This is a genomic window from Amycolatopsis sp. NPDC058278 (assembly GCF_042881395.1).
GTDB lineage: Bacteria > Actinomycetota > Actinomycetes > Mycobacteriales > Pseudonocardiaceae > Amycolatopsis.
Map to the genome: position 1 here is coordinate 54,927 of NZ_JBHVXZ010000001.1, position 169,522 is coordinate 224,448.

At 70.9% G+C, this 169,522-nt stretch carries 172 protein-coding genes and 1 pseudogene (1 of these 173 running past the window's edge); 94 read left to right on the forward strand and 79 right to left on the reverse strand.

Annotated features, from left to right (window positions below):
• The 3 genes from ACFVYA_RS00285 to ACFVYA_RS00295 all read left to right on the forward strand — a co-directional run.
• Positions 1 to 28, forward strand: the 3' portion of a protein-coding gene (locus tag ACFVYA_RS00285) for a MarR family transcriptional regulator (protein ID WP_285987341.1). The gene continues 455 nt to the left of window position 1, outside the view; 28 of the gene's 483 nt are visible here — the last part of the coding sequence; the start codon falls outside the window, past its left edge; its stop codon occupies positions 26 to 28.
• A gap of 105 nt (positions 29 to 133) precedes the next feature.
• Positions 134 to 4,717 carry a hypothetical protein gene (locus ACFVYA_RS00290; RefSeq protein WP_387040609.1) on the forward strand — a complete coding sequence of 1,528 codons (4,584 nt, stop codon included), beginning with the start codon at positions 134 to 136 and terminating at the stop codon, positions 4,715 to 4,717.
• 145 nt (positions 4,718 to 4,862) lie between these two features.
• Positions 4,863 to 5,570, forward strand: a complete 708-nt coding sequence (locus ACFVYA_RS00295; protein WP_387040611.1) for a CAP domain-containing protein — start codon at positions 4,863 to 4,865, stop codon at positions 5,568 to 5,570.
• Here ACFVYA_RS00295 and ACFVYA_RS00300 read toward each other — a convergent pair.
• The 3 genes from ACFVYA_RS00300 to ACFVYA_RS00310 all read right to left on the reverse strand — a co-directional run bounded on the left by ACFVYA_RS00300 (position 5,564) and on the right by ACFVYA_RS00310 (position 9,554).
• A complete protein-coding gene (locus ACFVYA_RS00300; protein ID WP_387040614.1) occupies positions 5,564 to 6,574 on the reverse strand; it encodes a cation diffusion facilitator family transporter in 1,011 nt (336 codons plus the stop codon). The genes ACFVYA_RS00295 and ACFVYA_RS00300 overlap by 7 nt on opposite strands.
• 17 nt (positions 6,575 to 6,591) lie before the next feature.
• The gene (locus ACFVYA_RS00305) at positions 6,592 to 7,023 is read right to left on the reverse strand and encodes a DUF742 domain-containing protein (protein WP_285987337.1); all 432 of its coding nucleotides are present in this window, start codon (positions 7,021 to 7,023) and stop codon (positions 6,592 to 6,594) included.
• 317 nt (positions 7,024 to 7,340) lie between these two features.
• Positions 7,341 to 9,554 (reverse strand): (Fe-S)-binding protein, encoded by a 2,214-nt coding sequence (locus ACFVYA_RS00310; RefSeq protein ID WP_387040618.1) that lies wholly within the window; start codon positions 9,552 to 9,554, stop codon positions 7,341 to 7,343.
• A 155-nt stretch (positions 9,555 to 9,709) separates the two neighbouring features.
• On the opposite strand from ACFVYA_RS00310, the gene ACFVYA_RS00315 reads away from it, so the two are divergent.
• Together ACFVYA_RS00315 and ACFVYA_RS00320 are read left to right on the forward strand one after the other, a co-directional pair.
• Positions 9,710 to 10,270 (forward strand): TetR/AcrR family transcriptional regulator, encoded by a 561-nt coding sequence (locus ACFVYA_RS00315; RefSeq protein WP_387040959.1) that lies wholly within the window; start codon positions 9,710 to 9,712, stop codon positions 10,268 to 10,270.
• A gap of 21 nt (positions 10,271 to 10,291) precedes the next feature.
• On the forward strand, positions 10,292 to 10,741 hold the full coding sequence (locus tag ACFVYA_RS00320; protein WP_387040621.1) for a GNAT family N-acetyltransferase: 450 nt from the start codon (positions 10,292 to 10,294) through the stop codon (positions 10,739 to 10,741).
• On the opposite strand, the gene ACFVYA_RS00325 is transcribed toward ACFVYA_RS00320, so the two are convergent.
• The 3 genes from ACFVYA_RS00325 to ACFVYA_RS00335 form a co-directional block, all read right to left on the reverse strand.
• The gene (locus ACFVYA_RS00325) at positions 10,725 to 10,883 is read right to left on the reverse strand and encodes a DUF397 domain-containing protein (RefSeq protein WP_387040624.1); all 159 of its coding nucleotides are present in this window, start codon (positions 10,881 to 10,883) and stop codon (positions 10,725 to 10,727) included. The two genes, ACFVYA_RS00320 and ACFVYA_RS00325, sit on opposite strands and share 17 nt — an antisense overlap.
• Position 10,884: 1 nt before the next feature.
• Complete coding sequence (locus ACFVYA_RS00330) at positions 10,885 to 11,724, reverse strand: helix-turn-helix transcriptional regulator (RefSeq protein WP_387040626.1); 840 nt, start codon at positions 11,722 to 11,724, stop codon at positions 10,885 to 10,887.
• Positions 11,725 to 11,805: 81 nt separating this feature from the next.
• Positions 11,806 to 12,339, reverse strand: a complete 534-nt coding sequence (locus ACFVYA_RS00335) for a YbhB/YbcL family Raf kinase inhibitor-like protein (protein WP_387040629.1) — start codon at positions 12,337 to 12,339, stop codon at positions 11,806 to 11,808.
• Between the two features lie 172 nt (positions 12,340 to 12,511).
• On the opposite strand from ACFVYA_RS00335, the gene ACFVYA_RS00340 reads away from it, so the two are divergent.
• The 7 genes from ACFVYA_RS00340 (at position 12,512) to ACFVYA_RS00370 (ending at position 19,774) form a co-directional block, all read left to right on the forward strand.
• Positions 12,512 to 13,282 carry a DUF4097 family beta strand repeat-containing protein gene (locus ACFVYA_RS00340; protein ID WP_387040632.1) on the forward strand — a complete coding sequence of 257 codons (771 nt, stop codon included), beginning with the start codon at positions 12,512 to 12,514 and terminating at the stop codon, positions 13,280 to 13,282.
• A gap of 27 nt (positions 13,283 to 13,309) precedes the next feature.
• Positions 13,310 to 13,543 (forward strand): hypothetical protein, encoded by a 234-nt coding sequence (locus tag ACFVYA_RS00345; RefSeq protein ID WP_387040634.1) that lies wholly within the window; start codon positions 13,310 to 13,312, stop codon positions 13,541 to 13,543.
• 67 nt (positions 13,544 to 13,610) lie between these two features.
• The gene (locus ACFVYA_RS00350) at positions 13,611 to 15,053 is read left to right on the forward strand and encodes an alpha/beta hydrolase (RefSeq protein ID WP_387040637.1); all 1,443 of its coding nucleotides are present in this window, start codon (positions 13,611 to 13,613) and stop codon (positions 15,051 to 15,053) included.
• A 502-nt stretch (positions 15,054 to 15,555) separates the two neighbouring features.
• Positions 15,556 to 17,430, forward strand: a complete 1,875-nt coding sequence (gene dnaK / locus ACFVYA_RS00355) for a molecular chaperone DnaK (RefSeq protein ID WP_285987328.1) — start codon at positions 15,556 to 15,558, stop codon at positions 17,428 to 17,430.
• Positions 17,427 to 18,134 carry a nucleotide exchange factor GrpE gene (grpE, locus tag ACFVYA_RS00360; protein ID WP_387040640.1) on the forward strand — a complete coding sequence of 236 codons (708 nt, stop codon included), beginning with the start codon at positions 17,427 to 17,429 and terminating at the stop codon, positions 18,132 to 18,134. Before dnaK ends, grpE begins: the two co-directional genes overlap by 4 nt.
• A 30-nt stretch (positions 18,135 to 18,164) precedes the next feature.
• Positions 18,165 to 19,343 (forward strand): molecular chaperone DnaJ, encoded by a 1,179-nt coding sequence (gene dnaJ / locus ACFVYA_RS00365; RefSeq protein WP_387040642.1) that lies wholly within the window; start codon positions 18,165 to 18,167, stop codon positions 19,341 to 19,343.
• Between the two features lie 5 nt (positions 19,344 to 19,348).
• A complete protein-coding gene (locus ACFVYA_RS00370) occupies positions 19,349 to 19,774 on the forward strand; it encodes a heat shock protein transcriptional repressor HspR (RefSeq protein ID WP_014467870.1) in 426 nt (141 codons plus the stop codon).
• Positions 19,775 to 19,846: 72 nt separating this feature from the next.
• On the opposite strand, the gene ACFVYA_RS00375 is transcribed toward ACFVYA_RS00370, so the two are convergent.
• The 5 genes from ACFVYA_RS00375 to ACFVYA_RS00395 all read right to left on the reverse strand — a co-directional run bounded on the left by ACFVYA_RS00375 (position 19,847) and on the right by ACFVYA_RS00395 (position 24,696).
• Entirely contained in the window at positions 19,847 to 20,371 is a 525-nt protein-coding gene (locus tag ACFVYA_RS00375; protein ID WP_387040646.1) for a DUF305 domain-containing protein, read from the reverse strand.
• Positions 20,368 to 21,123, reverse strand: coding sequence for a lytic polysaccharide monooxygenase (locus ACFVYA_RS00380; protein WP_387040649.1), 756 nt, complete (start codon positions 21,121 to 21,123; stop codon positions 20,368 to 20,370). Before ACFVYA_RS00380 ends, ACFVYA_RS00375 begins: the two co-directional genes overlap by 4 nt.
• Positions 21,124 to 21,269: 146 nt before the next feature.
• Entirely contained in the window at positions 21,270 to 21,986 is a 717-nt protein-coding gene (locus tag ACFVYA_RS00385; RefSeq protein WP_387040651.1) for a dienelactone hydrolase family protein, read from the reverse strand.
• 74 nt (positions 21,987 to 22,060) lie between these two features.
• Positions 22,061 to 23,164 carry a globin domain-containing protein gene (locus ACFVYA_RS00390; protein WP_285987322.1) on the reverse strand — a complete coding sequence of 368 codons (1,104 nt, stop codon included), beginning with the start codon at positions 23,162 to 23,164 and terminating at the stop codon, positions 22,061 to 22,063.
• Between the two features lie 356 nt (positions 23,165 to 23,520).
• Entirely contained in the window at positions 23,521 to 24,696 is a 1,176-nt protein-coding gene (locus tag ACFVYA_RS00395; RefSeq protein ID WP_387040654.1) for a globin domain-containing protein, read from the reverse strand.
• Between the two features lie 254 nt (positions 24,697 to 24,950).
• Here ACFVYA_RS00395 and ACFVYA_RS00400 point away from each other — a divergent pair, with 254 nt between their 5' ends.
• The 4 genes from ACFVYA_RS00400 (at position 24,951) to ACFVYA_RS00415 (ending at position 30,408) form a co-directional block, all read left to right on the forward strand.
• Complete coding sequence (locus ACFVYA_RS00400; RefSeq protein ID WP_387040657.1) at positions 24,951 to 25,436, forward strand: MarR family winged helix-turn-helix transcriptional regulator; 486 nt, start codon at positions 24,951 to 24,953, stop codon at positions 25,434 to 25,436.
• Between the two features lie 99 nt (positions 25,437 to 25,535).
• Positions 25,536 to 26,723 (forward strand): MFS transporter, encoded by a 1,188-nt coding sequence (locus ACFVYA_RS00405; RefSeq protein WP_387040660.1) that lies wholly within the window; start codon positions 25,536 to 25,538, stop codon positions 26,721 to 26,723.
• A 97-nt stretch (positions 26,724 to 26,820) separates the two neighbouring features.
• Positions 26,821 to 29,418: an ATP-dependent chaperone ClpB gene (clpB, locus tag ACFVYA_RS00410; protein WP_285987318.1), complete on the forward strand. Its 2,598-nt coding sequence runs from the start codon at positions 26,821 to 26,823 to the stop codon at positions 29,416 to 29,418.
• A gap of 162 nt (positions 29,419 to 29,580) precedes the next feature.
• Positions 29,581 to 30,408, forward strand: coding sequence for a hypothetical protein (locus tag ACFVYA_RS00415; RefSeq protein ID WP_387040663.1), 828 nt, complete (start codon positions 29,581 to 29,583; stop codon positions 30,406 to 30,408).
• Here the strand turns inward: ACFVYA_RS00415 and ACFVYA_RS00420 are convergent.
• A complete protein-coding gene (locus ACFVYA_RS00420) occupies positions 30,405 to 31,358 on the reverse strand; it encodes a hypothetical protein (RefSeq protein ID WP_387040666.1) in 954 nt (317 codons plus the stop codon). The two genes, ACFVYA_RS00415 and ACFVYA_RS00420, sit on opposite strands and share 4 nt — an antisense overlap.
• A 137-nt stretch (positions 31,359 to 31,495) precedes the next feature.
• Between ACFVYA_RS00420 and ACFVYA_RS00425 the strand changes: the two genes are divergently transcribed.
• The 10 genes from ACFVYA_RS00425 (at position 31,496) to ACFVYA_RS00470 (ending at position 39,372) form a co-directional block, all read left to right on the forward strand.
• Positions 31,496 to 32,260 (forward strand): SDR family NAD(P)-dependent oxidoreductase, encoded by a 765-nt coding sequence (locus ACFVYA_RS00425; RefSeq protein WP_387040668.1) that lies wholly within the window; start codon positions 31,496 to 31,498, stop codon positions 32,258 to 32,260.
• 75 nt (positions 32,261 to 32,335) lie between these two features.
• Positions 32,336 to 33,097, forward strand: coding sequence for an ABC transporter ATP-binding protein (locus ACFVYA_RS00430; protein ID WP_387040671.1), 762 nt, complete (start codon positions 32,336 to 32,338; stop codon positions 33,095 to 33,097).
• The gene (locus tag ACFVYA_RS00435; protein WP_387040962.1) at positions 33,097 to 35,544 is read left to right on the forward strand and encodes an ABC transporter permease; all 2,448 of its coding nucleotides are present in this window, start codon (positions 33,097 to 33,099) and stop codon (positions 35,542 to 35,544) included. The genes ACFVYA_RS00430 and ACFVYA_RS00435 overlap by 1 nt, the downstream gene beginning before the upstream one ends.
• A 27-nt stretch (positions 35,545 to 35,571) precedes the next feature.
• Positions 35,572 to 36,135, forward strand: coding sequence for an orotate phosphoribosyltransferase (gene pyrE / locus ACFVYA_RS00440; RefSeq protein ID WP_285987312.1), 564 nt, complete (start codon positions 35,572 to 35,574; stop codon positions 36,133 to 36,135).
• A 104-nt stretch (positions 36,136 to 36,239) separates the two neighbouring features.
• Entirely contained in the window at positions 36,240 to 36,791 is a 552-nt protein-coding gene (locus ACFVYA_RS00445; RefSeq protein WP_285987311.1) for an RNA polymerase sigma factor, read from the forward strand.
• Positions 36,782 to 37,336, forward strand: coding sequence for an Asp23/Gls24 family envelope stress response protein (locus ACFVYA_RS00450; RefSeq protein ID WP_387040673.1), 555 nt, complete (start codon positions 36,782 to 36,784; stop codon positions 37,334 to 37,336). Before ACFVYA_RS00445 ends, ACFVYA_RS00450 begins: the two co-directional genes overlap by 10 nt.
• Positions 37,333 to 37,704, forward strand: a complete 372-nt coding sequence (locus ACFVYA_RS00455) for an Asp23/Gls24 family envelope stress response protein (RefSeq protein ID WP_285987309.1) — start codon at positions 37,333 to 37,335, stop codon at positions 37,702 to 37,704. The genes ACFVYA_RS00450 and ACFVYA_RS00455 overlap by 4 nt, the downstream gene beginning before the upstream one ends.
• Positions 37,701 to 37,979, forward strand: a complete 279-nt coding sequence (locus tag ACFVYA_RS00460; RefSeq protein WP_387040675.1) for a hypothetical protein — start codon at positions 37,701 to 37,703, stop codon at positions 37,977 to 37,979. Before ACFVYA_RS00455 ends, ACFVYA_RS00460 begins: the two co-directional genes overlap by 4 nt.
• Before the next feature lie 335 nt (positions 37,980 to 38,314).
• Complete coding sequence (locus ACFVYA_RS00465) at positions 38,315 to 38,707, forward strand: DUF2784 domain-containing protein (RefSeq protein WP_387040678.1); 393 nt, start codon at positions 38,315 to 38,317, stop codon at positions 38,705 to 38,707.
• Positions 38,708 to 38,721: 14 nt separating this feature from the next.
• A complete protein-coding gene (locus tag ACFVYA_RS00470) occupies positions 38,722 to 39,372 on the forward strand; it encodes a TrmH family RNA methyltransferase (RefSeq protein ID WP_387040680.1) in 651 nt (216 codons plus the stop codon).
• 3 nt (positions 39,373 to 39,375) lie between these two features.
• Here the strand turns inward: ACFVYA_RS00470 and ACFVYA_RS00475 are convergent, their stop codons facing one another.
• Together ACFVYA_RS00475 and ACFVYA_RS00480 are read right to left on the reverse strand one after the other, a co-directional pair.
• Positions 39,376 to 40,362 carry a cellulase family glycosylhydrolase gene (locus ACFVYA_RS00475; RefSeq protein WP_387040683.1) on the reverse strand — a complete coding sequence of 329 codons (987 nt, stop codon included), beginning with the start codon at positions 40,360 to 40,362 and terminating at the stop codon, positions 39,376 to 39,378.
• 96 nt (positions 40,363 to 40,458) lie between these two features.
• Positions 40,459 to 42,600 (reverse strand): molybdopterin-dependent oxidoreductase, encoded by a 2,142-nt coding sequence (locus tag ACFVYA_RS00480; protein ID WP_387040686.1) that lies wholly within the window; start codon positions 42,598 to 42,600, stop codon positions 40,459 to 40,461.
• 51 nt (positions 42,601 to 42,651) lie between these two features.
• Between ACFVYA_RS00480 and ACFVYA_RS00485 the strand changes: the two genes are divergently transcribed.
• A complete protein-coding gene (locus ACFVYA_RS00485) occupies positions 42,652 to 43,680 on the forward strand; it encodes a glycoside hydrolase family 76 protein (RefSeq protein ID WP_387040689.1) in 1,029 nt (342 codons plus the stop codon).
• Here ACFVYA_RS00485 and ACFVYA_RS00490 read toward each other — a convergent pair.
• The 3 genes from ACFVYA_RS00490 to ACFVYA_RS00500 form a co-directional block, all read right to left on the reverse strand.
• Complete coding sequence (locus ACFVYA_RS00490; protein WP_387040692.1) at positions 43,645 to 44,157, reverse strand: GNAT family N-acetyltransferase; 513 nt, start codon at positions 44,155 to 44,157, stop codon at positions 43,645 to 43,647. The two genes, ACFVYA_RS00485 and ACFVYA_RS00490, sit on opposite strands and share 36 nt — an antisense overlap.
• A 9-nt stretch (positions 44,158 to 44,166) precedes the next feature.
• Positions 44,167 to 45,033: a LacI family DNA-binding transcriptional regulator gene (locus tag ACFVYA_RS00495; protein WP_387040695.1), complete on the reverse strand. Its 867-nt coding sequence runs from the start codon at positions 45,031 to 45,033 to the stop codon at positions 44,167 to 44,169.
• A gap of 69 nt (positions 45,034 to 45,102) precedes the next feature.
• Entirely contained in the window at positions 45,103 to 46,140 is a 1,038-nt protein-coding gene (locus tag ACFVYA_RS00500) for a LacI family DNA-binding transcriptional regulator (RefSeq protein ID WP_387040698.1), read from the reverse strand.
• Between the two features lie 105 nt (positions 46,141 to 46,245).
• On the opposite strand from ACFVYA_RS00500, the gene ACFVYA_RS00505 reads away from it, so the two are divergent.
• The 7 genes from ACFVYA_RS00505 to ACFVYA_RS00535 all read left to right on the forward strand — a co-directional run bounded on the left by ACFVYA_RS00505 (position 46,246) and on the right by ACFVYA_RS00535 (position 51,849).
• Positions 46,246 to 47,262: a substrate-binding domain-containing protein gene (locus ACFVYA_RS00505; protein ID WP_387040700.1), complete on the forward strand. Its 1,017-nt coding sequence runs from the start codon at positions 46,246 to 46,248 to the stop codon at positions 47,260 to 47,262.
• On the forward strand, positions 47,259 to 48,254 hold the full coding sequence (locus ACFVYA_RS00510; protein WP_285987299.1) for an ABC transporter permease: 996 nt from the start codon (positions 47,259 to 47,261) through the stop codon (positions 48,252 to 48,254). The genes ACFVYA_RS00505 and ACFVYA_RS00510 overlap by 4 nt, the downstream gene beginning before the upstream one ends.
• Entirely contained in the window at positions 48,251 to 49,060 is an 810-nt protein-coding gene (locus tag ACFVYA_RS00515; protein ID WP_285987298.1) for an ATP-binding cassette domain-containing protein, read from the forward strand. Before ACFVYA_RS00510 ends, ACFVYA_RS00515 begins: the two co-directional genes overlap by 4 nt.
• A 2-nt stretch (positions 49,061 to 49,062) precedes the next feature.
• A complete protein-coding gene (locus ACFVYA_RS00520) occupies positions 49,063 to 49,890 on the forward strand; it encodes a PfkB family carbohydrate kinase (RefSeq protein WP_387040965.1) in 828 nt (275 codons plus the stop codon).
• Complete coding sequence (locus ACFVYA_RS00525) at positions 49,887 to 50,522, forward strand: nucleoside/nucleotide kinase family protein (protein ID WP_013230842.1); 636 nt, start codon at positions 49,887 to 49,889, stop codon at positions 50,520 to 50,522. The genes ACFVYA_RS00520 and ACFVYA_RS00525 overlap by 4 nt, the downstream gene beginning before the upstream one ends.
• The gene (locus ACFVYA_RS00530) at positions 50,519 to 51,259 is read left to right on the forward strand and encodes an SDR family oxidoreductase (protein WP_387040705.1); all 741 of its coding nucleotides are present in this window, start codon (positions 50,519 to 50,521) and stop codon (positions 51,257 to 51,259) included. Before ACFVYA_RS00525 ends, ACFVYA_RS00530 begins: the two co-directional genes overlap by 4 nt.
• Positions 51,260 to 51,435: 176 nt before the next feature.
• Positions 51,436 to 51,849, forward strand: coding sequence for a VOC family protein (locus tag ACFVYA_RS00535; protein WP_285987295.1), 414 nt, complete (start codon positions 51,436 to 51,438; stop codon positions 51,847 to 51,849).
• Positions 51,850 to 51,915: 66 nt separating this feature from the next.
• On the opposite strand, the gene ACFVYA_RS00540 is transcribed toward ACFVYA_RS00535, so the two are convergent.
• From ACFVYA_RS00540 to ACFVYA_RS00555, 4 genes are all read right to left on the reverse strand, one after another.
• Positions 51,916 to 52,590 carry a DedA family protein gene (locus ACFVYA_RS00540; RefSeq protein WP_387040707.1) on the reverse strand — a complete coding sequence of 225 codons (675 nt, stop codon included), beginning with the start codon at positions 52,588 to 52,590 and terminating at the stop codon, positions 51,916 to 51,918.
• 132 nt (positions 52,591 to 52,722) lie between these two features.
• The gene (locus ACFVYA_RS00545; RefSeq protein WP_387040709.1) at positions 52,723 to 53,544 is read right to left on the reverse strand and encodes a YceI family protein; all 822 of its coding nucleotides are present in this window, start codon (positions 53,542 to 53,544) and stop codon (positions 52,723 to 52,725) included.
• Positions 53,541 to 56,123, reverse strand: a complete 2,583-nt coding sequence (locus ACFVYA_RS00550) for an MFS transporter (RefSeq protein ID WP_387040711.1) — start codon at positions 56,121 to 56,123, stop codon at positions 53,541 to 53,543. The genes ACFVYA_RS00545 and ACFVYA_RS00550 overlap by 4 nt, the downstream gene beginning before the upstream one ends.
• 73 nt (positions 56,124 to 56,196) lie before the next feature.
• Entirely contained in the window at positions 56,197 to 56,721 is a 525-nt protein-coding gene (locus ACFVYA_RS00555; RefSeq protein ID WP_285987291.1) for a MarR family winged helix-turn-helix transcriptional regulator, read from the reverse strand.
• A 186-nt stretch (positions 56,722 to 56,907) separates the two neighbouring features.
• Between ACFVYA_RS00555 and ACFVYA_RS00560 the strand changes: the two genes are divergently transcribed.
• Together ACFVYA_RS00560 and ACFVYA_RS00565 are read left to right on the forward strand one after the other, a co-directional pair.
• Positions 56,908 to 57,333: a PPOX class F420-dependent oxidoreductase gene (locus tag ACFVYA_RS00560; RefSeq protein WP_387040715.1), complete on the forward strand. Its 426-nt coding sequence runs from the start codon at positions 56,908 to 56,910 to the stop codon at positions 57,331 to 57,333.
• 73 nt (positions 57,334 to 57,406) lie between these two features.
• Complete coding sequence (locus ACFVYA_RS00565) at positions 57,407 to 58,798, forward strand: FAD-binding oxidoreductase (RefSeq protein ID WP_387040717.1); 1,392 nt, start codon at positions 57,407 to 57,409, stop codon at positions 58,796 to 58,798.
• A gap of 9 nt (positions 58,799 to 58,807) precedes the next feature.
• Here ACFVYA_RS00565 and ACFVYA_RS00570 read toward each other — a convergent pair whose 3' ends face one another.
• From ACFVYA_RS00570 to ACFVYA_RS00585, 4 genes are all read right to left on the reverse strand, one after another.
• Complete coding sequence (locus ACFVYA_RS00570; RefSeq protein ID WP_387040719.1) at positions 58,808 to 59,509, reverse strand: DedA family protein; 702 nt, start codon at positions 59,507 to 59,509, stop codon at positions 58,808 to 58,810.
• A 44-nt stretch (positions 59,510 to 59,553) separates the two neighbouring features.
• Positions 59,554 to 59,994: a hypothetical protein gene (locus tag ACFVYA_RS00575; protein WP_387040722.1), complete on the reverse strand. Its 441-nt coding sequence runs from the start codon at positions 59,992 to 59,994 to the stop codon at positions 59,554 to 59,556.
• A gap of 23 nt (positions 59,995 to 60,017) precedes the next feature.
• The gene (nagA, locus tag ACFVYA_RS00580) at positions 60,018 to 61,169 is read right to left on the reverse strand and encodes an N-acetylglucosamine-6-phosphate deacetylase (RefSeq protein ID WP_285994019.1); all 1,152 of its coding nucleotides are present in this window, start codon (positions 61,167 to 61,169) and stop codon (positions 60,018 to 60,020) included.
• Between the two features lie 91 nt (positions 61,170 to 61,260).
• Positions 61,261 to 61,833: an RNA polymerase sigma factor gene (locus tag ACFVYA_RS00585; RefSeq protein WP_199191266.1), complete on the reverse strand. Its 573-nt coding sequence runs from the start codon at positions 61,831 to 61,833 to the stop codon at positions 61,261 to 61,263.
• A gap of 200 nt (positions 61,834 to 62,033) precedes the next feature.
• Between ACFVYA_RS00585 and ACFVYA_RS00590 the strand changes: the two genes are divergently transcribed.
• The gene (locus ACFVYA_RS00590; RefSeq protein WP_285987286.1) at positions 62,034 to 62,312 is read left to right on the forward strand and encodes a YciI family protein; all 279 of its coding nucleotides are present in this window, start codon (positions 62,034 to 62,036) and stop codon (positions 62,310 to 62,312) included.
• 111 nt (positions 62,313 to 62,423) lie between these two features.
• Here the strand turns inward: ACFVYA_RS00590 and ACFVYA_RS00595 are convergent, their stop codons facing one another.
• From ACFVYA_RS00595 to ACFVYA_RS00610, 4 genes are all read right to left on the reverse strand, one after another.
• The gene (locus ACFVYA_RS00595) at positions 62,424 to 63,896 is read right to left on the reverse strand and encodes a flavin-containing monooxygenase (protein ID WP_387040725.1); all 1,473 of its coding nucleotides are present in this window, start codon (positions 63,894 to 63,896) and stop codon (positions 62,424 to 62,426) included.
• An 81-nt stretch (positions 63,897 to 63,977) separates the two neighbouring features.
• On the reverse strand, positions 63,978 to 64,451 hold the full coding sequence (locus tag ACFVYA_RS00600) for a pyridoxamine 5'-phosphate oxidase family protein (RefSeq protein WP_285987284.1): 474 nt from the start codon (positions 64,449 to 64,451) through the stop codon (positions 63,978 to 63,980).
• Positions 64,452 to 64,453: 2 nt separating this feature from the next.
• Positions 64,454 to 65,365, reverse strand: coding sequence for an SDR family oxidoreductase (locus tag ACFVYA_RS00605; protein ID WP_387040728.1), 912 nt, complete (start codon positions 65,363 to 65,365; stop codon positions 64,454 to 64,456).
• A gap of 81 nt (positions 65,366 to 65,446) precedes the next feature.
• Positions 65,447 to 66,361, reverse strand: a complete 915-nt coding sequence (locus tag ACFVYA_RS00610; RefSeq protein WP_387040731.1) for an aldo/keto reductase — start codon at positions 66,359 to 66,361, stop codon at positions 65,447 to 65,449.
• Positions 66,362 to 66,424: 63 nt separating this feature from the next.
• On the opposite strand from ACFVYA_RS00610, the gene ACFVYA_RS00615 reads away from it, so the two are divergent.
• Positions 66,425 to 67,246, forward strand: coding sequence for an LLM class F420-dependent oxidoreductase (locus ACFVYA_RS00615; protein WP_387040734.1), 822 nt, complete (start codon positions 66,425 to 66,427; stop codon positions 67,244 to 67,246).
• Between the two features lie 152 nt (positions 67,247 to 67,398).
• Entirely contained in the window at positions 67,399 to 68,430 is a 1,032-nt protein-coding gene (fbaA, locus tag ACFVYA_RS00620; RefSeq protein ID WP_285987280.1) for a class II fructose-bisphosphate aldolase, read from the forward strand.
• Between the two features lie 51 nt (positions 68,431 to 68,481).
• Here fbaA and ACFVYA_RS00625 read toward each other — a convergent pair whose 3' ends face one another.
• Complete coding sequence (locus ACFVYA_RS00625) at positions 68,482 to 69,663, reverse strand: hypothetical protein (protein WP_387040737.1); 1,182 nt, start codon at positions 69,661 to 69,663, stop codon at positions 68,482 to 68,484.
• Between the two features lie 297 nt (positions 69,664 to 69,960).
• Here ACFVYA_RS00625 and ACFVYA_RS00630 point away from each other — a divergent pair, with 297 nt between their 5' ends.
• Positions 69,961 to 70,371 carry a DUF3151 domain-containing protein gene (locus tag ACFVYA_RS00630; protein ID WP_387040740.1) on the forward strand — a complete coding sequence of 137 codons (411 nt, stop codon included), beginning with the start codon at positions 69,961 to 69,963 and terminating at the stop codon, positions 70,369 to 70,371.
• Between the two features lie 42 nt (positions 70,372 to 70,413).
• On the opposite strand, the gene ACFVYA_RS00635 is transcribed toward ACFVYA_RS00630, so the two are convergent.
• The gene (locus ACFVYA_RS00635; protein ID WP_387040742.1) at positions 70,414 to 71,637 is read right to left on the reverse strand and encodes a lipase family protein; all 1,224 of its coding nucleotides are present in this window, start codon (positions 71,635 to 71,637) and stop codon (positions 70,414 to 70,416) included.
• An 88-nt stretch (positions 71,638 to 71,725) separates the two neighbouring features.
• On the opposite strand from ACFVYA_RS00635, the gene ACFVYA_RS00640 reads away from it, so the two are divergent.
• Positions 71,726 to 72,370: a TetR/AcrR family transcriptional regulator gene (locus ACFVYA_RS00640; protein ID WP_308674237.1), complete on the forward strand. Its 645-nt coding sequence runs from the start codon at positions 71,726 to 71,728 to the stop codon at positions 72,368 to 72,370.
• Positions 72,371 to 72,372: 2 nt separating this feature from the next.
• Here the strand turns inward: ACFVYA_RS00640 and ACFVYA_RS00645 are convergent, their stop codons facing one another.
• The 3 genes from ACFVYA_RS00645 to ACFVYA_RS00655 form a co-directional block, all read right to left on the reverse strand.
• On the reverse strand, positions 72,373 to 73,542 hold the full coding sequence (locus ACFVYA_RS00645) for a GGDEF domain-containing protein (protein ID WP_387040745.1): 1,170 nt from the start codon (positions 73,540 to 73,542) through the stop codon (positions 72,373 to 72,375).
• A 318-nt stretch (positions 73,543 to 73,860) separates the two neighbouring features.
• Positions 73,861 to 75,120: an MFS transporter gene (locus ACFVYA_RS00650; protein WP_387040747.1), complete on the reverse strand. Its 1,260-nt coding sequence runs from the start codon at positions 75,118 to 75,120 to the stop codon at positions 73,861 to 73,863.
• 315 nt (positions 75,121 to 75,435) lie between these two features.
• Positions 75,436 to 75,732 (reverse strand): hypothetical protein, encoded by a 297-nt coding sequence (locus ACFVYA_RS00655; protein WP_387040750.1) that lies wholly within the window; start codon positions 75,730 to 75,732, stop codon positions 75,436 to 75,438.
• A gap of 185 nt (positions 75,733 to 75,917) precedes the next feature.
• Between ACFVYA_RS00655 and ACFVYA_RS00660 the strand changes: the two genes are divergently transcribed.
• Positions 75,918 to 77,798: an FAD/NAD(P)-binding protein gene (locus tag ACFVYA_RS00660; protein WP_387040753.1), complete on the forward strand. Its 1,881-nt coding sequence runs from the start codon at positions 75,918 to 75,920 to the stop codon at positions 77,796 to 77,798.
• Here ACFVYA_RS00660 and ACFVYA_RS00665 read toward each other — a convergent pair.
• The 3 genes from ACFVYA_RS00665 to ACFVYA_RS00675 form a co-directional block, all read right to left on the reverse strand.
• Positions 77,782 to 78,888 (reverse strand): glycosyltransferase, encoded by a 1,107-nt coding sequence (locus ACFVYA_RS00665; protein ID WP_387040756.1) that lies wholly within the window; start codon positions 78,886 to 78,888, stop codon positions 77,782 to 77,784. The two genes, ACFVYA_RS00660 and ACFVYA_RS00665, sit on opposite strands and share 17 nt — an antisense overlap.
• An 18-nt stretch (positions 78,889 to 78,906) precedes the next feature.
• Entirely contained in the window at positions 78,907 to 79,545 is a 639-nt protein-coding gene (locus tag ACFVYA_RS00670; protein ID WP_285987272.1) for an HNH endonuclease family protein, read from the reverse strand.
• Between the two features lie 133 nt (positions 79,546 to 79,678).
• Complete coding sequence (locus ACFVYA_RS00675) at positions 79,679 to 80,359, reverse strand: hypothetical protein (RefSeq protein WP_387040760.1); 681 nt, start codon at positions 80,357 to 80,359, stop codon at positions 79,679 to 79,681.
• A gap of 76 nt (positions 80,360 to 80,435) precedes the next feature.
• Here ACFVYA_RS00675 and ACFVYA_RS00680 point away from each other — a divergent pair, with 76 nt between their 5' ends.
• Complete coding sequence (locus tag ACFVYA_RS00680; RefSeq protein ID WP_285987271.1) at positions 80,436 to 81,722, forward strand: adenylosuccinate synthase; 1,287 nt, start codon at positions 80,436 to 80,438, stop codon at positions 81,720 to 81,722.
• A 7-nt stretch (positions 81,723 to 81,729) separates the two neighbouring features.
• Here the strand turns inward: ACFVYA_RS00680 and ACFVYA_RS00685 are convergent, their stop codons facing one another.
• The gene (locus ACFVYA_RS00685) at positions 81,730 to 82,227 is read right to left on the reverse strand and encodes an OsmC family protein (RefSeq protein WP_285987270.1); all 498 of its coding nucleotides are present in this window, start codon (positions 82,225 to 82,227) and stop codon (positions 81,730 to 81,732) included.
• Between the two features lie 111 nt (positions 82,228 to 82,338).
• Between ACFVYA_RS00685 and ACFVYA_RS00690 the strand changes: the two genes are divergently transcribed.
• Entirely contained in the window at positions 82,339 to 83,247 is a 909-nt protein-coding gene (locus ACFVYA_RS00690) for a TIGR03564 family F420-dependent LLM class oxidoreductase (RefSeq protein ID WP_387040765.1), read from the forward strand.
• On the opposite strand, the pseudogene ACFVYA_RS00695 reads toward ACFVYA_RS00690, so the two are convergent.
• Positions 83,228 to 84,863, reverse strand: a pseudogene (locus ACFVYA_RS00695) (cation:proton antiporter). The gene ACFVYA_RS00690 and the pseudogene ACFVYA_RS00695 overlap by 20 nt on opposite strands.
• A gap of 148 nt (positions 84,864 to 85,011) precedes the next feature.
• Here ACFVYA_RS00695 and ACFVYA_RS00700 point away from each other — a divergent pair.
• Positions 85,012 to 86,238, forward strand: a complete 1,227-nt coding sequence (locus ACFVYA_RS00700) for an MFS transporter (RefSeq protein WP_387040768.1) — start codon at positions 85,012 to 85,014, stop codon at positions 86,236 to 86,238.
• A 136-nt stretch (positions 86,239 to 86,374) separates the two neighbouring features.
• Here ACFVYA_RS00700 and ACFVYA_RS00705 read toward each other — a convergent pair whose 3' ends face one another.
• The 3 genes from ACFVYA_RS00705 to ACFVYA_RS00715 all read right to left on the reverse strand — a co-directional run bounded on the left by ACFVYA_RS00705 (position 86,375) and on the right by ACFVYA_RS00715 (position 90,102).
• Positions 86,375 to 87,907 carry an amino acid permease gene (locus ACFVYA_RS00705; RefSeq protein ID WP_387040771.1) on the reverse strand — a complete coding sequence of 511 codons (1,533 nt, stop codon included), beginning with the start codon at positions 87,905 to 87,907 and terminating at the stop codon, positions 86,375 to 86,377.
• A 70-nt stretch (positions 87,908 to 87,977) separates the two neighbouring features.
• Positions 87,978 to 88,925, reverse strand: a complete 948-nt coding sequence (locus tag ACFVYA_RS00710; RefSeq protein ID WP_387040774.1) for a serine hydrolase domain-containing protein — start codon at positions 88,923 to 88,925, stop codon at positions 87,978 to 87,980.
• Positions 88,926 to 88,965: 40 nt separating this feature from the next.
• On the reverse strand, positions 88,966 to 90,102 hold the full coding sequence (locus ACFVYA_RS00715) for a glycerophosphodiester phosphodiesterase (protein ID WP_387040777.1): 1,137 nt from the start codon (positions 90,100 to 90,102) through the stop codon (positions 88,966 to 88,968).
• 200 nt (positions 90,103 to 90,302) lie between these two features.
• Here ACFVYA_RS00715 and purD point away from each other — a divergent pair, with 200 nt between their 5' ends.
• The 9 genes from purD (at position 90,303) to ACFVYA_RS00760 (ending at position 98,166) form a co-directional block, all read left to right on the forward strand.
• Positions 90,303 to 91,577, forward strand: coding sequence for a phosphoribosylamine--glycine ligase (gene purD / locus ACFVYA_RS00720; RefSeq protein ID WP_387040781.1), 1,275 nt, complete (start codon positions 90,303 to 90,305; stop codon positions 91,575 to 91,577).
• Positions 91,578 to 91,799: 222 nt separating this feature from the next.
• On the forward strand, positions 91,800 to 92,141 hold the full coding sequence (locus ACFVYA_RS00725; protein WP_387040783.1) for a hypothetical protein: 342 nt from the start codon (positions 91,800 to 91,802) through the stop codon (positions 92,139 to 92,141).
• Between the two features lie 16 nt (positions 92,142 to 92,157).
• Complete coding sequence (locus tag ACFVYA_RS00730; protein ID WP_387040969.1) at positions 92,158 to 92,724, forward strand: DUF3558 domain-containing protein; 567 nt, start codon at positions 92,158 to 92,160, stop codon at positions 92,722 to 92,724.
• 9 nt (positions 92,725 to 92,733) lie between these two features.
• Positions 92,734 to 94,332 (forward strand): hypothetical protein, encoded by a 1,599-nt coding sequence (locus ACFVYA_RS00735; protein WP_387040786.1) that lies wholly within the window; start codon positions 92,734 to 92,736, stop codon positions 94,330 to 94,332.
• Between the two features lie 2 nt (positions 94,333 to 94,334).
• Positions 94,335 to 95,093 carry an ESX secretion-associated protein EspG gene (locus tag ACFVYA_RS00740; RefSeq protein ID WP_387040788.1) on the forward strand — a complete coding sequence of 253 codons (759 nt, stop codon included), beginning with the start codon at positions 94,335 to 94,337 and terminating at the stop codon, positions 95,091 to 95,093.
• Between the two features lie 133 nt (positions 95,094 to 95,226).
• The gene (locus ACFVYA_RS00745; protein ID WP_086845483.1) at positions 95,227 to 95,538 is read left to right on the forward strand and encodes a hypothetical protein; all 312 of its coding nucleotides are present in this window, start codon (positions 95,227 to 95,229) and stop codon (positions 95,536 to 95,538) included.
• Positions 95,539 to 95,552: 14 nt separating this feature from the next.
• Positions 95,553 to 96,686 (forward strand): transglycosylase SLT domain-containing protein, encoded by a 1,134-nt coding sequence (locus tag ACFVYA_RS00750; RefSeq protein ID WP_387040790.1) that lies wholly within the window; start codon positions 95,553 to 95,555, stop codon positions 96,684 to 96,686.
• Between the two features lie 9 nt (positions 96,687 to 96,695).
• Positions 96,696 to 97,877, forward strand: a complete 1,182-nt coding sequence (locus ACFVYA_RS00755; protein WP_387040792.1) for a pyridoxal phosphate-dependent aminotransferase — start codon at positions 96,696 to 96,698, stop codon at positions 97,875 to 97,877.
• A 97-nt stretch (positions 97,878 to 97,974) separates the two neighbouring features.
• Complete coding sequence (locus ACFVYA_RS00760) at positions 97,975 to 98,166, forward strand: hypothetical protein (protein WP_285987258.1); 192 nt, start codon at positions 97,975 to 97,977, stop codon at positions 98,164 to 98,166.
• A 5-nt stretch (positions 98,167 to 98,171) separates the two neighbouring features.
• On the opposite strand, the gene ACFVYA_RS00765 is transcribed toward ACFVYA_RS00760, so the two are convergent.
• The 3 genes from ACFVYA_RS00765 to ACFVYA_RS00775 form a co-directional block, all read right to left on the reverse strand.
• Positions 98,172 to 98,990: an SAM-dependent methyltransferase gene (locus tag ACFVYA_RS00765; protein ID WP_387040794.1), complete on the reverse strand. Its 819-nt coding sequence runs from the start codon at positions 98,988 to 98,990 to the stop codon at positions 98,172 to 98,174.
• A gap of 87 nt (positions 98,991 to 99,077) precedes the next feature.
• On the reverse strand, positions 99,078 to 99,656 hold the full coding sequence (locus tag ACFVYA_RS00770) for an HAD family hydrolase (protein WP_387040797.1): 579 nt from the start codon (positions 99,654 to 99,656) through the stop codon (positions 99,078 to 99,080).
• 17 nt (positions 99,657 to 99,673) lie between these two features.
• Positions 99,674 to 100,696: a threonine aldolase family protein gene (locus ACFVYA_RS00775; protein ID WP_387040799.1), complete on the reverse strand. Its 1,023-nt coding sequence runs from the start codon at positions 100,694 to 100,696 to the stop codon at positions 99,674 to 99,676.
• A 136-nt stretch (positions 100,697 to 100,832) separates the two neighbouring features.
• Here ACFVYA_RS00775 and ACFVYA_RS00780 point away from each other — a divergent pair, with 136 nt between their 5' ends.
• From ACFVYA_RS00780 to ACFVYA_RS00790, 3 genes are read left to right on the forward strand one after another with little or no spacing between them, the layout of a single operon-like run.
• Entirely contained in the window at positions 100,833 to 101,342 is a 510-nt protein-coding gene (locus tag ACFVYA_RS00780) for a SigE family RNA polymerase sigma factor (protein WP_285987254.1), read from the forward strand.
• Positions 101,335 to 102,048 (forward strand): hypothetical protein, encoded by a 714-nt coding sequence (locus tag ACFVYA_RS00785; protein ID WP_387040802.1) that lies wholly within the window; start codon positions 101,335 to 101,337, stop codon positions 102,046 to 102,048. Before ACFVYA_RS00780 ends, ACFVYA_RS00785 begins: the two co-directional genes overlap by 8 nt.
• Before the next feature lie 34 nt (positions 102,049 to 102,082).
• Positions 102,083 to 102,697 carry a TetR/AcrR family transcriptional regulator gene (locus ACFVYA_RS00790; RefSeq protein WP_285987252.1) on the forward strand — a complete coding sequence of 205 codons (615 nt, stop codon included), beginning with the start codon at positions 102,083 to 102,085 and terminating at the stop codon, positions 102,695 to 102,697.
• Here ACFVYA_RS00790 and ACFVYA_RS00795 read toward each other — a convergent pair.
• From ACFVYA_RS00795 to ACFVYA_RS00805, 3 genes are read right to left on the reverse strand one after another with little or no spacing between them, the layout of a single operon-like run.
• Entirely contained in the window at positions 102,679 to 103,383 is a 705-nt protein-coding gene (locus tag ACFVYA_RS00795) for a FadR/GntR family transcriptional regulator (protein ID WP_285987251.1), read from the reverse strand. The two genes, ACFVYA_RS00790 and ACFVYA_RS00795, sit on opposite strands and share 19 nt — an antisense overlap.
• A 50-nt stretch (positions 103,384 to 103,433) precedes the next feature.
• Entirely contained in the window at positions 103,434 to 104,438 is a 1,005-nt protein-coding gene (locus tag ACFVYA_RS00800; RefSeq protein WP_387040805.1) for a lactonase family protein, read from the reverse strand.
• Positions 104,431 to 105,048, reverse strand: coding sequence for a bifunctional 4-hydroxy-2-oxoglutarate aldolase/2-dehydro-3-deoxy-phosphogluconate aldolase (locus ACFVYA_RS00805; protein WP_387040808.1), 618 nt, complete (start codon positions 105,046 to 105,048; stop codon positions 104,431 to 104,433). Before ACFVYA_RS00805 ends, ACFVYA_RS00800 begins: the two co-directional genes overlap by 8 nt.
• Before the next feature lie 72 nt (positions 105,049 to 105,120).
• Between ACFVYA_RS00805 and ACFVYA_RS00810 the strand changes: the two genes are divergently transcribed.
• The 9 genes from ACFVYA_RS00810 to ACFVYA_RS00850 all read left to right on the forward strand — a co-directional run bounded on the left by ACFVYA_RS00810 (position 105,121) and on the right by ACFVYA_RS00850 (position 113,351).
• A complete protein-coding gene (locus ACFVYA_RS00810) occupies positions 105,121 to 105,798 on the forward strand; it encodes an SDR family NAD(P)-dependent oxidoreductase (RefSeq protein ID WP_387040810.1) in 678 nt (225 codons plus the stop codon).
• Positions 105,799 to 105,812: 14 nt separating this feature from the next.
• Positions 105,813 to 106,958 carry a galactonate dehydratase gene (gene dgoD, locus ACFVYA_RS00815; protein ID WP_387040812.1) on the forward strand — a complete coding sequence of 382 codons (1,146 nt, stop codon included), beginning with the start codon at positions 105,813 to 105,815 and terminating at the stop codon, positions 106,956 to 106,958.
• 45 nt (positions 106,959 to 107,003) lie between these two features.
• On the forward strand, positions 107,004 to 108,431 hold the full coding sequence (gene purB, locus ACFVYA_RS00820; protein ID WP_387040815.1) for an adenylosuccinate lyase: 1,428 nt from the start codon (positions 107,004 to 107,006) through the stop codon (positions 108,429 to 108,431).
• A gap of 115 nt (positions 108,432 to 108,546) precedes the next feature.
• On the forward strand, positions 108,547 to 109,365 hold the full coding sequence (locus ACFVYA_RS00825; protein WP_285987245.1) for an ABC transporter substrate-binding protein: 819 nt from the start codon (positions 108,547 to 108,549) through the stop codon (positions 109,363 to 109,365).
• A 1-nt stretch (position 109,366) separates the two neighbouring features.
• Positions 109,367 to 110,131 (forward strand): ABC transporter substrate-binding protein, encoded by a 765-nt coding sequence (locus ACFVYA_RS00830; RefSeq protein WP_387040817.1) that lies wholly within the window; start codon positions 109,367 to 109,369, stop codon positions 110,129 to 110,131.
• 7 nt (positions 110,132 to 110,138) lie between these two features.
• Positions 110,139 to 110,918, forward strand: coding sequence for an ABC transporter substrate-binding protein (locus ACFVYA_RS00835; protein ID WP_387040820.1), 780 nt, complete (start codon positions 110,139 to 110,141; stop codon positions 110,916 to 110,918).
• 6 nt (positions 110,919 to 110,924) lie between these two features.
• A complete protein-coding gene (locus ACFVYA_RS00840; protein WP_285987242.1) occupies positions 110,925 to 111,689 on the forward strand; it encodes an amino acid ABC transporter permease in 765 nt (254 codons plus the stop codon).
• On the forward strand, positions 111,686 to 112,426 hold the full coding sequence (locus ACFVYA_RS00845) for an amino acid ABC transporter ATP-binding protein (protein ID WP_285987241.1): 741 nt from the start codon (positions 111,686 to 111,688) through the stop codon (positions 112,424 to 112,426). The genes ACFVYA_RS00840 and ACFVYA_RS00845 overlap by 4 nt, the downstream gene beginning before the upstream one ends.
• 43 nt (positions 112,427 to 112,469) lie before the next feature.
• The gene (locus ACFVYA_RS00850; protein ID WP_387040822.1) at positions 112,470 to 113,351 is read left to right on the forward strand and encodes an MOSC domain-containing protein; all 882 of its coding nucleotides are present in this window, start codon (positions 112,470 to 112,472) and stop codon (positions 113,349 to 113,351) included.
• Here the strand turns inward: ACFVYA_RS00850 and ACFVYA_RS00855 are convergent.
• Positions 113,234 to 114,040: an S-adenosyl-l-methionine hydroxide adenosyltransferase family protein gene (locus ACFVYA_RS00855; protein WP_387040825.1), complete on the reverse strand. Its 807-nt coding sequence runs from the start codon at positions 114,038 to 114,040 to the stop codon at positions 113,234 to 113,236. The two genes, ACFVYA_RS00850 and ACFVYA_RS00855, sit on opposite strands and share 118 nt — an antisense overlap.
• Before the next feature lie 47 nt (positions 114,041 to 114,087).
• Here ACFVYA_RS00855 and ACFVYA_RS00860 point away from each other — a divergent pair, with 47 nt between their 5' ends.
• The 3 genes from ACFVYA_RS00860 (at position 114,088) to ACFVYA_RS00870 (ending at position 116,247) form a co-directional block, all read left to right on the forward strand.
• Positions 114,088 to 115,092, forward strand: a complete 1,005-nt coding sequence (locus tag ACFVYA_RS00860; RefSeq protein ID WP_387040827.1) for a phosphoribosylaminoimidazolesuccinocarboxamide synthase — start codon at positions 114,088 to 114,090, stop codon at positions 115,090 to 115,092.
• Positions 115,013 to 115,477, forward strand: a complete 465-nt coding sequence (locus ACFVYA_RS00865) for an NADPH-dependent FMN reductase (protein ID WP_387040830.1) — start codon at positions 115,013 to 115,015, stop codon at positions 115,475 to 115,477. The genes ACFVYA_RS00860 and ACFVYA_RS00865 overlap by 80 nt, the downstream gene beginning before the upstream one ends.
• A gap of 86 nt (positions 115,478 to 115,563) precedes the next feature.
• Complete coding sequence (locus tag ACFVYA_RS00870; protein ID WP_387040972.1) at positions 115,564 to 116,247, forward strand: DUF2334 domain-containing protein; 684 nt, start codon at positions 115,564 to 115,566, stop codon at positions 116,245 to 116,247.
• Here ACFVYA_RS00870 and ACFVYA_RS00875 read toward each other — a convergent pair.
• The 3 genes from ACFVYA_RS00875 to ACFVYA_RS00885 are packed head-to-tail and all read right to left on the reverse strand — an operon-like array spanning position 116,244 to position 118,620.
• Positions 116,244 to 116,879: an MBL fold metallo-hydrolase gene (locus ACFVYA_RS00875; RefSeq protein ID WP_387040833.1), complete on the reverse strand. Its 636-nt coding sequence runs from the start codon at positions 116,877 to 116,879 to the stop codon at positions 116,244 to 116,246. The genes ACFVYA_RS00870 and ACFVYA_RS00875 overlap by 4 nt on opposite strands.
• A 34-nt stretch (positions 116,880 to 116,913) precedes the next feature.
• A complete protein-coding gene (locus ACFVYA_RS00880) occupies positions 116,914 to 117,684 on the reverse strand; it encodes a tyrosine-protein phosphatase (protein WP_387040836.1) in 771 nt (256 codons plus the stop codon).
• A 3-nt stretch (positions 117,685 to 117,687) separates the two neighbouring features.
• Positions 117,688 to 118,620 (reverse strand): DUF5937 family protein, encoded by a 933-nt coding sequence (locus ACFVYA_RS00885; RefSeq protein WP_387040839.1) that lies wholly within the window; start codon positions 118,618 to 118,620, stop codon positions 117,688 to 117,690.
• A 61-nt stretch (positions 118,621 to 118,681) separates the two neighbouring features.
• On the opposite strand from ACFVYA_RS00885, the gene ACFVYA_RS00890 reads away from it, so the two are divergent.
• Together ACFVYA_RS00890 and ACFVYA_RS00895 are read left to right on the forward strand one after the other, a co-directional pair.
• The gene (locus ACFVYA_RS00890; RefSeq protein ID WP_387040842.1) at positions 118,682 to 119,821 is read left to right on the forward strand and encodes an MFS transporter; all 1,140 of its coding nucleotides are present in this window, start codon (positions 118,682 to 118,684) and stop codon (positions 119,819 to 119,821) included.
• 34 nt (positions 119,822 to 119,855) lie between these two features.
• The gene (locus ACFVYA_RS00895) at positions 119,856 to 121,352 is read left to right on the forward strand and encodes an aldehyde dehydrogenase family protein (protein ID WP_387040845.1); all 1,497 of its coding nucleotides are present in this window, start codon (positions 119,856 to 119,858) and stop codon (positions 121,350 to 121,352) included.
• Positions 121,353 to 121,859: 507 nt separating this feature from the next.
• On the opposite strand, the gene ACFVYA_RS00900 is transcribed toward ACFVYA_RS00895, so the two are convergent.
• Positions 121,860 to 123,236, reverse strand: coding sequence for a serine hydrolase domain-containing protein (locus tag ACFVYA_RS00900; RefSeq protein ID WP_387040848.1), 1,377 nt, complete (start codon positions 123,234 to 123,236; stop codon positions 121,860 to 121,862).
• A gap of 116 nt (positions 123,237 to 123,352) precedes the next feature.
• On the opposite strand from ACFVYA_RS00900, the gene ACFVYA_RS00905 reads away from it, so the two are divergent.
• On the forward strand, positions 123,353 to 124,075 hold the full coding sequence (locus tag ACFVYA_RS00905) for a TetR/AcrR family transcriptional regulator C-terminal domain-containing protein (RefSeq protein ID WP_387040851.1): 723 nt from the start codon (positions 123,353 to 123,355) through the stop codon (positions 124,073 to 124,075).
• 6 nt (positions 124,076 to 124,081) lie between these two features.
• Here the strand turns inward: ACFVYA_RS00905 and ACFVYA_RS00910 are convergent, their stop codons facing one another.
• Positions 124,082 to 125,656 carry a GMC family oxidoreductase gene (locus ACFVYA_RS00910; protein ID WP_387040854.1) on the reverse strand — a complete coding sequence of 525 codons (1,575 nt, stop codon included), beginning with the start codon at positions 125,654 to 125,656 and terminating at the stop codon, positions 124,082 to 124,084.
• 155 nt (positions 125,657 to 125,811) lie between these two features.
• On the opposite strand from ACFVYA_RS00910, the gene purS reads away from it, so the two are divergent.
• Together purS and purQ are read left to right on the forward strand one after the other, a co-directional pair.
• Entirely contained in the window at positions 125,812 to 126,051 is a 240-nt protein-coding gene (purS, locus tag ACFVYA_RS00915; protein WP_003056885.1) for a phosphoribosylformylglycinamidine synthase subunit PurS, read from the forward strand.
• Positions 126,048 to 126,725, forward strand: coding sequence for a phosphoribosylformylglycinamidine synthase subunit PurQ (gene purQ / locus ACFVYA_RS00920; protein WP_285987226.1), 678 nt, complete (start codon positions 126,048 to 126,050; stop codon positions 126,723 to 126,725). Before purS ends, purQ begins: the two co-directional genes overlap by 4 nt.
• A 91-nt stretch (positions 126,726 to 126,816) precedes the next feature.
• Here the strand turns inward: purQ and ACFVYA_RS00925 are convergent, their stop codons facing one another.
• From ACFVYA_RS00925 to ACFVYA_RS00935, 3 genes are all read right to left on the reverse strand, one after another.
• A complete protein-coding gene (locus ACFVYA_RS00925) occupies positions 126,817 to 127,245 on the reverse strand; it encodes a pyridoxamine 5'-phosphate oxidase family protein (RefSeq protein ID WP_387040858.1) in 429 nt (142 codons plus the stop codon).
• A gap of 66 nt (positions 127,246 to 127,311) precedes the next feature.
• Positions 127,312 to 129,054: an ABC transporter ATP-binding protein gene (locus tag ACFVYA_RS00930; RefSeq protein WP_387040861.1), complete on the reverse strand. Its 1,743-nt coding sequence runs from the start codon at positions 129,052 to 129,054 to the stop codon at positions 127,312 to 127,314.
• Complete coding sequence (locus tag ACFVYA_RS00935; RefSeq protein ID WP_387040863.1) at positions 129,051 to 130,685, reverse strand: ABC transporter ATP-binding protein; 1,635 nt, start codon at positions 130,683 to 130,685, stop codon at positions 129,051 to 129,053. Before ACFVYA_RS00935 ends, ACFVYA_RS00930 begins: the two co-directional genes overlap by 4 nt.
• Positions 130,686 to 130,926: 241 nt before the next feature.
• Here ACFVYA_RS00935 and purL point away from each other — a divergent pair, with 241 nt between their 5' ends.
• The gene (gene purL / locus ACFVYA_RS00940) at positions 130,927 to 133,233 is read left to right on the forward strand and encodes a phosphoribosylformylglycinamidine synthase subunit PurL (protein ID WP_387040866.1); all 2,307 of its coding nucleotides are present in this window, start codon (positions 130,927 to 130,929) and stop codon (positions 133,231 to 133,233) included.
• 71 nt (positions 133,234 to 133,304) lie between these two features.
• Here purL and ACFVYA_RS00945 read toward each other — a convergent pair whose 3' ends face one another.
• The 5 genes from ACFVYA_RS00945 to ACFVYA_RS00965 form a co-directional block, all read right to left on the reverse strand.
• A complete protein-coding gene (locus tag ACFVYA_RS00945) occupies positions 133,305 to 134,378 on the reverse strand; it encodes a pentapeptide repeat-containing protein (protein ID WP_387040869.1) in 1,074 nt (357 codons plus the stop codon).
• Between the two features lie 4 nt (positions 134,379 to 134,382).
• Complete coding sequence (locus tag ACFVYA_RS00950; RefSeq protein WP_387040872.1) at positions 134,383 to 135,306, reverse strand: hypothetical protein; 924 nt, start codon at positions 135,304 to 135,306, stop codon at positions 134,383 to 134,385.
• Between the two features lie 174 nt (positions 135,307 to 135,480).
• A complete protein-coding gene (locus ACFVYA_RS00955; protein WP_285987220.1) occupies positions 135,481 to 136,350 on the reverse strand; it encodes a lysozyme in 870 nt (289 codons plus the stop codon).
• Positions 136,351 to 136,542: 192 nt separating this feature from the next.
• Positions 136,543 to 137,343, reverse strand: a complete 801-nt coding sequence (locus tag ACFVYA_RS00960; RefSeq protein ID WP_387040874.1) for a lysozyme — start codon at positions 137,341 to 137,343, stop codon at positions 136,543 to 136,545.
• Positions 137,344 to 137,447: 104 nt separating this feature from the next.
• The gene (locus ACFVYA_RS00965) at positions 137,448 to 138,143 is read right to left on the reverse strand and encodes a type VII secretion system-associated protein (RefSeq protein ID WP_285994014.1); all 696 of its coding nucleotides are present in this window, start codon (positions 138,141 to 138,143) and stop codon (positions 137,448 to 137,450) included.
• 56 nt (positions 138,144 to 138,199) lie between these two features.
• On the opposite strand from ACFVYA_RS00965, the gene ACFVYA_RS00970 reads away from it, so the two are divergent.
• Positions 138,200 to 138,580, forward strand: coding sequence for a sterol carrier family protein (locus ACFVYA_RS00970; protein WP_387040877.1), 381 nt, complete (start codon positions 138,200 to 138,202; stop codon positions 138,578 to 138,580).
• Positions 138,581 to 138,596: 16 nt separating this feature from the next.
• On the opposite strand, the gene ACFVYA_RS00975 is transcribed toward ACFVYA_RS00970, so the two are convergent.
• Positions 138,597 to 139,427 (reverse strand): SAM-dependent methyltransferase, encoded by an 831-nt coding sequence (locus tag ACFVYA_RS00975; protein WP_285987217.1) that lies wholly within the window; start codon positions 139,425 to 139,427, stop codon positions 138,597 to 138,599.
• A 164-nt stretch (positions 139,428 to 139,591) separates the two neighbouring features.
• Between ACFVYA_RS00975 and ACFVYA_RS00980 the strand changes: the two genes are divergently transcribed.
• The 6 genes from ACFVYA_RS00980 (at position 139,592) to arfB (ending at position 144,481) form a co-directional block, all read left to right on the forward strand.
• Complete coding sequence (locus ACFVYA_RS00980) at positions 139,592 to 140,470, forward strand: helix-turn-helix transcriptional regulator (protein ID WP_285987216.1); 879 nt, start codon at positions 139,592 to 139,594, stop codon at positions 140,468 to 140,470.
• A gap of 255 nt (positions 140,471 to 140,725) precedes the next feature.
• Entirely contained in the window at positions 140,726 to 140,965 is a 240-nt protein-coding gene (locus tag ACFVYA_RS00985) for a DUF397 domain-containing protein (RefSeq protein ID WP_086837856.1), read from the forward strand.
• A complete protein-coding gene (locus tag ACFVYA_RS00990; RefSeq protein WP_285987215.1) occupies positions 140,952 to 141,257 on the forward strand; it encodes a hypothetical protein in 306 nt (101 codons plus the stop codon). Before ACFVYA_RS00985 ends, ACFVYA_RS00990 begins: the two co-directional genes overlap by 14 nt.
• 118 nt (positions 141,258 to 141,375) lie before the next feature.
• Positions 141,376 to 142,902: an amidophosphoribosyltransferase gene (gene purF, locus ACFVYA_RS00995; RefSeq protein ID WP_387040882.1), complete on the forward strand. Its 1,527-nt coding sequence runs from the start codon at positions 141,376 to 141,378 to the stop codon at positions 142,900 to 142,902.
• Between the two features lie 29 nt (positions 142,903 to 142,931).
• On the forward strand, positions 142,932 to 144,002 hold the full coding sequence (gene purM / locus ACFVYA_RS01000) for a phosphoribosylformylglycinamidine cyclo-ligase (RefSeq protein ID WP_285987213.1): 1,071 nt from the start codon (positions 142,932 to 142,934) through the stop codon (positions 144,000 to 144,002).
• Between the two features lie 47 nt (positions 144,003 to 144,049).
• Positions 144,050 to 144,481, forward strand: coding sequence for an alternative ribosome rescue aminoacyl-tRNA hydrolase ArfB (arfB, locus tag ACFVYA_RS01005; protein WP_285987212.1), 432 nt, complete (start codon positions 144,050 to 144,052; stop codon positions 144,479 to 144,481).
• On the opposite strand, the gene ACFVYA_RS01010 is transcribed toward arfB, so the two are convergent.
• Positions 144,478 to 145,224 (reverse strand): GNAT family N-acetyltransferase, encoded by a 747-nt coding sequence (locus ACFVYA_RS01010; RefSeq protein WP_387040887.1) that lies wholly within the window; start codon positions 145,222 to 145,224, stop codon positions 144,478 to 144,480. The two genes, arfB and ACFVYA_RS01010, sit on opposite strands and share 4 nt — an antisense overlap.
• Before the next feature lie 314 nt (positions 145,225 to 145,538).
• Positions 145,539 to 146,447 (reverse strand): Gfo/Idh/MocA family protein, encoded by a 909-nt coding sequence (locus tag ACFVYA_RS01015; RefSeq protein ID WP_387040890.1) that lies wholly within the window; start codon positions 146,445 to 146,447, stop codon positions 145,539 to 145,541.
• Between the two features lie 77 nt (positions 146,448 to 146,524).
• Between ACFVYA_RS01015 and ACFVYA_RS01020 the strand changes: the two genes are divergently transcribed.
• From ACFVYA_RS01020 to ACFVYA_RS01035, 4 genes are all read left to right on the forward strand, one after another.
• Complete coding sequence (locus ACFVYA_RS01020) at positions 146,525 to 147,157, forward strand: hypothetical protein (RefSeq protein WP_387040893.1); 633 nt, start codon at positions 146,525 to 146,527, stop codon at positions 147,155 to 147,157.
• Positions 147,147 to 148,208 (forward strand): CbiQ family ECF transporter T component, encoded by a 1,062-nt coding sequence (locus ACFVYA_RS01025; protein ID WP_387040897.1) that lies wholly within the window; start codon positions 147,147 to 147,149, stop codon positions 148,206 to 148,208. Before ACFVYA_RS01020 ends, ACFVYA_RS01025 begins: the two co-directional genes overlap by 11 nt.
• Complete coding sequence (locus ACFVYA_RS01030) at positions 148,205 to 149,815, forward strand: ABC transporter ATP-binding protein (protein ID WP_387040900.1); 1,611 nt, start codon at positions 148,205 to 148,207, stop codon at positions 149,813 to 149,815. Before ACFVYA_RS01025 ends, ACFVYA_RS01030 begins: the two co-directional genes overlap by 4 nt.
• A 714-nt stretch (positions 149,816 to 150,529) precedes the next feature.
• Positions 150,530 to 151,351 (forward strand): ECF transporter S component, encoded by an 822-nt coding sequence (locus ACFVYA_RS01035; protein WP_387040903.1) that lies wholly within the window; start codon positions 150,530 to 150,532, stop codon positions 151,349 to 151,351.
• Here ACFVYA_RS01035 and ACFVYA_RS01040 read toward each other — a convergent pair.
• Both ACFVYA_RS01040 and ACFVYA_RS01045 read right to left on the reverse strand, forming a co-directional pair.
• Positions 151,342 to 152,196: a 3-hydroxybutyryl-CoA dehydrogenase gene (locus ACFVYA_RS01040; protein ID WP_387040906.1), complete on the reverse strand. Its 855-nt coding sequence runs from the start codon at positions 152,194 to 152,196 to the stop codon at positions 151,342 to 151,344. The two genes, ACFVYA_RS01035 and ACFVYA_RS01040, sit on opposite strands and share 10 nt — an antisense overlap.
• 134 nt (positions 152,197 to 152,330) lie before the next feature.
• Positions 152,331 to 152,525 carry a DUF3073 domain-containing protein gene (locus ACFVYA_RS01045; RefSeq protein ID WP_285987204.1) on the reverse strand — a complete coding sequence of 65 codons (195 nt, stop codon included), beginning with the start codon at positions 152,523 to 152,525 and terminating at the stop codon, positions 152,331 to 152,333.
• A 207-nt stretch (positions 152,526 to 152,732) separates the two neighbouring features.
• Between ACFVYA_RS01045 and ACFVYA_RS01050 the strand changes: the two genes are divergently transcribed.
• A complete protein-coding gene (locus ACFVYA_RS01050) occupies positions 152,733 to 153,629 on the forward strand; it encodes a hypothetical protein (protein ID WP_285987203.1) in 897 nt (298 codons plus the stop codon).
• Positions 153,630 to 153,753: 124 nt separating this feature from the next.
• Here ACFVYA_RS01050 and ACFVYA_RS01055 read toward each other — a convergent pair whose 3' ends face one another.
• The 3 genes from ACFVYA_RS01055 to ACFVYA_RS01065 are packed head-to-tail and all read right to left on the reverse strand — an operon-like array spanning position 153,754 to position 156,426.
• Positions 153,754 to 154,686: an asparaginase gene (locus tag ACFVYA_RS01055; protein WP_387040910.1), complete on the reverse strand. Its 933-nt coding sequence runs from the start codon at positions 154,684 to 154,686 to the stop codon at positions 153,754 to 153,756.
• On the reverse strand, positions 154,683 to 155,246 hold the full coding sequence (locus ACFVYA_RS01060; protein ID WP_285987201.1) for an aerial mycelium formation protein: 564 nt from the start codon (positions 155,244 to 155,246) through the stop codon (positions 154,683 to 154,685). The genes ACFVYA_RS01055 and ACFVYA_RS01060 overlap by 4 nt, the downstream gene beginning before the upstream one ends.
• Before the next feature lie 49 nt (positions 155,247 to 155,295).
• Complete coding sequence (locus ACFVYA_RS01065; RefSeq protein ID WP_387040912.1) at positions 155,296 to 156,426, reverse strand: YgfZ/GcvT domain-containing protein; 1,131 nt, start codon at positions 156,424 to 156,426, stop codon at positions 155,296 to 155,298.
• Positions 156,427 to 156,458: 32 nt separating this feature from the next.
• Between ACFVYA_RS01065 and ACFVYA_RS01070 the strand changes: the two genes are divergently transcribed.
• A complete protein-coding gene (locus ACFVYA_RS01070) occupies positions 156,459 to 157,307 on the forward strand; it encodes an aminodeoxychorismate lyase (RefSeq protein WP_387040915.1) in 849 nt (282 codons plus the stop codon).
• Here ACFVYA_RS01070 and ACFVYA_RS01075 read toward each other — a convergent pair.
• The 9 genes from ACFVYA_RS01075 to ACFVYA_RS01115 form a co-directional block, all read right to left on the reverse strand.
• Positions 157,286 to 157,711, reverse strand: coding sequence for a hypothetical protein (locus ACFVYA_RS01075; protein WP_285987198.1), 426 nt, complete (start codon positions 157,709 to 157,711; stop codon positions 157,286 to 157,288). The two genes, ACFVYA_RS01070 and ACFVYA_RS01075, sit on opposite strands and share 22 nt — an antisense overlap.
• A gap of 98 nt (positions 157,712 to 157,809) precedes the next feature.
• Entirely contained in the window at positions 157,810 to 158,640 is an 831-nt protein-coding gene (locus tag ACFVYA_RS01080) for a biotin-dependent carboxyltransferase family protein (RefSeq protein WP_387040976.1), read from the reverse strand.
• An 11-nt stretch (positions 158,641 to 158,651) separates the two neighbouring features.
• Positions 158,652 to 159,248: an allophanate hydrolase subunit 1 gene (locus tag ACFVYA_RS01085; protein WP_387040918.1), complete on the reverse strand. Its 597-nt coding sequence runs from the start codon at positions 159,246 to 159,248 to the stop codon at positions 158,652 to 158,654.
• A 4-nt stretch (positions 159,249 to 159,252) separates the two neighbouring features.
• The gene (locus ACFVYA_RS01090) at positions 159,253 to 159,867 is read right to left on the reverse strand and encodes an FABP family protein (RefSeq protein WP_285987196.1); all 615 of its coding nucleotides are present in this window, start codon (positions 159,865 to 159,867) and stop codon (positions 159,253 to 159,255) included.
• Between the two features lie 233 nt (positions 159,868 to 160,100).
• Complete coding sequence (locus tag ACFVYA_RS01095; RefSeq protein WP_285987195.1) at positions 160,101 to 160,412, reverse strand: DUF1416 domain-containing protein; 312 nt, start codon at positions 160,410 to 160,412, stop codon at positions 160,101 to 160,103.
• Entirely contained in the window at positions 160,412 to 161,248 is an 837-nt protein-coding gene (locus ACFVYA_RS01100; protein ID WP_387040922.1) for a sulfurtransferase, read from the reverse strand. Before ACFVYA_RS01100 ends, ACFVYA_RS01095 begins: the two co-directional genes overlap by 1 nt.
• A gap of 30 nt (positions 161,249 to 161,278) precedes the next feature.
• Positions 161,279 to 161,713 carry a DUF4395 domain-containing protein gene (locus ACFVYA_RS01105; protein WP_285987193.1) on the reverse strand — a complete coding sequence of 145 codons (435 nt, stop codon included), beginning with the start codon at positions 161,711 to 161,713 and terminating at the stop codon, positions 161,279 to 161,281.
• 271 nt (positions 161,714 to 161,984) lie between these two features.
• The gene (locus ACFVYA_RS01110) at positions 161,985 to 162,410 is read right to left on the reverse strand and encodes a TlpA family protein disulfide reductase (RefSeq protein WP_387040925.1); all 426 of its coding nucleotides are present in this window, start codon (positions 162,408 to 162,410) and stop codon (positions 161,985 to 161,987) included.
• A 10-nt stretch (positions 162,411 to 162,420) separates the two neighbouring features.
• Complete coding sequence (locus ACFVYA_RS01115) at positions 162,421 to 163,320, reverse strand: DUF2993 domain-containing protein (RefSeq protein ID WP_387040927.1); 900 nt, start codon at positions 163,318 to 163,320, stop codon at positions 162,421 to 162,423.
• A gap of 152 nt (positions 163,321 to 163,472) precedes the next feature.
• Here ACFVYA_RS01115 and ACFVYA_RS01120 point away from each other — a divergent pair, with 152 nt between their 5' ends.
• From ACFVYA_RS01120 to pstB, 6 genes are all read left to right on the forward strand, one after another.
• Positions 163,473 to 164,228 carry a winged-helix domain-containing protein gene (locus ACFVYA_RS01120; protein ID WP_387040930.1) on the forward strand — a complete coding sequence of 252 codons (756 nt, stop codon included), beginning with the start codon at positions 163,473 to 163,475 and terminating at the stop codon, positions 164,226 to 164,228.
• Between the two features lie 71 nt (positions 164,229 to 164,299).
• The gene (gene mshD / locus ACFVYA_RS01125; protein WP_387040933.1) at positions 164,300 to 165,205 is read left to right on the forward strand and encodes a mycothiol synthase; all 906 of its coding nucleotides are present in this window, start codon (positions 164,300 to 164,302) and stop codon (positions 165,203 to 165,205) included.
• A 227-nt stretch (positions 165,206 to 165,432) separates the two neighbouring features.
• Entirely contained in the window at positions 165,433 to 166,563 is a 1,131-nt protein-coding gene (gene pstS, locus ACFVYA_RS01130; protein ID WP_387040979.1) for a phosphate ABC transporter substrate-binding protein PstS, read from the forward strand.
• Positions 166,564 to 166,758: 195 nt separating this feature from the next.
• Complete coding sequence (gene pstC, locus ACFVYA_RS01135; protein ID WP_285994011.1) at positions 166,759 to 167,679, forward strand: phosphate ABC transporter permease subunit PstC; 921 nt, start codon at positions 166,759 to 166,761, stop codon at positions 167,677 to 167,679.
• A 2-nt stretch (positions 167,680 to 167,681) separates the two neighbouring features.
• The gene (gene pstA, locus ACFVYA_RS01140; RefSeq protein ID WP_387040937.1) at positions 167,682 to 168,599 is read left to right on the forward strand and encodes a phosphate ABC transporter permease PstA; all 918 of its coding nucleotides are present in this window, start codon (positions 167,682 to 167,684) and stop codon (positions 168,597 to 168,599) included.
• A gap of 10 nt (positions 168,600 to 168,609) precedes the next feature.
• The gene (pstB, locus tag ACFVYA_RS01145) at positions 168,610 to 169,386 is read left to right on the forward strand and encodes a phosphate ABC transporter ATP-binding protein PstB (protein WP_285987187.1); all 777 of its coding nucleotides are present in this window, start codon (positions 168,610 to 168,612) and stop codon (positions 169,384 to 169,386) included.
• Positions 169,387 to 169,522 lie beyond the last annotated feature (136 nt).

The window sequence follows — 169,522 nt, forward strand, 5'->3', positions numbered from 1 at the left end:
CTCCGGCGCCGGGCTCACGAACGAGTGAGTTTGACGGCGTAAAACCGGGTCTCGTGCCACGCTCCCAAGGTCGTCTCGGCCCCGGAGGTGGCGAGGAGTGCCGTTACCCGACAGACCGCTTCGCCCGATTCTCGTGCTGGTTCTGGTCTTCCTGGCCTCGGCCTTCGTGCCGTCGGCGGGTGCGGCCGCCGCGCCACCGTTCGAGGTGGGCTACGACGACGTGGTCTACGGCGACTTCGTCTATGCGGGCAACGGCGTCCTGCGCTGCCCGGTCGCTGCCGACAGCGCGCCGACGACCGGGACGGTCGCGACCCCCGCGGCGTGCGCGAACACCGCCGACCGCAAGGACACGCTCGCCAACGACGACTTCTTCATGCAGTGGGCCGACGTCGACGCCGACCCGGGCACGTTCGACTCGGCGAGCGCGTCGGTGGGCGTCCCGCCGGGAGCTCGCGTCGTCTTCGCCCGGCTGAACTGGGCCGGCAGCACCACCTGCGGTCCCTCGGCGGTCGCGCCGCCCGGAACGCCCGCGAAGCAGAACGTCCGGCTTTCCGTCGGCAGCGCGGAATCCGTGGACGTCGCGCCCTCGGGGTACGTCGAGGACGGCGGTTACTACTCGGCGCGCGCCGACGTGACCGGCCTCTTCGCGAAAGTTCCTGCCGTCTTCGACGTGACGGTCGGGAACGTCTGGGCTTTGCGGGGTTTCGACTGCGCGGGCGGCTGGTCGATCGCGCTCGTCTACGCCTACCCGGAGCGCAACGCGGACTACGCGCCCAACAAGCGCAAGGTGGTCGTCTACGACGGCCACGTCCGGCAGACCGCCGGCGCCCCGGCGGCGGAGGCGACGATCACCGGCTTCCGCGCCGCGGCCGCCGACGCACACCTCGGCGTCACGGCCTACGACGGCGACTGGGGCGCGTCCGGCGACCAGTTCCTGGTCGACGGCACCCCGGCCGCCGAGCCCGCGACCGGCGGCACGGCCAATTTCTTCATCTCCAACGCCGAAACCGCCGCGGCGCCGGGCGCGAAGAACAACTTCAGCGTCGACGCGAAGGCGTTCAACGTTGACAGCATCCCCGCCGGCGCGACGAGCACGAAGCTCGGCTTCGTCACCAGCGGCGACGCCATCCTGGCGCAGAACCTCGCGTTTTCGGTGCCGGTGCCCGAACTCCAGATCGCGGTGCGCGCCACCCGGCCGAAGGCGCACGCCGGTGAGCCGGTGACGTTCGCCGTCGTCGTGACCAACCCGGGCGACGTCCCGGCGTCCGGGGTCGAGGTCGCCGACCCGGCCGTCCCGGGCTGCGCCAAACCGCTCGGCACGCTCGCCCCGCATCAGACGGTCAGCTACACGTGCACCGGAACCGCACCGCCCGACGACTTCACGAACACCGCGAAGGCGACGGGCACGAGCGCGCTCGGCGACGCACTCAACGGCGTGGCAAGCGCCCCCGTCGACGTCCTGCACCCGGCGCTGGGCATGACGAAGACGGCCGACCGGCCCGCATACCGCGCCGGCGACGTCGCGACGTTCACGATCAAGGTCACGAACACCGGCGACACGGGGCTGTCCGGCGTCGAGATCGCCGACCCGAAGACGCCGTCGTGCGCTCTCACCGGAGCGCTCGCGCCGGACGAAAGCCGCACGACGACGTGCGCCGCGAAGGCGCCGATCGCCGACGGCGTCAACACGGCGAGCGCGGTCGGCACCGACGAGCTCGGCAAGCAGCTCACGGCGACGGCCGACGCGCCCGCGCCGACGATCGCGCCCGCGGTCGAGGTCACCAAGACCGCGGACCCCCCGGTGATCCACGCGGGCGACGCCGTCACCTGGACGGTCGCGGTGCGCAACACCGGCGACAGCCCGCTCGCACCGGTGAAGCTCACCGACGACACGACGTCGGCGTGCGCCCACACCTTCGCCGGCCTGGCCGCGGGTGCGACGCAGACGTACACGTGCACGGCGAACCCTTCCCGGACCGCGACGTCCCAGGTGACAGCGACCGGAACCGACCTGGCCGGCCGGCCCGTGACGGCCAGCGCGTCGGCGACGGTCACAGTCATCACCCCGGCGCTGACGCTCACGAAGGACGCCACGCCCGCCATCGCGCGCGCCGGCGACCCGGTCACGTTCACGGTGACGGCCGCCAACGCCGGCGACGCACCGCTGACCGAGGTGGCCGTGACGGACGACGTCCCGGCGTGCGCCAAGGCGATCGGCGCCCTGGCCCCGGGCGCGACGGTCACCTACACGTGCACCGCCCCAGCCCCGCCGGACGACTTCGCCACGACGGCCACGGCCACCGGCAAGGACCAGCTCGGCCGCGCGGTGAAGGTCACCGACGACGCGGCGGTGGACGTGATCCACCCGGCGGTCAGGCTGGCCGTGCGCGCGACACCGGCCCAGGTCCGCGAGGGTGACACGGTGACCTGGACGATCACCGCGGCCAACCCGGGCGACGTGCCGCTCACCGAGGTCACGGTCGCGGACGACCAGGTCCCGGCGTGCGCGAAGCGGTTCGGCGCGCTTCAGCCGCAGGCGCAGCAGGAGTACACGTGCACGACGCTCGCGGGCACGGCCGGCTTCGCGAACAAGCCGACGCTGACGGGCACGGACCCGACGACCCGCCCGGTGACGGCGGCCGCGGAGGGGGCGTTCGCGGTCCAGCACCCGGCGGTCGCGATCACGACCGAGGTGACGGGCGGCCCGTTCCGCGAGGGCGACAAGGTGCCGTTCCGGATCACGGTTCGCAACACCGGTGACGTGCCGCTGGCGAGCCTCCGGGTCACGGACGCGCAGGTCACCGGCGCGCGAGCCATGGGGACGGATGCCACGCACACGCCAGCCACGGCCACGCGAGGCACGGACGCGCAGGCCACCGGCCCGCGAGCCATCGACGGGCTACCTGCCGCAGCGTCGGGCACCGGCGCACGAGCTGCCGCCTCCGCCACCCAAAATCCGGCCGCCCAAACCCCTGCCGCCCAAACCCCGGCCACCCAAGCCCCGGCCACCCAAGCCCCGGCGACCCAGACCCCAGCCACCAGCTGCACCCAGACCCTCGACGGCACCCTCGACCCCGGCACCTCGCGCGACTTCGCCTGCACCACCACAGCCCCGGCCGACGATGTCACCCGCAGCGTCCGGATTGTCGCCACCCCACCCGTCGGCGCGGATGTCGCCGCGTCCGGCAGCGCCGCCGTCGACGTCATTCACCCCGCCGTTGCGATCAGCCGGACCGTCGACCCCGCCGTCGTTCGTGTCGGCGACGCCGTGACCTCGACCATCACCGTCGCCAACACCGGTGACAGTGCGCTCCAGGACGTCGCCGTCGTCGACGAGCGGGCCCCGGGCTGCGCCAAGTCCCTGGGGCGGCTCGAACCGCAGGCGAAACTCACCTACAGCTGCACCCAAGCCGCCGGTGAAACCGACTTTGCCGCTGTTGCCAAAGCCACCGGTACCGATGCCACGAATCGGCCCGTGAGCGCCTCCGCTTCCGCCGGTGTCGACGTCATCCATCCCGCGATCACCGTCACCAACGACGCCACGCCCGCGCGCGTCCGGCCCGGCGATGCCGTCACGTTCACCCTCGTCGTCACGAACACCGGTGATGTCCCGCTGACCGACGTGTCCCTTGTGGACAGCACTCCGGCGTGCGCTCAAACCATCGGCACCCTCCTCCCCGGCGCCCGGCAGCGCCGCTCTTGCAAGGTAGACGCCGGCACCGACAGTTTCGTGAGCTCCGCCACCGCAAACGGCACCGATCCGGTGAAACGCCAGGTCAGCGCGACCGACGATGCGGCCTACACCGTCCTGCACCCCGCCCTCGAGCTCACGCAGGACGTCCACGGCGGCCCCTTCCGCCCCGGCGACACCGTCACCTCCACCCTCACCGTCACCAACACCGGCGACGTCCCGCTGACCGCCGTCCACATCCAGAGCCGGTCCTGCGCCAAGACCTTCGACCAACTCGAAGCCGGTGCCACGCAGAAGTCCGACTGCGTCACGACCGCCCCGGCCGACGACGAAGCCAGGACCGCGAGGGCAACGGCGGACGCCCCGGTCGGCCCACCGTTGACGGCAGCAGACACCGACGAGATCGACGTCATCCACCCGGCCGTGAAGCTCACGATCGACGCGACACCCCGGACGGTCCGAGCAGGCGACGAAGTCACCTTCGCCGTCACCGCGCACAACACCGGCGACGTCCCGCTCACCGGAGTGTCCGTTGTGGACGAGCAAACGACCTGCGCGAACAAGTTCGACACCGTCCCGGCGGGCGCGGTCAAGACGTACACCTGCACCCGCAAAGCGCCCGGCGACGACTTCGCGCAAGCTCTCGAGATCACCGGAATTGATCCGAGTGGTCGCACGGTGCAATCAGTTGGTGACGCAAAAGTCGACGTAGTCCACCCTGAGATCGCCGTGATGAAAGACGCGGCTCCCTACGAACTCCGGGAAGGCGGCACCGTCACGTTTTCGATCCTGGTCAAGAACACCGGTGACGTCCCGCTCGCCGACGTGAGAGTCGTCGACGACCACACGCCGTCCTGCGCGCACACCGCGCCGGAACTGGCCGTTGACGCCGAAATCTCGTACACCTGCACAACGATCGCGGGCAAAGTTGGCTTCAGGAGCAAAGCAACCGCCACCGGTCAAGACCCGGCCCGGCGTCCGGTGACAGCGTCCGGCGAAGCGGCTTTCGTCGTTCGAATGAGCTGAATGGAGTAACGCGGAAGCGCCCGATTGCCTCGAAATCGATGCCTGTCACCGACGGAAAATGTGACCAGTGCGTTCGCGGGGTTCTCGTCGTAATTGTCCCGTGATACGTTCCTGCGCCGTGTCCCCCATTGGTGAACGTGCGCACGTGGTGATCGTGTCACTCAGTGTGCTGCTCGGCGTTTTCTCCGCCGCGGCAGGCACCTGGATGGCCACCGCGGAAGGAAACACCGCCGAGCTCGGTGCCGCGGCGCTGGTCCTGCCGAACGCGCCCGCCGGCGCGGGCAGTGGCAGCGGAACCGACCTCGCCGGCGGCAAGGTTCAGACCACCACCCCCGGTCAGCCTGCCGCGCCCACCACCTCGGCCCCCGCCCCGACGACGTCCAGCGCGGAACCCACGCCGACCGAGACGTCCGCCGCGCCGCAGCCCTCGACGTCCGAAGCTCCGCCACCGCCGCCGAGCACCAAGCCCGCGGCCCGCGTCGCGCCTTCCGTGGCCGCCCAGGTCATCACGCTGGTCAACGACGAACGGGCGAAGGCAGGCTGCGACCCGCTGACCGAGGAACCGCACGTCACGAAGGCCGCGCAGGACTTCAGCGACCAGATGTCGGCCGAGAACTTCTTCTCCCACACCAGCCCCGACGGCACGACGTTCGACCAGCGCATCAAGCAGGCCGGTTACCCGAAGCCGGGTGCCGAGAACATCGCGCGGGGGCAGACGTCCGCGGCGCAGGTCATGGACTCCTGGATGAACTCCGAAGGCCACCGCGCGAACATCCTGAACTGCACGCTCAAGAAGATCGGCGTCGGCGTCACCACCACGGGCTGGTACTGGGTCCAGGACTTCGGTTACTGAGGCGAAGGCTTGCTCCACCGCTCGGCGATGTCGCCGTAGCGCGCCAGCACCGTCGCCCGCAGATCCGGATCGGATCGCGGCACGGGCTCGATGAACACCTCGGTGACGTCGTTGAACGTCTGCGTCAGCTCGGCCGCGAGCCGGACGCAGGCGCGTTCGAGGTCCGCGGCGCCGAGCGAGTCGTCGAAGTCGACGCGGGTGCAGACCAGCACCTGGTCGGTGCCCATCAGCATGGTCTGCAGGTCCACGACGGCCTCGATCTCCGGCGCGGCGGTCAGGTGGTCGCGGATGCCGCGGACCAGCCTGGGGTCGGCCTGGCGGCCGACGAGCAGGCCGCGGTTGGTGCGGCCGAGCAGGTAGGCGACGCAGGCGAGCAGCAGGCCGATGGCGATCGACGCGACGCCGTCCCAGACCTCGGAGCCGGTGAGCTGGTGCAGGCCGATGCCGCCGAACGCGAGCAGCAGGCCGACCAGCGCGGCCGAGTCCTCGAACAGCACCGTCTTCGGCGTCGGGTCGTCGATCAGCCGCAGGTAGGTCCACATCGACTGCTGCTCGGCCTTGGACTCCCGGACGACCTGGCGCACGGCCTGCAGCCATGACGTGCCTTCGAGCAGGAACGCCACCGCCAGGACGATGTAGCTGAGCAGCGACGTGCTCTGCGCCTCGCCGTGCCCCAACAGTGTCGAAACGCCCTCGTAGAGCGCGAACATCGCGCCCGAGGCGAAGATCGAGACGGCCGCGAGCAGCGACCAGAAGTACCGCTCCTTGCCGTAGCCGAAGGGGTGCACGCGGTCGGCCGGGCGCTCCGAGCGCTTCAACGCGGTCAGCAGCAGGACCTCGGTGATCGTGTCGGCCACCGAGTGCGCCGCTTCGGACAGCATCGCGCCCGAGCCGGTGATGATGCCCGCGATCAGCTTCATGATGGCGATCGCCAGGTTCACCCCACCGGCGAGCAGGACGGTCAGGGTGCTTTCGCCGCCGGAGTTCCCGGATTCCTCGCTCACCTTGGTGAGCGTAGTGCTCAGAGGCGGCGCAGGCCGTGCAGAACGCGTTCCATGAGCGCCATCGCCGGCCGGCCGTCGGCGCTGGTCCGGCTGTCGTGGATGGTCACCAGGCCCTGTTCGGCCATGTCGTCGAGCAGGACGCGCGCGACGCCGAGCGGCACGCTCAGTGTGGCCGCGACCTCGGCGACCGAACGCGGGTGCAGGCACAGCGAGCGCACCGAGCGGATCTCCCCGGTCAGCCGGGCACCGTCCCAGTGCGCCTCGGCCCGCGTCGAGACCATCGCTTCGATGGCGAGGTGCCGCCGGGATTGCGTCCGGCCGCGCGTGAGGACGTACGGGCGCACGAGGGTGCGCTGCGTGGGTACGTAGTCCTGGGCAAGCCGGATGTCGTCCGGGATGGGGTGGAGTGCGTGTCGGCCGGTCGTAGTGGTCCGCCGGTCCTCGGCCATCCGTGCCGCCCCCTGATTCCTTGATCGTCAATGGTGCCCTCGCTGGCAACGGCGGCGGCGAGGAAAGGCCAGGATACGCCGCTTGTCCAGGGTTCAGGCCGTCGTTTCTCCTCAACCTGATGGGCCATTTCGGTGATTATCATGAACATCTTTCAAGAAAACGATTACTTTCACGAAGTCCCAGCTAGCGGGCCTGCCGGACAGGACAAAGGTGTGACAATGGGTAGTGGAATGGCTACCTGATTGCCAATCTTGCCGATCACGAAAACGGCCCCGGTCAGAGTCCTGACCGGGGCCGTGCGTTCTCGGGAAATGTGTCACTCCTCCGTGAGTGACGGCGCTCCGAGGGCGATCGGCTTCGGTTCCGGCTTCCGCTTGACCGACTCCAGCAGCATCTGCGCGACGTCGACGATCTCGACCTTCTCGCTCGCGCTGCCGTCGGCCTGCCGGGCGGTGAGGCCGTCGTTCAGCATCACCTTGCAGAACGGGCAGCCGGTGGCGATCTTCGACGGCGCGGTGCCGAGCGCCTCGTCGACGCGCTCGATGTTGATCCGCTTGCCGATCTTCTCTTCCATCCACATCCGCGCGCCGCCCGCGCCGCAGCACATCGACTTGTCGCCGTGCCGCGGCATCTCGCGCAGCTGCGCGCCGGTCGCGCCGACCAGCTCGCGCGGCGCCTCGTACACCTTGTTGTGGCGGCCGAGGTAGCACGGGTCGTGGTAGGTGACGTCCTCGGCGACCGGCGCCACCGGCACCAGCTGCTTCTCCCGCACCAGGCGGTTCAGCAGCTGCGTGTGGTGCACGACGTCGAACTGGCCGCCCAGCTCCGGGTACTCGTTGGCGAGGGTGTTGAAGCAGTGCGCGCAGGTCACGACGACCTTGCGGGCCTTGCGCTCGCGGCCCTCGAACACCGAGTTCAGCACCTCGACGTTCTGCTGGGCCAGCATCTGGAACAGGAACTCGTTGCCCGCGCGGCGGGCCGGGTCACCGGTGCAGGACTCCTCCGAACCGAGCACCTTGTACTTGACGTCGGCCATGTGCAGCAGCTCGGCGACCGCGCGCGTCGTCTTCTTCGCGCGGTCTTCGAACGCGCCGGCGCAGCCGACCCAGAACAGGTACTCGGCGTCACCCATGTCGCCGTCGAACACCGGGACCTCGAAGTCGAGCTCCTCGGTCCAAGCCAGCCGGTCCTTGGCGTTCTGGCCCCACGGGTTGCCCTTGTTCTCCAGGTTCTTGAACATGCCGTTCAGCTCGCTGGGGAACGACGACTCGATCATCACCTGGTAGCGGCGCATGTCGACGATGTGGTCGACGTGCTCGATGTCGACCGGGCACTGCTCGACGCAGGCGCCGCAGCTCGTGCAGGACCAGAGCACGTCGGGGTCGATGACGCCGCCGTCATCGCCGATCAGCGTCTTCTGGGACTCCGCGATCGCCAGGACGTCGATGCCCGCGTACATGTTGTCGCCGGACAGGCCGACTTCGTCGCCCGCCATGTCGCGCTTGCCGCCCGCCAGCAGGTACGGCGCCTTCGCGTAGGCGTGGTCACGCAGCTGCGTGATGAGCAGCTTCGGCGACAGCGGCTTACCGGTGTTCCACGCGGGGCACTGCTCCTGGCAGCGGCCGCACTCGGTGCACGTCGAGAAGTCCAGCCAGCCCTTCCAGCTGAAGTCCTCGATCTTGCCGACGCCGAAGGTGTCCTCGTCGGGGTCGGCTTCCTCGAGGTCGAGGACCTTGCCGCCGCTCATCATCGGCTTGAGCGCGCCCAGTGCGACGCCGCCGTCGGCCTCGCGCTTGAAGTAGATGTTGAAGAAGGCGCTGAAGCGGTGCCACGCGATGCCCATGGTCATGGTGCGCGCGACGACGATCAGCCAGACCGTGGCGCTCATCAGCTTGACGAACGCGAAGATCGTCACCAGGTTCGGGCTGGCCGGGAGCAGCTGGCCGATCGGGTTCGAGACGAAGGACGCCCACAGCGGCCCTTCGTGGGTGTTCAGCGCGGACTTCGCGGCCCGGACGCCGATGATGCCGATGCCCTCGATCAGGACGACGGCCTCGATGAAGTACGCCCACTTGAAGTTGGAGCCGGCGAAGCGCGACTGGCGGTCGGCGCGGCGCGGGTGGTTGCGCTGCCGGATCGCCATCAGGACCAGGATGCCGACGATCGTGCCGAGCCCGAGCAGCTCCATGAGCAGCTGGAACGGCGGGAAGTCGTCGAGGATCGGCCAGCCCCACGTCGGGACGAAGACCTCGCCGTAGGCCTCGAACAGCGCGAGCGAGCCGAGCAGGAAGCCCCACATGACGAGCCAGTGGGCCGGGCCGACGCTCCGCTTGCGGTTCATCCGCGTGTGCGCGGCGAACTCCTTGATCAGCGTCTTCATGCGCGGCATGAACGGCCCGTTGCGCGTCGAGTCGGGCTGCCCGAGGCGGATCACCCGCACGAAACGGGCGATCGTCGCGGCGAACATGCCCCAGGCGACGAGGCCGAGCACGACGGAGATCCCGCCGAGCGTCAGTTGCAGAGCGCCCATCGTTCGGGTGCCTTTCGTCCGGAAAAACTGTGGTGGTGCCGGGAGACTAACCGTCCTTACTGATGAGTAACCCGTTGAGTGGCCCTAAGTCCCACCGATGTGGTGTACGTCGCTCTTTGTTTCGGGACGATCGTTCAGGTAGTTTTCACCCCATGGTGAAGCTGCAAGTGGACGGCCGTAAGGCGCGTGGCGAGAAGCGGCGCACCGAACTCATCGAGGCCACGCTGCGGATCATCGAGCGCGACGGCGTCGCGGGCGTCACCCACCGGACGGTCGCGGCCGAGGCCGGCGTGCCGACGACGTCCACGACCTACCACTTCTCGTCGCTGGACGACCTCCTGGTCGCCACGCTCATCTCGTGCGCCCGCGACATGGCCACCGAGGTCTACTGGATGATCGACCGGGCCCGGTCCCGCGGGTCGCGCGGCGCCGAGGAGGTCGCGGGCCTGCTCGCCGAGGCGCTGGGGCCGCGGCGCGGGCGCACGATGGCGGAGTACGAGCTGTACCTCTTGGCCGCGCGCAAGCCGGAGCTGCGGCCGGCCGCACGTCGCTGGCTGGACGTCCTGACGTCGATGGTCCGCCACGACGACGAAGTGGCGTTCCGGGTGTTCCTCGCGGGTATCGACGGGCTGCTCATCCAGGGCCTGATCGACGACGGGCCGCCGTCGGCCGACGAGCTGCGTCCGGTGGTGGACTACCTGCTGAAACCGCGTTGACGGCTGTTTTAGTTTCGGATCATGCGGACTTTTGGGGATTACGAGCTCGACGACGACCGCGCGCGGCTGGACCTCGAGGTGGTGTGGAAGTTCCTCTCCACCGAGGCCTACTGGGGCCGCTGGCGCACGCGTGCGCAGGTCGAAGCGGCCATCGACGGCTCGTGGCGGGTCGTCGGCGCCTACCGGAACGGCTCGATGGTGGGGTTCGCCCGCGCCTTCTCGGACGGCGTCTCGTCCGCGTACCTCGCCGACGTCTTCGTCGTCGACTCCGCCCGCGGCAGCGGCCTCGGCAAGGAGATCGTGCGGGAGATGATCGACAACGGTCTCGGCGCCCGGTTCCGCTGGATGCTCCACACCGCCGACGCGCACGGGCTGTACCGCCAGTTCGGCTTCGCCGAGCACACCCGGGGGCATTATCTCGAGCGCGAGGGACCGAACTCGGCGAACTTCGTCGCTAACGCAGGTCGGTGAGGAGGGCGTCCCACGATCGGGTGGTGATTTCGAGGGTTCCGCCCGGGCGGTCCTTCGTGTCGCGGATCCGCACCACCGGGGCGAGCGCCACTTCCACGCACTCGGCCTCTTGCCCGCTGTAGGTCGACTTCCGCCAGGTCACGTCAGGCCTCCAGTTCGGCGATCACCTCCTCGATGAACGCGCGCGATTCGTCCACGTTCAACGCCAGGGATGCCATGGTCTTCGCGGCCGACTTGTAGTCCGCCACCTGATCCTCATCGTAGATGTAGGCGCTGCCGCGGTGCTGGTCCAAGAACACGATGGCGGGCAGGTCGGAGTACTCGAAGACGCTGAAGGAACCGTTGAGTCCGGGGTGAAAGCCGCCGCCGGACGGCACCACGCGCACCGCCAGCCGGCGCGGGAGGTCGACGAGGTGACGAAGCTGGCCGACCAGAGTCTCCGGGCCGCCGATCTGCTGCCGGAGTGCGACTTCGCCGAGCAGGATCGAGCACTCCGGCGCGCGGGGCTCCCGCACGGCCGCCTGACGGACCAGGCGCACCCGCAACCGCTGCTCGACAAGCTGCGCGGGAGAACCGCCGTACGAGAGGATCGCCCGGGCGTAGTCAGGCGTCTGCAGCAAGCCGTGCACCAGCATCGGCTGCCAGCTGAAGATCGTGGCCGCGGTGCGCTCGTACTCGGCCAGCGTCGTGAGGATCGCCGGGGCGTCGGGCATCTCCTTCTCGGCCCAGTTCGGCTCACGCGCGGTGCGGGCCAGCTCGAACAGCCTGTCGCGCTCCGCGCCGAGGACCCGCAGCTGCCCGAGCAGGAGCGCGACCTCCTCGATCCGGGGCACGCGCAGGCCGAGCTCCCAGTTGGACAGCTCGGCCGCGTGCACACCGGTGGCGCGGGCCAGTTCGCGCAAGCCGTACCCGCGCGCCTTCCGCGCTTTCCGCAGTCCGAACCCCAGCGCTCTCGACCGGGGTGTCGCTATCGGTGGTGGCATGACCGCAGTGTGTCAGCGGGGTCCGACAAAAACGGGCCCGGCTCCGTTGCCGATCGGCAACAGCGCCGGGCCCGGGGAACCTCAGCCCTTGTTCTCGTACACCGGCGTGATCACCGCGCGGGCCAGCGTGTGGCCGAACATGTTGAAGCCGAGGAACGCCGGTGTCGCGTCCTCCGGCACGTCGAGCTTGTCCAGATCGAGGGCGTGCACCGCGAAGTAGTAGCGGTGCGGGCCGTGCCCGGGCGGGGGCGCCGCGCCGAGGTACTGCTTGACCCCGCCGTCGCCCTTGAGCGTCGCCGCGCCGTCCGGCAGGCCCGAGCCGTCTCCCGCGCCGGACGCCAGTTCCGTCACCGAAACCGGGACGTTGAACACCGCCCAGTGCCAGAAGCCGCTGCCGGTGGGGGCGTCCGGGTCGTAGCAGGTGATCGCGAAGCTCTTCGTCTCCGCCGGGAAGCCTTCCCACGCCAGGTGCGGCGAACGGTCCTCGCCGCCGGCGCCGAAGATGCCGGACAACTGGGGGGTGGCCAGGGTTTCGCCGTCGGCGACGTCGTTGCTGCGGAGGGTGAAGGACGGCACGTCGGGCAGGAACTCGTACGGGCCGGGTGCTTGCGGCATGGATCCTCCTGATCATGAACTGGAGACTTCGCCAGGTTAGGCCCCGAGCGCCGCCCCTGCGTCTCAGGGAGGTATCTCAGGGTCTTTCGGGGGGTTACCCCCATGTACGGCCCGCTCACCTCGTCATAACGTTTCTCACGCAGAGGAAACAACACTGAGGGGACCAACGACCATGGCGCGCCCGCTTCTGGCTCTGGGTGGCATCGTCCTGATCGGCGTCGGCCTGGCGACCGCGTTCGGGTGGGGCTGGGGTTCGGATTTCGGGAACACCGGGACCGTTTCGCAGACCATCCGCAGCGTGAAGCTGGAAGGCGACGCGGGATCGGTGAAGATCCGCACCGGCTCGGGACCGTCGACGGTGCACGAAGAGGTCAGCTACCACTGGCGGAGCAAGCCGACGGGGCCCTTCTACCGCGTCGACGGCGACCAGCTGGTGCTCGGCGATTGCGGCACCAACTGCTCGGTCGACTTCGAGGTCGTCGTGCCGGCCGGCGTGCCCGTCACGGGGACCGTCGACTCCGGCGGCCTGGACATCGCCGGGGTGTCGAGTGTGGACGTTCACGCCGATTCCGGGCACGCCCGCGTCGAGGACGTCTCCGGTGCGGTGAAACTGGTGCTGGACAGCGGCTCGATCGACCTGCGGAACGTCGGCGAGGTCCGGGCGCAGAGCGACTCCGGCAGCATCACCGGCCGCGACGTGCGCGGCCCGGTCGACGTGACGGCCTCCAGCGGCAGCGTCGACTTCACGCTGGCCCAGGCGAACGACGTGAAGGTGCACGCCGACAGCGGCAGCATCGAACTGGCCGTGCCGGGCGGGCCGTACCGCGTCGAGGGCAACAGCGACAGCGGGCACCGCGAGTTCGACGTCCCGACCGACCGGTCCGCCCAGCACGTGCTGGACCTGACGACCGAAAGCGGCAGCGTCACGGTCCGCGCGGCCTGACTTTCTCTTACTACGGGGGCATTTCCGATGGGCAGGATCGAACGGCGCGTGCTGGTGGCCGCGCTGCTGGGGGCGATCGCGACGTTCGGTGTCGTGGGGTTCGCGCGTGGTGGGTCCGCGGAGACGCCGGCGCAGGGGGTGCCGGTTTCCGCGGATTCCCACTATCGGGTGACTTCTTGGGTGGGCACACCGGCAGAAGTCGTTGTGCAGCAAGGAAATCCGGATTTCTTCTTCTCCTCCTGGACGGCCCGCCACTCCTGAACTGTCGGTGGCCGCTGTTAGGAAGGAAGCACGCCGAAGGCCGGCGTGCAGGGGGAGGAACCACATCATGGACGTGCGCCGGGTCGCCGCGGTCATCGCGGCGGTCGTGGTCATGGCGGCGGTACCGGCCGTCGCTTCGGCTTCGGTTCCGACGTGGCACCCGTGCGCCACGCAGCAGGAGCCATCGGCGGAGTGCGCGACGGTCGACGTGCCGATCGACCGCACGCGGCCGGAGCTCGGGTCGGCGAAGCTGGCGCTGGCCCGGCTGCCCGCACTCGATCCGTCCCACCGGATCGGCTCGCTGCTGGTGAACCCGGGCGGGCCGGGCGGCTCCGGTGTCGGCTTCGTGCAGTTCGGCGGGCTGGCCTCGCCGGATTTGGCTCAGCTGCGGCAGCGGTTCGACGTCGTCGGGTTCGACCCGCGCGGGGATTGGTACAGCACGCCACGCATCACGTGCGACGCGGCGACGCTGTTCGATCCGGCCCTGGACCGGTTCCCGTCGACGCGGGCCGGGTTCGACGCGCTGGTCGCGCACAACCGCAAGGCGGGCGCCGACTGCCTGGCCCGGACCGGACCCCTGCTGGCGAACGCGGACACGCAGAGCGCGGCCGAGGACATCGAGGCGATCCGGGCCGCGCTCGGCGAGCCGAAGATCTCGTGGCTGGGTCTCTCCTACGGCACCGAGCTGGGCGCGGTCTACGCGTCGAAGCACCCCGGCCGGGTGCGGGCGATGGTGCTCGACGGCGCGATCGACCACGCGCGGCCGATGAACCAGGCGATCCTCGAGGAGGCCGCGGCCACCGAGGACGCGCTGGTCCGGTTCGCGGACTGGTGCCGCGGTGCGGCCGGCTGCGCCCTGCACGGCCGGGATGTCCTCCGCTTCTACGACGACGTCGTGGCCAGGGCGGCGCGCGGCGGGATCTGGTCGAGCGACCTGGGGCGGCCCGCGACGGCCGACGAAGTCTCGGCGGGGGTGTACGGCCACCTCTACCTCCGCGACGACTGGCCGGTGCTGGGCCAGGACCTGGCCGCGGCCGGCGGGGAGTTCCCGGACGCGAAGGGGCTGACCGAGCGCAACCAGTTCCTGTCGCCGATCTACGGGGCGTACCGGGCGATCGGCTGCCACGACTTCCCGTCGCCGTTCACCGGGCCGGCGGACATGGGCTGGATGGCCCGGCTGGTGCGTGGGGCGGCCCCGCACAGCTGGCGGTACTCGGAGTACTGGGACTTCGCCAGTGGATGCACGGGCTGGCCGGTCCCGGCGAAGAACCCACCCCAGCCACACCCCGTCCACGGCGCCCCGCCGATCCTGGTCGTGGGCGGCGCGCACGACCCGGCAACCCCGCTGGCCTGGGCGCGCGGCCTGGCGGCGAGCATCGACGGCGCGGCTCTGCTCACCCGGACCGACGACGGCCACACGGGACTGTTCAACTCCGCCTGCGCTCGGGCGGCCGAGGTGGCGTACCTGGTGAGGGGCGTCGTTCCTGGTCGGGGGGCGGTCTGCCGGTGAGGCGGGATCATCCGTCGGGGCTCGGGGCTCGGGGCTCGGGGCTCGGGGCTCGGGGCTGGGAGGGGCCGGGCTGGGAGGGGCCAGGGGCCGGGAGGGGCAGGGCCGGGAGGGGCAGGGGTGGAGGGAGCGAAGGGCCGAGCGGATGGAGGGGCGGAGGTCGGGCTCGGGCGCGGCAGTGGCGCTCGGTCCGCGGGTGGCTGCCGGCCGGCCCGTGGCCGCTCGGGGTGCCTGCGCCGGCCGCGGCCCTGGTCGGGGGCGGTCTGCCGGTGAGGCGAACCGCCAGGTGAGCGGCCTCACAGCCGCTCCGGGCACACTCGGTCGCCGGACCCGGGAACAAGAACCCGGATCGCCTCGTTAGGCTGGGTGCAGAGGTTGAGCGCAGTCGACTCAAGTCCAGCTTGACGGAGTGCGCGAAGGCCCGATAAAACTTGCCAGGGCCTCGCTCAAGGCGAGCACAAACCTGCAGGTCATGAACATACAGTCGTACACAGGAGGAAGCACCATGGCGCGAGCGGTCGGCATCGACCTCGGCACGACCAACTCGGTCGTCGCCGTCCTTGAGGGCGGCGAGCCGACGGTCATCGCCAACTCGGAAGGCTCCCGGACCACCCCCTCGATCGTCGCCTTCGCCAAGAACGGCGAAGTGCTGACCGGCCAGCCGGCGAAGAACCAGGCCGTCACGAACGTCGACCGGACCATCCGGTCCGTGAAGCGGCACATCGGCACCGACTGGAAGACCGAGATCGACGGGAAGAACTACACCTCCCAGGAAATCAGCGCGCGCGTGCTGATGAAGCTGAAGCGCGACGCCGAGGCGTACCTGGGCGAGACGATCACCGACGCGGTCATCACCGTCCCGGCGTACTTCGAGGACGCCCAGCGGCAGGCCACGAAGGAAGCCGGCCAGATCGCCGGCCTGAACGTGCTCCGCATCGTCAACGAGCCGACCGCCGCCGCGCTGGCGTACGGCCTGGACAAGGGCGAGAAGGAGCAGACCATCCTGGTCTTCGACCTCGGTGGTGGCACCTTCGACGTCTCGCTGCTGGAGATCGGCGAGGGCGTCGTCGAGGTCCGCGCCACCTCCGGTGACAACCACCTCGGTGGTGACGACTGGGACGAGCGCATCGTCAAGTGGCTGGTCGACAAGTTCAAGGCCACGAACGGCATCGACCTGACCAAGGACAAGATGGCGCTGCAGCGCATCCGCGAGGCGGCGGAGAAGGCGAAGATCGAGCTGTCCAGCTCGAACTCGGCCGGCATCAACCTGCCCTACATCACGGTCGACGCCGACAAGAACCCGCTGTTCCTCGACGAGCAGCTCTCGCGCGCCGAGTTCCAGAAGATCACCGCGGACCTGCTCGAGCGCACCCGGAACCCGTTCAACAACGTCATCCGGGACGCGGGCATCGCCGTCGGCGACATCGACCACGTCGTGCTGGTCGGTGGTTCCACCCGCATGCCGGCCGTGTCGGACCTGGTCAAGGAGCTGACCGGCGGCCGCGAGCCGAACAAGGGCGTGAACCCGGACGAGGTCGTCGCGGTCGGCGCGGCGCTGCAGGCCGGTGTGCTGAAGGGCGAGGTCAAGGACGTCCTCCTGCTGGACGTCACGCCGCTGTCGCTCGGCATCGAGACCAAGGGTGGCGTCTTCACCAAGCTCATCGAGCGCAACACCACGATCCCGACCAAGCGCTCGGAGATCTTCTCCACCGCGGACGACAACCAGCCGTCGGTGCAGATCCAGGTGTTCCAGGGTGAGCGTGAGATCGCCGCGCACAACAAGAAGCTCGGCATGTTCGAGCTGACCGGTCTCCCGCCGGCCCCGCGTGGCGTGCCGCAGATCGAGGTCACCTTCGACATCGACGCCAACGGCATCGTGCACGTGACCGCGAAGGACCTGGGCACGAACAAGGAACAGTCGATGACGATCACCGGTGGCTCCGCGCTGCCGAAGGACGACATCGAGCGCATGGTCAAGGACGCCGAGGCCCACGCCGAGGAAGACAAGAAGCGCCGTGAGGAAGCGGAAACCCGCAACCAGGCGGAGACGCTGGTCTACCAGACCGAAAAGTTCGTCAAGGACAACGACGACAAGCTGCCCGAGGACCTCAAGGGCAAGGTCAAGTCCGCGATCGACGAGGCCAACGAGTCGCTGAAGGGCACGGACTCGACCAAGATCCGCGAGGCGATCGAGAAGCTGAACGCCGCTTCGCAGGAGCTGGGCACCGCTCTGTACGCCAATGCGAACGCCGACGCGGCGGCCGGTGCGGCCGGCGGTGCGGGTGCGGGTGCGGCCGGGGACGCCGGTGCGGCCGGCGGCCAGGCCAAGGCCGATGACGTGGTGGACGCCGAGATCGTCGAAGAGGACGAGAAGAAGTGACCCACAGCTACGACGAATCCGAGAACCAGGGCCGAGGCCCCGAGGAGCCGGTGGTCGTGCGGGATCGGCGGCGGGTGGACCCCCAGACCGGGCAGATCCGTCCGCCCGGTCCGGCCCACGCCGCCCCCGAGCCGGAGGAGGCGCCCGTGGAGCACGCGGGCCCCTCGCTCGGCGAGACCATCATGGACGATTCGGTGTCGGTCGTCTCCGACGTGGAGAAGGAGCTGGCCGAGCGCACCGCCGACCTCCAGCGCCTGCAGGCCGAGTACGCCAACTACCGCAAGCGGGTCGAGCGTGACCGCGAGGCGGTCGTGATCGGCGCGAAGGCGACCGTGGTGAACGACCTGCTGCCGCTGCTCGACGACCTCGAGCGGGCCGAGCAGCACGGTGACCTCACCGGCGCGTTCAAGGCCGTCGGCGACAAGCTGATCACCGGCCTGCAGCGCGCGGGACTCGAGTCGTTCGGTGCCGAGGGCGAGCCCTTCGACCCGAGCGTGCACGAGGCCGTGCAGCACAACACCTCGCCGGACGTGGCGGGCCCGACGGTCACCGTGGTCATGCGCCGCGGGTACCGCTTCGGGGACCGCGTACTGCGGGCGGCGCTGGTCGGCGTGACCGACCACGAGCCCGGTGCGGCCCCGGGGGACCCGTCCGTCGGTGGCGAGCTGCCACTCGACGGCGGAGTCGATGAACAGCAGCAGTAAGAGGAATCAAGTGGGAGGAGGAGACGCCCGATGAGTGCACGGGAATGGATCGGTAAGGACTTCTACCGTGAACTGGGCGTCTCCTCCGACGCCACCGCGGACGAAATCAAGAAGGCCTACCGGAAGCTGGCCAAGGAGAACCACCCGGACGCGAACGCCGGCAACGCCCAGGCGGAGCAGAAGTTCAAGGCGGTCTCCGAGGCCTACGGCGTGCTCTCCGACGCGAGCAAGCGCAAGGAGTACGACGAGGCGCGGCGCCTGTTCGGCGGCGGGGGTGGCTTCAACTTCCCCGGTGGCGGCGGCGGTGGCGGCAGCTTCGACGTAGGCGACATCTTCGGCCAGGCCGGCGCCGGCGCGGGGCAGCAGGGCGGTTTCGGCGGGCTCGGTGACATCCTCGGCGGGATCTTCGGCCGAGGCCGGGCCTCGGCGGGCGCGACGGCGAACCGGCCGCAGCGCGGTGCCGACGTCGAAACGGACGTCCGGATCGACTTCACCGAGGCGGTCAAGGGCGCGACCCTGCCGCTGCGGCTGTCGAGCCCGGCGACCTGCGCGACGTGCAGCGGCAACGGGGCCCGGCCGGGGACGACGCCGCGGACCTGCCCGACCTGTTCCGGGTCGGGGCTGGTCAGCCGCAGCCAGGGTGCGTTCGCGTTCTCGGAGCCGTGCCGCGACTGCCGTGGCCGCGGGACGATCATCGACGACCCGTGCCCCGAGTGCGGCGGCGAAGGCATCAGCACGCGGACCCGCACGCTGACCGTCCGGATCCCGCCGGGCGTCGACGACGACCAGCGCATCCGGCTGGCCGGCCAGGGCGAGCCGGGCCGGGGCGGGGCGCAGGCCGGTGACCTGTACGTCCGGGTGCACGTGGCTCCGCACGCGCTGTTCGGGCGCAAGGGGCTCGACCTGACGATCACCGTGCCGGTGGACTTCACGGAGCTGACGCTCGGCACCACGATCACGGTGCCGACGCTGGAAGCCAAGGTCTCGCTCAAGGTGCCGCCGGGCACCGCGAGCGGACGGGTGCTGCGCGTGCGCGGCAAGGGCATCGCCAAGCGCGACGGCTCGCAAGGTGACCTGCTCGTCACCCTCCAGGCGGCGATTCCCGCCAAACTGGACGACAAGGCGCGCGACGCACTGCAGGCGTACGCCGAGGCGATGGCCGGGCACGACCCCCGGCCCGAGATCACCGAGCTGCTGCAAGGTAGGTGAGAGTGGTGTTCGGCGGGATACCCCAGGAAGGCGACGAGGAGACCCCGGTGTTCGTCATCTCGGTGGCGGCCCAGCTCGCCGGGATGCACGCGCAGACGTTGCGCACGTACGACCGGCAGGGCCTGGTGTCACCGGGTCGCACCCCCGGCGGCGGGCGGCGCTATTCGATGCGGGACATCGCGCTGCTGCGCGAGGTCCAGCGCCTGTCGCAGGAGGACGGCGTCAACCTGGCCGGCATCAAGCGCATCATCGAGCTGGAGAACCAGGTCGACGCGCTGCGGGCCCGGATCACCGAGCTGACCGAGGAACTGACCGCGGCGTACGTGGCGGCGGAACAGGCGACGGCGGCGGCGCACGCGTCCTACCGCCGGGACCTGGTGCCGCTCAACCAGCAGACGGCGTTGGTGGTCTGGCGTCCCAAGCGCCGCTGACCACCTGAGCGACCAGACGAGGGCCTCCCCGGGCGACCGGGGAGGCCCTTGTGCGTGCAGAGCGCGCCGCGGTTACGCCTTGACGTTCAGCAATTGCTTGACCTCGGCCGTCCGGGACTCGATGACCCGCCGCGCCAAGTCCCGTGCCCGGGCGTTCACTCCGCCGGCTGCCCCGTTCTCCGCCTGGGCCAGCTCGACCGCTCCCTGCTGCTGTCCCGTCAGGACGTCCAGGAACCGGCGGGTGAACTCGCTGTCCGGTGCGGTCCGGAGCGCTCCGGCCAGATCCGGTGCCGTCATCTTCATTCCGCCGTGGCCCGCGTGAGCCTGCGGAGCCACCGTTTCGGGCTGGTTCCAGTCGTGGAGCCACCGGCGCATGTCGTCGGTCTCGGTCTGCTGGGTCACCTCGATCGCCGCCGCCAGCTCCTTCACCGAGGACGGCAACGGCCGGGCCGCGGCCAGGCGGACGATGTCGATCCCCTGCTGGTTCTGGGGAATCAGCATCTGCAGGAACATCACGTCGGCCGCGTTGTACTGCGGCGCGGCCGTCGTCGCGCAACCGGTCAGCAGCAGCGCGACGACGGCCAGGACCACTCTCACTGGCGCTGCCAGAGCGCCGGGGTGTTCGGCGGCTCCCAGCCCGCGATCGCCGTGTGCGGCTGGAGGCAGCGGTAGCTCGCGCCGCCGTACGTCACGACATCGCCCGCCCTGTACGCCGTGCCCGCCGCCCACGTGCCACCCGTCGGCGGCTTGGTCGTCGGGGGCGGGGTCGTGGTGGGCGGCGGGGTCGTGGCCGGGGGCGGCGTGGTCGTCGGCGGCGGGGTGCCACCACCACCCACCTGGAGGTCGACGCAGCTGTAGAACGCGTTGGACGTGTCCGCGATGTTCCAGATCGCCAGCACCTTGATCCGGCCCGAATAGCCGGCCAGGTTCACCGTGTGCGACAGCGTCGAGGGCGGCTGCTGGTTGTTGCCGCTGAACACCGCGACGCGGGTGCCGCCGACGTAGTACTCGTAGTTCGACGTCGAGTGCCGGGCGGTGAACACCCAGTTGAACGTCACCGTGCTGCCCACCGACTTGGCCGGCCACGGCTTCGACTCGTCGGTCAGCTCGGCGAACTGCGACAACCCGCCGTTGCAGCTGCGCAGCCCCTTCGGGCCTTCGACGCTCTGCGGTTCGTAGACGATCTGGCCGCAGCCGGAGACCTTCCCGGCGGCGCAGTTGGCCTGCCGGCTGGGCGGATCGGACACGTAACCGTGGGCGCTCGCCGAGGTGGCGGGGAGGACGACGACCAGCGCCGGCGCGAGCAGGGCACCGGCAGCGGCCGCGAAGAGCTTTCTTTTCCAGGTCATTTCGGCTCCTCGAGGGGGAACAGCGTTGTTCCGGAGGGGAGGACGAACGAGCACATCCGGGGAAGATGTGGTCTAGACCATAAGGCGATTCGGGCACAACGGTCAACGAACTACCGCCGTTCGACGAATTCGCTGCTCCGCTCGGCTCAGTGCGAAGGTGGGGCCGGCTGCTGCAGGTGTTCGCCGAAGAAAGACGTCACCCGGCGCCACGCGTCTTCGGCCGCTTCGTGGTGGTAGGTGAAGCCGACGACCTTGAGCAGCAGGTTCACCGGGGCCGCGGTGTCGATCTTGTTGGCGAACCCGTGGCTGGCGTCCGGGTACTCCTTGACGTCGTGCGGGACGCCGCGCTCGGTGAGCGCCGTCTCGAGCTTCGCCGCGGCGCCGCGCAGCCCGAAGTCCTTCTTGCCGAAGCTGGCGACCACCGGGCAGGCGTCGTCGAGCACCGACAGGTTCTTCGGCAGCTGCCCGTAGTACGGCGCGGACGCTTCGAACCCGCGTGACGCCGCGACGAGCGCGAAGCCGCCGCCCATGCAGAACCCGGCGATGCCGATGCGGCCCGAGCAGTCCGGCCGCGCGGCCAGGAGCGCGCGGGACGCCTCGATGTCGTCGAACGCCCGGCCGCGGTTGGCGAACATGTCCGAGAAGACCCGCCGCACGCAGCGGAACAGGCCGCCGCGCGAATACAGGTCCGGGCTGAGCGCGAGATAGCCCTCGCGGGCGAAGCGGTCGGTGATGTCCTTCGTGTCCTGGCTCAGCCCGAACGCGTCGTGGATGAGCACCACCCCCGGGTGCGGCCCCGCGCCCGCGGGCTCCGCCAGGTAGCCGCCGATGGTGCCGTCCGAAACCGGAATAGTCATCTCCATATCGGCGAAGATAGCGAGCCACCGCCGCTTCCGCGCCGCTTGCTGAGAGTTTCTCAGCGCATTCCGGACAAACCTCAGTCCAGGGTGAAGGGGTCGTAGGATATTCGTTCCAGATCGATTCCCCTGGCCAGCAGCTTGGCGACGGTCGCCTGGATCATCGGCGGCGAACCGGAAACGAGAACGTCGTGGTTGCCCCACGTGCCGCGCTGGGTGACGGCGTGGGCGAGCGTGCCGCGGTCGCCGCCGGACAGCGCGCCCTCCTCGGTGACCGGGGTGACCGTCAGCCACTTCGACGTCGCGGCCAGCCGGCGCAGCTCCTCGAGCGCGTACAGGTCTTCCGGTCGCCGGCCGCCGAAGAACAGGTGCACGGGCGGGTTGTGCTTCCAGCGCGAAAGGTCGTCGAGGATCGCCAGCAGCGGCGTGATCCCGGTGCCGCCGCCGATCATCAGCAGCCGGCGTTTCGTGGACGTCGGGCGGACGTTCAGGACGCCCATCGACGGCCCGAGGCGCCACACGTCCCCCGGTCTGGTGTGGTTGACGATGCTCCCGCTGACCCAGCCGCCGGGCACCGCGCGCACGTGGAAGGTGAGCTGGCCGTCGCCGCGGGGCGCGTTCGCCGGCGAAAGGTACCGCCAGAACCGCGGCCGTTGCGGCACTTCCACGCTGACGTACCCGCCCGCGCGGTAGGGCAGCAGGCCTTCGGTGCGCACCTTCACCAGGGCGATGTCGCGGCCGAGCTTCCGGTGCTCGAGCACGGTCGCCGACCACGCCGCCGGCCCCGTCTCCGCCTGGGCGGCTTCACGCATCGTCTTGGCGATGAGCCCGTAGGCCGAGGTCCACGCGGACTCGACCTCGGCGGTCCACTTCTCCTTGAGGAACCGCTTCAGCGCCGCGATCAGCGCGACACCCACGGCGTCGTAGTGCCGGGAGACGACGGCGAACTTCCGGTGGTCGCGGCCCAGCTGCCCGAGGAAGGTGACCAGCTCGTCGGGCCGGTCGACCATCTGCACCACGTACACCAGCGCGCGCAGCAGCCGGCTCCGCTGCGTCGCCATGGTGACCGGGAACAGCTCACGGCAATCGGGGGCGACCACGAACAACGCGCCGTAGAAGTACTGGGCGAGTTCGTCGGCTTTCGGCTCGATCTCCGCAAAACTTTCACGAATCAACCGGGCCATCTCTCGACCTTCCACAGCCGAAACAGGAAGCGTCTCTGGCATGGTGGAGATCTTCACGGATTCAGCACTCATCGGGAACGGTATTCTCCAGTCGTGCAAAGGCTTTTTCGCGCCGTGCATGCGGCGTCGCCGTGCGGTGCCGCCCCCGAGGGTTCCCGACTGTAGGCGAATTCCCGTGCAGATGCGCGTGATTCCGCGCGTTCCGCTCGAACGGAGCAATTCAGGTACGGCCGGTAAACCCCGTCTGTCGCAGGGTAAGAATGATCACGACGTCGGATTCATCCGTTACTGGTGGCCGATTTCCGAAGCGTAACGAATCATTCACCGGACGGCGGATTGCCAGCCGCCGCCGGTGGCTAGTCGATCGTGAACGGGTCGTACTGGATCTGGTCCAGCGCGCTGCCCGCGACCAGCATGCGCGACACCGTCGCGCGGATCATCGCCGGTGAGCCGGACACGAGGATGTCGTGGCCGGGCCACGAGCCGTAGCGCGTGACGGCTTCGGCCAGCGTCCCCTGCTCGAACCCGGGGACGTCGCCGCCGCGCTCGACCACCGGGGTGACGGTCAGCCAGGGGTTCGTCGCGGCGAGCGCACGCAGTTCTTCGAGGTCGTAGAGGTCCTCGCGGGCCGGGCCGCCGTAGAACAGGTGGGTCTTCGGGTTCTCGCCCCACAGCGCCAGGTGGTCCAGGATCGACCGCAGCGGCGCGACGCCCGTGCCGCCGGCGATCATCAGCACGGCCCGCGACGCCTCCCGGTCGACCGTCATCCGGCCCAGCGGCGGGCCGAGCCGCCAGACGTCGCCGGGCTGGGTGTGGCTGACGATGGCGCGGGAGACCCAGCCGCCGTCGATCGCGCGGACGTGGAACTCGATGCCGCCGTCCTCGCGCGGCGCGTTCGCGGGCGAGAGGTAGCGCCACAGCCGTGGCCGCTGCGGTACTTCGACGCTCACGTACTGGCCGGGGTGGTACGGCACGGGCTGGTCGGGCACCAGCCGCACCAGGGCGAGGTCCCAGGTCAGCCGGCGGTGCTCGACCACGGTGGCCGACCACGACGGCGGGTTCGTGTCCGACGCGGCCGCGTCCTGCATGGCCCGCGCGGCGATGGTGAACGCTTCGGCCCACGCCCGTTCGACCTCGGGCGTCCACGCCGGGCCCAGGTGGTTCTTGAGCGACGCCAGCAGCGCGGTGCCGACCGCTTCGTAGTGCCGGGGCACCACGCCGAACTTGCGGTGGTCGCGGCCCAGCTGGCGCAGGAACGGCGCGAGGTCGTCGGGCCGGTCGACCATCTGCACGATGTGCACCAGCGCGCGCACCAGCCTGCCACGCTGGATCTCCATGTTGATCGGGAAGAAGTCGCGCGTGGTCGGGGCGAGGGTGAACAGCATCCCGTAGAAGAACTGCGAGATGTCGGCGATGTACGGCTCGGACCTGGCCCAGCTGTCCCGGATGAGCCGGACCATCGCGGTCACGGCCGCGGGGGCTTCACGCGGGGCCGACGACCTGGGGAGCGGGCTGACGGAATCGGCTGTCATCAGCGGTTGTTCACGGGTCGGGGACCGCCTCCGGGGTCCTTCGCCACTGCTGCCACCTCGTCACTCAACGTCACTCGCCGGGACCGCGCGCGCGGTCCGTCCGCAGGGTAGCCGCCGGGCGCTCTTTTGCCCGCATTGTTGCTCCGACCGGGTGTATTCGACCCGGTCAGGCGTGGGGGACCTCACCGGAGAGATGGTTGTCCCGAGCAAGCGTCCCGCCATATACTTGTATGGCACAACTAAGGGAGGCGCCGATGGGCTTCGACAATACCGACGACGACGTCCGGGTCGAGCTCATGCGCGAGCTGAAGACCGCTTCCCAGCTCCAGCACGCCTGGATCATGCAAGCTTGGCAAAGCGAGCCCGGGCTGCACCCGGCGGCCGCGATGCTGCTGTCCGACCTGGCGAAGAACGGTGAGGCGCGGCCGTCCGAACTGGCGAAACGCCGGTTCGTCGACCTCTCGGTCGTCAGCAGGCAGATCACCCAGCTGTCCGCGGCCGGGCTCGTCGACCGCCGTCCCGCGCCCGAAGACGGCCGCGCGTCCCTGGTGAGCGTCTCCGAGAAAGGCCGGGCCGAGCTCGCGAGCTGGCGAGCCAACTACGTCGAATTCATGGAAAAGGCGCTCGGCGGCTGGGACGACGAGCGCGTCACCGACCTGACCGCCCGGCTGGCGGACATGAACGCCGACCTCCGCCGCGCCCTCGGAAGCGACGCCTGCCTGGCTGACACGAACAAGTGACACGGCGGGGAAGGGGCACACCGGAAGTGTCCTTTTCCGCTGTCGAAAGTGTCCGTTCGGTCCTGACTTGGCGGCGTTCGTCAGGGTTAACGTCGGCGGGTGACGCGTGACCGGGTCGCCCTGCTGTACGCGCTGGGGATCGACAACTTCGGCTCAGGTCTGTTCCTCCCGTTGGCACTGGTCTACGTGACGCAGGTGGTCGGCGTGCCGCTGGCCGTGGCCGGCACCGCCGTCACCCTGGGGGCCATCGGCGGGCTCGTCGTGCCGCCGCTCGCCGGCCGGCTCGTCGATCGCGTCGGGCCGCGCGCCGTGGTGATCTGCGCCCAGCTGCTGCAGGCCGCGGGCGCGGGGGCGTACCTGATCGCCGACGGCGCGGGCCCGGTGGTGGTCGCCGCCGTCCTGCTGACCGCCGGGCAGCAGCTCTTCTACAGCTCCCTCTTCGTGCTCATCGCCGACGTCGCGGGCGACGGCCCGAAGGACCGGCCGTTCGCCGAGGTGGGGATGGTGCGGGCCGCCTCCTTCGGCCTGGGCGCTCTGGTGGCGGGAGCGATGCTGACGTGGCTCGGGACCGCCGGCTACCGCATCGCGCTCGCCGCGGACGCGCTGACGTTCTTCCTGGCCGCGTCGATCCTCGTCTTCTTCGTCCGGCTCGCGCGGCCGCACCGGCAGGTCCGCGAAGGGGCGGTCCGCGTGCTGCGTGACCGGCCGTACCTGGCCCTCATCGTCTTCAGCGGGTTCTTCGGGCTCTCGCTGGACTTCTTCCTGATCGGCACGCCGGTGTTCGTGCTCGACCGGCTGCACGGCCCGGCCTGGCTGCCGGGCGCGATGCTCGCCCTGCTGACCGTGCTGACCAGCGTCGGCGGCACGCTCGCGCTGCGGCTCACCGCCCGGCTGACGCGGATCGCGGCGATGCGCGCCGGCTCGGCGTTGTTTTCGGCGTGGTGCCTGGTCAGCCTGGGCGTGCTGCTGGTGCCCGACGGCTGGCGGGTGGGGTACCTGCTCGTGTCGACGCTGGTGTTCGCCGCCGGCGACCTGGTCTTCGGGCCGAGATCGGGGGCACTCGCCGAGGCCGCGGCACCTCCGGTCGCCCGCGGACGTTATCTCGCTGCCTACCAGTACGCGTTCACCGTGGCCCAGGTGATCGCGCCCGCCGTGGTGGCCTTGTTCTCGGTCGCCGACTGGTTACCCTGGGTGCTGGTGGGGATGTGTGCCGGTCTCGCCGTGGCCGGGCTCGGCACCCTCGGCTCGCGGTTGCCGGCGAGTGCGGTCGCACCCGGACAGAGTTGAGCGGAACAGACTCAAGTTTTCGTGCGTTAGGGATAGTGACGGGTCACGGTCAGGCCCGTCACCAGGACTTCTCGCAGTACCGAGCATGAGGTGAGGGATGGACGCTTTCAACCCGACCACGAAGACCCAGCAGGCGATCTCGTCCGCGGCGCAGGCGGCCACCATGGCCGGCAACCCGCACGTGTCGGCCGCCCATCTGCTGGGCGCCCTGCTGGCGCAGGGTGAGGGGCTGACCGCACCGCTGCTGACCGCGGTCGGGGCCGATCCGGAGGTGGTGCACAAGGAGCTCGAGCCGCTCACCGCGGCGCTGCCGTCGGCGACCGGCGCGACCGTGTCGAGCCCGCAGTTCGACACGCCCGCGGTCAAGTCGCTGACGCGCGCCCAGAAGCTCGCCACCGAGCTGGGCGACGAGTACGTCTCGACCGAGCACCTGCTCGTCGGGCTCGCGACCGAGGGCGGCCAGGTCGCCGACCTGCTCAAGCGCCACGGTGCGACGCCGGACGCGCTGCAGGAGGCGTTCGCCAAGGTCCGCGGCTCGGCCCGGATCACCAGCGCGGACCCCGAGAGCACGTTCAAGGCGCTCGAAAAGTACGGCGTCGACCTCACCGAGCGCGCCCGCGCCGGCGAGCTCGACCCGGTCATCGGCCGCGACACCGAGATCCGCCGCGTCGTGCAGGTGCTGTCGCGGCGCACGAAGAACAACCCGGTCCTGATCGGCGAGCCGGGCGTCGGCAAGACGGCCATCGTCGAAGGGCTGGCCCAGCGCATCGTCGCCGGGGACGTGCCGGAGTCGCTGCGCGGCAAGCGCGTCGTCGCCCTCGACCTCGGGTCGATGGTGGCCGGCGCGAAGTACCGCGGCGAGTTCGAGGAGCGGCTGAAGGCCGTGCTCAAGGAGATCACCGACTCCGCGGGCGAGGTCGTCACCTTCATCGACGAACTGCACACCATCGTCGGCGCCGGCGCGACCGGCGAGGGCGGCGCAATGGACGCCGGCAACATGATCAAGCCGATGCTCGCCCGCGGTGAGCTGCGGATGGTCGGCGCGACCACGCTCGACGAGTACCGCCAGCACATCGAGAAGGACGCCGCACTGGAGCGGCGCTTCCAGCAGGTGCTCGTCGGCGAGCCGTCGCCGGAGGACACCATCGCGATCCTGCGCGGGCTGAAGGAGCGCTACGAGGTGCACCACGGTGTCCGGATCACGGATGCCGCGCTGGTCGCCGCCGCGACGCTGTCCGACCGCTACATCACCGCGCGCTTCCTGCCGGACAAGGCGATCGACCTGGTCGACGAGGCCGCGTCGAAGCTGCGCATGGAGATCGACTCGCGGCCGGTGGAGATCGACGAGGTCGAGCGCGCCGTGCGCCGGCTCGAGATCGAGGAGATGGCGCTCGCCAAGGAGAGCGACGCCGCTTCGAAGGAGCGGCTCGCCAACCTGCGTGCCGAACTGGCCGAGAAGCGCGAGACCCTGACGGCGCTGACCGCGCGCTGGCAGAACGAGAAGGGCTCCATCGAGAAGGTCCGCGAGCTCAAGGAGCAGCTCGAGCAGCTGCGCGGCGAGTCGGAGCGCGCCGAGCGCGACGGCGACCTCGGCAAGGCCGCCGAGCTGCGCTACGGCCGGATCCCCGCGCTGGAAAAGGAGTTCGAAGCGGCCACCGCGGCGAGCGAGGCCAGCCAGCAGAACGTCATGCTCAAGGAGGAGGTCGGCGCGGACGACGTCGCGGACGTGGTCAGCGCGTGGACCGGCATCCCGGCGGGACGGTTGCTGGAGGGCGAGACCGGCAAGCTGCTCCGGATGGAGGAGGAGCTGACCCGCCGCGTCATCGGGCAGGCCGAGGCCGTGCAGGTCGTCGCGGACGCGGTGCGCCGCGCCCGGGCCGGCGTCGCCGACCCCGACCGCCCGACCGGCTCGTTCCTGTTCCTCGGCCCGACCGGCGTCGGCAAGACCGAGCTGGCCAAGGCGCTGGCCGAGTTCCTGTTCGACGACGAGCGCGCGATGCAGCGCATCGACATGAGCGAGTACGCCGAGAAGCACTCGGTGGCGCGCCTGGTCGGTGCCCCGCCCGGGTACGTCGGCTACGACCAGGGCGGGCAGCTGACCGAGGCCGTGCGGCGCCGCCCGTACTCGGTGGTGCTGCTCGACGAGGTGGAGAAGGCCCACCCGGACGTCTTCGACGTGCTGCTGCAGGTCCTCGACGACGGGCGGCTGACCGACGGCCAGGGCCGGACGGTGGACTTCCGCAACACCATCCTGATCCTGACGTCGAACCTCGGCTCGCAGGCCATCGCCGACCCGTCGCTCGACGAGCGGCAGCGGCGGGACGCGGTGCTGGACGTGGTGCAGCGGCAGTTCAAGCCGGAGTTCCTCAACCGGCTCGACGACATCGTCGTGTTCCACTCGCTCGGCACCGAGCAGCTCACGTCCATTGTGGACATCCAGATCGCCCGGCTCGCCAAGCGGCTGGCCCAGCGGCGGCTGAACCTCGAGGTCACCGACGGCGCCCGCGAGTGGCTCGCGCTCAACGGCTTCGACCCGATCTACGGCGCCCGCCCGCTGCGGCGGCTGGTCCAGTCGGCGATCGGCGACAAGCTGGCGAAGGAGCTGCTGTCGGGTGGGATCCGGGACGGCGACACCGTGCGCGTCGACGGCCCGGAGCTGGAGGCCGGTGACGCGCTGACCGTCACCCGGGTCTGACCGTTCGTGAAGGCCACCTCGCCCGAGGTGGCCTACACGGCTGTCCACAGTGGTTCATGCCGATTTGTCGACCCGGCAGACGCGGAAAATGCTCCGAATGGGCCTGGCGACACGGGTACCGGCGATCATCCCTCCGGTGTAACAGGCGATACCCTGGCGGTCGTGGGTATTCCGGCGTGGATCTGGTTCGTCATCGCGGCCGTCGCCCTGGTGGCGGGGCTGGGGCTGCTCGCTGCCGACCGGGCGAAGGAGGGCTCGCGCAACCGCGAGCGAATGCGCTGGGCGCAGTTGCGCGGCTGGCAGTTCGTCGAGGAGGACGAGCGGCTGCCGCAGCAGTGGTCCAACGGCGCGATCGGCTACTTCGGCGCGGATGCGGCCGTGAACGTGGTCGCGGGCTCGACCTTCACCTCCGACGGCCGCCGCCCGGTGTTCATCTTCGACATCGAAACCGAGGGCCAGATCCCCGCGGTCGTCGTCGCGGTGCGGTGCAACAAGAAGCACCGCATCCCGATCGAGATGTGGCTGTCCAGCGTCCCGTTCCAGCGCGCGGACATGCCCGAAATGCTCGGCCCGATCGGCTCGCGTTACGCCTTCGCGGACGACGCGGACGGCGCTCGCGTGGTGATCACCCAGGAGCTCGTCGACGCGGCGGACCAGCTGGGCGGCGACGTCGGCGTGGCCTGGCTGGAGAACGAGTGGGTGCTGGCCAGCGTGGTCCCGACGGCGGGCCCGTCCCGGCTCGAGCGCCTGCTGCGGGACCTGGGCGAGATCGCGGACATCGTCGACCCGTTCGACGAGGACTACGACGCGGGCCGCCACCAGGCGAGCGCCCCGGTCCCCTCCGAGGCGACAGCTTCGAGCACCCCGGTTTCCACCACCCCGGCCGCGAGCGCCCCGGCTGCCGGCACCCCGGCCCCGGGCACCCCGGCGGCGGGGACGCCGGTGCCGCAGCCGCCCGCGGACGCGGAACCCAAGCCGAGCGAGAGCTAGAAGCCCAGCACCGGCTGGTCGAGCGCGCTGAGTGACGCCGACCGGTCGAGGGTGCCGCGCACCGACGTCGTGCCGCCTTCGGCGTGGATCACGTGGTCCACGCCGAGGTCGCCGCGGATCGAGCCGGCCGGGCCCATCGCGTCGACGGACTGGGTCGTCTTCGCCAGGCCCCACGCCGGGCCCAGCTGGCCGCCTGCCTCGTGCTTCTGGCCCACGTCCAGGACGCCCGCGAGCTGGCCGGCCGCGTACTGCTCGGACGTGGCGCCAACCGCGCCCAGCCGGCCCAGGTCGACCGCCTGGCCCGACGACCTCCTGGCCGACAGCGCGCCCTGGAGGTCGCCGGCGAAGGTGCCGTGCAGGCCCGTGTCGAGTTGCTCGGCGTTCTGGCTCAGGACGTCGATGCCCTCCGGGAGCCAGATTCCGTGGGTGGTGCCCTCGCCGAGGCCGACGCGGCGTTCGGCCGAGCCCGCCAGGCCGGGTGAGAGTGACAGGTCCCGCGAGGCGCCCTGGCCGAACCGCTGGCTGTTCGCCGTGGTCGCCGAGAGCCGGCCCAGCCGCAGGGCGTGCTGGCTGGTGCGGAGCAGTGATTCGCTCTCGCGCTCCGAAGAGGCCGTCGCGTTCTGCCAGCCCTCGCGGCGGACGGCCGCCGATTCCGAGAGGTTGTTGATCAGCAGGGCGCCCGCCACCTCCTTGGCGACGAAGTCGTGGCGGGTCGCCGTCACGGCCTCGCGGGCGGACGACGTCTCGTTCTCGGTCGCGGTCGAGATGTCGCGGTCGAGCGTTCCGCTGTGGCGGTGGTCGACCGGGAGGGAGATCCGGTCGAGCGGCAGCGTGACGTCGCTCTGGGCGGCGAGTGCCGTGGCCGGGGCCGCGAAAAGCAGCGCGACAGGCGCCGCGCCCGCGGCGACCTTGGGCAGATAGCCGCTTTTGCGCCTGCTGTGCTTACCCATGCGGCGGACGATACTTCCCCACCGAATCGAACGCACGTCCACCCGTGACCAGCGAGTATGTTCACCCACATGACCACCACAGGTTTCTTTTTCGGGGGTCCGGGTGGCGGAGCCCCCGGCCCGGGGCGAAGCCCCGGATGAACACCGCTCTCATAACCGGCGCCACGGCGGGCATCGGCGCGCAGTTCGCCCGCACGCTCGCCGCCGAGAAGTACGACTTGGTGCTCGTCGCCCGCGACGCCGCGCGGCTGGAGTCCTATGCCGCTGAGCTGCGGGAAAAGCACGGTGTCGCGGTGACCGTGCTGCCCGCCGATCTGTCCGAAGCAGACGGTCGGGCGGCGGTCGAGGAGCGGCTCGCCGCGGAGCCGGTCGACCTCCTGGTGAACAACGCCGCCTTCGGGCTGAACGGCGACTTCTGGACCATCCCGCCGGACGCGCTGCAGCGCCAGCTCGACGTCAACGTCACCGCCGTCCTGCGGCTCACCCGGGCCGTGCTGCCGGGCATGATCGAGCGCGGTCACGGCGAAATCATCCAGGTCAGCAGCGTCGCGGGCTTCTTCAGCGGCCGCGGCTCGACCTACACGGCCAGCAAGAACTGGGTCACGTCCTTCACCGAAGGCATCGCCGCGTCGCTGCCGAAGGGCGTCCGGATGATGGCGCTGTGCCCCGGCTTCACGGCGACCGAGTTCCACGAACGGGCCGGCATCGGCAAACCGGGCCCGAAAATCGCCTGGCTGGGTGTCGAACAGGTGGTCGGCGAGGCGCTCGCGGACCTGCGCCGCGGCAAGGTGATCTCCGTGCCGAGCCTGCAGTACAAGGCCGTCGTCGCGATCGGTGGCCTGTTGCCGCGCGCGGTGCTGCGCCGGATCAGCGGTGGCTTCGGCGGCAAGGGCCGTACCTGAGTAGGGCTGTCCCCACCTTCGAGACGCGCGTCTGCACCAGGGTGGTCCGGCGGCAGGCTCAATAGCGTTTTCCCCATGACAACTGGGTGGCAGGAGACAGCCGACGCGGTCCGGCTGGAGGCCGTGCGCAAGGAGTACGGCGACGGCGTGGTCGCGCTGGACGGGGTCTCGATCGCGTTCCCGCGCGGCGGGTTCACCGCGGTGATGGGCCCGTCGGGCTCGGGCAAGAGCACCTTCCTGCACTGCGCGGCCGGCCTCGACCGGCCCACGTCCGGCCGGGTCGTGCTCGACGGCCAGGACCTCGACGGCAAGAACGAGACCTACCTGACGAAGCTGCGGCGCGACCGCGTCGGCTTCGTCTTCCAGTCGTTCAACCTGCTCCCGGCGCTGACGGTCGAGCAGAACGTGGTGCTGCCGCTGCAACTGGCCAAGAAGCGTGCGGACAAGCGGCTCGTCGCCCGGATCCTCACGCACGTGGGGCTCGACGGACGCCGCAAGCACCTGCCCGGGCAGCTTTCCGGCGGCCAGCAGCAGCGCGTCGCGATCGCCCGCGCCCTGGTCACCGACCCCGCCGTCCTGTTCGCCGACGAGCCGACCGGGGCGCTCGACACCCGGACTGCGTCCGAGGTGCTCGGCCTGCTGCGCGACTCCGTCCGGTCGTCGGGCCAGACGGTGATCATGGTGACGCACGACCCGGTCGCCGCGTCCTACGCCGACAGCGTCGTGTTCCTGGCCGACGGCCGGATCGCCGGGCGGCTGGACCGGCCGACCGCCGAAGCCGTCGCCGAGCGGATGACCCACCTGGGCGCCTGGGAGCGGCTGGCGGTGCGCGCGTGATGTTCAAGATCGCACTGAGGACCCTTCGCCTGCGCAAGGGCGGCTTCCTGGCGACGTTCGTCGCCGTGTTCTTCGGCGCGCTGGTCGTCTCGGCGTGCGGTGGCCTGATGGAGACCGGCATCCGGTCCGAGACGCCGGTGCAGCGGCTGGCCGCGGCGCCGATCGTCGTCGGCGGGCAGCAGACGCTCAAGCTCCCCGAGGAGGACCCGGCGACGCTCGAGCCCGAGGACAAGCACAAGTTCGAGAACGCGACCCTGCCCGAGCGCGTCCGGCTCGACGCGGGCCTGGCAGACCGCCTGCGCGCGGTCCCCGGCGTCACCGACGTCGTCGGCGAGATCAGCTTCCCGGCGCGGATCGGCGCCGCGAGCGCCCTCGGCCACGCGTGGAATTCCGCCGTCCTGACGCCGTATGCGCTCAGCGGCCAGGCGCCGAAGCCGGGCGAAGTCGTCGTCGACGCCGGGCTCGGGCTCGCCGTCGGGGACACGCTGCCGGTCGCCGCGCACGGCAGCGTCGGCCGGTACCGGATCTCCGGGATCGCCCAGGCGCCGCAGGCGATGCGGGACTCGGCGGTCTTCTTCGCGGCTTCCGACGCCGAACGGCTCTCCGGGCACCCGGGCCGCTTCGACACCATCGGCGTCTTCGGTGGTGACGTCGCGGCCGTGACCGCGGCCGTCGGGGACGCCGGCGTCGTGGCGACCGGCGTCGACCGCGGTGCCTTCGAATTCCCCGAGACCGGCAAGGGCGGTGAGAACCTGATCGTGCTGGCCGCGGTCTCGGGCGGGCTCTCGGCGCTGGTCATGGTGTTCGTCGTGGCGGGCACGCTGACGCTGTCGACGCAGCAGCGGCAGCGCGAACTCGCGCTGCTGCGCGCGGTCGGCACCACCCCGCGCCAGCTGCGGCGGATGGTGCTCGGCGAGGCGTTCGTCGTCGGGCTGCTCGCGGTCGGTGCCGCGGTGGTGCTCGGCCCGGTGCTCGGGGAGTGGCTGTTCGACCAGCTCGCGGACCACCACGTCGTGCCCGACGTGCTGCGGTTCGAGCAGGGCTGGCTCCCCGCGGTGGTCGCCGCGGGCGCGTCGCTGCTGGCTGTCGTGGGCGCTTCCTTCGTGGCCGGACGGCGTGCTTCGCGCGTCCGCCCGACCGAGGCGCTCGCCGAAGCCGCCGTCGAGCGCCGCTGGCTGACGCCGATCCGGCTGATCACCGCGATCCTCTGCTTCGCCGGCGGGACGGCGCTCGGCATCGTGACGGTCGCGGTGATGACCGGCCCGGTCGCGGCCAGCACGGCGGGCCCGGCGGTGATGCTGTGGGCGTTCGGGCTCGCGGCGATCAGCCCCGGCGTGACGAAACTGATGGCCACGCTGCTGCGCTGGCCGGTGGCGGCGCTCACCGGCGTCAACGGCCGGGTCGCGCTGCGCAACACCCGCGTCGGCGCGGTGCGGGCGGCCGGTGCGGTCACCCCGATCATGCTCGCGGTCGGCATCGCGACCGCCAACATCTACCTGCAGACCACCCAGGAAGCCGTCTCGAACCAGGCCTACACCGAGGACCTGCGCGCGGACGCCGTCGTGGCCGGCCCGAGCGGGCTCGACGCGTCCGTGCTGGGCCGGGTGCGCGCGGTGCCGGGCGTCGCCGGAGCGTCGGAGTACGTCACCAGCACGGTGTTCGTCGAGAAGCCGTTCGACTCGGGCCAGCACGACGACGGCCGGCCCGCGCTGGGTGTCAGCGAGCTGACCGGAAACGTCGTCGAGGTGCCTTCGACGCTCGGCCGCCACGTCGGCGACACGCTCTCGCTGCGGCTCGGCGACGGCACGCCGGTGGACGTGCGGGTCACCGCCGTCGTCGGCCAGCGCCCCGGGTTCGAACGGCTCGTGCTGCCCGCGGACCTGCTGACCCCGCACACGACGCTCGGGCTCGCCCCGCAGCTGCTGGTCCGCGCCGCTCCCGGCGTCGACCCGGCGACCCTGACCGCACGCCTTCGCGAAGCGACGGCCGGGCTGCCGGTGTTCGTCGGCGACCGCGACACGTTGATCGCGGCGCACGCCAAGGGCAACGAGGTCGGTGCCTGGGTCAACTACCTGCTCGTCGGGATGATCCTCGCGTACACGGTGATCTCCGTGGTGAACACGCTGGTGACGGCCACCGCGCGACGGCGTCGCGAGTTCGGGGTGCAGCGGCTGAGCGGCTTCACCCGCGGCCAGGTGCTGCGCATGGCCGGCGTCGAAGGCGGCTTGATCGCGACCATCGCGGTGCTGCTCGGCACCCTCGTCGCGGCGGGGGCGATCGTGCCGTTCTGCCTGGTGGTGACCGGATCGCTGCTGCCGTCGGGCCCGGTGACGATCTACCTGGCCGTGCTCGCGATCGCGGTGGTGCTCTCGCTCGTGGCGATCCTGGTCCCGGCCTGGGCGGCGACGCGCGGGCGTGCGGTCGACGCCACATCCGTCGGTGAGTGAACCCGGCTGTGTGTAAGACTCACGGCCGTGGCGAACCCCGGGTTGGATCAAGCGGCGAAACTCGAACTGGCCAGGCTGGTCACCGATCTTTCCGTGGTGCACGGAAAAGTGACCCTGGCGTCCGGCAAGGAAGCCGACTACTACATCGACCTCCGGCGGGCGACGCTGCACCACGCGGCCGCGCCGCTGATCGGCAAGCTCCTGCGCCAGCTCACCGCGGACTGGGACTACGTGGCGGCCGGCGGCCTGACGCTCGGCGCCGACCCGGTCGCGCTGGCGATGCTGCACTCGGCGGCGTCCGACGGGGTCGTGCTGGACGCGTTCGTCGTCCGCAAGTCGGTCAAGGAACACGGCATGCAGCGGCGCATCGAGGGCATGGAGGTCCGCGGCCAGCGCGTGCTGGCGGTCGAGGACACCTCCACGACGGGCGGCAGCGTGCTGACGGCGGTCGAGGCCCTGCGTGAAGCGGGCGCGAACGTCGTCGGCGTCGTGACGGTCGTCGACCGCGACACCGGCGCGCGCGAGGCCATCGAGAAGGAAGGCCTCGAGTACCGGTACGTCCTCGGCAAGGACGACCTCGGCCTCGACTGAGCGCCACCGGGGCGGATCCGTGGATTCGCCCCGGTCGCCGCCGTCACCCAGAATCACCGCGTGACGTTTTCCGCCCGCCGGTGTCCTCCCCGCGAGGAGGTGCCGTGACGACGACTACGCCGCTCGACGACGTGACTCTCGTCGGCCGGGCGCGGGACGGTGACGTCCGGGCCTACGAGCAGCTCGTGCTGCGCTACCAGGGGCCGATGTTCCGGCTCGCCGTCAAGATGCTCGCCCACCGCGGTGACGCCGAGGACGTCGTGCAGGAGGTGTTCCTCACCGCCTGGCGCAAGCTCGGCCAGCTCAGCGAGGACGCCGCGTTCGTCGGCTGGCTCTACCGGGCCACCACGAACCGCTGTCTCAACGCGATCCGCGCGCGGCGGCCCCGGGCCGACGTCGACCTCGACACCGCCGAGTCGCCGCGGGCCGACCTCCAGCCGGAGCGGGCCGCCCAGGTGAGCAGCCAGCTCGCGGCGCTGACCGCGGCGCTGGACCAGCTGACTCCCGAGCAGCGAGCGTGCTGGCTGCTGCGCGAAGTGCACGGCCGGTCCTACGACGAGATCGGCGAAATCGTCGGCGTCAACGCGACCGCGGTCCGCGGCCGGATCGCGCGTGCCCGGGCCCAGCTGGCGGAGGTGATGAAGCCGTGGCGATGACGGACTACGAGCTGCCCTGCGAACGCGATGTCGAGCAGGTGTGGGAGCGGCTCGACGCGGTCGGCGCCGGGCTGGCCGACGAGCACGAACTGACCTGCCCGCACTGCCGGGCCGCGCGCGAGAGCCTGCTGGCCTTGCGCGAGGCCACTTCCGAGCTCGCGGCCGCGGAGGACGCGCCATCGCCGGACCTGTTCGGGCGGATCATGTCGGCGGTGCGCGCCGAGGTGCGGCGCGGCTCGATGGTGCGCCTGCCGACCCCGGAACCCGGGTTCGTCGAGGTCAGCGAGCAGGCCGTGGCGTCGGTGCTGCGGTACGCGGCGGACACCGTCGACGGCGTCCGGGCGCGACGGTGCCGGCTGCGGGCCGTCCCGGGCGGGGTCGAGGTGGAACTCACCCTCGCGGTGAGCTTGCGGAACGCCGCCGGTGGGACGGCGCTGGCGAAGGTGCGGGAGCGGGTGACCGCGGCGGCCGCGGCCCGCGTGGGCCTGACGCTGACGAAGCTCGACCTGCTGGTGGACGACGTGTATGGGGAGCCAGGGGAATGAGCGTCGACAGCGCTGAGTACGTCATCGCCGATCCGGTGATCGCCGGCGTGGCGGCGCGGGCGGCGATCACCACACCGGGGGTGGTGCGCCTCGAACCGGGCCTGCGCGGCCTGGTGACGGCGTGGACGCGCGCGGCCCGCCAGCGCTGGAAGGGCCTCGACCCGGCGCCGGCGGACGGCGTCCGGGTCCGCACCACCGACGGCCGGGTGACGGTCCAGATCGACCTCGTCACGGCGGCGGCCGACCAGGCGGCGGCGGTGGGCCGGGCGGTCCAGCGCGCGGTGACGCGGTTCGTGGCCGAGCAGACCGGCCTGGTCGTCGCCGAGGTGACGGTGTCCATTCTGGACATCGAGCCGGAAGCCCGGTGACCGCCGAGGAAGCCGTCGAGCGGATCGTCGGCGCGCTCGCGGAGGTGGCCGGCCTCCGGCCGGCGACCCCGTCGTTGCCGATGGGCCGGGAGGGGATGGCGGTGGACCTGAGCCCGGAGGTGGTCCAGGTCCGGCTGATCGCGACCCGGCTGCCGATCCCGCCGCTGCTGGACCGGGCGGCGCGAGCCGTGCGCCCGGTGCTGGCGGGCACGGAGTGGGAGAACGCGCGGCTGCGCCTGGTCGTCACCGACCTCGACGGCGCGGCGTTCGGCTGACGGCGAAATCCGCGCGGCGCGGGCGGGACCCGGGCGTACCGTCGAGCGCATGGACGAGCCGTCGACGCCCGGCGAGCCGCCGGAGCCGCAGCACCCAGCCGACCCGAACCGGAAGAAACCGGACGGCGCGCCGGACCAGTACCCGCACGAGGAGCCGACGCGGTACCCCGCCAAGCGGCCGCCGGAATTTCCACCGGGCGTAACCCCTCCGTCACCGCGCAGGTGAACCGATTGCTCCGCTGGGTTAAAAATCACACGGCTGGGCATTCCTCAGGGCGGACGACGCCGGCCGGCGGAGTAAAGTCGCTGGTAGGGGGATCGGTGGAGGGGGTGCGATGGCGAAATTCCTGGCCGACGTGACCGTCGCGGTGCACATCTTGGCGCTGCTGCTCATCGGTTTCGGCGGATTCGTGGCGTGGCGCTGGCCGAAGCTGATCTTCGTCCACCTGCTCGGGCTGGCCTGGGGCATCCTGGTCAACGTGGCGCCGGTGCCGTGCCCGTTCACCGCGCTGGAGAACTACTTCCGGCACCAGCAGGGCCTCGGCGACCTGCCCGGCGGGTTCAACGCCTACTACCTGTACGGCACGGTGTTCCCGCAGTCGTGGCTGCCGGCGGTCGGCATCGGCGCGATCGGGGTGGTCGCCTACTCCTACGTGGGCGTCTACCACCGCTGGCGCCACCGCCACGACGCCGAAGAAACCCACGTGCGTCCCGTCCACCTCGGCTAGGCGACAATCGCCGGGTGAACACACTACCCGGACCCACTGAGTGGGTGAGCCGCGAAGAGGTCGGCGTCGGCCCCTGGCCGGGTGCGTGGCCCACGGACGAGCGGTACGACCCCGAGCTGCTGCGCGAGGGCGACCGCCGCAACGTCGTCGACGCCTACCGCTACTGGCGCCGCGAGGCGATCGTGTCCGATGTGGACAGCCGGCGGCACCCCTTCCACGTGGCGATCGAGAACTTCCAGCACGACCACAACATCGGCACCGTGGTCCGGACGGCCAACGCGTTCGCCGCGGCCGAGGTGCACATCGTCGGCCGCCGCCGCTGGAACCGGCGCGGGGCCATGGTGACCGACCGCTACCAGCACCTCCGCCACCACGACGACGTCGACGGCCTGATCGCCTTCGCGGCCGGGCACGGCCTCGCCGTCGTCGCGGTGGACAACACGCCGGGCTCCCAGCCGGTCGAGACGGCCGAGATCCCGCGCGACTGCGTGCTGCTGTTCGGCCAGGAAGGGCCGGGGCTGTCCCCGCAGGCGCAGGAAGCCGCGTCGCTGGTGGTGTCGATCGCCCAGTTCGGCACGACCCGCTCGATCAACGCCGGGGTCGCGGCCGGGATCGTCATGCACGCCTGGATCCGGCAGCACGCCGACCTCGGCCGCGCCTGGTGAGGCCTACAGGCCCCAGCCCCAGCGCAGCTGCGCCACGCCCGTCGCGTTGTTGACCTCCAGGCCGCTGCCGCTCTGGCGCGTGATCGAGTACGTGTCCCCGGAGCGCAGGCCGGGCCAGTAGACGACACCCATCTGCCGGGACCGCGTCAGATCCGTGGTGGCGGCGAAGTACGCGGTGAAGTTGTTGCCGTCCTGGTGCCCGGCCGAGTAGTTCAGGCCGGTCGTCATCGGGGCACCGGCCTCGTCGATGATCGTGCGGGACGAGTACGACCCGAGCCGGTTGCTGAGGTTGGTCGTCCACGCCGAGCGGGTCGTGTCCGAGGCCCAGAAGCCGTAGAAGTGCAGCGACAGCAGCGTGCCGGACAACGCGCTCGCCGCGCCGACGCCCGTCACGTTGTCGTTGTAGCCGGTGCCGCTGATCAGCACCCGGCCGCGCGGGATGCTCGAGTGCCGGGACAACCAGGTCGAGCAGAGCGACACCCAGGCGCTCAGGCTGTAGCCGAACGGCTCGTTCATCGGCTCGAAGTACACGTTGCCGTTGCCGCCGTAGTCGGCGGTGACCTTGTCCCACATGGTGTTCCAGGCGCCTCCGTCGTCGACGAAGCCGTCCTTGTTCGCTTCCCAGTAGCCGAAGATGACCTTCATGCCGTGGGACAGGGCCGAGTCGGCGGCCCCCTTGTACCGCCCCCACCAGTCCGAATTGACGCTCTGCGGGTTGATCGGCAGCCGCACGGTGTTCGCGCCCAGCTTCTGCTGGAAGCCGGTGATGATGCCGTCCGCCTTGCTGCGCACGCTCGCGTAGCTGTCCCCGGCGGCGAGGCCGGTCGGGATCACCCAGCCGTCCACGTAGTTGTCGCGGGCGTCCGCCCAGTTGACGCCGCGGAAACTGTTGGTGGCGGCGGCGGCGCTCTGCGGGACGGCGAGCAGGGGGACAGCGAGTGCCGCGGCCATCGCGGCGCGTAGCCAGATACGGGTGCCAAAGCGCTTCATACGAACTCCGATGTCCGAGGGGCGCGCGGGTGAAGATCGATGTTTACGTCAACATCCGAGCCGAGAATGCGGCAGCGCCCACCCCGGTGTCAAGCGTCAGGCGGGGGCGACCTCGACCGGAATCCCGTTCAACACCGACGTTCCGGACGGAACGTCCAGCAGTGTTTCGTCGGCGACCAGGTTCGAGTTGACCCCAGGGTTCGCCCGCGCCACCCGCGTCCGCGAGCCCTCGACGTCGTGGCCCCAGCCGTGCGGGATGCTGACGACGCCGGGCCGGATCTCGTCGGTCACCTCGACCGGGACCTGCAGTTTTCCGGCGCGGGACGTCACCGAAGCGAGGCCGCCGTCGGTGAGGCCCAGCCGCTTCGCGTCGGCGGGGTGGACCTGGACGGTGCACCGGTTGCCGCCGCGGACCAGCGGGGCCAGGTTGTGCATCCACGAGTTGTTCGAGCTCAGGTGCCGCCGCCCGATCAGCACCAGGCCGGCTTCCACGGTCTTCGCGAGTTCTTCCCGCAAGCGCGGGACGTCGGCGACGACCGGCTCGGGCGCGAGTTCGATCCGGCCGGACGCCGTGCACAGCACCTCGGGGATCCGCGGCTTCAACGGCCCGAAGTCCATCCCGTGCGGCGCGGCTTCGAGGTCGGCCAGCGTGACGTCGTAGGGGCCGGCGCGCAGCAGCAGGTCGACCAGGCGTGCGGGCCCGGTGCGCTCTCCGGCGACGGCGACGTCGAGCCCGTTGCGGCGCGCGGTCTCCGCGGCGACGAAGTCGTCGAGCGCCGCGACGTCGGCCTCCGGGCCCTGGCCGGCGACGATGCCGGTGAGCCGGAGCATCGTCTCCCACTCCTGCGGGAGCGCTGACGGCAGCGTCGCGGGCGTCCAGTTGGCGACGTTGCGGATGGACAGCTGGTAGAAGGCCAGGTCGAAGTGCGGGCGTTCGAGCGGTGACGGGCCGGGCAGGATGACGTCGGCGTGGCGGGACGTCTCGTTGAGGTACACGTCGACGGAGATCATGAAGTCGAGGCCGGCCACCGCCGCGGCCAGCCGTCCGGCGTTCGGCGTGCTGAGGCAGGGGTTGCCGCTGACCGCGATCAGCGCGCGGACCTGGCCCTCGCCCGGGGTTTCGATCTCGTCGGCGAGCGTCGCGACCGGCAGTTCGCCGACGACCTCGGGGAGGCCGCGCACCCGGCTGCGCCAGCGCCCGACGGCGAACGGCCGCCGGTTCCCGGTGGGTTGGCACGCGGCCAGCGGGAACATCGCGCCGCCCGGGGAGTCGAGGTGGCCGGTGAGCACGTTGAGGACGTCGACCAGCCAGCTCGCGATGGTGCCGAACGCCTGCGTCGTGGTGCCGATCCGGCCGTAGACCACGGCCTGCTCGGAGGCGAGCTCCCGGGCCATCCGGCGGATCTCGGCCGCGTCGATGCCGGTGCGCGGGGCGACGGCCTCCGGCGTGAACGGCTGAGCCAGGTCCCGGACGTCGTCGAGGCCGTTGAGGTGCTCCGCGAGTCGTCCTGGTGCGACGAGGTTTTCCGCGAACAGGACGTTGACCAGCGCGAACAGCAGCAGCGCGTCGGTGCCGGGCCGGATGGCGTGGTGCTCGTCGGCGAACTGGGCGGTGCGGGTGCGCCGCGGGTCGACGACGACGATCTTGCCGCCGCGGTCGCGGATCCCGCGCAGCCGCCCGCGGATGTCCGGCGCGGTCATCAGGCTGCCGTTGGAGACGAGCGGGTTGGCGCCGAGGATCAGCAGGTGCCGCGTCCGGTCGAGGTCGGGCACCGGGATGGCGAGCGGGTCGCCGAACATCGTGCCGGCGGAGAAGTGCTTCGGCAGCTGGTCGACCGATGTCGCGCTGTAGAAGTTCTTGGTGCCCAACGCTTTGTAGAGCACGCGGCCGTAGAGCGTCAGCGCGATGTTGTGCACGCCGGGGTTGCCCGCGTACACCGCGACGGCGTCCCGGCCGTGCTGTTCGATGATCGGCGGGAGACGGCGGGCGATCTCGTCGTACGCCTCCTGCCAGCTGACCTCGACGAACTCGCCGTCGCGCTTGAGCAGCGGGGCGGTCAGCCGGTCGGGGTCGTGGTGCAGCGCGCCGAGCGACGCGCCCTTGGGGCAGATGTATCCCCGGGAGAAGACGTCCTTGTCGTCCCCTTGGACGCGCGTGACCCGCTGGTTCGCGTCGAGCGTCACCTCCAGGCCGCAGGTGGCTTCGCACAGCGGGCAGGTGAGGTGGGCGGTCGTCATGACCACCGAACATACCGAGCGGTATGTCGATCGGCAAGGCACGATTGCGTCATGGACGTCTCGGCCGCGGAACGCGCGGTGACTTCGCGGCACCTGCGCCGGGTGTGGGCGCTGCCCGGCACGGTCCTGGGCCGCAGCCGCTGGCCGGCCGCGGTGGACCAGCGGCTGCACTGGCACTGGAACTACTGGTGGCAGGCGCACCTGCTGGACACGCTGGTCGACGCCCAGCTGCGCGCTCCTTCGCCGAAGCGCCTGGCGTTGATCCGGTCGTTCGTCCGATCGGTGCGGTTGCGCAACTTCGGCCGCTGGACGAACGACTACTACGACGACATCGCGTGGCTGGGCCTTGCGCTGCAACGGGTTTCCGCGCTGGGCATCGACGTCGGCCCGGCCGTGGCGGCGATCGACACCCAGCTCCTGTCGGGCTGGACGCCGGCGGTGGGCGGCGGCATCTGGTGGCGCCGCGGCGACGACTTCAAGAACGCCCCGGCCAACGGCCCGGCGGCGATCTTCCACGCCCGGTCCGGCAACGTGTCCCGCGCTCGCGCCATGACGGATTGGCTTTCGTCCACTTTGGTCGATCCGGCGTCCGGCTTGGTCTGGGACGGGATCCGTGCGGACACGGGCGAGCTGGTGAAGCACATTTACAGCTACTGCCAAGGGGTGTACCTCGGGGCGTGCCTTGAGTTGTCCGAAGTGGACAATGCGGCGCGAACGGTCCGCGCGGTGGCGGAGCACTGCGCACCCGGCGGAGTCATCCGCGGCCAGGGCGGCGGCGACGGCGGGTTGTTCGCGGCGATCCTGGCCCGGTACCTGGCGTTGGCAGCTCGTTCCCTGCCGGGCCCGGAAGCTTCGGTGGCCCGCTCGCTGGTGCTGACGTCGGCGGAGGCCTGCTGGTCGGGGGCCGCGGCCACGCCGGAGGGGCCGCTGTTCAGCGCGTACTGGGACCGCCCGGCGCCTTGGCCATTGCCCGAAGACGCCCCGGAGCGGGACATGTCGGTCCAGGTGGGCGGCTGGATGCTCCTGGAAGCCGCGGCGACGCTGTCACCAGAGGTCGCCGGCCCGCCAATCGGCGGTTAGCCCGCCGTCGAGGTCGAGCGCCGCCTGGCCGGGGAACACATACACCCCGCCGTCCTCGTCGGCGGTGCGGCGAACCCCGTCCGGCGTCAGTGCAAAGGTGGGCCCACGCCACCGCTGCCAGCCCCTGCCCTCGTACAGCGTCACGGCTTCCTCCGCAGCACAGAGCGCGCCGAGGTCGTACCCGGGCAGCAGCCGTTCCAGCGCGGTCATCAGCGCGCTCGCGCAACCCCGCCGACGGTGGTCGGCGCGAACGGCCACGCCCTCGACGTACCCGGCGCGTAGCACGCGCCCGCCGTGCAGGAGCCGTCGTTGGACCAGTGCGGCGTGTCCGACCAGTTCGGTGTCGTCGAAGGCGAGAGCATGCGTGCCACCGAGGGCGTTCTCCCAGTCGGTGTCGGAGAAGTTGCCTTCGAAGGCATCGTCGAGCAGGGTGCGGGTGGCTGCGGGCAGGTCGGCGGTGTGCGCGAGGCGGATCACCTCACCAGTTCAGCAGCCGCAGGAGGCGCCGTGCAGGAATTTCGGGGTCAGCCACACCGATTCCGGCGGCCGGTCCGGATCGGCCATGCGGGACATCAGCAACTGAACCGCCCGGCGGCCCAGGTCCGCGACCGGCTGGACCAGCGTCGTCACGGCCGGGCTGACGCGGCGGGCCCAGTCCATGTCGCCGTACCCCACCACCGCCAGCTCCGAGCCGATGCGGATCCCGCGGCGGTGGGCTTCGTACTGCACGCCCACCAGCATCGACTCGTCCGCCACCACCAGGGCCGTCGGGGACGGCCAGCCGTCGAGGAGCTTGGCCGTCGCGCGGGTGGCGCCGCCCGAGGTCGACAGCCCGCACTCCACCAGCTCGCGGTTGAAGCGCAGGCCCGCCTGCTCCAGCCCGAGCCGGTAGCCGCGGACACGCTCGCGGCTGACCTCGAGGCCCTCCTCGCCCGAGATCAGGCCGATCTTGCGGTGCCGCCGCTCGGTCAGGTGGCGCACCAGCGACGCCACCGCGTGCACGTTCTCCGTGCCCACCTGGTCGACATCGTTGCGCGCGGCCACGCGATCCAGCAGCACCGTCGGCACGCCCATCCGCACCAGGCCGTTGATCACCGCTTCGTCCCCGGCCGAGGGGACCAGCAGCACGCCGTCCACGAGGTCCGCGCGCAGCGCGCGCACCACCGCGGCTTCTTCGCCCACGGTGTCCTCGGTGTCCGCCAGTACGACGTCACAGCCCGCCTGCGCCGCGGCTGCCCCGATGGCGCGCAGCAGTTCGCCGGAGTACGGGTGCGCGTGCACACCCATCGCGACGCCGATCCGGTAGGTGACCGGGGGGTCCCACAACCGGAGGTCCGGCGAAAGTGCGGTCATAAGCCCTCGCAGACGCTCAGCGGAAAGGTATCCGCTGAACGGGCGCGCGGGGATATCAGGAACCCAGATTCACTGAAGTGAGTGAACCGGTGGACAGCCGCACGACTCACGGTGACGCAGCGTGGGTGGCAGCCGGACCGTCTCGGCCTTGCGCGCCGGGTCGTTGATCCGAGCCAGCAGCAGCCGCACCGCCTGCCGGCCGATCTCCTCGATCGGCTGCGCCATCGTCGTCAGCGGCGGGTCGACCAGGTCCGCCCACTCGACGTCGTCGTAGACCACCACCGGCAGGTCGCGCCCGATCCGAAGCCCGCGCCGGCGGGCTTCGTGCAGCACCCCGACCATCATGCTGTCGTTCCCGACCACCAGCGCCGTCGGCGGCTCGAGCAGCGCCAGCAGCGTGCTCAACGCCAGCGCGCCGCCCTCACGCGAGGAGTTTCCGCAGGCCACGAGGTCGGACGACCAGGTGAGCCCGGACCGGCCGAGGCCCAGCCGGTAGCCGAGCACCCGCTCCTCGCTCGTCGACAGCCCGGGCACGCCGCTGATCATCCCGATCCGCCGGTGCCCGAGCGTTGCCAGGTGCGCGGTCAGCGCCGACGTCGCCTGGATGTTCTCCGAGCCGACCTGGTCGACGTCGGTGCGGGTGGACAGCCGGTCGATGAGCACGGTCGGCACGTCCAGGGACACCAGCTCGCCGATCACCGGCCCGTCGCCGGGTGCCGGGGTGATGAGCAGGCCGTCGACGCGACGGGAGCGCAGCGCCCGCACGGTGTCACGTTCCGTGTCCGCGGCGTCATGGGTGTCGGCCAGCAGGACGGTGTACCCGTGCGTCGACGCCTCCCGCTCGATCGCCTGCATCAGCGTCGCGAAGTACGGGTTGGCCACCAGGGAAATCGCCATCCCGATCGACCGCGTCCCGCCCGTGACCAGCGAACGCGCGATGGCGTCGCCGGTGTAGCCGGTCGTCTCGATCGCCCGCAGCACCGCGGCCTTGGTGTCCTCCGCGACCGCACGCGTCCCGTTCACCACGTGCGAGACGGTGGTGATCGACACGCCCGCGAGCTCGGCGATGTCCCGCTGGGTCGGCCGCGAAGACTTCGACTGGGGCATACCCATCCTTTCCGGCAAGCGTTTGCGCAAACGCTTGCGCGCAGGGAGCAGTCTGTCTACCTTCCCGACCATCGGCAAGCCTCCACATGAAAAGGCTGGGAATCCATGAGACACCGAAGTCTCACCGCGCTCACGCTGGCCGCCGTCCTCGCCGCGACGACCGGGTGCACGGTCGAGCGTCACTGGGGTGGCAACACCAACACGGGCGGAAGCGGCAAGGCGAAGGTCGGCCTGGTCACCAAGACCGACACCAACCCCTACTTCGTGGAACTCCGCAACGCCGCCAGAGCGGCCGCGCAGGCCAACGGCGCCGACTTCAGCGCGCTCGCCGGCCAGTTCGACGGTGACAACGACGGCCAGGTCCGGGCCATCGAGAACCTCCGCCAGCAGGGCGCGAACACCATCCTGATCACGCCCAGCTCGTCCACCGGCGTGCTCAAGGCGATCAAGGACGCCCGCGACGCCGGGGTCCTGGTCATCGCCCTCGACACCGCCACCGAACCGGCTGATGCCGTCGACGCCACCTTCGCCACCGACAACTTCGCGGCCGGCGAGCAGCAGGGCGCGTACGTCAAGGCCTCGCTGGGCGGCACCCCGCCCAAGCTGCTGATGGTCGACGGCACGGCGGGCAGCACGGTCGACACCCAGCGGCACACCGGCTTCCTCAAGGGCATCGGGCTGACCGACGGCTCGCCGGAGATCAAGGGCCACACCGCGGCCAACGGCGACCAGAGCCTCGCCCAGCAGGGCATGGAGAACCTGCTGCAGCGCAGCACCGACATCAACGCCGTCTACTCGATGAACGAGCCGATGGGCCGCGGCGCGTACGCGGCGCTCAAGGCACGTGGGCTCACCGGGCAGATCGTGATGGGCTCGATCGACGGCGGCTGCGAAGGCGTCCAGAACGTCAAGGACGGCCAGATCGCCGCCACCGTCATGCAGTTCCCGAAGAAGATGGCCGAGCAGGGTGTGCTCGCCGCCGTCGAGTACGCCAGGACCGGGAAGAAGCCGTCCGGCTTCGTGAACACCGGGTCCGCCGTGATCACCGACAAGCCCCTGCCCGGCATCGAGAGCCACGACTCGGCCTGGGGCCTGCAGAACTGCTGGGGAGGCAAGAAGTGACAACAGCGACCGCAGTGTCTACAAAGGACCGTGAATCACTCGGCGACTTCCTGCTCCGCGCCCCGGCGGTCGGCCCGGCGCTCGCGCTGGTCGTCGCGATCGTGGTGTTCTCGCTGGCCACGGACACCTTCTTCGACCTCGACAACCTGTCCACCGTGGTCCAGCAGTCGCTCGTCGTCGGGACGCTCGCGCTGGGCCAGACGCTCGTCATCCTCATCGCGGGCATCGACCTCTCCAACGCGGCCTCGATGGTCGTCGCGACCTTGATCATGGCGAAGCTCGCCGCGGCCGGCACGAACGGCTTCGTCGCGCTGCTCGCCGGGGTGGTGCTGACGATCATCGTCGGCATCTTCATCGGCGGGCTCGCCACGCGGATCAAGCTGCCGGCGTTCATCATCACGCTCGGCACGTTCACCATGCTGACCGCGGTGTCGAAGCTGATCGCCGGCGGCCAGGCCGTGCCGGTGACCGACGGGGTGCTGCAGTGGCTCGGCACCAAGCGCTACCTCTTCGGCGGCATCCCGATCACCTACGGCATGACGCTGGCGCTGCTGATGTACCTCGGCGTCTGGTACGCGCTGACGAAAACCGCGTGGGGCAAGCACGTCTACGCGGTCGGCAACGCGCCGGAGTCCGCGCGGCTGTCCGGCATCAAGGTCAACCGCACGGTGCTGTCGGTGTACATCGTGGCCGGGCTGACCTTCGGCATCGCGGCCTGGCAGGCGCTCGGCCGGACGCCGAACGCCGACCCGAACCAGTTCCAGCTCGGCAACCTCGACTCCATCACCGCCGTCGTCCTCGGCGGGACGAGCCTCTTCGGCGGCCGCGGCTCGGTGCTCGGCACGCTGATGGGCGCGCTGGTCGTGGCGGTGCTGCGGTCGGGGCTCACCCAGATGAACGTCGACGGCAACTACCAGGACCTCGCCACCGGCGCCCTGCTCATCGCCGCCGTCGTGGTGGACCGCATCGCGAGGAGGCAGCAGCAGTCATGAGTGAACCCATCCTCCAGGCTCGCGGACTGGTCAAGCGCTACGGCCGGGTGACCGCCATCGACGGCGCCGACTTCGACCTGCTGCCCGGCGAGGTGCTCGCCGTGGTCGGCGACAACGGTGCCGGGAAGTCTTCGCTCATCAAAACCCTGTCCGGCGCGGTGATCCCCGACGAGGGCGAGATCAAAGTGGACGGCAAGACCGTCCACTTCAAGTCCCCGTTGGACGCTCGCCACTACGGGATCGAGACGGTGTACCAGGACCTCGCCGTCGCGCCGGCGCTCGACATCGCGTCGAACATGTTCCTGGGCCGGGAAAAGCGGCTCAAGGGGCCGCTCGGGCTGTTCCGCAAGCTCGACACCGCCACCATGCGGTCCGAGGCGCAGCGGATCCTCGACGAGCTGGGCATCAACATCAAGTCGATCAGCCAGCCCGTCGAGACGCTGTCCGGTGGCCAGCGCCAGGGCGTCGCCGTGGCCCGCGCGGCCGCGTTCGGCACGAAAGCCGTGATCATGGACGAGCCCACCGCCGCCCTCGGCGTCGCCGAGTCCGGCAAGGTGCTCGACCTGATCGGCCGGATCCGCGACCGCGGCCTGCCGGTCGTGCTGATCAGCCACAACATGCCGCACGTGTTCGACATCGCCGACCGCATCCACGTGCACCGCCTCGGCAAGCGCGTCGCGGTCGTCTCGCCGAAGACGCACTCGATGAACCAGGTCGTCGGCCTGCTCACGGGTGCCTTACGGCTCAACGAAAACGGTGAAGTGGAAGAAGCCGCCGCGGCGACGCATGTGGCCGGCTTGAAGTGAAGGTGCTGCTGGCGGGCTTGTGCACCGTGGACGTCGTCCAGCGGGTCGACGAGCTTCCGGCGCCGGGCGAGAAGGTGCAGTCACTGCGGGTGGACGTCGCGGCCGGGGGACCCGCGACGAACGCCGCGGTGACGGCCGCCGCGCTCGGTGCCGAGGCGACCCTGCTGACCGTCCTCGGTGCGCACCCGCTGGCGGCGCTCGCCCGCGCCGACCTCGAAGCCCACGGCGTCCGGGTCGTCGACCTGGCCCCCGAAAACCCTGAGCCGCCGCCGGTCAGCGCGGTCGCCGTCCGTGACCGCGACGGGGAGCGGACGGTCGTCTCGCGCAATGCGGCCGGCTCCGAGGCGACCTGGAGCGGCACGGTCGACGCGGACGTGGTGCTCGTCGACGGCCACCACCCCGGCCTCGCGCTGTCCGTCGCCCGGGCGGCCGGGGACGTCCCGGTCGTGCTCGACGCCGGGAGCTGGAAACCCGTCCTCGACGACCTCCTCCCGCTGGTCGACGTGGCCGCGTGCTCCGCGCACTTCACCGCGCCGGAGCCCGGCCTGCACGAGCGCGGCGTCCCCACCGTCATCACCACCGCGGGGGCCGGCCCGGTGCGCTGGTCCACTGCGGACGGCGGCTCGGGTGAGGTGCCTGTGCCCGCGGTCGAAGCGCGGGACACACTAGGAGCGGGCGACGTCTGGCACGGCGCGCTCGCCGTGGCCGTGGCACGCGAACGGACGGTGACGGACCGGATCCGCTTCGCCAACGAGGTGGCCGCCGAACGGGTGCGGCATGTGGGACCGCGGTCGTGGACGACCGCGATCGCAGGAAGGAACAGGACATGACGGCGTTCGACGACCTGCTGGCCAGGGCCGAGGGGCTGACCGTGCGCGGGCAGCGCAACGTGCTCGGCATCATCGGCTCGCCCGCGTCCGGCAAGACCACGCTCGCCTGGGCGCTGGCCAACGCGCTCGGTTCGCGTGCGGCGGTGGTCGGCATGGACGGCTTCCACCTCGCGCAGGTCGAGCTGCGCCGGCTCGGCCGCACCGAGCGCAAGGGCGCCCCGGACACGTTCGACGCCGCGGGCTACTACCACCTGATCCGCCGCCTGGCCGAAGGCCGCGAAACGGTGTACGCGCCGGAGTTCCGCCGCGAGATCGAGGAACCCATCGCCGGGGCCGTCGCGGTGCCGCCGGAGGTCCAGCTCGTCATCACCGAGGGCAACTACCTGCTGCTGCCGGACGACCCGTGGAGCGCGATCCGCCCGCTGCTCACCGAGGCCTGGTTCCTCGCGCCGGACGAGCCCGAGCGCATCGAACGGCTCGTGTCGCGCCACCGCCGCTACGGCCGTTCGCTGGTCGAGGCCCGGCAGCGCGCGCTCGGCTCCGACCAGCGCAACGCCGACCTCATCTCGCAGACGCGCGACCGCGCCGACCTGGTGCTGGAGAACCTGCCGCTGGCGAACTTCGCGATTTGACCCTCGTCGTCACCGGCGGCAGCCGCGGGATCGGCGCGGCGATCTGCGTGCTGGCCGCCGCGCGCGGCGAGGACGTCGTCGTGAACTACTCCGGCGACCCGGCGCCCGCTGAAGCCGTCGCTTCGCAGGTGCGTGCTTCCGGACGGCAGGCGCTGGCCCTCCGCGCGGACGTCTCCGACGAGAACGACGTCCGCGTGCTGTTCGACGCGGCGGCCGAGCTGGGGCCGGTCACCGGCCTGGTCAACAACGCGGCGATCGTCGGCAACACCCCGGGCCGGCTCGAGGACTACGAGGTCGACGTCGTCCGGCGCACCCTCGAGGTGAACGTGACGGGGGTGTTCCTGTGCTGCCGCGAGGCGGTCCGCCGGATGTCGGCCCGCCACGGCGGGAATGGCGGCGCGATCGTCAACATCTCCTCGACGGCGGCCCGCACCGGCTCGGCCGGCGAGTGGGTGCACTACGCGGCGTCCAAGGCGGCGGTGGACACGCTGACGTTCGGGCTCGCGCAGGAAGTGGCCGCGGACGGGATCCGCGTCAACGCGGTCCGGCCGGGCATGATCGCCACGGGTTTGCACGCGGCGGCGGGGCTGCCGGACCGGATGGCGAAGTACGCGCCGCAGATTCCGCTGGGCCGGCCCGGCCAGCCGGCGGAAATCGCCGAAGCGGTGCTGTTCCTGCTGTCGGAAGCTTCGTCATTCACGACGGGCGCGGTGCTGGACGTCGGTGGCGGCCGGTGAGCAACCGGGCACCCTCCGATAAATGTGAATGACCTTCGGTCACCGACGTCCGCTTGCTGAGACGGCCGGAGACGACGAGATCACGATCGGACCGGGAACTTGGTCACCTCGGTTTCGGCGATCGAACGCTGTGCAACTCTGGGGAGCCGCCACGAGAAAGGACGGCTTCGGAAGTCATGGCCAAACTCATGTCCGTGCACCACCTCGCGCTCACCGTGACCGACGTGGATCGCAGCGTGCCGTGGTACGTGCGCGTCCTCGACCTCGAGGAGGTCACCCGGCGCGAAGAGCCGGACACGGGACTGCGCAAGGTCGTGCTGCGGTCCGCCGGGGACGAATTCGCCGTGGTCCTGGTGCAGCACGCGGACACCGGGCGGCGCGGGTTCGACGAGCGCCGGACGGGCCTGGACCACGTCGCCTTCCGGGTGCACTCGGCCGCCGAGCTGGCCGAATGGGAGAGCCGGCTGCAGGAGTTCGGCGTCTCGTACACGCCGGTTGCGCCGTCGCGCACCTTCGAAGGCTCACGGGTGATCGTGTTCCGCGATCCCGACGGCATCCAGCTCGAAATCTGGACCGACCCGCAGCTCTGAGGGCTGTGATATCCGGGGCTTCGCCCCGGGCCGGGGGCTCCGCCACCCGGACCCCCGCAAGACTGCTCAGGCGCGGGCGTTGCTGTCGTCCGGCGCGTCCACCGGGCGGCGCATCTCCTGGCGGTAGCGCAGCACGCCGTACCCGGTGCCGAACACGAAGAACGCGATGCTGATCCACAGCGCCGCCGTCTTCAGCCAGGGCAGCGCGTCCAGCAGGCCGGCACCGTAGTAGCCGAGCAGCACCAGCGTCGGCACCCAGAGCAGGCCGCCGAACGTCGTCGCCACCAGGAACCGGCGCTGGTCCATCCGGGCGGCGCCCGCGATCAGCGGGGCCAGCGTCCGGATCCACGGGATCCAGCGGGCCGCGACGATCGCGAAGAAGCCCCGGCGGTCCAGGAACCGTTGCGCGCGCTCGAGGTTGTGGCGGTTCAGCACCTTGCCGTCGCGGCGGGCGATCAGCTTTGTCCCGCCCTTGCGGCCGATGTAGTAGCCGATCTGGTTGCCGAGGACGGCGACGATCAGCGCGGCGCCCGACAGGAACCACGCGTTGGCGTCCGAACCGTGCTGCGCGAGCACCACGCCCGCCCCGAACAGGAGCGAGTCGCCGGGCAGGAACAGCCCGACGATCAGCGCGCATTCGACCAGCACGAAGCTCAGCACGATCACCCAGACGAGCAGCGGCCCGGCGGTGTCCAGCCAGCTCACGCCGACGCCCGCGGCCTCGATGCTCACGACGTTCACACCGCGAGCCTACGTGGCTCCGGTGAACGGGCCACGGCGAACGGGCAAATCGAGCTCGCCCGGAGATTCGGCTCTCACCAACGGTGAAAGCCCCCTCACCAGCGGTGAGAGGGCCTCCGGAAGAGCGTGACTTCAGAACTGCGGCAGGGTCTCGCCCTGCACCGCTTCGACGTCCAGCTCGATCTTCACCGTCGTGCCGACCGCCGCGACGCCGGCGCGGACCATCGCGCTGTAGTTGATCGCGAAGTCGTTCCGGTGCAGCGTCGTCTCGGCGTGGAACGCGACGCGCACGCCACCCCACGGGTCCGGGCCCCAGCCGCCGTAGGTCAGCTCGAGCTCGATCTCGCGGCGCTCGCCGTGCAGCGTCAGCTCGCCCAGCAGCGTCCACGAGTCCGCGCCGCGCTGCCGCAGCCCCGTACTGGTGAACGTGATCACCGGGTGCACGTCGACGTCCAGGAAGTCCGGCGAGCGCAGGTGGTCGTCCCGCATCCGGATGTTCGTGTCGATGCTCGCCGCCTTGATCTCGGCGTGCACCGACGACCGCTCGGCCGGGCGGCCGATCTCGATCCGGCCCGAGACGTCCGGGAACCGCGCCTTGATGCTCGCGATGCCCAGGTGCCGCGCGGTCGCGACCACCGACGAGTGCATCGGGTCGATCACCCACGGCCCGGCGGGCGGCAGCTCGATCGCCTCGGCGACCGGGGCCAGCACGACGTCGCCGAGCGAGCCGCTGCCGTCCGAGGCAATCTGGGCCGTCCGCGCGACCGGGGTGTACCCGGCCGCGGTGACGACGGCGGTGTAGACACCCGGCGCGAGCGCGTCGGTGACGACTTCGCCGCGGACGTCGGCCGCCTGCCGGGCGACCTGCCGCCCGGCCGGGTCGGTGACGGTGAGCACCGCGTGCTCCACCGCCCAGCCCTCGGCCGTGCGGAAAGTCGCGCGTAAGCCGGTCATGAGCGGTCGACCAGCTCGTCGAGGGCCTGGTCGTAGCTCAGCCGGACGTCGTGGCCCGCCTCGCCGCCGGTCAGCTCCACCTGGCTGGTCGCCGGCGGGTAGCCGCTCGCGACCACGGTGTACGCGCCCGCGGGCAGATCGCTGACCACGTACCGGCCTTCGCCGTCCGTCCGCGCGACCGCCGCCACGTTGCCTTCGGCGTCGAGCACGGTGATCCGCGCGTCCGGCACGATCCGGTCGCCCTCGGTCCGCGCGGTGCCGCTGAGCAGCACCGAGCTGGCGAGCTCGACGTCGTGGCGCAGAACGCCGCTGTCGGGCACGGTGAGCGTCAGCGCGACGGGCCGGTAGCCCGCGCCGCTGGCGACCAGGGTGTAGGCCCCGGCGCCGACCCCGACGAAGGCGTAGGTGCCGTCCGCGGTCGTGATGAACGCGCCGTTCACCTCGCCGCGGCCGTCGGTCAGCGTCACCGTCACGTTCGGCAGCGGCTGGCCGGTCGCGGCCGCCCGCACGGTGCCGGTCAGCTCGCCGGACCCGGTGAGCGTGACGTCGACCGTCGCCGGCCCGTTGCTGATCACGACGCTGGAGGCCTGCGGCTGGTGGCCGTGCGCGGACACGATGAGCACGTACGCGCCCGGCCCCTGGCTGGGCACCGAGTAGCTGCCGTCGGCGGCGCCGGTGGCCCGCGCGACCTGGCGGCCGCGCTGGTCGATCAGGGTCAGCGCCGCGCCCGCCACGTGGGTGCCGTCCTGGCGCCGGATGTGGCCGGTCACCGGCACGCCACCCGCGCCGACGGGGACGTCGAGCTCGGCCTGGCCGACGGAGTTCGTGATCGGCAGCGCACCCGAGACGGCCTGGTAGTCGCCGTGCCCGTTGGTGCTCAGCGCGTGCTTGCCGCCACCCACGAGCGCGGGCTCGCGGTCGACCGGGCGCACCGGCTCGACGATCTCGGTCGGCTCGTCGGCGTGCTCGTCGAGCAGCGCCTCGCCGCCCTCCATCGCCGCCGCGGCCGGGGCCGCGTTGGTCAGCGGGATCTCCTTCATGAACAGGAGGACCACCGTGGCCAGCAGGGCCACCGCACCGGCGATGTAGAACACCGTGGTGATCGAGTCGGTGAAGCCGACCAGGATCGGCGTCTTGATCGCGTCCGGCAGGGTCTGGATCACGCTGGTGTTCTCGGACAGGTTGCCGACGCTCGCGCCGGCGCCGGGCGGCAGCTGCCCGCCGAACGCCTTGGTGATGTTGGGCCGCAGGGTGTTGAACAGGACCGTCAGGAAGATCGCGACACCGGCGGTACCACCGATCTGGCGGAAGAACGTCGCCGCCGCGGTCGAGACGCCCATGTCGCTGCGCGGGCCCGCGTTCTGCACCGCGATGATCAGCGTCTGCATGCACTGGCCGAGGCCGAGGCCGATGATGGCGGCCGCGACCAGCGGGTGCCACAGCGGCGAGTCGTAGTCGACCTGCGCGAAGAAGAAGGCGCCGGCGGCGATCAGGACGGTGCCGATGATCGGGAAGATCTTGTAGCGCCCGGTCTTCCCGGTGAGCCGGCCGGACACGATCGAAGCGGCCATGATGCCCGCCATCAGCGGCAGCATCAGCAGACCGGACTCGGTCGGCGTCTTGCCCTGCACGACCTGCAGGAACTGCGGGATCATCGTGATCGCACCGAACATCGCGACACCGACGATGACACCGCCGATGATCGCCACGGTGAACGTCGAGTTCTTGAACAGCCGCAGCGGGATCAGCGCGGCGTCCTGCATCCACCGTTCGACCGCGATGAACGCGATCACGCCGACGCCGCCGACGACGTAGCAAAGGATCGACTTGCCGTCGCCCCAGCCCCACTTCTGGCCCTGCTCGGCGACGATCAGGAACGGCACGACCGCGACGACCAGAGCGAGGGCGCCCCACCAGTCGATCTTGTGCTTCTGCGGGATGTGCGGCACGTTCAGCACGCGGGCGACGACGAACAGCGCGGCGATGCCGATCGGGACGTTGATCAGGAAGACCCAGCGCCAGCCGTGGATGTCGTAGCCGAAGATGCTGCCGGCGTGCTCGATGCCGGCGAAGAAACCGCCCAGCACCGGTCCCAGCACGGTGGACAGGCCGAACACCGCGAGGATGTAACCCTGGTATTTGGCCCGTTCCCGTGGCGGCACGATGTCGCCGAGGATCGTCATGGCCAGCGACATCAGGCCGCCGGCGCCGAGGCCCTGCACCGCGCGGAACGCGGCCAGCTGGTACATCGACTGCGCGAAGGCCGAGGCCAGCGAACCGGCGACGAAGATCGTGATCGCGGCCAGGTAGAACGGCTTGCGGCCGTAGATGTCCGACAGCTTGCCGTAGATCGGCGTGACGATCGTCGAGGTGATCAGGTACGCCGTGGTCGCCCAGGCCTGCAGGTCGAAGCCGTGCAGGTCGTTGGCGATCTTGACGATCGACGTGCCGACGATCGTCTGGTCCAGCGCGGCCAGGAACATGCCGCACATCAGGCCGCTCAGGATCGTGACGATCTGGCGGTGGCTCAGCCGTGGTGGTTCCTTCGCCACGACTGGTTGTTCGACGGTGGTGCTCATGCGCACACCTCGCTGACGCTCGGTGCGTCCTGAGCGGACGGCGCAGTGTTCAATGATTCGCTCGCAAGCTCGCTCATGCGTTGGCCCCCTTGGCCGGTGCACCGGCGGACGCTTGCGCGTCGGCCAGCTGTGGAGAGTGGTTCTCGATACCTGTGTTGAGCCGGCCGAAGAGGCGGTTCAAGGTCTGGATGTCCCCGTCGGTCCAGTCCCCGAGCACTTCGGCCAGCCACTTGTTGCGCTGCTTGCGGTTCTCTTCGAACACCCGCATGCCCTCGGCCGTCGGCGCGAGGAGGCACGCCCGCCCGTCTTCGGGATCGGCTTGGCGCTCGACCAGGCCGTGCTGCACGAGCGAACTCGACTGCCTGCTGATCGTGGAGATCTCGGAGTGGAGCGACTCGGCCAGCCTGCTGGTGCGCTGCGGGCCTTCGTGGATGAGGGTGAAGAGGATCGCGTACGCCGCCCGCTCGATGCCGTCCGGCCCCTGTTTGGAGACCTGCGTCTTCGCCTTGTTGATCAGCCGGACCAGGCGGACGAGCTCGTGCCCGAGCTGGTCGGCGAGGTCCAGCTCGGCCGTGGGCCGGGTGGTGTTCGGTGCCATGGTGATCCTTCAAGGCGTTGGTTGGCGGCTGCAACTAGTTGCCTCAGGCAAGGATGTGCCTTCACTAGCGGTTATGCAAGCGGAGTACCTCGTGATGTGGCAGAACACACTTTAGTTGTCGTATGCAAGCACATTTCTCCCGGGTTGCCGCCGGAACAACGGCGTCCCCGGCGGGTTGAGAACGGTATGACCGACGACACAGCGTTGAAGGACTTCCTCGCCGCCCGCCGCCACGGCGTCCTCGCCACGATCCGCCGCGACGGCCGGCCGCAGCTGTCCACGATCACCTACCTCCACGACCCGGGATCGGCGACGTTGATCGCGTCGATCACCGAGACCCGGGCGAAGACGAAGAACATGCGCCGGGACCCGCGGGTGACGTTCCACGTGAGCAGCGAGGACGGCTGGAGCTACGTCGTCGCCGAGGGGCGCGCTTCGCTCACGGCGCCGGCCGCCGCACCCGACGACGACACGGTGGAAGCGCTGGTCGACTACTACCGGCGCGCGGCGGGCGAGCACCCGGACTGGGCGGAGTACCGCGCGGCCATGGTCACCGACCAGCGGGTGCTGCTGACCGTTCACATCGAGAAGCTGCTGGGCCTGGTCCGCTGACCCACTGCTCCGTTGCGGCTGGTTTCGAAAGAAGATTTCCGCACTGCGGACTGTCCGGGCTTACGATGAGGCCATGAGCAACGAAGCTTTGGTCACCCGGCTCCGGGACCTGCTCGGCAAGGGCGCCGTGCTCACCGACTCCGACGTGACCGCCTCCTACGCGCGCGACATGATGCCGCTGGCGCCCTCGGGCACGCCGCTCGCCGTCGTCCTGCCCGCGAACGCCGCGGAGGTGCAGGCCGTCGTCAAGGCGTGCGCCGAGGCCAAGGTGCCGATCGTGCCGCGCGGGGCGGGCAGCGGCCTGTCCGGCGCGGCGAACGCCATCGACGGCTGCGTCACGCTGTCGCTGACCAAGCTGAACGAGATCGTCGAGATCGACGCGGGCAACCGGCTGGCGGTGGTGCAGCCGGGCGTGGTCAACCTGGACTTCCGCAACGCCGTCGAGAAGCACGGGCTGTTCTACCCACCGGACCCGTCCAGCTACGACTGGTGCACGATCGGCGGCAACCTGTCGACCAACGCCGGCGGCCTCTGCTGCGTGAAGTACGGCGTGACGACGGACTCGGTGCTCGGCCTGGAGGTCGTCCTGGCCGACGGATCGCTGCTGAAGACCGGCCGCCGCACGGTGAAGGGCGTCGCGGGCTACGACCTGGCGCGGCTGTTCGTGGGCAGCGAGGGCACGCTCGGCGTGATCACGCAGGCCACGGTCCAGCTCAAGCCGCTGCCCCAAGCCCCGGCGACGCTGGTCGCGGGCTTCAGCACGACCGAAGCGGCGGGGGAGGCCGTCGCCCGGGTCGTGCGCGAAGGTCTGGTGCCGTCGTTGCTGGAGATCATGGACGCGTCGTCGATCAAGGCGTCGGAGGCGTACCTGAAGACGGACCTGGGTGCGGGGTCGGACTGCCAGGCCCTGCTGCTGGGGCAGTCGGACGCGGGTGGCGAGGTGGCCCGCCGCGAGCTGGCGGCGCTGGAGCAGATCTGCCTGGACTGCGGTGCGGACCTGGCGTACACGACGGAGGACCTGGAGGAGGGGCGGATGCTCCTGCACGCCCGCCGGGTGGTGCTGACGGCGTTGGAGACGTACGGGCTGTGGCTGACCGACGACGTCTGCGTGCCGCGGACGCGGATCGCGGAGCTGATCCGCGGGTGCGAGAAGATCAGTTCCGAGGTGGGGCTGCGCATCGCGGTGGTCGGCCACGCCGGCGACGGCAACATGCACCCGACGATCGTGTACCAGCCGGACGACCCGGACGAGTTCGAGCGGGCCCAGCGCGCCTTCGACGAGATCCTCGAGGTGGGGCTCTCGCTCGGCGGGACGGTGACCGGCGAGCACGGGATCGGGAAGATCAAGCGCGAGTGGCTGGCCCGCGAGATCGGGCCGGTGGGGCTGCGGGTGCACCAGCAGATCAAGCGGGCGCTGGACCCGGAGAACCTGTTCAACCCGGGCTCGATGTTCTCGATGACCTGAGCCGGGTGCTCAGTCCTTGATGCGCGGGATCCGCTGCGTGACCTCGGGGTCGGTCTCCGCGACCGCCTTCTTCTCGCGCCGCGACTTCAGGTACTCCAGCGCGATCGGCACCACCGACACCAGCACGATCAGCACGAAGATCGCGTCGACGTTGTCCCGGATGAACCCGATGTTGCCCAGCAGCGAACCCAGGATCGTGATGCCCGCGGCCCACAGGATGCCGCCGAGCACCGTGTACGTGAAGTAGCGCTTCGGGTCCATGCGGCCGATGCCCGCGATCCACGTGATGAACGTGCGGACGAACGGGACGAACCGGGCCAGCACGACCGCCTTGGGGCCGTGCTTCTCCAGGAACTCGTGTGTCTTGTCCACGTACTCGCGCTTGAAGAACTTCGAGTCCGGGCGGTTGAACAGCTTCGGGCCGGCGAAGTAGCCGATGTAGTAACCGGTCACGTTGCCGAGCAGGGCCGCCGCCGTCACCAGGACGCAGACCAGCCACAACGGGGCGTTCAGCGTTCCGTTCGCGATGAACAGGCCGGCCGTGAACAGCAGCGAATCACCCGGCAGGACCGGGAAGATGCTGCTCTCGATGAAGATGATCAGGCACAGCACCGCGATGACCGGTGTCGTCAGACCGCTCAGCAGGTGCTGCGGGTCCAGCCATGACGGCAGCAGCGACATCGTGTTGACCGTGCTCTGGGCGAGAATCACCTCAAAAACGGTACAGGGTCACCCTGAGTCGCTACTGAGACCCGTCAGACCAGCGTGAGCAGGCCGACCACGGACCCCGCGGCGAGCCCCAGCAGCACCGCCAGCAACAAGATCCAGTACGCGGGCAGCTGCGCCGACGTCCGCACCGGTTCCGGCTCCGGCGGACGCGGGGCGAACGTCGTCGGCGCCTCCGCTTCCAGGGCCGCGCGCTCGCGCTCCAGTGAGTCCGCGCTCGCCCCCGAGAGCAGCCCGTACGCCGACGGCAGCTCGTTGATCGCGCTGGTCGGGACCGCGTCGGTGGCCGGCTCGGCCCCGCGCGCTCCGGTCGTCGAAGACGCTGCAGACGCCGAAGACGCCGGCGCGGCCGGTGCCGACGAAGACGTGTCGGACGCCTTGGGGGGCGGTGGCGACACCTGCGGTGCGAAGACGGCTTGCGCGCGAAGGGCGTCCGCCAGCAGCTGCTCGGGGTCCTTCGGCTCGCTCATCTCCGCCCGTCCGCTCGCAACACCTACGTACTCAAGGTAGCCGTACCCACCTCGGCGACCCATTCTCCCCGGCGCAACACCTTCGCGGGCCGCAGGTCCTGGTCGAGGACCACGATGTCGGCCTGGTAACCGGAGCACAGCATCCCGGTCCGGTCCGCGATGCCGAGCAGCTCCGCGGGCCGCTGCGACGTCGCGTGCACCGCGTCGAGGATGCCGAGTTTCGCACCCCGGACCAGATTGCGGAAGGCGGTGTCCATCGTCAGGGTGCTGCCGGCCAGCGAACCGTTGTCGGCGAGGGTGGCGACGCCGTCGTGGACGTCGACCTCGAGGCGGCCCAGCGTGTAGCGGCCGTCCGCGGCGTCGGTGGCCGACATCGCGTCCGTGATGAGGACCGTCCGGTTGCGGCCCGCGTGCTTGGCCGCCAGGCGGACCACCGTCGGGTGGAGGTGGACCAGGTCGCAGATCAGCTCGATCGTGATGCGCTCGTCGTCCAGTAGCGCGCCGACCGGGCCGGGTTCGCGGTGGTGCAGCGGCCGCATGCCGTTGAACAGGTGGGTCGCCACCGTCGCACCCGCGTCGATCGCCGGCAGCAGCTGCTCCTCGACGCCGTCGGTGTGCCCGATGGCGGCGATCACGCCGGACTCGGCCAGCTGGCGGACGGCCTTCACGCCGCCGTGCAGCTCGGGGGCGATGGTCACCATCCGGATCGCGCCCTGGCCCGCGCGCAGGAGCTTCTCGACCGTGCCGGTGTCCGGTTCGAGCAGCGTCTCCGGGTCGTGCGCGCCGCAGCGGGCCTTCGAGATGAACGGCCCCTCCAGGTGGATGCCCGCGACCTCGCCGTCCTGGGCGAGCTCACGCAGCGCCGCGACCTGCTCACGCAGGATGTCCACCGGGTCCGAGACCAGGCTGGCGAGCATGGTCGTGGTGCCGTGACGGCGGTGCGCTCGCACCGCCGTCAGCAGTTCCTCGGGATCGAGGGAGGTGAACGAAGCACCTCCCCCGCCGTGGCAGTGGGTGTCGACGAACCCGGGCACGACCAGCGCCCCACCGACGTCCACGTGCTCGCCGGACGGCGGGGTCCCGGAACCCACACCGGCGATCCGCCCGTCGGACACGGCCACCCAGCCGTCGTCGAGTAAACGGTCCGGGGCGGCGACCCGGCCGCCCATGATCACGAAATCTCCGGCGCCTCTCACGCACCCCAGCATATATTGGTCTGGACCAAGCATGGTGATACGACTCAGTGATCGGAATGGTCCACCCGGGTCACTGTGGGGCTTGCATGGCCTTCTGGAGCGCCTCGAGCGCCCGGCTGGCGGTCGATTTAACGGTACCCTTGGAGATGCCTGCGGCCTCAGAGATCTCGGCCTCGCTCAGCCCGCCGTAGTACCGCAGCACCAGCACTTCGCGCTGGCGGGGCGGCAGCTTCGACAGCGCGCTGACCACGGCCTGGTGCTCGCTGGAGAGCATCGCGAGGCTCTCCGCGGAGCGCGCGTTCACCGCGTGCGGCGGCACGTACTCGCGGGCCGTCTTGCGGCGGCGCAGCACGCTGCGCGACCCGTTGACCACCGCGGTCCGCAGGTAGCCGACCGCGGCCGCGGCGTCCCGGAGCCTGCCCCAGTTGCGGTGCAGGCCGGTGAAGGCCTCCTGCACCACGTCTTCCGCCGTCGCGGGCTCGTCCACCAGCAGAATCGCCAGCCGGACCAGCCGCATGCGGTGCTGGCGGTAGAGGTCTTCGAGGGTCAGCGGTGTCGGCGCCTGCGCCGGGGCCGGACCGTCCATGACCCGCAGGTGGCCGAGGGTCGCCTCGACGCTGCGTTCCGCATTGCCCTCGAGCATGAACCCCTGCCTGTTCTCGACCCCGGTTTGCACGGTGTGCCGCGTCAGCAGGTTCACGGTATTCACAGCGCTCACACAGGTACTGACGCACGCCCAGCCTATCGGGTTCAGATGCCGGTGCCACAGATCGGATGCTGGTACAGAACCGTGACACGGGTAGCGTCGGGGCCGACCCGCCCGCGCCCACCCCGGAGATCCACATGGCCTGGTTCCTCGTCGAAATCACCTACGTCCAGGAGAAGCTGCTGGAGGTCCGGCCGCGCCACCGCGAGTTCCTGACCAAGCTGGCCGAAGAGGGCCGAGTCGCGATCGCCGGGCCGCTCGGCGACGGCACCGGCGGCATCACCCTGTACCAGGCCGACGACGAGGCGCACCTGAAGGAGACGCTCGACCGGGACCCGTACTTCCTGGAAGGAGTCGTCGCGCAGCGGTCCGTCCGTGAGTTCAAGCCGGTGATCGGCGCCTGGCTGCCGTCATAGGCCGAGCACGTGGTGCCGCGCAGGTCGCAGGCTCACGACGCGGTCGGCTTCGGGGCGGATCGTTTCGACGATCAGCGAAAGGTTCCGGTCCACGGTGCGCACAGCCGGACGTCACGACGCCCGGCCGGACAGCTCGTAGTCGGCCGGGTCGACCTTGCGCGTCTCCAGCCAGTAGCGCCAGGTGAAGCCCGGCCAGATCGTCCGGTTCACGCCCTGGGCGTCGAGGTACCAGCTCTTGCAGCCGCCCTGCGTCCAGACGCCCTTGACCAGCTTGTCCTGGATCTCCCGCTGGAACTCGTCCTGCACGCCCGGCCGGACGTCGAGGGCGGCGGCGCCGCGGGAGTCGGCGAGCTTGATGGCGTCGACGACGTACCGCGACTGCGACTCGATCATGAACACGACGGAGTTGTGGCCGAGCGCGGTGTTCGGGCCGAGCAGGAAGAACAGGTTCGGGTAGCCGGACACGGTGATGCCCTTGTGGGTCCGCATGCCCTCGGCCGCCCACTCCTTGGCGAGGTTGCGGCCGTCGACGCCGGTGATGTCGAGGTACTCCAGCGCGTCGGTCACCTTGAAACCGGTGCCGTAGACGATCGCGTCGACCTCGTGCTCGACCCCGGCGGAGTCGACGATCGAGTGCGCCTTGACCTCCTTGATCCCGGCCGTGTTCACGTCGACGTTCGGGCGGGCCAGCGCCGGGTAGTAGTCGTTGGAGATCAGGACGCGCTTGCAGCCCATCGTGTAGTCCGGTGTGACCTTCTTGCGCAGCGCGCGGTCCTTGATGCCCTTCGCGATGTTCCGCTTCGCGATCAGCTCGCCGGCCTTCATGATCGCCGGGTGGCCGTTGAAGCCGATGGCCCGCGCTTCGAGCAGCCAATACAGCGCGTTGCGGTAGAGGCGCTGAGTGCCGGGCACGCGCTTGAACAGCGTCCGCACCCACGACGGCATGGCGTGGTCGGGCTTGGGCATGATCCACGGCGGCGTCCGCTGGAACAGCGTCAGCTCGGCGACGTCGGGGGCGATCTTCGGGACGAACTGGACGGCGCTGGCGCCCGTGCCGACCACGGCGACCTTCTTGCCGCGCAGGTCGTATTCGTGGTTCCAGCGCGCGGAGTGCCAGGTCTGGCCCTTGAACTCCGCGATCCCGGGCAGGTCGGGGATCTGCGGGATGTGCAGGCCGCCGACGCCGGAGACGAGGAACTGCGCGACGAACTCGCGGCCGTCCCTGGTCGTCGCCGTCCAGCGGCGTTCCCGCTCGTCCCAGTGGGCGCCGGTGAGCTCGACGCCGAAGCGGATCTTCTCGCGCAGCCGGTACTTGTCCGCGACGCCCTTGAGGTAGTCGAAGATCTCCGGCTGCGGCGAGAACGACCGCGACCAGCCGGGGTTCTGCTCGTACGAGAACGAGTACATGTGCGACTGCACGTCGCAGGCGCAGCCGGGGTAGGAGTTGTCCCGCCAGGTGCCGCCCACCTCGGCGGCCTTCTCCAGGATCACGTAGTCCCGGATGCCGGCCTTCTCGAGCTGGATCGCCTGGCCGAGCCCGGAGAACCCGGTGCCCACGATCACGACCTTGAACCGCTCGGTCATCTGTCGGCCTCCGCTGCGTCGGGGATCCTGCCCGGATGACGTTACCTCAGGTAACAGTTACTTGGAAGTACCTGCTACTGATCAGTACGTTCCGCCGAGCTTGCCGTGGTTCCAGCTGACCACCTTGGTCGGGCGGAAGACCAGCCCGACGCGTTTGGTGGCCTGACCGGCGATGAAGGCCTGCAGCTCGGCCGACGCGGGGTCACCTTGCTTGGCTCCCGAGTACCGCTGCATGAGAGCCGTCCCCATCCGGGTGACCTCGGCGGTGTCCTCGACGATCTCGACGTCGGCCTCGAACGAGACGCCACGCAGCTTCTCGTAGCTGTCGCCGTCCTCGACGAGCACGGTCGCCTCCGGCAGCCGCCGGAAGTTCTTCGCCTTCTGCGACGTGCCGTACGTCCAGGTCGCGACGCCGTCTTCGTGCGGGAAGTACCAGAGCGGCGCGAGGTGCGGGCGGCCGTTCGGGCCGATGCTGGCGACGTTGATGACCTTCTGCTCCGCGAGGTAGGCGCGGACCTCGTCCTCGGTCATCCTGATCTGGTCGCGACGGGACATCTTCACCCCTTGGTGGCGGCCCGCCCGCCGTGGCCGGTGACCGCCGACTCGAACGCGCCGCGCGCCTCGATGTCGGCCAGCGCGGCCTTGTCCGCCGAAGGTACCCGGCTGCGCGAGCCGATCTCGACGATCGGCGGGAGGAACGCGCGGAACAGCTTGAGGCCGCCGACCCACCGCGGCACGTGGATGGTCCGGGCGCGCTTGAGGATGCCCGCTTCGAGGTCGTCCAGGGCCACGTCCAGCGGGTACGTCTTGCCGATCAGGCCGGGCATCGACGCGCGGAGCTTGCCGAACACCGGGTGCGCGTCGGCGCTCTCGACGAGGTCGGTGCGGATCCACGTGGGGTGCGCGACGCCGACCTTGACGCCCAGGTGGGCGACCTCGGCGCGCAGGCTGTTCGAGAAGGCTTCGACGCCGGCCTTGGCGGCGGAGTAGTTGGCCATCCCCGGCGCGTGCGTGATCGCGGCGAGCGACGAAATCGCCAGCAGGTAGCCCTTGCGCTCGATGACGTGCGGGAGCGTGACGCGGAACGTCCGCCAGACGCCGAGCAGGTCGACCTCGATGACCTTCTCGAACGCGGCCCGGTCGACCGAGCGGACGAAGCCCGCGGTCGCGATGCCGGCGTTCGCGATGACGATGTCGATCCCGCCGAAGTGCTCGACGACACCGGTGACTGCGTCGTTGAGGGCGTCCCAGCTGGTGACGTCGGCTTCCCAGGCGTGCGCGTTCGGCCCGATCCGGTCGGCGACCTTCTTCTGTTCGCCGGCTTCGAGGCCGACGAGGGCGACCTTGGCGCCACGCGCGGCCAGCCGCTCGGCGAGCCCGGCGCCGATGCCGCGGGCGGCGCCGGTGATCAGCACGACCTTGCCGTCGACCTTCTTGGTGCCGCTCAGCAGCGAAAACGGGTTGGCCACGGTGCCCTCCTGGACGTCGATCGGCGCTCTCGGAGGGCACCGTACCCCAACTTACCCGCAGTAAGCTACCCGTGAGTATGTTCAGCGGCCGGCTTCGCCCAGTGCGGTGAGCTCCGCGTCCGTGAGCTCCAGGGAGACCGAGGCGATCAGGTCGGTGAGCTGCTCGGGCGTCCGGGCGCTGGCGATCGGCGCGGCGACCGTCGGCTGCTGCCGCAGCCACGCGAGCGACACCGTGGCGACCGAAACCCCGTGCGCCTCGGCGACTTCGTCGAGCTCGACCAGTACGCGCGCACCATTACCGTCCAAGTAGGACGAAGCGCGGGCGGCGCGCGGGCTGTCGACGGTGTCGCCCTTCGTGCGGTACTTGCCGGTGAGGAAGCCCTTCGCGAGGGCGAAGTACGGCAGCGTGGCGAGGCCTTCGCGCTCGACGAGCGGGGCGAGGTCGCGTTCGTAGTCCCGCTCGACGAGGTTGTAGTGCGGCTGCAGCACGGCGTACCGCGCGAGGCCATTCCGGTCCGAAACGGACAGTGCTTCGGCGAGCCGGTCGGCGCTGTAGTTGGACGCGCCGAGGTAGCGGACCTTGCCCGCGCGGACCAGCGCGTCGAACGCCGTCAGGGTCTCTTCGAGCGGGGTGTCCGGGTCGTCCCGGTGCGCGTAGTAGAGGTCGATGTGGTCGGTCTTGAGGCGGCGCAGCGAGTCCTCGGCCGCGGCCTGGATGTTCTTCGCGGAGAGGCCGGGCCGGCCGTCCCACATGCCGACCTTGGTCGCGACGACGATGTCGTCGCGGTGGCCGCGCGTGGCCAGCCAGTTGCCGAGGATCTCCTCGGAGCCGCCCCCGCCGCCGTAGAGGTCGGCGGTGTCCACGAAGTTGCCGCCGGCCGCGGTGTAGGCGTCGAGCACGGCGAAGGACTGCGGTTCGTCCGCCGTCCAGCCGAAGACGTTGCCGCCGAGGTTGAGCCCGTACACGTCGAGGTCGGTGTTTCCCAGCTTGGTCATGTCTTCGACAGTAATTCGCCGATCCCGGGAGGAAAATCGCCGTCCCACGCGTTGGAGTGTTCCATGGCAATCGAACTCGGCAAGCTCGGTATCTGGCGGCCCTACCCGGGCGTCGACGTGCACTTCGCGACGGAGGCGGAGAAGCTCGGTTACGGCGCGATCTGGCTGGGCGCGTCCCCCACTGGCGACCTCGCCTACGTCGACGACCTGCTCGCGGCGACCGACCACCTGGTCATCGCGACCGGCATCGTGAACATCTGGCAGGACGAGCCCGCGGACATCGCCCGCGTGTACGAGCGGATCGCGGGCAAGTACCCGGACCGCTTCCTGCTCGGCATCGGCGCCGGCCACCGAGAGGCCACCAAGGAGTACAAGAAGCCGTACGCGGCGCTGGTCGACTACCTGGACGGGCTCGACGCGGCGGGCGTCCCGGTCGCCGGGCGGGCGCTGGCCGCGCTCGGCCCGAAGGTCGTCAAGCTGTCCGGCGATCGCGCCGCGGGCGCGCACCCTTACCTGACGACGCCGGAGCACACCCGCAGCACGCGCGAAATCCTCGGCGCGGGCAAGCTGCTGGCGCCGGAGCAGAAGGTGGTGCTGGGCACCGACGCCGACGAGACCCGCGCGATCGGCCGCAACACCGTGAAGTACTACCTCGGGCTGTCGAACTACGTCGCCAGCCTGCGGAAACTCGGGTTCACCGACGAAGACCTCGAAGGCGAGGGCAGTGATCGCCTGGTCGACGCGCTGGCGTTGCACGGCGACGCGGAAACGGTCGCCCGTGGGGTCCGCGCCCACCTCGAAGCGGGTGCCGACCACGTGAACATCCAGGTGCTGAACGAGGACCCGTGGCCCGCGTACCAGGCGCTGGCCTCCGAGCTGCTGTGACGTCCGTCCGGCCGCCGGTGCGCCGGCGGCCGGACGCACGCTTTCTGAACCGATCCGACGTGCGGAAAAGTTTCTGCGCGGGGACCGGTGTGCGGCGGCGGCGGACCTCGTACGATGCGGTCGGGACCACCCTGTGCCAAGGAGGAGTAACGATGCCCATCGCCACCCCCGAGGTCTACGCGGAGATGCTCGACCGGGCCAAGGCGAACGAGTTCGCCTACCCGGCCATCAACGTGACCTCGTCCGAAACCGTGAACGCCGCCATCCGCGGCTTCGCCGAGGCGGAGAGCGACGGCATCATCCAGTTCTCCACCGGCGGTGCGGAGTTCGCGTCCGGCCAGAAGGTCAAGGACATGGTGACCGGCGCGACCGCGCTGGCGGAGTTCGCCCAGGTCGTGGCGGCCAAGTACGACGTGAACGTGGCGCTGCACACCGACCACTGCCCGAAGGACAAGCTGGACGGCTTCGTCCGCCCGCTGATCGAGATCTCGGCGGAGCGCGTCAAGAACGGCCAGCACCCGCTGTTCCAGTCCCACATGTGGGACGGCTCGGCGATCGACCTCGACGAGAACCTCGAGATCGCGCAGGAGCTGCTGGCCAAGACGGCGGCCGCGAACATCATCCTCGAGGTCGAGATCGGCGTCGTCGGCGGCGAGGAAGACGGCGTCGAGGCGGAGATCAACGAGAAGCTGTACACCGCCGAAGGCGACTTCCTGAAGACCATCGACGCGCTCGGCGCCGGCGAGAAGGGCCGCTACCTGCTGGCGGCGACGTTCGGCAACGTCCACGGCGTGTACAAGCCGGGCAACGTGAAGCTGCGCCCGGACGTGCTGAAGGGCGGCCAGGAGGCGGCGTCGAAGAAGCTCGGCCTGGACGCGGGCTCGAAGCCGTTCGAGCTGGTCTTCCACGGCGGCTCGGGCTCGCTCCCGGAGGAAATCCGCGAGGCGGTGTCGTACGGCGTGGTGAAGATGAACGTCGACACGGACACGCAGTACGCGTTCACGCGCCCGATCGTGGACCACTTCTTCAAGAACTACGACGGCGTCCTGAAGATCGACGGCGAGGTCGGCAACAAGAAGGTCTACGACCCGCGGTCGTACCTGAAGGCCGCGGAGGCCGGGATGGCCCAGCGGGTCGTCGAGGCCTGCCAGGCGCTGGGTTCGGCGGGCACGAAGCTCAAGTAAGACGTCCGAAGGGCGGCACTTTCCTGACGGAAGTGCCGCCCTTCGTCGTGTTCAGACTGTCTCGGGCACCGCTCGCCGGGAGGTCCACCGGCGCGTCACCGGACCAGCCGCCGCCCACAGCACGAACACCCCGCCGAGCACCACCAACGCGGTCCAGTAGGCCGCCGGGGGTGCCGACTCCGTGTGTGCGTCACCCAGGACCCACGGCCGGAACTGCGACTGCACCCAGAACGCCCCGTACCCGAAGGCCGTCACCAGCAGCGCCCCCGCGCCCGCCTGCAACACGCCCGCGCTCATCGCGAACGCCAGGTCCACGGCCAGACCCACGAACAGCAGGTAGAACGGCACCGTCGACACCGGGAAGCCGAGCCCGAGCAGCAGCGGCCACATCACCGACCGGTAAGCGACGTACGCGAGAGCCACCGAAGAAGCCGCCCAGCGGAAGCCCAAGGTCTTCCGGGCCAGCACCAGGATCAACGCCATCACGCCGATGCCCCACAGCGGGTACACCCACTCCGGGATCGGCATCGTGAAGTGCAGCACAGCCGTCCGGTCGACCGGGTGCCCGATCTGTCCGGCCGCGAAGTCCAGCAGCGACTTCTCCGCCTCCGGCTCGCCGCGTTCCCAGGCGCGCAGGCCGAGGATGCCGTACTCCTGCTGGCCGTTCGGGAAGAACGTGTTCTCCAGGAAGAACGCCCACAGCGCGAGCAGCACGCCGGTCCGGAACCGGCCCACCGGGGCGGACCGCAGCCAGCCCAGCAGGACGCCCGCCTGCATGATGCCCGTGCCCAGGTAGAGCATCATGTGCGACGGGCTCCACGCGGTCAGGTCGAGGCCGTTGACGCGGTGGTTGATCACGTCCAGCGGGGCCGCCACCAGGAACGTCAGCAGGCCGATCTGCATCAGCCGCAGCGACGTCTTGTCGGCGCCGAGACCCGTGTAGCTGTGGATCGCCACCAGCACCACGATGATCACCGTGCCGACGGTGTTGATCAGGTGCGGCGGCGCCAGGTCGTCGCGCAGCCACATGAAGTGCCACGACATGTCCCACGACGAGCCGACCAGCTTGAACGCGAACGCCGCCAGCCACATCCCGTAGCAGAACCGGAGCACCCAGTCCGGCGTCGGCTGCCCGGGGGCGCCGCGGTGCCAGTGCCGCGTGAAGAACAGCCGCGTCTTGCCGACGGGACTGCGCGGGATCACGTCCACCGGGACGTCGACTGCCTTGGCCATGCCCGACATCATGGCCGGTCATGGTCACGAGTGGGCCAAGACCGTGGCAAACGACGCCAAAATCGGGGTTCACCCGACCTTCTTCCCCACCGCCACCCTCAACGGAGGCGCTTCGCGCCCAGGGTTCACCCCTACGGGTGGCTGACTTGCTCCGGGCGGCCCGAGCTTGGCATGGTGTCGCGCCATGATGCCGAAACGAGTTGTCGCGGCGGTGCTCGTCGCCGCGCTGGTGCTGGCCGGGGGCGGGATTCTCGCGGGCTTGTTCTTCTGATCCGCGGGCATGGGCACAATGACCCCATGACGCACAACCTGCTCGGCCCCGAGCCGACGCTGCTGCCCGAGCACACCGCCGCCCAGGCCGCGCTCGACGCCGGGAGCGACCCGGCCACCGTCGCGGCCGAACACCCCGACTACAGCGAGGCCTGGGCTTCGCTGGCCGAGAAGGCCTTCGACGCGGGCGAGACCGTCGCCGCGTACGCCTACGCCCGCACCGGCTACCACCGGGGTCTCGACCAGCTGCGCCGCGCGGGCTGGAAGGGCTTCGGCCCGGTGCCCTGGGCGCACCGCCCCAACCAGGGGTTCCTCCGCGCCCTCGCCGTCCTGGGCAAGGCCGCGGGAAAGATCGGCGAGACCGAGGAGCACGAGCGCTGCCGGACGTTCCTCGCCGACTCCGACCCCGCCGCCGCGGAAGCCACCGGCCTGAAGTGACGCCACGGGCCCGGGACCGCGCGGTCCCGGGCCCGTCCGGCCTCAGAACCAGCCGCAGTCGACCGGCGCCGGCAGGCCGGCGAAGCGGCCCTCGAGCCAGGCGAACGCCTCCGGGAACGCCCGCACCGCGCCGAGCACGTGCGTCGGGATCAGCGTCGTGCTGAACTGCACCCGCACGCCCTTGCCGCACCACGTCCGGCCCAGGTCGCGGTCCTGCGCGTAGGGCACGATGTCGTCGAGCGCGCTGTGCACGATCAGCACCGGCGCCGTCGGCTTGAGCGACCCGATCTTCTGCTCGGCCACCCTCGACCGGTACGGCTCTTCGCCGAGGTACGCGACGAGCGACCGGCCGTCGTTGGTCAGCGTCGAGGACTGCGTGAACGCGTGCGCGGCGATCGCTTCCACCGTGCACTCGGTCCGGACCTGCTCGAACAGCTGCTTCCCGCGCGCGTTGAGCAACGCCGGGATGTTCAGCTCCGGGTACGCGTAGTTCATGCTCACCAGCGCGAAGCCGAGGAACCCGACCGCGTAGTGGCCGTCGAGGTTCTTGGCGACCTCGGCGAGGTCCGCCGGCACCGCCCCCGCGTACGCGCCCTTGAGCTTCAGCTCGGGCGCGTAACCCGGCTGCAGCTCCGCCGCCGCGGCCGACGCGCCGCCACCCTGCGAATAGCCCGCGATCGCGACCGGGCCGTCGTCCGGCAGGCCCGCCTCCGGCAGCCGCTGGGCCGCGCGGATCGCGTCGAGCACGGCGTGGCCCTCCGACGCGCGGTTGACGTACGTGTGGTCCCCGGGCGTGCCCAGCCCTTCGTAGTCGGTGACGACGACGCCGTACCCCCGCGTCAGCAGCCCCGCGATGAACGGCCCTTCGTACTCGAAGCCCGCGGCAAGCGCTTTCGACGGCGCGCAGTCGTCGCCCTCGCCCTGGGTGCCGACGGCGTAGGAAACGATCGGGCGCGCCCCGGCGCCGTGCCACGCCGACCGCGGGGTCAGCACCGTGCCGGTGACGGCGACCGGCGAGCCGTGCGTGTCGGTGCTGCGGTACATGATCCGCTGCACGCTCGCGTCGGCCTTGATCAGCTGGATCGGATCGATGTAGAACGTCGACGCTTCGTGCCGGATGACGTCGCCGTTGCTGCCGGCGGGAAGGGGGGACGGCGGATCGTAGAAGGACGCGGCGGAGGCCTGCGGCGGGCCCAGCGTCGCCAACGCCAGAACGGAAACCGTGGCGACGGCCGCGGACAGGGCGCGGCGGAGGAAGATACGCATGCTTGCTCCTCGTTGAGCAGGTCGAGTGCGCGGGGAACACCTTTTTAGACAGAGGTGTCGGAAAAAGAATCACGTGAGGTGGACCACCATGTCAAGCCCGGCTCCGCGCGGGCGGCCGCGCAAGCTCCCGGTTTCGGAGCAGCGCGCCCGCGTGCTGCGGGCGACCGCCCGGGTCGTCGCGCAGCACGGGATGCAGGGCGCGACGATCGAGCAGATCGCGCGGGAGGCCGGCGTCTCGCGCCAAGCCGTCTACGAGCAGTTCGGCGACCGGGCGACGCTGTTCGCCGAGGTCGTGGCGGAAACCGAAGAGAGGGCTTTCACCGCCATCGCGGGGCCGTCGGTGGCCGACGAGCAGCCCGGCCTGCGGGCCTGGGCGCGGGCCAACTACGCCAACATGGTCACCTTCGTCGCCGACCACCCCGAGGGCTACGGCGTGCTCCGCGCGGCCGAGCGGGCGGGCGACCCCGCTCTCACCCGGTTGAGGGAGAGGCTGGCCGTCGTCTACGCCGAAGCCAGCCGCAAGCGGTGGGCCGCCCACGGCATCGACTCGGGTCGCGCGGACCGCGCGCTCGTCACGCTCTTCTTCGCCATGACGGAGTCACTGGTCCAGGCCACCTGGGACGGCGAGCCACCGGACCAGGACGCCCTGATCGACCTGCTCACCGAATTCACCGTGGGCGGCGTCGCCCGCCTGCAGACCAAGGCGAGCGACGTCATCGACCGGTTGCGCTGACCCTAGGCGACGGCCATCTCCGGGAGCGCGACGGAACCCACCACGCGGTTGCGTCCACCGTGTTTGGCCGCGTACACGGCCGCGTCGGCGGACGCCATCACCTCCTCGATGGACGAACCGTCCAGCGGGTAGGCGGCGACGCCGATCGACGCCGTCTGCCGTTCGATGTCGACGGCGGCGCCCGCGTTGGTCGTGGTGCTGATGATCAGCTCGCTGACCCGTTGCCGGATCCGCTCCGCCGTGACGATCGCGTCTTCTTTGGACGTCGAAGGCAGCAGCGCGACGAACTCTTCGCCGCCGAACCGGCCGACCAGGTCGTGCGCCCTGGTCTCCTGCTTGACCACGGCGGCGACCGCCTTGAGCACGTCGTCCCCCGCGAGGTGCCCGTAGGTGTCGTTGATCCGCTTGAAGTGGTCGAGGTCGATCATCATGGCGCCGAAGCTGCCGTTCTCCCGTTGTGCGCGCGAGATCTCGCGCTGTGCGCCGTCCTGCCAGGTGGTGGCGTTGAGCAGCTGCGTCTTCTGGTCGGTGGTGGCCAGCTCTTCCAGCCGCTTGATCAGCACGGACCGCTGCAGCACGTACAGCGGCAGGATGACCAGCACCGAAAGCAGCGGCTCGGTGGTCAAGACCATCACGAGCAGGCCGCCGACGCACAGGGTGGCCAGCTCCAGCAGGTTGTCGTCCATGTTGCCGAGGCAGCCCTCGACGGTCGCCTTCTCCGGGGCGGCCAGGTACAGGCCGAGCCCGGTGAGGGCGGTGTTGGTGGTGAAGAACGCGGCGGCGGCCAGTGCGACGGCCACCATCCCGTGCCCGCTGAACACGTCCGCGACGAGACCGGCGGCGAAGCCGGACAGGATCATCGTGGTCGCGTTGGCCGCCACGCGGTGGGCCTCACCCGGTCGGGTACCCGACCAGCTGCGGAACGCGAGGTAGACGTAGAGCACCGTGCCCAGGACGGCCACCAGCTGCGGCGGCACGAGCAGCCCGGCGGGCAGCAGCCAGACGGACGTCATGTTGATGTGCGGGCCGTTGCTCAAGATCCGGCGCTGGCGCTCGATGCGCCTGCTGACCTCGGTCTGGGCCACCGCCAGGGCGGTGAGCAGCGCGAACGTCCCCAGGTTCGCGAGCGTGACCGGAATCGAAAGCGTGGCGGCCGTGGTCCAGGCAAGCATGACGGCGATCGCGGTGAGTGTGACGGCGACCCAGGCTTTTGGCCGGGTCCACAGTGCCCACTTGGCAACACCACGAACCGAGGCTTGTCCAGACCGTTCCCCCGATGTGACCATTTTTCCCCCAGCCCCTTGCGCAGGTGATCAGTGACAATCTACTCACGGACAGTTTCAGACCGTTTGCGTGCTGTCCACAAGGGCTTTCGGTGTGTACTTTTTGGTTGACACCGGAACGAGAGGTGGCCAGCGATGCGCGGCAAAGATCAGTGACCGCACAGCGCACCGCAAGGTCGCGCAGGTCAAGCCCACGCGCGGGGCATGTCAAGCATGTTCGGCGCGTGCGGCTTCTTTGTCGATCCATCTTCCGGGCTCGCCCGACAGGGCTCGCGTCCACAGTGCCGCCAGCGGCAGCGTGAGGACGAGCCCCGCGACGCCGAAGATGCCGACGGTCCCGTGCGGGGTCAGCTGATCCGCGAGCACCCCGCCGACGAGCGGGCTGATGCCCATCATCGTGGTCAGTCCCGTGTTGGACAGGCCCATCACCTGCGCCCGCTGCTCGTCGGACACGGCCAGGGTCAGTGACGCGGTCGCCTGGAGCAGGCAGACCGTGCCCAGGCCGCCGGAGACGATGAACAGGACGATCGACGAGACCGGTCCGGGGTTCAGGAAGCACAGCACCAGCGGCACGGCGCACAGCGCCGACAGCGGGCCGATCAGCTTCGGCCGCACCCGCGCGGGTACCCAGCGCGTGTAGGCGAAGGTCGCGATGACGCTGCCGATCGGGTCGGCCGCGAGCAGCAGGCCGATCGCTTCGGGGCCGCCGCCCGCCGCCGAGACGTACGGCGCGGCGATGCCCTCGTAGACCGGCAGGAGCCCCATCAGCCAGGTGAACAGCACCAGCGTCCGCAACGGCGAGCTCGCGAACGCCGTCCGGCCACCGCCGCCGAGCGTCGCGAAGAAGGACTTGCGCTGCTCGCCGGTCGCCGCGGCCGGCCGGGCACGGACGCCGAAGCGCACGAAGAAAGCCGACAGCACGAACGTGGCGGCGTCGACGATCAAGGCGACGTGCGGGTCGAGGGCGATCAGCAGCGCGCCGCCGCCGGCGAAGCCGAGCAGCTGGGCGCTCTGCACGGTCATGCTCCGGATGCCCATCCCGACGACGAACCGGTCGCCTTCGAGCACCTGCGGCAGCAGCGCGAGCTGAGACGCCTTGAACGGCGGGTTGACCAGGGAGACGCCGCCGACCAGCACACACATCAGCCAGAACGGCATGCCGGGCACGGCCACCAGCAGGATCAGGCCGGCGCGCAGCAGGTCGACGAGCACCATCACGCTGCGGCGGGGGAAGCGGTCGGCGAAGCCGGTGAGGAAGATGCCGCCCAGCAGCGACGGGGCGTAGGTCAGCGCGTAGGTCAGGCCGGTGAGCGTCGCGGAATTCGTCCCGGTGAACACGAGGATGGACAGCGCGACCCTGGCCAGCTGGTCGCCGGCGATCGAGAGCAGTTCCCCGAACCACAGCGCCCGGAACTCGGCGATCCCGAACACCTCGCGGAACGTGACGCGATCCGGCGGTGCTGCCATGCGTTTTCTCCCGACCTCTGCTACAAACCGCGTCCGCCCCACGACCTCCGGTGACGAGACGACCAGGCGGTCATGAGGCAGTCACGGTACGTGAGTCACCCCAGTCAGTGTCCCGTGACTGTTGGTAAATCTCTAGGTTCTTTCGCTGGTATCCAAGGCGTCACGGAGCTTTCCCGAACGGGTCAGACGATAGCCCGCAGTGTCTGACCGGTGGCCCAGGAGTCACCAATGGATCATTCCGTACCGTTTGGTCGGTCGCCAGGGGCAAAAGTAGCCACCTCGCGTCGGCGAGGTGGCTACCGGGGAAACGGGAGGTCAGCCGCCGCCCCGTGCGCGTTCGATGACCTCGATGGACGCGCGGACCTGCTCGAAGCTGGGCGCCGCCGCCCGGTTGACCACGACGGTCAGGGACCGGCGCGGGATGACCACGAACTCGACGTCGACCCCCGCCGCCTCCGCGGCGGCTTCGACGACGTCCCGCCAGTGCTCGGGGTCGATCCCGTCCGGATCGGCCCATTCGTGGGCGAAGATCGCCCAGTTCCCCCGGAGGAGGGTGCCGACCACGTCCTGCGCGGTGTGGACGCGGTGCGGCGAACCGATCTCATCGGTCAACTATTCGCAGGTGGGGGTGGGTGATCGAGGCCCGGGCGCCTGGGTGGACGAAGGACAAGTTCGCTCCTTTCACCGGTGTGCCGGGGGCATTCGGAACCGCGGGCCGGAGCGGATTGGTCCGGCCTGTCGATTCCGCCCTGTGGGAAGGGCTTCCCGCGCCGGAACCCCGGCGTAGCTTCGGGTTCGTGGCCGACCTCCCGCCGTTCACCCTGGCTGTCGTGGGCGCCGGACCCCGCGGGGTCGGCGTCCTCGAACGGCTCGGCGCGAACGCCGCGGAACTGCTCGGCGGCCGCCGGCTCGAGGTGCACCTGATCGATCCGTTCCCGCCGGGGCCCGGCCGGGTCTGGCGCTACGACCAGTCACCACTGCTGCGGATGAACTCCATGCCCGAGGACGTCACGATGTTCACCGACGAGTCGGTGAAGATGGCGGGCCCGGTGCGGCCGGGGCCGTCGCTGCTGGAGTGGGCGCGGAAGGTGCGTGACGGCGGCCTCGACGCCGACGTGCCGCCCGACGTCGTCGCCGAGCTGACGGCGCTCGACCCCTTCCACTTCCCCAGCCGGCGCCTGCAGAGCGCCTACCTGACCTGGTTCTACCGGAAGGTTGTCGAGGACCTGCCCGAAGACGTCGACGTCTTCGAGCACGCGGCCCGCGCGACCGGGGTCGACGGCCGCACCGTCAGCCTGTCCGACGGATCGGCGATCGTGGCGGACGCCGTCGTCTTCACCGTCGGCCACCTCGACGCGGAACCGGACGAGCGGGAGCGCGAACTGGCGGCGTTCGCCGCGCGGCACGAGCTGTCCTACTACCCGGCCGGCTACACCGCCGACGTCGATTACGCGGGCGTCGAACCCGGCGAAACCGTGCTGGTGCGTGGGTTCGGACTGGCGTTCGTCGACCTGATGCTGCTGCTGACCGAGGGCCGCGGCGGCCGGTTCGAGGACCTCCCGTGCGGCGGCCTCCGCTACCACCCGAGCGGCGCCGAGCCGGTGCTGCACGTCGGCTCGCGGCGCGGGGTGCCCTACCACGCGAAGATCGGCTACCGGTTGCGCGGCAAACCGTTGCGGCTGCCCAGGTTCTTCGACGCCTACGCCATGGACGGGCTGGCCGGGGCCGCCCTCGACTTCCGCGCGGACGTCTGGCCGCTGGTCGCGAAGGAACTGGCCTGGGGCTACTACAGCGAGCTGTTCACCGGGCACCCCGTCCGCGTCCGCATGGACTTCGCCGTGTTCGCCGACGCCTTCGCCGACCTGGCCTGGGATTCGCCCGCCATGCGGGACCTCATCGTGCGGGCGGTGCCCGCCGAGGCCGACCGCCTCGACCTCGACCGGCTGGACCGGCCGATGGCGGACCGGACCTTCGGCACGGCGGAGGAGTTCGGCAAGGAGCTCCGCAAGTACGTCGAGGCCGATTTGGCGCGCCGGGCGGACCAGGAGTTCAGCGCGGACCTGGGTGCCTTCATGGCGCTGCTGTCGGTGTACGGCCAGCTGCCGATCCTGGTCCAAAAAGGACGACTGGGTGCCGCGTCCCAGGTGTCCGATATGGACGGCTGGTTCCACGGGTTCTTCTCCTACTACGCCAGCGGTCCGCCGCCGCGCCGGCTGGAGGAGCTGCTCGCGCTGCACGAAGCGGGAATCGTTTCCTTCGCGGGCGCGGAAATGCGGGTCACGGCCGAGCGCGGCGTCTTCGTGGCCTCGTCGGCGAGCCACCCGGAGACGGTCGAGGCCCGCACGCTGATCGAGGCGCGGCTGCCGGGCCCGAGCGTGACCCGGGCGGCCGACGGCCTGCTCCGGCAGCTGCGCGACGCGGGCGAACTGGCGGAGGAGACGGTGGCGGACCCGGTGACGGGCGCTTCGCTGCCGTCGGGCCGCATCCACACGCGGGTGTCGGACTCCCGCCTGCTCGACGGCACCGGCCGCCCCCACCCGCACCGGTTCGCGGTGGGCCCCCACACGAGCGCCCGCTCGGCGGCGGCGTTCACGCGGCCGCGGACGAACGCGTTGTCCTTCCGCCAGAACGACGCGGTGGCGCGGGAGATCCTGGCGCTGGTCAGCCGGCCCAGCTGACCAGTTCGCCGAGAACTGCCTCGGGTGCGGGCATCCCGGCGATCTCGGCCGCGATCCCCCGCGCGACCTCGCGCGCCGTCGAGCCGTCCAGGAGTTCCCGGGCGGCGGCTTCGATGGCGGGCATCCTGATCTCGTCGCCCACCAGGGCCTTCGCCGCGCCGAGTGCCGACAGCGTCTCCGCGTTGGCGAACTGGTCGGCGCCCTGGGGCAGGATCAGCTGCGGCAGGCCGGCGGCGAGCGTGCCGAGCACCGTTCCCGTGCCGCCGTGGTGGACCACCAGGCCCGCGTGCGCCAGCACCTGGGCTTGGGGCACGAACCCGGCGACGCGCACGTTTCCCGGCACCGGGCCCAGCGCCGCGGGGTCGCCGGGGCCGGCCGCCACCAGCACGTCCACCGGCAGCTTCGACAGGGCGGCGATCGCGCCGCGCAGCACCTGCGTCGCGCCGTAGGCCACCGTGCCCAGGGTCAGGTACACGAAGCCGTCTTCCGGGAGCGGTGGCAGCGGGACGTCCGCGTCGTACGGCGTCGGGCGCATCCGGAACACCTTCGGCACGGCGGCCGAGCCGGGGTCGCGGACGCTGTCGGGCCAGACGTCGATGCAGGCGTCGCCGAGCATGGCGTCCGCGGGCCGGGTGTCCCAGAGCGGGGCCAGCCGTTCGGCCGCGACCGCGAGCACCTCCGGTGGCATCGACCGGCCGATCACCAGCGAGACGGCCGGGAGGCCCGCCCGCTGCGCCAGCGCCCCGGTACCGACGTCGCTCTGCTCGTAGACCACGAGGTCCGGCCGCAGCCCGGGCAGCAGCGGCTCCAGATCGGCCATCGTCGCCCGCGGCAGCAGCTCGGCGAACATCGTGATGCCGATGTCGAAGAAACCGGCGTCCGCGGCGTGCCGCTGCCGGGCTTCGGCTTCGGCGTCGCCGATCGAGGTGCCGACGCGGTGGGCCTCGAAGCCGAGGTCACGCACCTTGGGCACGAACGCCTCGCCGGTGCCGAAGACGACTTCGTGCCCGGCCGCGCGCGCCGCGTTCGCCAGCGGGAGCAGGGGAAAGAGGTGGCCGTATGCCGGGCGGCACGTGAAGAGGATCCGCACCGCCCGAGCGTACCGGCGTCAGCAGCGGTTGAGCATGTCCGTCAGGGCGGTCTTCTCGGCGGAGTTGATCGTCAGCTTGAACTTGTGCTTCACCGCGACCCACATCTTCGCGTAGGTGCACCAGTAGCCGACCAGCGGCGGCTTCCACTGGTCGGGCGACTTGTCGCCCTTCTCCTGGTTGACGTTGTCGGTCACGGCGATCAGCTGCGGGTCGGTGAGGTCGTTCGCGTACGCCTGGCGCTGCGCGGTCGTCCACGACGACGCGCCGGTGCGCCACGCGTCGGCCAGCGGCACGACGTGGTCGATGTCCACATCGGACGCCGCGGTCCAGGTCGCGCCGTCGTACGGGCTGAACCACTTGCCGGAGGTCGCGGCGCAGCTGGAGTCGGTCACCACGTTCGTGCCGTCGCGCTTCAGCACCACTTCGCGGGTGTTGCAGCCGCTGCCCTGGTCGATCCAGTGCGGGAACTTGTCCCGGCTGTAGCCGGTCTGCGAGCCGTCGGCCTTGACGGTCAGCGCAGCGAGCTCGGACTTCGCCGTGGTGGCGGACGGGATGCCCGGCGGGGTCGCGTCCGCGACGCCGGCCAGCGTGCCGGACAGCACCGCGGTGACGGCCAGCACAGTGAGCGAATGACGAACAGCACGCCTGGTTGGCATTTTGCTGCCTCCGTGTCAGAAGTGGGGACAGCTAACCCTGAAGCACGGGAGTGGCGCGTACAACACGTATAGGTGACATGTTGCTGCCCGTCAATGAACACCGCGTGACTCGCGGCGCAAGGTGCGGTGTCGCTCAGACGGCTCCCCGGACCAGCCGCAGGTCCTCGGTGTGCCGGTACCAAGTCCACTTGTTCACCGCGCGCTCGTGGACGACGTCGTCGAGCACCGGCCGGGTGGGGATGCAGCCGATCTGGAACGCCCGCGAGTACAGCGTCGTCGGCCGCTTGAAGATGGTGCCCTTCACCACGCGGACGGCCAGGCCAGGGCCGCCCGGGTCCGGGGTCACCTCGATCGACGCGGCCGGCCCGCGCAGCGCCACCTGCTCGTCGGCGTAGGCCACGCCGCGGACCAGCCGCAGCTGCCCCCGCCCGACGAGCACGCCGCCGACGTCGTCCCGGATCAGCGGCACCGGGTCGACCTCACCGCGCAACGCGAGCGCGAGCGCCTGCAGCGGCGTCTTCGGCAGCCCCCAGAGCGCGCCGACGACCGAGTCCGGCGCCGACGGCACGAACCCGACCGACACGCCGGAGATCGCGTCCTTCCGGAGCAGGCGCAGCACGACGGCGGCGAGGTCCGCGTCCGTGCCCGAGACGACCAGGTGATCGTGTTCGCCCAGCAAGGGGTCGATTTCCGCCTTGCCGGGACGGCTCGGCACGCGGATCGACTCGACGTCGTCGACCTCTTCGAAGCCGGCCGCTTCGTCGCCACAAGCCACCACTATTCCGCGCACCCGCGGGTCCTCCGTTACGCTCATGCACCGGCATTTAGCAGCGCCACCGGTGTCCGTCCGGGACACTAAACCCCACGTCCTCGAACACCAGGAGTGTCACATGCCGGCCATCGTGCTCATCGGTGCCCAATGGGGAGACGAAGGCAAGGGCAAGGCCACCGACCTGATGGGTGACCGCGTCCAGTGGGTCGTCCGCTACCAGGGTGGCAACAACGCCGGTCACACGGTCGTCCTGCCGAACGGCGAGAACTTCGCCCTGCACCTCATCCCGTCCGGCATCCTGACCCCGGGCGTGACCAACGTCATCGGCAACGGCGTGGTGGTGGACCCGGGTGTGCTGCTCGACGAGCTCTCCGGCCTCGAAGCGCGGGACGTGGACACGTCCAAGCTGCTGATTTCGGCCGACGCGCACCTGATCATGCCGTACCACGTGGCCATCGACAAAGTCACCGAGCGGTACCTCGGCAGCCGCAAGATCGGCACCACCGGCCGCGGCATCGGGCCGTGCTACCAGGACAAGATCGCCCGCGTCGGCGTCCGCGTGCAGGACCTGCTCGACGAGAAGATCTTCCGGCAGAAGGTCGAAGCCGCCCTGGAGTTCAAGAACCAGGTGCTGGTGAAGGTCTACAACCGCAAGGCCCTCGACGCCGACCAGGTCGCCGACGAGGTGCTGGCGGCGGGCGAGAAGTTCGCGCACCGCATCGCCGACACGCGGCTGCAGCTCAACCAGGCCCTGGAGCGCGGCGAAACCGTGCTGCTGGAGGGCTCACAGGGCACGCTGCTCGACGTCGACCACGGCACCTACCCGTTCGTGACGTCCTCGAACCCGACGTCCGGTGGCGCGAGCGCGGGCTCGGGCATCGGGCCGGGCCGGATCGGCACGGTGCTCGGCATCCTCAAGGCCTACACCACGCGCGTCGGCTCCGGCCCGTTCCCGACGGAGCTGCACGACGAGTCCGGCGAGTACCTGCGCAAGCAGGGTGGCGAGTTCGGCGTGACGACCGGCCGCTCGCGGCGCACCGGCTGGTTCGATGCGGTGATCGCGCGGTACGCGGTGCGCGTCAACGGCATCACCGACTACTTCCTCACGAAGCTGGACGTGCTGTCCGGCCTGGAGAAGGTGCCGGTGTGCGTCGGCTACGAAGTCGACGGCTTCCGCACGCAGGACATGCCGATGACGCAGACCGACGTGCACCACGCGATCCCGATCTACGAAGAGCACCCGGGCTGGTTCGAGGACATCTCGGCGTGCCGCACGTTCGAGGAGCTCCCGGCGAACGCCCGCGCGTACGTCGAGCGCCTGGAAGAGCTGTCGGGCGCGCGGATTTCCGCGATCGGGGTGGGTCCGGGCCGCGAGCAGACGATCGTGCGGCACGAATTCGTCTGAGGTTCGTTCAGGTCAGCTTGGTGCTGACCGGCGTCTCGTTCCGGAACAGGTCGAGCACCGGGCAGTGCTCGTCGACCTCGCGCTTGAGGTCTTCGTAGCGCTCCCGGCTCGCCGGCCCTTCGAGTTCGACGGACACGCGGACGTCCCCGAAGCCGGGGCGCGTGTTGAAGGAGAAGCCGAAGAAGCCGTGCAGGTCGAGGTCTCCGTCGACGGTGACCTTGATGGAGTCGAGCGGGATCCCGCGCTTCGCCGCCCAGAACTGGTACGTGATGACCTGGCAGGAGCCGAGGGCGGCCAGTGCGTACTCGACGGGGTTGGCGGCCTGGTCGGTGCCGCCGAGCGCGGGTGGTTCGTCGACGGTGAAGCCGTGGTTCCGGACGTTGACTTCGACCTCGGTCTTGGTGCCGGGCTTGAGAACGTGGTCGACGCTGAAGGAGACGGCGGCGTTGTGCGGATCGGCGTCGACGGCCTTGCGGGTGCCTTCGATGACTTCGGTCAGCGACATGGGCTCTCCTGAAGATCGTGAGGGATGCCCCACAGGGTGGGCGATTTCCCGGCGGCCCGCTCGGGTTCTCAATTCCTGGGAAGCCGGAAAACCGCTGGCTAACTTGGGCTCATGACCATCGGAGTCGCGCTGCCGGCCGGGGACACGGACTCGGCACCGAACCTCGTCGAAGAGCTCATCGCGCAGACCCGGCAGGCCGCCGAGGCCGGGCTGAAGTCCGTCTGGTTCTCGCAGCTGCCACTGAGCCAGGACGCCATCGCGATCGCCGTGCTCGCCGGGCGGGAAGTGCCCGGGATCGAGGTCGGCACCTCCGTCGTGCCCACCTACCCGCGCCACCCGCTGCTGGTCGCGAGCGCCGCGCGAACCGCACAGGCCGCCACCGGGGGCAGGTTCACCCTCGGGATCGGGCTCGGCTCGAAGGGCTTCCTGGGACCGGTCTACGGCGTGGAGTACCCGCCGCCGATCCGGCACCTGCGTGAGTACCTGACCGTCCTCCGGCAGGCCTTCGCCGGGGAAGCCGTCGACTTCGACGGCGAGACCGTCCGCGCCCACTCGCCCGGGCCGTCCACAGTGGCCGGTGGTGGCGACGTGCCGATCGTCGTCGCCGCGATGGGACCGCAGGCGCTGGCCGTCACCGGCGAGCTCGCCGACGGCACCCTCCCGTACCTCGCCGGGCCGAGAGCGCTTTCCGAGCGGATCGTCCCGGCCCTCCCCGAAGGCAAGCGGATCATCGCCGCCGTCCCGGCCGTCGTCACCGACGAACCCGACGCCGTCCGCGCGCTGGCCGTCGAGCAGATGGCTTTCTACAGCCGGATTCCGTCGTCCCGGAAGATCCTCGACGCGGAAGGCGTGGACCATCCCGCCGACCTCGCGCTCATCGGTGACGAAAAGACCGTCGCGCGCGGGATCCGGCGCTACTACGACGCCGGCGCCACCGACGTCGTCCTGACCCAGACCGGAATCCGCTCGGCCGAGGAGCGCCTGCGGACCTGGGCGGCGCTCAGCCCATCCGGTTCGTGAGGGTCGCCGAGACCGACAGCTCCTCCAGATCCAGCTCGCGCAGCACCTTCCGCAGCACTTCGTCGTCGAGGCGGCCTGCGCGGTTCTCCTCGATCATCGCCTTGCGCTGGGTGATCAGCAGTTCGCGCCGGGCCTTCGCGAACTGCGCCTGCGGGCTGCCGGATTGTTCCTCGCCGGACAGCGTGATCGCCGCCTTGGCGAACCGGTAGCGCATGTCGATCAGCCGCTCCAGCCGCTCTTTCAGCCGGGTGACGCGCTCCGGGGGCAGGTCCAGGGCGGCCAGCCGCTCGTGGCTGATCTCGCGCAGGCGGTCGTGCGCGGCCTTCTTGGCGACTTCGCGCGCGGCCAGCTCTTCGGCTTCGTCGCGGGTGGCTTCGGACGGGTCCTCGACCTTCAGCGCCCGGATCAGCGGCGGCAGCGTCAGCCCCTGGAGCAGCACCGTGCCGATGGCCACGGTGAACGCGAACAGCTGGATTTCCGCGCGTCCCGGGGTTTCCGCCGGGACGCCGGCCGCCGCGGCGAGCGTGACCACGCCGCGCATGCCCGTCCACGAGACCACCGCCAGCACCCGCCACGACGGTGCCGTTCGGCCGCGGCCGAACAGCCGCATCGCCCGGGGCAGGTACGCGGAGACGAACACCGCGGGAACCCGGACCAGCATGGTCACCGCCAGCACGGCCACCGCGACCAGCGCGAGCGTGCCGTCGTCGCGGGCCGCGTGGTGGGCGCCGTCCAGGACGACCGGCAGCTGCAGCCCCATCAGCGCGAACACCAGCGCTTCCAGCAGGACGTCGATCGATGCCCACACCGATCTGTCCTGCATCCGGGTCGCCGGGGACGCGTACAGCGAGCGGTGGCCGAGGTAGAGGCCGGCCGCGACGACGGCGAGCACGCCGGACCCGCTGAAGTCGTCGCCGAAGGGGTGCAGGTGCTCGGTCGGTGACGTACGCGCCGAACGGCACGATGATCCCGAACGCCGACTCCATCAGCGGGTCGTCGAGCAGCCGCCGGATCAGCACGACGGCGCCGCCGATCACCAGGCCGACCGCGATGCCCAGCACGGTCGCCACCCCGAACACCGCGAACCCGTGCCCGGCCGAACCCGCCACGCCCGCGACCGCGGCGAGCGCGACCTTGTACAGCGTCAGCGCGGCGGCGTCGTTCACCAGGCTTTCGCCGGTCAGCACGGCCATCATCCGCCGGGGCAGGCCGAGCTTGCGCCCGATCGCCACCGCCGTCACCGCGTCCGGCGGCGCCACGACCGCGCCGAGGACCAGCGCCGAGGCGAACGGCACGTCCGGCAGCAGGAGGTGCACGACGACGGCGACGACCACCGCGGTCACGGCCACCAGCACCACGCCGAGCGTGATGATCGGCCGCAGGGTCGTCTTGAAGTGCGTCAGCGAGCTCTCGAGCGACGTCGAGTAGAGCAGCGGCGGCAGCACGACGGTGAGGATCAGCTCCGGCTCGAGCGCCAGCCGCGGCACGCCGGGGATCAGCGCGACGCCGAGCGCGACGACCACCACCAGCAGCGGCGCGGACAGGTTGTAGCGCCGCGCGACCGCGGTCACCGCCAGCGAGCCGGCGAGCACGCCCATCAGCGTCAGAAGTTCCACTCGCCCGATCTTTCCGCAGGTCCCGGGGTCGTGCCGGACTTCCGTTCAGCGGAAAGGCGCTGGATTGTGTCGGACCCCACATGCATACTTGTTCGCAATACGCACACCTGTGCGGAAGACGTGCACCGACGCACCTCCGGAGGTTCCCATGTCCCCTGGCGCTCGCGGCTGGGTCGTGCCCCTGGCCTGGACCGCCGTCCTGCTCGACGGGTTCGACCTGGTCGTCCTCGGCACGGTGCTGCCCGTGCTGCTCCGCGGCCACGTCTGGGGCCTGACCCCCGCCACGGCGTCGGTCGTGTCGACCGTGGGGCTCGCCGGGATGATGCTGGGCGGGCTGGCGATCGGCACGGTCACCGACGTCATCGGCCGCCGGAAGGCCCTGATCATCTCCGTGACGTTGTTCTCCGTCTGCACGCTGCTGTGCGCGTTCGCGCCGTCGACGTTCGTCTTCGGGCTGCTGCGGTTCGTCGCCGGGCTCGGCCTCGGCGGCTGCCTGCCGACGGCGATCACGCTGGTCACGGAGTACGCGCGCCACGGCAAGGCCGGCAGCGCGACGACCACGGTGATGACCGGCTACCACGTCGGCGCGGTGCTGACGGCGCTGCTGGGCATCGTGCTGATCACGCCGCTGGGCTGGCGCGCGATGTTCGTCGCCGGCGCGCTGCCCGCGCTGGTCCTGGTTCCGCTGATGCTGAAGTTCCTGCCGGAGTCCGAGACGTTCCAGCGGGTCCGGACGACCGAGCGGTCGGCCGGGCACGCCGTCGCCGGCCTGTTCCGCGGCGGCCTGCTGCGCGCGACGATCGCCTTCTGGGTCACCTCGTTCATGGGCCTGCTGCTGGTCTACGGCCTGAACACGTGGCTGCCGGAGATCATGCGCCAGGCCGGGTACCCGCTGGGCGCCGCGCTGAGCCTGCTGCTGACGCTGAACGTCGGCGGCATCGTGGGCCTGCTCGTCGCGGGCCGGGTCGCCGACCGCGTCGGCATCCGCCCGTCGGCCATCGTCTGGTTCTGCGCGGGTGCGGTGTTCCTCGCCCTGCTGAGCGTGAAACTGCCCGCGGTCGGGCTCTACGCGGCGGTGTTCCTGACCGGCTGCTTCGTGTTCAGCGCCCAGGTGCTGGTGTACGCCTACATCGGCCGGATCTACCCGGACGCGATCCGCGCGACCGGCCTCGGCTGGTCGGCGGGCATCGGCCGGATCGGCGCGATCTCGGGCCCGCTGCTCGGCGGCGCCCTGCTGACGGCCGGGATCGCCTACCCGTGGGGCTTCTACGCGTTCGCGGCCGTGGGCGCCCTGGGCGCGGCGGCCGTGGCGGTGGTCCGCCCCGGCCACCGCTCCCCGGCGCCGGAGGTCGCCATCGGCGCGCCCGCCGAGTGAACCGCGCACAAGGTTCGTTCAAGGTCGGGCTGCGACGGTGGAGCACGGCCGGCAGACCGGTCCACCGGGGGTGGTGAGGGAGTCTTTCGCGCGGGGAGGGCGCGGAAGACTCCCTCATCCTCATCCAGGCCGGAGGTCAGCCCAGTTCCTTCAGTTCCTGTTCCACCGCGGCCAGTTCCTCCTCGGAACCCTGCACCTTCGGCCCCGTGAACCACTTCCGGGCCGAAACCACCCACCACAGGGCGGCCCCGCCCAGTACCACGAGGAAGGCGATCGGCGTGTAGTTGAAGGAATCGACCGTCACCGGCGACGCCGGCGGAAGCATGAACAGCACGAAGATGAACGCGACCCAGACGGACGCGATGATGCCGATCGGCTTCCCCCACTTGCCGAGGTGCCACGGGCCCGGTTCGAACGAGTCGCCCCGCCGGACCCGGAGGAACACCGGAATCACGTAGGCGACGTAGAGACCCACGACCGCGATCGAGGTGACCGCGTAGTACGCCGTCGCGCTCCACAAGTACGGCAGGGCGAGGACCAAGGCGCCGATGGCGGCGAGCCAGACGGCGTTGGTCGGGGTCTGGGTGCGTTTGTTGATCCGGTGCCAGAAGCTCGAGCCCGGGATCGCGCCGTCACGGGCGAAGGCGTAGATCATCCGCGAGTTCGCCGTCACGGACGACATCCCGCAGAACAGCTGCGCGCCGATGCAGATGAGCAGGAGGAACTTGCCGGTGGTGACCCCGGTGGCGTCGATGAAGATCTGGGCGGGCGGCACCCCGGTCCCGGAGCCGACCGCGCCGTCGTAGTCCTGGATCGCGAAGGTCAGGCCGATCAGCAGGATCCAGCCGGCGACCAGGGAGACGAGGATCGAGGTGACGATGCCGCGCGGCCCGGCCTTGGCGGCGTTCTTCGTCTCTTCCGTCATGTGCGCCGAAGCGTCGTACCCCGTCAACGTGTACTGCGCGAGCAGGAGGCCCAACGCGAACACGTAGATCGGCGAAGTCCAGCCGGTCTTGTTGACGAACTCCCCGAAGACGAAGGAGGCGTCCTGGTGTTTGGCGGGCACGAAGGTCAGCACGCCCACGATGACCAGCACCCCGATGAGGTGCCACCACACGCTGACGTTGTTGAGGATCGCGACCAGCCGGACGCCGAAGGTGTTCAGCAGGCCGTGCACCACGAGGATGATCGCCAGGAGCAGGATCGTGTGTCCCGGCGTGGCGGTGAAGCCCCATTGCAGGTCCAGGAACGCGTTGAGGAACAGCGCGGCGCCGAAGTCGATGCCCGCCGTGACGGCGATCTGCCCGACCAGGTTGAACCAGCCGGTGAACCACGACCAGGCCGCGCCGTTGCGCGGGGCCAGTTTCGCCGCCCAGTAGTACAGCCCACCCGCGGTCGGGTAGCTGGAGCACACCTCCGCCATGCCGAGGCCGACGAGGATCACGAAGAAGCCGACCAGGACCCAGCCCCAGATCATCGCGGCCGGCCCGCCGGTCTTCATGCCGGTGCCGTAGAGCGTGAGGCAGCCGGAGAGGATCGAAATGATCGTGAAGGAGACGGCGAAGTTCGAGAACGCCGACATCGTCCGTTTGAGCTCTTGGGCGTATCCCAGCTGGTGCAGCCGGGCGGCATCGTCGTCGGGAGTGGTCTGCTGGTCGGAAACATCCATCGGGCACCTCTTGAAAGGTATGCGGCCAGACCATTGAATTCGCCGAAGGTAGCCTTGGTCCCGAAGGGTGTCAAGCCTTCGTGAAGAACTCGTCCAGCCACCCCAGGAGGGGCCCGCCACCTCGGTGGTTGTTCGAGATCAAGGTCGCGGTGAGCCCGGACCCCGGCTCGTGCGTGCTCCAGAACGTGACGCCGTGGTCGCCGCCGTTCAGGTGCACCACACCCGGCCGCGGCAGCCAGAAGCCGAGCCCGTAGCCGTCCGCGTGCGGGCGCAGCATCCGGTCCACCCACTCGCGCGGCACGATCCGGCCGTCGAGGAAGGCGGGCCAGAACTTCCGGAAGTCCGGCGCGGTGCTGTAGATCCCGCCGTCGGCGAAGCCCACGACGGGAAGGCTGAACACGTTGGTGCGGCCGTCTTCGAGGTAGCCGGTGGCCGTCCGCGCGGGCAGCGCGTCCGAGCGGAGGAACGCCGTGTCCGTCATGCCCGCGGGCTCGGTCACCCGGGTCCGGACGAGGTCGGCGAAAGGTATGCCCGCGATCCGTTCGGCGATCAGGCCGAGGACCGCGAACGCGCCGTTGTGGTAGCGGAACTCCGTGCCGGGCACGGAAACCTGGGGATACCCGTCGAGTGCGGCGAGGTGGTCGGCCGACGTGACGAGCCACGGCGGGATCTCGGGCGGGTTGTCGTCGTCGCAGTAGTCGCCGATGCCCGACGTGTGCGTCAGCAGGTGTTCGACCGTCACGCGGTCGTCGATCAGCGGCAGGTCGTCGCCGAGGACTTCGCGCGCGGTCGTCGAAAGCGCCAGCCGTCCCTCGGCCACCAGCCCGACGACGACGAGCGCGGTGAGCCCCTTGACGCCGCTGGCGATCGCGAACCGGGTGTCGACGGTGTTCTCGACGCCGTAACCGAGGTGCGCGTACCCGAACGCCCGCTCGACGAGCGTCTCCTCGCCGCGGGTCACCAGCACGACGCCGGAGAAGCCGTGTTCTTCCGCCAACGCCGCGAGGGGCACCTTCATGGGCTCAGCGTCCCCGAAGGTGCCCTTCGCGGCAAAGGGGTTACCGGCCCAGGAACGCGTGCAGCGACTCCAGTGCGGTGTCCGGCTGGTCGGCGAAGAAGCCGTCGACGCCGGCCTTGAAGAACGCCGCCTCCTCGGTGAAGACGTCACCGTAGGCGTCCGGCTCGGCCGACGAGCGCAGGTTCGCGGGCAGGAACGGGTTCTCGTTCCGGAACGTGTACGGCTGCACCTTCAGGCCCGCCCGGTGCGCGTCCGCGACGAGCGCGGTGGGCGTGCCCAGGTTGTCGTTCTTGTCCCGCGGGATGATCTGCGCCTTGTCCGGCCCGAGGTACTTCGCGTACTTCGCGACGTCGCGCAGGCCCTGCGGTGTCACGAGGTCCGCGTACGTCCGCTTGTCGCCGTTCGCGACGAAGTCCGCCGGGGCGCCGGTCGCCGAGGTCAGCTGCAGCAGCGGCGTCCGGAGCTGCTTGTGCAGCGCGATCAGGTTCGACACCTCGAACGACTGGATGATCGCCGGCGCGTCCGGCCGGTCGAGGCCGTTGCGCTTGAGGATCGCGACCAGCTTCGGCTCGGTCGGGTTGCCGATGGACTGGAAGAACGTCGAGTGCTTGACCTCGGGGTAGGTGCCCAGCGTCCGGTGCAGCTCGCGCCCGAGGCGCTGGGTCAGGTCGAGGACCTCCTGGTAGGAGGCGATCCGGTAGCGGCCGTTGTACAGCGTGTTGTGCGGCCGGTTCTGCGGGATCCGCTCGACCGCGCGCAGCGTCTTCAGCTCGGCCAGCGTGAAGTCCTGGGTGAACCACCCGGTCGTGGTGACCCCGTCCAGCACGACGGTCTTCTTCCGGTCCGCGAACTCCGGGTGCTGGGCGACGTCCGTGGTGCCGCCGATCTCGGGTTCGTGCCGGGCGACGAGCTGACCGTCCTTGGTGGGCACGAGGTCGACGTCGACCCAGTCGACGCCCATCCGGTAGGCGAGCTCGTAGGAGGCGAGGGTGTGCTCCGGCCGGTACCCGGGCGCGCCGCGGTGTCCGATGATCACGGGGTCATGGTGGCCCCGCCCGTGCGCCGCCGCAGCGGCGGACCCGCTTTCGGCCGCACCGGCCGACCCGGCCGCGACTCCGGTGACACTCAGCAACGCCAGCCCGGCCAGCGCCAGTACACCCACACGGTTGCGTTTCATCTGGTGACCTCATTTCACAGGGTGTGACCTGACTACTCGCGCCACCGTCGATGTCGCAAGCGTCTCGCGGTGGTACTTCGGCGGTCAGCGCGGTAAACGGCGCGTGGACTCCTCTTTCCCGGGGCCCGTCCGGCGCTCGGACCGGGGCCCGGAGGACGGCGCGATGTCCCCCGCGAACCCGGCCGGATACGCTGTGCGGCGTGCGCGTACTGGTAATCGGCTCCGGCGCCCGAGAGCATGCACTCGTCCTCGCGGCGTCCGGTGATCCCGCTGTCACGGCCCTGGCCTGCGCGCCCGGCAACGCCGGGACCGCCGCGGTCGCCGAGCAGCTCGGCGTCGAAGCCGCCGATCCCGAAGCGGTCGCCGGGCTCGCCAAGAGCTGGCAGGCCGACCTCGTCGTCGTCGGGCCCGAGGTGCCGCTCGTCGCCGGCGTGGCCGATGCTGTCCGCAAGGCCGGCATCGCCTGCTTCGGCCCCTCGGCCGCCGCCGCCCGGATCGAAGGGTCGAAGGCCTTCGCCAAGGACGTCATGTCCGCCGCGAACGTGCCGACCGCGCGCTGCGAGGTCGTCGACAACCCGGCCCGCCTCGACGCCGCGCTCGCCCGCTTCGGCCCCACCTGGGTCGTCAAGGACGACGGCCTGGCTGCCGGCAAGGGCGTCGTCGTCACGCCGGACATCGACGTCGCGCGCAAGCACGCCATCATGCTGCTCGACGGCGGCCACCCGGTCCTCCTCGAGTCCTTTTTGGACGGCCCGGAGGCGTCGCTGTTCTGCTTCGTCGACGGCAACACCGTCGTCCCGCTGCTGCCCGCGCAGGACTTCAAGCGGGTCGGCGACGACGACGCCGGCCCCAACACCGGCGGCATGGGTGCCTACGCGCCGCTGCCCTGGGCGCCCGAGAACCTGGTCGACGAGCTGGTCGAGACGGTCGTCCAGCCGGTCGCCGACGAGCTGGTGAACCGCGGTGCGCCGTTCTCCGGCCTGCTCTACGCCGGCCTCGCGCTGACCTCCGACGGGCCGCAGGTCATCGAGTTCAACTGCCGCTTCGGCGACCCGGAGACGCAGGTCGTGCTGGCCCTGCTGCGCACCCCGATCGCCGGGCTCATGCACGCCACCGCCACCGGCAAGCTCGCCGAGCACCCGCCGCTGGAGTGGTCGGGCGGCGCCGCGGTCACCGTCGTGATCGCCGCCGACGGCTACCCCGGCAAGCCGCGCACCGGCGACGTCATCACCGGGGCCGAGCTGGAAGGCGTCCTGCACGCCGGCACCCGCCGCCGGGACGACGGCGCCGTCGTCTCCTCCGGCGGCCGCGTGCTGTCGGTGGTCGGCACCGGCAAGACGCTCAAGTCGGCGCGCAAGCACGCGTACGAGACGGTCGAAAAGGTCCACCTCGCGGGCTCCCACCACCGCACGGACATCGCGCTGAAGGCGGCGAACGGCGAGGTCGGCGCCCCGGCGGCGAAACAGCGCGCCTGATTCCACGGATCGGGGGAACCGGCCGGGCGCACTCTTCGTCCAAACTCAGGTTGCTGCTACCTCCGCGTTGGTAGCCTCGACGGGAGCCGGCCGGTCACTGTCCGTATGACGTCAGGGGAGAGCATGTCAGGACCCTCGTACGACAGCGTTGTTCCGGGGCTTCGCCCCGGGGCGGGGGCTCCGCCACCCGGACCCCCGCAAGACCTCAGCTCGGCCGTCCCAGTGGCGCCGGCGGCCGCGGACGTCCTGGTCCACCCGGACAAGCTCCTCGACGTCGCCCGGATCGTCGAAGAGCAGGCCAACGCCCTCGAAGACCAGCTGCTGACCCGGCTCGGCCAGCTGCGGATCGACGCGCCGTCCGCCGACGTGATCAGCACCCAGTCCGTCCAGGCCTGGAACTCCCTCATCGCCGACGGCGACCGCTCCTACGCCGGGCAGGTCCGTGAGTACGTCGCCGGCCTGAAGCGCCTGGTCTCCCAACTGCGCGAGGCCGCGAAGGACTACAAGGTCAGCGAAGAGGAGAAGGCGGCGGTGTTCGGTGACCGCGGCAAGCACGGTGCGTAACCGGATCGCCGGAGGCGTGCTCGCGACGGCGGCGCTCGCCGGCTGTTCTGCGGGCACCGAAGGCACGCCGTACCCGGTCGAGACCGCCGCGACGGCCGCGTCGCAGAGCGCCAAGGCCGCCCAGCTGCCGCAGCGCCCGGCCGACCTGTCGCTGCAGGGCGTCGATCTGTGCGCGATCTTCCCCCAGGTGCAGCTGGACGCGCTGAAGATCACCAGCCTCCCGCGCCCGGCTCCGGAGCAGGACGGCCCGACCTGCGTGTTCGACGCCGACGGCGCCGAGCCGGTGCACTCCTACCACGTGCGTGCGGTGCCGGCGGACCTCGACCAGTGGATCACCGGGGCGCGCAAGAAGAACAGCATGACCACCGAGCCGAAGACCATCGGTGGTTACCCGGCGCTGACGAACTACCGCGCGGCCGGCGACCCGGCCGACTGCGAGACGCTCGTCGGCGTCGCGAAGGGGCATACGCTGGCCGTCCAGACCTTCGCCATCACCCGCGGCCGGCTCACGCAGCCGCAGCTGTGCGACATGTCGGCGCACGCCGCCGACCTGGCGCTGCAGACCCTGAAAGCACGCAACTAGGGAGGGCGCGTGGAATTCTCCGAGCTCGCGGCCGGGATCCAGAACCACCGGTTCGACGGCTGGACCAACACCGCGATCGCCGACCAGATCACGCGGATGATCAACGGCGATGGCACCGGCAGCATCGGCACCGCCGTCGACGCGCTGAAGGCCGTCGCGACCGCGCTCGCCCACACCGACCAGACGCTGCGCGCGCAGCTGCTGAAGCTCGGCGTCGAGTGGCAGAGCCAGGCCGGGGGCGCGGCGAGCCAGGTGTTCACCGAGCAGGCCGGCTTCTCCCAGGACGCCACGACGAAGGTCGCGCACGCCGCGGAAATGGTGTTCGAGCAGGGTGAGGCGTTCAACCGCACCAAGTACAAGCTGCCGGACGCCGAGACGGTCCGGAAGGGTGCGGGCGGCTTCACCCTCGGCGACGGCCTGCTGAGCCTCATCGGCTTCGAGACCGACCACGCCCGGCAGGTCGAGGCCGCGAACGACGCCAAGGCCCAGGCGCAGCAGGCGCTGAACGAGTACGCGCAGCAGAGCGGCACGAACCTGCTCTCGACGCAGTCGCTGTCCGACCCCGAGTCGCTGAAGCTGGCCGCCCCGGGCGTCACGCCGGGGGTGCTGGACGTCGCCGGCGCCGCGGTCGCGGTGACACCGGACGGCGGCGTGAAGCCGGCCTCGGACAAGGTCCGGTCGGTGCACGTCGAGCCGCCGGTGGTGCAGCCGGTGTCCCACACCGTGCACGCCGATCCGCCGACCCCGGTCTACGGCGTCGCCGCGCAGCAGTCCTCCCACGCCGCGCAGCAGCAGCCGCCGCGCCAGACCGGCTATGCCGGTTCGACCGGTTCGGCCGGTGCTCCGGCCGCCCAGCAGACGACGCCGAGTTCGACGACGCCGTCGGGCGCGAAGCCGACGACGCCGACACCGGCGCCCGGGCCGGGCTGGGTCCACACCCCGGGTCGCGGCCCGTCCGGCGACCAGTCCGGCCGCTTCACCCCCGGTCCGGGGGCCGGAGGCCAGGGCGAACCGTTCTGCCCGCCGGGAGCGCCCGGCGCGCAGCCGCCCGGCTCGGCCCCGGCGACGACGCCGATCAAGTCGCTCGGCGGCGGTGGCGGCGGGACACCCGGTGGTTCGACCGGCATCGACAGCTCCACCGGCCGCGGCCCGGACGGATTGCTGGCGAAGGGCCGCACGGTCGGCGCGATGCCGCAGGCCCCGCTCCAGCCCGGCCAGTACACGGGCGAACGCGGCTTCGCGGTGAAGCCCGGCGCCACCCCCGGCGACATCGGCGCCGGCGCGGCGGCGATCGGCGCGGGTGCGGCCGGCGGTGCGTTGAGCGGCGACAAGGAGCGTCAGCGGCGCGACAAGAGCCAGCCGAAGGGCCCGGTGCGGCCGCTGCCGGTCGGCGAGCTGCCCGAAGAGGAAGCCGTCGCGCTGCGCAAGTCGGAGCAGATCAGCCCGAAGCAGCAGCCCGGCGAGGCGAAGTTCCTGTCCGAGGCGGCACCGCAGGAGGAGGACGCCGAGCACGTCCGCCGCTACGGCGTCGACGACCAGGACCTGTTCGCCGACCAGCGGATGGTCTCCCCTGACGTGCTCGGTGACCACGGCGGGGATGTGCGCTGACCGTGTCGCTCGTCCTGTCGGCCCTCGAGTTCGACGTGCTCTGGGAGTCCTTCGACCTGCCCCGTCGGCACGTCGCGCTGGACGTGCCGAGCGAAGGAGCCACCCGCGCCGAACGGCTCGAGCTGGTGGAGTCGGCGTGGGCGTCGCTGAGCGAGCGGCGCCTGGCCCGCAACCGGCGGGCGTCCGGCGAGCTGGCCGACCTGCTGCACCTGCTGGCGCGCCCGCAGTTCGGGATCGACGTGTGGGTGTGGGCGGAACGCGAGATCCGCGGCCGCGCGGTCAGCCTGCGCAGCCAGGCGGTGCTGGCGGTGGTGGACGACGGCGAGGTCTGGCTGATCCCGGCCACCGAGGACGGCCTGGCGGAAGCGGCGGTCTCGGTGGCGGGTGACCTGGGTCCGGGCATCGGCCAGACGGTCAGCCTGCCCTACGACGTCGTGAAGTCCGCCGACGCGGCCGCGAAGGGTGATGCGAAGGCGCTGGTCACCGCGCTGGAGGACCGCGGGATTCCGCTGTTCCAGGCCCAGGAGCTCTCGGGCATGCTGCTGGGCCAGGAGGCCCGCGGCCAGTTCGGCGCGGAACGCACCTCGCGCGACGGCGTGGTGCACCGGGCGGACCGGGTGGTGGCGTTCTTCGACACGGACGCGGGCCGCTACCTGTTCCAGGTGGGCCGCGACGGTGACGGCCGCGAGTGGGCCACCGTCACCCCGGCGGACAACGCCCTGCTGGCCACGCGGATCCGCGAACTGGTGGCGGAGGCCTGATCCCCGCCGGGTGGAAGTTGGCGGAGATCCGTACCCGCGCCCCGGGCGAAGTCATAAAGTAAGCGCGGGAACCGTCCTGGTCATGACAACGTCCGATCGGGCGGAGACAAGTTTCCGAAGGGGATGACGAACCGTGCCTGTCTACGACCCGGACTCGATGGCCATCGCGGCCCGCCAGGTGGAGAAGCTGAAGGACGAGTTCGAAAAGTCCAAGCAGAAGGTCACCGGCCTGGACCACGAGAAGGAAAGCCCCTTCGGCGGGATGGACGAAACGGGCGACGCGCACGGCGCGGTCGGCAAGTTCAAGGACGGCGTGCACAACCAGTTCGACGCCGCGGGCAAGCACATGGAAGCGCTGGGGTTCGCCATGCGCAAGGCCGCCGGCCTGATCGCCGAGACCGACCAGGTCGGCGCGAGCGACCTGAAGCTGCACGTCGACAAGTAAGTGGGGGCACGGAAGTGGGTTTGAACGCGGTCGGCGCCGGAACGCCGGACAATTGGGACGCCTTCATGAAGAAGGTCGACCAGGTCGAAAAGGTGGACCTGGAAAAGATCTCGGCGGCGGCGACGCAGTTCCGCGAGGCGGGCAAGAACGCCGGCGACCACAATGCGTCCCTGAAGAATTCGACCGACGCGCTCAACGGCAGCGTGTGGGCCGGGCCGGCGGCGGACCAGTTCTTCCAGTACGTCCGCCAGGTCCGCGACGCCGGGACGAAGGTGCAGACCCACCTCGAGGACGTCGCCAAGGACCTCGACGACCTCGCGAAGTCCCTCGACCAGATCAAGAAGAACGTCGGTGACAAGCAGCTCGCCGCGGAAAAGGCGGTCAACGAGCGCAACGCCACGGCCGAAACCCAGATCAACAACGCCTTGGCCGCGGCGAAGAAGGCGCACGACGAAGGCAAGCCGGGCCCCAGCCCCAGCGCCGACGAGATCCTGGCCACCGCGAAGACGGACATCCACAACGTCACCGCCGGCTTCGACGGTGACGTCACCGGCCTGCAAACCCAGGCCGACACGGCGATCAAGGCGTCGCAGAAGCTGATGTCCCAGCAGATCGAGGGCGGCTACGACCAGGTCCCCCTGCCGAGCAGTTCCGCCGCGGCCCCCAAGAGCACGGGCGGCATCCACAGCAACGGCTCCTCCCACGGCGGCGGAGGCGGCGGCGGTGGGGGTGGCGGAGGCGGCGGTGGCGGCCTCGGCCCGAGCGGCGGCCCGCCTTCCTCGCCGCCGCCGGGGAACGTCCAGCAGTGGATCCAGGAAGCCATGAAGGCGCTGCAGGCGGCCGGGATCCCGGTGACGGACGCGGACATCCCGAAGATCTGGGCCATCATCCAGCACGAATCCGGCGGAAATCCGAACGCCATCAACAACTGGGATTCGAACGCCGCCGCGGGGCACCCGTCCAAGGGGCTCATGCAGTGCATCGACTCGACGTTCAACGCCCACAAGCTGCCCGGGCACGACAACATCTACAACCCGGTCGACAACATCATCGCCGGCGTCCGGTACTCCTTCGACCGGTACGGCGGCCTCGACAACGTGCCCGGCATCAAGGCCATGGCCCACGGTGGTGCCTACCGCGGCTACTAGCCTGGCCCCATGGCCGACCTCGGAGCTTTCGCCGGGCCCGCGCTGCGGGCCGGCGTGCCGCCCTTCCACGTCATGGACGTCCTCTCCGCGGCCGGGGCCCGGCAGCGCAGCCACGGCGATCTCGTGTCGCTCGCGGCCGGGCAGCCGTCCGCGCCCGCGCCGAAACCCGTGCTCGAGGCCGCGCGGCAGGCTCTGCAGGACAGCACCCTCGGCTACACCGAGCAGCTCGGGATCCCCGAGCTGCGCGAGGCCGTCGCCGGGCACTACCGGCGGCGGTACGACGTCGACGTCCAGGCGCACGACGTCGTCCTGACCACCGGCTCCTCGGGTGGCTTCCTGCTCGCCTTCCTCAGCGCCTTCGACCCCGGCGCGAAGGTCGCCATGGCGCGGCCCGGCTACCCGGCCTACCGGAACCTGCTCTCGGTCCTGGGCTGCGAGGTCGTCGAGTTCGCCACCACCGCGGAGACGAACTTCCAGCCGACCGTCGCCCTCCTCGACGAGCTCGGCCCGATCGACGGCCTGATCGTCGCCAGCCCGAGCAACCCGACCGGCACCGTGCTGCCGCCCGGGGAACTCGCCGCCATCACCGGCTGGTGCTCGTCGCACTGCGTGCAGCTGATCAGCGACGAGATCTACCACGGCATCTCCTACGGCGCCGAGCTCGACTGCGCGTGGCAGTACGGCCGCGAGCCGATCGTGCTCGGCAGCTTCTCGAAGTACTTCGCGATGACCGGCTGGCGGCTCGGCTGGATGCTCGCTCCGCAGCGGCTGCACCGCGCGATCGACGTCCTGACCGGCAACTTCACCATCTGCCCGCCCGCGGTTTCGCAGTACGCGGCCCTCGCCGCCTTCACACCCGAGGCGTACGCGGAAGCTGACGCGCACGTCGAGCACTACCGCGCCAACCGCGATCGCCTCTTCGCCGGCCTGCAGCGCATCGGCCTCGACAAGCTCGCTCCCGCCGACGGCGCCTTCTACGCGTACGCCGACGTCAGCGCCTACACCGATGACAGCCTGAGCTGGTGCCAGCGGCTGCTCGCCGACACCGGGCTCGCGATCACCCCCGGCGTCGACTTCGACCCGGTCGACGGCGGGAAGTACGTCCGGTTCTCCTTCGCCGGCAGCGCCGGGGACATCGACGAAGGGGTCCGGCGCCTGGGGGCCTGGCTGGCCAGGGGGAACCCTGAATAAACCCCGAACGTTGCCCTTCTGAGGGGAGTTTCACCGTGTCAGGTGGCACTGTGGAGCCATCGGGCCGGTGGGGCCACGGGGAAGCATCGGAGGAACCATGTTCTGGAAGATCGTCGGCGGCCTGATCATCGCCTGGGTGGCGTTCATGGTGCTGGGCGCCGTGATCGGCTTCGTGTTCAAGGCCGTCCTGTGGATCGCGATCATCGGCGGTATCGCCTTCCTCGGCGCCGCCGGCTACAAGGCGATCACCGGCGGCAAGAAGGACCCCAGGCGGATCAACCGCTACTGAGCCGGCTACCCGGGGATCCGCGCCACGCCGCCCAGCGCCGTCCAGTTGACCGGCGTCAGCGGCGCCAGGCGCGGCCCGTCCGGCCACCACAGGTGTGGCGCGGTCAGCCCGGGCTCGAGCAGGTCGAGCCCGTCGAAGAACGACGTGATCTCGGTCCGCGAACGGTAGCGCGTGTCGAGCCCGGTGCGGCCGAAGCGGTCCTCCAGGGACGTCGCGACGCCGGCCGCGTCGGAGCCGTCGGCCGGGTTGTGCCGGTGCAGCAGGATCAGGTACGAACCCGGCGCCAGCGCGCCGACGTAGGACTTGACCACCTGCTGCGCCTGCTGGAGCTCGGCGATGTGATCGACGACCCCGCACAGCACGAGCCCGGCGGGCCGGTCGAAGTCGATGAACCGCCCGACCCCGGCGAGCGTCTCGCCGGGGTTCAGCGGGTCGGTGCCGCAGATGTGCGTGAAGTCGTTGTCGACGAGCAGGGCCCGGCCGTGCGCCTCCACCACCGGGTCGTCGCCGACGTAGACGACGTGCGCTTCCGGGTTGTACTTCTGCGCCACCTGGTGGGTGTTCTCCGCCGTCGGGAAGCCGGAAGCGAGGTCGAGGAACTGGTCGACGTCCAGCCGCTCGGTCAGGTAGCGGACGGCGCGCACCAGCCACTGCCGCACTTCCCGCGCCATGGCCGGGGCTTCCGGCGCGATGGCCACCAGCTGCCGGAGGACGGCGCGATCGGGCTCGTAGTGGTTCTGCCCGCCCAGCAGCGCGTCGGTGACGCGAGCGATGCTCGGCCGGTCGAAGTCGACGTGGGCCGATGGTCGTTCGCTCGTCGCCATGCGCACCTACCGGGGGAGTCGGGGATGCCCCACCCTAGGTCATGGGGATCACGGCGGGTATGCGGCCGTGCGGTGCGCGTGAGCCGCTCAATCCAGCCAGGCGCGGGCCGCGTCGGCGCCGTTCCAGACGTGGGCACGGAGCCCCACCGCCCGTGCTCCCTCCACATTGGACTCACGGTCGTCGAAGAACAGGCAGTCGGCCGGTTCGGCGCCGAGCTCGTCGAGCAGGAGGCGGAAGATCTTCGCGTCCGGTTTGACGCACCGGACGTCGCCCGAGAACATGCTCACGCGGAAGAGCCGCGCCCAGTCCTGCGCGCGGACCCACTCGCCGAACGCGATCGGCGCGTTCGAGAGCAGCGCCAGGTTCGCCCCGGCCTCGGAGAGCGCCTCGAGCAGCGCCGCCGACGACGGCTCCAGGTGACCCCAGCCCTCGACGTCGGTGCGGGTCAGCTCGGCCGAGAGCGCCTCGTCGACCGGCGCGCCCACGGCGTTGCCGACCGCCTGCCAGTACTCGAGCGGGGTGCTGCCGGCGTCGTAGGGAATCCGGTACTCCCAATACGCCTTCAGGAACTCCGGCAGCGGTGCTCCCATCGCCGCGGCCAGGTCGGGCAGGGCGGCGCTCGGCTTGCTGAGCACGTCGCCGTAGTCGAACACGATCCAGTTCATCGGGGCCCCAGATTTCTTCAGACGCCGGTCTTGATCCGGCGCACGGCTTCTTCGACGTCGGTCGCGCTCAGGTCCCGGTGGGTGACGAACCGGACCTTGCCCGCCATCGGCACCGCCCGGATGCCGAGCGAGTCGAGCCAAGCGAGCGCGGTCGGGATGTCGGGAACTTCGGCGAGCACGATGTTGGTGTCGGGTGTGTTGGCCGGCCAGCCGTGCTCGCGGAGGCCGTCGGCGAGCCGCCGGGCGTTCTCGTGCGACTCGGCCAGGTCGGGGATGCGGTCCAGCGCGATCAGGCAGGCCGCGGCCAGGACACCGCCCTGCCGGACGCCGCCGCCCAGCATCTGCCGCATCCGGCGCGCCCGCTCGACGAACCCCGCGCTGCCCGCGACGACCGAGCCGACCGGCGCGCCGAGGCCCTTGCTGAAGCAGGCCGACACGGTGTCGACGCCGACGGTCAGCGCGGCCGGTGGCACTTCGAGGGCGACGGCGGCCTGCCACAGCCGGGCACCGTCGAGGTGCACGGTCAGGCCCGCTTCCTTGGCGACGGAGAGCAGTTGGGCGTGCTCGTCGGGCGGCGTCACCGCGCCACCGGCCGCGTTGTGGGTGTTCTCGAGGCAGAGGAGAGTTGTCCGTAATGTGAAGTACGGCCCGGGTTGTCCGATCGCGGCTGCGAGGGCGTCGGGCGATGGGCGGCCCGGGCCGCCGTCGTGCTCGAGGATGTCCGGCATGCCGCCGGCCAGCCACGCCGCCGAGCCCAGCTCGTTGGCCAGCACGTGCGCGCCCCGGGTGGCGAGGAACCGGTCGCCGCGCTGCAGGTGCAGGCTCAGCGCGATCAGGTTGGCCATCGTCCCGCTCGGCACCCAGAGGGCGGCCGGCATGCCCAGGACGTGCGCGGCCCGCTCCTCCAGCTCCGCGACCGTGGGATCGCGCTCGAGGACGTTGTCCCCGACCGCGGCGGAAGCCATCGCCGCCCGCATCGTCTCGTCCGGCCGGGTGACGGTGTCGGAGCGGAAGTCCAGTACGGGCGGGGAGAAGGTCACGGACCGATCACATCACACCCACGTCATGAGGATCAATGAGCCCTCGGGTGGTCGAGCCCGCCCGGTCCGTGCAACCGTGGACGCCCCTGATTCCGTCCTCCCGGGCGAACGACGAACGAGCGGAGCACGACTGCGCGTGGACCAGCGCGACGAGCAGGAGTTCGCGGAGTACTTCGCCGCCAGGCGGGACGCCGTGCGCCGGACCGCGTACATGCTCTGCGGTGATTGGCACCGGGCGGACGACCTCGCGCAGACGGCGTTCGTCGCACTGCACCGGAGGTGGAAGAAGATCAGGGATCGCGCGGCGACCGACGCGTACGTCCGCAAGACGCTCGTCCGGGCGTCGATCGACGAATCGCGGCGTCCGTGGCGGCGCGAGTGGCAGACCGAGACGCTGCCGGAGCCGTCCGACGACACGCCCGGCCTCGACGACCTCGTCGCGACCAGGGAGGACCTGCTCACGGCGCTCAAGGAAGTACCTCCCAAGCAGCGGGCGGTGCTGGTCATGCGGTTCTTCGAAGGACTCGACGTGACCAGTGCGGCGAAGGCGCTGGGCTGCAGCGAAGGCAACGTGAAGAGCCAGACCGCACGCGGGCTGGCGAACCTGAGGCAGGTCCTCGAACGGGAGGTGGAGACCAATGGATGAGCAGGAGCTGCGCTCGTTGTTCTCCGCCGCGCCCCCGGACGTGCCGTCGCCGACGTTCACCACCGACGACGTCGTCCGCGAATCCCGTCGCCAGACCGCGCGCCACCGGAACCGGATCACCGCCGGGGTCAGTGCCGTCGCGCTGGTCGTCGCCGGGTTCGGGGCGTACGGCGTGCTCTCCGGGGGTACTCCGAAGTCGATGACCGCGACGTCGGACAACGGCGCGGCGCAAGCCGGACCGGGCTCGGCGCAACCCGGTGACGGCTCGATGCGTCCTCAAATCGGCGGGGAGTCACCGAACTTCCCGGCCCAGCCACCTCAGCAGGGGGGTGCTGGGGACGGGAAGACCGGCCAGCTGGCCGAAGGCGCCTCCGGGTGCGAACAGGTGGACGGGGAGCTCGCCACCGCCCTCGCTGGCGAGCTCCCCGGCCACTTCGCAGCCGACCAGGCTGTCCCGGGCGGCGCCTGTTCGACGGTGTCGCGGTCCGCCGGGTTCCCGGTCCCGGGTGGCGAAGTCGCCGCGGCGGTGTACCCGAAGGGCATTCCGGAGGTCTTCAAGTCCCAGCCGGCCGGCGCGGTCACGGCCCGGGTGGGGACGGCGTCCGGTGGGGTGCTGGTGCTGGTCAGCGTGCCGTCCACGGGAACGGTGGCGCCGTACGCGGGCCAAGTGGACCGGTTCGCGCGCGATCTCGCGCCCCTCTTCTGAGCCCGGGGCCGCCCGGTTGGCAGAATGACCGGCCATGACCGCTGCGACCACCCCGAAGGGGGAGCGACGGCGCGCCGCGCTCGTCGAGGCCGCCGCGAAACTGCTCGTCGAAGGCGGGTTCGACGCCGTGCGGCACCGGGCGGTGGCCGAGCGGGCGGGCCTGCCGCTCGCGTCGACCACGTACTACTTCGACTCGCTGGAAGACCTGGTCACAGCGGCCGTCGAGCACCACTCGAAGGCCGAACTGGCGACCGGCCGCCGCCGGCTGGACGAGCTCGCGACCCGCAACCGCGGGGTGCAGGCGACCGTCGACCTGGTGCTGGACCTGCTGCTCGGCCCGGAGAGCGGTGACCCGGCGGCCGACGCCGAAGCCGTCCTCCTGCGGTACGAGCGGCTGGTCGTGACCGGCCGGCGCCCGTACCTGCGGCCGCTGATGCGGACGCTGTCGGCCCAGCTGAACGAGCTGCTGACGGAGATCTTCGCCCGTTCGGGCACCCCGGTCACCGAAACCGAGCTGGAACGGCTGGTCGCGCTGGTCGACGGCGCGGTCGTGAACGCGCTGGTCGCGGTCGACCCGGAGCCCCGCGCGGCGGCGGCCCGGATGCTCCAGGCGGCGCTGGAGCCCACCGCTCACGACCGCCCGCGCTGAGCCTTCTCCAGGTCTTCTCGGGCCTTCGTGACCAGGGCGAGCATCGCCTGTTCCGCCGCGGCCGGATCGCCCGCGACGATCGCGTCGAAGACCTTCCGGTGGTTCGGCACCGGGTCATCCGCCGCCGAGGAGCCGTGCACGAGCTTGTCGCGCTCGGCCAGCCCGATGGCGATGACCCGTTCCATCCGCATCAGGAAGTTGTTGTGCGTGGCGGCCATCAGCCGCCGGTGGAAGGCGAGGTCGGCTTGGACGCTCGCCGCCGGATCATCCCCGGCGGCGGCCATGTCGGCGAGCGCGTCCCGCAGCGCCTCGAGGTCTTCCTCGGTCGCCCGCTCGGCGGCGAACCGGGCGGCGGCGGGCTCGACGACCGCGCGCACCTCGGTGAGCTCGTCGAGCAGCACCGGATCATCGGCGGCCGCGGTCTGCCACCGCATGACGTCGGCGTCGAGCATGTTCCACTTTTCGCGCGGCTGCACGAAGGTGCCCCGCTTCTGCCGGGCATCGATCATGCCCTTGGCGGCCAGCACCTTCAGCGCTTCGCGCAGCGCGGTCAGGCTGATGTCGAGCTCTTCGCGCAGCGCGGGCAGGTCCAGGACGGCGCCCTCGCCCCACTCGTCGGAGAGGATCCGGCTGGCCAGTGCCTCCACGGTCTGGCCGTGCAGCCCGCGTGGCCGGTGTTCGGTCAATGGAGGGCCTCTCAGCCGCCGGAGGTGATGTCCGCATTATGAACGCAGGGTCAAGGCAGGGAAACCGGCAGCACGAACGTCGGCGACCCCGTCGGGTGGTACCGCAGCTCCGCCTCGCCGGACGCGGTCAGCGCGAACGCCGTGATCGCGTCCTCCGACTGCGCCGCCACGTAACAAGTCCCGTCCACCAGCGCGAAGTGCCGCGGGTTCGCCCCGCACGGCTGGTCCGCCACCGCGGCCGCCTCGTCCAGGGCGAACTCCGTGACGCAGTCCGGCCCGCGGTTCGACACGTACAGGCGCGATTCGGTCAGCTCCAGGTGCGCCACCAGGTTGGGCGTGACGGACGACAGCGTCGACGGCGTCGACGACACCACCTCGAACGCGCCCGGTGCCTTCTCGCGGACCGTCACCAGGGTCCCGGCCAGCTCACCGACGACGTACGCCAGGTCCGTGCCCGGCCGGCGCACCAGCTGACGCGGTCCCGTGCCCGGCGGCAGCGTGGACACCGCCAGCGGCTCGAGGGCACCCGACGACGTCAGCGTGTAGCTGCGGATCTCGTCCGTGCCCAGGTCGACCGCGCTCACGATGGACCCGTCCGCCGACGGGACCGCCATGTGGACGTGCGCCGCCTCCTGGCGGTCGGACACCGGGCCGTTGCCGCGGTGCTGGACCAGTGCCGTCCGGGCGGTCAGGGCGCCGGAGTCCGACAGCGAAAACGCCGCCACGCTGCCGCCGGTGTAGTTGGCGCACACCAGGAACCGGCCGTCCGGCGTCACCGCCAGGTGGCACGGGTGCGCGCCGCCCGTCTCGGCCGTGCCCAGGACCGACAGCTCGCCCGACGGGGAGAGGGCCAACGCCGTCACGCCGCCGGTGGACAGCTCGTTGGCCGCGTACAGCACCGGCAACGACGGGTGGCGTACCAGCCAGGAGGGCGACTCCAGCGGCAGCGAAGCCACTTCGCGCAACGAGCCGGACGGCGACCGCGAGAGCGTCGTGATCCCGGTGCCGTTCCCCGCATCGCCGGTGTAGCACCCGACGAAGACCAGCTCAGCCATGCGCGCTCCTCAACAGCGTTTCGACCCGGGCGGCGATCTCCGCGGCGGTGCCGCGGGTCAGCGCCGAGCCGATCCCGCAGGCGACCGCACCCGCCGAAAGCCAGCCTGGCACGTCGCCGGGGCCGATGCCGCCGGTGGGTACCAGCGGGGCCTGCGGCAACGCGGCGCGCACGTCCGCCACCCATGACGGCCCCAGCGCCGGAGCCGGGAACACCTTCACCGCGTCGGCGCCTTCTTCCAGGGCGCGGACGATTTCGGTCACCGAGCCGGCGCCGGGGAACGCCGCGGCGCCGTACCGGTGCGCGGTCCGGATCACCGCGGCGTCCACCGACGGTGACACGAGGAACCGCGCCCCCGCGCGGATCGCGAGCACCGCGGACGTCTCGTCGAGCACCGTCCCGGCTCCGATGGTCGCGTCCGGGTAGGCGGCCGTGAGCCCGGAGATCGCGTCCAGCGCGCCGGGGTTCGTCAACGGCAGCTCGATCGAGCGCAGGCCGGCCTCGATGGCCGCGCGGGCGGCCTCCACCGCGGACTCCGCGTCGCGCGTGCGCACGATTCCGACGACTCCTTGGCGCATCGCGTCCGCCATGATCTCCCATCGGTAGCTCATGTTCGCAGCTTACCTTGTATAATCCTAAATTAGGACTTATTCTTGCCGAGTGCTCCGAGGACGGGAGAGGCGATGCCGACAGCGGTGGTGACCGGAGCGGCGTCCGGGATCGGGGCGGCGACCGCGCGGAAGCTCCTGGACGACGGCTACCGCGTGCTGGGCGTGGACATCGCCGAACTCCCCGCCGGCATCACGCCGATCCGGGGTTCGGTGAGCGACGAAGCGACCTGGGCGGCCGTCGGCGAGGTGGACGCACTGGTCAGCAACGCCTACGTGCCGAGCACCGGGCCGCTGCACGAAATCGACCGCGCCGAGTGGCAGCGCCAGCTCGACGTCAACCTGACCGGCACCTACCTGGCCGTGAAGGCGTGCCTGCCGTCGCTGCGGGAACGGGGTGGCGCGATCGTGCTGGTCTCGTCGGTGCACGCGCACTTCGGGCTGCCGGGCCACCCCGCGTACGCCGCGAGCAAGGGCGCGCTCGTCGCCCTCGCCCGGCAGTTGGCCGTCGAGTACGCCCCCGAGGTGCGGGTCAACTCCGTGCTGCCGGGGCCGGTGCTCACCGAAGCCTGGAAGCACATCTCGCCGGCGGACCGCGAACGCAGCGCGCGGGCGACGCCGGCGGGCCGCCTGGGCCGGCCGGAGGAGGTCGCGGACGTGATCGCGTTCCTGCTCTCGGCCGCGGCGTCGTTCGTCACCGGCGCCGAACTGACCGTCGACGGCGGCTGGTCCGCCGCCAAGGATTCCGCGTAGAAACGGGGCACCCGGTGAAGATCACCGCGATCGAAACGTTCCTGGTCGCACCGCGCTGGCTGTTCCTCAAGGTCAGCACGGACGAAGGGATCAGCGGCTGGGGCGAACCCGTGGTCGAGGGCCGCGCGGAGACCGTGCGCGCGGCCGTGCACGAACTGTCCGAGCTGCTCATCGGTCAGGACCCGCTGCGCATCGAGGACCACTGGCAGGTGTTGCGCCGCGGCGGTTTCTACCGCGGCGGGCCGGTGCTCTCCAGCGCGCTGGCCGGGTTCGACCACGCGCTGTGGGACATCGCCGGCAAGGTCCGCGACGCGCCGGTGCACGAGCTGCTCGGCGGGCCGGTCCGCGACCGCGTCCGGGTCTACAGCTGGGTCGGCGGCGACCGCCCGGCCGGCATCCGCGAAGCGGTGGCCGCGCAGGTCGAGGCCGGGTTCACGGCGGTGAAGATGAACGTCGCCGGGCCCATGACGGCGATCGCGTCCCCGGCCGAGGCCGACGCGGCGGTGGCGCGCGCCTGGGAAGCGCGGGAGGTGCTCGGCCCGCACCGCGACCTCGCCATCGACTTCCACGGCCGCGTCTCGCCCGCGATGGCGCGCCGGCTGGTGCGGATGCTGGAGGACGTCCAGCCGATGTTCGTCGAGGAGCCGGTGCTGCCGGAGACCCAGGGCGACGCGCTGCGCGCGGTCGTCGAGGCGTCCACGGTGCCGATCGCGGTCGGCGAGCGGCTCTATTCGCGGTGGGAGTTCAAGCCGGTGCTCGACGCCGGCGTCGCGGTCGTCCAGCCGGATCCGTCGCACGCCGGCGGCATCTCCGAGCTGCGGCGGATCGGCGCGCTGGCCGAGATCTACGGCGCCTCGCTGGCGCCGCACTGCCCGCTCGGCCCGATTTCGCTGGCGGCGTCGCTGCAGGTGGCCTTCGCGACCCCGAACTTCCTGATCCAGGAACAAAGTGCGGGCATGCACTACCACGAAGGCCGCGAGCACGGGTACCTCGTGGATCCGTCGGTCTTCGCCTTCCAGGACGGTTATGCGGCCCGGCCGCTGAAGCCCGGCCTCGGCATCGAGGTCGACGAAGCGGCCGTGCGCCGCGCGGACGAAATCGGGCACGCGTGGCGTTCTCCGGTGTGGCGCCACGACGACGGGGGCTTCGCCGAATGGTGAAACCCGGGGCGCCACCGCGCTGACCTGCGCAGGTATCGTGTGGGCGTGACCGAAAAGCCCCGCATTCCGAACGTGCTCGCCGCCCGCTACGCCTCGGCGGACCTGGTCTCGCTCTGGTCCCCGGAGCAGAAGGTCGTCCTGGAACGGCAGCTGTGGCTCGCCGTCCTCAAGGCCCAGCGGGACCTCGGCGTCGAGGTGCCGGACGGGGTCGTCGAGGCCTACGAGCGCGTGCTGGAGAACGTCGACCTCGAGTCGATCGCCGCCCGCGAGCGCGTCACCCGCCACGACGTCAAGGCGCGGATCGAGGAGTTCAGCGACCTCGCCGGCCAGGAACACATCCACAAGGGCATGACCTCGCGCGACCTCACCGAGAACGTCGAGCAGCTGCAGCTGCTCCGCTCGCTCGAGCTCGTGCGCACCCGCGTCGCCGCCGTGCTGGCGCGGCTGGCGGCGCTCGCCGTCGAGCACGCCGACACCGTCATGGCCGGGCGCTCGCACAACGTCGCCGCGCAGGCCACCACCCTCGGCAAGCGGTTCGCCACGGCGGCCGACGAGCTGCTGGTCGCCTTCGAGCGGCTCGACAACCTCATCGAGCGCTACCCGCTGCGCGGCATCAAGGGCCCGGTCGGCACCGCGCAGGACATGCTCGACCTGCTCGGCGACGAGTCCACTTTGGACCAGCTCGAGGACCGCGTGATGCAGCACCTCGGGTTCAACCGGCGGTTCGTCAGCGTCGGCCAGGTGTACCCGCGCTCGCTCGACTTCGACGTGCTGTCCACTGTGGTCCAGCTCGCCGCGGCGCCGGCCAGCCTGGCCAAGACGATCCGGCTGATGGCCGGCCACGAGCTGGTCACCGAGGGCTTCAAGCCCGGCCAGGTCGGTTCGTCCGCCATGCCGCACAAGATGAACACCCGCTCGTGCGAGCGCGTGAACGGCCTGGCCGTCGTGCTGCGCGGCTACCTGTCGATGATCGGCGAGCTGGCCGGCGACCAGTGGAACGAGGGCGACGTCTCCGACTCGGTCGTCCGCCGGGTCGCGCTGCCGGACAGTTTCTTCGCCCTCGACGGCCTGCTGGAGACGTTCCTCACGGTGCTCGCCGAGTTCGGCGCCTTCCCGGCGGTGATCGAGCGTGAGCTCGATCGCTATCTGCCCTTCCTCACCACGACGAAGGTGCTCATGGCGTCGGTCCGCGCCGGCGTCGGGCGTGAGACGGCCCACGAAGCGATCAAGGAGCACTCGGTCGCCGTCGCGCTGGAAATGCGCGAAGGCCGCGCGGAGAACGACCTCCTCGACCGGTTCGCGGCCGACGACCGCATCCCGCTCGACCGCGGTGAGCTGGACAAACTCCTCGCCGACCGGATTTCGTTCACCGGCACGGCCGGGCGGCAGGTCGCGCAGGTGGCCGAGCGCGTCGCCGACGTCCTCGAGCGGTTCCCGGCGGCCGCGGGGTACGTGCCGCAGCCGATCCTGTGAGCTGACGCACCCGTCCACGGACTGGAACGAATCCACTCGAACGGGCGAAATCCCTAATCTCGATCGCTGACCACACCAGCGCTGCCGGGCGCTGGGCCGCACCATGGAAGAAGCGATGAGATCCACGCTGTCCAAGATCGCCGCCGCCCTGACCGCGGGCGCGCTGACGTTGACCCTCGCCGCCTGCGGTGGCTCCGACGCGGGGTCGACCACCCTGCGCGTCGGGACGCTGAGCGACGCCCCACCGTCGATCTACCTGGAGAACGGCCGGTTCACCGGCTACGACAACGAGTTGCTGCGCGACATCGCCCAGCGTGAGGGCTTCGAGGTCGAGTTCGTCGGCACCGAGTTCTCGAGCCTGCTCGCCGGTGTCGCCGGCGGCAAGTTCGACATCGGCAGCTCGACGATCTCCAGCACCGAGGCGCGCAAGAAGACGGTCGCCTTCTCCAACGGCTACAACACCGGCTTCACCACGGTCGTCACGGCGAAGGGCGCGAACCTGAAGGACACGGGCTCGCTGGGCGGCAAGCGCCTCGGCGTGGTCCAGGGTTCGGTGCAGGACGAGTTCGCGGGCAAGGTCGCCGGGGCCCAGGTCGTCCGCTTCCCGGACTACAACGCGGGCTTCGCGCAGCTGAAGAACGGCACCCTCGACGGCTGGGTCGTGCCGCAGGACATCGGGCAGAAGTACCTGGACCAGAACCCGGGCGTCCCCCTGGAACTCGGGTACACCGTCGAGGACAAGGACACGCCGTCGGCGTTCGCGGTGGCCAAGAAGAACACCGATCTGCTGAACAAGCTCAACGACGGCCTCGCGAAGGCCGTCGCGGACGGCACGGTCGCCCGCATCTACGGGCAGTTCTACAAGACCACGCCGCTGTCGAAGGAACTGCAGCAGGGCGGCCCCGGCCTGCCCGTGAAGAACCTGGGGGCGTGACATGAAGAAGCTGATCGTCACCGTGCTGGCCGCCGCGCTCACGCTGACCGCCTGCGGCGGCTCGGACAGCGCTTCCTCGACGCTGCGCGTGGGCACGCTGAGCGACGCGCCACCGAACATCTACCTCAAGGACGGCAACTACACCGGCTTCGACAACGAGCTGCTCAAGGCCATCGCGGCCAAGCAGAACCTGAAGCTGGAGTTCGCCGCGACCGACTTCTCGGCGCTGCTCGGGCAGGTCGCCTCGGGCCGCTACGACATCGCCAGCTCGGCGATCGCGCAGACCGACGAGCGCAAGAAGACGGTCGACTTCTCCGCGGCCTACGACTTCGAAACGATGAGCATCCAGGCCAAGCAGGGCACGCCGGTCACCGACGAAAAGGGGCTAGCCGGCAAGCGCGTCGCCGTCATCCAGGCGACCGTCGGCGACCACTGGCTGGGCAGCACCGTGCCGACCGCCCAGGCCGTGCGCTTCCCCGACTACGCCGCCGCGCTGACCGCGCTGAAGAGCGGCGCGGTCGACGCGTACATCCTGGACCAGTCCATTGCCGAGAAGAACGTCACCGACAACCCGGACGCCAAGCTGGTCGTCGTGAAGAGCTTCGTCACGGACGTGCCGCACGGTTTCGCGGTGAAGAAGGGCAACGCCGAGCTGCTGGGCAAGATCGACAGCGGGCTCAAGCAGGTGATCTCCGACGGGACCTGGCTTAAGCTGCACCAGCAGTTCCTGCCGACCGCTCCGGTGCCGGCCGGGTTCCAGGGTTAGGAGAAGCATGAAGAAGACACTGGTCACGGCGCTCACCGCGACCTTGCTGGCCGCGCTCACGGCGTGCGGCGGCTCGGACAGCGGCGGCGACAAGACCCTGCGGGTCGGCACGCTGAGCGACTCGAAGCCGAACGCCTACCAGGAGAACGGCAACTACACCGGCTTCGACAACGAGCTGCTGAAAGCCATCGCGGCCAAGGAAGGCCTGAAGCTGGAGTTCGCCGCGACCGAGTTTTCGGCTCTGCTCGGCCAGGTCGCGAACGGCACGTTCGACATCGGCAGCTCGGCGATCTCCCAGACCGACGCCCGCAAGAAGACCGTCGACTTCTCGGCACCGTACAACTACCAAGCCCTCGGCATCGAAGCCAAGGAAACCGCCGGCATCACCGACGAAAACTCCCTGGCGGGCAAGCGGGTCGGCGTCGTCCAGGGCACCGTCTCGGACACGTGGCTCGGCTCGAACGCGCCGACCGCGCAGGCCGTCCGGTTCCCGAACGACGCTGCCGCCCTCAACGCCCTCAAGACCGGCGCGATCGACGGCGCGGTGTTCGACCAGGCCACCGCCGAGGACTACGCGAAGAACAACGCCGACGCGAAGCTCAAGGTGACCAAGGCGATCACCACGACCATCCCGCACGGGTTCGCCTTCAAGAAGGGCAACACGGACCTGATCAACAAGATCAACGACGGCTTGAAGAAGGTCATCGCGGACGGCACCTGGGTCAAGGTGCACGACCAGTTCGAGCCCACCGCGCCCGTGCCGGCCGAGTTCAAGGCGGGGCAGTAGTCCGCAATGGACGACTTCATCAACACGTTTCTCAGCTGGGACTACATCTCCCAGGTCTTGCCCGACCTGCTGAAGACCGGCCTGCTCAACACGCTCATCCTGTCGGTGTCCTCGGCGCTGATCGGCACCGTGCTCGGCATGCTGCTGGCGGTGATGGGCCTGTCCACCAAGTGGTGGCTGCGCTGGCCCGCGCGGGTGTACACCGACATCTTCCGCGGGCTGCCGGCGATCCTGACGATCCTGCTGATCGGCCAGGGCCTCGGCACGCTCGCGCGGGACGTCGTCGGCACGAACCCGTACCCGATGGGCATCCTGGCGCTGTCCCTGATCGCCGCGGCCTACATCGGCGAGATCTTCCGCTCCGGTATCCAGAGCATCGACAAAGGACAGATGGAGGCCAGCCGCGCGCTCGGCATGAGCTACACGAAGTCGATGCTGCTGGTGATCATCCCGCAGGGCGTCCGGCGGGTGCTGCCGGCGCTGGTGAACCAGTTCATCGCGCTGGTCAAGGACTCCAGCCTCGTCTACGTGCTCGGGCTGCTGTCCGGGCAGCGCGAGCTGTTCCGGATCGGCCAGGACCTCGCGGCGAACACGGGCAACCTGTCGCCGCTGGTCGCCGCCGGCGTGTTCTTCCTGGTGATCACCGTGCCGCTGACGCACCTGGTCAACTACATCGACAAGAAGCTCCGGACCGGCCGCAAGGTGCGCGCGGACGAGCCGGGCGACGGAGACGAGCTGGACCTGGTCGCCAGCGGGAAGGTTCCCTCGTGACGACGGCGGTGCGTTCGTCCAGTGTGGAGCTGCGGGACATCCACGTCAGCTTCGGCACGCTCGAAGTCCTGCGCGGCGTCGACCTCAAGGTCGAGAGCGGCCGGACCACCTGCGTGATCGGGCCGTCCGGTTCCGGCAAGTCGACGCTCCTGCGGTGCGTGAACCGCCTGCAGGAGCCCGATTCCGGCGATCTGCTGCTCGACGGCGAATCGGTGATCCGGTCGGACCCGGATGCGCTGCGCCAGCGCGTCGGCATGGTGTTCCAGCACTTCAACCTCTTCGGCCACCGGAGCGTGCTGGACAACATCGTGCTGCCGCTGCGCAGCGTGAAGAAGCTGAGCAAGGAGGAGGCGTCGGCGATCGCCCGGGCCCGCTTGGCCGACGTCGGCCTGGCGGACAAGGCGCCGTACCGGCCGAGCGCGTTGTCGGGCGGCCAGCAGCAGCGGGTGGCGATCGCCCGGGCGCTGGCGATGGACCCCGAGGTGATGCTCTTCGACGAGGCCACCAGCGCACTCGACCCGGAGCTGGTCAAGGGCGTGCTGAACCTGATGGCGGGCCTGGCTTCGCGGGGGCTGACCTTGATCGTGGTGACGCACGAGATGGGGTTCGCGCGGAGTGTCGCCGACGAGGTGGCGTTCATGGACGCGGGCCGCATCGTGGAGCAGGGCCCACCGGCGGAAATCTTCGACGAGCCGCAGAGCCCGCGCCTGCAGCGGTTCCTCTCACAGGTGCTCTGAAAGGAGGACGCTTCGGCGGCCGCTGCCCGGGTAGCCTGCGGAGATGGCGAGAATCGCTCGGCTGACGTACTACCCGGTCAAGTCCTGCGCCGGCATCGACGTGCCGTCCGCCGAGGTGACCCCCGCCGGGCTCGCGCACGACCGGGTCTTCCAGGTCATCACCCCGGACAGCGACGTCCTCACGCAGCGGCCGCACCCGGTCATGGCGACCGTCCGGCCGCGGGTGCTCGGCGACCGGCTCGCGCTGTCCGCCCCCGGCCGCGAAGACGTCGTCTTCGACATCCGGCGCGACGGCCCGCGGCGCCCGGTGTCGATGTTCGCCTGGGACGGCGAAGGCGTCCGGCAAGATCCCCTGGCCGACGCGTGGTTCTCGGACCTGCTCGGCCGGCCGGCCGAACTGATCGGCGTCGCGCCCGAGCACGACCGCCTCACCGGCGGCGAGTTCCCGGGCACGACCGCCTTCGCGGACGCGCACGCGGTGCTCCTCGCCTCCGAGTCCTCTTTGGACACGCTGAACGAACGGATCGCCGCCGGCCAGGGCGAACCCGTCCCGATGGACCGCTTCCGGCCCAACATCGTGATCGCCGGCTGGGCCGAACCCCACCGCGAAGACGAAGCCCGCGAACTGACGGCCGGCACCGCGAAGTTCGGGTACGCCGAGAAGTGCGTCCGCTGCACGGTCCCGATGGTCGACCAGGAGACCGGCGCCAAGGCCGGCCCCGAGCCGATCCGCACCCTCGCGACCTACCGGCGTGGCCCGGCCGGCGGCGTCGTCTTCGGGATGAAGGCCGCGGTGCTGCGGCCGGGTCAGGTCGCCGTCGGCGACGCGGTGATCGTGCACTCCTGGGCCGGCCCGAGCCCGAGCACGGCCGCCGCGGAGCCGCCGTTCACGGCGACGGCGAGCCGTCCCGCCGAGTCGGTGTAGAGCACCGAAGCGCCGGCGGGCACGTCGGCGAAGGTCCGCCCGAGGACCGTGGTCACCGCCACGCGCTCGCTGTGCACGGAAACCGGGCCCGACAGGCCCGAGAGCTCGAGGTCCGCCGGGGTCGCGGCCAGCTGGACGTTGCCGAAGTGGTCGACCGTCAGCACCTCCGACACGAGCTTCCCCGGGAACGCGGCGACGAACGGCTCGGGCATCGCGACCAGGTCGTCCACCGGGTCACCGAAGTCCGAGGGGGCGACGCCCAGCGCGAGGTGCGCGGCCGCCGGCGCGAAGACGTCCCGCCCGTGGAACGTCGCCGACGCCGCCGGCAGCCGCAATGACGGCTTCGCGAGCTCGTACGCCGCCTGCACCCCGCCCAGCGCCTGCGCGGCCGGCAGCAGCAGGCCGTTGTCCGGCCCGACCAGCAGGCCGTCCTCCGCGACGACGACCACGCCGAGCCGGGCCGTCCCGACCCCGGGGTCGACGACCGCGACGTGCACCGATTCCGGCAGGTAGGGAACCGTCTGGGCCAGCGCCATCGCCCCGTGCCGGATGTCCTGGGGTGGCACTTCGTGGGTCACGTCGATCACCCGCACCGCGGGCGCCAGCCGCGCGATCACGCCGTGGCAGGCCGCCACGAAGCCGTCGCGCAGGCCGTAGTCGGTGGTCACCGAGATCCAGTCGTACGCCATGCCAGCATCATCCATGGTGGCAGAGGGTGCCCGTTAGGGTTCGGTGCGTGACACCCCTCCCCACACGCCGGAGGCTCGCCTCCGGCAAGGTCCGCGACCTGTACGAAGCGGGCGACGACCACCTGCTGATCGTCGCCTCCGACCGCATCTCCGCCTTCGAACGCGTCTTCCCCACCTCGGTCCCCGGCAAGGGCCGCGTGCTCACCGCGATGAGCGTGTTCTGGTTCCGCGAGCTCGCCGACGTCCTCCCGAACCACGTCGTGACCTGCGAAGGGCCGCTCATTCCCGAGGCCGTCCGCGGCCGCGCGCTGCTGGTGGAGCGGCTCGACATGCTGCCGGTGGAGGCGGTCGTCCGTGGCTACCTGACCGGCCGCGGATACTCCGATTACCACAGGTCCGGGGCGGTGTGCGGGCTGACGCTGCCGCCCGGCCTCGCCGAGTCGGCACGGCTGCCCGAGCCGATCTTCACCCCGTCGACCAAGGCGCGCTCGGGCGAGAAGGACGAGAACATCGACTTCGGCACGTGCGTCTCGGTGCTGGGCCGCGCGCTCGCCGAGGAGGTCCGGGAGGCGTCCCTGGAGCTGTACCGCCGGGGCGCCGCGCGCGCGGCGGAGCAGGGCCTGCTGCTGGCCGACACGAAGTTCGAATTCGGCATCGGCGCCGGCGGCGGGCTCGTGCTGGCGGACGAGCTGCTGACGCCGGATTCGGCGCGCTACTGGCTCGCCGACGGTCACCAGCCCGGCGTCCCGCAGCCGTCGTTCGACAAGCAGCACGTGCGCGACTGGCTGGTCGATCCGGCGTCCGGCTGGGACTGCGTGTCCCCGCTGCCGCCGTTGCCGCCCGAAGTGGTGACGGCCACGCGCGACCGGTACATCGCGGCGTACCAGCGCATCACCGGGCTTTCGCTGGCAGACTGGCCCCGTGATCCTGCTGATCTGCGGCAGCCTGCGAGCCGGCTCGGGCAATGCGGCGGTGCTGGGGACCGTCGCGACCCTCACCGCGAGCAAGACGTACACCGGGCTTGCCGATCTGCCGCACTTCAACCCCGATGACGACCGCGACCCGCTGCACCCCGAGGTCGCCTCGCTGCGTGCCGCGCTGAAGGAAGCCGACGCGGTCCTGATCTGCACGCCGGAGTACGCGGGCGGGCTGCCGGGCTCGTTCAAGAACCTCCTCGACTGGACGGTCGGCGGCGGCGAGGTGTACGGCAAGCCGGTGGCGTGGATCAACGCGTCCTCGGTCGCGGCACCGACCGGCGGCCGGGACGCGCACGACTCGCTGCGGAAGGTCCTGACGTACGCGGGCGCGAGGATCGTCGAAGAGGCGTGCGCGCGGATCCCGGTCTCGCGCGCGGACGTCGCCGACGGCCAGGTCGCCGACCCGGACCTGCGGGGCCGGATCGCGGTGGCCGTGAAGCGCCTGCGCGAGGGTGTCTGACCCTTCCGGCAACGGTCGCCCGTCCGTTCTGCGCCGTTCACGGGAGTTTCAGACGCGTGCGTCCCAATGGGGGCGTGGACGCTCGCTTGCTGGTTTCGCTGTCGGGAATCACCCCGCGCACCCTGCACCGGTGCGCCGATCTGGCGGCCGAGCTCGACCGCCGCAAGGTTCCGCTTTCGGTGCTGTACGCCGCTCGCACGGGCGAAGGCCCGGTGACGGAGTGGATCCGCACCCGCGCTCGCGGTGGTGATTCCGTGCTGCTGCACGGCTACGACCACACCGTCACGCCCACGCACCGCACGGTCTACCTGGGCAAGCGGGCGGAGTTCGCGACGCTGCCGGCGCACGAGGCGCGCCTGCGGCTGATCGCGGCGAAGGCCGCGCTGGACAACGCGGGGTTGTCGGTCGACGGCTTCGCACCGCCGCGCTGGATCGCCTCCCCGGGCACGCTGCTGGCGCTGGCCGAGCACGGTTTCCGGCTGTGCGCGGACCTCGGCGCGGTCCGCGACCTGGTGACCGGCGAGGTGCGCCGCGCGCGGGTCCAGGAATTCACGAGCCAGTCGCACCGCACGGAGACGGTGCGCTGCTTCGCGCTGGTGCTGGCGGCGGCCCGCTCGGCCCGCCGGGGCGGGCTGGTCCGGCTGGGGGTGGAAGCGGCGGACCTGACCCGTCCCGGCCTCCGCCAGGCCCTGCTCGACGCGGTGGACGTCGCCCTGGAGAACCGCGCGTTCGGCGCGACCTACGGCTCGCTGCGGGTGGTGGCGGCCTAGACCTTCGCGGGTTCGCCCCGGTCGAGCACCTTGACCTCGGTGCCTTCGGGTGCGAGGTTCCCGAAGAGGCCGTAGTGCATGGCGGGGTTGGCGAGCACGGCTTCGTGGATGGGCACGGCCACCCGCGGCGCGACGGCCCGCAGGTAGTCGACGGCCTCCCCGGCCTTGAGCCACGGCGCCCCGGTGGGCAGCCCCAGGACGTCGATCTGCTGGCAGGGCACGAAGAACGAGTCGCCGGGGTGGAAGAAAGCGCCGTCGTCGAAGACGTACCCGATGTTCGGGATGACGGGGATGTCCGAGTGGATGACGGCGTGCTCCCCGCCGACGGCCTTGATGGCGGTGTCCCCGACGGCGAAGACGTCCCCGACGTTGGCGACGGCGAACTCCAGGCCGAGCTTTTCGACCTCGGGAGCGGACCCGGGATCGACGATCAGCTTGGCACCGGGGTTGGCATCGAGGACCCGGGGCAGCCGTTCGACGTCGAGGTGGTCGAAGTGCTGGTGCGTGACCAGCACGGCGGACAGCTCCCGCTCACCTTCGAAGCCGGTGGAGAAGGTGCCCGGATCGATCAGGATCCGCTCGGAACCGGTCTCCAGCAACAGGCAGGCGTGTCCGAAATGGACGATACGCATCGATGGTTCTCCTTCACGGGTGGTCGTTTCCAGCCTAGTCCTGGTTCGTCAACCGGTGCCGGATGTCGTCGAGGTCCCGGCCGTCGACCCCTGCGTCGAGGAGGTATTGCCTGACGTCGAACCCGTCGAGCGTGGCCCGGACGGCCGCCGCGGTGGTGGTGCCCCGCTCCGCGAGGATCGCCGCGATGGCCGGCCCCTGGTCGTCGGTGCCCATCACGGCGTACAGCGGTCTCACGGCTTCGGTGGACAGGTCGTAGTCCGCGGCGATGGCGTCGGGGTCGACGCCGGCCAGCGCCAGGAGGAGGAGCGCGACGAGACCGGTCCGGTCGCGCCCGGAACCGCAGTGGAACAGGACGCCGCCGGGGGCCGCCCGGGCGATCGCGGTCATGACGGCGGCGCAGCGCTCGGCCTTCCGTTCGAGGAAGATCCGGTAGTAGAGCGGGCTGCCGTTCAGCCGCTCGTGGTTGACGTACCGCCAGAACTCGAGGTCGGCGATGTCGTCGAGGGGAACCTCGACGCGGTCGAGGTCCGCCGGGGTGGCCGGGCCGGTCGCGGCGGCGAACTGCGCGGAACCCGCCAGCGCCGTCGGGGCGCCCGCCGTCGGCCGGATCTCGTCGGGGTTGCGCAGGTCGATGACCGTCCGGACGCCGGCCTCCCGCGCCTCGGCCCACCCTGCGTCGCTCACGAACCGGAGGTCGGCCGCCCTGAAGAACGCGCCGCGGCGGGTCGTCCGGCCCGATCGCGCCGGCAGGCCACCGAGATCCCTGGTGTTGTAGAAGCCTTCCCACGCCACTGCTCTGTCCATCTGTCACAGCTTGCCCGAGAGCAGCGCGTCGCCGAGTTCCGTGCGCCGGTACAGCACCCGGTGACCCCGGCGTTCCGACGCCAGCAAGCCCGCTCCGCGCAATGCCGTCAGGTGGGCCGAAACCGTTGCCGGGGCCAGGTCGTGGCGCCGGGCCAGTTCGGTCGTCGCCGCCGGGCGGTCGAGCGTGGTCAGCAGCAGCGCCCGCGTCCGGCCGAGCACCTCCGCCAGCGGTTCCGGCGGTTCGGCAGCAGAGGTCCACAGCGAAGCCACGCCCCGGGCCGGGTACAGCAGGGAAATCTGCCACGGCGGCACCGTCACCACCCCGACGTTCGGCCACGCGAACACCGCCGGGATCAGCAGCAACCCCCGCGCGTCGATCGGCAGGCGTTCCCGGGCCCGGACGTCGACCAGCACCGACGTCCCCGACAGCCGGACGCGCGGGTGGAGCTCCGCCAGCATCGCCGCGAGCCCGCCCGACCCCAGCTGCCGCGTCCGGTACGCGATGTCCGCTGCCAGCAGCTCGCGCAGGCGGGGCCACTCCGGTGCCAGCAGCGCGTCCCACACCGTCTCGAGCTGGCCGGCCAGCAGGTCCCGGGCGGCCGCCGGGTCGGCCGGCAGCCCGGACAGGTCCGCGTCGACCATGCCCAGCTCCAGCGCCACCTGCGCGGGCGGGGTCGCACGAACCACCGCGAGCTGCGCTTCGGCGGTCGTCTCCGGGCCGTCGGGCGGCGGGCTCAGGAACTCGGTGATGTAGTGCCGCGCGCTCAGCACCGCGGCCAGTTCCGGCACGTCGGGCACGGCGGAGAGCCACGGCGGGGGCGCGGGGTGCCGCCGGATGCCGAGCAGGGTCTGGACCGCGCCCAGCACCTCCTCCAGCGGCGAGATCGCGAACCGGACGCGTTGGCTCCCGGCCGCGGTCAGGACCAGCTCGATCACGACGGATTCGCTCTCACCCGAATCAGTATGCCGCGGCAGCGGAGCAGGAGAACTTGACGGCATGTCGTTGTTCACCCATCGCGCCTACTGGCGCTGGTCGGCGGGTGTCCAGTTCGCCCGGCTGCCGGCGACCATGGCGCCGCTCGCGTTCACCCTGCTGACCACCGCCACGACCGGTTCGTACCGGCTGGGTGGAGTGCTGATGTCGGTCTTCGTCGTCGCCGAGATGGTGTGCGCGGTGCCGGTCGGGCGGCTGCTCGACCGCGTCGGCCCGGCCCGCGGCCTGCCGGCGCTGCTCCTGCTCACCGCCGCCGGGTACGTGGTGCTCGCGCTGGCCGCCGGCGCTCCCGCACCCGTTCTGGTCGCGCTCGTCCTGCTGCCCGGCATCGCGGCCGGCGCGTTGTCCGGCGGCTTCCGCACGCTGCTCGCGGACACCGTCGACGACGCGCTGCTGCCCCGCGCGATCTCCGTCGACGCGATGCTCCTCGAAGGCGTGCTGATCGGCGGCCCGGTGCTGGTGGCGCTGCTCGACCTCGCCGGCACGTTCGTCCCGCTCGCCGCCATGGCCGTCGCCTGCGTGGCGGCCGCCGTGCTCGTCCCGCGCCGCGCGGGTGAGCCCGATCGGGCGGAATCCGGCGACGACGTCCCGGCGCCCCGGCTCGCCGCCTACCTGCCGTGGCTGTGCTGCGCGTTCACCGTCGGGCTGCTGCTCTCGACGATCGAGGTGGCCCCGCTGCCCCTGGTCCAGCGCCTCGGAGCGCCCGCGACCGCCGCGCCCGTGGTGATCGCCGTGCTGAGCGGCGCGAGCATCGCCGGCAGCGCGCTCTACGCGTGGCGGGGCAAGACCGGCGACCCGCGGCTGTTCCTCGGCGGGTTCGTCGCCGGCGGCCTCGTGCTCGCCGGCGATTTCGGCTGGCCCGGGTTGCTTGCGTCGGTCGCCGTGATCGGCGGCTGCACCGGGCCGCTGGTGGCCGCGACGTCAGTCAACCTGCAGCGCCTGCTGCCGAAGAACCGCAGGTCAGCGGGGTTCTCGCTGAGTTTCACGGTGCAGGCGTGCGGCTTCGGGCTCGGCTCGCTGGCGGTCGGCGTGCTGCCGTTGTGGCTCGCCCCGGTGTTCGGTGTCTTTGCTGCGGCGATCGCCGGTGCAATGCTGGTGCGGAAGCCCGCACGAGCTATTGGCACGATGTCAGTAACGTCGTAACCTGGGCTGACCCGCGACCTCCAGGGAGACGCCGATGACTGCCGTCCAGCCGAAGCCGACGACGGTCGGCGAGACCTTCGACTCGCTCAGCCCGGCGACCGACGAGGTGGTCGGAACCTACCCGATCCACACCGCGGAGGACGTCAAGGCGGCTGTGGAACGGGCGCGCGTCGCGGCGGAGTGGTGGGCGGCCCTCGGTTTCGCCGGGCGCGCCGAGCGGCTCAAGAGCTGGAAGGGCGTGCTGACCCGGCGGCTGCCGCAGCTGTGCCAGGTGGTCCGCGACGAGACCGGCAAGCCGATCGCCGACGCGCAGCTGGAGAGCGTCCTGGCCATCGAGCACATCGCGTGGGCGGGCAAGCACGCGAAGAAGGTGCTCGGCAAGCAGAAGCGTTCGGCCGGGTTGCTGATGTCGAACCAGGCGGCGACGGTCGAGTACCAGCCGCTGGGCGTGGTCGGCGTGATCGGCCCGTGGAACTACCCGGTGTTCACCCCGCTCGGTTCGGTCGCGTACGCGCTCGCGGCGGGCAACGCCGTGGTGTTCAAGCCGAGCGAATACACGCCGGGCGTGGGCAAGTGGCTGGTCGACGCCTTCGCCGAGATCGTGCCGGAGCAGCCGGTGCTGCAGCTGATCACGGGCTTCGGCGAGACGGGCGCGGCGCTGGTGACGGCGGGTGTCGACAAGATCGCGTTCACCGGCTCGACGGCGACGGGCAAGCGCATCATGGCCGCGGCCGCCGAGACGCTCACCCCGGTGGTGATCGAGGCGGGCGGCAAGGACCCGGTCCTGGTGGACGCGGACGCCGACCTCGACGCGGCGGCGGACGCAACGGTGTGGGGCGCGTTCTCCAACTCCGGCCAGACCTGCATCGGCGTCGAGCGCGTGTACGTCCACGAGAAGGTCCACGACGAGTTCGTGGCGAAGGTGGTCGAGAAGTCGAAGGACGTCCGCGCGGGCTCGGACGAGGCGGCCCAGTACGGCCCGGTGACGATGCCATCCCAGCTGGGCGTGATCAAGCGTCACATCCAAGACGCACTGTCCCGCGGCGGCAAGGCGGTCCTCGGCGGCGAGGAGGCGGTCGGCGACCGCTACGCGCAGCCGACGGTCCTGATCGACGTCCCCGAGGACTCCGAGGCGGTGACGGAGGAGACGTTCGGCCCGACGGTGACGATCGCGAAGGTCCGCGACATGGACGAAGCGATCGAGCGCGCGAACAACACGAAGTACGGCTTGGGCTCGACGGTGTTTTCGAAGTCCCGCGGCGTGGAGCTGGCGGAGAAGCTGCGCACGGGCATGACGGCGATCAACGCGCCGCTGTCGTTCGCCGGAATCGCCTCATTGCCGTTCGGCGGCGTGGGCGATTCGGGCTTCGGCCGCATCCACGGACCGGAGGGCCTGCGCGAGTTCGCCCGCACAAAGGCCATCGCCCGCCAGCGGTTCACCGCCCCGTTGACGCTGACATCGTTCACCCGCAAGGAATCAACGGACGCACTGGTGGCCAAGCTGGTGACGATTCTCCACGGCAAGCGCTGAGCCACTCCGGGGTTGTGGACAACTCGGGTCCGCAACCCCGGAAAGCTCCGGAAGTGTCGGTGCGCGCCGGTAAACTCGATACCGGGGGCCGAGGGCCGCCCTCCGCCACCACGCACCTGAACCTCACCGCGCAATCCGGCCGTACCGAGCCAGGCCCGATCCAGCCCGCGGACAGCCGGGACCACGCCAGGGCGATCGCGGCCGAGCTCGCCAAGACCTGTCGGCCGACCCACCCGCGGCGGCTGCGGCGCCGGTCGGTGTTCCGGCACGGCGAAGACACCTTGTTCGTCCTGCTGGAGGGCATGTCCAGCCAGTTCCACCTGCGGATCACGGTGGTCCAGCTGGTCGCCGACCTCGACGCCGACGGCAGCCGTTCGAGGGCTGAACCGGCGGGCCGTGATGCCATCCCACTGAGGGGCAAGCGGGCCCGCCGCCGCAAGCAAGGCCACGCACGGCGAGGGCAGCGTTCACGTGCCGGCTGTCCTCACGCGTCCACGTTCTCGCCGCTCAGGCGACCTTCGGGGCAGCCCGCATGCCGATGTAGGCGCAAGGGGTGCCGTCGGTGAGGGTGGCGAACACGACGGGCATCCAGTCGTCGCTGAAGGCACCGTCCGCACGGCCGGCGAACACCGTGTCCGACACGGCGACGAGGTCCGTCTCGATGGGCGGTGCGAGGTCGGCCATGCCGTCGACGAACGCGTACCGCAGGTGGGGCACGCCGTCGCGCTCGGAAATGGTGATTTCCACGCCCTCTCGCCGGTAGGTGCCGACGCGGTCGCCGAGCGCGACCGGCAGCGGCTGTGCGGGTGGCCCGAACGGTTCGGGCATGCGGACGCCGGCGAGTTCGTGAAGCAGTTCGCGGAGCAGGTCGGAGTACAGGCGGCGAGCGCCTCCGCCGTTGGTGAGCAGCACGACGGCGACTCCGGCTTCCGGTGCCACGCGGAGGAAGCCGTACTGGCCGATGGTCGCGCCGTCGTGGCCGAAACCGGGGGTGCCGTCCCAGTCGTAGAGCGTCCAGCCCAGTCCCCAGCCGTCGGAGTCGACCGTCCACTTGTCCGGGCAGTCGGTCTCGCGGTGCTGCATCGCGTCGGTGGTTTCTTTGTGCAGCAACCGGGTTCCGTCCGGTGCGACGCCGCCGTCGAGGTGCATGCGGGCCAGCCGCAGGACGTCGGCCGCGGTGGCGCACAGGACCCCGCCGTACGGACCGGCCGAGCGCGGCAGCGGGTTCCAGACCGGCGCCGGATCGGGGTCGGCGCCGCCTTCGCCGAGGTGTCCCATCGCGGCGCGGAAACGCAGGACGTCCTCGGGCAGCGTCACCGTGTGGGTCAGGCCCAGGGGTGCGCAAAGCCGTTCTTGGAGCGCGGCGTCCCAGGTCTGGCCGGTGAGCACCTCGACGATCCGGCCGAGCACGTTGTAGCCGACGCTGCTGTAGGAGATCGCCGTCCCGGGCGCGCAGTCGAGCGGGACATCGCGAGCGGCCTCGACATAGGCGGCGAGGCAGTCGTCGCCGCGTCCAGTGTCGCACGTGAAGTCGCAGGTGAGCCCGCTGGTGTGGGACAGCAGCTGCCGAGCGGTGATCGTCTTCGACGCGGCCGGGTCGGCGACGGTGAAGTCCGGCAGCACGTCGCGCACCGGGGCGTCGAGATCGAGCTTGCCTTCTTCGGCCAGCTGCATGACCAGCGTCGCGGTGTGGATCTTGGTGATCGAACCGACCTGGAACACCGAGTCGGTCGTCGCCGCCACCCCGGTACCCCGGTGCAGCACCCCGGTGGCGAGTTCGTGGACGTCGCCGCCGGTGAGCACGGCAAGGGTCGCGCCGGGGACGTGGTGGATCTCGCGCAGCTCATCGAGGCGGTGCTGCCAGCGGTCATGGTCGAAAGTCATGGATTTTCCTCTCCTGCGTACAGTGTTCCTTCGATGCGCACACTGTACGCATAGATCTCCGATGTGCGCAAGGAGCGCACGACGTGCGCTACAGTGGCGAGCCGAAAGGAGGTCCGATGGCGACCGAAAAACCCGCGGTGTCGGTGTGGACGCGCCCGCAGCGGCGCCGGGACCAGCCCGCCCTGAGCCGCGCGCAGATCGTGACGGCGGCACTCGAACTCCTGGACTCCGCCGGTCTCGACGCGCTCAGCATGCGAACGCTGGGCGCGCGGCTGGGCGCCGGCGCCACGTCGCTGTACCGCCACGTGGCCAACAAGGACGAACTGCTGGAACTCGTCGTCGACGAGGTCTACGGCGAGATCGAGGTCCCGGCCGTCCAGCACGGGGATTGGCGGCGCGCGGTGACAACCTGCGCCGAGAGTGCACGAGCGGTCTTGCTGCGGCACGCGTGGATCGCGTCCGTGCTCGGCCAGACCGGCCTGTCCTACCTCGGGCCCAACGTGATGCGCCTGAACGAGCAGATGCTGGCCTTGTTCGAAACCGCCGGGTTCTCCCTGGCCGAGGCCGACCCTGCCTTGAGCGCGGTGATGGCCTACGTGATCGGCACGGCCACGACCGAAGCCGCGTGGCTGACCACAGTCGACCGCAGCGGCCGCTCGGAACAGGAATGCATCGACCAGCTACGGTCGGCACTGACCGAGGCGACGAAGCCGTACCCCCGGCTGCACACGCTCGCCACCAGTGAGAACGACGGCGCCGAAAAGGCCCGTGGCGACGGCTTCCACTACGGACTGGACCGCATGCTGGACGGCCTGGCCACACGCCTTGCCAGGCGGTGACACCGCTTAAACCGACCGCCCCCGGATCAGGTCCGCCGCCTTCTCCGCCACCATGATCGTCGGCGCGTTCGTGTTCCCCCGCGGCACCACCGGCATCACGGAAGCATCGACCACCCGCAACCCCTCCACCCCCTGCACCCGCAGCTGCGGATCCACCACCGACCCGATCGCGCACGTCCCCACCGGGTGATACAGCGTCTGCGTGTTCTCCCGGATGTGCTCGGCCAGCTCGGAATCACTCAAGTCGTGCCGCGACGGCAGGAACGGCTTGTCCAAGAACCGCCGCAACGGCCCCACCTGCCCGATCTCGATCAACGCCCGCAAGCCCGCGATCATCGTCTCCATGTCCCGCGGCTCCGCGTAGTAAGCCGGATCGATTTCCGGCTTCCACAACGGATTCGCCGACTTCAGCCGCAGCCGTCCGCGGCTCGCGACGTCCACCAGCGTCGCCGCCGACGTGAAGCCGGGAACCGTCGGTTCGCGCAACCCGTTGTCGTAGAACAACGTCGGCGCGACGTGGATCTGCATGTCCGGTGCCGGCAAGCCGTCCGTGGTCGGGTAGAACGCGCCCGCCTCGCCGATGTTCGACGTCAGTGGCCCGCGCTTCGTCAGCTGGTACCGCGCCAAACCGAAAACCGTGGCCGCGTCGACCAGGTCGGTGGTGTCGCGAGTGGACCAGATGATCCCGCACGCCGGGTGGTCGTGCAGGTTCTCGCCGACGCCGGGCAGCGCGGCGACGACGTCGATGCCGTGCTCGCGCAGGTGCTCGGCCGGCCCGACCCCCGAAACCATCAGCAGCTGCGGTGAGTTGACGGCGCCACCCGCGAGAATGACCTCGGCCGAAGCGTGCGCGGTGCGCTCCACGCCGTTGTCCAAATAGGACACGCCAACCGCGCGGGTCCCTTCGAAGACGACGCGGGTGGCGGGCGCGAGGGTCTTCACCGTCAGGTTCGGCCGGTCGAGCGCCGGGCGCAGGTAGGCGTCCGCCGTGGACCACCGCCGCCCCTTCTTGCACGTCACCTGGTAGACGCCGGCGCCTTCCTGGCTCTCGCCGTTGAAGTCGTCGGTGCGCTTGAGCCCCCACGCGACGGCCGAGTCGACCCAGGCGTGCGACAGCTCGTGGGTGAACCGGCGGTCCTCGACGTGCAGTGGGCCGTCCGTTCCGTGCAGCGGCCCGCCGAGCCGCTGGTTGCCCTCGGCGCGCTTGAAGTACGGCAGGACGTCGTCCCAGCCCCAGCCCTCGGCGCCGTGGGAATCGCGCCAGCCGTCGTAGTCGGCGCGGTTGCCACGGATGTAGATCATCGCGTTGATCGACGAGCAGCCGCCGAGCATCTTCCCGCGCGGCCAGTACGACGTCTTGCCGGTGTGCTTCTGCTCGACGGTCTCGTAGTTCCAGTCCCACCTGGTCTTGAACAGCGAGGGGAACGCGGCCGGGATGTGGATCTCGTCGGCGGTGTCCTCCGCGCCCGCTTCGAGCAGCAGGACCTGCGCCGCCGGGTCCTCGGTCAGCCGGTTCGCCAGCACGCAGCCCGCGCTCCCGGCGCCGACGATGACGTAGTCGTAGGACTCCTGGACGGCCACGATGCCTCCTGTTGGCGAGATGTCAACGACTCATCATGGCGCAGCGCCGCGCCTGGAGCCAGTCTAGGTTTCCCGGTGGGCCCCGCCAGGGGGGCGAGCGGGTGAACTATGCTCGCGGGGTACCCACGACCTGCGTGAATAAGGAGCAGCCTGCCGTGGCCCGAGTCGTCGTCGACGTCATGCCGAAGCCCGAAATCCTCGACCCGCAGGGACAGGCCGCGCTCGGCGCCGCCGGCCGCCTGGGGTTCACCGGGATCACCGAGATCCGCCAGGGCAAGCACTTCGAGATCGAGGTCGACGACACGGTCGACGACGCGACGCTGGAGAAGATCGCCGAAGGCTTCCTCGCGAACCCGGTCATCGAGCAGTGGACCATCAAGCGGGTGGACGCGTGAGCGCGCGCATCGGCGTCATCACCTTCCCGGGCACCCTGGACGACGGTGACGCGGCGCGCGCGGTCCGCTACGCCGGTGGCGAGGCCGTGCCGCTGTGGCACGCCGACGAAGACCTGCGCGAGGTCGACGCCGTGGTCGTCCCGGGCGGTTTCTCCTACGGCGACTACCTGCGCGCGGGCGTGATCGCCCGGTTCGCGCCGGTCATGACGCCGGTGATCGAGGCGGCTCGCGCGGGCATGCCGGTGCTCGGCATCTGCAACGGGTTCCAGATCCTGTGCGAGGCCGGTCTGCTGCCGGGCGCGATGATCCGCAACCAGGGCCTGCACTTCATCTGCCGCGACCAGTGGCTGCGGGTGGAGAACACGGACACGGCGTGGACCACCCGGTACGAGACCGGTGCCGAGATCCTCATCCCGATGAAGAACATCGACGGCTGCTACGTGGCCGAGCAGTCCACTTTGGACGAGCTGGAGGGCGAGGGCCGCGTGGTGTTCCGGTACGTCGGCGGGAACCCGAACGGCTCGCGCAACGACATCGCCGGGATCCGCAGCGAGAACGGCCGGGTCGTCGGGCTGATGCCGCACCCGGAGCACGCGATCGACGCGCTGACGGGGCCGTCGGACGACGGGCTCGGCATGTTCTTCAGCGCGGTGGACGCGCTCGTGAAGGCGTGAGGGCGGGCCGCGCCCCCCGGTAACCATTCTACCGGGGGTCGCCGACAGTTCCGGGGCTGCGGACGCGAGTTGTCCACAGCCCCGGACCAGGTCAGCTCTTGCTCTGGTCGTTCGACAGCCACTTCTCGGGCCGGACCCGGACCAGCACCGATCGCTCTCCGAGAGCCGAGTCGACGTAGGCCGTCGCCTGGTCCTCCGGCCAGTACCGCTTCGCGATCCGCAACGCCTGCTCGCGCGTCGGCGGTTCGTCGTTCGCCACCACCGGGCCCTCGACCGTCACGTACTTGTACGGCGGGTTCTCGTCCTGCGCCACCAGGCTCAGCCTTCCGGCGGCGCGGATCGAGCGGTCCTTGACCGTGTCGCGTTCCATCCAGATCAGCAGCTCGCCGCCGGGCGAGTAGTCGTACCAGACCGGTACCGCCAGCGGCGCCCGGCCGGCGCGCTCCACCGCGAGCACCCCGACGTGCACCCCGCTCAGGAACTCTTCGCGTTCCGCGGCGGTCATCACGAACGACGACATGTCACTCCCCAGGTCGATGGGTCATCCACCGGGGAGCAACACGTCGACGGCTCCGGACATTCCGGACTAACTGGCCGCCGCGACCAGCCGGGCGTACGAGCCGCCCGCGGAAAGCAGCTGGTCGTGCGGGCCCAGCTCGGTGATCCGGCCGCCCTCGACCACCGCCACCCGGTCGGCCGCGGCCGCCGTGTGCAGGCGGTGGGCGATCGCGATCACCGTCCGGCCGGCCAGCACGCTGTTCAGCGACCGCTCCAGGTCGCGGGCCGAGCCCGTGTCCAGCAGCGACGTCGCTTCGTCGAGCACCAGCGTGTGCGGGTTCGCCAGCACCACCCGGGCGAGCGCCAGCTGCTGCGCGATCGCCGCCGGCACCGGGTGCTCGCCCGGCCCCAGCTTCGTGTCCAGCCCGGACGGCAGCGTCGAGACCCAGCCCGACGCCCCCGCCGAGACCAGGGCCGCCGTCAGCTCCTCGTCCGTCCAGTCGCCGCCCGCGCGGCGGGCCGGCAGGGCCAGGTTCTGCCGCAGCGTCCCGGAGAACACGTGGTGCTCCTGGGTCAGCAGCAGCACCTCGCCGCGCAGCACGTCGTCGGCCAGCGCCGAGACGTCCTGGCCGCCGATCCGCACCGAACCCGACGACGGCGCCGCGATGCCGGCCAGCAGCCGGCCGAGCGTCGACTTGCCCGCGCCCGACGGCCCGACGATCGCCAGCCGCTCGCCGCGCGGGACCCGCAGGTCGATTCCGTGCAGCACCTCGCGGTCGGCGGTGTAGCTGAACCGGACGCCGTGGACGTCGATGTCACGCCCGCGCGGCACGTCGTCCACGCGCGCCGAATCGTCGGCGACCGTGCGGACGCCGAGGATCCGCCGCGCAGCGGCCGCCGCGACCTGCAGGTCCTCCAGCCAGAACAGCGCCTCGTTGAGCGGCGCCGCCATCGCCTGCATGTACAGCAGCATCGTGGTGATCTCGCCGAGCCCGGCCCAGCCGCGCGTGTACGCGAGCAGCCCGAGCGGCAGCATCACCGCCAGCGGCAGCACGTAGCTGATCTCCAGCGACGGCAGCCACCGCAGCTGCAGCGCCCGCATCCGGCGCTCGCCGAGGATGCTCTGGTCCAGCGCGTGGTGGGCGGCGTCGACCCGCCGCTCGGTCAGCCCGAGCGCCTCGACCGTGCGCGCGCCCTCCGCCGTCTCGTGGACGCTGGTGGTCAGGTCCGCCCAGCGGTCGAGCATCCACTGCATGAGCGCCGGGATCCGCCGCTGGTACCAGACGTTCACGGGGACCAGCAGCGGCAGCGCGACCAGCAGGCCCAGCGACAGCAGCGGCGACGTCAGCACCATCGCGACGACCGTGAACGCCACGGTCACCGCCGCGACCAGGATCTCCGGCGCCGCGAACCGCGCCGCGTGGTCGATCCGGCCGAGGTCGGTGGTGGCCCGGCTGAGCAGATCGCCCGTCCCGGCCGCCTCGACCGTGCCCAGCGGCAGCTGCAGCGCCGTCCCGACGAACTCCTCGCGCGTCTCGGCCAGCACCAGCTCGCCGAACACCGCGCCGCGCATCCGCGCGACCTTCCGCGCCAGCGCCTGCAGCACGAGGATGCCGACGAACACCGCCGCCAGCACGTCGACGTGCCCGGTCGTGGTGCCGGCCGCGACGTCGTCGACGAGCGCGCCGAGCAGCTGCGGCCCGGCGAGCCCGATCAGCGTGGCCACGGCCAGCGAGCCCAGCAGCAGGCCGAACTCGCGGTTGTGGCTCGCCGCCGTCTTCAGCGCCCAGCGCCGGACGTCCTTCCGGGACGCCGTGGGAAGCCGTTTCACACTGTCACCCCCTTCGCCGTGAAAACCTCGTCGGCCACGTGTGTCCACAAGGGACTCTGGCTGAACACCACCGTCGTCTTGCCGTGCCGCAGCGCGGCGATGCGTTCGGTGATGCGTGCCTCCGTGTGCGCGTCGACCGCCGACGTCGGCTCGTCGAGCACCAGGACGTCGGCGTCGGTCGCCAGCGCGCGGGCCAGGTTCAGCCGTTGCCGCTGGCCGCCGGAGACCTCGCGGCCGCGCTCGCCGATCACCTCGTCGACGCCGTCGGGCAGCGCCTCGACGATGTCGTCGGCATCGGCCGCGTACAGCGCTTCGGTGATGCTGACGCCGCCCGGCCGCGCCGGCGCCAGCTGCTCGCGCAGCACGCCGGAGAACCAGATGTCCTGGTTGTGCGCGTAGACGATCCGCCGCCGCAGCTCCGCGAGCGCGACGTGGTCCGCCCGGACCCCGCCGACCAGCACCTCTTCGCCCTCGGCCGGATCGGCGAACCGGGCCAGCCGGTCGGCCACCGCTTCGCCGCCGGCGCCGAGGTCGACGACCGTCAGCTGCCCGGCGGCGACCCGGATCCCGGACTCGGTGTCCACCAGCTCCAGCGGCCCCTCGGGCAGCGGCACCGGCGTCTCCGGGTCCGCCAGCTTCGGGCGGATCGCCAGCAGCGTCACCACCTTCCGCGCGGCGACCAGGCCGGACGTGATCGAACCGACCGCCTCCGTCGCGGCGTTGACCGGCCAGATGAGGAACGCCGAAACGCCGTAGAACGCCACCAGCTGCCCGACGCCGATCTCCCCGGCCACGGCCAGCCGCGCACCCAGCCAGGTGATCACCACGGTGACCAGGCCGGGCAGCGCGATCTCCGCGGCGGCCAGCCAGGCCTCGGCCTGGCCGACCTCGATGCCGGCCCGCCGCACCCGCTGGCTCGTCTCCCGGAAGCGGGCGAAGAACCGCCGCTCGCCGCCGATGCCGCGCAGGATCCGCAGGCCCGACACGATGTCCGCGCCGAGCGCGTTGACGTCTCCGCGCTTCTCGCGCTGCGCGGACTTGCGCTTCTGCAGCGGCGCGAGCAGCGGCCCGATGCCCAGCACCGCGAGCGGCACGCCGACCAGCGCGACCACGCCGAGCAGCGGCGACGTCGAGATCAGCCACACCGCGACCACGACGAAGGCCAGCAGGGAACCGAACGTCCGCCCGGTCATCTCGACGGTGTTGCCGATGTGGTTGACGTCCGTCGTGCTGATCGCGACGAGGTTCCCGGTGGTCGTCTGCTCCCGCAGGGCGGCGCCGACGCGGGTGGTGTGCGCCGACACGGCGCGCTGCGTGGAGCCCGCGCCGTGCAGCCACAGGCCGTAGTTGAGGAAGTGCATCCAGGTCCCGGACAGCGTCTGCGCGACACCGAGCGCCGCCGCGACCAGCGCCCAGCGCCCCACGGCGGCACCGTCGTGCGCGCCGACGGCGCTGATGCCCTGGCCGATCACCAGCGGCATGAGCGCGCCGGGCAGCGCCCAGACGACACCGATCGCGGCCGCGCCCAGCACCGTGCCGAGCCGGGCCCGGAACACGGCGAGCAGGAAGCGGCTCGCGGTCGGCCGCACGGGCAGCCGCAGCGGCGGAAAGGGGTACGTGGCGGAAAGCACGATTTCCGACGGTAAGCCGACGCCCCGGGGAAGGCGACCGATTTTCCGGCACTCGGCCGCTCGGGGGACCCCCGGTTTCAACGTTACTCGCGGGGACCGACAGTTCCGGGCCCGCGCACCCGAGTTGTCCACAGGGGCATTCGGGCCTCGTGGTGTCGGCTCGCTCACACCGGCGCCGGGTCGCCCGATTTCCGCGGCCCACCGTCCGGGGCGAGCAGGAGCGCCCCGTATCCTGGCGGCCGTGGCGAACCCTGACACGGACACCGTGACCAGCACCGTTGACACCACCGAGCGCGCCGGGGCGACCCCGGACCACACCCAGCCGTATCGCGAGCTCGGGCTCGCCGACGACGAGTACGCCCGCATCCGGGAGATCCTCGGCCGCCGGCCCACCGACGCCGAGCTGGCGATGTACTCGGTGATGTGGAGCGAGCACTGCTCGTACAAGTCGTCGAAGAAGCACCTGCGCTACTTCGGGGAGACCGCCACCGACGAGATGAAGGCCAAGATGCTGGCCGGCATCGGTGAGAACGCGGGCGTCGTCGACATCGGCGAGGGCTGGGCGGTCACCTTCAAGGTGGAGAGCCACAACCACCCGTCCTATGTGGAGCCGTACCAGGGCGCGGCGACCGGCGTCGGCGGCATCGTCCGCGACATCATGGCGATGGGCGCGCGGCCGCTGGCGGTCGCCGACGCGCTGCGTTTCGGCCCGGCCGACGCCCCCGACACCAAGCGCGTGCTGCCCGGCGTGGTCGCCGGCGTCGGCGGCTACGGCAACTGCCTCGGCCTGCCGAACATCGGCGGCGAGCTCGTGTTCGACCCGTCCTATTCGGGCAACCCGCTGGTGAACGCGCTGTGCGTCGGCGCGATGCGCGTCGAAGACCTGCACCTGGCGTTCGCGTCCGGCACCGGCAACAAGATCATCCTGTTCGGCGCGCGCACCGGCCTCGACGGCATCGGCGGCGTTTCCGTCCTGGCGAGTGACACCTTTTCGGGTGACGAGTCGTCGGGCGGCCGCAAGAAGCTGCCGAGCGTCCAGGTCGGCGACCCGTTCACCGAGAAGGTGCTCATCGAGTGCTGCCTCGAGCTGTTCGCGCAGAAGCTCGTCGTCGGCATCCAGGACCTCGGCGGCGCCGGCCTGTCCTGCGCGACGTCGGAACTGGCCGCGGCCGGCGACGGCGGCATGCACATCTACCTCGACCGCGTTCCGTTGCGCGCCACCGGGATGACCCCCGCCGAGGTGCTCTCCAGCGAGTCGCAGGAGCGCATGTGCGCGGTCGTCTCGCCGGAGAACGTCGAGGCGTTCATGGCCGTCTGCCGCAAGTGGGACGTCATCGCCACCGACATCGGCGAGGTCACCGACGGCGAACACCTGGTCATCACCTGGCACGACGAGGTCGTCGTCGACGTCCCGGCGCACACGGTCGCCCACCAGGGCCCGGTGTACGATCGGCCGATCGAACGTCCGTCCACTCAGGACGCCTTGATCGCGGACACGTCGGCGAAGCTGCCGCGTCCGTCCACTCCGGACGAACTGCGTGCGGACGTGCTGCGCCTCATTTCCTCGCCCAACCAGGCGTCGAAGGAATGGGTGACGTCGCAGTACGACCGGTACGTACGCGGGAATTCCGTGCTCGCGCAGCCGTCGGACTCGGGCATGATCCGGATCGACGAGTCGACCGGCCGCGGCGTCTCGGTGGCGACGGACTGCAACAGCAAGTTCGTCTACCTGGACCCGTACCGCGGCGCGCAGCTGGCGCTGGCGGAGGCGTACCGCAACGTGGCCACGGGCGGCGCGACGCCGGTCGCGGTGTCGGACTGCCTGAACTTCGGCGCCCCGACCGACCCGGGCGTGATGTGGCAGTTCGAGCAGGCGGTGCACGGCCTCGCGGACGGCTGCGTCGAGCTGGGCATCCCGGTGACGGGCGGCAACGTGAGCTTCTTCAACCAGACGGGCTCGACGGCGATCCTCCCGACGCCGGTGATCGGCGTCCTCGGCGTGATCGACGACGTGACGCGCCGCATCCCGACGGGCATCGGCGCGGAGGCGGGCGAAACGCTCCTGCTGCTGGGCGAAACGCACGACGAGCTGGACGGCTCGGCGTGGGCCCGCGAGCTGCACGGCCACCTCGGCGGCGTTCCGCCAAAGGTCGATTTGGCCCGCGAGAAGCTGCTGGGCGAGATCCTGGTGGCGGGTTCCCGCGACGGCATGATTTCGGCGGCCCACGACCTGTCGGACGGCGGCCTGATCCAGACCCTGGTCGAGACCGTCCTCATCGGACAGTGCGGCGCCCGCGTGTTCCTCGACGCGGACCAGGACCCGTTCGTGCAGCTGTTCTCGGAGTCGGCGGGCCGCGTGCTGGTGGCGGTCCCGCGCACGGAAGAACTCCGCTTCACGGAGATGTGCACCGCCCGCGGCCTCCCGTGGCGCAAGACCGGCGTGGTCGACCCGGAGTCGGGCAAGCTGGAGCTGCAGGGCATCACGGAGTTCACGCTCGACGAGCTGCGCGAGACGTGGGAGCGCACGCTCCCGGCCCTGTTCGACTGACCTGTGGACACGTGAGCGGAGGGCACCGCAAACTGTCGGTGCCCTCCGCTAGCGTGAAAAACGGGGGCTGCTCAGCCCAGCTTGGCCACGATCCGGGCGTCCCCGTCGCCCAGTTCCTCCAGCTTCCACGCGGCGGGCAGCCGGACTTCCTTCTCCGTCCGAACTCGCGTGTTGTACAGCGAAACCGAGTCCGGCAGCGCAGCGAACCGCAGGTCGGTTTGCCCCGCGAACGAAGTCCGGTGAAGGTCCAGCGAATCCGTGGCGACCACCCCGGCGAACACCGCGTCCTTCGCGAACGTCGCGTCCTTGAACGCCGTCGGCCCGGCGAATGTCGTGTCGGTGAAGTCCGCATCCTCGGCGAAAGCTGTGCCGCTGAACCATGCGTGGCTCTCGAAAACCGTGCCGCGGCAACGGAAATAGCCCAACAGGCGCCCGGACTCGGTGCCCGTGGCGGTGAAGTAGACCCGGTCCTTGAAGCGGCAGCCGCTGATGTTCGTACTGCTGTTCAGCGACGCGTACCGAAGCAGCAGGCCACCGACCAGCTTGCCCGAGAGGTCGAAGTACTCCAGCCGGGCGCCGGTCAGGTCCAGGTCGTACGCCGGGCCTTCGTCGTCTCGCCCGGGGAGCAGATCGGTGACCAGCCGTTGGGCCGTGAGCCGGACCGAGAGCTCGGGCTCCTGTTCCGCATCCAGGGCGCCTTTTGTGGGGCGGGTGTACGAAAACGGCCGCCGCAGGTACGAGCACAGCACGTCCAGCACCGTCTGCGTGTACTCCGGCCGGCTCCGCGCCAACCCGGCCAGCGCGTGCAACGCCCCCACGCGCACCTGGTCGGCCGCGTGCCCGAGCAGCTCGACCGCCTTCGCGAACCGCTCGTCGGCGACCCGCTCGCGGTCCTGTTCCGCGCGCTGCGCCTCGAGTTCGTGGCGCCGCCGCTCGATTTCCTGGCGGCGCTCCTCGACCCGGCGCCGCCGGTCGTTGAGCCACAGCGCGTACAGCGCCACGATCGCGCCGCCGGCCAGGCCGCCCGTCTTCAGCGCGTCACTGCGGCTGGTGGCGGGGTCGGTCAGCAGCCACCCGCCGACCCCGACCAGCAGCAGCACCGACGCGAGGAACGTCCACGCCAGCGGCGATCGCCACAGCTTCACCGGATCAGGACACCAGCATCGTGCTGACGCAGAAGCCCTTTTTGTCGAAGTTCGTCGCGCTCAGCGTGCCCTTGACCGGCTTGCCGGCGGACGTCCCGGTCACCTCGCCCTCGACCAGGTACTTGTCGGTGGGCACGCTGCCGAGCTGCAGCTGCAGCGGCGGCTTGAGGAACGTGTCGAGCCACGAGCTGAGCAGCTCCTTCGAGTCGGCGCAGCCCATGGCGACCGCGCCGGCGTTGTCGCCCGCGTTCAGCTTGTCGATGAAGCCCTGCAGCACGGCCTTGGCGTCCGCGTTGCTCCCGCCGCCGCCGTCGGGCGTCGTCGGCTTCGTGGCGGAGGCCGTCGGCTTCTTGGTCGTCGGCTTCGACGTGGACGGCTTGGCCGACGTGCTCGACGACGGGGCCGCGGCCGTGTTGGTGTCGTCCTTCGAAAGGAAGAACCCGGGTGCGACGAAGCCCGTGATGCCGACCAGGGCGAGCACGACGACCACGGCGGCGCCGATGGCGATCCACATCCCGGTCTTGCTCTTCTTCGGCGGCGCGGGCGGCCCGCCGAAGCCCTGCGTGTAGCCGCCGGTCGCCGGGTCCCAGCCGGACACCTGGCCGCCCGCGTTCGGGTCCCAGGCCTGCTGGCCGTACTGCTGCGCGTTCGGGTCGGCCCACGCCGACTGCTGCTGCGCGTTGGGGTCCGCCCAGGCCTGCTGCGCGTACGGGTCGCCCCACGCCGGCTGCGGGTTGGCCGGGAAACCGCCCGAGGCAGGCGGGTAGCCCTGCTGGTTCGGATCCCAGCCCTGCGGGTACTGCTGCGTCGGGTACGGCTGTTGCTGCTGGTTGGGGTCCCACCCGCCCTGCTGCTGGAAGCCACCGGACTGTGGCTGGCCGTACGGGTCGGGCTGGCCGGGCTGGCCCGGCTGAGGCGGGTAGGTCATCTTTCATGCCTTCCGGGCGCTGGGTGTTCGTGCGCTTCCGACGTCCGGCGGGCACGTGCGGTTCCCCCAGGGCGTGGCTGCAGCATTCTGCAAGCTCGGACGGTACGGCATGAAACCGGCTCCCGGTCGTGGCGACGCGAACACGTCACGATCCGGGAGCCGGGCGGGGGTGGGTCAGCCGTTGGCGAGTGCCTGGAGCCGGTCGTAGGCACCGTTGAAGGTGTCCTGGTCGAGCGGGCTCGAGGTGTACTGCCAAACGGTGTAGTAGCCCCAGTTGTAGGGCAGGGCGCCGACCGACGACGCGTACCGCGCGACCCACAGCGGGGCGGTGCTGGAGAAGTCGCCGCTCACGCAGCTGCCCCACCAGCTCGCCGACGTGTAGATCACCGGGTAGCGGCCGGTCAGGGAGTGGTAGGTGTCGTGGAAGTCGAGGATCCACGACGTCATCCCGGCCTTGCTCAGCCCGTAGCAGGTCGCGCCGTACGGGTTGTACTCCATGTCCAGCGCCCCTGGCAGCGTCCGGCCGTCCTTGGACCAGCCGCCGCCGTGGGCGACGAAGTAGCGGGCCTGCGCCGCGCCGCTCGAGGTGTTCGGCGTGGCGAAGTGGTAGGCGCCGCGGATGAAGCCCTGGTTGTAGGAGCCGTTGTACTGCTGGGTGAAGTACGGGTTGGTGTAGTTGGTGCTCTCCGTGGCCTTGGTCCAGACGAACCGCTTGCCTTGGTTCCACCAGTTCGCCCAGTCGACGTTGCCCTGGTAGCCGGCGACGTCCATGCCGGCCACCGTCGCCAGCACCTGGCCGGGGATGGCCTGGCCGGGCTGCGGCTGCTGCGCCGACTTCTGGGTGTCCGGAGTCGACTGGTCACCTTCGACGCGCCGGATCTGCGACCCCAGCTCGTGGTCGTGCTGCGCGATGTCCGCGTTGATCGCGGCCACGGGGTCGATTTCAGGGGAGAAGGTCGTCGCCTGCGCCGTGCTGCCGAGCAGGAGCAGCGTGGCCGGGACGACCAGGGCAGCGAACAGCCGCCCTCTTCGGGATGTGGACATCGTTGAATCCCTTCACGGATACCCTCGCGATGAGCGGCTTACTGCAGGTAGCCGCTCGAGCACGATTGTTAGGGACGAAGTGGCGTTTGTCACTCAGTTCCGTGAAATTGGGTATACGTGTGGGTGATTTTCTCGGGAAGAAGATCGTTAATTGGTGACGAGTTAACACCTATTATTGGACGGTTGGACCGCTCAGCCCAGTGCCAGGGCCAGCAGCCGGTCCGCTGAGCCGTTGAACCAGTCCTGGTCGCCGGGCAGCGTGCCGCGGTCGGCGAACTGCCAGATCGCGTGGATGCTCCAGCCGGACGGCAGTTCGCCGATGAAGGTGTTGTAGCGCGCGATCCAGAGCGGGTTGGCGCCGAAGCCGCCGTTGTTCGCGGTGCACCGCTTCCACCAGCTCGTCGACGTGTAGATCGTCGGGTACCGGCCGGTCGCCGCGCGGTAGGTGTCGGAGAAGGCGCGGATCCAGCCGGTCATGCCCGCCGCGTCCTTGCCGTAACACGTTTCGCCGTACGGGTTGTACTCCGCGTCGAGCGCGCCGGGGAGGGTCTTGCCGTCGGCCGACCAGCCGCCGCCGTGGGCGAGGAAGTACCGCGCCTGGGCCGCGCCGTCGGAGATGTCCGGCCGCGCGAAGTGGTAGGCGCCGCGGATCAGGCCGGCCTGGTAGGAGCCGTTGTACTGCTGCGCGAACTGCGGGTTCACGAACCCGGTGCCCTCGGTCGCCTTGACGTAGGCGAACTTGGCGCCCGACCCCGCCGCCCCGGGCCAGTCGACCGGCCCCTGGTGCCCGCTGACGTCGTGCCCGAGCTGCTGGTCGTCACCCCCGTACAGCACGTCGGGGCCCTCGCCGACGCCTTCGACCTCGGCGATCTGCGAACCCGCGTAGTGGTCCTCGGCACCGGCGTAGCGATCGACGGCCTTCGCCGGTGCCTGCCCGGCCACGAGCAGGACCGATGCGAGGACGGCGGCGAAGGGCAGCGAACGTCTTTTCACCCTCTTGCTCCCCACCGATCTCGTCAGACTTCTTCAGTCTCACGATGCACCGGCGTCGCCGGATCGGCGAGTCGATGATCACTCGATGGGGTGGTGCCCGCAGGTCAGCGCCGCTCGTCGGCGACGGCCTTCACCAGGTGCTCCGCCGGCACGACCGCCGTGATGAGGTCGTGTGGGTTGATCGCGACCGGGTGCCCGCCGAGCAGGTCGACGATGTCGCGGCCGAGCACGGCCCGCGCGTGCGGCCACTCGCGCGGCACCAGCGACTTGCGGGTGTAGGCGGGCACCATGACCCGGCCGTCGGTGTTGTGGAAACCGATGACGGTCCGCTGCACCGGCGACATCGCGTAGACGAACAGCGTCGCGTCGAGGACGACCTTCGGCAGGTCCGACGGCGGCCGGTGCTCGGTGCGGACGAGCTGCAGCAGGTGCTCCAGGTCGTTCGCCGGTTCCGGGAAGCCGAGCGCCTTGGGCGAGGGCCGGTAGCGGTCGTTGGGGTGGAAGTCGGCGACGACGTCGCCCGCGCCGTTCACCGGGTACGCGCCGACGACCGCCCACGACGGCACCGGGCCGTTCGGGTCGAAGGCCTCGTCGATGACGTACAGCCAGCTGTCGGGATTGGCGCGGGCGTTCGCGCGCATCTCCGCGGTGATCTCGGGCGTGCCGTGCTTGCCGGAGCGCCGGGCTTGCCGGCCTTCGCGCCGCGCGGCCCGGTTGTGCTTGCCGGGGCGATCGGCTCCGCTTCCGGTGGGCTGCTGCGAAACCATCCGATCCGCCTCGTCCCGCTGCGCCATCGTCATCCCCACGTTCTCGGGTGTGCCTGCCAAGTCTTGGTGCGCCACTCTACTGTTTGCCCATGGCCTCTTCGCGTTCGGTCGACCCCGGACAGTTACGTGCGGCGGTGCTGGCGATTTCCCCGTGGTTGCAGGGCGATGTGCCCGCGCCCGCGCGCCCGGAACTGGCCGCGGCGGTGCGCCTGTCCCTGCGCGCGCTGGCGGCGGACGCGCCGGGCCGGACGGTCGAGGTCCGGGTGCCACCGTTCGCCGCCGTGCAGTGCGTGGACGGGCCGCGGCACACCCGGGGCACCCCGCCGAACGTGATCGAGACCGACCCGCGCACGTGGCTCGAACTGGCCACCGGGCAACTGGACTGGACCACGGCCGTGGCGGACGGCCGGGTGTCCGCGTCGGGCACCCGGGCCGACCTGTCCCACTGGCTCCCCCTGCTCCGCCTCTGACGGCCGGGGCGGCGGGTTACGGCTTGCGGCCGACGCCGCCCGCGATGGTCCGCTGCGCGACGTTGAGCTCCTTGAGCCGCGGGCCGTCCGGCCACCAGTCGGCGCACCGCACCACCCCCGGGGGCACCATCTCGAGGCCGGGGAACAGCGCCTCGATCTCCTTGTGCGTCCGGAACGTGCCCGACCCCATCGGGCTGTGCACGAAGAAGTCCTCCATGCGCCGCGCGGTCGCCGAGTCGTCGTTTTCGGGGTCGAAGAAGTGGCTGAGCCCGACGAAGGAGCCGGACGGCAGCGCGTCGACGTACTCCTTCATGATCTCGGCCGGCCGGTCGTGGTCGCCCTTGTAGTGGTGCAGGGTGCCCATCTGCAGGAGGACGAGCGGCTGGCTGAAGTCGATGTGCTGGCGCACGATCTCGTTCTCGAGGATCTTCTGCGGTTCGAAGATGTCTTCGGCGACGAAGTGGGTGTGCTCGTTCTCTTCGAGCAGGGCCCGTCCGTGTGCGAGGACAACCGGGTCGTTGTCGATGTAGACGACCTTGGTCTCCGGGTTGATCCGCTGGACGACCTGGTGGGTGTTCTCCGCCGTCGGCAGGCCGGAGCCGAGGTCGAGGAACTGGGTGATGCCGGTCTGGCCGGCGAGGAACCGGCAGACGCGGATGAGGAACCCGCGGTTCTCGAACGCGAGGTCCTGGGCCTCCGGGGCGGCCTTCTGCACCTGCTGCAGGACCTGCCGGTCGATCTCGTAGTTGTCCTTCCCCAGCAGGAAGGCGTCGTAGACGCGCGCGATGCTCGCCCGGGTGGGGTCGACTCCGACGGGCACTCGTTCGGTCGCCGCGGCGTCCGGCATGGTGAACCTCGCAAGTTGTGTGTTGTAAGTCTCGTGCTCTACGTACAGTAGGACGGCGCGCGCATGGGGTAAACCGGGTCACCCCTTTGCGCAAGAAGGCTTAACGTGTACTTTCGGTAGTCGGGCTAGGACCCCCTGGTGACGTGAGCGCGGAAGGGCCGGGAATGAACGCGGTGAACGCGTCCGCAGGTGAACAGAACATCGGCCCGACGGCACGCCGCATGATCCTGGGCTCGCAGCTTCGCCGGCTCCGTGAAGAGGCCGGCATCACCCGCCAGCAGGCCGGTTACAACATCCGCGGGTCCGAGTCGAAGATCAGCCGGCTGGAGCTGGGCCGGGTCGGGTTCAAGGAACGCGACGTCACCGACCTGCTGACGATGTACGGCGTCGACGACCCGACGGAGCGCCGCGCGTTCCTCGACATGGTCAAGCAGTCGAACGAGCCGGGCTGGTGGCGGCGCTTCGGCGACACCATGCCGAACTGGTTCACCGACCTCGTCGGCCTCGAAGAAGCCGCCGCGCGAATCCAGATCTGGGAGCCGGTCTACGTGTCGGGGCTCCTGCAGGTCGAGCCGTACGCCCGGGCGATTTTCAGCCATGGCCGTCCGGACATGGCCGACGAGCGGGTCGACCAGCTGGTCGCGCTGCGGATGCGGCGGCAGAAGATGTTCAGCAGGCCGGACGCGCCCCGCGTGTGGATGGTGCTCGACGAGTCGGTGCTGCACCGCCCGATCGGGGGCCCGAAGGTGCTCAAGCAGCAGATCGAATACCTGCTCGAGATGAGCGCGTTGCCGCACGTGTCAGTCCAGGTGCTGCCGTACGCGAGCAGCGGGCTGTCGGCGGAACACGCCTTTTCGCTGCTGCGATTCGGTGAGCCGGAGCTGCCGAACATCGCCTACGTCGAGTACCTGACCGGCGCGCACTACATCGAGAAGCGCGAAGAGATCGAAAAATACAGCCGCGCGCTGGACATGCTGGCGGTCGACGCGGAGACGCCGGAGCGGAGCCGGGCGATGCTCGCGAAGCGCCGCCAGGAGATCTAGCCGCCGTTGCCGTGCTTCGCCGGTCGACTTTGCTCCGATGAGCGGTAACGAAGAGTAGCTATTACGCCGTTCGTGCGCCTATCTGTCCCCCGATAGGTTAACGGCAGCTCGGCAATTCTTACCGTCCGAGAACTTTGCAAGAAATTCTGCACGTGCATTTACCGCTGCAGGCACACGTGCTAACCTCGGATACGCGGGCAAATGCACATGCAGATGCATCGTCCGGAAGGCTTTTCTGCTTCGAGAGGTGGGATCATGGCTGAGCGATTCGAAAACGGCGTCCCGGCTGATCGGCTGACCGGTGTCGAATGGCGCAAGGCGAGCTACAGCAACTTCAACGGCAACTGCGTCGAGGTCGCGCCGTTGTCCAACGGGGAGATCGCGATGCGCAACTCGCGGTTCCCGACCGGCCCGGCGCTCGTCTACACGCGGGCCGAGATGGCGGCGTTCCTGGCGGGCGCGAAGGACGGTGAATTCGACGATGTCCTCGGCTGAGGGCGTCGCCACCGTCTTCGACATCGAAACCGGATTGCAGGAATTGGTGGCCCGCGGCTACCAATTCGTCCACCCCGCCGACGAACGCGGTGAGGTCCTCGCGGTCGTCGGCGTGCGGGTGCACGACGACGTGGTGGACGTCGTCCGGCTCAACGCCGAAGACGACGTCGTGGCGACCAGGATGCCCGGCTCCGAAGAGAACATCTTCGAGCCGGAGCGGTGGCTGTGGCGCCGCCGCGGAGAAGGCGCGCAGGTGCTGTCGGAGATCCTTTCGCTGCCGGATGCGTGCTAGCGGTACAGGCTTGCAGGCCCCGTCCGAAGTGGTCAGAACCACGCCGGGCGGGGCCTGACCCGTGTCCGGACCGTCTACACTGAAACCGGCCTGATCACGTCTTCCCAGGAGCTCCTCGGTGGTTTCCGACCCGCAAGTCGTGTCCGACCAGCCCGACCCGGAACCCCGTGAGGAGTGTGGCGTCTTCGGCGTCTGGGCTCCCGGGGAAGAAGTCGCGAAGCTGACCTACTACGGCCTGTACGCCCTGCAGCACCGGGGCCAGGAGGCCGCCGGCATCTCCGTCTCCGACGGCTCGCAGATCGTGGTCTTCAAGGACCTCGGCCTGGTCAGCCAGGTGTTCGACGAGCAGATCCTGCAGTCGCTGCAGGGGCACATCGCCGTCGGGCACTGCCGGTACTCGACCACCGGCGCGACCATCTGGGAGAACGCCCAGCCGATCTTCCGCACCACCGCGACCGGCAGCGGCCTCTCCTTCGCGCACAACGGCAACCTCGTCAACACGGCCGAGCTGCGCGAACGCACCATCGAAGCGGGTCTCAAGCCGCACGCGGGCCTGACCGGCTCGTCCAGCGACTCCGACCTGATCTGCGGCCTGCTCGCCGCGAACGCCGCCGACAAGGGCATCGAGGCCGCCGCCATGGAGCTGCTGCCCACCCTCAAGGGCGCCTTCTGCCTGGTCTTCGCCGACGAGAACACGCTCTACGCGGCCCGCGACCCGCACGGCGTGCACCCGCTGGTGCTCGGCCGGCTCGAGCGTGGCTGGGTCGTTTCCAGCGAGACGGCGGGTCTTGACATCGTCGGCGCGTCCTTCGTCCGCGAGGTCGAGCCCGGTGAACTGATCGCCATCGACGCCGCGGGCCTGCGCTCGTCCCGGTTCGCGAACCCGGACCCCAAGGGCTGCGTCTTCGAGTACGTCTACCTCGCCCGCCCCGACACGACGATCGCCGGCCGCGGCGTCCACGCCACCCGCGTCGAGATCGGCCGCCGCCTGGCCACCGAGCAGCCGGTCGAGGCCGACCTGGTCATGCCGGTGCCGGAGTCGGGCACCCCGGCCGCGATCGGCTACGCGCAGGGCTCCGGCATCCCCTACGGCACCGGCCTGGTGAAGAACGCCTACGTCGGGCGCACCTTCATCCAGCCGTCGCAGACCATCCGCCAGCTGGGCATCCGGCTCAAGCTGAACCCGCTGCGGGACGTCATCCGCGGCAAGCGCCTGGTCGTGGTGGACGACTCGATCGTCCGCGGCAACACCCAGCGCGCGCTCGTTCGCATGCTGCGGGAGGCCGGCGCGCTCGAAGTGCACGTCCGGATCGCGTCACCGCCGGTGCGCTGGCCGTGCTTCTACGGCATCGACTTCGCCTCGCGGGCCGAGCTGGTCGCCAACGGCGTCGACCTCGACGGCATCCGCCGGTCGATCGGGGCCGACTCGCTGGGCTACATTTCCCTGGAGGGCCTGGTCGCGGCGACGGAGCAGCCGAAGTCGCGGCTGTGCACGGCGTGCTTCTCGGGCGAGTACCCGATCCCGCTGCCGGAGGACGCGCTGATCGGGAAACACCTGCTCGAAAGCCTCGACGCGGTCAATGGCGCGGCGACCCCCGTCAGCCCCGCCGGGTACGGTGCCGAAGACGCCGTCCGGCGTCCCTAGCAGTCCTTCCAGTAGGGAGTCCTTCCACCGTGAGCGAGTCCACGAGCGCCACGTACGCCGCCGCCGGCGTCAGCATCGACGCCGGCGACCAAGCCGTCGAGCTGCTCAAGCCGCACGCCGAGCGGGCGACGCGGCCCGAGGTCATGGGTGGCGTCGGCGGTTTCGCCGGGCTCTTCTCCCTGAAGCTCGACAAGTGGAAGGAGCCGGTGCTCGCGTCGTCGACCGACGGCGTCGGCACGAAGATCGCGGTCGCGCAGGCGCTCGACAAGCACGACACCGTCGGCATCGACCTGGTCGCGATGGTGGTCGACGACCTGGTCGTGACCGGGGCCGAGCCGCTGTTCCTGCAGGACTACATCGCTGTCGGCAAGGTGCACCCGGAGAAGATCGCCGCGCTGGTCGGCGGCATCGCCGAGGGCTGCGTCCGGGCCGGCTGCGCGCTGCTCGGCGGCGAGACCGCCGAGCACCCGGGCCTGATGGGCGAGCACGACTACGACATGTCGGCCACCGGCGTCGGCGTGGTCGAGGCGTCGCAGCTGCTCTCGCCGGAAAAGGTCCGTCCGGGTGACGTCGTGCTGGCCCTCGAGTCGTCGGGCCTGCACTCGAACGGCTACTCGCTGGCCCGGCACGTGCTGCTGGACATCGCCCGGATGCCGCTCGGCGGGTACGTCGAGGAGTTCAGCCGCACCCTCGGCGAGGAGATGCTGGAGCCGACGCGGATCTACGCGAAGGACTGCCTCGCCCTCGCCGCGGAGACCGAGGTGCGGACGTTCGCGCACATCACCGGCGGCGGCCTGGAGGCCAACCTCGCCCGGGTCATGCCGCGTGGCCTGGTCGCCCGGCTGGACCGCGGCACCTGGACGCCGTCCGCGGTGTTCGCACTGATCGGCCAGCGCGGCAAGGTCGAGCGCGCCGAGCTGGAGAAGACCTTCAACATGGGGGTCGGCATGGTCGCGATCGTCGGCGCCGAAGACGTCGACCGGGCGCTGGCCATGCTGACCGCGCGGCACGTCCCGGCGTGGGTGCTGGGTGACGTCCAGCCCGCCGACGACGTCGACGGCCCGCGCGCGGTGCTCTCGGGCGATCACCCGCGCTTCTGACAGCGTTTTCTGAAAAGCGCCTTGATCGCGGCTGTCACACTGGTGTCATGGCAGCCGGAGACGTGGTGGTCGGCTCCCGGTTCACGATCCCGGGAGCCGAGCTGAACGAGCGCTTTTCGCGGTCGTCCGGCCCTGGCGGCCAGGGGGTCAACACCACGGATTCGCGGGTCGAGCTGTCGTTCGACGTCGCTGGTTCACCGTCGATCCCCGAGCATCTGCGGGACCGGGTGCTGGCCGGGCTCGGCGCCCGGCTGGTCGACGGCGTCCTGACGATCGCGGCCAGCGAACACCGCTCCCAGCTGCAGAACCGGGAAGCCGCGCGCGGCCGCCTGACGAATCTGCTGCTCGACGCGTCGGCCCCGCCCCCGGCGAAGCGGCGCCCCACGAAGCCTTCTCGCGGTTCGAAGGAGCGCCGCCTGGCGTCGAAGAAGCGCCGGAGCGACGTGAAACGAGGCCGCTCCGGCCGCTTGAACGACTAGCTCAGCGAGAGGTGCACGCACTCGCCCGCCGGCCGGTAGCCGACGCGGGCGTAGACGTTGCCGATCCCCAGGTCACCGGGGGTGAGGAACGCCGTGTGGGCCCCGGCCTCGTGGACCTCGCGGGTGAGGTGCGCGGTCAGCGCCGCGGCGATCCCGCGGCCCCGGTACGGCTCGAGCACCGCGATCCCGGCGATCTCGGTGGTGCCGTCGACGATTTCGAGCGCGAGCCCGCCACCGACGACTGCCCCCGTTCCGACGTCCTCCGCCAGGAGATGCCGGACACCGGTGCCGGACCGGAGTTGCTCGACCTCGTCGTCACCGATCTCCGCGGGTTCGCCGAACGCCGTGTGCTGCGCCGACCGCATGCGCCGGAAGTCCCCGGCGGACTCCGGCACGCGCAGCCGGATGCCGGCCGGGACCGGCCGGTCGACCCGCGCGGCCGGCGCGCACGTCATCAGCGGCACCCGACGTTCGAGCTCGTACCCCGCTCCGACCAGCAGTTTCTCCAGGTCGGGTGCAACGTCGGTGAAGTACTCCAGCCGCGGGAGCAGCTCCCGCCGCCGGTAGGCCGCGGTCAGCGCGTCGATCTCGGCCGCCGTCGGCTGCGCGCCGTCGTCCGGGATCGCGTAGTTGAGCATCGGGTGGGGTGTGCCCGGCGAGTAGGTCGCGAGGAACGGGCCGACCCGCTCGCTCTCCCGGCCGCGCGGTGCGGTCGTGCGGACATAGGCCTGAATGGCGGACATGTGAGCCCTTTCGAAAAGCACGTCAAGGAACCGCAGCCCTGGAACGGGCATGCGGGCAGGGCGCTGGGCGTCGGGCCTAGCGGGGGCCGACGCCGGAGGCGGCGCCAGGCATAGGCAGTCATTCCTTGAACTCGAAACGGGCTCTTCGAGGCCATGGTCGCACGGGCGGCAAGCGGATTACCGGCGTTCCGGGTGCGCGATGATGCACTGTCCACAGTGGAGCATGGAGCCTGTGGACAACCCTGTGGATGAATTCGAGGGAAAAGTGTGAAAGTGCTGCGGCGCAACGAGAAGACGCGGAGCTGGCCTGTGTACTACTTCGCGGCCAGTTCGCGCGCCTGCTCGAGCAAGCGCTGAAGGTGCAGACCCCGCCGGACGTCGCAGGGGTGCGTCGTCGTGCCGCTGGCGATCATCGCTGCGAAATCGTCCAGCAGTGCGGTGTAGGACTCCTGCGCGGAGCCCGGTTTGCGGCCGAGCGTCCGGTAACCGTGCTGTCCCCAGACCGCGACTTCGACGACGGTCGGCTGCACCGGCAGCCGCAGCGAGAGCGTGGCCGTGCTGACCACGCCGCCGTCGTGCGCCAGCATCAGGTGCCAGAGGTCGCCGGGGCTCTGGCGGGCCGCCACCACCTCGGTGATCGGGCCGAGCGCGGCGTCCAGCATGTCGAGGGCGTGCGGGCCGATGTCGAACAGCGCGCCGCCGTCGTCCTGCCGCCACTCCGAGGCGGCGTACTGGCCGCCGAGCAGCGCGCCGGACAGCCAGCGCGCGCCGCCGCCCGCCCAGCCGCCCGCCTGGGCGAGACCGGCGAGCCACTCCTGGGTCTGCGCCGAGTAACGCAAGGTCAGCACCACGAGCGCGGCCACGTCGGCGGCCGCGACCGCGTCGGCCAGCCGTCGCGCGCCGTCGAGGTCGGCGGCGATCGGCTTCTCCAGGATCAGGTGCTTCCCGGCCTCGGCCGCGCGCACGCCCAGCTCGGCCTGGATCGACGGCGGAACGGCGAGCGCGACCGCGTCCACCTGCTCGAACAGCTCCTCGACGCTGCCGGCGACGGCCGCGCAGTGCGTCTCCGCAAGCGTTTGCGCCGCCTCCGGCCGCCGGGCCCAGACCGCGGTCAGCGCCGTGCCGGGGTGATCCGCCAGTCCGGGCGCGTGGATCGTCGTGGCCCACGGGCCGGCGCCGATCAGGCCGACACGCAGCTGTCCGTCCGCGTTGAGCTGTCCCACGGCCCGCAGTCTAGGTGTGTCCCGCGTCGCTCCGGAACCGCACCTGTGCCGGGCGCCGACGTGGTTAAAGTGCCTGCATGATCGCCTCCCGCCTGTCCCGGCTCGCCACCGTCTTCGCCGTGCTGCTCGGCGCCGGCCTCATCGGAGCCGCGCCCGCTTCGGCGACGGGCACCGACGGGGCCTGCCCGGAGGGCGGCGGCGTGACGGTGGTCGTCGATTTCGGCGACCTGGGCCCCGGATCAGTGGTCCGCTGCGCCCCCGGGACGCCCGCGAACGGCGTCGCGGCCTTGCAGGAGGCCGGGATCGAGGTGGCCGGCTCCCAGAAGTACGGCCTCGCGGTGGCCTGCCGGATCAACGGACAGCCCGGTCCCGACGTCGAGTCGTGCGCGGGGATGCCGTCGGCGACGGCGTACTGGAGCTACTGGCACGCCTCCGCCGGAGGCAGCTGGACGTCGAGCCAGGAAGGCGCCCAGACGGCGAAGCCGGTTCCCGGCGGGTTCGAAGGGTGGGCGTTTGCGCGTCCGAAGTCGGCGAACGACCTGCCGGCGCCGCCGCGGGTGCCGCCGGTCCGGCAGGTTTCCTCGCCGGCTCCCGCTCCCGCCGCTGACCAGGGCAGTTCGTTCCCGTGGGGCCTGGTGATCGGGGCGGTCGTGATCGTGCTGGTCGGCGGCGCCGGGCTCGTCGTCGCCCGTCGCCGGCGTGCGCAGTAGGGCGCTGCACCCCGGCGCCTGGTGGGCCTGGGCGCTCGCGCTGGCCGTCGCCGCGAGCCGGACGACGAACCCGCTGCTGCTCGGCCTGATCATCGCCGTCGCCGGGTTCGTCGTCGCGAACCGGCGGAGTGACGCGCCCTGGGCGCTGGCGTTCCGGCTGTACGTCTACGTCGGCGCGCTGATCGTCGCCTCCCGCGTGCTGTTCCGGATCCTGATCGGCGGCGAAGACGGCGGGCACGTGCTGTTCACGCTGCCGCGGGTCCCGCTCGCCGCCGGGTTGTCCCTGTTCGGGCCGGCGTCGGCGGAGGAGCTGCTCGGCGGTTTCTACGACGGCCTGCGGCTGGCGACGATGGTCGTCTGCGTCGGCGCGGCGAACGCCCTGGCCAACCCGAAACGCCTGCTCAAGGCGGTCCCCGGGGCGTTGTACGAGGTGGGCACGGCGGTGACGGTGGCGTTGACGGTCGCCCCGCAGCTCGTCGAGAGCGTCCAGCGCGTGCGGCGCGCCCGGCGACTGCGGGCGGGCCGGACTCGCGGGCTGCGGGCGGTCAAGGGCATCGTGGTGCCGGTGCTGGAGGACGCGATGGACCGGTCCCTGCGGCTGGCGGCCGCGATGGACTCCCGGGGCTACGGCCGCCGGGCCTACCTGAGCGCCGGGCTGCGGGTGCTGATCGCTTCCTGCGTCCTGGCCGGGCTGATGGGCGTGTGCGTCGGCGTCTACGGCGTGCTCGACGGGACGTCGTCCTGGCTCGGGGTGCCGTTGCTGGCGGCCGGCCTGGTCGTGGCCGTCGCCGGCTTCGTGCTCGGCGGCCGGCGGGTGCGGCGGACGGCGTACCGGCCCGACCCGTGGCGGTGGCCGGAGACGCTGGTCGTCGCGGCCGGCGTCGGGGCGTGCGCGCTGCTCTTCGCGACCGCGCGGATCGACGCGGGCCGGTTGTTCCCTTCGCTGAGCCCGCTGCGCTGGCCGGAGGTGTCCTGGGCGCACGCGTTGTCCGTGCTGGTCGCGGTGCTGCCGGCGTTCGTTTCGCCCCCTGTTCCGGAGGTCGTCCGATGATCGAGTTTTCGCGGGTCACGGTGACCTACCCGGACGCCTCGCGGCCGGTGCTGTCGGACGTGTCGCTGCTGGTCGAAGAGGGCGAGCTGTGCCTGGTCGCGGGGCCGACGGGGGCGGGCAAGTCGACGTTCCTCGGCGCGCTCAACGGGCTCGTCCCGCACTTCACCGGCGGCCGGCTTTCCGGCCGGGTCGTCGTCTCCGGTCTGGACACGGCTCGCTACCCGCCTCGCGAGCTGGCTTCGGTCGTCGGCGTCGTCGGGCAGGACCCGCTCGCGGGGTTCGTGACGGACACCGTCGAGGAGGAACTCGCGTACGCGATGGAGCAGCTGGCGGTGCCGCCGGACGTCATGCGCAAGCGCGTCGAGGAGACCCTGGACCTGCTGGGCATCGCGGAGCTGCGCAACCGTCCACTGCGGACACTGTCGGGCGGTCAGCAGCAGCGCGTGGCGATCGGTTCGGTGCTGACGGCGCACCCGGCGGTGGTGGTGCTGGACGAGCCGACGTCGGCGCTGGACCCGACGGCGGCCGAGGACGTGCTGGCGGCGATCACCCGGCTGGTGCACGACCTGGGGACGACGGTGATCGTCGCGGAGCACCGCATGGAGCGGGTGGCGCAGTACGCGGACCGGCTGCTGTACCTGCCGGGCGACGGTTCGGTGCGCTCCGGACCGCCGGCCGAGATCTTGGCGACGTCGTCGATCGCACCCCCGATCGCCGAGCTGGGGCGGCTGGCGGGCTGGTCACCGCTGCCGCTGTCGGTGCGGGACGCGCGGCGGGTCGCGGGGCCCCTCCGCGACCGGCTCGCGCCGAGTCGTCAAAAACTGTCGGTGGTGGGTCGTAGTCTTTCGGTGACCGGTTCGGCACTGGATGTGAGAGGGGTGGTGGTCCGATACGGAGATGTCCTGGCGGTGCGCGGGGTGGACCTGCGTGTCGGACCGGGAGAGGTGGTCGCGCTGATGGGACGCAACGGCTCCGGCAAGTCGTCGCTTCTCTGGGCGGTGCAGGGCAGCGGCCCGAGGTCGGCGGGGAAGGTCGACGTCGGTGGCGCGGACCCGGCAGCGCTCAAGCCACGAGTGGCCCGTCAGCGCGTGGGCCTGGTCCCGCAGACCCCGGCCGACCTGCTGTACCTCGATTCGGTGGACGCCGAGTGCGCACAGGCGGACGCCGAGTCGGAGGTCCCGGCGGGAACGGCCCGGGCCCTGCTGGACCGGCTCGCCCCCGGAATCGCCGGTGAAGCGCACCCCGGCGACCTTTCGGAAGGGCAGCGGCTGGCGGTGGTGCTGGCGATCCAGCTGGCGTCGGCCCCACCGCTGGTCCTGCTCGACGAGCCGACGCGCGGCCTCGATTACCACGCAAAACGGCGCTTCGCGGCAGCCCTGCGAGAGCTGGCCTCGCAGGGCCACGCGGTAGTGCTGGCAACCCACGACGTCGAGTTCGTGGCAACGGCGGCCGACCGCGTGGTGGTCATGGCCGAGGGCGAGGTGGTAGCGGACGGCCCGACGAAGGAGGTGATCGTCGCCTCGCCGGCCTTCGCCCCGCAGGTGGCGAAGATCCTCGCGCCGCAGCAGTGGCTGACGGTGGACGAGGTAGCGGAAGCGCTGGCATGAGCACGCGGAGGGTGGGGCGGGGGCGGGCGGGGGGCCAAGGTCAACGAGCGCACTCGGCCGTGGTCTGCGGGTCGCGGCTGTCGATGGCTCGCCGGTGGGCAAGCGCCTCGGTGTGGGCTGGCGGGTTGTGGTGGCTGGCCGCGCGGAGGTGGGTGACTGCTTCGGTGTTGGCTGGCGGGTCGTGGTTGGTGGCGGCCGCTCGGAGGTGGGTGACCGCTTCGGTGTGGGCTGGCGGGTTGTGGTGGGTGGCCGCTCGGAGGTGTGCGGCCACTCGGGCGCTGGCTCGCGGTGCGTGGTTGGCGAGGTCTCACTGGTGCGCGAGCGCCCCGGTGCTGGCTCGCGGGTCGCGGTTGGTGGCCGCTCGGAGGTGTGCAGCCGCTCGGGCGCTGGCCTGCGGGCCGCGGTTCGGCCTGCCTCGCAGCTGCGCGACCGCTCCGGCCCCAACACTTGCATCGCCGCTGTCGGCGCGCCGCAGGTGCCGGCAGGCGCCTCTGCGCGCTCCGGCGTGCCCGGCTGGCTCGCGCGGAGCCATCCCGCGCTGCTCGGCGTGGCGGCCGAGCGTCCAAAGACGCCTGGCGATGCCCCGCGGATTCCGGCGCCCACAGCCAGCCACCAGCTCGCAGCCGCCTCACACCCGGCCGGTGCTCCGCGGCACTCGCCGATCAGCGCGGACTCACCCGCCGGCGCTCCCGAAGCGGCTGCGGTGACACCGGCATGACCGACTTCCTCGGCCCTCCGCCTCGCGCTGTTCGCCTGACTCCGCGGCCCGCGCTGGTCCTCAGCGTCGCGAGCGTTCTCGGGCTGGCCATGTTCTGCTGGCCTCTGCTTGCCCACCCGCAGCCGACCGCGGCCGCGCACACTGCTGATGCGCCCTTTGTCTTCATGGCGACCCTGCCGGTGCTGCTCCTGGTCGTGCTCGCCGAACTTTCCCGCGGTGGCATCGATGCCAAGGCGCTCGCCCTCCTCGGGGTGCTCTCGGCCGTCAACGCCGGGCTTCGGCCTCTCGGGGCCGGCACCGGGGGCATCGAGCTGGTCTTCTTCCTGCTCGTGCTCGCCGGCCGGGTCTTCGGGCCCGGCTTCGGGTTCGTGCTCGGCTCGACCTCGCTGTTCACCAGTGCGCTGCTCACCGCCGGTGTGGGGCCGTGGCTGCCGTTCCAGATGCTGGCGTCGTCGCTGATCGGGCTGGGGGCCGGGCTGCTTCCGCGGAAACCGCGCGGCAAAGCCGAGATCGCCCTGCTCGTCGGGTACGGCGTCTTCGCGGCCTACTTCTTCGGGCTGCTGATGAGCCTGTGGTCGTGGCCGTTCCTCGCCGGTGACTCCGCGCAGCTCGGCTTCGTGCCCGGTGCGCCGCTGGTGGAGAACCTCCACCGGTTCGCCGTCTACACCGTCCTGACGTCGACCCTCGGCTGGGACACCGGCCGGGCGATCACCAACGCGGTCGCGATCGTCCTGCTCGGGCCGGCTGTCCTGGCCGTACTACGGCGCGCCGCGAGGCGCGCCGCCTTCGACGCGCCCGTGACATTCGATCAGCCGTAGGAGTAGAAGCCGCGGCCCGTCTTCTTGCCGAGGAGGCCCGCGTCCACCATGCGCAGCAGCAGCGGCGGCGACGAGTACAGCGGCTCCTTGAACTCCGCGTACATCGAGTCCGCGATGGCCTTGATCGTGTCCAGCCCGATCAGGTCGGACAGCCGCAGCGGGCCCATCGGGTGGGCCGTGCCCAGCTCCATGCCGCGGTCGATGTCCTCGGCCGAGGCGAAGCCCGACTCGATCATCCGGATCGCCGAGAGCAGGTACGGCACCAGCAGCGAGTTCACGATGAACCCGGCGCGGTCCTGCGAGCGGATCACGGTCTTGCCCAGCGCCGTCGTCGCGTGGTCTTCCGCGCGGCGGGCGGTCTCCTCGCTGGTCAGCAGCGAGGGCACCAGCTCCACCAGCGGCAGCACCGGCACCGGGTTGAAGAAGTGGATGCCGACCACCTGCTGCGGCCGGCTCGTCGCCATGCCCAGCTTCATGATCGGGATCGACGACGTGTTGGACGCGAACAGCGCGTCCTCGGCCTCGACGATCTTGTCCAGCTGGCGGAAGACGTCGATCTTCGCCTGCTCCTGCTCGAGGATCGCCTCGATGACCAGGTCGCGGTCGGCGAACTCGGCGATGTCCGTGGTGAACCGGAGCCTGGCGAGCGCCGCGTCGGCGTCCTCGGTGGTCAGCTTGCCGCTCTTGACGCCGCGTTGCAGCGACTTCTCGATGCGTGCCCTGCCCGCGTCGAGCGCCGGCTGGTTCACCTCGGTGATCACGACGTCCAACCCGGACCGTGCGTGTACCTCGGCGATACCGGACCCCATGAGGCCCGCCCCGACGACTCCAACCCGACTTACCACCGGCTCACTCCTTCGTCGCTTCGCAGCCCGCGCGCCTCATTCGGACAACACTGTGGACGCGTTTGTGGGCAGCACACGACGCGCGAGGGCGCTCGCCGGACGTGCCGGCTTCGCCCTCGCGCGTTTACGCGTGCTCAACGACGGTACTCGTCGTACCCGTCGTCGTACGGGTCTTCATACCCGCTGTCGGCAGGCTCCTCGTGGTGGTTGTCACTGGAGGAGTTACTCGACAGCTCGCGCTGCAAAGCATCGAAGTCAGTCTCGTGCGAGCTGTACTTGAGCTCACGCGCCACCTTCGTCTGCTTGGCCTTAGCCCGGCCGCGCCCCATGGCTCGACCCCCTCGCACAGGGGCGGGGCGGCCGGGGGAATCGGCGGCCCCGCATCGTCTCGACAATTATTTCCTGCTCACACCGTACCGTGTCCCGGGGGTTCGATGCGACGTGGCACGGTGTGCCGGTCACGACAGTGTTCGCCGGACACCGGTTACCGGCCGGTCGGTGGCGATCGGTGCAGGTAGACGTGCCACGATCTACCCGTGCTTCGTCCCTTCGTGGCTTACCTGCGGGTGTACGAACCCCTGCTCGCCCTGGGCGATCCGCCGGACGAGCGGCTGCGTGCGGCCGTCGCCGCGGCCAAGCTCCGGCGGACGGACGCGGGCGCGCGCGAGCAGGCCATGTGGCTCAGGTCACAGGTGGCCGCGCCGCGGCGGCTGCTGCCCGCCGAGCTCGCCGACGGCCGGCCGGCGCCGAGCCTGCTGACCGACGTCCTGGTGCTCGACCCCGCGGAAGTGCCGGGCGGCAAGGCCGAGCACGGCCCGCTCGTCTGCCCGCTGGAGCTGCGGGCCCGCTCGGCGGCCGCGCTGGTCACCTTCCTCGGCGACGCGCACCCGGCGCTGAAGAACGTCGTCCTCGACGAAGGCGGCTTCACCCAGGAGACGATCCGCGCGCGGACGAAGTCGGCGATGGTGGACCTGAGCACGTCGGCGGCGCACACGTTGTCGACGACCTGGACCGTCCCGCTGCCGTGGTTCGTGCTGATCGAGCCGGAGGAACGGCGCCTGGTGCTCGGCGACGGCCGGGCCGACCCCCGGCGCGAGCTGTCTTGGCGGGCGACCCTCGCCGACGCGCAGCACCGCGCCCGCGAGGCCGGCGAGCTGCTGGAGCAGACCTTCGGCGACTCCGGGCCGGGCCGCGTGCTGTTCGAGACGCGCCGGTGGCTGGACAACTTCCACGCGGACTCGGTGGTCGAGCTCGACTACGGCGGCCTGGTGCAGTTGTTCACGGACCCGGTCCTGGAAGCCGACAACACGGCCGACGAGGTCCACGACATCCTGGACGCCCTGCGCTCGGGCAACGTCGAGGAGCTGGCCGAGCTGTTCTCGGACCTGCGGGAGTTCTGGGGCGACGTGGCCGCCCGCGAACGCGCCAACTAGGGGACAACCGGACGGTCCGGCGGCTTCCCGGCCCGGAACTGTCGGTGCTTCCCGGTAGCGTGGAAAACGGGGGCTGCTCAGCCGCGCCGATCAGCCACGGCGCGCGAAGCTGCACCGCCGCCCATCAGCGCAACTCCGGCACCCGGATCTCGCCGACCGGCCGCCCGCCACCCAAAACCGCAGGCCGGGCCAGCTCGTCGAGCCCCGACACGTCCGCCCCGAGGTACCGCAGTGCCTCCACCGCCAATGGCGCGCAAGCCCGCTTCGCGCCGTCGTCCACCTTCATCGCCACCGCGAACCCGTCCGGCAGCGCGAACGCCTGGACCCCTTCCGCGCCGGCCTTCGCGACCAGACCCTCCACACCGGACATCAACGCCGTGTCTTCGCGGCCCGTCCCCGCCACCAGCCACGGATGCGCCCGCATCGCCGAAGCGACCTTCGCCGAAGGGCCTTCGGAAGCACCGGCGATCCGGCCGAAGGCGCGAGCCAGCCCTGTCAGGGAGAACGCGAACAGCGGCGCGCCACAGCCGTCGACACCCGTGTGGGCGATCGGCTCGCCGGTCAGCTCCGAGACCGCGCCCGCGATCGCCTGCTGAAGGGGATGGTCCGGCGCGGCGTACCCGGCCACCGGCCAGCCGGCCCGGACGCAGGTCGTCAGCATCGCCGTGTGCTTGCCCGAGCAGTTCATCATCACCCGGCGCGGCTCGGCCGCGTCGCGCATGCTCGGCACGTGGAGGGGGAAGTCCGGTGGGCACGCCAGGTCGTCTTCGCGCAGGCCGGCCGCGTCCAGCAGCTCCAGCACCCGTTTCACGTGCCCGGGCTCGCCCGAGTGGGACGCGCACGCCAGCGCCAGGTCCTCGCCCGTGAAGTCCAGGCCCGCGCGCAGCATGCCGACCGCCTGCAGCGGCTTGTTCGACGACCGCGGGAAGACGGGTGAGACCACGTCGCCGAGGGCCAGGCGGGCCTCGCCTTCCGGACCCGTGATCACGAGGGCGCCTCTGTGGACGCTTTCGACGAAGCCGGAGCGGACGACTTCGGCGAGCACGGGGTCGGTCACTCGCCGCGGCCGCCTTCGTTCTCCAGCAGCTCGTCCACTGTGGCCGATCCCTGCTGGTAGCGCTGGGCGATCTCCGCGTTCAGCGTGTCCATCACGCCTTGGACCTCGCGGCGGAACGACGACACCGACAGCTCTTCGCGCGCGTAAGTGTCCAAAGCGGAGGCGAGCTTTTCGTCCGACAGGGACTCGACGTCGGTCAGGTCCGTGTCGCCGATCAGGGCCTCGGCGTGGCGCCGGTGCTCGCCCGCGCGGGACGGCTCCAGCTGCTGGTGACGCCCCGAACCCGCCGCCGGGCCCAGTGCGTTGTCGGCCAGGATCGTGGCCAGCTGGTCGACGATGCTCGCTTCGCCGCCGGAACTGCGCCGCGCCTGCTCAGCGCGCACGATGTCGATCCGGGCGTGCAGGAGACGCCGCAGGTAGGACAGGTCGGTCTCTTCTTGCGCGGCTTCGTCGCGCCGCTCGCGCAGCACCTTCAGCGGCAGATCACCCAGGCCGCTGAGGTACCCCGGGCCGAGCACGCGGTCGATCCGCCGCCTGCCGCCGGGCCGCACTTCGATCACAGCGCAGTTTATCCCGGTTGAGCGTGATCTCGCTGTCAGGGGCTTTCCTTCAGCCACGGAGTTGCGCCGCCGCCGCACGCCCCGGTGCGGGCTGTTCCGCGGGCACGGAGTCGGGGTCGATCGCCGCCTGGACGAGGTTGTCCTCCGACCCCGCCAGCAGCTCCGCATCCACCGGGGTCGACCGCTTGACCAGCGCCAACGCGATCGGGCCGAGCTCGTGGTGCTGGATCACCGTGCCGATCCGGCCGACCGTGCGGCCGTCCAGCAGCACCGGGTCACCGGTTTCCGGGGTGATCTCGGGCGATCCGTCGAGGTGCAACAGGAGCAGGTTCCGCGGCGGACGTCCCACGTTGTGGACTTTCGACACCGTTTCCTGGCCGCGGTAGCAGCCCTTCGCGACGTGCGCGGCCGAGCCGACCCAGCCGACCTCGTGCGGGATCGTGCGGTCGTCGGTGTCGACGCCCAGCCGCGGCCGCACCGACTCGACGCGCAGCGCGTCGAACACCCAGCTGCCCGCCGCCCGCGCGCCCGCGTCGGTGAGCCGCTTCCACCAGTCCGCGAGCGCCTCGCGCGGCACCGCCAGGTCGACGCTCGACCGGCCGGGCCACGGCATCCGCCGCGCGAACCCGCCACCCGGCAGCGCCGCCACCGCGTACGGTTCCGGGCCGACCTCGGCGCCGGCCGCGCTCAGCACGCGCTCGGCGTCCGGGCCGAGCACGGTGAGCAGCGCGAGCTCGCCGGTCGCGTCCCGGATGTCCACCTTGGACCAGAACTTCATCGCCTCGAGGTACTCGCGAAGCGTCTGCGGGCCGCCCTTGGGCAGCGCGCTCGTCACGCTCGGACCGGGGTCGGTGTCGAGGTACACCGTGCCGTCGAGGTGCGCCAGCACCATGTGCGTCTCCACGCGGCCCTGGCTGTCGAGGACCAGCGCCTCGGTGCCGGAGCCCTCGGCCAGCCCGGTCACGTGCTGCGAGATCACCAGGTGCAGCCACGACAGCCGGTCTTCGCCGGTCACGGCGAGGAACTCGCGGTGCGACCGGTCGATCACGACCACGCTGCGCGAGGCCGTCCGCTGCTCCGCGAACGGGTCTCCCCAATGCCAGGGGACGCCGGCTTCGGGGTGGTCGTCAGGGGAAGGGATCGATCGGGGCACGTCCAGCAGCGGCGAGCGGTACGGCATACCGTCCAGCCTAGGTGAGTACTGTGTCCTCCGTGCGCGTGCTCGTCTTCCTGGACGGAACCCCGGCCGACCCCGACGTGGCCCAGATCAAGGTCGACGACCTCGGGCTGATGCGCGGCGACGGCGTCTTCGAGACGATCCTCGTCGTCGACGGCAAGCCCCGTGAGCTCCGGCCGCACCTCGAGCGGCTGGCCCGTTCGGCCGCCATGCTCGACCTGCCCGAGCCCGACCTCGCGGCCTGGGAACGGGTCGTTGCCCTGGTGCTCGAAAGGTGGACCGGCAGCCCCGAAATGGTGCTGAAGCTGGTGTACACGAGGGGATCCGACGGCGACCCGGCCGCGGTGCCGACCGGCTTCGCGCTCGGTTCGGAGGTCGCGCCGTCGATCATCAAGGCGCGCGCCGAAGGCGTCGCCGCGATCACCCTCGAACGCGGTTTCCCGCCGGATCTCGCCGAGCGCGCGCCGTGGCTGCTGCTCGGGGCGAAGCCGTTGTCGTACGCGGTGAACATGGCCGCGGTGCGGGAGGCGGGCCGCCGCGGTGCCGAAGATGTGATTTTCACCGCGGCCGACGGTTCGGTGTTCGAAGGGCCGACGTCGACCGTCGTGCTCGCGAAGGGCCGCACGCTCTACACCCCGCCGTCGAGCATCGGGATCCTGCCGGGCACCACCCAGGCCGCGGTGTTCCGCGGCGCCGAGAAGACGGGCTGGGCGGTCAAGGTGGAGCCGCTGACCGTGCGCGACCTCGTCGAGGGCGACGGTGTGTTCATGGCCTCCAGCGTCCGCAAGCTGACCCGCGTGCACACGCTGGACGGCGAGCGGCTGCCCGATTCCGAAGCGGTGTACGCCGAGCTCGTCGCGGCCTACGAAGCCGAGTACGCCTGACCCTGGGTGATCCGGACGACCGCGGGCGCGACCTCTTCGGCCCGGTAGGCGGCGATCTTGTGGTGGCCGTCGATGATCAGCTCGCGTTCGCCGCCGGCCAGCACCACCGCGACCGGCCGGTGCCCGGTGCGGATCGCGGTCCGGTAGTAGCCGACGCGGGCCTCGTCCGACGGCGGCCAGGCGTCGGTCGGCGTGAGCAGCTGGTCATCCGGCAGCCGTTCCGGGCCGCTCACCCGGTAGTCGCCGTCGACGAGCAGGTCGAGGACCGGTCCGAGCGTGGTGGCCAGCGGACGGCGCAGCTGCCCGGTGGCCAGCGCGATCCGCAGCGACTGCGGCAGCTCCGCCCGCGCCCGCGCGTTCACGTCGAGGAAGCCCGTGCCACCGCTGATCGTCACCTGTTCCACGTTTATGAGGACGGGCGACGGCGCGCCAAGGTTCCAGCCCCTACCCGGACGGGTGCACCGGGTGATGCGGGTCTCACCCGCGCGGCGGTGCGCCTTGCTCAGGACGGCCGGAACCGGATTCGGGTACCCGGCCGAGCCTGCGCGAGGGCGCTCAACGCGGCCGTTCCGACGACGGCGGCGACCGGGTAGCCGCCGGTGGTGGGGTGGTCGGCGAGGAACACCACCGGCAGCCCGCTCGGCGGCACCTGGATCGCGCCGGTGACGACGCCCTCGCTGGGCAGCTCTCCGTCGACGGCCCGGCGCAGCGGCGTCCCGTCCAGGCGCAGGCCGACGCGGTTCGACTCGGCCGTCACCGTCCACCCCGCCGAGAGGCCGCCTGCCGGAGCGTCGATCCAGTCGTCGCGGGGGCCGAGCGTCACGGGCACCACGAGCTCACCCGGCGCCCGCACCGGCACGACGACGTCCGCGCCCGCGGGGATTCCGGGCTCGCCGAGCGGAAGGACGTCTCCGGCGCGCAACGGCGGCGGCCCGATGCCGGACAGGACGTCCCGGGACCGGCTGCCCAGCACCGGGTCGACCGCGATGCCGCCGGAGACGGCGAGGTAGCAGCGCAGGCCCGTCGACGGGGTGCCCAGCGCCAGCGTCCGGCCCGCGCGGACCGCCAGTGGCGCGTGGGAGCCGGCGGGACGGCCGTCGACCCGGACGTCGACCGCCGGGCCGGTGACCGCGACCGTCACCGCGGACGTGAACCGCACGGAGAGGCCACCGAGCAGGGCTTCGATCCCGGCGGCGTCCTCGGGGTTGCCGACGAGCCGGTTCGCCAGCCGCAGCGAAGCGGTGTCGAGGGCTCCCGAAGGCGCAACCCCCAGGTGGGCGTAGCCGGGCCGGCCCAGGTCCTCGACCAGCGCGTACCGCCCGGGGTCGAGCACTTCCAGGCTCCTCACCGGACGCTCCGGAAGCGGACGCGGTCCCCCGGCGCGAACAACGCGGGCGGGTCCGCGTGGGGGTCGAACAGCGTCGCCTGCGTGTGCCCGAGCAGCCGCCAGCCGCCCGGTGACTCGCGGGGGTAGACGCCGGTGAACTCGCCGGCGAGCCCGACCGACCCGGCCGGGACGCGGGTCCGCGGCGACTCCAGGCGCGGCTGCCGGAGCTGCGGGGGAAGCCCGGTCAGGTAGCCGAAACCGGGGGCGAACCCGGTGAACGCGACCGTGTAGACGGCTTCGGTGTGCATCGAGACGACGGCGCCGGGTGAAACTCCGGCGTCGGCGGCGATCCGGGCCAGGTCCTCGCCGTCGTAGCGGACGTCGAGGGTCACTTCCCGGGGCTCGTCCGCGGGCGGGTGCGCGAGATCGGCGTCTTCGAGCAGGGCCCGCACGGCCGCGACACCGCCGACGACGAGCAGGCTGCGCGCGCCCGGCACGAGGTCGACGACCGCGGGCGGGCGCGCGGCCAGCACGGTGGCATGGGCGGCCCGCATCCGGTCCAGCGAATCGCAGTCGAGGAGGGCGGCGTCCTCGCCACACCGCCGCCAGCGCACGGCGTCAGCCGACGACGCGGTGCAGCAGCGCCGAGGTGTGCGGCTGCATCTCCTGGCCCACCATCGCCCGCTCCTCGACGTAGCCGAGGGAGCCTTCGATCAGGCCGTACAGGCGCTGGGCCGCGGTGACGTCCTTGGCCGTGGCCGTGCGGATCACCGCGTCGGTGCCGAGTTCCCAGGACGTCTGGTTGCGGGGCTTGCCGTAGTACAGCTCGACGATGCCGGTGTTGTGCGTGAGCAGCAGCTCGATCGTGTCGTCCGCCTGCGGCCGCCAGAACCCGGACTCGCGGGCGGCGGGGCGGATGACGTTGCCGTCGTCGTCCAGCAGCCACGCGCGGGACTCGTGGATCAGGAACGGACGGCCGTCGTGGGAGATCGTCAGCTGCTGCGCGAACTTGCGGGGGCCGTCGATGGTCGGGTAGTCGACCTCGCCCTCACCGCGCCAGACGCCGACGAGCGGCAGCAGCGCGAGGCAGGCGTCGTTGAGGTTCGGCCCCTCACGCAGGTTCGCGGTGTCATTCGGAATGGGCAGGTCGTCCCACAGCGGGAGGTTGCGGGAGCGGGTGCTCTCCGCGCGCCTCTCCGCTGCCACGATGGCTTCGTCGCCGCTGGCGGTCATGGGTCAGCGCTGGTCCGCGTACAGCCGGTAGACGACGTACACGGCGAACCAGGTGATCGCGATGCCGGCGAGGACCAGCAGAGTCGTAAAGAAGGCTTCCACGCCCCGCAGAATAGTCCGCCCGGTCCCGGACGGCCCTGCGCAGGGTCGCCGCGGTGAGCACAGTCACCCGGCCGGAACACCGCGAAGGCCTCCCTGCCGGAGCAGGAAGGCCTTCGCGGGTGAACCGGAACTCAGCCGACCGAGATGGCCAGCTGGTGCAGGCCGGGGCCCTCGGCGGTGACCGAGGCTTCGCCGTTGCCGGAGCGGTGCAGCGCGCGCACCGTCCACTCGCCCGGCGCCGCGTAGAAGCGGAAGTCGCCGTCGGCCGACGAGACGACCTCGCCGGTGAAGTCGCCGCCGCCGTCGAGGAGCCGGACGAACGCGCCGCCGACCGGCCCGTTCGCGCCCGTCACCTTGCCGGCCAGCACGACCTGGCCGCGCGTGTCGTAGTCCGCCGGCGTGGCCTCCTGGACCGGTGCGCCGCAGCTGTCGTCAACCGCCATCACTTGGCTCCCAACTCGACCGGCACGCCGACGAGCGAGCCGTATTCCGTCCATGAACCGTCGTAGTTCTTGACGTCCTCGTAGCCCAGCAGCTCGTGGAGCGCGAACCACGCGATCGAGGAGCGCTCGCCGATGCGGCAGTAGGCGATGGTGCCCTTGCCCTCGTCGATGCCCTCGTCCTTGTACAGCTCCTTGATCTCTTCCTCGGTCTTGAAGGTGCCGTCCTCGTTGGCGACCTTCGCCCACGGCACGTTCAGCGCGCCGGGGATGTGGCCGGGAACCTGGGACTGCTCCTGCGGCAGGTGCGCCGGGGCGAGCAGCTTGCCGGAGAACTCGTCCGGGGAACGCACGTCGACGAAGTTCTTCGACCCGATCGACTGGACGACCTCGTCGCGGAAGGCACGCAGCGAGAGGTCCTGGTCCTGGGCCCGGTACTCGGTGCGGTCGCGCTTGACCTCGTCGGAGTTCAGCTCACGGCCGTCGAGCTCCCACTTCTTGCGGCCGCCGTCGAGCAGCTTGACGTTCTCGTGGCCGTACAGCTTGAAGTACCAGTACGCGTACGCGGCGAACCAGTTGTTGTTGCCGCCGTAGAGGATCACGAGGTCGTCGTTGGAGATGCCCTTCTCCGAGAGGAGCTTCTCGAAGCCCTCCTTGGAGACGAAGTCGCGGCGCACCCCGTCCTGCAGGTCCTTCCGCCAGTCGAACTTCACCGCGCCCCGGATGTGGCCGGCGTCGTAGGCGGTGGTGTCCTCGTCGACCTCGGCGAACACGACGCCGGGGGTGTCCAGGTTCTCCTCGGCCCACTGGGTGGTGACCAGGACGTCTTCACGGCTCATGAGAACAGAACTCTCTTTCTGGGTTGGACTTCAGGACGACGCGCGGGCGGGGCTGAAGCGTTTGATCAGCAAGTACATTTCGCAGCCGAGGCAGAAGTTGAAAGCCGCGTTGAGGAAGGCCGCGAACAGCGCGAACGCCGTCGCGACGATGCCGAGCGGGGTGATCCCCACGGCGAAGCCGATCGTGCCGACCAGGGCGAACACGAACCCCACGGCCTGCGCGAACCGCAGCGGCGCCGCGTCCTCGCGCTCCGACGTCGGGCCGAGGCGCGGGGCGACCAGCGCCCGGTAGACGATCGAGTACGGCGCCGCCTTGAAGCCGGCGAACGCGCCGATGGCGAACACAACGGTCTGGACGGCCAGCAGCGGCCACCACTCGGTGACCAGGACGACCGCGAGCACGATCGTGGTCAGGATGGCGGCGAACCGCGGGCCTCGCGGGTCGACGGCCGGTCCGGCGGACATGCGTTCCTCCAGCTGGAGCTCCAGGGGGTGCGTGCGAACGGCACGCGTCAGCGGCATCAGGGCTGGTGGGGACCGGATCGAACGGTTCAGTGCCGGTCGGACTGAACGCGACACAGGCTGCTGCGGACGCGGCAGAGGTCGACTGCGCGCCGCTGCGTCAAGAAGAAGGTGGTCAGCCCGGTCACGGGTGCGAGGGTACCCAGAGCTCCCTCAGAGTGGGAACCACGTTCATACCTTGGGACGATTCCCGATTTCTGGGACAACGCCCTGGTCAAGGCGTCCGAGAAGGGAGATGCGGCCGCAGGGCGGCGAGCAGTTCCGGGCCCTGGGGGACGCCGCCGACGCGCAGGAGCTCCCGGCCGTCCGGGGTGAGCGCGATCGTGGTCGGTGTCCGCAGCACGGACAGCGACTGCGCGACCTCCGGCTGGTTCGTCACGTCGAGTTCGACGTGGTGCAGGCCGGGCGTTCGCTCGGCCAGCGGCGCGAGCACGGCCTTCGCGTGCCGGCAGGGCGCGCAGAAGGTGGTGGAGATCTGGACCAGCGTCACCGCGGACGCCGGGTCGAGCGCGGCGGTGACGGGGGCGGGCAGCTCACGCGCGGGTTTGGCGTCGCGCACCCGGCCGTTCCGGGCCTTGAGCAGCGCGCCGGCGGCCGCCGCGGCCACCAGCGTCGCCACGAGCACCCACAGCCCCGTCACCGGCCGCTCCCTACTTGCTCAGGTCCGCGAAGGACACGTTCGCCGCCTTGCCCTTGATCGTCACCGATCCGCTCTGCACCCGCACGCCGGTCGGGGTGACCGACAGCGGCAGGTCCCTCGTGCTGATCGACGCGTTGAAGTTCGGCATCAGCGCCTTCTGCACCGCCGCGGGGACCACGGTGGTCTCCTGGTCGTTCCCGAACTGCAGCCGCTTGGGGAGGAAGTTGATCGTTCCCTTCGCGGAGTCGGCCTCGATCATCGCGAAGCAGAAGATTTCCAGATCCTTGCCCGCGAACGGAAGGTGTCCCGAAATGCGGACACCGGTGCTCGACTCGTCCTGCTCGGCCTGGCCCTCGGTGGTCTTCGTCGTGGTCGGCGCCGGTTCGCTCTGCCCGCTGTCGCCGTTCTGGACGTACTCCGAAGTCGACGGCTCGATCCGCAGGTCCTTGATCTTGTCCAGCGGGGACAGGCGCGCCAGGTCGGCGGCTTTGATGGTGACCGAACCGGTCAGCCTGCCGATGGTGATCGCCTTCGTGTTGCCGTTCGTGATGTCGGACAGCGGCGCCTTGACGTCTTCGAGCTCGGCGTTCACCGCGACGTCCTGCAGCTTGTTCGCGACCGGGAGGCCGGCGGCGGACACGCTGATGTGACTGTAGTCACCGCCCAGCGCCTGCGTGAGGAACGGGAAACCGTGGATCGTCACCGACGGGTCGTCGTTCAGCTGCAGCTGCGTGCGGGCCTTCTGCGAGATCATGTGCTCGGCGTACGCGGCGGCCCCGAAATCGGCGCCGACCAGCAGCAGCACCAGGACCACCAGTGCGATCACCCAGCGCCGGGCGCGGCGGCCGCGGCGTCGTGCGTCCGGCCTCGGTGCGGGCCGGTCGTCCCGGGTCACGGGCCTGCTCACCATCGCGTCCGTACTCCTGTTCTTCGGGGACACCCGGATTCCTCCAGGTGTGATCGATCCAGCAAGGGTTAGGTGCCCGGCCGTTCAGCCGCTATTCTCACTTAGCACCGACCACTGCCGCTGTGCGGCGACGACTCGAGAAGGCGGTGCGGCTGATGAGCCTGGACCTTCTGGTACTGACTGCGGAGGCCGACGCCACCTCGGTGCTTCCCGCGCTGGACCTGCTGCCGCACACCGTACGCGTCCGCGCTCCCGAGGTGACGGCCCTGCTCGACGCGGGCCACCGTGACGTGATCCTCCTCGACGCCCGCAGCGACCTGGCCTCGGCGAAGAGCCTCTGCCGCCTGCTCAAGGGCACCGGCGAGGACGAGGCGGCCACGCCGATCATCGCGGTCGTCGGCGAAGGTGGGCTCGTCGCCGTCAGCGCCGAGTGGCGCACCGACGACATCCTGCTCCCGACCGCCGGCCCGGCCGAGGTCGACGCCCGGCTGCGGCTGGTCACGACCCGCGACGGTGGTTCCCAGCAGGTCGACGCCGAGCTTCGGGTCGGCGAGCTGGTGATCGACGAGGCGACCTACACCGCGCGCCTGCGCAAGCGCACCCTCGAGCTCACCTACAAGGAGTTCGAGCTGCTCAAGTACCTCGCGCAGCACGCGGGCCGGGTGTTCACCCGCGCCCAGCTGCTGCAGGAGGTCTGGGGCTACGACTTCTTCGGTGGCACCCGCACGGTCGACGTGCACGTCCGGCGGCTGCGCGCCAAGCTCGGGCCGGAGCACGAGCAGATGATCGGCACCGTGCGCAACGTCGGCTACAAGTTCGAGCGGCCGGCCAAGAGCGGCGCCCCGCGTCCGGGCGTGCCCGCGCAGGCGACCGCCGAGTCCCCGGCCGAGACTGCCGAACTCACCCACTAGATCCCCCTTCCGCGCACTGAAGACGTCCCGCACAGCCTTCGCGTTGCGTCCGTCACGGGTACGGTCGCAGGGTGAGCGGAGACGGCGAGTGGCGCCAGGAACTGGACGACCGGCAACTCGAGGACGTGCGCCGGCTGCTGCTGGCCGTGCGCGAAGCCGACGGGGGGCCCGAGGTCGAACCGGCGGGCGCGCTGCCCGGCGAGTTCGACGGCGGTGAGCACCTCGTCGCCTGCGTCGAGGACGAAGTCGTCGGCTACGCGCACCTCGACACCACCGGCGACTCCTTCGGGCACCAGGTCGCCGAGCTGTTCGTGCACCCTGCCCATCGCAACCGCGGCTACGGCGCGAAGCTGCTTCACGCGCTCGACGAGCGCGCCGCGGTCGGCTTCCGGGTCTGGGCGCACGGCGACCACCCGGCCGCGCAGCGGCTGGCCCGGGCGGCCGGCCTGGAGCGCAAGCGCGAGCTGCTGATCCTGCAGGTCGACGTCGAAGGCTCGGACTGGCCGGAGCCGATCCTGCGCGACGGCGTCTCGCTGCGGACGTTCGTGCCGGGGCAGGACGAGGACGCCGTCGTGCGGGTCAACGCGCGGGCCTTCGACTGGCACCCCGAGCAGGGCGCCCTGACCGCCGATGACATCCGTGCCGACGAAGCACGTCCCTGGTTCGACGCCGACGGCTTCTTCCTCGCCGAAGAAAAGGACGAGGTGATCGGCTTCCACTGGACGAAGGTGCACGAACCGACGCCCGGCCGGTTCGGCGGCGAGCGCGTCGGCGAGGTGTACGTCGTCGGCGTCGACCCGGCCGCGCAGGGTGGCGGGCTCGGGCGGGCGCTCACGCTCGCCGGGCTGCGGTACCTCGCGGGCCGCGGGCTGCGGAAGATCATCCTGTACGTCGAGGGCGACAACGCGGCGGCGCTGGCGGTCTACACCAAGCTCGGGTTCACGCCTCACGAAACCGACGTCCAGTACGGTCGGTGACCACGGTCGACGCCCTGCGAGCACGTCGTCACTGACGGCATACACGCAGGTCACGGCCCGGACACGGCGACCTCTCGGGGTAGTAGCACTGCTCACATCCGGGGGTCTGTTCACTTTGCGTTCATTTGTTCACGGCCGACCGTCCATCAGCGCTGCCTAATGTCCGGTTCCGGCACGGCGACATCGCCGCGGCCGAACCGGTGAAGCTCCTGATGGAGGAAACAGCAGTGAAGATCATGCGGCCCCTGAGCGCGGTCGGCATCGTGGCGAGCGCCGCTCTCGTGCTCGCTGCCTGTGGCACCGACCCCGCGGCGTCCAACAGCAGCGGCTCGAGCTCCGCTGCTGCCCCCGCCGCGACCGAGAGCGCCGACGTCCAGTGCGGTGGCAAGAGCCCGCTGTCCGCGGAAGGTTCGTCGGCGCAGAAGAACGCGATCGACATCTTCACGCAGCAGTACGGCAAGAAGTGCTCGGGCCAGCAGGTCAACTACAACCCGAGCGGTTCGGGTGCGGGCGTCAAGCAGTTCAACGCCAACCAGATCGACTTCGGCGGCTCGGACTCGCCGATCAAGGACGCCGACGCCGAGGCCGCCAAGGCCCGCTGCGCCAGCGACGCCTGGAACATCCCGCTCGTGGTCGGCCCGATCGCGGTCGCCTACAAGCTGTCCGGTGTGGACAAGCTGACGCTGACCCCGTCGGTCACCGCCAAGATCTTCAGCGGCGGCATCACCAAGTGGAACGACCCGGCCATCAAGGCGGTCAAGGGCAACGAGAGCCTGAACCTGCCGGACAAGGCCATCCAGGTCGTGTCCCGCGCCGACGAGTCGGGCACCACCGACAACTTCCAGAAGTACCTGGGCGCGGCCGCCAAGGCCGACTGGACCAAGGGTGCCGGCAAGAAGTTCAACGGCGGCGTCGGCAACGGTGCGCAGGGCTCCAACGGCGTCGCGACCGCGGTGAAGGCCTCCGACGGCGGCATCACCTACGTCGAGGGCGCGTTCGCCAAGGACGGCCTGACCGCCGCCCTGATCGACAGCGGTTCCGGCGGGGTCGAGCTCACCTCGGCGAACGTGGCCAAGTCCCTGGACGCGGCGAAGTTCCTCAAGGAGGGCTCGAACGACCTCGCGCTCGACCTCAACGGCATCTACGCCAGCAACACCCCGGGTGCCTACCCGCTGCTGCTGACGACCTACGAGATCGTCTGCTCGAAGTACGCGAACCCGGACGTCGCCAAGGCCGTCAAGGCGTTCCTGACGGTGGCCGCGACCGACGGCCAGCAGCCGCTGTCCGCCAAGGGCTACGTGCCGATCCCGCAGTCGCTGCAGACCAAGGTCCTGGCCGCGGTCAAGGCCATCTCCTGACCGGTTGCGACAGTTCACTGAAGTGATAGAGGCTGGACACACCTGTCGATGAGCGAGTCAAGCTCGACGCGAACGCCCACCGGCGACCCCGGTGGGCGTTCGTCGTCCGCCACAACGCCCCCGGAGGATCCGATTTCGGAGCAACGAGCCTCGACGGCGGCGCCGGAGCCGCCCGCGAGCGAGAAACCGAAGAAGGTGCGGCCCGGTGACCGCATCTTCCAGAACCTGACCACCGGGGCCGGGATCTTCGTCGTCGGCCTGATCGGCCTGATCGGGCTCTTCCTGCTCATCCAGGCGATCCCGGCGCTGAAGGCCGACAAGGTCAACTTCCTGACCAACCACGGCTGGACGACCAGCGACCCGGCGAACATGGCGTTCGGCATCCTCGACCTGCTCGAGGTCACGGTGGCGACGTCGCTCGTGGCGCTGGTCATCGCGATGCCGGTGTCGCTCGGCATCGCGCTGTTCCTGACCCAGTACGCGCCCCCGCGGCTCGCGCGGCCGTTCGGGTACATCATCGACCTGCTCGCCGCGGTGCCGTCGATCATCTTCGGCCTCTGGGGCATCCTCGTGTTCGCCCCGACGATCGAGCCGTTCGCGCAGTGGATCAACGAAACGTTCTCGTGGTTCCCGCTGCTGGCGCCCGGCAACGTCGCGCCGAGCGTGCGCGGCACGATCTTCACCGCCGGCATCGTGCTGGCCGTGATGATCCTGCCGATCATCACCTCGCTCTCGCGCGAGGTGTTCGAGCGGACGCCGACCCCGCACATCGAGGGCGCGCTGGCGCTCGGCGCCACCCGCTGGGAGGTCATCCGCACCACGGTGCTGCCGTTCGGCAAGGCCGGCTACGTCGGCGCGTCCATGCTCGGCCTCGGGCGCGCGCTGGGCGAGACGATCGCGCTGGCCGTCATCCTGCTCATCCCGCAGGGCAAGAACTTCGACTGGAGCCTCTTCGACGGCGGCGCGACCTTCGCGTCGAAGATCGCCGCGAACTACAGCGAGTTCAACAACGAGGTCTCGGCCGGCGCGTACATCGCGGCCGGCCTGGTGCTGTTCGTGCTCACCTTCGTCGTGAACTTCGCCGCGCGGTCCGTCATCGGCAAGAAGGGGGACTGACCATGTCCGTCACCTCGCTCGAAGCACCCGCGTCGACACCGGCGTTCCAGCAGGTCAGCCTGGCCCGCAAGGCCAAGAACGGCCTCGCCACCACGCTGGTCTGGCTCTCGTTCCTGATCGCCGTCGTCCCGCTGGTGTGGGTGCTCTACACCGTGGTCGCCAACGGCATCAAGCGCATCCCGTACAGCAACTGGTGGTCGCAGGACTTCGGGGACGTGCTGTCCGACGAGGTCGGCGGCGGCGTGCTGCACGCCATCATCGGCAGTCTGCTGCAGGGCCTCGTCTGCGCGATCATCGCGGTGCCGATCGGCATGCTCGTCGCGATCTACCTCGTCGAGTACGGCCGCGGCAAGCTCGCCAGGGCCACCACGTTCATGGTGGACATCCTCTCCGGTGTCCCGTCCATCGTGGCCGCGCTGTTCATCTACGCGCTGTGGATCACCACGCTCGGCCTGCCGCGCAGCGGGTTCGCCGTCTCGCTTTCCCTGGTGCTGCTGATGATCCCGGTGGTCGTCCGCTCGTCGGAGGAGATGCTGCGGATCGTCCCGGACGACCTGCGCGAGGCGTCGTACGCGCTGGGGGTGCCGAAGTGGAAGACGATCATGAAGATCGTGCTCCCGACGGCGCTGTCCGGCATCGTCGGCGGCGTCATGATGGCGCTGGCCCGCGTGATGGGCGAAACCGCGCCACTGCTGGTCCTGGTCGGCTACTCGGCCTACACGAACTGGGACATCTTCCACGGCGAACAGGCCGCGCTGCCGCTGCTGATGAACAACGAGCGCGTCAGCAACCCGATGGACCCGGGCACGGTCGGCTTCGACCGGATCTGGGGCGCGGCACTGACCCTGGTGCTCATCATCGCGCTGATCAACCTCCTCGCCACCGTGTTCGCGCGCCTCGTCGCCCCGAAGAAGAAGTGAGCTGTTCCTGATGGCCAAGCGAATCGACGTCAAGGACGTGGACATCTACTACGGCAAGTTCCACGCCGTGGACGGCGTCACCCTGTCGGTGCCGCCGCGCAACGTCACCGCGTTCATCGGCCCGTCGGGCTGCGGCAAGTCGACGGTGCTGCGCACGCTCAACCGCATGCACGAAGTGATCCCCGGCGCCCGCGTGGACGGCCAGGTACTGCTCGACGGCGAGGACATCTACGCGTCGGCGGTCGACCCGGTCCAGGTGCGCCGCACGATCGGCATGGTGTTCCAGCGCCCCAACCCGTTCCCGACGATGTCCATCAAGGACAACGTCGTCGCGGGCCTGAAGCTGGGTGGCACCAAGGGCAAGAAGACCCTCGACGACATCGCCGAGCGCGCCCTGCGCGGCGCGAACCTGTGGAACGAGGTCAAGGACCGCCTGAACAAGCCGGGCGGCGGGCTTTCGGGCGGTCAGCAGCAGCGGCTCTGCATCGCCCGCGCGATCGCGGTCCAGCCGGACGTGCTGCTGATGGACGAGCCGTGCTCGGCCCTGGACCCGATTTCCACGCTGGCGATCGAGGACCTGATCGGCGAGCTGAAGAAGGACTACACGATCGTCATCGTGACGCACAACATGCAGCAGGCGGCCCGGGTTTCCGACCAGACGGCGTTCTTCAACCTCGCCGGCGTCGGCCAGCCGGGCCGGCTGGTGGAGCTGAACGACACGGAGAAGATCTTCTCCAACCCGGACCAGAAGGCCACGGAGGACTACATTTCCGGCCGCTTCGGCTGAGCTGTCGTTGCTGCGGAAGGCCTTTCCCGCCCGTTCTCGGGGCCGGCGGGAAAGGCCTTCTTTTCGTCCAAAGTGGAGCAACAAGAAAGCCCCCGGCCGCGGCCGGGGGCTTTCTTCGTCAGTGCGGCTCAGATGC

Bases quoted from the DNA above. Each gene is read 5' to 3' on its own strand.
- ACFVYA_RS00420 (WP_387040666.1), bottom strand. From the start codon at position 31,358: ATGGGTAAGCACAGCAGGCGCAAAAGCGGCTATCTGCCCAAGGTCGCC.
- ACFVYA_RS00805 (WP_387040808.1), bottom strand. From the start codon at position 105,048: ATGAGCTACCGATGGGAGATCATGGCGGACGCGATGCGCCAAGGAGTC.
- ACFVYA_RS00990 (WP_285987215.1), top strand. From the start codon at position 140,952: ATGTCCTCGGCTGAGGGCGTCGCCACCGTCTTCGACATCGAAACCGGA.
- ACFVYA_RS00880 (WP_387040836.1), bottom strand. From the start codon at position 117,684: ATGGACAGAGCAGTGGCGTGGGAAGGCTTCTACAACACCAGGGATCTC.
- ACFVYA_RS00395 (WP_387040654.1), bottom strand. From the start codon at position 24,696: ATGACAGCCGATTCCGTCAGCCCGCTCCCCAGGTCGTCGGCCCCGCGT.
- ACFVYA_RS01045 (WP_285987204.1), bottom strand. From the start codon at position 152,525: ATGGGGCGCGGCCGGGCTAAGGCCAAGCAGACGAAGGTGGCGCGTGAG.
- ACFVYA_RS00895 (WP_387040845.1), top strand. From the start codon at position 119,856: ATGACTGCCGTCCAGCCGAAGCCGACGACGGTCGGCGAGACCTTCGAC.
- ACFVYA_RS00400 (WP_387040657.1), top strand. From the start codon at position 24,951: ATGGGCTTCGACAATACCGACGACGACGTCCGGGTCGAGCTCATGCGC.
- ACFVYA_RS00495 (WP_387040695.1), bottom strand. From the start codon at position 45,033: ATGACCGCACTTTCGCCGGACCTCCGGTTGTGGGACCCCCCGGTCACC.
- ACFVYA_RS00685 (WP_285987270.1), bottom strand. From the start codon at position 82,227: ATGTCGCTGACCGAAGTCATCGAAGGCACCCGCAAGGCCGTCGACGCC.
- ACFVYA_RS00615 (WP_387040734.1), top strand. From the start codon at position 66,425: ATGGCAATCGAACTCGGCAAGCTCGGTATCTGGCGGCCCTACCCGGGC.
- ACFVYA_RS00330 (WP_387040626.1), bottom strand. From the start codon at position 11,724: ATGCCACCACCGATAGCGACACCCCGGTCGAGAGCGCTGGGGTTCGGA.
- ACFVYA_RS00320 (WP_387040621.1), top strand. From the start codon at position 10,292: ATGCGGACTTTTGGGGATTACGAGCTCGACGACGACCGCGCGCGGCTG.
- ACFVYA_RS01090 (WP_285987196.1), bottom strand. From the start codon at position 159,867: ATGACCGCCAGCGGCGACGAAGCCATCGTGGCAGCGGAGAGGCGCGCG.
- ACFVYA_RS00505 (WP_387040700.1), top strand. From the start codon at position 46,246: ATGAGACACCGAAGTCTCACCGCGCTCACGCTGGCCGCCGTCCTCGCC.
- ACFVYA_RS00765 (WP_387040794.1), bottom strand. From the start codon at position 98,990: ATGGCGACGAGCGAACGACCATCGGCCCACGTCGACTTCGACCGGCCG.
- ACFVYA_RS00700 (WP_387040768.1), top strand. From the start codon at position 85,012: ATGTCCCCTGGCGCTCGCGGCTGGGTCGTGCCCCTGGCCTGGACCGCC.
- ACFVYA_RS00675 (WP_387040760.1), bottom strand. From the start codon at position 80,359: ATGAGCGTAACGGAGGACCCGCGGGTGCGCGGAATAGTGGTGGCTTGT.
- ACFVYA_RS00985 (WP_086837856.1), top strand. From the start codon at position 140,726: ATGGCTGAGCGATTCGAAAACGGCGTCCCGGCTGATCGGCTGACCGGT.
- ACFVYA_RS00350 (WP_387040637.1), top strand. From the start codon at position 13,611: ATGGACGTGCGCCGGGTCGCCGCGGTCATCGCGGCGGTCGTGGTCATG.
- ACFVYA_RS01120 (WP_387040930.1), top strand. From the start codon at position 163,473: ATGAGCCTGGACCTTCTGGTACTGACTGCGGAGGCCGACGCCACCTCG.
- ACFVYA_RS00830 (WP_387040817.1), top strand. From the start codon at position 109,367: ATGAAGAAGCTGATCGTCACCGTGCTGGCCGCCGCGCTCACGCTGACC.
- ACFVYA_RS00785 (WP_387040802.1), top strand. From the start codon at position 101,335: ATGGATGAGCAGGAGCTGCGCTCGTTGTTCTCCGCCGCGCCCCCGGAC.
- ACFVYA_RS00535 (WP_285987295.1), top strand. From the start codon at position 51,436: ATGGCCAAACTCATGTCCGTGCACCACCTCGCGCTCACCGTGACCGAC.
- ACFVYA_RS00390 (WP_285987322.1), bottom strand. From the start codon at position 23,164: ATGGCCCGGTTGATTCGTGAAAGTTTTGCGGAGATCGAGCCGAAAGCC.
- ACFVYA_RS00560 (WP_387040715.1), top strand. From the start codon at position 56,908: ATGACCGACGACACAGCGTTGAAGGACTTCCTCGCCGCCCGCCGCCAC.
- ACFVYA_RS00670 (WP_285987272.1), bottom strand. From the start codon at position 79,545: ATGCCAACCAGGCGTGCTGTTCGTCATTCGCTCACTGTGCTGGCCGTC.
- ACFVYA_RS00755 (WP_387040792.1), top strand. From the start codon at position 96,696: ATGGCCGACCTCGGAGCTTTCGCCGGGCCCGCGCTGCGGGCCGGCGTG.
- dnaJ (WP_387040642.1), top strand. From the start codon at position 18,165: ATGAGTGCACGGGAATGGATCGGTAAGGACTTCTACCGTGAACTGGGC.
- ACFVYA_RS01100 (WP_387040922.1), bottom strand. From the start codon at position 161,248: ATGAGCCGTGAAGACGTCCTGGTCACCACCCAGTGGGCCGAGGAGAAC.
- ACFVYA_RS00905 (WP_387040851.1), top strand. From the start codon at position 123,353: ATGGCGACCGAAAAACCCGCGGTGTCGGTGTGGACGCGCCCGCAGCGG.
- ACFVYA_RS01035 (WP_387040903.1), top strand. From the start codon at position 150,530: ATGACCGACTTCCTCGGCCCTCCGCCTCGCGCTGTTCGCCTGACTCCG.
- ACFVYA_RS01095 (WP_285987195.1), bottom strand. From the start codon at position 160,412: ATGGCGGTTGACGACAGCTGCGGCGCACCGGTCCAGGAGGCCACGCCG.
- ACFVYA_RS00590 (WP_285987286.1), top strand. From the start codon at position 62,034: ATGGCCTGGTTCCTCGTCGAAATCACCTACGTCCAGGAGAAGCTGCTG.
- clpB (WP_285987318.1), top strand. From the start codon at position 26,821: ATGGACGCTTTCAACCCGACCACGAAGACCCAGCAGGCGATCTCGTCC.
- ACFVYA_RS00585 (WP_199191266.1), bottom strand. From the start codon at position 61,833: ATGCTCGAGGGCAATGCGGAACGCAGCGTCGAGGCGACCCTCGGCCAC.
- ACFVYA_RS00850 (WP_387040822.1), top strand. From the start codon at position 112,470: ATGGCGAGAATCGCTCGGCTGACGTACTACCCGGTCAAGTCCTGCGCC.
- ACFVYA_RS00345 (WP_387040634.1), top strand. From the start codon at position 13,310: ATGGGCAGGATCGAACGGCGCGTGCTGGTGGCCGCGCTGCTGGGGGCG.
- ACFVYA_RS00790 (WP_285987252.1), top strand. From the start codon at position 102,083: ATGACCGCTGCGACCACCCCGAAGGGGGAGCGACGGCGCGCCGCGCTC.
- ACFVYA_RS00515 (WP_285987298.1), top strand. From the start codon at position 48,251: ATGAGTGAACCCATCCTCCAGGCTCGCGGACTGGTCAAGCGCTACGGC.
- fbaA (WP_285987280.1), top strand. From the start codon at position 67,399: ATGCCCATCGCCACCCCCGAGGTCTACGCGGAGATGCTCGACCGGGCC.
- ACFVYA_RS00900 (WP_387040848.1), bottom strand. From the start codon at position 123,236: ATGACTTTCGACCATGACCGCTGGCAGCACCGCCTCGATGAGCTGCGC.
- ACFVYA_RS00305 (WP_285987337.1), bottom strand. From the start codon at position 7,023: ATGGCCGAGGACCGGCGGACCACTACGACCGGCCGACACGCACTCCAC.
- ACFVYA_RS00485 (WP_387040689.1), top strand. From the start codon at position 42,652: ATGGACGTCTCGGCCGCGGAACGCGCGGTGACTTCGCGGCACCTGCGC.
- ACFVYA_RS00640 (WP_308674237.1), top strand. From the start codon at position 71,726: ATGTCAAGCCCGGCTCCGCGCGGGCGGCCGCGCAAGCTCCCGGTTTCG.
- ACFVYA_RS00335 (WP_387040629.1), bottom strand. From the start codon at position 12,339: ATGCCGCAAGCACCCGGCCCGTACGAGTTCCTGCCCGACGTGCCGTCC.
- ACFVYA_RS00455 (WP_285987309.1), top strand. From the start codon at position 37,333: ATGAGCGTCGACAGCGCTGAGTACGTCATCGCCGATCCGGTGATCGCC.
- ACFVYA_RS00500 (WP_387040698.1), bottom strand. From the start codon at position 46,140: ATGCCCCAGTCGAAGTCTTCGCGGCCGACCCAGCGGGACATCGCCGAG.
- ACFVYA_RS00385 (WP_387040651.1), bottom strand. From the start codon at position 21,986: ATGGAGATGACTATTCCGGTTTCGGACGGCACCATCGGCGGCTACCTG.
- ACFVYA_RS00550 (WP_387040711.1), bottom strand. From the start codon at position 56,123: ATGAGCACCACCGTCGAACAACCAGTCGTGGCGAAGGAACCACCACGG.
- ACFVYA_RS00955 (WP_285987220.1), bottom strand. From the start codon at position 136,350: ATGTCCACATCCCGAAGAGGGCGGCTGTTCGCTGCCCTGGTCGTCCCG.
- ACFVYA_RS00565 (WP_387040717.1), top strand. From the start codon at position 57,407: ATGAGCAACGAAGCTTTGGTCACCCGGCTCCGGGACCTGCTCGGCAAG.
- ACFVYA_RS00810 (WP_387040810.1), top strand. From the start codon at position 105,121: ATGCCGACAGCGGTGGTGACCGGAGCGGCGTCCGGGATCGGGGCGGCG.
- ACFVYA_RS00980 (WP_285987216.1), top strand. From the start codon at position 139,592: ATGAACGCGGTGAACGCGTCCGCAGGTGAACAGAACATCGGCCCGACG.
- ACFVYA_RS00855 (WP_387040825.1), bottom strand. From the start codon at position 114,040: ATGGCGTACGACTGGATCTCGGTGACCACCGACTACGGCCTGCGCGAC.
- ACFVYA_RS00480 (WP_387040686.1), bottom strand. From the start codon at position 42,600: ATGACGACCGCCCACCTCACCTGCCCGCTGTGCGAAGCCACCTGCGGC.
- ACFVYA_RS01105 (WP_285987193.1), bottom strand. From the start codon at position 161,713: ATGTCCGCCGGACCGGCCGTCGACCCGCGAGGCCCGCGGTTCGCCGCC.
- ACFVYA_RS00430 (WP_387040671.1), top strand. From the start codon at position 32,336: ATGACAACTGGGTGGCAGGAGACAGCCGACGCGGTCCGGCTGGAGGCC.
- ACFVYA_RS00525 (WP_013230842.1), top strand. From the start codon at position 49,887: ATGACGGCGTTCGACGACCTGCTGGCCAGGGCCGAGGGGCTGACCGTG.
- ACFVYA_RS00950 (WP_387040872.1), bottom strand. From the start codon at position 135,306: ATGACCTACCCGCCTCAGCCGGGCCAGCCCGGCCAGCCCGACCCGTAC.
- ACFVYA_RS00465 (WP_387040678.1), top strand. From the start codon at position 38,315: ATGGCGAAATTCCTGGCCGACGTGACCGTCGCGGTGCACATCTTGGCG.
- ACFVYA_RS01010 (WP_387040887.1), bottom strand. From the start codon at position 145,224: ATGTCCGCCATTCAGGCCTATGTCCGCACGACCGCACCGCGCGGCCGG.
- ACFVYA_RS01065 (WP_387040912.1), bottom strand. From the start codon at position 156,426: ATGCCGTACCGCTCGCCGCTGCTGGACGTGCCCCGATCGATCCCTTCC.
- ACFVYA_RS00380 (WP_387040649.1), bottom strand. From the start codon at position 21,123: ATGACCTGGAAAAGAAAGCTCTTCGCGGCCGCTGCCGGTGCCCTGCTC.
- ACFVYA_RS00965 (WP_285994014.1), bottom strand. From the start codon at position 138,143: ATGACGATGGCGCAGCGGGACGAGGCGGATCGGATGGTTTCGCAGCAG.
- ACFVYA_RS00610 (WP_387040731.1), bottom strand. From the start codon at position 66,361: ATGACCAAGCTGGGAAACACCGACCTCGACGTGTACGGGCTCAACCTC.
- ACFVYA_RS00555 (WP_285987291.1), bottom strand. From the start codon at position 56,721: ATGGCACCGAACACCACCCGGCCCACGGCCGAGCTGGACCTCGCCGAC.
- ACFVYA_RS00705 (WP_387040771.1), bottom strand. From the start codon at position 87,907: ATGGATGTTTCCGACCAGCAGACCACTCCCGACGACGATGCCGCCCGG.
- ACFVYA_RS00310 (WP_387040618.1), bottom strand. From the start codon at position 9,554: ATGGGCGCTCTGCAACTGACGCTCGGCGGGATCTCCGTCGTGCTCGGC.
- ACFVYA_RS00760 (WP_285987258.1), top strand. From the start codon at position 97,975: ATGTTCTGGAAGATCGTCGGCGGCCTGATCATCGCCTGGGTGGCGTTC.
- ACFVYA_RS00825 (WP_285987245.1), top strand. From the start codon at position 108,547: ATGAGATCCACGCTGTCCAAGATCGCCGCCGCCCTGACCGCGGGCGCG.
- ACFVYA_RS00680 (WP_285987271.1), top strand. From the start codon at position 80,436: ATGCCGGCCATCGTGCTCATCGGTGCCCAATGGGGAGACGAAGGCAAG.
- ACFVYA_RS00630 (WP_387040740.1), top strand. From the start codon at position 69,961: ATGACGCACAACCTGCTCGGCCCCGAGCCGACGCTGCTGCCCGAGCAC.
- dnaK (WP_285987328.1), top strand. From the start codon at position 15,556: ATGGCGCGAGCGGTCGGCATCGACCTCGGCACGACCAACTCGGTCGTC.
- ACFVYA_RS00710 (WP_387040774.1), bottom strand. From the start codon at position 88,925: ATGAAGGTGCCCCTCGCGGCGTTGGCGGAAGAACACGGCTTCTCCGGC.
- ACFVYA_RS00600 (WP_285987284.1), bottom strand. From the start codon at position 64,451: ATGTCCCGTCGCGACCAGATCAGGATGACCGAGGACGAGGTCCGCGCC.
- ACFVYA_RS00890 (WP_387040842.1), top strand. From the start codon at position 118,682: ATGTCGTTGTTCACCCATCGCGCCTACTGGCGCTGGTCGGCGGGTGTC.
- ACFVYA_RS00545 (WP_387040709.1), bottom strand. From the start codon at position 53,544: ATGACCGGCTTACGCGCGACTTTCCGCACGGCCGAGGGCTGGGCGGTG.
- ACFVYA_RS00645 (WP_387040745.1), bottom strand. From the start codon at position 73,542: ATGCTTGCCTGGACCACGGCCGCCACGCTTTCGATTCCGGTCACGCTC.
- ACFVYA_RS00800 (WP_387040805.1), bottom strand. From the start codon at position 104,438: ATGGCTGAGCTGGTCTTCGTCGGGTGCTACACCGGCGATGCGGGGAAC.
- ACFVYA_RS00475 (WP_387040683.1), bottom strand. From the start codon at position 40,362: ATGAAGCGCTTTGGCACCCGTATCTGGCTACGCGCCGCGATGGCCGCG.
- ACFVYA_RS00875 (WP_387040833.1), bottom strand. From the start codon at position 116,879: ATGCGTATCGTCCATTTCGGACACGCCTGCCTGTTGCTGGAGACCGGT.
- ACFVYA_RS00625 (WP_387040737.1), bottom strand. From the start codon at position 69,663: ATGGCCAAGGCAGTCGACGTCCCGGTGGACGTGATCCCGCGCAGTCCC.
- ACFVYA_RS00925 (WP_387040858.1), bottom strand. From the start codon at position 127,245: ATGTCGTCGTTCGTGATGACCGCCGCGGAACGCGAAGAGTTCCTGAGC.
- ACFVYA_RS01115 (WP_387040927.1), bottom strand. From the start codon at position 163,320: ATGGTGAGCAGGCCCGTGACCCGGGACGACCGGCCCGCACCGAGGCCG.
- arfB (WP_285987212.1), top strand. From the start codon at position 144,050: ATGGCAGCCGGAGACGTGGTGGTCGGCTCCCGGTTCACGATCCCGGGA.
- ACFVYA_RS00595 (WP_387040725.1), bottom strand. From the start codon at position 63,896: ATGACCGAGCGGTTCAAGGTCGTGATCGTGGGCACCGGGTTCTCCGGG.
- ACFVYA_RS00970 (WP_387040877.1), top strand. From the start codon at position 138,200: ATGGCCTCTTCGCGTTCGGTCGACCCCGGACAGTTACGTGCGGCGGTG.
- ACFVYA_RS00650 (WP_387040747.1), bottom strand. From the start codon at position 75,120: ATGGCAGCACCGCCGGATCGCGTCACGTTCCGCGAGGTGTTCGGGATC.
- pstB (WP_285987187.1), top strand. From the start codon at position 168,610: ATGGCCAAGCGAATCGACGTCAAGGACGTGGACATCTACTACGGCAAG.
- ACFVYA_RS00835 (WP_387040820.1), top strand. From the start codon at position 110,139: ATGAAGAAGACACTGGTCACGGCGCTCACCGCGACCTTGCTGGCCGCG.
- ACFVYA_RS00635 (WP_387040742.1), bottom strand. From the start codon at position 71,637: ATGCGTATCTTCCTCCGCCGCGCCCTGTCCGCGGCCGTCGCCACGGTT.
- pstA (WP_387040937.1), top strand. From the start codon at position 167,682: ATGTCCGTCACCTCGCTCGAAGCACCCGCGTCGACACCGGCGTTCCAG.
- ACFVYA_RS01030 (WP_387040900.1), top strand. From the start codon at position 148,205: ATGATCGAGTTTTCGCGGGTCACGGTGACCTACCCGGACGCCTCGCGG.
- ACFVYA_RS00715 (WP_387040777.1), bottom strand. From the start codon at position 90,102: ATGAAACGCAACCGTGTGGGTGTACTGGCGCTGGCCGGGCTGGCGTTG.
- ACFVYA_RS00770 (WP_387040797.1), bottom strand. From the start codon at position 99,656: ATGAACTGGATCGTGTTCGACTACGGCGACGTGCTCAGCAAGCCGAGC.
- ACFVYA_RS00435 (WP_387040962.1), top strand. From the start codon at position 33,097: ATGTTCAAGATCGCACTGAGGACCCTTCGCCTGCGCAAGGGCGGCTTC.
- ACFVYA_RS01020 (WP_387040893.1), top strand. From the start codon at position 146,525: ATGATCGCCTCCCGCCTGTCCCGGCTCGCCACCGTCTTCGCCGTGCTG.
- ACFVYA_RS00340 (WP_387040632.1), top strand. From the start codon at position 12,512: ATGGCGCGCCCGCTTCTGGCTCTGGGTGGCATCGTCCTGATCGGCGTC.
- ACFVYA_RS00840 (WP_285987242.1), top strand. From the start codon at position 110,925: ATGGACGACTTCATCAACACGTTTCTCAGCTGGGACTACATCTCCCAG.
- ACFVYA_RS00690 (WP_387040765.1), top strand. From the start codon at position 82,339: ATGACCATCGGAGTCGCGCTGCCGGCCGGGGACACGGACTCGGCACCG.
- ACFVYA_RS00425 (WP_387040668.1), top strand. From the start codon at position 31,496: ATGAACACCGCTCTCATAACCGGCGCCACGGCGGGCATCGGCGCGCAG.
- ACFVYA_RS00975 (WP_285987217.1), bottom strand. From the start codon at position 139,427: ATGCCGGACGCCGCGGCGACCGAACGAGTGCCCGTCGGAGTCGACCCC.
- ACFVYA_RS00575 (WP_387040722.1), bottom strand. From the start codon at position 59,994: ATGAGCGAGCCGAAGGACCCCGAGCAGCTGCTGGCGGACGCCCTTCGC.